The following is a 228,953-nucleotide window of genomic DNA, read 5'->3' as shown; positions in this document are numbered from 1 at the left end:
TGGACGCCACCATCGTGTTTGGCGTCAACCATCAGACGCTGCTGGCGGAACACCGCATCGTGTCCAACGCCTCGTGCACCACCAACTGCATTATTCCGGTGATCAAGCTGCTGGACGACGCCTACAGCATCGAGTCCGGCACCGTGACCACCATTCACTCGGCGATGAACGATCAGCCGGTGATCGACGCGTATCACGCGGATTTGCGGCGCACCCGCGCGGCGAGCCAGTCGATCATTCCGGTCGATACCAAGCTGGCCGCGGGCATCACCCGCATCTTCCCGCAGTTTTGCGATCGCTTCGAGGCTATCTCGGTGCGCGTGCCGACCATCAACGTGACGGCTATCGATCTTAGCGTCAGTGTGAGCGCCGCGGTGAAGGTGGCGGAGGTCAACCAGCTGTTGCAAAAGGCCGCACGGGAATCATTTCGTGGTATAGTTGACTACACGGAATTACCATTGGTCTCGATCGATTTTAACCATGACCCGCACAGCGCTATCGTCGACGGTACGCAGACCCGGGTCAGCGGGCAGCACCTGATAAAGACCTTGGTCTGGTGCGACAATGAATGGGGCTTTGCCAATCGGATGTTGGATACAACACGGGCAATGGCCGCCAGCGGTTTCTAGTACGGCGGCGCCGGCGTGATGGGCGCGCTGCTCAGGCAATTTTATAGAGATTCAATAAAGAGGGTTCACCATGTCTGTAATTAAGATGACCGATCTGGATCTGGCGGGTAAACGCGTACTGATCCGCTCCGATCTGAACGTGCCGGTAAAAGACGGTAAAGTGACTTCCGACGCGCGTATCCGCGCTTCCCTGCCGACTATCGAAGCTGCGCTGAAGCAAGGCGCCCGCGTGATGGTAACCTCCCACCTGGGTCGTCCTACCGAAGGCGAGTACAACGAAGAATTCTCCCTGCTGCCTGTGGTCAACTACCTGAAAGATCATCTGAAATCCCCAGTGCGTCTGGCGAAGGATTATCTGGATGGCGTCGACGTCGCCGAAGGCGAACTGGTGGTGCTGGAAAACGTTCGCTTCAACAAGGGCGAGAAGAAAGACGACGAAACCCTGTCCAAGAAATACGCGGCGCTGTGCGACGTGTACGTGATGGACGCGTTCGGCACCGCGCACCGCGCGCAGGCTTCCACCCACGGCGTGGGCAAGTTCGCGCCTGTCGCCTGTGCCGGCCCGCTGCTGTCCGCCGAGCTGGAAGCGCTGGGCAAGGCCCTGGGCAACCCGGCCCGTCCGATGGTCGCCATCGTGGGCGGCTCTAAAGTCTCCACCAAACTGACCGTGCTGGATTCCCTGTCCAAAATCGCCGATCAGCTGATCGTCGGCGGCGGCATCGCCAACACCTTCGTGGCGGCGCAGGGCAACAACGTGGGCCAGTCCCTGTACGAACCGGATCTGATCCCGAACGCGCAGAAACTGCTGGAAACCTGCGACATCCCGGTTCCGACCGACGTGCGCGTGGCGACCGAGTTCTCTGAAACCGCGACCGCGACCGTGAAGCAGGCCAACGAGATCCAGGACAACGAGCAAATTCTGGATATGGGCGACGTCTCTGCCGAGCGTCTGGCCGTTATCCTGAAGAACGCCAAGACCATTCTGTGGAATGGCCCGGTTGGCGTATTCGAGTTCCCTAACTTCCGTAAGGGCACCGAAATTGTCGCCCGCGCGATCGCCGATAGCGACGCTTTCTCTATCGCTGGCGGCGGCGACACTCTGGCAGCCATCGATCTGTTCGGTATCGCTGACAAAATTTCCTACATCTCCACCGGCGGTGGCGCATTCCTGGAATTCGTTGAAGGGAAACCGCTGCCTGCAGTCGTGATGCTGGAAGAGCGCGCTAAGCAGTAATTCAGACAACGGGAGGCGAAAGCCGCCCGTTTGTTTTATACCGCGCGGCTCACGCTGCGCGGCGTGAAAACATCGATTTACATCCATCTACGGCCGACGAAACAGGACAAAGTAACATGTCTAAAATTTTTGATTTCGTAAAACCGGGTGTCATCACGGGTGATGACGTTCAGAAAGTCTTCGCAGTTGCTAAAGAGAACAACTTTGCGCTGCCAGCGGTAAACTGCGTGGGTACCGACTCCATCAACGCAGTGCTGGAAGCCGCGGCTAAAGTGCGCGCGCCGGTTATCGTTCAGTTCTCCAACGGCGGCGCCGCGTTCATCGCCGGCAAAGGCGTGAAGACCGATGTGCCTCAGGGTGCAGCGATTCTGGGCGCTATCTCTGGCGCACACCACGTTCACCAGATGGCTGAACACTACGGCGTGCCGGTGATCCTGCACACCGACCACTGCGCGAAGAAACTGCTGCCATGGCTGGACGGCCTGCTGGACGCCGGCGAGAAGCACTTCGCCGCTACCGGCAAACCGCTGTTCTCTTCCCACATGATCGATCTGTCTGAAGAATCTCTGGAAGAAAACATCGAGATCTGCAGCGCCTACCTGAAGCGCATGGCCAAAATCGGCATGACGTTGGAAATCGAACTGGGCTGCACCGGCGGTGAAGAAGATGGCGTGGACAACAGCCATATGGACGCTTCCGCACTGTACACCCAGCCGGAAGACGTGGCTTACGCGTACGAAAAACTGAACGCCATCAGCCCGCGCTTCACCATCGCAGCCTCCTTCGGTAACGTGCACGGCGTGTACAAGCCAGGCAACGTTAAGCTGACTCCGACCATCCTGCGTGATTCTCAGGACTACGTGTCCAAGAAATTCAACCTGCCGCACAACAGCCTGAACTTCGTGTTCCACGGCGGTTCCGGTTCTACCGACGCAGAGATCAAAGAGTCTGTGGGTTACGGCGTGATCAAAATGAACATCGACACCGACACCCAATGGGCGACCTGGGATGGCATCCTGCAGTACTACAAAGCGAACGAAGCTTACCTGCAGGGCCAACTGGGCAACCCGAAAGGCGCCGATCAGCCGAACAAGAAATACTATGATCCACGCGTATGGCTGCGCGCAGCGCAGACCAGCATGGTGACGCGTCTGGAGCAGGCTTTCAAAGATCTGAACGCGGTAGACGTTCTGTAATCTTCGGCACCTGTTGCACGTGCATAAGGCTCCCTGCGGGGAGCCTTTTTCGTTTTCAGCCCAGCAGGCCGGCACCGACGTTGATCGACAGGCCCAGGATCAGCATGTTGAACACGAACGAAATAACCGACTGCACGAGCGCGATTTTACGCACCTCCGCGGCGCCGACCGCCACGTCGGCCGTTTGCGACGCGACCGCGATGGTGAAGGAGAAGTAGGCAAAGTCCAGATAGGTCGGCTCGGTGAGATTGCCGGGAAACAGCAGCGGCAAGGGATCCTGCTGTGCGCCCTGACGGTAAAACTGATGGGCATAGTGCATGGTGAAGGCGGTCGGCAGCAGCAGCCAGGAGACTGCCAGCGTTGCGCCGGTTAACGCCAGATGTAGCGTTTTCAGCGAGTCGCTGGCCTGTTTGGCGCTGCTCAATTCGAACAGGATCGCCAGAATGCTCACCAGACAACCGAAACTGACCAGCGCCAACACCGTGCTGGCGCTTTCATCCTGTCGCCGAGCGATCTGGCGAATGTGCTGCGGTGTGCTGACCAGCATCAGCCGCCAGAGAAACAGCAGATAGAGCCAGGCCAGCGTATTCCAGCCGATCATCAGGCGCTGCAGCAACGAGAGCTGGGCGGGCAGCAGCAGAAAGCACAACAGCCCGGCACCGACGGAAAACAGCAGCCTGGGCCGCACTTGCCAATAGTGTTTGAGCGAAGAGCGAATGTGCATGAAGAACGGATCCCTAGTCGTGAAATAGCCAACGCGCTGTTTTCAGCATAGAAGACGCGGCGGGCGGTTTCGGCTATTTTTAACGCTGACGGTTGGCATGAGCCTTTAATGTTGGTTACCCTTAGGCGGTGGTTTCCTACTGGCTGCCGAGGCCAGTGTATTTTTGCGAGTTTCTCCCGTTAGGGACTGAGTTAGGACGACACGAATGAAAGATTTGAATGTAGTAGACGGCATCAACGGTGCCGGCAACTGGTTGGTGAAGAACCAGGATCTGTTGATCCAGTACGCGGTGAATATCGTCGCCGCCATCGTTATCCTGATCATCGGTTCGATCGTGGCCCGCGTGGTCGGCAATGCGCTGAACCGCGTGATGAAACTGCGCGGCATCGACGCCACGGTGGCAGACTTCCTGTCGGCGATCGTACGTTACGGCGTGCTGGCGTTCACCTTCATCGCGGTGCTGGGGCGCGTCGGCGTGCAGACCACCTCGGTGATCGCCGTGCTGGGTGCCGCCGGTTTGGCCGTCGGCCTGGCGCTGCAAGGCTCGCTGTCTAACTTCGCCGCCGGCGTGCTGCTGGTGATCTTCCGCCCGCTGCGCGTGGGTGAATATGTCGATCTGGGCGGCGTGGCCGGTACCGTCGATCAGGTGCAGATTTTCTCCACCACCCTGCGCACCGCAGACAACAAAACCATCGTGGTGCCGAACGGTAAAATCATCGCCGGCAACATCATCAACTACTCCCGCGAGCCGAACCGCCGTGTGGATATCGTGGTAGGCGTGGCCTACAACGCCGATATCGACGTGGTGAAGAAGGTGCTGGGCGATGTGATCGCCGCCGACAAGCGCATCATGCACGCTAAAGGCGTGACCGTGCGACTGAACGAGATGGCGCCATCTTCCCTGAACTTTGTGACCCGTTCCTGGACCACCAATGCGGAATACTGGAACGTGTACTTCGATCTGATGGAAAACTTCAAGCGCGCGCTGGATGCCCACAACATCGGCATTCCGTTCCCGCAAATGGACGTGCACCTGTATCGCACTGAAGACGCTTCCGCCAAGGCGGAATAACACAGAAGGGGGCCTTGGCCCCCTTTTTTACTGCAGGCCGAGACGCTACCGATGGCGTCTCGGCCTTTTCTTTTAGGGCGGTCAGATGTCCGCTGCCGGCTCCGTGAGCGGCACGCGGCGGCGCAGGCTGAGGCGATAAAGCAGGAAGATGGCGGCGGCGCCCAACAGCGCCGGCAGCGCCAGCCAGAGGAAGAACACCTCCGTCGAGCCGGCGGCGGTCATCATCCAGGCGCCGAGCATCGAGCCGACGATCGAACCAAAGCGGCCATTGGCCATGGCCCAACTGACGCCGGTCACGCGGGCTGCGGTCGGGTAAAGGGTGGCGGAAACCAGGTTCAGGCCGTTCTGCGCGCCGGCCACGCCGAAGCCGATAAGGAACACGACGGCGGCCAGCGTGTAGACGTCGCCCATCAGATACCCGGTGGCGCCAATCACCAGCGCGGCACCCAGGTAGGAGACGGCCAGCACGCGGTAGGGCCCGACCCGATCCATCAGCAGCGCCATCAGAATGGCGCCCAGGGTGCCGCCGAGCGGCACCATCGCGCCGATGCGCGAGGCGTGGGCGATATCGAAACCGGCGTCTTTGAGTATCGTCGGCAACCAGCTGGTGAGCAGGTAGAACACGAACAGCGAACAGAAGAACGCCGCCCACAGCAGCAGGGTGCGCACGGCGCGCCCTTCGATAAACAGATGCGAGATCGGTGATTTGATCTGCGCCGGACGCTCGTCATCGACAATCGTCACACCGGCCCAACGCTGGCCGGTGATACGCTCGACCACCCGGCGCAGCCGATCGGCATGTTTGGCGCTGGCGGCCATAAAGCGTACTGATTCGGGCATCTGCCAGGCCAACAGCGGCAGCAGCGCCAACGGCGCGATGCCACCGACCAGCAGCAGGCCGCGCCAGCCGAACGCCGGGATGATCTGCCCGGCCAGCAGGCCGCCCAGGGCTAACCCAGCGGTAAAGCCGCTCCAGCTCAAGGTGACCATCAGCATGCGGCGGCGCGCCGGTGAGTACTCCGAGCTGAGGGTGATGCAAGTTGGTATTGCGCCCCCGAGGCCAATGCCGGTGATGAAGCGCAGCAGGGTCAGGGATTCGATCGAATGCGTATAGGCCGAAGCCAGGGTGCAGCCGCCAAACACCAGCACCGCGACGAGCAGCACGCGTTTGCGGCCGAAGGCGTCGGCGATCGGCCCGAACAGCAGGCTGCCGATCAGCAGGCCGAACAGCCCCGCACCGAAGGCGGGAGAGAGCTGAGCGGGCAGCAGATCCCACTCTTCGCGCAGCGCCGGGGCGATATAGCCGATGATGGCGGTATCGAAACCGTCCAGCAGGGCAATGAGGAAACACAGGGTGAGGATCAGGATTTGGTAGGGGGAGATCCTGGCGCGATCGATGATTTCGCTGATGCGAGCGGTATTTGGGCTCATGGTTATTCCACTGTTATTCGGCTGGTGTGGGCTGGCTGAGGGCTGTTCAGGCCAGGCCTGAACCAAAACCGCTGTGGCTGGCATCGCGTAGAAATCCGAGTATACACCAGAGCGGGGACGTTGCGGGGAGGGGGAATTGATGATAATCGCCCGCCACAGGAGGTGTCTGTGGCGGGCGCTGGCAAGGTTATTTGGCTAACAGCTCTCGGCGCACGATCTCGGCACCTGCGCTTAACGCATTCAGCTTGCCGCGGGCGACCTGACGGGGCAGGGGGGCCATGCCGCAGTTGGTCGACGGATAGAGCTTGTCGGCATCGACAAACTGCAGCGCTTTGCGCAGCGTAGCGGCCACTTCTTCTGGCGTCTCAATGGCATGATTCGCTACGTCGATGGCGCCGACCATCACCTTTTTGCCGCGGATCAGTTCAAGCAGGTCCATCGGCACGTGCGAGTTATGGCACTCCAGGGAGATGATATCGATGTTGGACGTTTGCAGTTTCGGAAACGCCTCTTCATATTGCCGCCATTCCGAGCCCAGCGTCTTTTTCCAGTCGGTATTGGCTTTAATCCCATATCCATAGCAGATATGTACGGCGGTTTCACACTTAAGCCCTTCAATGGCTCTTTCCAGGGCGGCAATGCCCCAGTCATTCACCTCGTCAAAGAACACGTTAAATGCGGGCTCATCAAACTGAATAATGTCGACGCCGGCGGCCTCGAGCTCTTTAGCTTCCTGATTGAGGATCTTGGCGAACTCCCAGGCCAATTTCTCGCGGCTTTTATAGTGGTTGTCATAAAGCGTGTCGATCATGGTCATCGGCCCCGGCAGGGCCCATTTAATCGGCTGCTTGGTCAGCTGGCGTAAAAATTTGGCGTCTTCAACGAAAACGGGTTTTTGGCGCGAGACCGCCCCCACAACGGTTGGCACGCTCGCCTCGTAGCGATTGCGGATTTTAACCACTTCGCGTTTCTCGAAATCGACGCCGCTGAGGTGTTCGATAAACGTCGTGACGAAGTGCTGGCGCGTTTGCTCGCCATCGCTGACGATATCGATGCCGGCCTGTTGTTGCTCTGCCAGCGACAAACGCAAGGCGTCCTGTTTCCCTTCGATTAATTCTTCATTCTGCAATTTCCAAGGCGACCACAGGGTTTCCGGTTGGGCCAGCCAGACAGGTTTGGGCAAGCTGCCGGCGGTCGACGTAGGGAGCAATATTTTCATAATAGATGACCTGTATTTGAGTGAATCAAAGCGCGTAGTGAGCAGACCATTGCTCAAGAAGAGGTTTGTAGGGTTTGATAAATTGCTCTTCCGTAAATTTCCCCTGCTCAATCGCTAACTGGCTACGCTCTTCGCGATCGTAAACAATCTTGGTTAATGAATGATCCTGGTTATTCAGGCTTGGCTGATAGCATTGCCCCGCCGCCGAGTTGGCATTGTAAATTTCAGGCCGATAAATTTTCTGGAAGGTCTCCATCGTGCTGATGGTGCCGATCAGTTCCAGATCGGTGTAATCGCTCAGCAAATCCCCGGGGAAATAAAACGCCAGGGGCGCGACGCTATTTTTCGGCATGAAGTAGCGCACCTGCAGGCCCATTTTTTTAAAATACCGGTCGGTCAGCGAAGCGCCGTCTTGCCGATACTCGTCGCCCAACACCGGGTGTTGATTGCCCGTCCGATGGTAGGTGTCTTTGCTGGACACGCTGAGGCAGATCACCGGCGGTTTGCTGAAATTTTCATGGTATTCGTTTGAATTGACGAAGTGCTTAAAGATATTGCCGTGCAAATCGCCGAAATCATCCGGAATGGTAAATTCCGCCGTGTTTTTATTGTGCGCCGGCAGCAAGACGCTAAAGTCGTAGTCGCGCACGTAAGAGGAGAAATTGTTCCCAACGATGCCCTCGATACGCTTTTGCGTTTTTTTATCAATGATGTTGGTTTTCAGGATTTCGATCACCGGGAAGCTGGCACCCCGATCTTCAACGCGCATCTCAACCGAGATGATTTCAAGCTCGACCGAATAGCGATCGGCCTTGGGGTTATCCCAATGCGCCAACGTATTGAAGCGGTTGTTAATCATCACCAGCGTATTGCGCAGGTTCTCCCGGCGGTTTTCCCCTCTGGCCAAATTGGCGAAGTTGGTGGTGATACGCGTACTTTCAGAAGGGTTATAATCTTCATCGAAAGAACTGCTCTTAATCGTAAAGGTAAAGTCTCTATTCATCGTCTTATAGCATCCTGTTATATGGTATGATGGCTGGATTTATCCATTTTTTTCAATGGGTTGTTTTTCTCTTTTTTTCATTCAGCCGATTTCATATTGTCTGTCGTTAATGAGGTCTATTTTTGCCAGAGTCCCGCAGGGAGTGAAAGAGACTTAATTTCATTACCACATGAGCGCTATTCATGATCTGGCGTTCGGGTCGGTTTATCGCCGTTGCCCTGCAGCGCAAACCGCCAACGTACCGGGCCGGCAACCTGGTGCAGCCTGAAAAATTACGGGTATAATCCCCCCATGATCCCACGGCTTCAGACACGAACATGACAAAACTCACCTTACAAGAGCAGATGCTCAAAGCGGGCTTGGTAACCAGCAAGAAAATGGCCAAAGTCCAAAGAACGGCTAAAAAATCACGCGTTCAGGCCCGTGAGGCCAGAGAGGCGGTGGAAGAGAATAAAAAGGCGCAGCTTGAGCGCGATAAGCAGTTGAACGAGCAGCAAAAGCAAGCCGCGCTGTCCAAAGAATACAAGGCGCAGGTGAAGCAACTGATCGAGATGAACCGCATCGTTCTGGCGAAAGGTGATATTGGTTTCAACTTCACCGACGGCAACCTGATCAAGAAAATCCTGGTGGATAAGGCGACGCAGACTCAGCTGATCAATGGCCGCCTCGCCATTGCCCGCTTGGTGGTCGAGAACCGGGAAGAGTGTGAATACGCGATTATCCCCGCGAGCGTCGCCGATAAAATCGCGCAGCGCGATGCGGCCAGCATTGTGCTGCACAGTGCGCTGAGTCAGGAAGAGCAGGATGAAGACGATCCGTACGCCGACTTTAAAGTGCCCGACGATTTGATGTGGTAAGCCGCGTTCAGAACGGCGCGGCGTGACGAGCGGCGATCCGCTCTCCGCTGATGGGGTGCACAAAGTCCAGCTCGCTGGCGTGCAGCATCAGCCGCGGCGTCTGTTCGGTACCCGGCAGCAGGCGCCCGCCGTACAGATCGCAGCCTAAAATAGGGTGGCCCAACTGCCGGCTGTGAATACGCAGCTGGTGGGTGCGCCCGGTCTCCGGGGTGAGCTGCACCCGCGTCAGCGGCAGCGAGATCCCGCCTTCCGTTTCACGATAAAAACGCTCGACGACCCGATAGCGGGAGCGGGCGGGCTTGCCGTGAAGGGCGCAAATCGACATCAGCGGGAACAGCGCCGGATCTTTGGCGATCGCCGCGTCTACGACCCCTTCGTTATCCGCCAGATGGCCGCACAGCAGCGCGCTGTACACTTTGCTGACGGTGCGCTCGCTGAACTGCCGGCAGAGCGCGGCGTTGGCGGCCTTGTTGCGGGCCACCACCATCAACCCGGACGTGCCGAAATCCAGGCGGTGCACCAGGGCGCAGCCGGGGAAGATCTGTACCAGCCGGTGGTGTACCGAATCGAGATTCTGCGGATTCTTGCCCGAGAGGCTGAGCAGCCCGGCCGGCTTATTGATCAGCGCCAGATGATCGTCCTGATAGAGGATCTCTATTGGGTCATGGCATGGCGGGGCGATAAAGGTATCGGTGATCGTAGACATCGGGCGGCCGGCTGGTGGGTGGGGGCGGATGATAGCGAATTTCGCGTCGATGAGCGAATGCGGTTTTCGTTACACTGCGGCTCATGCCCGTTGGCACCCGATGCGGCAAAGCATCGGGTGCCACGGTTAAGTCCCCGGCGCTCTACTGCCCGTAGTAGGCGTTTTGGCCGTGTTTGCGCAGGTAGTGTTTGTCCAACAGCTCGCGCTGCATGCTGTGAATGCCCGGCGTCAGCTGGCGCGAGAAAATGCCCATGTAGGCGATCTCTTCCAGCACCACCGCATTATGCACCGCGTTGTGGGCGTCTTTGCCCCAGGCGAAGGGGCCGTGGGCATTGACCAGTACCGCCGGGATCGCGTTGGGATTGATATCGCGCCGGCGGAAGGTTTCGATAATCACGTTGCCGGTTTCCAGTTCGTAATCGTGCTCAATTTCATCCTGGGTCATCAGGCGAGTGCAGGGGATAGCGCCATAAAAATAGTCGGCGTGGGTGGTTCCCCAGGCGGGGATGTCCAGCCCGGCCTGCGCCCAGATGGTGGCGTGGCGCGAATGGGTGTGGACGATGCCGCCGATATCGGCAAATTCGCGGTACAGCGCCAGATGGGTGGCGGTGTCCGACGACGGTTTTTTTGCCCCCTCGACGGTGCGGCCGCTGGCCAGATCGACCACCACCATATCCTCCGCCGTCATATGCTCGTATTCAACGCCGGAAGGCTTGATCACCACCAGACCGCGTTCGCGATCCACCGCGCTGACGTTGCCCCAGGTAAAGGTCACCAGCTTATGGCGCGGCAGATCGAGATTGGCCTCCAGCACCTGTTGTTTTAACTGAGTCAGCATGTCATGCCCCCTTGTTGCATTTTCTGTTCGATCCAGCGGCGGGCCTGAACGATCTCGGCCACCGGCTCCTCGGCTTTTTCGGTCCACATCTCAATCAGGAATGCGCCGCGGTAATTGAGGCGCTGCAGCGTGCGAAACACCTCGACGAAGTCGACGCAGCCTTCGCCAAACGGCACGTCGCGGAATTGCCCCGGCGAAGTGGCGGTGACCGGGTAGGTGTCTTTCAGGTGAATGGCGGCGATGCGATCGATGCCCAGCTCCAGCTCGCGCGGCACGTCATTGCCCCAGGCGCTGAGGTTGCCGACGTCTGGATACACCGAGAACCACGGCGAGGCCAGCAGGGCGTCCCAGGCTTTCCATTTAGCGATCGAGTTCATAAAGGCGGTGTCCATAATTTCCACCGCCAGCATCACCTGGGCGGCGGCGGCACGGTCTACTGCCCACTGCATGCCTTCGCTAAAGCGCGCCAGCGTCCCCTCGTCCTGCTCTTCGTAATACACGTCGTAGCCGGCCAGCTGGATCGTCCGGATACCGACATCTTTGGCCAGCTGAATGGCCTGTTCCATCACGTCGAAGGCGCGCTGTCGCAGCGCCGGATCGTGGCTGCCAAACGGAAAGCGCCGGTGGCCGGAGAGGCACATCGACGGAATGCGGATGCCGGTTTCCAGCATGGCGTCCACCAGCGCCAGGCGCTGCGCCTTGCTCCAGCTCAGGCGCGCCAGACGTTCATCGCTTTCGTCCACCGACATTTCGACGAAGTCGAAGCCGCAGGCCTTGGCCAGCGCCAGGCGTTCGGGCCAGCTCAGGTGTTTCGGCAGCGCTTTCTCGTAAATTCCCAACGGGTGCTGACGCATATCATGATCTCCAGATGTCATCGATGGCGGTGCGGAACTGCCTGGCGGCGGCCGGCGGATCGCCGGCCTCGGCCAGCGCGCGGCCGGCGATAAAGGCGGTGACGGCGATTTCTTTAAACAGCGGCAGGTCGGCGGGCGTGATGCCGCCGGTCACCGACAGCTCGATGCCCAGATCGGACAGCGCCTTCATCCGATCCAGATCCTGCCGGCCCCAGGTTTGCCCGCTGGCCTGCGCGTCGCGGCCGCGGTGATAGATCGCCTGACGAATGCCGAGGCCGCGCCATTGCCGCGCATCCTCCAATGTCCAGCGGCCGAACAGTTCGATCTGGATTTCACCGCCGTGACGCTCGGCGACCTCCCGCGCGCTGGCCATGGTGGCCAACGGCGCGGCGCAGATCACCGTCATCCAGTCCGCGCCCTGGCCGAAGGCCTGATCGGCCAGTGTCGCACCGGCGTCGGCCACCTTGAGATCGGCCACCAGCGTGTGCTGCGGACAGCGCTCACGCAGCGCGCTAACCGCCTGAATACCGGCGCTGATGCACAAAATGGTACCGGCCTCGATGATGTCCACATGGGGGCTGAGGGTCTCGGCGGTGCGCAGCGCCGTATCCAAACGGGTTTGATCGAGCGCCAGCTGCAGGCGCGGTTTCGTGCTCATGGGGCCTCCTTGTTGGCGGGCTGCAGATGTTGCAATGCAGCAATCAGCGCCTGATAACGTTGGTGTTTGTGGTCGTAAGCTTCGGCGGCGGCCGCATCAGGCAGCAGCCGCTCGATACGCGGCGCCAGCCGGTGCTGGGCGGCGGTGAAATCGTTGAAGACGCCGCTGCCGACCATGGCCGCCATCGCCGCGCCCAGACAGCCGGTTTCTTCCACCTGCGGCAGCTCAACCGGCAGACCGCTGACGTCGGCGAACATTTGCATCCAGGGGCGGGATTTGGCGGGGCCGCCGGTCACGCGCAGCGCCTGCGCCTCAGGGAAACGCCGGCGCATGCGGTTAAGGTGTGTCATGTGGCAGAACACCACGCCTTCGTAGATCGCCTGCACCAGGTGCTCGCGCTGGTGGAAGGCCTGCAGGCCGTAGAAGCTGGCGCTCAGCCCCAGGCCGGCGTTGGAGCCATACAGGAAAGGGGCGAACAGCAGATCGCCGGCGGCTTTCGGCAGGGCGGCAACCCAGCGGTTAAGCTGGTCGTAGTCCTGCAGCCCCCATTGGTGACAGAACCATTCCAGGTTGGCGGCGGAAGTGGGGCTGGCTTCGTGCACGATGTATTGGCCGTTTTCGGCGTGGCGGCCATAGACAAAGGGATGATCGAAACCCTCGATGATGGTGTCGGTGATGCCGCTGGTGACCGACCAGGTCCCCATCACCGCGTTGAGCCGGGTTTCGTCCTGCAGGCCGGCGCACAACGCGGTGGACACCACGTCGAACAACCCGCCGACCACCGGAGTGCCGGTTTGCAGGCCGGTGATGGCCGCGGCGTTTGCCTCGACGCGCCCGGCGATATCGGCCGAACCGACGATCGTCGGCAGGGCGGGCATGATGTCGCCGATGCCCAGCAGCTGCGCCAGCGCCGGGTCATAGCGTCCGCTGCGCATCTGATACAGGTTGGATTCGGAGATATTGGTTTCTTCGCAGGCCAGCTCGCCGGTCAGGCAATAGCGCAGGTAGTCGTGCGCCATCAGCACGCTGCCGATGCGGGCGTAACGTTCCGGCTGATGCCGCTTCAGCCAGCGCAGCAGCGAGACCGGGTGCCCGGTCCACAGCGTTTGGCGCGTTTGCGGATACAGCGCCTGCGGCACGCCCTGCCGTTGCCATTCCTGCACCAGCGCCAGCGCGCGCTGATCGGAGGAGAGCATGGCGTTGCCCAGCGGCTGCCCCTGCTTATCCAGCAGAAACGCCCCCTTACCCTGCGCCGAGATGCCGATGGCCTGGATGGCGCCGGCAGCGACGCCGCTGGCGGACAGCACTTCACGGATCACGTCGGCGGCGGTGCGCCACAGCGATGCCATATCGCGCTCGGCCCAGCCGGGCTGCGGCGCGACGATCGCCAGATTGCGCCGCGCAACGCCGTGTTCATGGCCGCTGCGGTCGTATAATCCCGCCTTGATGAAGGTGCCGCCGCAGTCGAGCCCCAGCCAATATTCCATCATTCGCTCCTCGCGCTGTGGTCGCATTTATTGGGCAGCATCAACGCCAGCACGGAGGCGATCGCCAACGAGGCCGCCAGGCTGTAGACGCCGACATCCTTGTTGAACAGGCTGATCAGGACGCCGACCATATACGGGCCGCAAAAGCCGCCGAGGTTGCCCAGCGCATTGATCACGCCACGTGCGCCGCCGGCCACTTCGGCGTTGAACAATTTGGGCGGGATGGTCCAGAACACCCCGGCCGCCGCCTGAATGAATACGCCGCAGCCGACCAGCGCAGCGTAAGACCACCAGATGTGATCCTTCAGCAGCACCGACAGCGCCATGCAGGCGGCAAAGCAGGCCAGCGGCAGGGCGACGAAGACTTTGCGCTTACCGGTGCGATCGGAGAGGGTGGAGATGATCAGCATGCCGAAGATGGCGCCGATATAGGGCAAGATAGCCAGCAGGCCCACTTGCTCCATATCGCCGTGGGTCAGCCCTTTCAAAATGGTCGGCAGCCACAGGGTGTAACCGTAGATACCGGTCTGGTAGAAGAAATTCACCAGGATCAGCTGCCACATGATCCGGTCGCCCAGCACCCGGCGCAGCGAGGCGTTGCGCACCGTTTTTCCTTTGATCAGCAGCTGTTCGTCGTGCAGGGTCTTCACCAGATACTCTTTCTCCGCCTGCGAGATCCATTTGGCTTCCTGCGGCCGGTTGCTGATGGTGAAGTACCACAGCGCCATGACTACCAGCGACAGAGCGCCCTCCACCAGAAACAGCATGCGCCAGTCCCAGGCGGTGATGATCCAACCCGACAGCGGGGCGGTGAGAATGCCGGCGATCGGCACGAACATGATGACGATGGCGTTGGCGCGGCCGCGCTCCTTATCCGGGAACCAGTTGCTGATCATGGTCAGCACCACCGGCAGCATGCCGCCTTCGGAAACGCCGAGGGCGAAGCGCAGGAACAGCAGCTGGTACTGGTTGGTGACCAGCCCGGTCAGCACCGAGATCACCGCCCAGGCCAACAGTGACCAGCCGATGAATTTCTTGCCGTTGCCGTATACCGCCAGCTTGCCGCCGGGCACCTGCAGAAACAGGTAACCGATAAAGAAGATGCCGCCGGCCAGCCCGGCCATCGAGGCGGTGATGCCGAGTTCGTCATCCATGCCGCCGGGCATGGCGAAGGCGATGTTGACCCGATCCATGTAAGAAATGATGCAGGTGATGAGGATCGGCGGCACGATCCTCAGCCAGCGGAGCTTGGGAATAGCCTGGCTTTGGCTGACGGAAACGGAGGCTGTATTCATAAGGACCTCTTTCGATGTTCACTTTTTTGTAGGGTCGGGCGTTATTGTTTTGCTTAATTTGGGCGCAAGGGCGCCCGCACAGGCCTCATGGACCGGTGTTGTTATCGTTACGGGTGCTGCGTCTATCGGGCGCTAAACGACGCCAGCGGTATCTTCACCACCACCTTGCGTATCGCGCAGGGGCGTTGGTTAATGCAGGCCGGGCGATGCACGTCCTGCGGAAAAAATACCGCGAAATTGCCGGGCCGCATCGTGAGCCAGGATTCGTCGGCCACGTCCTGATAAAACAGGATGTCGCGCTGCGCCAGCAGCTCCTGATGAATGACGTTGTCGCCGTTGTCCGCCGCTACGCCGATAAGCTCGGTACCGCTGACCAGAAACTGCACGTCGACGTTTTGCCGGTGGACTTCCGGGCGTAGCGCATCCGGTGGTTGGGTATGCAGATCCAGCACTTGCACCACGTAGCCGGTGGCGGGATCTTCATAGCGCCCTGCGGGCAATACGCTGAAATCGGTGCGCTGCAAATAGGCGACGGCGTTGGCGACCGGCGTCGGGTACTGCTCGGGCGCGGTGTTGGCGATGTGGCCGAATATCATGATGATCCTCCCGTTACAGCGCCTGAATGCGCGCCCAGACTCGTTCGTCAACCGGAATGCCGTCGCGCAGGTTTTCTTCCAGAATGCGCGGGAACTTGTGGCCCGGCAGGCGAATGGCGACGTCGGGGTTGTCCCGTTCGGCGCTGGTGACGTAATCCATGATGCGCTGCAGTTTTTGATCGCGGCTGTCGCCGTCGATCAACCGGTCTATCTCAATTGCGATGAACACCTGCGAGACGCCGTATTCGTCGCGGTGATCTTCCGTCACTTCCGCCACCGAGGCGCCGCCGGACAGCAGGGTGGCGATCATGTCCAGCACGATCGACAGTGCCGATCCCTTCCAATACCCCATCGGCAAAATGCGCCGGTTCTCTTCGATGGTGGCCGGATCGCGGGTCAGGCGGCCGTCGTTGTCGAAGCCGCCGTCCACCGGCAGGGTTTTGCCCGCCAGCCGGTTCAGCTCCAGCGCGCCGTAGGAAAACATCGACATCGACATGTCCACCATGGTGATCGGGTTGCCGGGCACGGCGACGATCAGCGGGTTGGTGCCGATACGGCACGTTTTGGCGCCCCACGGTGGCATCACGGCGATCGAGTTGGTCCAGCAAATGCCGATATAGCCTTTCTCCGCCGCCTGCCAGCCGTAACCGCCGCCGCGCATCCAATGGTTGGCGTTGCGTAGCGCCACCAGGCCGATGCCATGCTCGTCGGCTAACTGCATGGCGCGATCCATCATGCGGCGGGCGGTAAGGTTGCCGATGCCCTGGTGCGCATCCCATTGCTCGATCGCCCCCAGAGACAACAGTTTGCTGGGTTCGGCGTCCGGCACGATATCGCCGGCGTCCAGCTGCTGAATAAAGCGCGGAAAGCGGTTAACGCCGTGGGAGTAAACGCCGCTGGCGGTGGTGTCGGCGAACATGCCGGCGCAGTCGTCGGCGAGATGTTCCGCCACGCCGCGCGCCAGCAGCACGCGTTTGAATTGCTGTTTTAACTCGCTGTAACTCACTCTCATGCCGGTTCTCCGCCTGTGCGAATCGTCTGTTTTTGGTTCGCTAAATTTCAATATGCGAAATTGCATTTCAAATAAATGCTATCCCGGCGATTCAGGGAAGTCAAAGCAAGGGGGAGTAAAATTATTCATGAAAAACATGACGTTAAAATTGAGTGGTGATTTTGTGATCGCCGCCACGTTTTGGTGGAGATGGCGTGCTTCAGACGTGACAAAGCAGGGCGGATCAAAACCCACCCTGCGTCTTGCGAGACCCCGGTTAACCGCGGGTGTTCAGCACCATGCGGTAGAGCGAGGTGGTGGCGGTGATATAGAGTTCATCGCCGTTCGGGCCGCCGAAGGTACAATTGGAGACGCGTTCCGGCACGCTGATTTTGTCGATCTGTCGCCCCTCTGGATCGAAGACCAGCACGCCGTCGGCGCAGCTGCAAAACAGATTGCCGGCCCGATCGACGCAGAAGCCGTCCGGGAACCCGGGTTCCACGGTTGCAAAACGGCGGCCTGCTTCCAGCTCGCGACCGTTGACCGCATAGACGCGCAGCTCGCGGCGGCCCAGCGTCGGAAAATCCACGATCGACATGTCCGCCACGTACAGCCATTTTTCATCCGGTGAAAACGCCAGGCCGTTCGGGCGCTGCAGGTCGCAGGCGGCGATGGTCAGCGAACCGTCGCGCGGATCGAAGCTGTAGAGATAGCAGCCGATCACCTGGCTTTCTGATTTGTAACCCTCTTCGTCGCCGATGATGCCGTAGGGCGGATCGGTGAACCACAGGGTGCCGTCGGAACGCACCGCCACGTCGTTCGGCGAGTTAAAGCGCTTGCCGTCGACGCGGTCGATCAACAGGCGCACCTCGCCATCGCTTTCGGTGCGGCTGATGCCGCGCCGCCCGTGTTCACAGCTGACCACGCGGCCCTCGCCGTCGCGCGCATTGCCGTTGGCATAGTGCGACGGCGAGCGGTATAGGCTCAGCTCACCCCGGCGCGACCAGCGGAACATGCGATTGCCTTTCACGTCGCTGAACACCACCGCATCCTCCTGCGGCAGCCAGACCGGCCCTTCGGCCCAAATCGCCGGTGAGCACAAGCGCTCGAGCTGAGCGTGCGTGCGCAATGAATGCCGAATGCCGCCGTTCACTTCACGCCCCAGATCGCTTTGTAGTGGCCCTGATAATCGTTTTGCGGGTCATACAGGTTATTGGCGCCGCCGTCGGCGGCGATATTGTCGCGGGTGACCAGATGCGCCGGGGTCACGTAGCCGGAAGGCGGCTGCTTGGCGAAGGCGCGGTTGAATTCGTCCAGCAGTTGCCAACCGTGCAGCTTCATGGGTTCCGGCACCGTCGCCGACTGGCTGTCGCCCGAGCGGATACGCTGGTAAGCGGAGATTGAACCGTCGCCGGCCGACACGTTGTAAGGTGCGTTCTTGCCGCCTTTGCCGGCGGTCTTCAGCGCCGGCGCCATAAAGTCGAAGTACAGATCGTTGATTGCCAGCGCATATTGGAATTTGTCGCCGTACTTCTGCAGCAGGCTGAAGGTCATCGCCGGCATGCGGTTGGCGGTATCTGCCAGCGGCGTGTCGATGAATTCCAGCAGCGTACAGCCGCTGCATTTGGCGATCTCTTCTTTCATGACGTTGGCCTTGTCCAAGGCGATTTGGTACAGCGAGTCGGTGAAGATCAACACGCTCGCCTTGCCGCCGGACTGCACCACCGCGTATTGCGCGGCGATGCGCGCCACTTCGTTGGAATCCGACGTGACGTTATAGAACACATTGTATTTGGCGATGGGGCCCGGTTCCGGCACCGCATGCCAGGCGGTCAGCACGATGCCCTGCTGTACGGCCTTTTTCAGCGGGATCTTGGCGACGTTAGGGTTCCAGCCGCCGATCACGATGCCGTCCGGCTTTTGGGCGATGGCCTGATTGAGCGATGCCAGCTGATCTTTCACCGAGCCGCCGCCGTCGAGCGTTTCCAGCTTCCAGCCGGCGGCTTTCGCCGCTTCGCTCAGCCCCTGTTGCACCCCTTGCACGCCGCCGTTCTTCATGTCGGAGGCGATAAAAATGATCTTCTTGTTGGCCTGCAACTGCGGGCCGCTGGTGGGGCCGTCCCACTGGGTGGCGCTGGCGGTAGCCTTCGCCACGGCGGCGGTGGCCTGATCGAGATAGGCGTCGGCCCAGACCGGCGATGCGGCGAGCAAGAATGTGGTGAACCCCGGTAACAGCCAAATGCGTTTCATAGTGTGCTCCTGGTTTAAGGGTGAGTCGCTGTCTGATTGTTGTTGTCAGCCGGCGTCGCCTGGCTGCGTTGTACCGCTTTCTGATTGAGCAGCCGGCGGCGTTGGGCATAGCCGGCCAGAGTGATCGACAGCAACAGCGTCGCGCCGTTGAACAGCGGCTCGACCCAGAATTCGCCGCCGAACTGCTGGATGCCGGCGATGCCGATAGCCAGAATGGCGATGCCGACCACGGTGCCCCAGACGTTGACGCGCCCTGGGCGAATGGTGGTGCTGCCGAGGAAGGCGCCGACCAGCGCTGGCAGCAGATAGTCCATGCCGACGCTGGCCTGGCCGACGCCCTGTTCGGCGGCGATCAACACACCGCTGAAACCGGTGAGCACGCTGGAGGCGATGAAGGCGCCGATGGTAAAGCGGTTGACCGAAATGCCGTTCAGGCGCGCGGCCGCCGGGTTGCCGCCCACCGCATACATGCAGCGGCCGAGCGGGGTGTGTTCGGTGATGAGCCACAGCACTACCGCGACGATCAGCACGTAAAATGCCACGATCGGAATGCCGGCGATCTCGGTGTGGTGCAGCGCGATGAAGGCATCCGGCAAGTCGCCGACGATCTGCCGCCCGCCGGAGTGCCACAGGGCAATGGCGTACAGTACGGTGCCGGAGCCGAGGGTGGCGACGAAGCTGTCGATATCGGCCAGCGCCACCAGAATGCCGTTCAGCAACCCGTACAGCGCCGAGATCGCCAGCACCGTCAGCACCGCCATCTGCCAGGAGAAGCCGTATTCCACCTGCAGCGTGATCGCCAGAATGTGCCACAGCACAATGCCGAAACCGACGTTAAGATCGATCTTGCCCACGATCATCGGGATGGTCGCCGCCAGCGCCAACAGGGCGATTTTGGCCTTGCTCGACAAGATAGCCTGAAGCGTCAGCATTGATGCGAAGGAGGGGGTGAGCAGTGAGAACAGCACGACCAGCGCGATGCACAGCAGCAGCAGGCCATAGCGGGTGAGAACCTGCATCAGCCACGGGCCGGCGCCGTCCTGCGCCAGGCTGACGCGCTGCTCCAGTGCGGTTGATTTAACGGATGTTTTAGACATGGCCTACCTCGGATTCTGACGTGATTGCGACGTTTTCCCCGGTGCTGGCAGAGGCCAGCTCCAATAAATTGGCGAATGACACCTGCTGATTTTTCAGCTCGCCGACCACTTTCCCGCGGTTGAATACCAGTGCGCGGTTGCAAATATGGGCGATCTCCTCGAAATCGTTGGAGATAACCAGCACTGCCACGCCTTCCGCCAGGGATTTATTCAGCAGATGGTAGATTTCCGCGCGCGCGCCGACGTCCACGCCGGCGGTGGGATCTTCTAGGATCAGCAGCGGCGCCCCCAGATGCATCCAGCGCGCCATCACCACCTTTTGCTGGTTGCCGCCGGATAGCGCGCTGATATCGATATTGACGTCCTTGGGGCGTACGTCGAACAGCTGCACCTTCCACCAACTGGCGCCGATCTCCGCTCGCCGCCCGTAGCGGGAGAGCAGCCGGTGGCCGCTGGCGCAGGGGTTGATAAACAGGTTTTCACGCACGCTCATCGACATCACCAGGCTTTCGCCGGTGCGATCGCCCGCCACCAGCGAAACGCCGCAGGCCATCGCCTGCTGCGGGGTGCTCGCCTGATAGGGCCGATCGCGAAATCGAATCGCGCCGCCGTCGGCCTGGCGCAACCCGAACAGCAGCCGGCCAATCTCTTCTTGCCCGGCCCCGCGCAGGCCGGCCAGCGCCAGCATCTCGCCCGGCTGCAAGTCGAAGCTCACCGGGCCGATGTCGCCCACCGTGACGCTATCGAGCTGCAGCACCGGCGGACGATGTTCCGGCAGCGGTTCGCGCTGATCGTCCGCCATCGCTTCGCCGACGATGGTTTGCACCAGATCGCGCAGCGAGTAGTCGGCGGTGCGACCGCCGGCGACATAGCGCCCGTCGCGCATCACGCAGATCCGATCGGCGATTTCGATCACTTCGTCCAGACGGTGGGTGACATAAATCATGCCGACCTTTTTGGCGCGCAGCCGGTTGATCACGGCGAACAGATGACGCACGTCGTTGGCGGGCAGGGAGGCGGTCGGTTCATCCAGCACCAGCAGCTCGGCGTTGACCGCCACCGCGCGAGCGATCGCCAGCAGCGATTTTTCGGTGCGCGACAGTTCGAAGACGCGCGCATCGGGATCGAGCGCGATGCCGACGTCTTGCAGCGCCTGCGCCGCCCGGCGGCGAATGGCGCGCCAGTCGATCAGCCCAAAGCGGCGGGGAAACCCCATCACCAGCGCCATGTTCTCCGCCACCGTCATCCATTCGATCAGGCCGAGATCCTGATGAATAAAGGCGATCGGCTGGCGGCTGGTGCTTTTTATCGCGGCGGCGGAGGCGATGCTTGCGCCCTGAAAGCGAATATCGCCGCCGTCGCGCGGGTAGACGCCCGCCAGCACTTTGATCAGCGTCGATTTGCCGGCGCCATTTTCGCCCAGCAACGCCAGAACTTCGCCCGGCATCACCTGCAGGCTGACGTCGTTGACCGCCACGTTGCCGCCAAATCGTTTGACGATGTGGCTGAGGGTAAGGATGGGTTGTGCCGCATTATCCATAGTCATGTGATGCGCCCCTGGTGTCGTGCCCGTGCGAAGATGTCGGGCAAATTAGCCAAACTGCTGGTGAGTATCTGGTCTTTAAATTTCAATATGCGAAATTCAATTTCAAAAATAATATGACGTTCGTTGCGCTAAATCAAAGGCGGTGAGGTTTTAATTATTGTTATTAAACAATGAGTTATTTTTTACTTTGCGGAAGTGTGACCGATGGCTCACTTCAACATAGGGGAAATATTGCGGATTTTTATCCCGCTGCAGACAATGAAACGGCGTTCCGTCTTCACCTGATGCGGGCCTTGGGGTAACATGCCCGGCAAAGAGCCTGCTGACTTTGCCGCAGCGCCGGTTGGCGGTTCGACACTGGAGAGATTTTCGCTATGAGCCTGAAAGCCGTCGACGAGAAAGATGACAAGAAAGACAAACCGCTGGGCAGCCAAAGCCTGTTCCGCGGTTTGCAGTTGATTGAGATCCTGAGTAATTTCCCCAACGGATGTCCGCTGGCGCATTTGTCCGAGCTGGCCGGCATGAACAAGAGCACGGTGCACCGCCTGCTGCAGGGGTTGCACACCAGCGGCTATGTGACCCAGGCGCCGTCGCCGGGCAGCTACCGCCTGACCACCAAGTTCATTTCCATCGGCCAGAAGGCGCTGTCGTCACTCAACATCATTCACGTGGCCGCGCCGCATTTGGAACAGCTGAATCTGGAAGTGGGCGAGACGGTCAACTTCTCCAGCCGCGAAGACGACCACGTCATCCTGATCTACAAGCTGGAGCCGACCACCGGCATGATGCGCACCCGCGCCTATATCGGCCAGCATATGCCGCTGTACTGTTCGGCGATGGGTAAAATCTTCATGGCTTACGGCAACGACGATTATCCGGCTCACTACTGGCAGACTCACCAGCAAGAGATTCAGACGCTGACGCGCAATACCATTACCGAGCTGCCGAAGATGTATGAGGAACTGGCCGATATTCGCCAGCGCGGCATGGCGATGGATCGCGAGGAAAACGAGCTGGGGGTCTCCTGCGTGGCGGCACCGGTGTTCGATATTCAACAGCGCGTGCCTTATGCGGTGTCGGTTTCTCTGCCGACCGCCAAGCTGCAGCAGATCGGCGTCAAAAGCCTGATTAAACCGGTGCTGGCCACCGCGCAACGCATCTCTCAGGAGCTGGGGTTCGTCACGCCGATTTAAGTATTAGCGTCTCTGATACTGGATTAGAAACATCAATTTCACCTAATGATCGCTTCCTCGTATGATGCGCGTGTTGACCGACACGCGCCCTCATCCGGCGCCTTTTATCATTCGAGGAATCCCCATGTTAGCCGTCTTCCTGCAGGGCTTTGCCCTGAGCGCCGCCATGATCCTGCCGCTGGGCCCGCAGAACGTATTCGTGATGAACCAGGGCATTCGCCGCCAGTATCATTTGATGATTGCCTCGTTGTGCGCGTTGAGCGATATCGTGCTGATCTGCGCCGGTATTTTCGGCGGCAGCGCATTGCTGACCCGTTCGCCGTTGCTGCTGGCGCTGGTCACCTGGGGCGGGGTGGCGTTTCTGCTGTGGTACGGCTGGGGCGCGTTCCGTTCCGCCTTCAGCCCGCAACCTGCGCAGGCCGCGGCGCAGGAGCTGGCGCAGAGCCGCTGGCGCCTCGTGGTCACCATGCTGGCGGTCACCTGGCTGAACCCGCACGTCTATCTGGATACCTTTGTGGTGCTCGGCAGCCTGGGCGGGCAGCTGACGGCGGACGTGCGTTCCTGGTTCGCGCTTGGCGCGGTCAGCGCGTCGGCGGTGTGGTTCTTCGGGTTGGCGCTGCTGGCCTCCTGGCTGGCGCCGTGGCTGAACACGCAGCGGGCGCAGCGCATCATCAACGCGCTGGTCGGGCTGGTGATGTGGGGCATCGCGCTGCAGCTGGCCTGGCAGGGGGCAAATTTATAAGAATTTGTCACTAATCCGAATTCAAAACGCCGCGCGATATGCTACGTTTGATGCCAGGAAACCGGCGGTTCTCACAGGGAAAAGCCGGCGATCAGAGACAGCCTGTCATTAAGGAGACACTGTGAAGCTAAAAGCATTGGCTATGGCCGCAATGGTCGGATTAGGGACGTTACCGATGGCGCTGCAGGCGGCTGAAGTGCCTGAAGGGCCGCACGTCGTCACCTCCGGCACCGCCAGCGTGGACGCCACGCCGGATATCGCCACCCTGGCGATCGAAGTGAGCGTCTCCTCCAAAGACGCCGCCCAGGCGAAGAAGCAGGTAGACGAGCGCGTGGCGCAGTACTTTGATTTCCTGCAGAAAAACAACATCGAGAAGAAAGACATCAGCGCCGCCAACCTGCGCACCCAGCCGGAATACGATTACCTAAAAACCGGTGAGTCGGTGTTGAAGGGCTACCGGGCGGTGCGCCAGGTGCAGGTGACTCTGCGTCAGCTGGACAAGCTGAACGAGCTGCTGGACGGCGCGCTGAAATCCGGCCTGAACGAGATCCGCGCGGTGGAGCTGGGCGTCGCCAAGCCGGACGTGTATCGCGAGCAGGCGCGGCAAAAAGCGATCGAGAACGCGACTCAACAGGCAGAATCCCTGGCCAAAGGCTTCCACGCCAAGCTGGGGCCGGTGTACAGCATTCGCTACCGGGTCGCCAACTACCAGCCGATGCCGGTGGCGCGGATGTATAAAGCGGCCGGTGCGGCGGCGGAAAGCGACGCGGCGCAAACCTATGAACAGCAAAGCATTCACTTCGACGATCAGGTGGACGTGGTGTTCGAGCTGCAGCGTAACGCCGCGCAGTAAGGTTATCGTATTGAAGAAAAGGTTCGCTGCGGCGAACCTTTTTTCGTTTTAATCCTGACGCAGCACCAGATGACCGTGTTCCAGCAGCGCGTCGGTCACTTTGCGCATCATGCGGCTTTCCGGCGCGAAACGGTGCCAGTACAGCATGCGGCGCTGGTATAGCCCGGGCGTCAGATCGATCAGTTCACCGGATGCCAGCTCCTTTTCGATCTGCAGATGCGGGATCATACAGCAGGTGGTGCCCTGACGCGCCAGCTGCACGAAGGCTTCCGATGAGTTCACGATGTGGCAGGGCACGCTGCCCGGCGACAGATCGAAGTTCTGCTGCAGGAATGCCTGATGCATGTCGTCGAGATGATCGAAGGCCACCGCCGGCGCTTTCAGCAGCGCGGAGCGGGTGACGCCGTTCGGGAAATAGCGCTCGGCGAAGCCGCGGGAGGCCACGAACAGGTAGTCCAGCGCCCCCAGCCGATCCACCAGGCAGCTCGGCAGCGGCTGCGGCTGAATACTCACCGCGCCCACCACCTCACCGCGGCGCAGCCGCTCCTGGGTGCGGGTTTCATCTTCCACCTGCAGATTCAGGCGAATGGGGGAGTCCGCCAGCACCGGCTTCAGCGCCGGCAGCAGCCAGGTTGCCAGACTGTCGGCGTTGACCGCCAGCGACAGCAGCAGCGGCGTATCGACGCCGGTGTCATTGCCGAGCCACTCTTCCTCCAGCAGCTCCACCTGATGCAGCAGCGCCAGCAGCTTTTGCCCTTGTTCGGTCGGGCGCGGCGGCACGGTACGAACCAGCAGCGGTTGGCCGAACAGGTTTTCCAGCTGTTTGATGCGTTGGGATACCGCCGATTGCGTGATACAGAGTTTTTGCGCGGCGCGCTCGAAGCCGCGCTCACGGATCACCGCGTCCAGCGCTTGCAGCGTACGATAGTCTGGGCGTTTCATCGGAAAGATATCCCTTAAATTAGAATGATACCGGCACTATGCCACATTTTGCGCACGGCGCAGGTGGAAAAATCACGCCCCCAGCTCGCCGCCAAGCGGGTAAAAATGCGGGCTGCGGTAAATAAGTGTGATCCTGCCGGCGTGAAAAATAGCGTTTTACCCTATAATACGCACACGTTTTCGTACAGAGGCAAGGGACATATTATGACGCAGGATGAACTGAAAAAAGCGGTGGGCTGGGCGGCGCTGGAATACGTGACGCCGGGCACCATCGTCGGGGTCGGCACCGGTTCTACCGCCGCCCACTTTATTGACGCGCTGGGCTCCATCAAGCACCAGATCGAAGGCGCGGTGTCCAGCTCAGACGCCTCCACCGCCAAGTTGAAAAGCCTCGGCATCCACGTGTTCGACAGCAACGAAGTGGACTCGCTCGATATCTACGTGGACGGCGCGGACGAAATCAACGGCCATATGCAGATGATCAAGGGCGGCGGCGCGGCGCTGACGCGCGAGAAGATCATCGCCGCCATCGCCAAGAAATTTATCTGCATTGTCGACGCCAGCAAGCAGGTGGACGTGCTGGGCAAGTTCCCGCTGCCGGTGGAAGTGATCCCGATGGCTCGCTCTTACGTGGCGCGCGAGCTGGTGAAACTCGGCGGCCTGCCGGAGTATCGCCAGAACGTGGTGACCGACAACGGCAACGTGATCCTCGATGTGCATAACCTGAGCATCACCGACGCCATCGCGCTGGAGAACAAGATCAACGGCATCGCCGGCGTGGTGACCGTGGGGCTGTTCGCCAACCGCGGCGCGGACGTGGCGCTGGTCGGCACCCCGGAAGGCGTGAAAGTAGTCAAATAAGCCTCTGCCGTCTGTGGCCCGGTAGCGCCGGGCCGCATAATTCTTCGGTTAAAATATCTTTTCTGAAAAACGGCAAATTTGGTGACTTATGTCACATTGTGAAAGCTGACTCCCCAAAGCTTCTGCTGAAAACTTTCCCTATGGCATTTTCTGCCGTAAACCGCCATCAACGCTGCGCCTTGTCCTGCCGGGCAGGCAATCGTTTGTATTGCCGCCCGCGTTATTTTTGTTATGTTGGATGGGAGCTGTGTCGTCACAGCCGCTTCTGAAGTCTGAACATAGGGTCGGGTAAATGGCAAAAGTATCATTGGAGAAAGACAGGATTAAATTCCTGTTGGTGGAAGGGGTTCATCAGAGCACGGTCGATAATTTACGTGCCGCCGGTTATACCAACATCGAATACCACAAAGGTGCGTTAGACACCGAATCGCTGAAGGCATCCATCCGCGATGCACACTTCGTCGGCATCCGATCGCGTACGCATCTGACCGAAGAGGTGTTCGCCGCCGCAGAAAAACTGGTGGCGGTGGGCTGCTTCTGCATCGGCACCAACCAGGTTGATCTGAAAGCGGCGACCAAACGCGGTATTCCGGTCTTCAACGCCCCCTTCTCCAATACCCGATCCGTGGCCGAAATGGTGCTGGGCGAGCTGCTGTTGATGCTGCGCGGCATTCCGGCCGCCAACGCCAAGGCGCACCGCGGCGTGTGGCACAAATTGGCCGTGGGCTCTTATGAGGCGCGCGGCAAAAAGCTGGGCATCATCGGCTACGGCCATATCGGCACCCAGCTGGGCATTCTGGCCGAAGGGCTGGGCATGAAGGTGTTCTTCTACGATATCGAGAACAAACTGCCGTTAGGCAACGCGCAGCAGGTGCGTCATCTGTCCGATCTGCTCAATATGAGCGACGTGGTGACGCTGCACGTGCCGGAAACGCTGGCCACCAAGAACATGATGGGGGCGGAAGAGCTGGCGCTGATGAAGCCGGGCGCGATTCTGATCAACGCCTCGCGCGGCACCGTGGTGGATATTCCCGCGCTGTGCGACGCGCTGGCCAGCAATCACCTGGCGGGCGCGGCGATCGACGTCTTCCCGGAAGAGCCGGCGACCAACAGCGATCCGTTCAACTCGCCGCTGTGCGAGTTCGATAACGTGCTGCTGACGCCGCACATCGGCGGTTCCACGCAGGAAGCGCAGGAGAACATCGGCGACGAAGTGGCCGGCAAGCTGGCGAAATACTCCGACAACGGTTCGACTCTGTCCGCCGTCAACTTCCCAGAAGTGTCGCTGCCGGCGCATGGTCCGAACGCCAGCCGCCTGCTGCACATCCACGAAAACCGTCCGGGCGTGCTGACGCAGATTAACCAGATCTTCGCCGAAGAGGGAGTTAACATCGCCGCGCAGTATCTGCAAACCGGGCCGGAAATCGGCTACGTGGTGATCGACATCGAAGCGGAAACCGCGCGCGCTGACGCCGCGCTGCAGCGTATGAAGGCCATCGACGGCACCATTCGCGCCCGTCTGCTGTTCTGATTCGGCGGCTTGCCGCAACGAAAAAGGCCGGAGCGATCCGGCCTTTTCTATTTGGGCTCGTGCCACGCCCAGCTGCAGAGCGGGGTGAGGATTTCCGGCAGCGGGATATCCCAGTGCTCGGTCGGCAGGTGCTCCACCTGCTGGCAATCATGGGCCAGGCCGATGGGATAGGGGCCGCCGCTGCGCCAGTTTTGCAGGGTGCGATCGTAAAAACCGCCGCCCATGCCCAGACGCTGTCCGGTATGATCGAATGCCACCAGCGGCGTCAGCACCACCTCCAGTTCGCCCAGCGGTAACACCTGGCGCACATCGAGCCGCGGCTCGAGAATATTGAAGCGGTTGCGCACCAGCGGTGTTTCCGGCGCATAGCGCAGAAACAGCAGGTGTCCTGAACTGAACGGATGCAGTACCGGCAGGTAAACCTGTTTGCCGAGCGTCCACAGTTGCTCGATCAGCGGCCCGGTGTCGAGTTCGCCGTCAAACGACAGGAAGACCGCGATGTTGTGCGCGGCCTGAATACGTGTGTGCGCGGCGAGGCGTTCGGCTATTTTGTCTGCGGCAAAGCGTTGCTGGCCCGGCGTAAGCTCGCGCCGACGTTGGCGAATGAGTTGACGAATGGCTTGGCGCTGCTGCGCGAATTGAGGGTGAAAAGGCATCGTATCAGGCTTGCTCAGTGTGGCGTTCAGCACACATAAACCGCTGAGAAGGGGAATCTCCGAGATGCCGTCGCAGGCTGTAACCCTTGAACCCATGGTTCAAGGTGAACGTGCCGTCGCAATCTTAAGGCTTCTCGGCGCACCGAGCGTGCTCACCGATCGCGGAGCAACACATTCTGTTTGTACTAAATATCGGCTCAGGGGACTGGCCCGCTGGCGAACATCTCAGAGAAATTTTGTACTCGTTGCTGAAACTTTGATTTCAACAACTTAAGTTATTCGAATTGTGCATCCTGACGTTCAGAGATGCGACCTTGTTCAAGCAGCGCTTGTTCAATGGTCTGCTGCAGCATCCGTATGCGTTGTTCCATATTGGACGCATAGTCACGGGTTTTCAACCGTTCTTGAGCAAGTTCGTGACAGACGTTCAATGCCGCGATGAAAACCAGTTGCTCAGTATTGGAGACTCTAGTGCGAACTTTAAGATCTTGCAACCGTTGGTTAAGATCGTCCGCCGCCATATTCAACGCATCTTGTTGTTCTGGCGGGCAATTGACTCTTAACGAGCGGCCAAAAATTTGAATATCTACCGGTTGTGCAGACATGCCACCTTCCTGCCTAAATTTCGCGCCAGCCTTGTCCGCCCTGGCCGGGCCGTCAAAGCGGGCGCCACTATATATACCTCGGTACCAAGATACAACCCCTTTTTCAGTACCTGGTTGTAATCTACTGTGGCGCACATTGCCAGTCAAAAAAGGGTTTCAAAATGCGTATTTACCGCACTTTCGTCACCCGCCGGCGCTGTGTGAAACCTGCCACATCGCGATTATAACTAGCCACTGAGGTGTCGCGCTTATCTGGTATAGCGACGGACCTTGGTGGTAGCATAACACGAACTTATCCTGCCAACGATGACGAATGCGCATGTCTATACAGAATACATTTCCAAGTTACCAATCTTTGACCGTGGCCCTCAACCAGCAGTCGGTGGCGCTGACCGCGGCAGAAATGCACGGCCTGATCAGCGGCCTGCTGTGTGGCGGCAGCCGTGACGCCGGCTGGCAGGCGCTGGTGCACGATCTGACCAACGAAGGCGTCGCCTTCCCGCAGGCGCTTAGCCAACCGCTGCAGCAGCTGTATGAAGTGACGCGTGACACGCTGGAAGATGACGAATTCCTGTTCCAACTGATGCTGCCTGAAGGGGAGATCGTCAGCGTGTTCGATCGCGCCGACGCGCTGGGCGGTTGGGTCAACCACTTCCTGCTCGGGCTGGGCATGATGCAGCCGAAGCTGGCTCAGGTGAAAGACGAGGTCGGTGAAGCGATCGACGATCTGCGCAACATCGCGCAGCTGGGCTACGACGAAGACGAAGATCAGGAAGAATTGGAACAGTCGTTGGAAGAAGTGGCGGAGTATGTGCGGGTTGCCGCCATCATGTGCCACGGCGAATTCACCCGTCAAAAACCGACGGCGCCGGAAAATATCAAACCGACGTTGCACTAAATGTTCTATCGCCCCTCCGCCGGCGGTGCGGATGGCATGATTTCAGGAGAAGGTAATGACTCAGCAGGAATTCAACAACCGCCGCCAGGCGCTGTTGGCGAAAATGGCGCCGGCCAGCGCGGCGGTTATTTTCTCTGCGCCGGAAACGACGCGCAGTGCAGATTCAGACTATCCCTATCGGCAGAACAGCGATTTTTGGTACCTGACCGGCTTCAATGAGCCGGAAGCGGTGCTGGTGCTGATTAAAAGCGACGAAACGCACAACCACAGCGTGTTGTTCAACCGGGTGCGCGATCTGACGGCGGAAATCTGGTTTGGCCGCCGCCTGGGGCAAGACGCCGCGCCGGCGAAGCTGGGCGTGGATCGCGCGCTGCCGTTCGATGAAATCAATGACCAGCTGCACCTGCTGCTCAACGGCCTGGACGTGGTCTACCACGCGCAGGGCGAATACGCCTATGCCGATCAGATCCTGTTCGGCGCGCTGGACAAGCTGCGCAAGGGGTTCCGCCAGAGCCTGCAGGCGCCGGCCACCGTTACCGACTGGCGGCCGTGGCTGCATGACATGCGGCTGTTCAAGTCGCCGGAAGAGCTGGCGGTGATGCGCCGCGCCGGTGAGATCAGCGCGTTGGCGCATACCCGCGCGATGGAAAAATGCCGCCCGGGCATGTTCGAATACCAGCTGGAAGCGGAAATTCATCATGAATTCACCCGCCTCGGCGCCCGTTACCCGTCTTACAACACCATCGTCGGCAGCGGCGAAAACGGCTGTATCCTGCACTACACCGAGAACGAGAGCCAGATGCGCGACGGCGATCTGGTGCTGATCGACGCCGGTTGCGAGTACCAGGGGTACGCCGGCGACATCACCCGCACCTTCCCGGTCAACGGCAAGTTCAGCCGGCCGCAGCGCGCGGTGTACGACATTGTGCTGGCGTCGCTGCAGCGCGCTTTGGAACTGTTCAAACCCGGCACCAGCATTCGCGAAGTCAATGACGAAGTGGTGCGCATCATGGTGGTCGGGCTGGTGGAGCTGGGCGTATTGAAAGGTGAAGTCGACTCGCTGATCGCCGAGCAGGCGCACCGTCAGTTCTTCATGCACGGGCTGAGCCACTGGCTGGGTCTCGATGTGCACGACGTTGGCCACTACGGCACGCCGAGCCGCGATCGGCTGCTGGAGCCGGGCATGGTGCTGACCGTGGAGCCGGGGCTGTACATTGCGCCGGATGCGGACGTGCCGGCGGAGTACCGCGGCATCGGCATCCGCATCGAGGACGACATCGTGATCACCGCCGACGGCAATGAAAACCTGACCGCCACCGTGGTGAAAGACGCCGATGCCATCGAGGCCTTGATGGCGGCGGCAAGGTCGTAGCATGAGCGTTATTATCGTTGGCGGCGGTATGGCGGGCGCGACGTTGGCGCTGGCCATTTCGTCGCTCACTCAGGGAAGAATGGCGGTGGATCTGGTCGAGGCGACCCGGCCGGATGACCGCAGCCACCCAGGTTTTGACGCCCGCGCCATCGCATTGGCGCAGGGTACCTGCCAACAGCTGGCGCGCATCGGCGTTTGGCCGGCGCTGCGCGATTGCGCTACGCCGATCACTCAGGTGCACGTCAGCGATCGCGGGCACGCCGGCTTCGTGAATCTGCAGGCGCAAGATTATCAGGTCGATGCGCTCGGCCAGGTGATCGAACTGCACGACGCCGGGCAGCGGCTGTTCGCGCTGCTGGCCAAGGCGCCGGGTGTCACGCTGCACTGCCCGGCGCGGGTGGTGGACGTGATCCGCACCGCAGAGCGGGCGGAGGTGCTGCTGGACAACGGCCAGCGTCTGCGCGGGCAGCTGCTGGTGGCGGCCGACGGTTCGCGCTCTGCGCTGGCGCAGGCCTGCAACGTGCAGTGGCGGCAGGAGGACTATCCGCAGTTCGCCACCATCGCCAACGTCACCACGGCGGAAGATCCGCAGGGGCGCGCCTTTGAGCGCTTTACCCGCTATGGGCCGCTGGCGCTGTTGCCGATGTCGCAGGGGCGCAGTTCACTGGTGTGGTGCCATGCGCGTGAAGATCGCGCCCAGGTGGATGCCTGGGACGACGAGCGCTTTATCGCCGAGCTGCAACAGGCTTTCGGCTGGCGGCTGGGGCGTATCCTCAAGGCCGGTAAACGGCACAGTTATCCACTCGGGCTGCTGACCGCCGATCGCCATGTCAGCCACCGGCTGGCGCTGGTGGGCAACGCGGCGCAAACGCTGCATCCTATCGCCGGGCAGGGGTTCAACCTTGGCCTGCGCGACGTGATGTCGCTGGCGGAAACGCTGGCGGAAGCGGCAGACAGCGGCGAAGACGCCGGCGGTTACGCACTGCTGAGCCGTTATCAGCAGCGGCGGCAAAACGATCAACAGGCGACGATCGGCGTGACCGACGGGTTGATTCATCTGTTCGCCAACCGTTATGGCCCGCTGGTGATTGGCCGCAATCTGGGGCTGATGGCGATGGAACGTTTGCCGGCGATACGCGATGCCTTCGCCAAGCGTACGCTGGGCTGGGTGGAACGTTAGAGACATGGTCGGGCGCTTTAACGCGCCCAAAGCGCGGCGCGGCAAGGCGTCGCGCGTTATTTAAGGAAATCGAGCAGCATGCAATCATTTGACGTGATTATCGCCGGTGGCGGTATGGTGGGGCTGGCGTTGGCCTGCGGCCTGCAGGGCAGCGGGCTGCGCGTGGCGGTGCTGGAGCAGCGCCAGCCGGAGATGGCGCCGCCGTCGGAACAGCCGGCCCTGCGCGTCTCCGCCATCAATGCCGCCAGCGAGCGTTTGCTGCAGCACATCGGCGTGTGGGACGACATTCTCCAGCTGCGCGCCAGCGCCTACAATGCGATGGAAGTGTGGGATCGCGACAGCTTCGGCAAGATTGCTTTCCGCGGCGACGAGTGCGGCTTCAGCCATCTCGGCCACATCATCGAAAATTCGGTGATCCAGCAGGCGCTGTGGAAACGCGCCGAAAGCCTGTCGGACATCACGCTGATTACCCCGGCCGCGCTCAAGCAGGTAGCATGGGGCGAAAATGACGCCTTCGTCACGCTGGAGGACGGGCGCATGCTGACCGCCCGGTTGGTGATCGGCGCCGACGGCGCCCAGTCGTGGCTGCGCCAGCATGCCGATATCCCGCTCACCTTCTGGGATTACCGTCACCACGCGCTGGTGGCCACCGTTCGCACCGAAGAACCGCATCAGGCGACGGCGCGGCAAATTTTCCACGGCGACGGCATTCTGGCGTTCCTGCCGTTCAGCGATCCGCATTTGAGCTCTATCGTCTGGTCGGTGACGCCGGAAGAAGCCGAACGGCTCAAACGGCTGGAACCGGAGCAATTCAACCGCGAACTGGCGATGACCTTCGACATGCGCCTGGGGGCTTGCAGCCTGGAAAGCGAACGGCTGGCGTTCCCGTTGACCGGCCGCTATGCGCGCAGCTTCGCCGCGCACCGCCTGGCGCTGGTGGGAGATGCGGCGCATACCGTGCACCCGCTTGCCGGGCAGGGCGTGAACCTGGGCTTTATGGATGCCGCCGAGCTGATTTCCGAACTGCGCCGCCTGCAGCGGCAGGGCAAGGATATCGGCCAGCACCTCTATCTGCGCCGCTATGAGCGCCGCCGCAAACATGGCGCGGCGGTGATGCTGGCCAGCATGCAGGGTTTCCGCGAACTGTTTGACGGCAACCACCCGGCCAAAAAGCTGCTGCGCGACGTGGGCCTGCGGCTGGCGGACAGCCTGCCGGGCGTCAAGCCTAAGCTGGTGCGTCAGGCGATGGGCCTGAACGATCTGCCCGAGTGGCTTGCCTGATCCCTTCCTTCTGCGGGCCCGCACCGGGCTCGCGCTTCTCGCCTTATTCCATCGCTTTTCCTTATATAACCCTTCATTTGAAATAATCTAATTTCAGCCGCTTTTTATCATTACTTTTTCTAATTCCATGTTCGGTTATCAAAAGTCGGGATCCCATGCGCGGCCATCTGTTTGTTATATAACTTCGGCGTTTTACCGCTTTAATTGTTAATTTTGTGCCTTAAGGCGCATTTTTCCAGTGAAAAACTCTGCACACTACCCCGGCATTTTACCGCCCGGGAACGGCGATGAGCCTATTTTAACTTATGGTTAATGTGGTCGTTCGATGATAAGTTCGAGGGAAAGGTATCGTTTGCGTCACGGCGGTTACACGCAGTTTCCGCCCGTCCCGGCGCAGCATTTGTGTTGAGCAGTCAGTGCGCCATGGCGATCGGGCCGCGAGCCAGGCTCCGCCGCATTGCGTGGCAGCACCCTAACTTCTAGCGACGAGTGGAAAGAGGGAAAAGATGGCAAAGCAAACCCCACTGTACGACCAGCACGTGGCGTGCGGTGCGCGCATGGTAGACTTTCACGGCTGGATGATGCCGCTGCACTACGGCTCGCAGCTCGATGAGCACCACGCGGTGCGTCAGGATGCCGGCATGTTCGACGTGTCTCACATGACCATTGTAGATCTGCACGGCGCCCGCACCCGCGAGTTCCTGCGCTACCTGCTGGCGAACGACGTCGCCAAACTGACCCAACCCGGCAAAGCGCTGTACACCGGCATGCTGAATGCCTCCGGCGGCGTGATCGACGACCTGATCGTTTATTTCCTCACTGAAGACTATTTCCGCCTGGTGGTGAACTCCGCCACCCGCGACAAAGACCTGGCCTGGATCGAAGAGCACGCCGCGCCGTATGGCGTCGCGCTGACGGTGCGCGACGATCTGGCGCTGATCGCAGTGCAGGGCCCGCAGGCCAAAGAGCGTGCCGGCACCCTGTTCACCCCGGAACAAAAAAGCGCGGTCGAGGGCATGAAGCCATTCTTCGGCGTGCAGGCCGGCGAGCTGTTCATCGCCACTACCGGTTACACCGGCGAGGCCGGCTATGAGATCGCGCTGCCGAAAGAGCAGGCGGCGGATTTCTGGCAAAAATTGCTGGCCGCGGGTGTCAAGCCGGCCGGTCTGGGCGCGCGCGACACGCTGCGTCTGGAAGCGGGCATGAACCTCTACGGGCAAGAGATGGATGAAGGCGTTTCGCCGCTGGCCGCCAACATGGGCTGGACCATCGCCTGGCAGCCGGAAGATCGCCGTTTCATCGGCCGCGAAGCGCTGGAGCAACAGCGCGAGCAGGGCACCGAGCAACTGGTCGGCTTGATCATGACGGAAAAAGGCGTATTACGTAATGAGCTGCCGGTGCGTTTCACCGACGCGGCGGGGCAAACCCACGAAGGCGTGATCACCAGCGGCTCGTTCTCTCCGACGCTGGGCTTCAGCATCGCGCTGGCGCGCGTGCCGGCAGGCATCGGCGAGCAGGCTATCGTGCAGATCCGCAACCGTGAAATGCCGGTCAAAGTGACCAAGCCCGGTTTCGTTCGCGCCGGCAAGCCGCTGACAAATTGATTTTTTATTGATTGATTCTTTTATTTCTTCGAAGGAGTAACCGGCGATGAGCAATGTGCCAACAGAATTGAAATACGCATCCTCCCACGAGTGGGTTCGTGCAGAAGGTAACGGCGTTTACACCGTAGGCATCACCGAACACGCGCAGGAACTGCTGGGCGATATGGTGTTTGTCGATCTGCCGGAAGTGGGCCGCAGCGTCGCCGCCGGTGAAGATTGCGCCGTGGCGGAATCCGTCAAGGCGGCGTCGGACATTTACGCGCCAATCAGCGGCGAAATCGTGGCGGTGAACGGCGAGCTGGAAAGCTCCCCGGAGCTGGTGAACAGCGAACCTTACGGTGACGGCTTCCTGTTCCAGATTAAAGCCTCCGACGAAGGCGAGCTGGCGAACCTGCTGGACGCCGCGGCTTATCAGGCCTCGATCGACGAGTAATCGTGACCGCGCCCCAGGCCTCTCGGCCGGGGCGTTTTAGTTACCGTTCAAGCTATATCCCGTATCACGCAAGCATTCAGGAATTTGTAGCAATGACTCAGACACTCAGCCAACTCGAACACAGCGAAGCGTTCATCGAACGCCACATCGGCTCTTCTGCGGAACAACGCCAGGAGTTGCTGGCAGCGGTGGGCGCTCGCTCGCTCAGCGCGCTGATCCAACAGATCGTGCCGGCGGATATTCAGCTGCCGGGGCCGCCGCCGGTCGGCGACGCGGCGACCGAACACCAGGCGCTGGCTGAGCTGAAGGCGATCGCCTCGCAAAATCAGCGCTACAAATCCTATATCGGCATGGGCTACAGCGCCGTGCTGACGCCGCCGGTGATCCTGCGCAACATGCTGGAAAACCCGGGCTGGTACACCGCTTATACCCCTTATCAGCCGGAAGTGTCGCAGGGCCGCCTGGAAGCGCTGCTGAACTTCCAGACCGTGACCCTCGATCTGACCGGCCTGGATCTGGCTTCCGCATCGCTGTTGGATGAAGCGACCGCCGCCGCCGAAGCGATGGCGTTGGCCAAACGCGCCAGCAAGCTGAAAGACGCCAACCGCTTCTTTGTGGCTGACGACGTGCATCCGCAGACGCTGGACGTGGTGCGCACCCGCGCCGAAACCTTCGGCTTCGACGTCATCGTCGATAAAGCGGAAAAAGTGCTGGAGCTGGACGGCGTGTTCGGCGTGTTGCTGCAGCAGGTGGGCACCACCGGTGAACTGCACGACTACAGCGCGCTGCTGGCCGAACTGAAATCGCGCAAAATCATCACCAGCGTGGCCGCCGACATCATGGCCCTGGTGCTGCTGACCGCGCCGGGCAAGCAGGGCGCCGACGTGGTGTTCGGCTCCGCGCAGCGCTTCGGCGTGCCGATGGGCTACGGCGGCCCGCACGCCGCCTTCTTCGCCTGCCGCGACGAGTTCAAGCGTTCGATGCCGGGCCGCATCATCGGCGTTTCCCGCGATGCCGCCGGCAACACCGCGCTGCGTATGGCGATGCAGACCCGCGAGCAGCATATCCGCCGCGAGAAGGCCAACTCGAATATCTGTACCTCGCAGGTGCTGTTGGCCAACATCGCCAGCCTGTACGCGGTGTACCATGGCCCGCAAGGGCTGCAGCGCATCGCCGGGCGTATCCACCGCCTGACCGACATTCTGGCCGCCGGGCTGCAGAAGGCCGGCCTGACGCTGCGTCATAACACTTGGTTCGACACCCTGACCGTTGAAGTGAAAGACAAGGCTGCCGTGCTGGAACGTGCGCTGAGCTTCGGCATCAACCTGCGTACCGACATTCACGGCGCCGTGGGCATCACGCTGGATGAAGCCACCTCGCGTGAAGACGTGCAAACGCTGTTCGCACTGCTGGCCGGCGACAACCACGGCCTGGACATCGACGCGCTGGACGCGGCTGTGAGCAAGAACAGCGCATCGATCCCGGCCGCCATGTTGCGCCAGGACCCGATCCTGACCCACCCGGTATTCAACCGCTATCACAGCGAAACCGAGATGATGCGCTACATGCATCGCTTGGAGCGTAAGGATCTGGCGCTGAACCAGGCAATGATCCCGCTGGGCTCTTGCACCATGAAATTGAACGCTGCGGCGGAAATGATCCCGATCACCTGGCCTGAATTCTCCGAACTGCACCCGTTCTGCCCGCCGGAGCAGGCTGCCGGTTACCAACAGATGATCGGCCAACTGTCTCAGTGGCTGGTGCAGCTGACCGGCTATGACGCGGTGTGCATGCAGCCGAACTCCGGCGCGCAGGGCGAATACGCCGGCCTGCTGGCGATCCGTCGCTACCACGAAAGCCGCAACGAAGCGGGCCGCCACGTCTGCCTGATCCCGAGCTCGGCGCACGGCACCAACCCGGCCTCTGCCCAAATGGCGGGCATGAGCGTGGTGGTGGTCGCCTGTGACAAGAACGGCAACATCGATCTGCACGATCTGCGCGTCAAGGCGGAGCAGGCAGGTGAAGAACTCTCTTGCATCATGGTGACCTACCCGTCGACCCACGGCGTGTATGAAGAAACCATCCGTGAAGTGTGCCAGATAGTGCATCAGTTCGGCGGTCAGGTATATCTGGACGGCGCCAACATGAACGCCCAGGTGGGCATCACCACGCCAGGCTACATCGGTGCGGACGTTTCGCACCTCAACCTGCATAAAACCTTCTGCATCCCGCACGGCGGCGGCGGCCCGGGCATGGGCCCTATCGGCGTGAAAGCGCACCTGGCGCCGTTCGTACCGGGCCACAGTGTCGTGCAGATCGACGGCGTAACCACCCAGCAGGGCGCGGTCTCCGCGGCGCCGTTCGGCAGCGCCTCCATCCTGCCGATCAGCTGGATGTACATCCGCATGATGGGCGCGGAAGGCCTGAAGCAGGCCAGCCAGATGGCAATCCTGAATGCCAACTACATCGCAACTCGTCTGAAAGACGCGTATCCGATCCTGTATACCGGCCGCGATCACCGCGTGGCGCACGAATGTATCCTCGATATTCGTCCGCTGAAGGAAGAGACCGGCATCAGCGAAATGGACATCGCCAAGCGCCTGATCGACTTCGGCTTCCACGCGCCGACCATGTCGTTCCCGGTAGCGGGCACGCTGATGGTCGAGCCGACCGAGTCGGAAAGCAAAGTGGAGCTGGATCGCTTTATCGATGCGATGCTGGCGATCCGCAGCGAGATCGACCGCGTCGCCAAAGGCGAATGGCCGCTGGAAGACAACCCGCTGGTGAATGCGCCGCACGTGCAGGCGGAGCTGGTCAACGACTGGCAGCACCCGTACAGCCGCGAGCTGGCGGTGTTCCCGGTGGCCGGCGTGCGCGAGAACAAGTACTGGCCGAGCGTTAAGCGTCTGGACGACGTGTACGGCGACCGTAACCTGTTCTGCTCTTGCGTGCCGATGAGCGATTACGAATAACACGTTCGGCAAAGTTTGTGTTTGGGGGACACCGCATCATGCGGTGTCCCTTTTTATTTTATAGCGGCCTATTCTTTCCTGTACGTTCCCACGATTTAAGGAGTCACCATGCAAGCGGCAATCGTAACAGCGCTGGGGCAAGCCCCGGTTTTCGGCACTTTTGAGGAGCCCCAGGCGCAGGCGAATGAAGTGCCGATCGACGTTCTGGCGGCCGGCATCAAACAGCTGGATCGCGCCACCGTCGCCGGCACCCACTATTCCAGCCCGAAGCAATTGCCAATTGTGCCCGGTACCGACGGCGTGGGCCGTACGGCGGACGGAAAACGGGTGTACTTTGCCTCCTTCCGCCGTCCTTACGGTGCGATGGCTGAGCGCAGCGTCGCGTCATGGACGGTGCCGGTACCGGAGGCGGTGGATGACGCCACGGCGGCAGCGCTGATCAATCCGGCCTTCGCCGCCTGGCTGCCGTTGCGCTGGCGAGCGGATCTGCAGCCCGGTGAAACGGTGCTGATCATCGGCGCCACCGGCACCTCAGGCAAACTGGCGGTTGCCGCGGCGCGTCAGGCAGGGGCTGGGCGTATCGTTGCCGCCGGCCGTCGGCTGAGCGTGCTGGAGGCATTGGGCGTGGATGCCACGGTGGATCTGAGCCTGCAGGGCGAGGCGCTGACGCAGGCCTTCGCGGCAGCGGCGGGGCCGGGCGGTTATCAGGTGATCGTCGATTACATCTGGGGGCCGGCGACCGAAGCGCTGCTCGCAACGCTCAATAATCACGATCTCTCGTCTTACGCCGGCGGACGCGGCATTCGCCTGGTCAACGTCGGTTCGATGGCCGCGCCGGACATCCGGCTGCCGGCGGCGGTGCTGCGCAGCAACCAGCTGCAGATCCTCGGCAGCGGCACCGGCAACTTCCCGCCGATCCCGGAGATGCAGCGCTACGCGGCCGAGATTTTGGCGCTGGCGGCGACCGGAGCGCTCACTATCGAGACGCAGGAGCACGCGTTGGCGGAGATCGCCGAGGTGTGGGATCTGAACAAGAAAAGCGACGTGCGTTCGGTGATGCGCATCGCCCGTTAACCCCGGCCGCTAGCGGCAAGGGCAGACCAGATGAATGTCTTCCGGCTCACGGGCGAACAATTCGGTATCCGGTTGTTCGATGAGCCGGCAACCCTGCGCCAGATAGAAGTCTACGGTGCTTTTGTTGGGAATGGAGGAGACATACAGCCCGGCGGCGCCGTCTTGCGCCGCCTGACGCAGGCAGAGCTGGAACAGCTGCCTGCCTAACCCCTGGCCGCGTTTGTGCGCGCTGACGTAAAAGAACAGCAGCTGGCGCAGATCCCGCTGTGGGCCGCGCGGTTCGGTGTCCAGCGCCGCCGCCGCCACGATCTCCTCGCCTTCGAACAGCGCGAAGAATGTCCCGCCGCGATCGAAGCAGGCTTCGTGGATCGGCGTATAGGTTTCCCGATCGTGCGGATCCCAGCCGCGCACGTCGTAGTAGTCCGGGTAGGCTTGCAGCTTGCCGTCCTGCAGGCGATACAGAGTGTCGATAATTTCGCTGCGGTCGATATCCCATAGCCGGTCGAGTTGCTGCCGTTGCAGCAGAACAGGGGCGATCATGGTCGTTGTTAACTCTCAGTCTGTGGCCGGTAACTTTCCGGCAAATCGATGATGAAGCCGATGCCGCGATCGTCAAGGCCTTCGGTGACGCGCAGCTGCGCGCCGATTTTGTCGGCCAGGTTTCGGGCGATGGCCAAGCCGAGCCCGCTGCCGGTTTGCTGCGTGCCGGGCACGCGGTAAAAGCGCTCAAACAGGCGGGAACGGTGTTCTTCGCTCACCCCCGGGCCGTTGTCGCGCAACGTAATATAGCAGCCGAGCGGCGCCAGCGAGCGGATATTGGCTTCGATACGGCTGCCGGGGGGCGCGTACTTGAGCGCATTGTCCAGCAGGTTGGTGAAGATGGCGATCAGCGCATGGCGATCGGTACTCACCACCACGTCCTCGCTGCCGTCGAGCGAGAGTTCCACATCCTTTTCCAGCGCATAGGGGACGTGCTGCGCGATGCATTTGCCGATCTCTGCGTAGATGTCCACCGCCTCAATTTTCAGTGGAAAATCTTCCGCCTCCAGCTTGGCCAGGTTGATCAGCTGGCGCGACAGCGATGCCGCGCGATCTAGCCCTTGCTGCATGTCGCCGATGATCTCCCGGCGCTCCTGCTGCTCGCCGACCTGGGTCAGCAGGTGCAGCTGTGCCAGCACGGCGGCGATCGGCGTGCGCAGCTCGTGCGCCGCATCGGCCATAAAGCGCTTCTCGCGCTGATTGGCGGCGTCGATGCGCGCCATCAGCTTGTTGACCTCCACCACCACCGGCCGGATTTCCTGATACTGCTCGCTGACGTTGATCGGCGACAGGTTGCCAGGCTGGCGATCGGAGATGGTGCGGGCGATCTGGCGCAGCGGCCGCAGGCTGAAATAGGCGGTGAACAGCAAGGTAACGATGATGGCTGCCAGAATGCCCAGCAGCGGTACGGCGGTGCTCTCCGCCGGGTTGCCGAACAGCGTGGTGCGATCGTTGAACGATTCGCCGACGATCACCCGGTACTGGTGCTTTTCGCTCCAGCTGCCGGCGAGATGCCAGTTGGCACCGGCGTAATTGACGGAGCCGGACAGCACCGAAGGCGGCAGGCGCAGCGGTTCTCCCTGCGTTTGCGAACTGTAAAGCACCCGGCTGTCCCGATCGTAAACCACAAACAGCGGGTGATAGTCGATTTCATCCTGCATGCCGTTATTGATGGAATCAATGTACATGCCTTCAATGGTCTTGATGATGCCGCGGTAATCGATATTGTCAGTGCCGGTTTCGTCGAGAATATTGGCGATGCCTGCAGCGACGATGCGTTGCTGGTTATCGAAATATTTCTCCATGTCGGGGTAATACCAATATTTCACCCAGGCGACGAGGATCCCCCACAATAATAAAATGGCCAGCACCTGAAAAATAATGGTACGCATAAAGAAGGATTTGAAACCGATCATTCCGCTACTCTTTCTTCAGCAAATAGCCAATGCCGCGTACGGTAATCACTCTTTCTTTACCGATTTTGCGCCGTAAATTATGCATGTGCACTTCCAGCGAGTTACTTTCCACGCTGTCGCCGTGGCCGAACAGCCGCTGTTCCAACACCGCTTTGCGCACCACGGTGCCGGCGCAGCGCATCAGTTCGTGCAGCAGGTGATACTCTTTTTTCGACAGCATCAGCAGTTCGTTATCCAGCATGACCTGATGGTTGACCGGATCGAGATACAGCGCGCCGAGGCTCCAGGTTTGAGAAGCGAAGCCCGCCATGCGCCGGTTAACCGCTTTGACGCGCGAGATGAGTTCGGGCAGCGCAAAGGGTTTGGCCAGAAAGTCGTCCGCGCCGGAGTCGAGGCTGTTCACCAAGCTTTCGATGCGGTCGCGAGCGGTCAGGATGATGATCGGAATATTTTGCCCGGCGGCGCGCCAGGCGATCAGCTTCTGCAAACCGTCGCCGTCCGGCAGCGTGAGATCCAACAGCATCAAATCGAACCCGCCGGGTGAAAGTTTATTTTCCGCGTCGGTGAGCAGGCGCACCCAGCACAAATTAAAGCCGGCCAGCTCCAATGCGCGGCACAGCGCCTTGCCTAATTGCAGGTCGTCTTCCACCAACAGTATGTTCACGTTATTTCCGCTGAGAGCCTTGAGTCGCGCTTATCTAACTATAACGCTGACGGGAAGACAACGGGGAAAACCGCTTTGCCTGCGCGTTCTTAAGCAAACCTTAATCTGGCTTTAATCTCGCGTTAAGGGAGCGGGGGGGAATTTCAGTTATTTTGCTGCCATTCGAAATTATGGCTGGGGGAGCGAAACATGCAGACTGAAGGTTTCCCGAACGCGGGCGCCCCGCGGCGGCTGATGTATGTAGGCGTGGCGACGCTGCTCGTTCTGTTGCTGTTGTCTTTTCGCGGCGATGCGCAGAGCCATAGCCACGGCGGCCATCATGCTTCCGCTTTGCAGCGGGTGCATCAGGCGGCGGCGACGGATGCTTACGGCTGCGCCAAGTCGCGCATTAAAAAGCAGCTGCGCCGCCTGGCTCAGCTTTGAAGCGGTTTTTAGGGAGCCGTTCTATACTCTGACGGGCATACGGGGCGCCTGCGCGCAGGCCGCTGTGTTGATATCGCTAACCAGAGAAAAAACAGTATGACGAAAGTGGCATTGGTGACCGGCGCAAGCCGGGGGATTGGCCGCGCGACCGCCTTGCTGCTGGCCCGGCAGGGCTATGCGGTGGGTGTGAATTACCTGCGTGACGAAAATGCGGCGCGCCAAGTGGTGGCGGAGATCGAGGCGCAGGGCGGTAAGGCGCTGGCGCTGCAGGCCGATGTGGCCGATGAAGCGCAGGTGATGGCGATGTTCAGGGCGCTGGATGCCGGGCTGGGCACGCTCAGCGCGCTGGTCAACAACGCCGGCATTCTGTTCCAGCAGGCGAACATTGAACAGTTGACCGCCGAGCGCATCAATCAGGTGCTCGGCACCAACGTCACCGGTTACTTCCTGTGTTGCCGCGAGGCGGTGAAACGCATGGCGCAGCGTCATGGCGGGCAGGGCGGCGCTATCGTCAATGTGTCTTCCGCCGCGTCCCGGTTGGGGGCCGCGGGGGAATACGTCGATTACGCCGCCTCGAAAGGCGCCGTCGATACCCTGACCATCGGGTTATCGCGCGAGGTGGCGGCGCAGGGCATCCGCGTCAACGGCGTACGGCCCGGATTCATCTATACCGAGATGCACGCCAGCGGCGGCGAGCCCGGCCGGGTGGATCGCGTGAAGGACAGTTTACCGATGCAGCGCGGCGGGCAGCCGCAGGAAGTGGCGGAGGCGATCGCTTGGCTGCTGTCTGACGCTGCGTCTTACGTGACCGGTACTTTTATCGAGGCAGCAGGCGGGCGTTGAATGCATGAGGGGGTTTTTGACATCCCGTCGTGTGGAGTGTATTTTGATTAAATAACAATCAAAATGTAGTTACAAAAATGTATGTTTATTTTGAATGGAATCAGGATAAAAATCACAGCAACCAGCGTAAACACCGTGTCAGTTTTGAGATAGCGCAACGGGTTTTTCTGGATCCCAACCATTTGGCTGTGCTGGAAAGGATCGAGGATGGAGAAGAACGTTGGCAAACGATCGGTATGGTCGGATCCTGTTTGCTGTTGCTGGTGGCACATACGACGATCGAAACGGATGTCGAAGGCGATACCGTCGAGATCGTGCGTATCATTTCAGCACGCAAGGCCGATGCCAAAGAGAGGGGAAGATATGAAGCGCAAAAATTCCGCCAAAAATCTGGCCCATAGCGTACTCCCGCCGTTGACGGAGGAGCAGAAAGCGCAAATTGCTTCACTGAATGCGTTGCCGGACGAGGACATCGATTATGCCGATGCGCCGGCGCTGGGGGAAGAAACGTGGCAGACTGCGGTTCAGGGGCGTTTTTATAAGCCGATGAAAGTATCAAAAACCATCCGAATCGATGCGGATGTGTTGGCCTGGCTTCAGCGGCCAGGCAAAGGCTATCAGAAACGCCTGAACGCCGTGTTGCGTGAGGCGATGTTGAAAGAGCATGAGCACGAAGAATAATGTGTGTCAGGCGGCTAACGATCCGGTGAGATTCTCACCGGATTTTTTTTTGCAGTTTTTCAGGTAAAGCCTACCAGCATTAGCTGCCGCTTAGCAGCGCTCGGTCAAAACCACACAAACGGTCATTAACGGTCATGCTGCGGAACGTGGAATTGTGACCGTTTACCGTTTCTCTCCTGTCTGCCTCAGGCGCTCGCGCATCATAACTGTCTGTTACTCCACACTTTCGTAATTATTCATTTCATTTCCTTCCCGATTTTTTTGACAACTATCACAGCGCGATCGTTGACCGACCGCGGGGCGATGCGCTTTGCGTCTGCGCGCAAAACGCGGCGCGGCAAATCGATATCGTAATCATCGTCGTGGAGGAGAAAAGAAACATGCTGCCTGTAGAACGTCATCGCTTTATTACCGAAGTCTTGAGCCAGCGCGGCCGCGTGATGGTGCAGGAGGTGGCGCAGCTGTGCCACATCTCTATCGAGACGGCGCGGCGTGATCTGGCCCTGCTGGAACGGCGCGGCCTGCTGCTGCGCAGCCACGGCGGCGCGGTGTTCGTCGAGCCGCCGGCGGTGGAAAAAACCTATGTGCCTGCCGAGATAGATCAGGGGGAGTCCTTCCGCCAGCGCAGCAATGAGTCGCCGGAGCAGAAGACGCGCATCGCCAAACGCGCGCTGGAGTTTATCGCGCCCGGGGATTGCCTGCTGCTGGACAGCAGCTCCACCAGCTGGTTTTTGGCGCGCCAGCTGCCGGATATCTCGCTGGTGGTGCTGACCAACTCGCTGCACATCATCCAGACGCTGGCCTGCAAGGCCAACGTGCGCACCATCGGGCTGGGGGGCGAGTATTCCGCCAAGTACGAGGATTTTATCGGCGTGCTGGCGGAGCAGATGCTGAAAGAGTTCGTGATCAACAAGCTGTTTTTCTCCTGCCACGGCATTTGCCAGGACGGCGGCATCCGCGAGAGCAATGAGCACCATGCGCGGCTGAAGCAACAGATGCTGCTGGCCTCGGAGCGCAAGTTCCTGCTGGTGGACAGCAACAAGTTCGGCCGCCGCTCGTTCGCTCGCATTTGCCATTACCGGGAAATAGATACGCTGATCACCGACAGGCTTGGCGACGACGAGTTTCGTCAGGAATTGGCCTGGAATAACGTCGACGTGATTGAAGTTTCAGCCGCCGCGAAAAGGGCGGCGCGATAACAACAACGAAAACCTTTTATTACAGCCAACACTTGTGGAGAGAGAACAATGAAAAAATCCGTACTGGTCGGTCTGTTTGCCTCGCTGCTGCTGTCGGTCTCCGCGCAGGCGGCGGACAAGCTGAAAATGGGCGTGGTGGTGAAGATCGGCGGCATTCCCTGGTTCAACGCCATGGAGGCCGGTATCAAAAGCGAGAGCGCCAAACGCGGCATCGACGCCTGGATGGTCGGGCCGACGGCGGCGGATCCGGCGCTGCAGGTGCGCGCCATCGAGGATCTGATCGCGCAGAAGGTGGACATTATCGGCGTGGTGCCGAACGACGCCCGGGTGCTGGAGCCGGTGCTCAAGCGCGCGCAGGAAGCGGGCATCAAGGTGATCGTGCACGAATCCCCCGGCCAGAAGTACGCCGACTGGGATTTTGAGCTGGTGGACGCCTCGCAGCACGGGGTCAACCACATGAAAGCGCTGGCCGCCTGCATGAAAGAGCAGGGCAAGTATGCGGTGTATGTCGGCAGCCTGACGGTGCCGCTGCACATCACCTGGTCGGACTCGGCCATCAACTACCAGAAGCAGCACTACCCGAACATGCAGCTGGTGGGCGACAAGTTCGGCGTGGGGGAATCGCTGGATGACAGTGTGCGCACCACCAACGATCTGATGGCCAAATATCCCGATCTGAAAGGCGTGCTGGCGTTCGGTTCGCAGGGGCCGATCGGCGCCGGGCGCGCGGTGCTCAACCGCGGCAAAAGCAACGATATCTGCGTCATTGGGCCGTTCAGCCCAGGCCAGGGCGCTTCGCTGGTCAATCGCGGCGCCATCAAGGGCGGTTATATCTGGAATCCGATGGTGGCCGGCGAAGTGTTCGTGCGCATCGCCGACATGATGCACAAAGGAGAAAAAATCACCGATGGCATGACCATCGAGGGCATGGGCAAGGTGCAGGTGGATGCGCAGCAGCACACTATTCTCGGCAACGCCACCGAAAGCCTGGATAAGCAAAACCTGCCGAAGCTGGTGAAAATGGGGCTGTAATCATGGCGATTTCCGGCAATACGGCAACGCAGGGTGCACCGCTGATCGCGTTGCAACAGCTGTCGATGACCTTCGGCGGGCAGCGAGCGCTGAACGATATCTCACTGGCGCTGATGCCGGGGGAGGTGCACTGCCTGGCCGGTACCAACGGCTGCGGCAAGAGCACGCTGATCAAGGCGATCGCCGGCGTGTATCAACCGGATGACGGCAGCCGCATTACCCTCGATGGGCAAACCTTCGGCCGGCTGTCGCCGGATCAGGCGCGCGCCTTCGGCATTCAGGTGATCTATCAGGATCTGTCGCTGTTTCCCAACCTGACGGTGGCGGAAAACATCGCCTTCGAGCACAACCTGCGCGGGCTGTTGGGGTGGCACCGGCCGGCGCGGCTGCGGCGCACCGCCGAGCGCCTGCTGCAGGAGCTGAGTTTTAATCTCGATCTCGACAAACGGGTGGCGGAGCTGCCGATTGCCCAGCGCCAGCAGGTGGCAATCTGCCGCGCGCTGGTGGCGGAAGCGCGGCTGGTGATCATGGATGAACCGACCGCCTCACTGACCCGCACCGAGGTCAATCAGCTGCTGCGCACGGTGGATTACCTGAAAGCGAAAGGCATCTGCGTGGTGTTCGTCAGCCACCGGCTGGACGAGGTGCTGGAGATCTCGGATCGCGTCACGGTGATCCGCGATGGCAACAAGATCGGCACTTGGCCGGCGGCGGAGATCACCGGCGATCGCCTGACCGAGTTGATGACCGGCTTGAAGCTGGATTACCGCCTGAAGTCACCGAGCATGAATAAGGATCGGGTGATGCTGGAGGCGGATCGTCTCAGCCGCGCCGGGCAGTATCAGGACGTGAGCTTCCGCCTGCATCAGGGCGAGGTGCTCGGGCTGTGCGGACTGCTCGGCTCCGGGCGTACCGAGCTGGCGCTGAGCCTGTTCGGCATGACCCGCCCGGACAGCGGCAAGCTTTATCTCGACAGCAAACCGGTACGCTTTCGCGGCCATGAGGACGCCATCAAGGCCGGCATCGGTTACGTCTCGGAGGATCGCCTGACGCTGGGGCTGGTGCAGCAACAGTCGGTGGCGGATAACGCGGTGCTGACCATTCTCGATAAGCTGCGCGGGCGTTTTCGCCTGATCGACGATTACCGCAAGAATCGCATCGTCGCAGAATGGATCGCCAAACTCGGCGTGCGGGTGGCGGATCCGGATCAGGCGGTTTCGACGCTGTCCGGCGGTAATCAGCAAAAGATCGTGCTGGCCAAGTGGGTGCTGACCCAGCCGCGGATCCTGATCCTCGATTCGCCGACCGTTGGCGTCGACGTTGGCGCCAAGGCCAGCATCTACCAACTGATCCATCTGTTGGCGCAGGAAGGGATCGCCATTCTGCTGATCTCCGATGAAGTGCCGGAGGTGTATTACAACTGCGATCGGGTGCTGCACTTCAGCGGCGGCAGCGTGATCGGCGAATACCTGCCGGGGCAGGTGAGCCAGCAGCAGCTGGCGGAGGCGGTCAATGCGTAGATTCAGTCTGAAACCGCGCGGCAACGAAGGCTACCTGGCCTGGGTGCTGCTGCTGACGGTCATCGTCTTTTCGCTGCTCAGCGATCAGTTTTTGACGGTGCAAAACCTGCTCGACCTCAGCGAAAGCTACGCGGTGAGCGGCATATTCGCCCTCGGCCTGTTCGTGGTGCTGGTGACCGGCGGCATCGACATTTCCTTCGCCGCAGTCGCCTCGGTGGTGCAGTACCTGATCGCCACGCTGGCGACGCATTACGGCCTGGCCAGCCCGGCGGGCAGTATTTTGCTGGCGTTGGCGATCGGCGCCGCGCTCGGCATGGTCAACGCGCTGTTGATCTACTGCCTGCGCATCGTCTCGATCATCGTCACCATCAGCATGCAGGCGTTGTTGTTCGGCATGCTGATGTGGTTGACCAACGGCCGCAGCCTGTACGCATTGCCGGACTGGTGGACGCTGCCGCGCAGCGTGCTGCCGTTCCAACTGGGTGAGCAGAGCTATCAGCTCGGTTTGCCGACGCTGGTGATGCTGGCGGTGGCGCTGTTGACCTGGCTGCTGCTGAACAAAACGCACCTCGGGCGCCAGCTGTTTGCCGTCGGTGGCGATGCGGAATCGGCGCGGCGCATCGGCATCCGCGTCGGCCTGCTGCATCTGTTCGCCTATGGCTATCTGGGCGCGATGGCGGCGATCGGCGGCCTGGTGCAGGTGTACCGCATGGGGGAAGTGGTGCCCAACGCGCTGGTGGGCGGCGAGCTCGACGTGCTGGCGGCGGCGGTGCTGGGCGGCGCCAGCCTGAACGGCGGCAAGGGCAGCGTTGTCGGCACGCTGATGGGCGTGTTCCTGATCGGCGTGCTGAAAAACGGCCTCAACCTGATCGGCGTGTCCAGCTACTTCATGAACGTGGTGATCGGTCTGGTGATCGTCGCGGCGATCACCGTCACTCACTACAAGAAACGCAAAGAAACCGACGTCGGTTTCGCCTGAGGAGCACCTGATGGGCAACAACCTGAAATTTCGTCCAGACGGGGCCGCCGTCGGTTTGCTGGCCTTGCTGTTGGCGGTGGTGCTGGCCTTCAGCCTGCTGATGCCGGGGCGCTTCTTCAGCGGCGCCACCTTCACCAGCGTGGCCTTCCAGTTGCCGGAGCTGGGCCTGCTGACGCTGGCGATGTTCATCCCGATCCTCAGCGGCGGCCTGAACCTGTGCATTATCGCCAGCGCCAACCTGACCAGCCTGCTGATGGCCTGGCTGTTCATCAGCTATCTGCCGGCGGACGCCGGGCTGGGCTTGCAGGCGCTGTGGCTGGTGTTGGCACTGGCGGCGGCGATGCTGTTGGCCGGGCTTATCGGCGCGGCGACCGGCGCACTGGTGGCGTACGTCGGTGCACATCCGATTCTGGTGACGCTGGCCACCATGACCACGGTCAACGGTATCGGCATCTACCTGACGCGCGGCGCGGCCCTAAGCGGCATGCCGGAGATCGTGCGGTTTATCGGCGCTGAGAGCGTGCTGGGCGTGCCGGTACCGCTGTGGATCTTCCTGGTGGTCGCCGCGTTGCTGGCGCTGTTCTTGCAGAAAACCCGGCTCGGCAAATGCATCTACATGAGCGGCAGCAACATCAACGCTACCCACTTCAGCGGCGTGAATACCCATCGAGTACTGATCGCCATTTACACCCTCTCCAGCCTGCTGTGCGTCATTGCCGGGCTGGTGATGATGGCGCGCTTCAACTCGGCGCGCATGGGCTACGGCGACTCTTACCTGCTGCTGACGGTGCTGGCGATCATTCTGGGTGGCACCGATCCGTTCGGCGGTTTTGGTCGGGTCAGCGGCGTGGTATTGGCGCTGATCGTGCTGCAGGTGATCGCGACCGGTTTGAACCTGATGAACGTCAGCCCGCATTTCAGTCTGGCGATGTGGGGCGCGGTGCTGATCGCGGTGCTGGCGATGAAGTTTTTCCGGCATCGCTATCGGCAGCGGCGGGCGATGCGCCGCAGCGCGGCCCAGGCCAGAACCGCGGCGGGCCACTGATCCCTTTTCCCTTTTGCGCAGGATAACGCTAATGAAATACCAGATTTCACCTTCACTGATGTGCATGAACCTGATGGATATCCGCCAGCAATTGGCGGTGCTGAATCGCCGCGCCGATATGCTGCATATCGACATCATGGACGGGCACTACGTTAAAAACATCACGCTGTCGCCGTTCTTTATCGAACAGATCCGCCCGCACACCTCGTTGTTGCTGGATGTGCATCTGATGGTGGAGAACCCGACCGATTTCATCGACCCGATCGCCCGCGCCGGCGCGGACTTTATCTGCCCGCACGCCGAAACCATCAACCGCGACGCGTTTCGGGTGATCAATCAAATCCGCGCGCTGGGCAAAAAAGTGGGGGTGGTGCTGAACCCGGCCACGCCGGTGGAGTTTATCCGCCACTACCTTCACCTGCTGGACAAGGTCACCGTGATGACCGTCGATCCGGGCTATGCCGGGCAGCCGTTCATTCCCGAAATGCTGGAAAAGATCCGCCAGTTGCGCGATCTGAAACGCCAGCAAAATCTGCGCTATCTGATCGAGATCGACGGATCCTGCAATCAGCGGACCTACCGCGATCTGATGGGCGCCGGCGCGGAGGTGTTGATCGTCGGCAGCTCCGGGTTGTTCAACCTCGATCCGGATCTGGAGACGGCATGGGAAAAAATGCTGGATCAAATGCGGCAGGCGGCCTGAGGCGGGGGACATGATGCGGCATTTTCTTGGCGTTGACGTCGGCGGCACCAATACCCGCCTGTTGTTGATGAATGATGACGGCGAGTTCAGCGGGTACCGCAAGATAGCGACCGCCGACTGGGCGCAGCAGGCCGATCCGCTGGCGGCGTTGGGCCGCCTGATCGCCGGGCATTGCGAGGATCGTCAGGTGGCGCAGGTGATGCTGGGGCTGCCGGGGATCCTCAGTCGCGATCGCTCGCGGGTGCTGTCGCTGCCGTTTATCCCGGCGCTGGACGCCCAGCCGGTGGCGGCGCTGTTGGCCGATGTGTTGGCGTTGCCGGTGCGAATGGACAAGGACGTCAACCATCTGCTGTGGTGGGATTTGCAGCAGCTGCCGGCGCTGCCGCAGGTGGCGGTGGGGCTGTATCTGGGCACCGGCATGGGCAACAGCCTGTGGCTGAACGGCGATTTTTACCACGGGGCGCATGGCGCCGCCGGCGAGCTGGGGCACATTCCCTGGCCCGGCCATCAGGGCGAGTGCCCGTGCGGTAAACGGGGCTGCGTCGAGAGCCTGACTTCCGGCCATTGGCTGACCGGCTGGGCGCGCGCCAACGCGGCACAAACGCCGTTCGACCGGCTGTTTGAGCGCCACGGCGATCATCCGGATCTGCGGCGCTTCGTCGAACGATTGGCGCAGACCATCGCCATCGAAATGAACGTGCTCGATCCCCAGCGGCTGATCCTGGGCGGCGGCGTGATCGCCATGAGCGGTTTCCCGTTGGCGCACCTTGAGCAAGAGATTCGCCGTCATCTGCGCGGGCCGCAGCCGGCGCAGGGGCTGGCGATCTCCGTCAGCCGCCTGACCGATGAAACCGGCAGCAAAGGCGCCTGCCTGGCCGCCCGGCGCCACCTCCAATTGAGCAGGGAGTACCCGCAATGAAAGGCAAAGTCTGCGTGTTCGGTTCGTTCAACCTAGATATCGTCGCCGGCATGGCGCGCTTTCCGCAGCCCGGTGAATCGCTGATCGCCCGCAACAGCATGATGGGCGCGGGCGGTAAGGGCGCCAACCAGGCCACCGCCGCGCTGCGCGCCGGGGCGCGGGTGCATTATATCGGCAAGGTGGGGCGCGACGACTTCGGCACCTTCGCCCGGCGCCACCTCGCCGCCGCCGGTTTCGATGCGGTGACGCTGTTTTCGACCGGCGATTGCCCGACCGGCAATGCGCTTATCTATGTTGCCGGCGAGGAGGCGGAGAATATGATCGCCGTCGATCCCGGCGCCAACCTGACGGTCAGCGAAGACGAGGTGCGCCAGTGCCGCCCGGCGATCGCCGCGGCGGATATTCTGTTGACCCAGTTGGAGAACAACCTGCCGGCGATTGAGCAGGTGATCGCCATCGCCCGCGAAGCGCAAACGTTCATCATACTCAACCCGGCGCCGTTTCAGCCGGTGCCGGACAGCCTGTTGGCGCAGGTCGATCTGCTGACGCCCAACGCCACCGAGTGCACGTTGCTGACCGGCGTGCCGGTGCGCGATGTGGCTTCGGCGCGCCAGGCGGCGCAGGTGTTGCACGCTAAGGGCATTCGTTTGCTGATCGTGACGTTGGGCACGCAGGGGGCGTTGTTCTCGGACGGGGAAAACAGCGAGCTGATCCCGGCGTTTCCGGCGCAGCCGAAAGACACCACCGGCGCGGGCGATGCGTTTAACGGCGCCCTGGCGGCGCAGCTGGCAAATCAGGTGCCGTTAGCCGATGCGGTGCGCTTTGCCGCCGCCTACGCATCGGTCTGCGTGGAACGGGCCGGGGCGGCGGGATCGATGCCGAGCTATGAGGAGGCGTTGGAACGCCAGCAGGCGTTCGCTTGACGAAGACGGGCTGCGGCCAAGAAGCGGCAGCCCGGTCCCTTACTTCAACCAGCCTTTGCGCTGCGCATCCCGCAGGTGTTGCTCCATATGGTGCCACAGCTCGGGGTGTACGTCGGCGATCGATGCATTGCGCGCCAGCACCTGCTCCAGGCTGATGTTGTTTTCCACCCAGCTCTGGCCTTCATTGTGCAGGTTCATCAGCATCGGCATGGTGCGATCCAGCAGCAGAGCGAAGCGTGCATCGGCGCTTTCGCCATCTTCATACTCCTGCCATAAAGCGGTGAAATACTCGCGCTGAGCCTCCGGCAACATGCCGAACAGACGACGTGCCGCCGCCACTTCCTGATCGTGGATCGCTGCGCGGGCCGCCAGATCGTAGACCAGCACGTCGCCGGCGTCGATTTCTACGATGTCATGCAGCAGCGCCATCTGGATCACGCGCTGAATGTCTACGTCATCACCGGCGTAGGGCGCCAGGCTCATGGCGGCGATGGCGAAGTGCCAACTGTGTTCGGCGGAGTTTTCCTGGCGCTGGGTGCCCAGCACTTTGGTGCGGCGTTGAACACCTTTCAACTTATCGATTTCCATCAGGAATTGGATGACTTGGGTCATTGAGCCGAAATCTAACGCGGGTACAGCGGATGACATGGTGTAAACCTCAAGGTGGGTGGGTTGAAGCCTGACGATTGTAGACCACCGGGCGGGGGATTTCGATGGTTACACGCGTTCACATTTTTATTTTAGCGTACACGTGTACACTGGAATTATTCTCAGTTAAGCTGCTTTGCGTTAATTTCGAACAAAGCAGGGCATTTTGAGGGGTTGCGCGTTATGGGGAAAACGGACGTAGTGAAAGCCGGGAGCAATAAGATTGTCGCCGCGGCTTATCCGTGGGCGGAAGAGATCGCCAACAGCATCAGCCACGGCATCGGGCTGGTGTTCGGCATCGTCGGCCTGGTGTTGCTGTTGGTGCAGGCGGTGAATACCGGCGCCGATGCGACGGCCATCACCAGTTACAGCCTGTACGGCGGTAGCATGATCCTGCTGTTTCTCGCTTCCACGCTCTACCATGCGATCCCGCATCAGAAGGCCAAGCATTGGCTGAAAAAATTTGACCACTGTGCCATTTATCTCCTGATTGCCGGCACTTATACCCCGTTTTTACTCGTGGGGCTGGATTCGCCGCTGGCGAAGGGCCTGATGGCGGTAATCTGGGGATTGGCGCTGCTCGGCGTGCTGTTCAAGCTGGCCTTCGCCCACCGTTTTGAAGCCCTGTCGCTGGTGACCTACCTGACGATGGGCTGGCTGTCGCTGATCGTAATTTATCAGTTGGTTACGCGGCTGGAGGCCGGCGGCGTCACGCTGCTGGCGATCGGCGGGGTGGTCTATACCCTGGGCGTGATTTTCTACGCCTCCAAGCGCATTCGCTTTGGCCACGCCATCTGGCACGCCTTCGTGCTCGGCGGCAGCGCCTGCCATTTCATGGCGATCTACCTCTACGTCTAAGCGTTCCCGCTACGTCTGAATGCGTATTGAACTGGCGCCTCTTTTGTTTTAAAAAAGAGGCGCTTGCTTCTTTCGGGTATCCAGCAAGCCCGTTCCTTCATTTCTGAGCCCGCATACCGTTTCTTTAACCTCTGTTCAGGACTCACCAAGATGATCGTTCGCTTATCCAAAGCGCTGCTGGTCTGCGCTATCGCCTTGTTCGCTTCGCTGGTCGCCTTCGGCAACATCACCGACTACGGTTCCAACTTCGCCTTCGTGCGCCACGTCTTTATGATGGACACGATTTTCCCCGACGCCACCATCGGATACCGCTCGATACAGACGCCGTGGCTGCATCACGCCGGTTATATTTTCATCATCGCGCTGGAAAGCCTGACCGCGCTGCTGTGCTGGATTGGCGGCCTGCGTTTGTTGGGCGGCCTGAAACTGCCTGCGCACGCCTTTAACGGTCGGAAAAAGCTGGCGGTAGTGGGGCTGACGCTGGGCTTTCTCACCTGGCAGGTCGGCTTTATGTCGATTGGGGGCGAGTGGTTTGGCATGTGGATGTCGAAGCAGTGGAACGGCGTGCCGGATGCGTTTCGCTTCTTCGTCACCATCATTCTGGTGCTGATTTATCTGGTGCAGCGCGACGGGGAATTGGACGAGTAATGAAGATGGCCGCAGGCAGGGCACCTGCGGCCGACGGATTATTTCTCTTTGGCCAGCGAGTAGGGCAACGGTTTGATCGCCAGTTGGCTGGCGGCATCGTCGCGCACCCGCAGCTGGCTGTCGGCATCCAAATCGTTGTTCATCACCACCTGTACCCACAGCGTGCCGTCGGCCAGTTGGCTCGACGCCAATACGGTGCCGGTGCGGCGCCAGTTTTCACCCAGTTGGAGCTCCAGATCTTCCGCCGCCTGCGGGGCGCGGGCCGCTTTACCTTCCAGCCAGTAGAGCGCCCGCTTGTTGGCACCGCGGAATTTGGCGCGCGCCACCATCTCCTGACCGGTATAGCAGCCCTTGCTGAAGCTGATGCCTTCCAGCGCCTGCAGGTTGGTAGCCTGCGGGATCAGCTGTGCGCTGTTGGCAGCGTCGATAACCGGATAACCGGCTTCGATCTCCAGCGCCAGCCATTGGCTGCTGTCATTCAGCTCTGCCTGGTCATGCAGCTTGCCGATCAGCTGTTCGGCCACGGCGGCGCGGGTCACCAGCAGAAAACGTTCCGCCGGCGTAGCGAAGTGCAGAATCGTGGTCTCGCCGTCCTGCACCACCGGGTGCTCAGCGTCCGGCAACGTGGCGAACAGGCCCGTCAGCGCGGCGCGCGCCTGGAAACCGGCGACGCCCAGCAACACCGCGTCATTATCGGCGGCGATAGTGACTTTGGAGAACACCGCGTATTTTTTGATTTCAGCCAGCTGGCTGTCCAGCACGCTGCGGCGTTCCAGATAGGCGAAGCCTTCGCCACGGTGGAACAGACGCAGGTTGCTCCACATTTTGCCCTTGGCGTCACAGTGGGCGCACAGCACGTGCTGATCGGCCGCCAGCGCGTCGATGTCCGCCGTCACCTGGCCCTGAAGATATTTCACTGTGTCCGGCCCGTTCAACGTCACCAGCGCCCAATCTTCCAGCGAGATCAGCGTCAGGGGGAGATGGGTGGAAGCGGAGGGCTGACGGGGTGGGAATGGAATGTTATGCGCCATAGTAAGTTCCTGCTCAACGTTTAGCTTACCTGAAGGGTATTGAACCCATGGTAAAAGAGGCGGCGGGCTTTGCAAACTGTTATTCGCGCCGTGGGACCGGGGGGCGCTTTTTTTGGCATTTTGCGCTTTATTACGTTTTCCGCAGCAAAGCGCCTTCCCGGCGTGTATGTCAAATTGTTACTCTATAGGCTTGCGGCCAGGGCACCCTTGCAGACAGATCCCCGGCTGATGGAATTATATTGCGACGGCGTTGCCATACAGTGTGTCATTTGAACCCTGCGCTGGCGCTGCCGCGCTGAAAAGAGGTGAGTCATAACAACATGGATATTAACAACAAAGCACGTATTCACTGGGCTTGCCGTCGTGGCATGCGCGAGCTGGACATCTCCATCATGCCGTTCTTCGAATACGAATACGACAGCCTGAATGACGCGGACAAGGCGCTGTTTATCCGCCTGCTGGAGTGTGACGATCCCGATCTGTTCAACTGGCTGATGAATCATGGCGCGCCGCAGGACGGCGAGCTGCAGAGAATGGTGACCCTGATCCAAACGCGAAATAAAGACCGTGGCCCAGTGGCGATGTGATATCCGCATTTCCTGGCGCACCCAGCTTTTTTCCCTGTTGACTCATGGCGTTCTGATCTTGCTGATCCTGATTTCGCCCTGGCCGGAAGGTTATGGCCCGCTTTGGCTGGTGCTGCTGACGCTGGTGGTGTTTCAGTGCATTCGTAGCCAGAAGCGCATCGCCGCAGTGCAGGGCGAGCTGCGGCTGCTGGCGGACCGGCGTTTCAGCTGGCACGGCCGAGAATGGCGGCTGGCGAAAAAGCCCTGGATGCCGGGCTACGGCCTGCTGCTGACGCTGCAGCCGATGGAAGGCAAAAAGCGCCGCCGGCTGTGGCTGGCTTCCGACTGCATGAGCAAAGAGGAGTGGCGCCACCTGCGGCAGCTGTTGCTGTATCCGCCGGCGGGTAACGGCGAGGAACCCTGATGAAACCCGTGCTCTGGTTGGTGGAGGATGAACCCAGCATTGCCGATACGCTGGTTTACACGCTGGAGAGCGAAGGCTTCGAAGTACGCTGGTTCGAACGTGCGGAACCGGCGTTGCAGGCGCTGGCGCAAGGCGCGCCCGCGCTTGCTATCCTCGATGTCGGTTTGCCGGATATCAACGGTTTTGAATTGTGTCGCCGCCTGCTGGCTCAGGCGGCTGACCTGCCGATTCTGTTTCTTACCGCCCGCAGTGATGAAGTGGATCGCCTGATCGGGCTGGAGATCGGCGCCGACGACTATGTCGCCAAGCCGTTCTCCCCTCGCGAGGTCAGCGCCCGGGTGCGCACCATTTTGCGCCGCCTGCATAAGCAGCAGCGCCTGCAACAGAGCGCGCGCTACCATTTCGGCGCTTTCACGCTCGACGAAGACGCGGCCACCATCTCCTACCATCAGCGGCCGCTGCCGCTGACCCGTTACGAATACCTGCTGCTGAAGACGCTGTTGTTGGCGCCTGGACGGGTGTTCTCGCGGCAGCAACTGATGGAAAGCGTTTGGGCGCAGGCGGAAGAAAGCCTGGATCGCACCGTCGATACCCACATCAAAACGCTGCGCGCCAAGCTGCGTGCGGTTGAGCCCGGTGAGCCGCCCATCCACACCCACCGCGGATTGGGCTACAGCGTGAGCCGCCAGCCATGAAAATTGGCCTGCGCCTGCTGCTGGGATATTTTCTGATCGTGGCGGTGGCCGGGTACTTCGTGCTGAGCATTTTCGTCCAGGAAGTGAAGCCCGGCGTGCGGCGCGCTACCGAAGGCACGCTGGTGGACACCGCCAACCTGTTGGCGCAAATCGCCCGTCAGGATATGCAGCGCGGCGATGCGGCGCATGGCCAACTGGCGCAGGCGTTCACGCAGCTGAACCAGCGGCCGATCGGCGCCAATATCTCCGGCATCCGCAAGGATCGCAGTGAATACCACGTCTATCTGACCGATGCCCAGGGCCGGGTCATTTTCGATTCTGCCGGCCGCGCGCAGGGGCAAGACTACTCGCGCTGGAATGACGTTTATCGGACGCTGCGCGGCCAGTACGGCGCCCGCAGCACCCGTAGTGATCCAGAAGATGAAAACAGTTCGGTGATGTATGTGGCCGCGCCGGTGATAGAGCAAGGGCGTATTATCGGCGTGCTCACCGTGGGCAAACCCAACAGCACCATGGCGCCGGTGATCAAACGCAGCGAACGGCGCATTCTATGGGCCGGCGCGTTGCTGCTGGGGATTGCGTTGCTGATCGGCGCGGTATTCGTCTGGTGGATCAACCGTTCGATAGGCCGGCTGGTGCGTTATGCCGACGGGGTGGCGCAAGGGGAAAACGCGCCGCTGCCCAAAGTGGGCGGGCGGGAATTGACGCAGCTGGCGCAGGCGTTGGAGAGCATGCGACTGAAGCTGGAAGGTAAAGCTTATATCGAACAGTATGCACATACCCTGACGCATGAGCTGAAAAGCCCACTGGCGGCGATCAGGGGAGCGGCGGAGCTGTTGCAGGAGCTGCCACCGCCGGATACCGCCCGGCGTTTTCTCACCAACATCGAGCAGCAAAGCGCACGCATCCAGCAGCTGGTGGACAAACTGCTGGTGCAGGCGCGGCTGGAGAGCCGGCCAGACATGGAGACCGCGCCCATCGCGATCGCGGCGCTGGTCAGCCAGACGATGGCGGGCAAAGAGGCGCAGGCGATGCAGCGCGGCGTCAGATTGCAACTGGAGGCGTTGGCGGAGGTGACGCTGAACGGCGATGCGTTGCTGATCAGCCAGGCGTTGACCAACCTGCTGGACAACGCGATCGACTTTACCCCGTCGGGCGGGTGCGTCAGCGTGCGAGGCGAACGGCGGGAACAGCATTACTGCATCAGCGTCTGTGACGACGGCAGCGGCATTCCTGACTACGCCCTCGATAAAGTGTTCGAACGTTTTTATTCGCTGCCGCGCGCCGAACGGCCGAAAAGCAGCGGGCTGGGCCTGAACTTCGTGCAGGAAGTCGCCCGTCTGCATCATGGCGGCATTCACCTGCGCAACCGCCGGCCGCACGGGGTGGAAGCGACTTTCATGTTATCGCTGTGACTTCACCTTCCCTTCACATAACCACATTCTGATTTCACCTGCGGGTTTTATCGTGGCCTTATTACCTACGAGGAGCGAGCATGATGAAATCGGTACTTTTCTGGAAAATAACCACGCTGCTGGGATTGATGGTGGTGATGTTGATCCCCATCGCCCAGCTGATGAGCGTGATCGACGAACGTAGCGGCTATCGGCAAAGCGTGGTCGGGCAGGTGAGCGAAAGCACCAGCGGGGCGCAGCGCGTGCTCGGTCCGTTGATTGTCATTCCCTATGTCGAACGCGAAGAGAAGAAAGACGAGAAAGGACAAACGGTAGTGCAGCGGGTGCAGCATTACCGCTATTTGCTGCCGGAGTCGCTTCAGGTACAGGGCGCGCCGAATGTGGAGGTGCGCAAGTTGGGCATTTATCAGACGCAGGTTTACCAGGGGCCGCTGAACTTCAAGGTGCGTTTCGGCCAGCCGGAGCTGACGGATTTGCAACGCGCCAACGTGACCGTCGGCCAGCCGTTCCTGCTGGTGGCGCTGAGCGACTCTCGCGGCATCAAGCGCATTTCCCCGCTGGCAATGCCGCAGCCGGTGGCGTTTGAACCGGGCACCGGCGTGGGATCGTTGCGCCAGGGGATCCACGCCCCGCTGACGCTGGCGATGCTGCAACAAAAAGAGGGGCTGAACGCCGACTTCACCCTGACGTTGGCGGGCACCAGTAGCCTGTCGCTGGTGCCGCTGGGGCGCAGCAGCGAGCTGCAGCTGCAAAGCAACTGGCCGCACCCGAATTTCCTCGGCAACTTCCTGCCGGACGAACGCAAGGTGACGGAGCAAGGGTTTAGCGCTCGCTGGCGCAGCACCTGGTTTGCCAACAACATCAACAGTGCGTTCTATTACGACGATGCCATTATCGACGAGGACAAGCTGCCGGCCTTCAGCGCCAGCTTGGTCGAACCGGTCGATCACTACCAGCTGACCGAGCGCGCGGTCAAATATGCGCTGCTATTTATCGGGCTGACGTTTATGGCGTTTTTCCTGTTCGAAACCCTGACCGGGCTGCGGGTGCACCCGATTCAGTACCTGCTGGTCGGTGCGGCGCTGGTGTTGTTCTACCTGATTCTGCTGGCCTTCTCCGAACACCTGGGATTCGCTCCCGCTTACCTGGCGGCCAGCATCGCCTGCAGCGGACTGATCGGCTTCTATCTGAGCGCCGTACTGCGCGGCAAGCTGCGCGGTGCGCTGTTCGCCGCGAGCCTATTGTTGTTGTACGGCGTGCTCTATTTGCTGTTGCAGTCGGAGGACAATGCGTTGGTGCTGGGAGCCGGGCTGCTGTTCGCCATTCTGGCGGGCATTATGCTGTTGACGCGCAAACTGGACTGGTATCAGGTGGCCGATCCGGCGCGTTTGACCAAGGAAACGCCGGCCGGGGAAGATGAGCCACGCTTCCGGCTGTGGAAATAAGCGAGGGGAATCGGGCGCGCTCAGCGCCCGATAGCGGCTACAGCAGCGGCTCCATCTCCAGCAGGATCTGTTCGCACCATTGCTGCAGGCGCTCTTCGCTCAGATCGTATTGGTTGACCTCATCGAGCGCCAGGCCGACGAAGTGTTTGCCGTCGGCGCTCAGCGGTTTGGGGCTGGTGAACTCGAAGCCCTCCGTTGGCCAGAAGCCGATGAACTGCACGCCCAGCGGCGCGATGTGATCGTGCAACATGCCCAGCGCGTCAAGGAACCACTCACCGTAACCGAGCTGATCGCCCATGCCGTACATGGCGACGATCTTGCCTTTCAGATCCAGCTCTGGCAACTGCGGCCAGATCGCTTCCCAGTCTTCCTGCAGTTCGCCGAAATCCCAGGTCGGGATGCCGAGGATCAGAATGGAATAGTCCTCCATCAGCTTGGGCGAGACGTCTTTCAGGTTGTGCAGGTCGACCAGGTCTTCACCCAGAATCTCACGGATTTTTTCTGCCGCCATCTCGGTGTAGCAGGTGCTGGAGCCGTAAAACAGACCAATCTTCATGTGTAAACCGTTACGTTGCTGTTTAGAGAATTGCAGCGAGTATACCTGATTTGCGTCGGCTTAAGGCATAATGGCGCGGGTGGAAATGCAACAAAGAGAGGACCGCGTGCAACAGCAAGACAATGCGCTGATTGAACAATTCCTGGATGCGCTGTGGCTTGAGCGCAATCTGGCGGAAAATACGCTGGCCTCCTACCGGCTGGATTTGCAGGCCCTGGGCGCCTGGCTTGGCCAGCAAAATACCACCTTGCTGCAGGCGCAGGCGTTGGATTTGCAGGCGTTTCTCGCCGAGCGGGTGGACGGCGGCTACAAGGCCACCAGCTCCGCGCGTTTGTTGAGCGCCATGAGGCGCCTGTTTCAATATCTGTACCGCGAGAAGCTGCGCGCCGACGATCCCACCGCGCAGCTGGCGTCTCCCAAGTTGCCGCAGCGTTTGCCGAAGGATCTGAGCGAGGCGCAGGTCGATGCGCTGTTGCAGGCGCCCTGCGTCGATCAACCGCTGGAGCTGCGCGACAAGGCGATGCTCGAAGTGTTGTACGCCACCGGGCTGCGGGTTTCCGAGCTGGTGGGGTTGAGCATCAGCGACGTCAGCCTGCGCCAGGGCGTGGTGCGGGTGATCGGCAAGGGCAACAAGGAGCGGCTGGTGCCGCTGGGCGAAGAGGCGGTCTACTGGATCGAAAATTACCTGGAGCACGGCCGCCCATGGCTGGTCAATGGCCAGACGCTGGATGTGCTGTTCCCCAGCACCCGCTGCCAGCAAATGACCCGACAGACGTTCTGGCATCGCATCAAACACTATGCCATCCTTGCGGGCATCGACAGCGAGCGTCTGTCGCCGCACGTGTTGCGGCACGCGTTCGCCACCCATTTGCTGAACCATGGGGCCGATCTCCGTGTCGTACAGATGTTGTTAGGGCACAGCGATCTCTCGACCACGCAAATTTATACACATGTAGCGACCGAACGACTGAAACAGCTACATCAACAGCATCACCCGCGCGCCTGAGCGGCGGGTTCGAAAGGATTGGAACAATGAAAAAAGGTTTAATGCTGCTCTCTCTGCTGGTGGCTTCGGTGGCCGGCGCCGCCCATGCCGATGACGCGGCGATCAAAAAAGCGCTCGCCAGCCTGGGTATCCAGCAGGCGGACGTGCAGCCTTCACCGGTCAACGGCCTGAAAACCGTGCTGACCGACAGCGGCGTGCTGTACGCCTCCGAAGACGGCAAGCACATCCTGCAGGGCCCGCTGTTTGACGTCAGCGGCAAAGAGCCGGTCAACGTGACCAACCAACTGCTGGGCACCAAGATGGACGCGCTGAAAGATCAGATGATCGTTTACAAAGCGCCGAAAGAGAAACACGTGATCACCGTGTTCACCGATATCACCTGCGGTTACTGCCACAAACTGCATCAGCAGATGAAAGAGTACAACGATCTGGGCATTACCGTGCGTTACCTGGCATTCCCGCGCCAGGGGCTGGCTTCCCAGGCTGAAAAAGACATGCAGTCGATCTGGTGCACCGCCGACAAGGCCAAGGCGTTCGACGCCGCCATGAAGGGCGATGCCGTTTCTCCGGCGACCTGCAAAACCGACATCAGCAAGCATTACGAGCTGGGCGTGCAGTTCGGCATTCAGGGCACGCCGGCCATCATCCTGGAAAACGGCATGATGATCCCGGGCTATCAGGGGCCGAAAGAGATGGCCGCCATGCTGGATGCGCACCAGGCCGCCACCAAAGCCGGTGGTTAATCGCCGGTGAGTATCAAAACGCAACTACGCCGCCGCCCGGCGGCGGACGACACGCATCTGCCCGCCAGTTTGCCGCCGCTGCTGCGTCGGCTTTACGCCCTGCGCGGCGTGCAGGCTGAGCAAGAGCTGGAACGCGGCGTCAAGGGCATGCTGCCCTGGCAACAGCTGGACGGCATCGACGACGCCGTCGGCCTGCTGCAACAGGCGCTGGCCGACGGTCGCCGTATCATGGTGGTGGGCGATTTCGACGCCGACGGCGCCACCAGCACCGCGCTGACGGTGCTGGCGCTGCGCAGCATGGGCGGCGCAGCCGTCGATTATCTGGTGCCTAACCGTTTCGAAGACGGTTATGGCCTGAGCCCCGAAGTGGTGGAGCAGGCGGCGGCACGCGGCGCAGAACTCATTGTCACCGTCGATAACGGCATCTCCTCCCACGCCGGCGTCGACGTGGCGCACGCCAAGGGCATGCAGGTGCTGGTGACCGATCATCACCTGCCGGGCGAGACCCTGCCGGCGGCCGAAGCGATCGTTAACCCCAACCTGCGCGGCTGTGCCTTCCCGTCCAAATCGCTGGCGGGGGTTGGTGTCGCGTTCTACCTGATGCTGGCGCTGCGCGCCCGCCTGCGGGACAGCGGCTGGTTCGAGCAGCGCGCGCTGGCGATGCCCAATCTGGCGGAGCTGCTGGACCTGGTGGCGCTCGGCACCGTGGCCGACGTGGTGCCGCTGGATGCCAACAACCGTATTCTGGTGTATCAGGGGTTAAACCGCATCCGCGCCGGCAAATGCCGACCGGGCATCCGCGCGCTGCTTGAAGTGGCTAATCGCGATGCCCGCCAACTGGCGGCCAACGATCTCGGTTTCGCTCTCGGTCCGCGCCTCAATGCCGCCGGCCGGCTGGACGACATGTCTATCGGCGTGGCGCTGCTGCTGAGCGACGACATCGCGCAGGCGCGTATGCTGGCCAACGATCTCGATGCGCTGAACCAGACGCGACGCGAGATAGAGCAAGGCATGCAGGTGGAAGCCCTGCAGCTGTGCGATCAGCTGGAGCGCACCAGCACCGAGCTGCCTTACGGGCTGGCGATGTATCACCCGGAATGGCACCAGGGCGTGGTGGGCATCCTCGCTTCGCGCATCAAAGAGCGTTTCCACCGCCCGGTGATCGCGTTCGCACCGGCGGGCGACGGCATACTGAAAGGCTCCGGCCGTTCGGTGCCCGGCCTGCACATGCGCGATGCGCTGGAGCGGCTGGATATGCTGAACCCCGGGCTGATGATGAAGTTCGGCGGCCACGCGATGGCGGCCGGATTGTCGCTGGAAGAGGCCAAATTCGACGAGTTCCGCCAGCGTTTCGGCGAGTTGGTGGGTGAATGGCTCGATCCGGCGATGCTGGAAGGGGTGATCTGGTCCGACGGCGAACTGGCGATGCAGGAGCTGTCGCTGACAACGGCGGAGCTGCTGCGCGAGGGCGGCCCGTGGGGCCAGGCGTTCCCGGAACCGACCTTCGACGGCAAGTTCCGCATCCTGCAGCAGCGGCTGGTGGGCGAGAAACACCTGAAGCTGATGGTGGAGCCGCTCGGCGGCGGCCCGTTGCTCGACGGCATCGCGTTCAACGTGGACACCACGCTGTGGCCTGACAGCAGCGTGCGCGAGGTGGAACTGGCCTACAAGCTCGACGTCAACGAGTTTCGCGGCAACCGCAACGTGCAGCTGCTGATCCAGCATCTTTGGCCGCGCTGAGGCGGAATTGACGTTCGTGCATCGGTCAGTGACTGGTGCACGAACGCTCATCAGTTTCGTGGTGAGATGATCAGGCTGGCGACCCCTTTCTGTTCGATAATTTCCAGCATTCTGAGTGCGGCTCCCTGGGGTTTTACCGCGTTACGTTCCCATTTTTGTACGCTGGTGGTCGACATGTTGACCACGGCCGCTAAATCGGCCTGGCTCAAGCCGAGCCGTCTGCGCAGCATTTTGATGCGTGCGCCGTCCATTTGATCATGCTGCTCACGCTGGGCATGTTGTTCCTGCGCCTGTACTCGTGTGGCGATGTTGCGTACGGTATCGTCTGACACCGCACCGATCTCATTAAAACGCTGTGCCATTTTTTGCAGTCTGAGCAGGCGATTATCAGTCATCGCATTTCACCTCTCGCAAGTAGCCGCTATCGATGGCTCGTTTGATAATTTCCGGCGGCATGGCAAGAAAATCTCTGGCGAGCTCGCGATAGGTTGCCAATTCATCATCGTTGATTTCTTTTGCACCGTTCTGTTTTACGGTGTTTTTCAGCCATCCATCAATAAAATACTGATGACGACCGTGTTTAAACGCCACGATGGATCGAGCTCCACCCCGTTTACCCCGATTGAGCGAAATACGTTTCTTGTAGACGCCGCCGCCCAGATCGCCGTCATGGTTACCGTGTGCGAGTTCGTGAGCCGCGGTGCAAATCTTTTGATCGACGATGCGATTTTTCTTCATAAATTTGTCGAAATCATCCGTGACGAAAATGTCCATTTTGGCACCGCCTGTCCCTGTGAGTCATCATAGCGACTATAGTCTCAATGACCACATTGCTCAATACTTGAACAGCTTAGCGGCGTGAGGGGCACCGGTAATAAAACGCTGGTGAAATTCCTGCTCTTCCTGCCACCCGCTTTGTCGCCCGATCGCCACAAAAACTGACCAACTCGCTATAAACTGCCGCCCGGATCCGTTAGAATTAGCGGTTCCAATGGCATTCCGCCATCGACGACATCAACGTAAAAGAACGAAACCATGTTTGAAATTAACCCGGTAAAAAACCGAATTCAGGACCTGTCCGAGCGGACTGCGGTTCTTAGGGGGTATCTTTGACTATGATGCCAAGAAGGAACGCCTAGAAGAAGTCAACGCCGAGCTGGAGCAGCCGGACGTTTGGAACGAGCCGGAACGCGCACAGGCGCTCGGCAAAGAGCGCGCCGCGCTGGAAGCCATCGTTGAAACCATCGATCAGCTGGAGCAGGGCGGCGAAGACGTCGGCGGGCTGCTGGAACTGGCGGTGGAAGCCGACGATGAAGAGACCTTCAACGAAGCGGTCGCCGAGCTGGATCAACTGATGAGCAAGCTGGATCAGTTGGAATTCCGCCGCATGTTCTCCGGCGAATACGACAGCGCCGACTGCTACCTGGATATCCAGGCCGGCTCCGGCGGCACCGAAGCGCAAGACTGGGCCAGCATGCTGCTGCGCATGTACCTGCGCTGGGCCGAAGCCAAGGGCTTCAAGACCGAAGTGATCGAAGAATCCGACGGCGACGTCGCGGGCCTGAAATCGGCCACCATCAAGATCATCGGCGACTACGCGTTCGGCTGGTTGCGCACTGAAACCGGCGTGCATCGCCTGGTGCGCAAGAGCCCGTTCGATTCCGGCGGCCGTCGCCACACCTCGTTCAGCTCGGTGTTCATCTACCCGGAAGTGGACGACGATATCGATATCGAAATCAACCCGGCGGATCTGCGTATCGACGTGTACCGCGCCTCCGGTGCGGGCGGTCAGCACGTCAACAAGACCGAATCCGCCGTACGTATTACTCACCTGCCAACCAACATCGTGGTGCAGTGCCAGAACGATCGTTCTCAGCATAAGAACAAGGATCAAGCGTTTAAACAGCTGCGAGCCAAGCTGTACGAGTTTGAGATGCAAAAGAAAAATGCTGATAAGCAGACGATGGAAGACAACAAGTCCGACATCGGCTGGGGCAGCCAAATCCGTTCTTACGTGCTGGATGACTCCCGCATCAAGGATTTGCGCACCAACGTCGAAACGCGTAACACGCAGGCCGTACTGGATGGCGACCTGGATAAATTCATTGAGGCAAGTTTGAAAGCCGGGTTATGAGGAATAGAAATGTCTGAACAACAAGTACAGGGCGCCGATCAGGCGCTGGATCTCAATAACGAACTGCAGTCCCGCCGCGAGAAGCTGGCCGGCCTGCGTGAGAACGGCATTGCGTTCCCGAATGACTTCCGTCGCGATTCCACCTCCGACAAACTGCACGCCGCGTACGGTGATAAAGACAACGAAGAGCTGGAAGCGCTGGGCGTAGAAGTGACCGTCGCCGGCCGTATGATGACCCGCCGCATTATGGGCAAGGCATCCTTCGTTACGCTGCAGGACGTGGGCGGCCGCATTCAGCTGTACGTCGCGCGCGACGATCTGGCTGAAGGCGTGTACAACGAGCAGTTCAAGAAGTGGGACCTGGGCGATATCCTCGGCGCGCGCGGCAAGCTGTTCAAAACCAAGACCGGCGAACTGTCGATCCACTGCACCGAGCTGCGTCTGCTGACCAAAGCGCTGCGCCCGCTGCCGGACAAATTCCATGGCCTGGCAGATCAGGAAACCCGTTACCGCCAGCGTTACCTGGATCTGATCGCCAACGAAGAATCGCGCAACACCTTCAAAGTGCGTTCGCAGGTGATGTCGGCTATCCGTAACTTCATGGTGGAACGCGGCTTCATGGAAGTCGAAACCCCGATGATGCAGGTGATCCCGGGCGGCGCGTCCGCGCGTCCGTTCATCACGCACCACAATGCGCTGGATATCGACATGTACCTGCGCATCGCGCCGGAATTGTATCTGAAGCGCCTGGTGGTCGGTGGCTTCGAACGCGTGTTCGAAATCAACCGCAACTTCCGTAACGAAGGCGTTTCTCCGCGTCACAACCCAGAGTTCACCATGATGGAACTCTACATGGCTTACGCGGATTACAAAGACCTGATCGAGCTGACCGAGACCCTGTTCCGCACCCTGACCGAGAAAGTGCTGGGCACCTCTCAGGTGCAGTACGGCGACGAAGTGTTCGACTTCGGCAAGCCGTTCGAGAAGCTGACCATGACCGAGGCGATCAAGAAATACCGTCCGGAAACCGATCTGGCTGACCTGGCCGACATGGGTAAAGCGGTGGCCATCGCCGAATCCATCGGCATCAAGGTTGAGAAGAGCTGGGGCCTGGGCCGCGTCGTGACCGAGATCTTCGAAGAAGTGGCGGAAAGCCATCTGATTCAGCCAACCTTCATCACCGAGTACCCGGCTGAAGTGTCGCCGTTGGCGCGCCGTAACGACGTGAACCCGGAAATCACCGACCGCTTCGAGTTCTTCATCGGCGGCCGTGAAATCGGCAACGGCTTCTCCGAGCTGAACGACGCCGAAGACCAGGCACAGCGTTTCGCCGATCAGGTGAACGCCAAAGACGCCGGCGACGACGAAGCGATGTTCTACGACGAAGACTACGTCACCGCGCTGGAGCACGGCCTGCCGCCGACCGCCGGTCTGGGCATCGGTATCGACCGTATGGTGATGCTGTTCACCAACAGCCACACCATCCGCGACGTGATTCTGTTCCCGGCGATGCGCCCGCAGAAATAATCGCGTTTAGCGTGAAACAACCGGTGCGGGCAACTGCGCCGGTTTTTTTTCGTCTACGGGACTTAACCGCTTAAAACATCGACAGTTACGCGCCATCTCCGCTTGCCCGCCGCCGATAACCGGTTATAATGCCTGTCGCACACCGATGCGGGTGTAGTTCAATGGTAGAACGGCAGCTTCCCAAGCTGCATACGAGGGTTCGATTCCCTTCACCCGCTCCAAAACTTCCTTAATGTATTCATTTCACTGGTTTTTTATAAATTATACGTAATGGCGATCGTGATCCTCCTACAACGGAGTGATACAGCCAATGGCTCAGCGTGATAATCTTTATCGACGTTCCAGCGGGATCTATGTTCTGCGCATCACCGTTCCGGTTCGTTATCGTGCCCTGATAGGGCAGCGTGAAATACATGCATCAACCCGCACAACCCGTCATGCAAATGCCAGAGCTATCGCCGCGCGTTTGCTAGAGAAGTGGTATACGTCTTTGGAAGAGTTCAGACAAATGGATAAAGAGAAGATTCGGGGAAACGCCCCACTGTTGGCTGGTGCCGGCAAAATCAGTCTGAAGTTATTTTGTGAGTCATTTGGTGTTGAGCTTGAGACGGTCGTTCAGCATCTACTGGCAAACAACGTTCCGGTCTATTGCTTTGCTGAAGGGCGAACAGCTTTCCAAATCGAAGATTTCACTGAAGTGGAACGAGAAGATAACGGTGGTTTTGTGCTCAACAACCTTGAGCAGAAAGGTATCGAGGGCGTAATCCGGGGCTACGTCAAATTACTTCAAACTAGCTATGCGCTCAAACAGCTTCTGGAGCAAGGGTATACCGAGGAGGCGGCGTTCAGAACAAACGGCGGCAACCGTCTTTCTATCTGGCTGATGGATTTCCCCGGGGTTAGGTTGGATGCGAGTTCTTTATTTATCAATAATGTGCAGGCTGAGAGTCTGCGTAGCGTTTGGGATAAAGCGTATGCGAAATCAGAGTCAGGGTTGCCCGGTTTCTCAAGTGTTCCTGCCCTTGTATCAGCGTCGACTAACCCCTACTGCAATCCTGCGTATATAAACATGACCGTTTCTGAGCTACTGGAAGCGTTCATGACGTATAAAAATACAGGCGATATAAAACTTGCAAGCGAAGATAAAATTAGATCTCGTATTGAACATTTCATGGAGATAATGGGCGATCTTAAGCTGGGTAAGCTAGACCGCGAGTTAGTGAAAGATTATGTTGCCAGAATGCAGAAAATGCCTGGTAATCTGTATTTGATGCGGCGGAAATATAAGGTTTCAGAGACGAACAAGCTGATTGAAAAGGCGTTAGCTGACGGTCAACCGGTAATGAGCAGAGATGCGATTGGCAGGCATATTGAGTCACTGGGTTCGATGTTGAGATGGGCTAAGAGCGAACGTTATCTACTTGATAACCCTGCGGAGAATGTGCTCGCTCAGCGCCGCGTTATGGTGCGGGAGCAAGATCGCCGCGATCTGTTCACCGAAGAAGAGTTAATAAAAATTTTCTCCGCTGATTGGTTTAAGAAAGGCGAGGGAACACCCAATCAATATGGGCGTTACACGAGATTTCGCCCTTATCATTATTGGCGCTGTATCTGGGCGGACGCATCAATGAACTTTGCCAGCTTTATCTGGCGGATATTCGGGTTGATAAAAATGGAGTGCCGTTTGTTGATTTCAACCTAGATACACCGGATAAGATAATGGATAGTGATGTAAAAGACGGCAGTGAAAAGTCCCTTAAAACAGTCAATGCTATTCGAAAGGTTCCGATTCATCCCAAATTGATCGAATTGGGACTTCTTGAGTATGTCGAAGCATTGAAAATAGCGGGATTTAATCGTCTTTTCCCTGAGTTGAAATATAGCAAAACTAAGGGGTATCGCGGCGCAGCATCCAAATGGTTCAATGATAATTATTTTGGAAAAGTGCTTGGCTTCCCGCGTGATGGTAAGAAGACCTTTCATTCTTTACGTCACACTTTTGTTAATGCTGTAGAGTCATTTGAAAGTAACGAGCGGAAAATCGCGCAGCTTGTTGGCCATGTGCGTGGAAGAACTACCGCAATGACTACCTATTGGAAAGATGAAGAAGTAGTGGACCAATGTAAAACGATCTTTCAGTTATCATATGATTTCACTGATATTTCTCAATTTAAAGTGAGTGCTGGCATAAAAGCACTCAACAATGCGATCCGTAAGCAGAAGCCATAAAAATAATTAAACGCGCTCAGGGTAGGGCGCGTTTATAATTAATTTACTCTTCAGATTTTATTATTTTTTGCTTCCAGGATTTTATTTCCATAAGAACAGCAGAGTCACCATCTTTGTTCCAGATGTTATTACCTAGCCCCATGTAGAAAAAGTGGGATGTAGTTCCGTTTTTATTCTCTAATTTTGAGTCTTTACCATCTCGAGTATAAAGGATTACGAGATCATTCTCTTTGACCTTTCTATCAGGGAACCAAAAAGAGTGTCTCATTTCATTAGATATTTTCCCATCATCTAGATATGTAGTATCAAAAGTAACATAATTTCCAATTTCGTCGTCAGATGTTACCTTCAGAACTAAACGTTCTTTTTTGATATTCCCTGCATCCTTTACATATTTTATTTCTATAGTCATTTGGTAAACATCCTCCCGAATTTCATTATGCTTCCGGAAATCCATAAAGCAATGCCGCCACCTAAGCTGAGCACTCCATAAACATCATTCTCCCATAGTTTAATTGAAATTCCAATTAACAATGCCCCCATGCTTATTGAGACATTATATGCAATTTCAGCACATTTATAAGCAGAGAGTTTTTCACTTAGGATAGCTGAGCTCTTATCTTTAGCATAAAACTGTTCTCTAAAAGATTTTAATGATGAAATCTCATTTTCCATTCTATCAATCTCATCGATCATTAAATTGACACTTCCTATATTCAAAAGTTCTTTTTCACTAAGAGATCTTTTTAATGATGAATAAGACTTTTTTGTAGTTGCCGGGGCTGTAACTACTCCAGGCGTTGTTTCTGAAACTTCATCAATTTGAGGTTCTTCTTTACTACCCACCATTATTCTCCTGTAAGATATTTTTAGTATGGGTAATGCAAAAATAAATCAATGCATTACTAATGGGATTTGTATTGATACTATAATTATAGTCTGTCTATTGTTCCATACCAGAATGCCAAAAAACGACCGTTTTCCGGCATCTTTCTGAATGCAGCCCTTGCACTGTTGAAAAAATAGCCTTGGCTTTTCTGGCAGGCCATCCTATTTTTAACATCGTTTTCTAACATAGTTAGGTGAGGTGGTAGCAATGGCGACTTTTGGTTATGGGCGAGTTTCAACTGTTCAACAAGATACCGAAAATCAGAGATTAGAACTGCTACAGGCCGGGTGCCATATTGATTTCTGGTTTGCAGACATTGTGAGTGGGAAAGTTCATGCTTCCCAGCGTAAAGCGTTCAATGAAATGCTCACAAAGATCCGGGATGGGGAAACGCTAGTTGTCACGAAACTTGATCGGTTGGGAAGAGATGCAGTTGAGATTCTTCAAACAGTAAAGAAGTTGGCTGCGCGTGATATCCGGGTGATAGTCCACCAGCTTGGCACAACAGACCTCACGTCAACTGCCGGAAAGTTGTTACTTTCGATGTTAGCAGCGGTCGCTGAGATGGAACGCGATTTACTGATAGAAAGAACTCAGGCAGGGCTAGCAAGAGCGAAAGCTGAGGGTAAGAAATTGGGTAGACCCTCTAAAACGACACTAGAGCAACGAGAAGCGATTTTATCAAAAAAGGCTAACGGTGATAGCATTAGTTCTATATCACGTTGCTACGGGGTTTCTAGGGCTACTATAGCCGGTATTGTTTAGTCTTCAGTTCTTTGAGGCGCTGATAATAACTAACTATCAGCGCTCATTTCTGTATCAGAGTTTCTCTTGGTTATCTCGTCAATTCGCATCCAGTTTGAACTACGCGGCTTATATACTCTGGGGATTTATCTTTCTGATCCACATAAACAAATGCTAGTAATGAGTAGAAAAGATCAATCTCTCGCCCTGATACTTTTCCCGATTTTTCAATTGTTTGAATCCTCTTCACATACTGCTTTTTTGTTATTCCCGCATCTCGATCTCGCGCCATATGTTCCGCAACATTTGCTGTGTTTTCGCAAACTGAAGGTTCATTGCTTGTTTGGTTGGTCGCTAGTTGCGTGTGTATGACTGGTTGCTGAGCTCCTGTTGCTGCGAACGTATCGAAAGTAGCTAGACTCAGAAATAGTGCATAACCCATTGATATAGTTTTAGGTGGCTTCCGTTTCATACAAATCCTCATGTTTTGATGTGTTACCCAGGACTACATTTTGTTTGCTGCCATGATTATTAAATATTGGGTTTGAAATGTCACGATTAGTGAGTGGCCTGTTAGTGGTCAACGCGCCACATTTCAGGGATGAAAACGAACCTGCGATCTATTTTTGGAAAACGAGTTAAAGATCTGCGTATAGCAACCGGGCTTAGTCAGGAGGCTTTTGCTGATCGCTGCGGTTTTGCACGTAGCTACATGAGCAGAATTGAGAGAGGTGCTTCGAATGCTTCTCTTGATGCTATTGAGACACTTGCGAATGCCTTGAAAGTAAATGCATCAGAGCTACTCAAAGATGAGACGTTTGAGGAAAATACAACCAACTTGCTTGTGCCTTATGCCGCTGATGGCACATGTTTTCATCCCGGATTATCAAGTCCTCGAGATGGGAGCTTTCGAGTTGGCGAAAAAATGGCTCAAAAGCGATTTAGCACGTTTTTGGAAGCTCTTGAATACTTGAGGGGTATGGAGACAGCTAAATGGCGCAGGCCAAACTCTGCTGGAAACTGGGGGCTGGTATCAGCAGTGCGTTGGGATGTTCTCTGCGAGAAATAAGTCTAGCGTTAATATAAGGATCATTTTTTCCGACAGCTGGATTAAAAGACAGACTGCATGGTTACCAGCCCGGGATTTTCTAAGGGTTTTGGTATCAGAACAGTATCATCTCATTTCATTCAATTGCTTTGACGTGAGGATTCTTGAGCGTTCCGGATGTGATTGGAATAATTTGATATGAATCTTTTTGATTGCATTTTGGCAGTTAATATTTTTAAGGCTCGTTGAACAGCTTTTTAAAAGTAACAGTGTTTCCCTAATGGTTTTAAAGGATTTTAAGGACTTTCCGGTAGAAGGCTTATATCTCCGCCTAACTGTTTTTTTGAACAGTTAGACGTAAGCCAATTATCACACACAATCTTTCCGTGTAGATTCTTCTAACCTTCACTGGACGCTCACTCTGTTTTGGTTCGGTTAGTAAGGCTTCTCAAAACAGTGCGCGCGACTAGGCTCCAGTGACTCTTTCGAGCATCTCCACCCTAGGCCCTTATGTCGCGTTACTTCTGGGCCCGCTATGAATAATCATAGCTTTAAAACCGCGTAGAACGTATGGATACCGATAGACCGCGGAGTTTATTGATTTGAAATGTATACCATGTGATACATTTCAAATCAACAAATATGAAAAAATGCTCTTTGGCCTCCTACAAAACTCTCCTACACTGCTTTTTGTTTTTGTTAATAATTCCATAGGATTACGAGATGTTTGGAGCGGGGGTGTTTTCCCTTCACCGCTCCAAAACCTCCGTAAACATCACCCCATTGAGCTATAACCTTTTTCAGAAAAGCTGATTCTCAACGATTGCATCACCGTTTGGTGTGGGTTGACGTGTGAGACGAGCAAGCCGCTGGCCTGGCATCTTACCGCGATAACACAACGCGCCATCCAGTCCTGATGCGGGTGTGAGCCACCGTTGCTGCCCACACCGCGCCATTGCCGCTTAGCTCCATTTCTGTTTTGCCCCGGAGGGGAGGAGATTGTCCGTTTCTTCGCAGGAGCGATCGCATTCTTTCGGCAGCAGGAAGGTGATACTTCCCGCCAGCAGCAGCGATGCCGCCAGCGCGCAAACCGCGACGTTCTGTCCGTACACATAAATCATGACGCCTACCAGATAGGGGCCGCAGAACCCACCGAGGTTGCCCAGCCCGTTGATCACCCCGCGTGCGCTGCCCGCCACTTCTGCCGTCGCAATGCGTCCGGGAATTGACCAGAAGGGGCTGGTCGCCGCTTTAAGGAAGAAGCCGCACACCACCAACGCGATATAGGCGGCCACCACGTGCTCATGCAGGATCACCGAGGCTATCAGCGCCGCCGCAAAACAGTACAGGGAGATCCTGACCCACAAACGGCGTTTACCGCTGCGATCGCTGAACATCGAAATCACATAAATCCCCGCCAGAGTGGCAACAAACGGCAGGATCGCCAATACCCCAACATTGGCCATGCTGCCACCGGTCAGGTTTTTCAAGATGGTGGGCAGCCACAACGTATATCCATAGTCTCCGGTCTGGTAAAAGAAATTCAGCACGACCAGGCGCATTAATCCCTTGTTGCGAAACACCGCTTTTAACGGTGCTTTTGCCGCCGGCACCATCCCTTCTCGCGCTTTGCGCTCCCGGGCCAGTTCGGTCAATAAATAGTCGCGTTCCTTCGCCGGCAGCCAACGCGCCTCTTCCGGGCGGTCACTGATCACCAGCCACCAAATGGCCAGCACCACGACCGACAACAAGCCTTCGATAATGAACAGCCAGCGCCAGTCGAGAGTGGCAATAATCGCGCCGGAAACTGGGGCGGTCAGCATCCCCCCTAGTGGGGCAAACATCATGACAAAGGCATTGGCCCGGCCCAGTTCTTTTTCCGGGAACCAATTGCTGACCATGGTCAGCACGACGGGCAACATTCCTCCTTCGGAGATCCCGAGAATAAAACGCAGCATGAGCAGCTGATACTGATGGGTGACAAAGCCGGTGGCGATAGAGACAATCGCCCAGGCCACGAGCGACCAGGCGATAAAACGTTTCCCGCTACCGTAAACCGCAAGTCGTCCGCCAGGGATTTGCAGAAATAAATAACCAATAAAAAATATCCCACTGGCCACGCCAGCCATTTGGCTGGTAATACCTAAATCCTGTTCCATGCCGCCCGGCAGAGCAAAGCTGATATTAACGCGATCCATAAATGAAATAATACAGGTGACAAGGATCGGCGCGATAACCCGCAGCCAGCGAGTTCCTGGTATTTTATCGGTCATAGTAATGCCTCGATGATATCCGCCACGATAAGCGGATATTTTGTTAGGCTGAATAAAAATGATGGTGCGCCATTCAGGCGATCATTTTTATTGAATTAAGCCAGGAATATCCTGATGGGAAAAATAACCTGCGAGATTATCCAAAACGGATTGGCTCATTCCCTGGCGGGTTTCTACGGTAGCGCTGGCCACGTGGGGCTGAAGCAAAACATTCTCGAGCGCAAAAAACGCTGTCGGGACATGGGGCTCGTTTTCAAACACATCCAGAGCGGCCCCGGCGATAACATGATTTTGTAACGCCTTTATCAGCGCCGCCTCATCGACCAGGCTGCCGCGGGCGATATTGATAAGCCAGGCACGATCGGGCATGGCGTTAAATACGCTGGCATCAATAATCCCGCGGTTTTCCGCACTGCCAGATGCCGCGATCACCAGGAAATCACTCTGCGCTGCGAGCGTGTGCAGATCGGCGCACCACGGGTAATCCAGGTCGTCTTTGCGCCGGCGGTCAGTATACAGGATGGTCATATCGAAGCCTTTCGCCCGGCGGGCGATGGCTTGGCCAATATTCCCCATGCCAAAAATACCGATGCGCTTACCGCTCACTTTGGTCGCCAGCGGTGGCGGCGTCGTTTCCCAGCGGCCTTCGCGTACAAAACGGTCTCCTTGGCAGAGGCGGCGGCTGGCGGACAGCAAGAGCCCCATCGCCAGATCGGCCACATCATCGGTCAGCACGCCGGCGGTGATCCCGACGCTGATATGGCGTTCCCGGGTGTAGTTGAGGTCGATAGCGTCGGTTCCCACGCCAAAAACAGCAATCATGCCCGCCTGCGGCAGCTGCTCCAGCGTCTCCCGGGTTACCCCCACGTCGCCACGGGTGACCACCGCCTGAACGTCTGCGCCATGGCGAGCCAGGAAGGCTGGAATATCTGATTGTTCATAGAGACGGAATACCCGGTAACTGGCGTCCAACGCGGCCTGTAAAGCATCCATCACAGGCGCGATAAGTAAAATGGTAGGTTGAGTGTCAGTGTGCATCGTTGCGATCCTGTCTGAAAACAATAGGGGATATCCTGTATCAGACGTTTTTTTACCGCTTATTATTGCGATCTACATCACGCCAAAGAGTGTTAAAAAAGCATGTTACTGCTGGCGTGATCTCGTGTGCAATTTCGTGGCTTCTGTCGATTATTATCGGGGGCGATAGCCCGTTATGCCCGTAGGCGGAGAGTGTGAAATCGGTCGATTCTGGTGAAAAGGGTGAATAGCCAGTGATTTTCTGCCGTGGATCACAGGATAAGTAACGCTGTTTCGTAACACTTAATTAAGTGACTTTTGTCACAGTTTTAAACGGCTAAAAACCGTGAGATAGGCCATGACTTATTTCACCATACCGAATGGCCTTTCAGGTGGAGTTTACTCACAGTGGTGATAGGTTGTAAATATTAGAAACAAAGCGGTTTGCTTTGTTGTTTATTCATAGTGACGCCCGTAGAACGATCTAATAGTGATTCTGCCGTAATTACGCCGAGATTGCGTGTTGCCATAACACTATCCAACCATTGTTTTTGTCGGTGAAATACCGAGCCGATATTGACCAGAGAAAATATTATGATTATTGATGCTTTAACCACTGCCGTAAATAATAGGTTCTATCCGGCGGCCATCCGTAAAATGCTGGCCAGTATTATTGAAAATGAGCCGTACAATTTACCTGTCGGGCACTATCAGGTGCAGGGTAAACAGATGTTCTTTAACGTCGTTGAAGGGGAAACCAAACTATTGGCCGACCAGAAGCCAGAGTTTCATCGCCAGTATCTGGATATCCATCTTGTCCTGGAAGGGAAAGAAGTGATTGGCGCCGGGGTTCTGGGGCTACCTCTGCCCCTGAGTGAGCCGTTTAACGAGGCGCACGATCTTGGGTTTAGCCCGGCGATCCCCGGTGAGACTCTCATCCACCTGCAACCCGGTGAACTGGCCGTTATCTTCCCGGGTGAGTTGCACCGCCCGATGAGTACCTGCACGGCACCGGCAGCTCTGCGTAAAATTGTGGCGAAAATCGACTGCGCCCTGCTGACGTAGCAAGACGTTCAGCGGCGGCTGGTATCGCGACTTCAGGCTGCCCGGCGGAAAGCCTCGCTCATCCGCTGTCTGCAGCGATTCCGAAGAATACGCCTTTCCCGTCAAAGCCATAGCCCCTAATTTTTAAAGATTGAGTTGGGTTGAATAAATTTACGGCAGAGATTACGCCGTATTATTTACAGGGATATTTTCTTCAGGTTCACATTACATCCTTAAAGGCCGTGAGTTTACCTCTGTAGTCGATGTAGCCAATCTCATAACGCCTTGATCTTTTAATGCGGTTCCTCCCCATTGGCACAATTTTTTATTTTGGTTTGCCTGCGTTCTGATAGATATTAAAAAAACTATATAAAAATAAATTATTTCGGAGCTAACAATGTCGTTGCAAATCGTGCTTACCCGCAGGGAGGCGCTGGGAAAAATGGTGGGCGTCATCGTCGCCGCCAGCCTGTTGCCTTATTCAAATATAACCTATGCCGAACGGGCACAAATTGCCGCCTCGCCCGTTGAATACGCGCAATTTTTGCAAATTTCGAGAAAAATTACCGAGTTTGACGATTTGGACGTCACCCTCTCCGCCCGCTATTTTTCCGCACTGCGCGAACATTTTCCGCAGTTGAACTCGCAACTCAACGCCCTGTTCACCCTGAGCCAGCAAGCTACCGATGCGGAAACCTTGAACCGACATGCGATTGAACAGGGGCAGAGGGAGCTTATTCAGGCCATCGTGACCGCGTGGTATACCGGAACCGTAGATCCTTCAAGCGCCGAGCAGGGTCAGTTGATTACCTATAAAGAGGCACTGATGTATCGCACGGTTCAGGATGCCCTGATCGTGCCGACCTGGTGCAATTTTGGCCCGCTGTGGTGGACCGGCCTGCCGCCGGGCGTTACCCGCCAACCTTCCATTCCCGCAACAGATTTGCCTGCCGTAGCCGATAAAAAATATGAGGACCGCGTGTGAAAAGCCCAATAATTAATGCTTCCGGCGATGCAGAGGCCGATGTCGTCATTGTCGGTTCCGGTATTGTGGGCGGTCTGATGGCGGATGCTTTGGTGAGCCAGGGCTACTCGGTGCTGGTACTTGAGGCAGGCCCGCGGATTGAGCGCGCACAGGCTGTGGAAAACTGGCGCAATATGCCACTGCACAATCGTGCGGGGTCGGATTTTCAGGGGCTTTACCCGCAATCGGAGTACGCCACCGCGCCGCTCTATTTCCCGGAGAACGACTATATCAAACTGACCGGCCCCAATGGCTCTGGCTTTAAACAGGGCTATTTGCGTGTGGTGGGGGGAACCACCTGGCACTGGGCCGCTTCTTGCTGGCGCAACCATCCCAATGATTTTCGCATGAAATCTCTCTATGGCGTGGGGAGAGACTGGCCTATTTCTTACGAAGATATCGAACCGTGGTACGCGAAAGCCGAAGAGGAAATAGGCGTTGCCGGCCCGAATAATCCGGAGTGGCAGTCCCCTGCGGAACGCAGCGGGCCTTACCCGATGGACATGGTGCCCTGGGCCTACGGCGACAGACGCATTGCTGAGATTGTTAATCCTCACGGTTTTAAATCGGTGCCCATTCCGCAAGGCCGCAGCACCCGGCCCTGGAATGGACGGCCCACCTGCTGCGGCAATAACAATTGCCAGCCGATTTGCCCGATCGGGGCGATGTACAACGGTATTCACCACGTTGAACGGGCCGAACACAAGGGGGCGAAGGTGATCCCTGAAGCGGTGGTGTACAAAATTGACACCGACGACAATAACCGCGTCACCGCCGTTCACTGGTATGACACGGCGCACAACTCCCATCGGGCGATCGGTAAAACGTTCGTTCTGGCCTGCAATGGGATTGAGAACCCGCGCTTGCTGCTGCTGGCGGCCAACGAAAAGAACCCGAACGGCATCGCGAACAGCTCGGATCAGGTGGGACGCAACATGATGGATCACTCGGGCCTGCACTGCTCCTTCCTGGCGCGAGAGGCCCTGTGGGTTGGCCGCGGCCCGGCGCAGAGCAGCTGCATGGTGGGGTATCGTGACGGCGTGTTCCGCAGCGACCACTCCGCCAACAAGATCATCATCAACAACATCAACCGGGTGATCCCCTCCGCCCTTGAAGTCCTGAAAACGGGCAAGGTCGGCAAGGCGCTGCAGGATGAAGTGCGCGATCGCGCCAGCCGCTCGGTGGATCTCTCCATCAGCCTGGAACCGCTGCCGGACCCGAACAACCGTCTGACCCTGAGCCCCACTCGCAAAGACAAGCATGGCCTGGCCTGCCCGGACATCCACTACGACGTCGGCGATTACGTGCGCAAAGGGCTGGAAGTGGTCAAAACCCAGCTACGGCAGATTGGCGACTTGTTCGATGCGCAAGAGTTTGTGATTAACGACAAGCTGAATGCCAACAACCACATTATGGGCGGCACGATCATGGGCAGCGACCCCACGAACTCGGTGGTGAACGGTAATTGCCGTGCTCACGATCACGACAACCTTTGGATCCCGGGTGGAGGCGCCATGGTTTCAGCCAGCGTTGTCAACACCACGTTGACGATGGCGGCGCTTGGACTCAAGGCGGCCAATGACGTACTTCGAGCCCTGGAGAGCAAATGAATAAAATCACCCACGCGCTGGCAGCGACGCTGCTGCTGGGAAGCGGTTTTGCGGCGCATGCCCAGGACGGCGATCTGATCGCTAAAGGGCAAGCGCTGGCTATCGCCTCGGACTGCATGGCCTGCCATACGAATACGCAGCAGCAGGGTAAACCTTTTGCCGGGGGGTACGGCATCGCTTCCCCCATGGGCACTATCTACGCCACCAATATTACTCCATCGGTAAAATACGGTATCGGCGGCTATTCCGAAGCGGCGTTTGCCGACGTGCTGCGCGCCGGGATCCGGAAAGATGGGGCGTATCTCTATCCGGCCATGCCCTACACCGCCTACACCCGTCTGAGTGATGACGAGATCCACGCTCTGTATACCTATTTCATGCATGGCGTTGCCCCGGTCGATGAGCCGGCCAAGCACCAAACCGATCTGCCGTTTCCGTTCAACATCCGCCTCTCCATGGCGGTGTGGAACAGGCTTTATTTGGACAATCGGCGCTTCACCCCGGATCTGACGAAAGGTGAGGCGTGGAACGAAGGGGCCGCGCTGGTGCAGGGCCCGGCTCACTGCGGAACCTGTCATACGCCGCGTAATGTGCTGATGGCGGAAGACAATTCGCGCTTCCTGATGGGGGCATCGTTGGGCTCTTGGTACGCGCCGAATATCACCGCAGATCGCCAAGAAGGGATCGGTGGCTGGAGCGAGCAGGAGTTAGTGGCCTACCTGAAAACCGGTCGGGCGGAAGGGCGCGCGCAAGCGGCGGGGCCAATGGCTGAAGCCGTTGAGCACAGCTTCCAATACCTGACCGACCGGCAGCTGCAGGCGATAGCGACTTACCTGAAGACCGTGCCGTCACAGGGCGATGAGCGCCAGGGTAATAGCTTTAGTCAAGCGCATTACAACGTTGAGCACCATCTCCGTGGCATCAATTCGCCCAACGCCAACCACACGCTCAATAGCGGCGAGGCGCTCTACAGCGGCTACTGCGCCAGTTGCCATCAGCCGGACGGCAGCGGCAGCTTGAACCAGGCCTACCCTTCGCTGTTCAACAACTCCACCACGGCCGCGAGCAATCCGTCAAACCTGATTGCCGTCATTTTGCAGGGGGTTGATCGCCGGGTTGACGGTAAGCACGTCCTGATGCCGAGTTTTGGCGACGGTTCCTATGTCGGAGAGCTGACGGATAAGCAGGTTGCCGATATCGCTAACTTCGTGCTGCAGAACTACGGCAACAGCACGCTGAGCGTGAGCGAGGCTGACGTGAGTGAGGTGCGCGCCGGGGGCCCGAAACCGCTGTTGGCGCGCGCACAGCCGATGATTCTGCCTGGCATGGCCGTCGCGGCGGTCGTCATTATTCTGCTGGTCCTATTCTGGCTCCGCCGCCGCAAGGCACGTTAAGGGGGCGTTCGGTCAGGTGGGTGGCGCCATCTGGCCGAATCTCTGGCCGGGATAACGAGAGATGGTCTTCTGGCGAAGCGGGCAGTGATGGCCAATGATAAAGTCACTGGCAGGGGCAAGCTATATTGTCTCCCCCATTGACAGGCGGAAGTGGAGATCGACACGTTCAATGGTCGGCAGCCCTTTAATTTTTTTTATTATGATTTCTGTCGCCACTTTCCCCATCTCATACCGTGGCGTCAGTACGCTGGCTAACCGAGGAGTAATGATCTGCCCGATCTCAAGACCGTGAAATCCGGCAATGGCCATTTGCGCTGGCACGCTGATACCGTTTGCCAGACATTCCTGTAACACGCCCACGGCCAGATCGTCGTTGGTACAGAGAATCCCATCCATATCCGGATACATCTGGCTCGCAAGCGTCATCATGCCTGTTCCAATCGAAATGGAAGAGATCTTATTGGGGGAGATACGACCGGTAGGTAAATCATGGTTAGCCATTGCCTGACAGTATCCCGTATAACGCTGTTCATCGCGGATATCAGACATTGAACCAAAATAGATAATGCGTTTTTTACCGCTGGCCAGCAGCATGGTGGTCATATCGTAGCCGGCTTTCACATTATCAAAACCCACGTTAATTCGATCTGTATTGCCTGACAGCCCCATGATTTCAGCAACGGGTATTTTTGCCGTCTTCAGGAATTTTTCCGCCCGCAGACTATGGACCGACTCGGTCAGCAGCAGCCCTTTTATCTTAAAAGCCAGGATCGCGGCAATTTGCTCCTCTTCGCGTTTGCTGTTGTAGTCATAATTGACGACCAGCGTCTGATAACCCTGTATAGACGTCACGGATTCAATGCCGGCGAGGACATCAGCAAATATCAGATTGTTAAAAGAAGGAACCAGAACGCCGATGAGGGGAGGGCTATTGGAATAGAGGGCGGGATTGTCGGGATCGGCCTGATAGCCGACTTCCTCGATAACGGCGGCAATGCGCGCAGCTGTTTCCGGTTTAACCCTGTCCGGCGTGCGCAGGTAGCGACTGACCGTCATTTTGGTTACACCCGCCAGTACAGCAATGTCATTTAACGTAATTCGCTGCGACTTCACCATTCATACTCATCTGACCCAGACCGTGTTTGTCATTATGCCCACTGCTGAGTCAAAAGAGAATGCGTGCAATGCGCTACCTCCGGCGTATCCGGTGACAACCGCACGATGCGCCGATCCCGGCTTCTTTTGCCGTTCCAGCATGAGTATGTTCATTATCCCCGCATTTCGTAACGGAGTGAAAGAAAGGCACGCATCAGCGTGCCGTGGACTCTCATGGAAGAAAAGGCGGGCAGTTTGATTCCTTTTCGTCCGCTCAACCCGCTCAATAAGGTGAGCGGGCGATGTGGCCGGGTTAACTGAGAATATCTTCGGCGATCACGTTGAACAGCGTATCGATCTCGCCTTGAGTGTTGTAGTGCATCATGCCGATGCGCAGCACGCCGCCGTCCTGCAACCCCAGCTGTTGCACCAAGCCCAACGCATAGAAATGCCCGCTGCCGGCGCAGATGTTGTGCTGCCCGAGGCGGCGGGCGATTGCGTCAGGCGTATGGTCGCTGAAGGTCAGGGCGAAGGTCGGTGTGCGGCGCGCGCTGTCCGCCTGGGGATTGCCATAAAGCCGCACGCCGTCGAGCTGCTGCAGCCGCTGCAGGAAGTGGCGGCACAGCGCCTCTTCATGCTGGTGGTAGGCGGCGAAGCTCTCCTGCAAACGCTGCCTTAACGGCGCGCCGGGCGCCCCCCACTGCGCCAGATACTCGACAGCGGCCGCGACGCCGGCCAGCGCTTCGAAGCTCTGAGTACCGGTCTCGAAACGGCCGGGGCCGACGTCGGTGGCCGGCTCGACTTTGTACGGACGCAGGCGCTGCAGCCACTGCGGCGCGATGTAGGCCATGCCGATGTGCGGGCCAAAGAACTTGTAGGCGGAGCACACCAGGAAATCACAGCCCAGCGCCTGTACGTCGATCAGGTTATGCGGGGCGTAATGAACGGCGTCGACATACACCTGCGCACCGACCCGATGCGCGGCTTCGACGATGGTTTTGATATCGACAATGCTGCCGGTGACGTTGGAGGCGTAGCTGACCGCCACCAGGCGGGTGTTGGCATTGATGCGCTCACACACTTTCGCGGCATCCAATGCGCAGTCGGCGCTCTCGAGCGGTATCTGATGCACCACGGCCCCTCTGTCGGCAGCGGCCTGCTGCCAGCTGGAGACGTTGGCGTAGTGATCCAGCGCGGTGACGATGACCTCATCGCCGGCCTGCCAGTCGCGGCTGATGATGCGGCTGAGATGAAAAGTCAGCGTGGTCATGTTCATGCCGAAGACGATGGTGTCGGCCGACGGGGCATTTAACAAGGCGCGCACCGATTCCCGCGCCTGGCCCATCACCTCGCCGGTGACTCGGCTGGAGAAGTAGTGGCCGCCCAGGTTGGCGTTGTATGCCCCCAGGTAATCCGTCATTTTTTCCAGCACGCCCCGTGAAACCTGCGCACCGCCGGGGCCGTCGAAAAAGATCGCCGGTTTGCCGTCGATTAGCTGGGACAGGGCGCTGAACTGGCGGCGGGCGAGCTCGGGAGTAAAGGTCATGCTTTCTCTCCCCGCGCGGTGAGGACGAAGAGGTCCAAATGGCCTTCTTCTGTTGGGCTCACGGCGTTGATCGGCGTGGCGTTGTGCCACAGTTTGCTGTCCGCCAGCAGCACGGCTTCGCCGTCCGCCAGCGCTTTTTTAAAGAAGGGATCGTGGTGACTGTCGTCATACAGCATGATTTCACCGCCGACGATGTTGTGCCGGTGAATGGCGATCATCGCGATGTGGTCGAAACCGTCCTGGTGAATGCCTTCCGGCGCCACCTGGGTGTCTTTCTCGATGGCGACCACGCGCATCTGGTGGATCTCTATCTCGGCGCCTTCCGGCAGTTCGTTGCTTTCTGCAAACAGGTTGCACATCTCTGCCATGCCGGCGCTCTGCAACACGGCGCTGTCGATAGGTTCGAAGCGGCGCACCACGTTGCCCTGAAAGTGGTTGATCTGATCCGACTGCATGAAAGTGCGCGGCCCCACTTCGGCGACGTTGGGGTTGAGGTATTTGACGACCGAGTAACGGCGCAGGCGATATTTTCCGTCGGCGTGTTGCGTGTGGGGCAAGGAGGAGAACGATGGCATCAGCTGTTGGGTGGCTTGCGGGCTTAGTACAGTCATACTTATTACGTTTTCGTGTTTCTGTAACATAATCACCTCTAATAATAATAATTTCTGATGTTGTAGGGGGTAATTCGATTGAATTGTAGACGACTCTATAACCAACGCAATTTGGCGGTGGCGAGGTGTGACGGCGGTCGTAAAGTGGGGTGAACGGTAGAGAGGATGAGCGAAAGGGAATGCCGGTATGAAGCGGGTCATTCAGCAAAATAAGCGCTAACGGGGGGAGAATTCATGCGCAAGCATAACGTGACCAAGGTTACGCTTTCAGGGATAACTCTCATGAATATGAGGTGCTTTACTATAATTCCGGGACAGAGTGACCGCAGTGGCATTGCCTGGTTGTTGAAAGAACAATCTTCAATTCCCCCTGAATAAGGACTCCGATCATGCAGCATGTCAGAAAATTCGTCATTTCCTGCCTGTTTGCGTCGATAATGTTCCCCGGCATGGCCTTCGCGGAAGATCCCCCCGTGACACCGTTGGCTACCGGGATCGTCAGCAGCGGCGTAGCCGAAGCGCAAGTGACCGAGGCCGTGCGCCACGGTGAAATCCTGACCATCAAAGTGCGTTTCAAAGGGTTGAAAGACAACCTTAATGGGCAAGGCTTGTATAGCAGTCTGGATAAAAGCAGCCTTGAGAAATCCTTCTATATTCTGGTGGGTAATAAAAAATACCTGCTGCTTACCGATAGCAATAATGTCCCACTGGCCTCTCCCAGCGTGTCATTCAGCTCAAGTTCAGGCATTCCCTATGTCGCCACCTGGTTTGGCAGCTTCCCTGCGCCTCCACCTGATGTGAAAGAGGTGTACCTGACGATCGCCAACGTCGAGCCGCTCGGGCCGATAGCCATTACGGATCGTTGAGCGATGAACGGCCTCAGGAAAGCCGCCTGTGTGGGTGGGATGTTAGCCTTTGGGTTGGTGTCATTGGGTTCATGGGCTGACAGCGGAGAGCCGGCATCCGTGGGGAAACCGGTGATACTCGATCTTAAGGCCACCCGGCTGGATTTGGTTGGTTTGCCTTCGGGGCTGAATGCCGGCGTCCTTGATCTGCAGAGTAAGGCAGCGGATTTGGCTAAACAATCCGCCGACATTTCCGTCAGAGACAGCAAAAATGCCGTAACGTTATCGATGCGCAGCGATGTGCTGTTCGCTTTCGACAGCGATGCGATTGCTGCTAAAGCGGAGCCTGCGCTGCAACAGGTGGCGCAATTTATCGCGGCCGAACCGGTAGGGAACGTGGTGATCGAGGGGCACACCGATGCGGTGGGCAGCGATAAATATAATCAGGATCTGTCGCTGCGACGCGCACGTGCGGTGGCTGTTTGGCTGATCGCACATGGGGTAGAAAAATCTCGTCTGAGTGAACGGGGAAAAGGGGAGGCTGAACCGGTGGCTTCCAACGACACGCCGACGGGCCGGGCCAAGAATCGGCGGGTTGACTTCGTGTTGCCGAAAACCGCTGCCGCCGGTTAACCCCGCGTCGGTGGACGTTTCTTTTGCCAGAGCCGCTTTTAAACGGGCTCTCCTGCTGACTGCTTGTAGGGCGTGGAGCCGGTGACGTTAATGATTGATGAACATAATCGCGTCGCCAAAAGCCTGTATCCCACTTTCGGCTTTCGCTTTAGCGACCCCGACAAAATGCGGGTCAGAACGTCTCGAAATATAGCTCGCGCAACAGCCAGGAGATTTCGTTATTGGTGCGGTTCAGGACGTCTATTCTGTGAACTCCTATCGCTTCTGCGCGCAGATCGAGCAGCAAGTTGCGAATCTGCCGGAATAACGGGGTTTGCGGGTTGGGTTTGGCCAACTGCTGTCCACACAGTTTGATACCGGCGTCGCAGCCGGTGGCGATGTCCGTCAGGCAGCACGGGCAGGTGGTTTTTTGGCGCGCCATATTGCGGCATTGTTGCCCGATTACCTGATTGAAATGGCGTAATTGCAGGCAGACTTCCCGCGAGTTCAACGGGTTGGAATGGGTTGTCATCGGTTTCAGCTCCCTTGTCTGCGCCTATATTGGCACTTACCGATGAAGATAACCACGGACAAGCCGAGGGGGTATCGCCTTGTTTTGTCTGGAAGCAACGAAAGCGATGAGGCCCGCGATGGCGGGCCGGTAGAGTCAGGCGCGTTTAAACAGATTCGCCGCCTGGAACAGCGCAAAGGAACTGACCAGCATCTCGATGCCGACGATCGCCGTCACCAGCGTGACCGACGCCGCCGGGCCTGAACCGATCAGCATCCAGGCGATGATCAAATCGAGCACGCCGATAACGAACTGCAGCCAGTTGCCCGGCAATCCGCGGCGCATATAGCCAGCCGCCAGGCGGGCGATGCCGCCGAGCGCGAACAGCACGGCGAGGTACACTGCCAGCGCCAGAATGCCCGCCAGCGGGCTGGTGATGAACACATAGCCGATAATCAGGTAGGCCACACCCAGCAGAATGCCGCCGATCATCGGCCAAGTATTCTGCGCTCGGTTGGCGATCATGGCGATAATCAGCCCGGCGCCGCTCAACAGCAGCAGGACGCCGACCACGATGCTCAGCGCCGCGCCGGAGGCGAAAGGATTAACCAGGCACACTATACCGCCCGCCAGCAGCAGGAAGGCGATGATCAGCAGGGTGGTGCGTTGCTTTTTGAGCAGTTCTTCGCTCAGGAGGGGCAGATTATTGCGATCAAGGTTTAGCATGTTACAGCTCCATTCTCTTTGTTGCGATCCTCGGGGGCACTCTATTTTTCCGAGCGCTCTATTATAGTAGTCACTTTTTAATCACTGCGGTAAATCCGGCGTGGCGTTTATGCTTGGTAGCGGCGTGTTATTCGGCCAGTTCATCAACGATGAAATCAATCAGCGCCCTTACCGAAGGGGGGAGTCCTTGTCTGGAAGGGTAAAACGCGACAATCTTGTGTTGTTCCAATGTCCAGTCGTCGAGCAGCGTTTTCAGGCTGCCGTCGAGCAGTTCCTGGCGGGCTAATTTCAGCGGCAGGCAGCCAACACCGACGCCTTTTACGATCGATTCCTTGATCAGGCGAATGTCATCGCACACCATGCGCGACTCGTTGTTTATTTTGACTTCGCGATCGGCTTGTTGAAACGTCCAGGCGGCCTGAAGATGGGTCGATAACCACCCGACCGTTGGCAAACTGGAGAGATCTTCGGGCGTATTGATACTTTGGTACTGAATAGTTGCAGAGGGGGCGACCATAAATGCGGTGGGCACAGCGCAAATTCGACGCATCACCAAGTTGCTGTTTTTGGGCTCATCGGCGATGAGTTTTAATGAGAGGTCATACCCTTCAGAAATAATATCCACGTTGCGATTAAATATTTTCACATGCAAACTGACCTTAGGGTATTGCAGCATGAATTTCGCCAGGACTTCCGTTAGGCCAAGATCCAGGAGAATGTTTGAGCAGGTTAGTTTTATTTTTCCAGTGGGTTTTTCGCTTTTGTTAATAATGAGGCATTCCGCTTTCTCTGCGGTGCTAATCATCTGCAGGCAGTACTGATAATATTCTTTTCCTATATCGGTGACCATGAGGTTTCGCGTTGAACGCTGAATAAGTCTGACATTGAGCCTTTTTTACAAATTGGATATTCGTCTTGATAGCGTCGATTTGGGTATACCAAACTTCTTACTGGCGGAAAGAAATCCACCGCATTCAACTACTCTGGCAAACATAAACATCTCATTGAAATCTATCATATAAAGTTGACCTTCCCAGTGGTGAGATACTCATTCCCAATAATCGTTCTATTTACCCGGCTGGTTCATTGCTAGCCTGATGTCGGAGCGTTTGAAAGCATGCTACATGCTTGGAATGCATGGGGCGATCGGAATTTGATGATTTTGATGATAAAGGAGAAGGGAATGACTTTTAAATATAACCGATTAGATAAGGCACAGGCCGCCGTGTTATTAGTCGATCATCAGACGGGGCTACTGTCCCTGGTTAGAGATCAGGATCCGGATAAATTCAAAAATAATGTTTTGGCGCTGGCCGATCTGGCTAAATACTTCAATTTACCGACGATACTGACCACGAGTTTTGAAAACGGACCGAACGGCCCTTTGGTGCCAGAGCTAAAGCAAACTTTCCCTGACGCCCCCTATATTGCTCGTCCCGGCAATATCAATGCCTGGGATAATGAAGATTTCGTCAAGGCGGTAAAGGCCACGGGCAAGAAACAACTGATCATCGCCGGCGTGGTGACCGAGGTTTGCGTGGCGTTTCCTGCGCTCTCTGCGTTGGAAGAGGGGTATGAGGTTTTCGTCATCACCGACGCATCCGGCACGTTCAATGCGATTACGCGCGATGCGGCTTGGGATCGCATGTCCCAGGCCGGCGCGCAGCTGATGAGTTGGTTTGGCGCGGCGTGCGAATTGCACCGCGATTGGCGAAATGATATCGAAGGGTTGGGGAACCTGTTCTCTCAACATATCCCTGACTATCGCAATCTGATGACCAGCTTCAGTTTGCTGACCTCAGGTAAACAGTAACCCCGGCATCGCTGCATGATTTGGCGCCTTATGGCGCCATTTTTCCTCCCGCCGATCGTGCCGCAGCGGCCTCCGTGCCAGTTGTTTTCCGATAGTTGCCTCTTTCCCGCTTTTTGACTGACCCGGCGCAAATGTTACACTGTGCGGCTGACGCGTATCAGAACCGAAAAGACGATTGGGGACAGGATTTGAGCACAGGAAGCAAGCTGGCGAGGTGGCGCCGCATCGCGGTGTGTCTGACATTGGGGCTATTGTTGGCCGGGTGTTCGGGTAAAAATACCTACAACCGTGACTACGACAAACTGCCGAAGGGCAGCTACACCGGCAAGTCTTACACCGTCAAACGGGGCGATACGCTGTACTACATCGCCTGGATCACCGACAGCGAAGTCAGCGATCTGGCCAGAATCAACAAGATACGCCCGCCTTATAGCCTGGAAGTGGGGCAAAAGCTGCGGCTGAGCGGCAGCGCGCCGACCAAAACCGCCGCCACGCGCCGTAAAACGTCTTCCTCCGCGATCGCCAAGCAAACGCCGCCGCCGGGCGCCGCACGTTGCTGGCGCTGGCCGACCAGCGGCCGGATCGTGCAGGCGTACTCCAATGCCGATGGCGGCAACAAGGGCATCGACATCGCCGGTAAGCGCGGCCAGCCGATCTATGCTTCCGCCAAGGGTAAAGTGGTGTACGTCGGCAACCAACTGCGCGGCTACGGCAACCTGATCATGATTAAGCACGGCGAAGACTTTATTACCGCCTACGCGCACAACGACACCACGCTGGTGCGCAACGGCCAGGATGTGAAAGCGGGGCAGAAGATTGGCACCATGGGCAGCACCGGCACCGATTCGGTGTTCCTGCATTTCCAGATCCGCTACCGCGCCACCGCGCTCGATCCACAGCGCTATCTGCCGCCGCAGGGATCGTCGCCGTCCTGTTAACATTAATCCGGCTCCTTACGGGGCCGGATGTCAGCTATTTCAGTGGCAGATAAAGATCGGTCACCAGTTCATATTCCGCCACCTCGTGCACGAAGTTGTGGTAGTGGAAATAGAGCGGAAAGTCACGCAGCTCCTCGCCGCTGGCCGGCAACCACTCGCGGTACAGATAGTGGGCACTTTCCGAGAGCCCATCCAGCGAGCCGTGATGGCGCAGCACCGCGCAGCGTCCGGCCGGCAGCGTGCCGTTCACCACGCCAGAGGCGTTGTCCTCCGGGATCGGTGCAGTGACCTCGCCGCAAATGAAGAAGTGGAAGTCTTGCGCGTCGGTGGTGGCCGGATCGTGCGGTGCGATGCCGTAAGTGCGGCTGCTTCTGACCGGCGACAGGCCGCTGGTTTTGCGCCACTCGATAAAGCGTGCGGCGGTTTCGTTGACCAGCGCGGGCGGGCCGCTATGTTCGATCATCGCCACTGGCGTGGCCGGGAAATCGACAATGTCTACCTTCATGGGTTGTTTCCTTTTGTGTTTCGGCTCGGGAAAGCGCTGCTGCCAATCGATCCAGGCCGGCTGTTTGCGAAACTGGCTCGGCGTTTGGCTGAACGCCTGTTTGAAGGCGCGGCTGAAGGACTCCGGGTTTTGAAAACCGGCGTCCAGCGCGATGTCAATCACCGGCTCCAGCGGGTTATACGCCAGGCGGTAAGAGGCGCGTTTAAGCCTCATCCACTGGATATAACGCCACACCGAGATGCCGCAATACGCGCTAAACTGGCGTTGAAAGTGAAAGCGCGAAAAATGGGCCACTTCGCTCAGCGTGTCGACGGTAAGCGCCTCGTCCAGGTGGCGGTCGATATAGTCAAAGACCTGCGCAAAGCGCTTTGCATACGTCTGGGTCATGTGATTGTCTCCTCCATGCCTGAACTTTGCCCGAGTCGCTGCTGCTTCTCCTGACGGATGATGCTGAGTTGCCACCGCAGGAAAACGGAATGGCTGCGGCGTTCGCCGCCGGCCAGGCCAAACTCATAACCCCCGCGCGGCCATGCGCCGCGAGCCCGACCGAGAAGATGAATATTACATGATGGACCGTTCCCGTTTGCTGAAATTCCTACTGCCCTACCTGTGGCCGAAAGACAACCCGCGGCTGCGGGGGTATCTGGTGGTGGCCTTCGTGTTTATGGTGGCGGCCAAGGTCAGCACCACGCTGGTGCCGCTGGCCTACAAAGCGATGGTCGATGCGCTGAGCGGCGAGACGGCGAAAATGCTGGCGGTGCCGCTGGGGCTGATTATCGCCTACGGCGTGGCGCGGGTGGGCGGTGCGCTGTTTGAGGAGCTGCGCAACGTGATGTTTATCCACGTCAGCCAGAACGCCACGCGCCTCTTGGGCGTGCGGGTGTTTCGCCAGCTGCATGCGCTGAGCCTGCGATTTCATCTGGAGCGCCAGACCGGCGGGCTGTCGCTGTCTATCGAGCGCGGCACCCAGGCGGTGTCCACGGTGCTGTCGCGGCTGCTGTTCTCCATCGTGCCGATCCTGTTCGAACTCTCGCTGGTCACGGCAATCATGTGGCATATGCTGAACGGCTGGTTTGCGCTGGCGATCCTGACCACGGTCGGCTGCTACATTCTGTTCACCGTGCTGGCGGTGAGCTGGCGCACCCGTTTTCGCCGCGAGCTCAACAAGGCCAACGCCGACGCCAACAGCAAATCCATCGACAGCCTGCTGAACTATGAGACCGTGAAGTACTTCGGCAATGAAGCGTTCGAGGCCGAGCGTTTCGATCTGTCGCGCCGGCTGTACGAATACGCCGCCATCAAGAACCAATTCAGTTTTACCGCGATCAACCTGGGGCAAACCGCCATTATCTCGATCGGGCTGATCGTGATGATGGCCATGGCGGCACAGGGCATTACCCAGGGGACGATGACGGTCGGCGACTTCGTGCTGGTCAACGCCTACCTGCTGCAGCTGTATCAGCCGCTGAACTTCTTCGGCTTTATTTATTCCGAGGTGCGCCAGGCGCTGATCGACATGGAGAATATGTTCGATCTGCTGCAGGAAAAGCGTGAGATCGTCAATAGCCCGGATGCGCAGCCGCTGCGCCTCGATCGCGGCGAAGTGCGGTTCGACGCGGTCAGCTTCGGTTACGACACGCGCCGACCAATCCTCAAGCAGGTGAGTTTTACCATTCCGGCAGGCCACACGGTGGCGGTGGTCGGCGCCTCCGGCGCGGGCAAGTCCACGCTGTCGCGCCTGCTGTTCCGCTTCTACGACGTGCAGGGCGGCGCCATTACCCTCGACGGCCAGGACATTCGCCAACTGACCCAGGCCAGCCTGCGGCAGGCGATCGGCATCGTGCCGCAGGATACGGTGCTGTTTAACGATACGCTGCGCTACAACATCGGTTACGGCAAAACCGGCTCCAGCGATGAAGACATCGAGCGGGCGGCGCGGCTGGCGCATATCCATGATTTTATCGTCGGCCTGCCTGACGGTTACGACACCCGGGTGGGTGAGCGCGGGCTGAAGCTGTCGGGCGGTGAAAAGCAGCGGGTGGCGATCGCGCGCACCATCCTGAAAAATCCGGCCATCCTGGTGTTCGACGAGGCGACCAGCGCGCTGGATACCCAGACCGAGCGCGAAATCCAGGGGCATCTGCGCGAGGTGAGCCGCAACCACACCACGCTGGTGATCGCCCACCGGCTCTCCACCGTGGTGGATGCCGATGAGATCATCGTGCTGGAGGCGGGGGAGATCGTCGAGCGCGGGGGGCATGAGGCGCTGTTGGCGGCGAACGGCCGCTACGCTGCCATGTGGCAAACCCAGTACAGCGAAGAGCAGGAACCGCGCTGACGCTGCCGTTCACTCCGCCGATGGCGCGGCCCTGAGCCGTTGTATCACGTAGTCGCAGGCGATGCGGTAATCCTGCTGCAGATCGGTGTCATCCCCGGCCAGGCTACCGCGCAGCCAAAGCCCATCGATCATCGCCGCCAGCCCGCGCGCCGCGTCGCGCGCCTGCTGCAGCGGCAGCTCGCGGCGGAACTGGCTGCAAATATTGGAATAGAGCCGCCGATCGTTGGCGCGCTGTAGGCGGCGCAGCACCGGCTGGTGCATGCTGGCGGCCCAGAAGTCGAGCCAGGCGCGCATGGAAATAGCGTTGGTTTGGCTGGGGTGGAAGTTGCCCTGAATGATGGCGCACAGCTGCGACTGGCTGTCGCTTGCCGCCTGAGCGCGGCACTCGGCCACCGCGTCGCGCAGATCGCGCAGGATCTTGCGCATGGTCGCGCTCAACAATCCTTCTTTATCGCCAAAATAGTGGCTGACGATGCCGGTCGACAGCCCGGCCTCTTTCGCCACCTGAGAGAGGGTGACGCCGGCCAGCCCCACCACGCTGATGGTTTCGAAGGCGGCATTAATCAGCTGCTCCTTGCGCTGCTCAGGAATGTCTCTGCGGTACATATTTTCCCCAACTGATAGGCAAATCACACTTTGAATTTGATTGATTGAACGGTCAATCAATACTCTATATGCTGCGAAAATGTCAAATAAATGACGATAAGATGTTAACTGAAGGTTGCATTTAAATCGTCTGTCTTTCGCATCATGGAAGCCTGCCAATGACAATGAAAACTCCCCCATCGCTTGACGAAGAACCTGTCAGATTAAATGTCCCGGTATTTTTCGGTTCAGCGGCAGTGATCCTGCTGCTGGGATCGCTGATTGTGCTGTTTCCCGCCGCCAGCAAACAGTGGTTGAATGTCGCGCAAAGCTGGGTGGCCGATGTGTTCGGCTGGTATTACATGCTGCTGATGGTCGCCTGCATGGCGTTCGTGTTCTGGCTGGCGCTGTCGCGCTTTGGCCATATTCGCCTGAGCCAGGATGACGAGCCGCCGCAGTTCAGCTACCCCTCCTGGGTGGCGATGCTGTTCTCGTCGGGCATCGGTATTGCGCTGGTGTATTACGGCGCCTATGAGCCGCTGGATCACTTCCTGTCGCCACCGGAAGGCAGCGGCGGCAGCGTACAGGCGGCGCGGCAGGCGATGGCGCTGACCTTTTTACACTGGGGGCTGCACGGTTGGGCGCTGTATGCGTTGATCGCCACCGCGCTCGCCTATTTCGCCTATTGTCGCGGTTTGCCGCTGGCGCTGCGTTCGGCGCTGTACCCGATCTTCGGCGAGCGTATCCACGGTGGCGTCGGCCATCTGGTGGACAGCTTCGGCATTCTGGTGACGGTTATCTCGATGGTGACCAACCTGGGGATCGGCGCGCTGCTGGTGAACTCGGGGCTGTTTTACCTGTTCGACATCCCGCAAAGCACCGGCGTACTGCTGGCGCTGATCGTGGTGATGATGGTGGTGGCCACGCTGGCGGCGGTCACCGGCGTCGAGAAGGGCATTGCCATGCTGTCGAACATCAACGTCGGCTTCTTGTGCCTGCTGCTGCTGTTCGTGTTTCTGGCTGGCCCGACGCTGAACCTGCTCAACGGCATGTTGCAGAACCTCGGGGATTATCTGACCTCGCTCGTCAGCCGCAGCTTTGATATGTATCTGTACGGCAAGGCGCGCCAATGGCAGGGTGCCTGGACGCTGTTTTATTGGGCCTGGTGGGTGGCGTGGGCGCCGTTCGTCGGGCTGTTTATCGCACGCATTTCCAAAGGCCGCACCATCCGTGAACTGATCTTCGGCGTGTTGCTGATCCCGCTCGGGTTCACGCTGGCGTGGCTGTCGATCTTCGGCAATACCGCCATCAGCCTGGTGCTGGAAGGCGGGCAGGCGATCCTGGGGCAGGTAGCGCAAAGCGATCCGCCGATGGCGGTGTTCAAGCTGTTCGAATACCTGCCCTATACCCAGCTGACCGCCGGTTTCGTGGTGGTGATAAGCTTTGTGCTGTTCCTGACGCCGGTCGACTCCGGCACGCTGATGATAGCTAACCTCTCCTGCCAGGGCGGTTCCGCGCACGATGACGCGCCGGCCTGGCTGCGAGTGTTCTGGGCGGCGGTCACCACGCTGGTGTGCGCCGGGTTGCTGTACGCCGGCAGTTTCAGCGCGATGCAAACCGCGGTGGTGCTGTGCGGCCTGCCGTTCTCGGCGGTGATCGTGCTGTACATGGTCAGCCTGCGCAAGGATCTGCGCGGTTACGCCATGACGCCGGCGATCCCCTGAGGTGGTTTATTCGTCCGCGCGCGGCCGATGATGCACGTACTCGACAATCGTGCCGTCCGGCAGGCGCGCATTGAAACAGGCGCCGGTGGGCACTTCCACCGGGCCGAAGAAGATCTCGGCTCCGGCCGCCAGCAGCCGCTGGTGGTAAGGGTAAATGTCATCGACCAGCAGCGTGCCGACGGTGCTGCGAAAAGGGCGCAGGTTTTCTTCCGCGCCTTCCAGGATCAGAAACGGTCCTACCGCTGCCAGCACCAACCGATGCTCGGGAAAGTCGAAACGCATATCCGCTTCCACGCCGTGCAGTTGCTCGTAAAACGCGATGGCGCGGTCAATCTCGCCTTCGTCGACGTAGACCCGGATCAGCACGCGCGGCTCGCGCAGCGATGAAGAGTCGGCGGTTTTGCGCCAAAAGCCCGCTTCTGTCAGTTTTGCCGTCATTGCTCATTCCTCATGGTGGCTCGTTTCCCCGTCATCATGCCGCCGTTTGGCCGTAGGGATTAGACTGAGTTGTTATGAACTAGCAGCGGCGGAAATAAAAAAGCCCCGGTAACGGGGCAAAGACCAGCTCAGGTCGGAATAGCGGGCTAAAGCGGGCGTCAGGCGCGATGGAATTCCGGTAACACCAGTTGGCCGATCTCCTGCATCGTCTCTTCCAGCGGCCGCTGGTTGCGGCGGAAATGCAGGCCGATGTGGTTGACCCCGGCGTCACGCATGGCGCTCAGTTCCTGAATCAACCCATTGCGGCCGCTCTTGATGCCGAAGCGATGGCGCTGAATCGGCGCGTCGGCGTTATCTGTGAGGTCGAGATGAATAAAGCTGACGTAGGGTTTGTCACCGGCCACGTTACGCCAGAGTTTGACCCGCGAAACGTGGTCCGCAGGCGTGCCGGGATACGACAGCCAGCCATCCATATTTTTTCCCACCCACTCAGGCGTTTGTTGCGCCAGCCCGGCGACCAGCAGCGGCGGCGGCGGCGTGGCCGGCAGCAGGCGCAATCCAGGCTGGAGCGCGCTGTCGGCTTCCCCTTTGAGAATGCCGACGCTGGTGCGAAAGCGTTCACCGCGCGCGGCGTAATCGGCGCCGAACAGCGGGTATTCCACAGGGCGATCGCCGCTGGCGACGCCGAGCAGCAGACGATCGCCGCTCAGCGTTTGCAGCGTGGAAGCCGCTTTGCGTACCAGCCACGGCTGGCGCAGCGGCAGCACCACGGCCGCGGTGCCCAGCAGAATATTGCGCGTCAGGCTGGACAGGTAGCCGAGGTAGGTAAAGGTCTCAAACACCTGCGCGGCGTCGCCGAAGTCCGGATCGTACAGCGGCACGTCGCGAACCCAGGCGGCGCGAAAGCCGAGCTCATCGGCCAGCTTGATGCGCGCAGCGTGTTCGCTCATGTCCGGCACGCCGAACGGTCGCCCATCCTGCTGGCGTTTCAGCTGCCCGCTGGTGGACCAATCGTTGTCCAGCGGCAACTCGATGCCGATGGAAAGCGGCTCCCGGGTTAGTTTTTCGATGCTCATGTGTCACTCCGTCTCTGGCCTTGCGGCGCGGTGTCGAACGATGGCTCGAAGTGTTGCATGGCGCTTAATTGAGATAAACAGCCCTAATCGCAATAGATAATTGCTGTTGCGAGCATAATTACTTTGCAGGATACGGCATGATTGCCGTGATTTACGTCACGCTCTGCGCTTTTGTTATTGTCCAGATTAAATGATGTAATCCTGCCAATAGCCTTTCCCTCGTAAGAGTTACTTTGTTGTGTGGTAATAAAATAAAACGAAATGATTCAATAGATAAAAACGAATCCGAATGCTGCCTATCGTTAACTGAAAGGGGATAACAAATTAATAAACCTGAATAGTGAATGATGGGATTATTCGCAGATGGCGTGAAAATAGGCGTTTTTAACCGCGGGAAAATACCCGTTATTATTTTATTGTCTGTAAAAACAAAGTGATAAGATATCTGATTGTGATAATTCGATTTTAAAATAGTACCGGATAAAAACTTCATTCGTCTCTAAGAAAGCGCCGGTTGACAGACCGCCGGCTTGCGATAATTTTATGTCATTAATATGTTAATGAGTTGTTGTCGTGAAGGAGGGCCAATGTCTCTCTTGGCCGAGCGCTTAATACACTTATGCCATGGCGGGTCGCCATTCATAAGTTAACTTATGGACAAATGACGCTATGAATACATCGCCAGGGCCTCGCCGCGCATTAAGTGAAGAGAACCGGTTGCTGATTATTTTGTTTTTCGTCTTCGGCTGCGTGTTCGTCGATCGTCTGACCATCTCGTTTCTGTTTCCGATGATTGCCGCCGACCTCAAGCTCAGCAACGTGCATCTCGGCACGCTGTCGGCGGTGCTGGCATTGACTTGGGCGCTGTCTGGCGCGGGGCTGGGGGCGATAGCCGATCGCTTTAATATCCGCAAACCGATGCTGATCCTGTCGATCCTGGTGTTTTCGCTGTTCTCCGCGCTGTCGGGGTTGGTCAGCGGGTTTGCCATGCTATTGATCTTCCGGGCGCTGATGGGGATCGCCGAAGGGCCGGTTTTGCCGATCGCGCAATCGTTGATGGTGGAAAAATCGCAGCCGCAACGCCGCGGTTTCAACATGGGATTGATCCAGGGCGCGGCGCCGGGGCTGCTGGGCGGCATTATCGCGCCGCCGCTGATCATCTATCTGGCGCAGAAGTGGGGCTGGAGCATGGCGTTTCACCTGACCGCCGTGCCGGGCATCATTCTGGCGTGGTTGATCTATCGCCATGTGAACGGCAAAAAAGATCCCGCCTTTATCGCCGCGCCGGCGACCGGTAAGGCGGCGGGCAAAGCCGCTTACGGCGAGCTGTTCAAAATCAAGAACGTGGCGCTGTGCATTCTGATTTCCTGCGTGTTCGTCACCTGGTTCATGATCATCATTACCTTCACCCCTAACTTTTTGGTGACCGACCGTGGCTTCGGTGAAGGTACGATGGGCGGCATCATGAGCGCCATCGGCGCCGCCTGGGTCTTCTGGGGTGTGGCGGTACCGGCGATCTCCGATCGCCTTGGGCGCAAACCGACGCTGATTTTCTTTTCGCTGCTGGCGGTGTGCTGCCCGCTGTTCCTGAGCTACGTCGACAACCCGTGGCTGCTGGGCGTGCTGGTGTTCCTGTCTTATACCGGCCTCGGCTGCTTCACGCTGTTTATGGCCACCATCCCGTCTGAAACGGTATCGCCAGCCCGTATTGCCACCGCATTAGGGCTGGTGATGGGGATCGGCGAGGTGATTGGCGGCTGCCTGGCGCCGTTTATCGCCGGGCTGATCGCCGATCGCTATGGCCTGGTCAGCGTGATGTGGCTGGCGGCTGCCGGCGCGGTCTGCGCCGGCGTACTGAGCTGTTTTCTCGATGAAACTGCACCCGCGGTGGTGAGCCGCAGAACGGTGAAACCGGCGAGCGTCGCCGACGTGTAAGACGGTTTTATCCCATTCAATCAAGGAGAGCGAAGATGTCAGCAGAACAATCCGTACTGAATCAAAATGCCGAACCGGACTGGAAGAATTACGACGATTTCGCACGCGGCATCGACACCAACCGGCTGCCGGGCACCCAGGACTGGCGCGGCAAAACGTTGCAGATCGCCTTTGAAGACGGCGGGGACTTCACGCTGCGTTTCAGCGCCGATCGGCAACGGGTGCTCTGGGCCTGGGGCGGGGAGAGCGGCGAGGACGCTTACGAAGAGGTGCAAACCTCCGCCGCACGCTATTTCTTCAATATTCCGCTGCAGTCGCCGGGCAACGAATGCCTGACGCTGGTGCTCAACCGCGACAGCGGCCGGGCGCTGCTGGTGCGCAGCACGCTACTGCCTGAACATGCGGTAGAAAAGGGGTCTCGCCTCAAGCAAAGCTTCCACGTTGGGCTGATTGCAGGCGTCACGCCGGGCGGCATCGCACCGCATTTGACCCGCGAGCTGATCGGCTATCGCACGCTGAACGTCTACAGCCCCAACCATTACTACGAGCACTTCTACGTCAACACCGAGCGCTACGCCTGGCAAAACCTGCGCGGCGAACAGTTCGGCCACGGCGACATGGACTACGCCACTTACTACAAGTTTGAGGATGAGATGTTCCTGTTCACCTTCCGGGAAAAGATTATCCCGGTGTGCTCGGTGTTCTTCTTCGACTTTATCTCCGGACGCTGCACCGGCACCTTCCTCGGGCTGGACGCCGCCGGCCGGGTGCTGGTGTCACCGGCCGGGGCATTCATCAGCAAGATGAGCTACAACGCGTACCCGGAGGGCGTGCAGCCGCTGTGAATCAGGCGTTTCTGACCAGCGATCCGGCGTTGATCTCCGTGATGGATTTCGCGCCGGTGAGCGTCATAGCGACGCGCATTTCCTTGTCGATCAGATCCAGCAAGTTGGCCACCCCGGCTTCGCCCGCCGCCGCCAGCGCATAGACGAAGGCGCGCCCCAGCAGCACGCTGTCGGCGCCCAGCGCGATCATGCGCACCACGTCCAGGCCGCTGCGGATGCCGGAGTCGGCCAACAGGGTAATGTCGCCTTTCACTGCGTCGGCGATCGCCGGCATGGCGCGCGCGGTCGACAGCACGCCGTCCAGCTGGCGGCCGCCGTGGTTGGAGACGATGATGCCGTCGGCGCCGAAGCGCACCGCGTCTTTGGCGTCTTCCGGATCCAGAATGCCTTTGATGATCATCGGGCCGTCCCAGAATTCGCGGATCCACTCCAGATCTTTCCAGGAAATCGACGGATCGAAGTTGGCGCCCAGCCAGCCGATGTAGTCTTCCAGGCTGGTCGGTTTGCCGCGGTAGGCCGAGACGTTGCCCAGATCGTGCGGCTTGCCGAACAGGCCGACATCCCAGGCCCACTGCGGATGGGTAAACGCCTGCAGCACGCGGCGCAGGGCGGCGTTAGGGCCGCTCATCCCCGAGTGGGCGTCGCGGTAACGGGCGCCGGGCACCGGCATGTCGACGGTAAACACCAGCGTTTTCACGCCGGCGGCCTTGGCGCGCTCCAGTGCGTTGCGCATAAAGCCGCGATCTTTCAGCACGTAGAGCTGGAACCACATCGGCCGATCGATCGCCGGCGCTACCTCTTCGATCGGGCAGACCGACACGGTGGATAGCGTGAACGGAATGCCTTTTTTGGCCGCGGCACGCGCGGCCTGCACTTCGCCGCGGCGGGCGTACATGCCGGTCAGCCCCACCGGCCCCAGCGCTACCGGCATCGCCAGCTGCTCGCCGAACAGCGTGGTCTCCAGGCTGAGTTCGGACATATTGCGCAGCACGCGCTGGCGCAGGGCAATATCGGCCAGATCTGCGGTATTGCGCTTCAGCGTATGCTCCGCGTAGGCCCCGCCGTCGATGTAGTGAAACAGAAACGGCGGCAGTTTGGCCTGGGCGGCGGCCCGGTAGTCGGTTGACGCGGAGATGATCATAGTGTTTACCTTCTTGTCTTGCTTGCGATAACGAGTGTTCAGTCAGAGCGTGAGGATCGCTGCCATACCGGCCGCAATCCCGCCGTACGCCAGCATCGGCAGCACGGTCTTTCTGATGATTTTGCCTTCGGCGTTACCGATCCCGAGGATCGAACAGACCGCGATAATGTTGTTCAGGCACACCATGTTGCCCATGGCGCCGCCGACGGACTGCAGAGCCAGCGTCAGATTGATGTCAAGGCCGCTGCTCTGGGCGATCGATTGCTGAATACCGCCGAACGTCAGGTTCGAAACGGTATTGGAACCGGAGAAGAACGAGCCCAGCGCACCGAGGAACGAAGAGAACAGCAGCCAGCTCTCGCCGGTCAGCGCCGCCAACGCTTTCCCGATCAGGATCACCGGCGCGTTGTCGCCGCCCTGCATCATCAGGTTGACCATCACCAGCGCGCCGAAAAGCGCGATAAAGGGCCGCGCGATGCGCCCGCCGGTTTCGCTGAACATTTGCCGCACCTGGCCGCCATTCAGACGGAACAGCGGAATACACAGCACCACCACCAACAGGAACGGGATCAGCGCCGGGACATACAGCGTTTTGTAGCCGGCGGCGGCGGAGGTGCCCAGTACCTGCTGCAGTTCGACGATCAGCGCCTGACTAATGCGCAGCTCCCCGAGCCAGCCGAGGTTTTCCTGCCACAGCAGCGTGGTGTTGTTGAGCAGCGCCTTCAGGCCCAACTGATGCACGCGCGTCACTATCAGAATAGCAATCAGTAGCAGGGTCGGGGTCATGGCCTTGACCACCTGCAAGAACGGCACCGCCTGCCCGGCGTTCTGCAGTTTGTCGCTGCGGGCGAGACCGATGCCGCCGCGTGCCAGCAGCACCGAGAGCGCCAGGCCGATGGCGCCGCCGACCAGCGCCGGGAACTCATAGTTCACCTGGGCCAGCAGCAGATAGGGCAGGGTGCAGCTCAGCACGCTGAGCAGGATAAACGGCAGGTTACGGCGGATATCCTGCCAGGAAACGATAAAGCGCAGCGCCAGCAGAGGAATAACGAAGCCGGCGATGAAGTGGATCAGCGCGGTTTGCCGGCCGATCTCCAGCAGGCTGGCGTCCGACAGGCCGAGATTGGCAAAGCCGAACCAGGTGGGGGTGCCCACGGCGCCGAAGGAGACCGGTACCGAGTTCATTACAAGCGTCAGCAGGGCGACGCGCAGCGGGTTGAAGCCCAGCCCGACCAGAATCGGCGCGGCGATGGCGGCCGGGGTGCCGAAGCCGCTGGCACCCTCGATCATAAAGGCGAATGCCCAGCCGATAATCATCAGCTGAGCCACGGGATTGGGGCTGATGGTTTCCAGCCAGCGCCGCACCACGTTTTCCGCGCCGCTTACCTGCATCAGTTTGTTGAGCAGGATGGCGCCGGCGATGATGGTGATCGGCGTCAGCGTCGACACCAGCGCGGTGATGATATTCGCATGCAGCAGCCGCAGCGAGGCATCGAACCACAGGAGCTGTACGGCATACACCGCGGCGGCCGTCAGCGGCAGGGCGAGATAAGAGGGCACGCCATTCCTTTTGGTCATCATCCAAATCAGTAGGACGATGGGCGCAATACTAAAAAGCAGGGGCATAAGATCCTCAGGGTTATTATTTTTATGGGCAGAGATATGTAGCTGAAAGGTTAATTACCGCAACATTTTCATTCTAATCACAACGTTGGTGACGATGCCATGCGGTAATTTTTTAACATCGGCGAACGGCGTCGGCGGTGAGAAAATCGCCGGTAGAAGGGGTTAAATTAATTGATTTAAAATCAGTGTGATAGGGATCTTTGCTGTGTGATGAGTGCGCGAGCTCACATTAATTAGGCGCTAATGTTCAATAGATTATGTCCAAAAATGCCGTAATCCCCGCGGTCTTTTGCGGCAGCGGGGAAATAATCAGAGAGGACCATTCAGAAGTAGTGGCTGATATTTTGGTAGGAACCGATGATATGTTCGATCAGCAGGCGAGTTTTTAACGGCAGATTGCGGGTGTAAGGATAGACGGCGTAAATGCCCAATACCTTGCCGCAGTGGCCGGCCAGGATCTCCGTCAGTTTGCCGTCCTGCAAATCCTCATACACCATGCAGCGCGGCACCATGGCGATGCCGTGGCCGCCGATCACCGCTTTGCGGATCGCCCGCGCATTGTTGGCCGACAGGTTGCCGTTAACCTGCAGCTCGTAGATTTCGTTGCGCCCCGGCCGTTTCATCAGCCAGTTGGCGGTGCCGCTCTCCTGGTAGGTGTAGGTCAGGCAATTGTGGCCGAGCAGGTCTTCGGCGCTGCGCGGTTCCGGGTGGCTTTTCAAATAGCCCGGCGAGCAGACGATCACCCAGCGGGAATCGAAGATCGGCCGGGCAATCAGGCTCGAATCTGGCATAGTGCCGGTACGGATCGCCAGATCGATGCCTTCTTCCACCAGATCGACGAAGCGGTTTTCCAGCCGCATTTCGACCTTTAGACTGGGATGCAGTGCGCAAAACTCCGCCACGCTCTCGCTCAGCAGCAGCTCGCCCGAAATGGTCGGCACCGACATGCGGATGGTACCGGTTAATTCTTCGCTTTTTTCGCTGACGGCGTACAGTGCCTCCTGCACTTTGGCGCCGATCTCTTTGGCCTGTTGGTAGAGCGCCTGGCCGCTTTCGGTCAGCGTCAGGCTGCGCGTGGTGCGGTACAGCAGCCGGGCGCCCAGGGATTTCTCCAGCCGCCCGATGCGTTTACTGACCACCGAACTGGTGATGCCGGCGCTCTCCGCGGCCTTGCTGAACGAGCCGTAGTCGACAATCAGGGCGAACAGAATCAGGTCGTTGGCGTATTCGTGAGTGGCGAGCATAATCGGCTGTTCCCTTCAGCGGATAGAGGCGTCAGTGTAAGTCTCTCGTTTCAATAAGCAATCATCAAAATGCCCTTGGCGTCGAAATCAGAGGCTGCGCGAGCAATGAGAATTCGTCTTGATCTCATTCTCGTGCCGCTTACAATGCCTGCCAGATCGCGACTTCAGAGGTTTTTTCATGGAACTGCTACGGGTGGTTTATCACCAGTATCGTTGGCCATTTCTGGCGGTTATGGCATTGACCATGACCAGCGCCGGCTTAGGCATCGGTATTATTGCGTTTATCAATCAATACCTGATGGACGCCGGCGGCGATGCGTTGGCCGTACTGCCAATGTTTCTCGCCCTGCTGGCATTGCTGATGGCGGTCACGCTGGGATCGCAATTGGCGCTGACGACATTGGGCCATTACTTCGTCTACCGCCTGCGCGGGCAGTTAGTGAAGCGCATCCTGGATACCGATATTGAACGCCTTGAACAGTTAGGCAGCGCCTCATTGTTGGCGAGCCTGTCCAGCGATGTCCGCAATATCACCGTCGCCTTCGTGCGCTTGCCCGAACTGGTGCAAGGGGTGATTTTAACCTTGGGGTCGGCGGCCTATCTGGGGTGGTTATCGCCGAAAATGTTGGCGGTGACGGCGGTGTGGGTCGCCGTCACCGTGGTGGGCAGCGGCTGCCTGGTCTCGCGGGTTTATCGCCATATGGCCAGTTTGCGCGAGTCGGAAGAGCGTCTCTATCATCATTACGAATCGGTGATTGACGGTCGCAAGGAACTGACGTTAAACCGCAAGCGAGCGCAGGCGCTGTACGAACAGACCTATCAACCCGATGCGCAAGCTTACCGCCACCATATCATTCGCGCCGATACCTTCCATTTGAGTGCGCTCAACTGGTCAAATATCATGATGTTAGGCGCGATTGGGCTGGTGTTCTTTATGGCTAACAGCCTGGGATGGGCGGACTCGGCGGTGGCTGCCACCTATTCCCTGACGCTGCTGTTCTTGCGCACGCCATTACTGCAGGCGGTGGGGGCGTTTCCGACGCTGGTCAGCGCCGAAGTCGCCTTCAACAAGCTGAAGACGCTGCACTTGGCCGAGTACCAACCGGCGTTTCCTGTCGCCGCCTGCCGTTCCTGGCAGACGCTGGAGCTGCGTGACGTGGTTTTTCACTATGCAGATAAGGAACAGCAGCCCGGTTTTGCCGTCGGGCCGCTTAATCTGACGCTGCGGCGTGGCGAGCTGGTCTTTTTGATCGGCGGCAACGGCAGTGGCAAGTCAACGCTGGCGATGCTGTTGACCGGATTGTACCGACCGGTGAGCGGCCACATCGTGCTGGATGGCGTCGCCCAGACCGCGGCGGATATGCCGGACTACCGCCGGCTATTTTCGGCGATTTTCACCGATTTTCATCAGTTCGATCGTTTACAAGGGCCGGAAGGCGGTGAACCCGATGCGAAGCTGGTCGCCGCCTGGCTCGAGCGGTTGAATATGAAAAGCAAACTGCAGTTCGACGGCACCAGGGTGACCAATCCGCAACTGTCGCAGGGGCAGCGCAAGCGTCTGGCTTTGCTGCTGGCGGTGGCGGAACAGCGCGATATCTTGCTGTTGGATGAATGGGCCGCGGATCAGGATCCGCAATTCCGGCGCATTTTCTATCGTGAACTATTGCCAGAACTGCGTGCGCTGGGCAAAACGGTGTTTGCCATCAGTCATGACGATCACTATTTCGAATACGCCGATCGGTTGCTTGAGATGCGCTCGGGTCATTTACGTGAGCTGACCGGCAGCGAGCGTGAACATGCCAGCCGGGATTCCGTCAGCAGAATCGGTTAACTCACGCCGGCCCGGGCGAGACCAAAGCGGGCCGGTGCTTCTCTTCGTATGATCCCAGTATGTCGTTTCATTTTATCCCCCGCCTTTAGCGCTGTCTGTTGTCGATTTGGCTTACGGCCAGTCAAATAATTGATAGTTAAATTATTTACCAGTGGTTTAATTTTGATCTTTCAAGGTATGACACACTGCACGTTCGTTCGCCTATCAATTCAAGTTATCGCCTGCCGATAACAGTGATATCCACGGTGCCGTTCTTACCAGGGCGGTAATGCAGATCTATGGCTAGCAGCTGTTTTTTAAATTTCCATAGGAAAAAACGACTTTATCGATCGTTAAAACAGATCGATAATTAATGTTTGAATGGTTTAATCTATTGGTTGAGGGCGCTGTGGTGAGCAAGGATGGATCTGATATCAAACGTAGAGCATGGCTGTGTGTGTTTATCGGTAGCGGGCTATTCTGGCTGTTAACCGCCGCCGTGATTTACTGGTTACTGAGTTAGCAGGTTAAGCAGGAAGGCGATTCGTGAACAAAAAGCAGGCTAAAAACCGTGAGGGCGCTGAGCGTCGCGCACCGTCCAAAATTCCGCCGTCATGGGTGCTGAGCGATGAGCAGCGCGCCTTTATTGAAGATTTATGGCAGGACACCGACTCTGAGGCGGCGCGGCCCCCATCGCGCCGCAGCGTTAGCTGATCACGCGGCTGCGGCCGGCCAACGCGCCGAACAGCATTTGCAAGACGGTCAGGCACAGCAGGGCGATCAACGGCCAGCGCCAGCCTTCCGTCAGATCGTGCAGTAAGCCAAATAGGGTGGGCCCCAGCGCCGCTAACAGATAACCGACGGATTGCGCCATACCCGACAGCAGCGTCGCCTGATGATGATGCTGACTGCGCAATCCAAAGAACGACAGCGCCAGCACCAGCGAACTCCCCGCCCCCAACCCGGCAAACGTCAGCCACACCAGTGAACTGGCGGGTTGCACCAATAATCCCCCGACGCCGATGAAGATCAGCAGCGAGCTGCCCAACGCTATTGCCCGCTGATCGCGCGCACGCGGCAAAATCACCACCATGACAAAGTTGGCGACGATTGCCACCACCTGGTAAACGAACAGTTCGAAACCCGCCTGCTGAGCGGAGGTGCCGTGGCTGGCGGCAAAGGCGCTGAACCAGCCGATGATGGTGTAGAAGGCGATCGATTGCAGCCCCATGAACATCGCTACTTGCCAACCCAGTGCGCTGCCCCAGGGAGAGCGATAGCGTTGCAGCTCTGTTGGCTGCGGCTCTTTGGGGACGGGGGTGGCGGAGCGCCGCAGCTGCGGCAGCCACACCAACAGCGCCAGCAGCGCGGGCAAACCCCAACACAGCAAAGAGAACCGCCAGCCGAGGTTGGCCAGGGAGGCCAGTGGCACGGCCAGGCCGGAAGCGATGGCGGCAACCAGTGACATCACCGCCGCATAGGCAGCGATCATCGCGGCGGCGCGATGTGGGAAATCTCTTTTCACCAGCGTTGGCAGCACCACGTTGGCGAAGGCGATGGCGGCGCCGATCAGGACGCTGCCCGGCCAGAGCATGGCGTCTTGCGGCAGGGAACGTAGCACGATACCGCAGACCAGCAGCGCGAGGGCCAGGCCCAGGGTGCGCTCGATGCCGATGCGTTTCGCCAGCGCTGGGGTCAGCGGCGAGAGAACGGCGAACAGGATCAGCGGCAGTGAGTTGATCAGGCCGGCGGCGGTGGCGGACAACGCCAGCTGTTGCTGGATCTGCTCCAGCAGCGGGCCGACGCTGGTCAGGGCGGCGCGCAGGTTGGCCGCGATCAGCATAATGCCGACGATCAGCAAAATAGGGCGGTGTAACCGGCGACGCGGGGTCGCGGTGGATGAAGCGGGTTGCGGCATGGGTTCCTCGCACCAGGGCATGCAGTCAATCAGCGCTGCATGGCGTGATGCGTTGATTGACGTTAACGCTTACGTACCGACAAGGGGCCGATATCTGATCGCAAGTGTAGGGAAGATGGCTCGTACTGACAAGGGGATGGCCCGGCGGGATGGTGGCGGTTAATCCCCGCCGGCCGCAGGATAATTATCATTATGTGATCCTGGTCACTGAGTGAACTAAAAGTCATGGCGTGGGGCGCACCATGCGCCGCTTTCGCTTTCCGTGCAGCCCACGTCTCAGCGCTCCGGGGGGTAGCGCTCGTCATGGCATTTCATTTTTCTCCCATTCCACTTTTTGCTTTTCGATTCGTTTCGATTCGAAAGGTTTTTTGGCGGTTTTTTTGCTAAAACGGGGCTGTAAGCCCGATCACAATTTCATTGCTTTCGCTTTGCTGTAATGCCAGCGCAGTAGAGCGAAAGCCATCTTCTCCCCGGCGATGCCGGAAACCTGAGGACCGCAGCTCATGCCAGTGAATACCGCAAAGCGACGTGAACACATTATCGATCTGTTATGCGAGCACGGCAGCGTGCGCGTGGAGCAGCTCAGCAAACAGTTTGCGGTATCCACGGTGACGATCCGCAACGATCTGCGCTTTCTGGAACGAAAAGGGTGTGCGCTGCGCGCTTACGGCGGCGCAATGCTCAATCAGCAATTCGCTTTCGATCGGCCGTTGCGGGACAAAGGGCGGTTGAATCGCGACGTCAAAACGCTGATCGCCAATGCGGCGGCCGGCTATGTGCGCGATGGCGATGCGTTGATCCTCGATTCCGGTTCCACCACCGCGCAGATCGTGCCGTTCCTGAAGGGGCGGCGCGATCTGGTGGTGATGACCAATGCGCTGAACATTGCCTACGAGCTTTCGGGAAACGACGGGGTGGAAGTCATGGTGCTGGGGGGCAGCGTGCGCCGCAACTCTTACTCGCTCTACGGTCCGGCTGCCGAGCAGCAATTGCGTCAGTACCGCTTCGACAAACTGTTTTTGGGCGTCGACGGGTTCGATCTGAGCGCCGGCATCACCACGCCTCACCCCGGTGAGGCGCACCTCAATCGCGTGATGTGCGAGGTGGCACGCGAGATTATCGCGGTGGCGGATGCCAGCAAATTCGGTCGCAAGAGCTTTTGCATGATTCGCGAAGCCGGACAAATCCATCGGCTGATCACCGACAGCCGTCTTCCGGACGATTACGAGCGGGCGTTAACCGAGCTGGGCGTGGAGGTCATCATCGCCGATCGGTAGCAGGGCGCCTGCATGGGGGCTTCATGCAGCAGTTGTTACAGCTTGTCGAGCAGCACAAGGCCGGTATGCCGGTCGGGATCTTTTCCGTCTGTTCCGCCCATCCCTGGGTTCTGAAGGCCGCGCTGCGGCAGGCCAAAGCGCGCGGCACGCCGGTATTGGTAGAGGCGACGTCCAACCAGGTCAATCAGTTCGGCGGCTATACCGGCCAAACGGCGGCCCAGTTCCGCGATGCGCTGTGGCGCCTGGCGGATGAGGCTGGCCTGGCGCGCGAGCGCGTGTGGCTGGGCGGCGATCATCTGGGGCCCAACGCCTGGCAAGATCGCCCGGCTCAGGAGGCGATGGCGCTGGCGGAAACCTTGATCGACGATTACGTTCGCGCCGGATTTCGCAAAATTCACCTCGATTGTTCCATGTCGTGCGCCGGCGATCCCTCGCCCCTGGGGGATGCCACGGTCGCCGAGCGTGCGGCGCGCCTGTGCGCGGTGGCGGAGCGGGCCTGGGCACAGAGCGGCGGCGAAGCGCCGGTCTATGTGATCGGCACCGAAGTGCCGGTACCGGGCGGCGCGCAGGAGGCGCTGGCGGGTCTGCAGGTCACCACGCCGCAGGCGGTGGAGCAAACGCTGGAAACGCATCGTATCGCCTGGCAAAAAGCCGAGCTGAATGATGCCTGGCAGCGAACCATTGCGCTGGTGGTGCAGCCGGGCGTCGAGTTCGATCACCACAGCGTTGAGCATTACCAGCCGCAGCGTGCCGACGCATTGAGCCATTTCATCGAACGGCAGCCGGGCATGATCTATGAAGCGCACTCTACGGATTACCAACCGCCGCAGGCCTACCGCCAATTGGTGCGCGATCACTTCGCCATCCTGAAGGTGGGGCCGGCGCTGACCTTCGCGCTGCGCGAAGCGCTGTTCGCCCTCGATCGCATCGAACGCGAATGGCTGGGGGAACGCCAGTCGGCGCAGCTGTGCGCCACGCTGGAGCAGGTGATGCGCGAGCAGCCACAGCAGTGGAGCCGCTATTACCACGGCACGCCGCACCAGCAGTATCTCGATCGCCACTACAGCCTGAGCGATCGGGTGCGTTACTACTGGCCGCAGCCGCAGGTGCAGCAGGCGGTCGACGGTTTGCTGGACAACCTGCGCCGCAGCCCGGTGCCGCTGGCGCTGCTCAGCCAGTACCTGCCGGATCAGGCGCGGGCGCTGAATGCCGGCGAATTGAGCGCCGATCCGCAGGAGTGGGTGCTGCATAAAGTGACGCAGGTGCTCGACGATTACCACGCCGCCTGTTACCCGGAGGGCCGCTGACATGCCGAATATTTTAATGACCCGCATCGACAATCGCCTGGTGCACGGCCAGGTGGGGGTGACCTGGACCAATACCCTCGGTGCCAACCTGGTGGTGGTGGCCAACGATGAGGCCGCCGCCGATCCGGTGCAGCAGAACCTGATGGACATGGTGGTGGCGGAAGGGGTGCAGACCCGCTACTTCACGCTGCAGAAAACCATCGACGTGATCCACAAGGCGGCGGATCGGCAGAAGATTTTTCTGGTGTGCAAAACACCGCAGGACGTGTTGACGCTGGTGCGCGGCGGGGTGCCGATCCGTTTCGTCAACGTCGGCAATATGCACTTCGCCGAGGGGAAGCGGCAGGTGCACAAAACGGTGTCGCTGGACGACGGCGACGTGGCCGCGTTTCGCGCGCTGGCGGCGCTGGGCGTGGAGTGCGAAGTGCGCCGGGTGCCAGATGAAGCGGGTGAGGCGATCGGCAAACTGCTCTTTTGAGCCTGGGGGAAAGCATGTTGACGGATGCGTTATTGATTGCGCTGTTGGCCGGGCTGGCGGGGGTTGACCTGTTCGACGGTCTGACCCACTTCCACCGGCCGGTGGTGATGGGGCCGCTGGTGGGGCTGATTTTGGGCGACGTTTACACCGGGTTGCTGGTGGGCGGCACGCTGGAGCTGGTGTGGATGGGGATGGTGCCGCTGGCGGGCGCCCAACCGCCTAACGTGGTGATTGGCGGGGTGATCGGCACCGCCTTCGCCATTCTGACCAAGGCCGATCCTAAAGTGGCGATCGGCGTGGCGGTACCGTTCTCGATTGCGGTACAGGGTTGCATCACGCTGCTGTTTACGCTGTTCTCGCCGATGATGCACCGCTGCGATCGCATGGTGAAAGAGCTGAACTGGCGCGGCATTGAGCGGGTGAATTACCTCGGCATCAGCATCCTGTTCATCTTCTATTTCGTGGTGGCGTTCCTGCCGATTTACTTCGGCGCCGATGCGGCCAGCGCCATGGTGCAAAAGGCGCCAGGTTGGCTGCTGGACGGGCTGGCGGTGGCGGGCGGCATGATGCCGGCGATCGGCTTCTCGCTGCTGATGAAGGTGATGATGAAAAAAACCTACGTGGCCTATTTTATCCTTGGCTTCATCTCGGTCACGTTCCTCAAGCTGCCGATCCTGGCGGTGGCGCTGGGTGCCCTGGCGATCGCCCTGATCGACTTCTTCAACACGCAACGCGGCGCGGCAGAGGCGACGGCCCGGCACGCTCCGCAGGAGGACGCCGAAGATGGCATTTAACGATTCCGACGATCTGCTGGCGCAAAAGGCCGAGCAACGCATGGCGCAGGCGCTGGCCACCAGCCAGGTGGAGCAGGACGACTATCTGGACAGCCAGCCCGCCGAAGCGCTGACGCGCGGCGACATCAACCGCATGGCCTGGCGTTCGCTGCTGTTGCAGGCGTCGTTCAACTATGAACGCATGCAGGCCGGCGGCTGGCTGTATCAGCTGATCCCCGGGCTGCGCAAGATCCACCGCAACCCGCAGGATCTGGCCAACTCGATGAAGATGCACATGGAATTTATCAACGTGCACCCGTTCGACGTCACCTTCCTGTCGGGCCTGGTGCTGGCGATGGAGCAGAACAAGGAGAAAATCTCCACCATTCGCGCGGTGAAAGTGGCGCTGATGGGGCCGCTCGGCGGCATCGGCGACGCGCTGTTTTGGCTGACGCTGCTGCCGATTTGCGCCGGGATAGGCGCTTCGTTGGCGCTGGAAGGGAGCCTGTTCGGGCCGATCGTCTTCCTGCTGCTGTTCAACCTGTTCCACTTCGGCCTGCGTTTTGGGCTGGCGCACTACGGCTATCAGGCCGGCACCAGCGCGCTGGCGCTGTTGAAGACCCATACCCGGCGCATTTCTCACGCCGCGTCGATCGTCGGCATGACGGTGATCGGCGCGCTGGTGGCCTCGTATGTACACCTGTCCACGCCGCTGGTGATGCATGCCGGCAAGGCCAGCGTGGCGTTGCAGACCGACGTGCTGGACAAGTTGATGCCCAATTTATTGCCGCTGTGTTTCACGCTGCTTATTTTCTTCCTGATGAAGCGCGGATTCTCACCGGTGAAGCTGATAGGCGTCACCGTAGCGATTGGCGTAGTGGGCAAATTTATCGGCATTTTGTGAGGAGCGAGCTATGCCAGGCATTGTGATTACCGGCCACGGCGGTTTTGCCACCGGGCTGTTGCAGGCGGTGGAACAGGTGGTGGGGCCGCAGCGGTACTGCACGGCGGTTGATTTCCCCGAACAGATGAGTACCGCGCAGCTCAGGGACGCCCTACGCTCGGCGCTGGCTGCGGTGATGCAGCCGGACGGCGTGGTGTTCCTGACCGATATGCTCGGCGGTTCGCCGTTTCGCAGCGCCTGCGAACTGGCGGATGAGCAGGGCGATTGCGAAGTGCTCACCGGCGTCAATATGCAGCTGGCGGCGGAAATGATGCTGGAGCGCGACGGGTTGAGCCTGGATGAGTTTCGCGAGGTGGCGCTGGCGTGCGGCAAACGGGGCCTGACCAGCCTGTGGCATGAGCGCCACCGAGTGAAGTGCGAAGACGTGCAGACCGACGGCATCTGAACGAACGCCGGGCGCGATAGCGCCCGGCTCTGCGGGTTATACCGGCAGCGGGCTCAGCGCCAGGCGCGCCGGTTGATCTTCGCTGCGGCTGAAGCGCCAGCAGGTCTGGTGGTACTTCGCCACGCTGTTGCGGTGCGCCACGCTGATCAGCGTCACGTCCGGCAGTTCATCCACCAGCAGGCAGTACATCAGTTGCTCGGTTTCGTCGTCCAGCGCGCTGGTGGCTTCGTCGAGGAACAGGATGCTCGGGCGAATCAGCAGGGCGCGGGCGAACGCCAGCCGCTGTTGCTCGCCCGGCGACAGGCGGTGGCTCCAGTTGGCGGCGGTATCCAGCCAGCGCTGCAGGTGCTTCAGGCGGCAGTTTTCCAGCACCCGCATCAGCTGCTCGTCGCTGTATTGTGTCGCCTGGCTCGGGTAGCTCAGCGCCTCGCGCAGCGTGCCGATCGGAATGTAGCTGCGCTGCGGCAGGAACAGGGTATTGGCGTTGGCCGGCAGCCCGATGGCGCCCGCGCCGTAAGGCCAAATGCCGGCGATGGCCCGCAGCAGCGTCGACTTGCCGCAGCCGGAAGGGCCGACGATCAGCAGGCGATCGCCGCGTTGCAGCGTCATCTTGGCGCCGGCCAGCAGCGGCTGGCCGTCGGGTAAGTTCAGGCTGAGATTATCCAGCGTTAACGGATGGGCGGCCTCTTCCCGCAGCTGAATGCCGCGCGGCTGATGGTGAACCTGATCGACGGCGGCGTTGAAGCCGGCCAAACGGTTAACGCAGGCTTTCCAGGTCGCCAAGTCGTTAAACGCGTCGATAAACCACGACAGCGCCCCCTGTACCTGACCGAAGGCCGAGGCGATCTGCATCAGGCCGCCCATCTGAATGGCGCCGGAGAAATAGCGCGGCGCGGCCACCAGCAGGGGAAACACGATGGCGAACTGGCTGTAGAAGTTGGTGGCAATGTTCAGCCGCCGGGTGATGCGCATAATTGCCCACCAGTTGCTGCGAATGGTGTCAAAACGATCGCCTAGCTGCTGTGCCTCGCGCGGTTCGCCGTGGTACAGCGCGATGGCGTCGTTGTTTTCGCGGATGCGGATCAGGCCGAAACGGAAGTTCGCCTCGTACCGTTCCTGGTTGAAGCCCAGCATGACCAGCGGTTTGCCGACCCACCAGATCAGCAGCGATCCCAGCACCGCATACAGCAGCGCGAACCACACCATATAGCCGGACAGCGTGATGGCGTGCTGACCGAGCGCGAAGGTCATCGGCCCGCTGACGTGCCATAAAATGTCGATAAAGGAAAACAGCGTCACCAGGCTGGAGAGCAGCCCGAGTGACAGCGACAGGGTATATTGGGTCAATACGTTGAGATCTTCCGCGATACGCTGATCGGGGTTATCGACGATCTGTTGCTGCTCGGTGTGATAATACGCCTGGTGCGCCAACCACTTCCCCATGAACTTTTCCGTCATCCAGCGCCGCCAGCGCATCTGGAGCCCCTGGGTGAGGTAGATCTTGTAGACCGCCAACACGATAAAAATCAGCGCCAGATAGGTAAAGCGCCACAGCTGCGTCTTGAATACCGGGTAATTTTTGTTCTGCAACGCATCGTAGAACACCTGGTTCCACTGGTTGATCAGCACGCTGATATAGACCAGGCCGAGTGACAGGATGACGATGGCGATCAGCATCATCCAGGCGCGCCATCGTTCCTCCGACACCCAAAAGGGTTTGATCAGCTGCCACACGGCGTGTTTCTGCAAGGGGGTTGCGTTCATAACGGCTCGATAATTGCGGTATTTCGTTCAGCATGGGCTGCGGGCCGGTAACAAACAAACCGTGACTGTAAGCAGTTTTAACTCCGCTAACCGTTTGAAATAAAGCGGCTGAATCGCCGGCAGCGTGCAGCTGGGCGCAATTGCGGCATACACTCCGGCGCCGGGCGGTTATACTGGCGCCGAATTTTTGCAGAAAGGATAAACGATGAAGGCTTGGTTTCCTCTGTTGCTGACCTGCGGCGTCTTCGCCAGCGTCCGGGCCTGGGCGCACATTGACGAGCCGGACATCGCCGCCGACTGCCAAAAGGTGGCGAGCTACGCCGAACTGGGAAAAAAGGCCTATCAGCGGCAGGATTACGCTAAAGCCGCCGACATCTTTCGCGATCAGGCGGCTTGGAGCGAGTTTTGCGGCCTGAGCGAGCAGGCTGTCGCCACGGCTTACAACAACGTGGCGTTGTCGCTGATGCACGCCGGCGAATTGCTCAAGGCGCAGGCCTATCTGGCGCTGGCGCCGCACGATGACAAATCGCAGCACAACATGAGCCTGTTGCGCCAACGCCTGGCGCAGCGGCCACAGCCGCAGGGGCCGGCCGGCGTGTATTGGCAATACGCCGGGCGCGGCGTGTGGAGCGAAGTGACGGTGAAGCCGCAGGGCGAGCGGTGGCTGATTGATTTTTCCGGCTACGCCATGCCGCAGATGGGGTTGTATTACGGGCCGAACATGGGCGATTTCACCGCCGAGCTGCCCATTGAGCACGGCAAGGCTGTCTACCACCAGCATGAAGCGGAAAGCGCGCAGGTCTGCGACGTCATGCTGGAGTTTGGCGAACAAGCGCTGGAGATGCACACGCGGGGGGATTGCGGGTTCGGTCACAACGTGCGGGCGGAAGGGCGGTTCGTGCGGGTCGAATGACCCGCCCCGGCGATCGGGGCGAGAAGGGTTACGCCAGCGCGGCGGCGCCCAGCAGGTTTTTCCAAGCTTCCACATTGCCCAGATAGTTGCCGGCCGGCAGCAGATGCAGGCGACCTTCGCTGTCCTGCAGCGCAAAGGTCGGGAAGCCCTGGCCTTGCACTTTGGCCAGCAGCGCCCGGCTTTCCGCGATGTGTTGCGCGGTTGGCGCGCCGCTGCTAAAGCGCATTTCGGCGATAAACGCCGCCGAAGGCAACCCCAGCTCTTTCGCCAACGCTTCCAGCACCGGCGTGTCGGCGATGCGCCGGCCTTCCTGGTAGTGCGCCCGCTGAATGCGGTGCAGCATGTCCAGCCCGCGTCCCGCCAGTTTCTCCGCCGCCAGGATAGCGGTGATCGGCGGCTCGGAATCCATCACTGCCGTGGTGTCGCGCAGCAGGCCGTTGAAATAGGCTTCGCCGAAAGGCTGGCCCGTCATCTCCGCGATGCGTTTGTCGTGCGGAATGACGTAGTTGCGCCATTCGTCGGTGATTTGGCGGCGGTTGTTACCGGTCATCATGCCGCCGGCGTGCGGCACCACCTTCAGCCCGGGGAGGCTCTGAGCCGCTTTCACCAGCGGCGCGGCGCCGTAGCACCAGCCGCACAGCGGATCGAAAATATAATGCAGAGTGGTTTCGGTCATTTTTACTCCTCGCTTGGCGCGCGGCAGTTCACCGCGGCGCCAGGGCTGGTTCAATCACGCACGGGCGCTTATTGCGGCCACTTCATCTCGCCTTTCAGCACTTTCGCGCTCAGTTCCAGGCTCGACTCGTCTTTCAGCGTCGGGTAGTGTTTTTTCATCGCTTCAATCAGCGCGGCGGAATCCTTGGCTTTCGGCAGCTCGGCTTCCAGCGTGGTCAGGTATTTTTGGGTAAAGTGCACCGATGCCAGCGTTTGCGCTGCGCCCGGCAGGAAGTGGCCCGGCACGACGACCTGTGGCTTCAGTGCTTCGATATTTTTCAGCGTCTGCTGCCAGTGCTGGCGCGATTCTACGCTCTGGTTGTCGGCGATCCACGGATGGATATTGTCACCGGCGACCGCGACACCGCCCACGACCGCTTTCAGCGCCGGGATCCACACGAAGGTGCGATCGGGGGTCGGGCCGTTCAGGCCTTTCACTTCCACTTTCTGGCCGTCGATGGTGAAGCTGTCGCCCTGCAGCGGCTGCGGCACGATCACGGTTTTCGGCGCGTTGTCTTTCAGGATCGGGCCCCAATAGGCGACTTTACCGTCTTTGGTGGCGTTGATGTCCTTGATGGTGCCTGGCGAAGCGATGATTTTCGCCTCCGGGAAGGCTGCCTTGATCACGTCCAGACCGAAATAGAAATCCGGGTCTGAGTGGCTGATATAAACGGTGGTCAGTTTCTTGCCGGTCGCCTTGATCTTTTTCACCAGCTCTTCGGCATCGTTACGCTGGAACTGAGCGTCGATCAGCGCCACTTCGTGTTTGCCGCTGACGATTTCGGAAGACACCGGGAACACGCTTTTCTCGCCCGGGTTATACACTTCCATGGTCAGGGTATCGGCAGCGGTGGCGTAAGTGCTCAGGGTGGCGACGCCGGTGAAGGCCAGAGTTAACAGTGATTTCTTAAACATGGGCAGAGGTCCTTAGGTATCGGTTAATGTTGTAATGATGTTAGGTTGCATAAAGCGATAGAAAAACCGGATAATAAGCAATTATTCGTTGCATAAATCGGACTAATTATGGATCGCATTACCGCCGCTGAGGTTTTTGTCACCATCGTCGATCGCGGCAGCATGATCGCCGCCGCGGAAACGCTGGAGATGTCGCGCGCGATGGTGACGCGCTACCTGGCGCAGATGGAGCAATGGGCCGGGGCGCGTTTACTGCACCGCACTACCCGTAAGCTTAGTCTGACCGACGCCGGGGAGCGTACTTTGGAGCGCTGCCGACAAATGTTGGCGCTGGCGGGGGAAATCGATCTGGTGGAGGAAGGGCAGAGCGACGAGCTGCGCGGCCTGCTGCGCATCACCTGTTCGCAATCGCTCGGGCAAACGGCGCTGGTGGGGGCGGTCGCTCAGTATCTGAAGCGCCATCCGCAGGTGGCGGTCGATCTGCAGATGAACAATAGGGCGGTGAATCTGGTGGAAGAGCGCATCGATCTGGCGCTGCGCATCACCAATGAGCTGGATCCCAACCTGATCGCCCGGCCGCTGTCCACTTGTGCGTCGGTGGTGTGCGCCGCGCCCGCTTATCTGGCGGCGCACGGTACCCCGCGCCAACCGCAGGATCTGGCGTTGCACAACTGCCTGACTTACTCCTATTTCGGCAAAAGCCTGTGGCATTTCGACGCACAGGGGGTGAAATCGGCGGTGGCGGTCAGCGGTAACCTGAGCGCCAACGAGTCGGTGGTGCTGATGGCCGGCACGGTGCAGGGGGCGGGCATTTCCATGCAACCCTATTATTCGGCGGCGCCGCTGCTGGCCAGCGGCAAACTGGTTGAGTTGCTGCCGGGTTATCGGCCGCAGTCGATGGGCATCTACGGCATCTACACCTCGCGCCGCCAGATGCCCGCCACCTTGCGCACCATGCTGGACTTTCTGGTGGAGTGGTTCGCCACCGATCCGCAGTGGCAGGCGACGCTGCGCTGATACTTCGGCAATATTCCCACGCCGCTTTCAGCGCCTGACGGCGGCGGCCAGCCGGGCGGCAAAGGCGGCGGCCTGCTGATGAAGGTGGTCGATAAAGGCGGTGACCAGCGCCGACGAAGGGCGGTGCAGCGGCCGGATCAGGCTGACGGTGAACGGTACGTCGATGCTGAATGGCCGCACCTGTACGCCGCTGCCGGCATAGTCGAGCGCGGTCAGCGGGTTAACGATCGACACCCCCACGCCGGCTCTCACCATGGCGCACACCGACGCCGCGCTGTGCGTTTCCATCACCATGCGGCGCTCGACGCCCTGTTCGCCGAACAGCGCATCCAGCAGGTGGCGATAGCTGTCGGTGCTCGACAGGCTGATAAAGTTCTGCCCGGCGAAGTCCTGCGGCGTCAGCCGATCTTTCACCAGCAGCGGGTGGCCCGTCGGCAGCACGCACACTTCGTTCAACGTCATCAGCGTCACCCGTTCGGTGCCCGCGGGTGTCAGGGTGGTTTCCGTCAGCCCGAGATCGTGGCGCTGGGCCGACAACCACTCTTCCAGCAGCGGCGACTCTTGCGGGATCACGCTGAAGCTGACTTCCGGGTAACGTTCGATAAAGGGCCGGCACACCGCCGGCAGCAGCGATTGGGAAAATACCGGCAGGCACACGATCGACAGCTGCGCCTGCTGAAACTGGCGAATGCCGGCGGCGGCGTTGACGATGCGATCGAGGCCATAATAGGAGCGTTGCACTTCTTCGAACAGCCGTAGGCCCTGCACCGTGGGGGACAAGCGCCCGCGCACCCGGTCGAACAGCTGCAGCCGGATCAGCTTCTCAAAGCGCGCCAGCTCACGGCTGACGGTCGGTTGCGAGGTTTGCAACAGGGCTGCCGCCTCGGTCAGGTTGCCGGTGGTCATCACCGCCCGAAAGATTTCGATCTGCCGCAAAGAGATGCTGTGCATGGCGAGGCTGCTCGACTATAGAGAAAGTCATATCATAAATGAATAGACTACGGCTAAATAGATATTTTTCACCCGATTCAGCGTGCGGCACTATGGCTCTATCTGCCGTCATTTTCGAATTGGGAATATCGCCATGCCTCGCCCGTTGCACGACACCTCCACCGCGTTGAATGCCGCTAACCTGTTGGCCTTGCCGCCGCGTTTCGGTTGCCCGGTCTGGGCCTATGATGCGGACATCATCAGCCAGCGCATCGCTCAGCTGCGCCACTTCGACACCATTCGTTTCGCACAGAAGGCCTGTTCGAATATTCATATTTTGCGTTTGATGCGCGAGCAGGGCGTGAAGGTGGATTCGGTGTCGCTGGGTGAGATCGAACGGGCGCTGCAGGCCGGTTTTCAGCCGGGCGGCGAACCGAGTGAGATCGTGTTTACCGCGGACGTGTTGGATCATGCCACGCTGGCGCGCGTCAGCGAATTAAAGATCCCGGTCAACGCCGGTTCCATCGATATGTTGGATCAGCTCGGCCAGGTTTCCGCAGGGCATCCGGTGTGGCTGCGCATTAACCCGGGGTTTGGCCACGGCCACAGCCAGAAAACCAACACCGGCGGCGAGAACAGCAAGCACGGCATCTGGTATGCCGATCTGCCGCAGGCGGTGGAGAAGATCCGCCGCTACGGCCTGAAACTGATCGGCGTACACATGCATATCGGTTCCGGCGTCGATTATCAGCATCTGGAGCGGGTCTGCGATGCGATGGTGCAGCAGGTGATCGATCTCGGTCATGACATCAGCGCCATTTCCGCCGGCGGCGGCCTGTCTATCCCGTATCAGTACGGCGAAGAGGCGATCGATACCGAACACTATTTCGGTTTGTGGAACCGGGCGCGTGAACGCATCGCCGCGCATCTGGGGCATCCGGTGCAGCTGGAGATTGAACCCGGGCGTTTCCTGATGGCGGAAGCGGGCGTCTTGGTGGCCGAGGTGCGGGCGGTGAAAGACATGGGCAGCCGCCACTTCGTGCTGGTGGACGCCGGTTTTAACGATCTGATGCGCCCGGCAATGTACGGCAGCTATCACCATATTTCACTGTTGCCGGCCGATGGGCGCGCGACCACGGGGCAACCGCTGCGCGAAACGGTGATCGCCGGGCCGCTGTGCGAATCCGGCGACGTCTTCACCCAGCAGGCGGGCGGCGGCGTGGAAACCCGCGAACTGCCGCCGGTCCAGATCGGCGATTATCTGGTGTTCCACGACACCGGTGCCTACGGCGCGTCGATGTCCTCCAACTACAACAGCCGCCCGCTGTTGCCTGAAGTGCTGTTCGAAAACGGCGAGCCGCGTTTGATCCGCCGCCGCCAAACCATCGAAGAACTGATCGCGCTGGAGCTTATCTGATCAGCGGGCGGGCGCCTGGCGCCCGCTTTACAGCGTCATGCGGCGGTGCTGGCCATTGGGCAATTGCACATCCAGCGACAGCGTGCCGCCCATCGCCTCGATATAGCGTTTGAGCGACGACAGCTTTATTTCGCTGCCGCGCTTTTCCAAATTGGCGACGGAGGGTTGGCTGATGCCGAGCCGCTTCGCCAATTCAACCTGAGAGACCGCCAGCTCTTCCCTCAGCATTGCCAGCCGCAGCTCGAAAATTTCCTTGTCCGCTTTTTGCCTGGCTGCGGCAACGACGGCGGGATCGAGTTTATCGATCAGTTGGGATAAAGGTTTGGCCATCTGCACTACCTCCGGGTTGCCAGATAATGTGAAAACTCCATGGCGGCGATGGGCAACATGCGCTGGTAAAAGCGTTGGTCGCCAGTTTTATCGCCGCCGCACAGCAATACCGCTTGCCGCTGTGGGTCAAAGGCGAAAAACACTCTGAAAGGGCGCCCGCGATGTTGAACGCGCAGCTCCTTCAACTGCCGGGCCGCGTCGGAAAAATGCAGCGTATCGGCGTGCGGCCGCGCCAACTGCGGGCCGAACGTCTGTAATTTGAAGATCGCCGCAGGATGCTGGTTTGCTGGGCGTTGTTCAGCGCTAAAAACCAGTCGTCGAACCGTTCGACGGTCACCACTTGCCACATGATGCGCTCAGAATATAGCTTTTATGCTATATAGTGTAAAGGTTATTGTTCGAACAATATGCACGAACGCAGGGAGCGGAAAAAATCCAAAAGCGGGAAATGCGGCGGGCTACGCAATATGAACGCATGGGTGACTGCTCACCCATGCAGCGATGTCATTACGGCTGTTCGTGCGCGTTGTTGAGGGTGGCGACCGAGTGGCGGCGCACCAGCGTCGGGCTGAACATGTTGGTGATTTCCGGCAGCGGTTGCCGGTTGGCCAGCGCCAGGGCCAGCTCTGCCGCCTGGGTGGCCATCGCGACGATAGGGTAGCGAATGGTGGTCAGGCGTGGGCGCAGGTAGCGCGAAATCAACACGTCGTCGAAACCGATCAGCGAAATTTCCCCCGGTACGTCGACGCTGTTATCGCTCAGCACCGACAGCGCGCCGGCGGCCATCGGATCGTTGTAGCAGGTAATGGCGGAGAACGAACGGCCGCGGCCGAGCAACTCGGTCATCGCCTGTTCGCCGCCGATCTCGTCCGGTTCGCCATAGGCGATCAGCTTTTCATCCACCGCGATACCGTGTTCCCGCAGCGCGTCGAGATAGCCCTGCAGCCGGTCGGTGGCGTCGGAAATCTGGTGGGTGGAGCAGATGATGGCGATGCGCTGATGCCCTTGCTGGATCAGATGACGGGTCGCCAGCCAGGCGCCGTAGCGATCGTCGAGCGCCACGCAGCGTGTTTCGAAGCCCGGCAGCGTGCGGTTGATCAGCACCATGCCCGGGATCTGTTGCATCCAGCCGCAAAGTTCCTGATCGCTCAGCCTTTTGGCGTGCACCACCAGCGCTTCGCAGCGGTGCCGCACCAGCTGTTCAATCGCCTGGCGCTCTTTTTCGGCGTCGTGGTAACCGTTGCCAATCAGCAGAAAATTATGGGTGGCGTAGGCCACCTGCTCGACCGCTTTGACCATTGCGCCGAAGAAGGGATCGGAAACGTCGGAGACGATCAGGCCCAGCGTCTCGGTGGATTGCTGCGCCAGCGCTCGTGCGTTGGCGTTAGGGTGATACTGCAGTTGTTCCATGGCGGCCAGCACCGCGGTGCGCGACCCTTCGCTGGCCTTGGGGGAATTGTTTATCACGCGGGATACCGTGGCCACGGAAACACCCGCCAGCCTGGCAACATCCTTTATCGTAGCCATATCAGTCAACACATCCTGGGTAATCGCTTACATCCCCCAGTTTTGCGGAAAAAAACCGGGGCTGCAAGCGGTCTCGTGCGCAACTTGTGGCGGCCGTTGCAGAATCTCTTCGAGTCTGTACGCATAACCATCGACGACCGAACGATAGCGCAATTTGTACGTTGGCACTGGCGCCGGGCTGAGGTAACGTCTGTGCATTCCGATTTGCGCCGAGAATGCCATGTCCATTAAACGCTATCCGCAGCTCGCCCATTGGGGCGCTTATACCGCCGTGGTTGAAGACGGTCGGCTTATCCGTTGTGAACCCTTCGTCGACGATCCCGACCCTTCGCCGCTGCTCGATTCCATCGTCCCGATGGTCTACTCCGACAAACGCATTCGCAAACCGGCGGTGCGCCGCTCGTGGCTGCAAAAGCGCGAGGGCAGCGACCGTACGCTGCGCGGCAGGGAAGATTTCGTCGAGGTGGGCTGGGAGTTAGCGCTCGATTTGGTGGCGGAAGAGAATCGCCGGGTGCGCGATCGTTACGGCGCCTCCGGGTTGTTTACCGGTTCTTATGGCTGGTCGTCGGCCGGGCGGCTGCACCATGCACGCTCGCTGGTGCGGCGGTTCTACTTCGGCGGCGGCGGCGGGGTCGATCAGCAGGGCAACTACAGCTGGGGCGCGGCGCAGTTCTTTCTGCCGTATGTGATCGGCACTTTCTCGCCCTTGACCGGGCGCGTCACCAGTTGGCCGAGCGTGGTGGAGCATTGTGAGTTGTTTGTGGCGTTTGGCGGGCTGGCGCTGAAAAACGCTCAGGTCTCTTCCGGCGGCGCGGCGGAACATGCGCTCAAACCCTGGCTGCAAAAGCTGGCGCATAAGGGCACGCCGGTGATCAACATTAGCCCGATGCGCGACGACTGCCCCGCGTTCGTCAACGCGGAATGGATCCCGATCCGGCCGAATACCGACGTGGCGCTGATGCTGGCGCTGGCTTATGAAATCCAGCGGCTGGGCGCGCAGGATGAAGCCTTCCTGCACAGCCACTGCGTGGGCTATCAACAGCTGGCGGATTACCTGAACGGCGCCGGTGACGGCGTGGCGAAAACCCCCGACTGGGCCAGCGCCATTACCGGCATTCCGGCGGCGCGTATTGCGCTGCTGGCGCGGCAACTGATCGGCGTGCGCAGTTTCATCACCTGCTCCTACTCCGTGCAACGCGCACATCGGGGGGAGCAACCGTATTGGATGATGATCGCGCTGTCGGCGATGCTGGGCCAGGTGGGGCTGCCGGGCGGCGGTTTCTCGTTCGGCCACGGCTCGATGAACGGCGTCGGCAACCCGCGCGTGGATACCCCCGCGCCGACCATGCCGGTAGGCGAAAACCCGGCCGGGCTGGCGATCCCGGTGGCGCGCATCTGCGACATGCTGTTGCACCCCGGCGAAGCCTATCAATTTTGCGGCGAGACGCGGCATTATCCGGATATCCATTTGGTGCACTGGGCCGGCGGCAACCCGTTCCATCATCATCAGCAGTTGAATCGGCTGGTGGAGGGGTGGCAGAAGCCGGACACGGTGATCGTTCAAGATATCTGGTGGACGGCGGCGGCCAAAATGGCGGACATCGTGCTGCCGGTCACCAGTTCGCTGGAGCGTAACGACATAGGCGGCTCGTCGCGCGATCGCTACGTGTTGGCGATGCATCAGGCCATTGCGCCGCAGCATCAGGCGCGCAACGATTTCGATATTTTCGCCGATCTGGCGGAGCGTCTCGGCTATCGTGAGCGCTTTACCGAGAATCGCGACGAGCGGGCTTGGATCGAAGCTATCTACCGGCAATGCGGCGCAGCGCAGCAGCGCGCCGGCGTCGCCTGGCCCGAGTTTGAGGATTTCTGGCGCCGGGGCTATGTCGAACTGCCCGCGCCGGCCAAAGAGTTCGTCTTTTTTGAGGCGTTCCGCGCCGATCCGCAGGCTAACCCGCTGCAAACGTCCAGCGGCAAGATAGAGCTGTTCAGCGAGCGGATCGCCGGCTATCGCTACGAAGATTTCGCGCCGCATCCGCAGTGGCGGCCGCCGGTGGAGTGGCTGGGCGCGCCGCAGGCCAAAAACTGGCCGCTGCACCTGATCTCCATTCAACCGAGCGATCGCCTGCATAGCCAGATGGATCCGGCGCCGCTGGCGCAGGGCAACAAGACTGCCGGGCGCGAAACCTTGTACATGCATCCGGACGATGCGGCGCCGCGCGGCGTGGCGGACGGCGCCGAAGTGCTGGTTAGCAACGCACGCGGCAGCTGTCTGGCGGGGGTATCGCTCACCGATGGCGTGACGCGCGGCGTGGTGCTGATGGCGACCGGCGCCTGGTTCGAGCCGGGTTACGACGCGCAGCGCCGGCCGGTCGAGCAGGCGGGCAACCCGAACGTGCTGACGCTCGATATCGGCACCTCGCCGCTGACGCAGGGGCCGAACGCCATGAGCTGTCTGGTGGAGGTCAGCGCATTCACCGAACGTCGGGATCAAGATAGTTAGCACTGACCAGCAATTGGGTCGACAGCGGGATGTTATCGCGTTGCTGCTGACGCAGTTGTGTCGCGGCCGCGGCGAAACTGGAGACTGTTAATGACAGTGTGAAGTGTTGCCCAACCTCGTTATCCGGTACAAGGATGTGTAATGCTTCCCGATCGACGGATAAACGATAGTTGGGTAGATGTCTTTGGCGTGGTTGCCCGGGGGCGAGTGAAAAGGAAAGGGGCTCACCATCATCGTTGCGTAATTCATCAACCGTGAGGCTGAGATAGCTAGAAGCATCGGTTGCGCCGCCTCCTTCTGCCAGGTTTCTATTCTCCCGCAGAGTGAACCCCTGCAACTGCACGGGCTCATCGCAAGTCAACCGATACTGCAATGGGGCGCTGTGCAGCAGAGTGGATTGCTGAGACAGTGTCCCAATATTGTGCTCCCCCAGATAAATGCTGTTTTGTGTGGTCGTTAGCGTGCAGTTAGCGTTAGCCCCAAAACTGATGGCTATGGCTGCCAACCCATAATAAATCACTTTCATGTGTTCTCCTGATATCGATGAACGTTTAGCGACACACGGCTTCGGAGTGGCTGATGCCGGCACGATTGCGGGAAGAGGTGTCTGCAGCAATTGCGAAATAACATGCCTGTCCCGACGAGTTTTTCATGCTGAAGCGTTGTGAGGACGCATCGTTCTTCGCGTGGTGCGCTTTCTGATGTTCAATGAAGGCTGCGCCCTGATCATTGGTAAAAGCGACCACTCGTTGTTGTTCATCCAAAATCATGCTGCCGATAGCGGGTCTGGTGCCGTCTGCATAGCTAATCTGGACAATGGCCCGCAATGTATTAATGGCATCGATATTGATATGTTTAACGCTGCCACGTGCCAGATTGATCTTGCGCACGCCGTTATCGATATCGGCACCGGGAGGTAAGGTGCTTGTGTCTACGTTAATCAGGCTTGGTTGATACTCACGCAGCCTTGGGATGACCGCCTTACCTTGCTTGCCATAGGTTTTCACCTTGCCGCCTGGCGTAGACACGCTGACTCCGGCGAGGCCCGGTATCGACAAGACGCCGAAGGTATCGCCGATTTTCTGTGGTGAGAGCGTTAGCCCGCTACTGTCTGCCACCAGGGAGCCAGAGGCACTGTAGTAAAATGCCTGCTGATTTTCTGACAGATGGCTATAGCTGCCGGAAAGCGTTGTGAACGGACTCAAATAGTTCACATTGCCTGAGTAGGTGCCGTTGTTGGATTGGGTGTCCTGTGTTGCATTGAATCCATAAGCCAGATCGCCATTCAACGCTTGGCCGGAAAGCGAATTGCTGATGCTACGATTTCTTCCGTTGCTTATCATATTGGCGCTATAACGTCGGTTTTTTCCCAGCGGTAATGAAAGGGTGGCGAACACCCTGGTATCGTTATCGCGAACCTCGCGGCTGCGCTCTTTTTCCAGGCTAATGCCAACGGTGGCTGCGCCAAATTGACGGTTCCAGAAGGCGTAGACTCGTTGATTTTGTTGCTTATCTCCGCCTTCAGCGCGTGTAACGCCTAAAGATAGATTTCCGATGTATTTATGGTGCCAGCCTAGGCCCAGGCTGTAGCTTTGACGTTGGTGTGAAGATGACTCACCGTGCGATACAGGCCAATAAGTTCCTTCGCCGTCATCTTTACGCGGAGAACGGAGCTGTGTGGGCGAGCGGTATCGCTCTGACTGGATGCTGTAACCGGCGTTCAGCTTAAGGTTTTTTATCAGGGGCAATGCGCTATTCAGCTGCAGCTTCGTGCCCTTTCCGCTTGACGACTGCGCCACGTGGCTCAAGGCTGTAAAACGATAATCGCTATTGGCAACGCTATAACCGGCGGCGATGCCGCGATAATCGCGGCTGAGGAAACTTCCCCCTCTCACCTGGTGGTGGTTGAGCCATGGCAAAGAGAATGAGCCAGTGATGAAAGGCATTTCTGTGCTTTTTGCCAGGCTGTGAGTGCGCCCGAGAGCAAGGGAGTAACTGCCCTGGCGGGGAGTAGAGCGTCCTGAGCTCGTCAGATAAGGGACGATGAATTGTTTGCGGCTACCGTTGCTTTCCGTGACGGTGACGGACAAATCGACTGCGTCGAACTGCGCAGGGATATCAGTCAGGCGGAAAGTGCCCGGTTGCACCTGCGTGGCGTAAACTAATCTGCCATTCTGAAAAATCTCAACCTTGGCTTGGCTCTCGGCGATACCTTCGACTACCGGCACATCACTGCGTTGACTCAATGACAGCGACGAGTCAGGCAGCCATTGCAGGCCATCTAAGGTAATGCCGCTGTAAAGCGAATCTGATAACGTCGCTCGTCCCAAACGCATCATGGCGTCGTGATCCGTCAATGTCCGCTGCAGATAACTATTATAAGGCGTGTACCCCTGATGTCGTTCTGACTTGTTATAGGTACCATTATGGCGAAACAGCCAATTGTTGCTGTTGAAGCCGGTTTCCAACGCCGCATAATCACTGCTGTGAGTTTGGCTGTCGAATCGGCTCGCGGTATAATTCAGCATCAGGGCATGGCCGCCAAATTCATAGTCCGCCGGTTGTCGACGGATATAGCGCTCGGGCAACAGCAAAATCAATTGATTATTACCGGTTTCATTGTCGATGCGGCTGCCTTGATAACATTGGCTCATCAGCATTTCTGCCTGAGTGTTGAGCTTGCAGGGGTGTAATCCCAGGCTTTCTACGAGTTCAGCGTCGTATTGCCATTCGCCTTGTTTGTCTATGTTGACTTCATGCCGTCCATGATTTTGTCCGTTGACGTTGATGAATAACGCTTGTTTTCCTGCGGGGAATTTCGCTCCAGAGGAAAAGTAATCAGCAATCTCACTGGGTAATCCAAGTGCGCGCATCATTTCAATATCGTAGTCAGCCAGGCTGGTCGAGGCATAGCCTATAGGCAGACAAAACGCCAGCAGACGTAGCGGTATATGCAATTTCAAAGGCTGCCTCACTGGATTGGGGCAAGGTTGACCGTGATATCGGGTATGGCGCGCCCCGTGTTACTGATTGGCGTGAAGTGCAAACGGGAGGGGGGGCTGGTAAGCCTATCGCTCTTACGTGTACCGATCGTTTGCCCAGGCAGCAAATAAGGTTGTTCTAAAACAAACTGCTGGTTACTGGGTTGTACGGTGATGGAAGGGGCTAACCTGATAACGTAAGGGCTGAGATTTTTGACTTGTATAGAATGCCCATTTTGTTGCCAATGCAAGGTTTGCCAGGGAGATTTGTTTTCCACCAGCGCGGAGGGTGTGGCGATAGCGACGACCCGATGCCGAGTATTCACCTTAAGCTGGTTGCTTTTTTCTCCCATATCGGGAATTTCCTGGAAATAGATATGGCGCATTTGCTGACGGGTTTTATCAAGTCCCGGGGGATCGGCAAGCATGACGCGTACCAGCTGAGATTTACCCGGATCAATACGCGCGGCTGGCGGAGAAAGAATGAATAAGGGATCTTCTCCTTGCTTGCTTAATGCATTTTTAACAACGGATGAGAATAGCAATACAGGATAATTACCGATATTATCGACTCTTACCGTTGTCTCTCCTTTCTCTTGATTGACCAAGAGGCTTATTTTTTCCAGTTTAATGGTTGCTTGGCCATAAAATGGAGTAAGCAATATAAATATTGCGGTGAGATAATGGATGAGACCTTTCATTTTATTTCCTGAATAGCGGAGAATAACGAACTCTAGTCAAAGGACGTTAAGGTATTTTGCCAAACAAAGAGGCTGAAATAAGTGGGGGCAGCGAAGTGTCCCCACCTGGTGATTACAGGTAGTGAACCGAAAGATTCACAGAAGCTTGCAATGCAATGCTGTCTTGCATTTGGATGCTTTTATCATCAATGTAGCTAAGCGGGGTAAGGAATGAACGGTAGTTGAATGTGCCGCTCAGGTTCTGACCGATCGCCATGTTGTCGTAATTAGCATCTGATGTGACCGCAAAGCGATTACCTGAGGCAACAGAGAACATAGCCTGTTCGTGATCTGCACCGTCAGTTACATTGGTCAAATCAAAAATAGCATCGCCTTCAGGAATCAGCGCCGCACGCACGGTTTCACCATCCATAGCGATATCTGACAGTGCAAGGCCCAGCACGGCGATATCTTTATTGCTGGCGTCTTTTGCCAGCGATGCGGTGAAGCTTCTGTCCATATATTGATAATCGGCATCGCCGCTGGCGCTGGTAACTTCAATGCCCATGCTGGTCGGTGCCGTGCAGTTTACGGTGAACGGGATGCTGCCCATGCCGTTGCCTTCCAACTGGACAGGATTTACTTTATCAAAAGCTTCGCTGGAATGGCGGCCAAGATCAATGCTATTGGTGTTGGCAGCAATACTGCAGCTGGTGTTATTGTAAATTTCTCCGGAGAAATCTACAGACGTACTGGCTGTTTTTGCGGCCAGTACGCTCGTGCACGACAGAGGTAGCAGGGCTAAAAATAAATATTTCTTCATTCAGGTCTCCTTCTGAGAATATGCCACTAAATAAATACAAGTCGTATTGCTTGAAAATATAAAGCAAGGATGTCGCAATTTTTTACTAGCGATTCAATGCAGGGTTATTTTATTTTTCAATCTCAATTCTTGCAATATTCTGCTAAAAATTTACATCAAAATAGATTTATATTCTGATTGATTGGTTTTTATTATTCAATTTTAATTATTAATTCTGTTTGGTTGTTAGTGCATAGGTTTTATTGCTTGCGGTTTTTTTAATTATTAATAATTAATTATCCTCGGCGCGCACTTTTTCCGGGAGATCACGATAACAGCAAGGTCTGGAGGTGGCTCTGTTGTTAGCTAGCGCTTTTTGACTTTGTCTTTTTATTGTTACCGTGCTTGAAAATCAAGAAAACGCATTGCATACGTTGATCAAAATGACACGTTGGATATCACGTCTAACTTGGCTCTTGCGTTTGAGAATAGTTTTCGTAATTGATTTCTTTAGCGTGGATGATACAAGAGGGATTAAAGGATCTGCTTCAGTCTCGATTAGGCCGAACCCTCATGTGCTGCACTTACCTGCATATGCGCATGGTCTTTTTGCTCCCCTCACTCGCTTCCTGCGGATGACGCATCATTATTGATCTTTCCGTCGTGAGGATTATTTAAGTTTCATTGAGTTATTACAACAGAACGCGGGAAATTTACAGCTGGTTGCATTTGGAGCAGAACTCTTGCGATTCGGCGGTAGTTTCCTGCACGACATCTCTCTAGAGTAGGTGATCCCAGAGGTATTGATTGGTGAGAAATCAGCATACTCTGTATGTTGAAGCCATTTTCAATTGCACCAACCTACGCGGATGCGTAGGTTTTTTTTTGCCTGCCATATAGTATTCTTTTCCCTACAACGATTTACGCCTCCATGGTCAAGGGAGAAGGGCATGATCTTTTCACTGCTGCGCGCGCTGTTTCGCCTGTTGTTTCGGGTTCGGGTCGAAGGGGACGTCCAGCACTTCGAGCGGCAAAAATTACTGATTACGCCGAACCACGTCTCTTTCCTCGACGGCGTGCTGTTGGCGCTATTCCTGCCGATAAAACCGGTGTTTGCGGTTTACGCCAGCATCGGCGAGAGCTGGTTTATGCGCTGGCTGCGGCCTTACATCGATTTTGTCTCGCTCGATCCTACCAAGCCGATGGCCATCAAGCAGCTGGTGCGGATGGTCGAACAGGGACGGCCGATCGTGGTGTTCCCTGAAGGGCGCATCACCGTGACCGGCGCGCTGATGAAAATCTACGACGGCGCGGCGTTTATCGCCGCCAAATCGGGCGCCACCGTGGTGCCGGTGCGGATCGACGGCCCCGAATTCAGCCCGTTCGGCCGTATGGCTGGGGTGTTCAAGATCCGCTGGTTCCCGCAAATCAACATTCGCATCTTGCCGCCGACCACGCTGCCGATGCCGGAGGCGCCGCGTGCGCGCGATCGCCGGGCGTTGGCGGGCGATCGGCTGATGCAGATTATGATGCGGGCGCGGATGGACACGCGCGAACCGCAGACGCTGTTCCATGCCTTGCTGGCGGCGCAGCACCGCTATGGGCGCCGAAAACCGTGTATCGAAGACATCGCTTTCAAAGAAGACAGCTACCAGACGCTGATCAAAAAATCGCTGGGTGTCAGCCGCATTCTGCAACGCTTTACCGCCGAAGGGGAACACGTCGGGCTGCTGTTGCCGAACGCCACTATCACCGCGGCGGCGATCTTCGGCGCTTCGCTGCGCAATCGCATTCCGGCGATGCTCAACTACACCGCCGGCGCCAAGGGCCTGAACAGCGCGATGACGGCCGCCGGCATCAAGACCATCGTCACCTCGCGCCAGTTTCTGGAGAAGGGCAAGCTGACCCACCTGCCGGAACAGATGCCGCAGGCTAACTGGATGTATCTGGAAGATCTGAAAGACACCGTCACGCTGGCGGATAAGCTGTGGATCCTGCGTCACTTGCTGCAGCCGCAACGCGCGGCGTTGCCGCAACGCCCGGAGGACGCGGCGCTGATCCTGTTCACGTCTGGATCTGAAGGCCACCCCAAGGGCGTGGTGCATTCGCACGCCAGTCTGCTGGCCAACGTAGAACAAATCCGCACCATCGCCGATTTCACGCCGCGCGACCGCTTCATGTCGTCGCTGCCGCTGTTCCACTCGTTCGGCCTGACGGTGGGGCTGCTTACGCCGCTGATCACCGGCAGCCGCATTTTCCTCTACCCCAGCCCGCTGCACTATCGCGTGGTGCCGGAGCTGGTGTATGACCGTAACTGCACGGTGCTGTTCGGCACGGCGACCTTCCTTAACAACTATGCGCGCTTCGCGCATCCGTATGATTTTGCCCGCCTGCGCTATGTCGTGGCCGGCGCGGAGAAACTGGCGGACAGCACCAAACAGATCTATCAGGACAAATACGGCATCCGCATTCTGGAAGGCTATGGCGTGACCGAGTGCGCGCCGGTGGTCTCGATCAATGTGCCGCTGGCGACCAAGGTGGGCACCGTCGGCCGCATCATGCCGCAGATGGAGGCGCGCCTGATCGCGGTGCCGGGTATTGATAACGGCGGCCGTCTGCAGCTGAGGGGGCCGAATATCATGAAAGGCTATCTGCGGGTTGAGCGCCCCGGCGAACTGGAGCCGCCGGCGGCGGAAGATGCGAATGGTGTACTGCAGCCGGGCTGGTATGACACCGGTGATATCGTCAGCCTGGATGAGCAGGGTTACTGCACCATTCGCGGCCGCGTGAAACGCTTCGCCAAGCTGGCGGGTGAGATGGTGTCGCTGGAGAGCGTCGAACTGCTGGCGCAACGGCTGTCGCCGGAAAAACTGCATGCCGCCACGGTCAAAGGCGACAGCAGCAAGGGGGAGGCGTTGGTGCTGTTCACCACCGATCCCGCTATTACCCGCGAGGCATTGCTGCGGGTGGCGCGCGAACTGGGCAGCCCGGAGCTGGCGGTGCCGCGCGATATTCGCCTGCTGAAAACGCTGCCGGTGCTCGGCAGCGGCAAACCCGATTTCGTCACCCTGCGTCATATGGCCGAACAGCCGGAGAGTGCCTGATGAATCCTTCGACCGAGTCCCCTTTGTTGTCACGCGGCATGATCGCAGTGATCAGCGCACAGTTCCTCTCGGCGTTCGGCGACAATGCGTTGCTGTTCGCCACGCTGGCGTTGATCAAGCAGCAGCTGTATCCAGACTGGAGCCAGCCGATCCTGCAGATGGCCTTTGTCGCCACCTATATCATTCTGGCTCCATTCGTCGGGCAGATCGCCGACAGCTTTGCCAAAGGGCGGGTGATGATGTTCGCCAACGCCCTAAAATTGGCGGGAGCGTTGGTGATCTGTTTTGGGGGGAACCCGTTCCTGGGTTACAGCCTGGTCGGCGTGGGGGCCGCCGCATATTCACCGGCCAAATACGGCATTCTGGGCGAGATCACCAGCGGCGAGAAACTGGTCAAGGCTAACGGCCTGATCGAGGCCTCGACCATCGCGGCCATTCTGACCGGTTCGGTGGCCGGCGGTATTCTGGCGGACTGGCATGTGGTCGCGGCGCTGGCGGCCTGCGCCTTGGTTTACGCGGGGGCCGTGGTCGCCAACCTGTATATTCCGCGTCTGGCGGCGGCGCGCCCGGGGGCTTCATGGCGGCCGCGGGCCATGACGAACAGTTTCTTTACCGCCTGCGTTACGCTGTGGCGCGATGGGCAGACGCGTTTCTCCCTGATCGGCACCAGCCTGTTTTGGGGGGCCGGCGTGACGCTGCGTTTTCTGCTGGTGCTATGGGTGCCGGTGGCGCTGGGTATCGCCGATAACGCCACGCCGACGCTGCTGAACGCCATGGTGGCCGTCGGCATCGTGGTGGGCGCGGGTGCCGCCGCGCGCTTCGTCACGCTGAAGACGGTGAAACGCTGTATGCCGGCCGGGATCCTAATCGGCGTCGCGGTCGCGGTATTTGCGCTGCAAACGACCATGCTCAATGCCTACGTCTTGCTGGCGATCATCGGCATACTGGGAGGCTTCTTCGTCGTACCGCTCAATGCGTTGCTGCAGGAGCGGGGCAAACATTCGGTCGGCGCCGGCAATGCGATCGCGGTGCAAAACCTGGGTGAAAACGCCGCCATGTTGCTGATGCTGGGCCTGTATTCTTTGGTCGTGAAGCTGGGCGTGCCGGTAGTGGGCGTCGGCGTAGGGTTTGGCGTGGTGTTTGCGCTGGCGATTTGCGCGTTGTGGTGGTCACAGCGGCGGTGAAACGGGGCGCAGCCTGGCTGCGCCCTCAGGGTATTAAGGTGCCGGAATGGTAAACCGGGTGTGGATTTCTTCGAGCGCCTGCAGCACGTCCTCATCCAGAATCACGTCGAGGCTGTCGAGGTTGATTTTCAACTGCTCCACCGAGGTGGCGCCCAACAGGGTGCTGGCGACGAACGGCTGCTGACGCACGAAGGCCAGCGCCATCTGCGAAGGGTCCAGCCCGTGTTTTTTGGCCAGCGCCACGTATTCGGCGATCGCCAGCTGGGTTTGCTGCCCTGAATAACGATTGAAGCGGGTGAACAGCGTATTGCGCGCACCGGTCGGTTTAGCGCCGTTGAGGTATTTACCGCTCAGCGTACCGAACGCCAGGCTGGAATAGGCCAGCAGTTCTACCCCTTCGTGCTGGCTGATCTCGGCCAGGCCAATCTCAAAGCTGCGGTTCAGCAGGCTGTACGGGTTTTGGATCGACACGATGCGCGGCAGTTCGTGTTTCTCCGCCAGCTGCAGATAGCGCATCACGCCCCAGGGCGTTTCGTTGGAAACCCCGATATAGCGAATTTTACCGGCGCGCACCTGCTCGGTCAGCGCCTCCAGCGTTTCCAACAGCGTGACCGTAGCTTTGTCGTCGGTGTATTGATAGTTGAGTTTGCCAAAGCAGTTGGTGGCGCGCTGCGGCCAGTGCAATTGGTAAAGATCGAGATAATCGGTATTCAGCCGCTTGAGGCTGGCGTCCAGCGCGGCGCGGATGTTTTTGCGATCCAGCGCCTGCTGCGGACGGATGCTGCTGTCGGTACCGCGCACCGGGCCCGAGACTTTGCTGGCCAGGACGATTTTTTCGCGATTGCCGCGCGCTTTGATCCAACTGCCGATATAGCTCTCGGTCAGGCCCTGGGTTTCCGGGCGGGGCGGTACCGGGTACAGTTCGGCGGTGTCTATCAGGTTCACGCCTGCGGCCAATGCATAGTCCAGTTGCGCATGGGCGTCGGCTTCGCTGTTCTGTTCGCCAAAGGTCATGGTGCCCAGTCCCAGCACGCTCACTTCTAAAGAACTGTGGGGAATACGGTGGTATTGCATTAACGGCCTTCCTTTCTTGTTAGCGCTGACGGGCCGTGCGGCCCGGTGAAACAGGAGCCCAATTCAGAAGACGGCGCAAAGTCCGTCGGGCGGCGATGTCGCCTTTCCTGACTATAACCAAGCGGTGAAGATGGGGGAAGCGGATTCCGTGCGGACACGAATGAGGGCTACCGCGCTCGAGCGGGCGATAGCCGGCGGGCGGTGATTAGCGTTCGATAACCTGGGAAACCTGATCGCCGTTGATCTGGCGGTGGTTGCCTTTCTCATCTTTATAACTGATGAGTCCGGTGTCTGTGTCGATCTCTGGTTTGCCTTGCGTCAGGATCATGTTGCCGTCTTTGGTCGCCATGACGTAGTCGCTGGAACATCCCGTCAAACCGGCGGCCATCACCAGCGCAGACACTGCCATTACCCACTTTTTCATCCTGCGGATCCTCGATTATGCAGAAAACAATGTTCTTTCAAGATTAGCAAACTCTTGGCCGGGGGCGTCTCAGATAAGTCTTTATCTGATAAGAAAAAGTGAAATGAGGGGGCAACGAAACGGCGGAAGCCGCCTATGGCGGCCTCCGCGTAGGGTTATTCCGGCGAACGGTTTTTCTTGCTGCGCATCAGATTGAGCGCCTCTACCGACATGGAGAAGAACATGGCGAAGTAGATGTAGCCTTTCGGCACGTGCACCTGGAAGCTTTCCAGCATCAGCGTGAAGCCCACCAGGATCAGGAACGCCAGCGCCAGCATTTTTACCGACGGATGGCGATTGACGAATTCGCCGATCGGCCGGGCGGCGAACATCATCACGCCGACGGCGATCACCACCGCCGCCATCATGATGAACAGATGGTCGGAGAGGCCCACGGCGGTAATCACCGAGTCCAGACTGAAGATGATATCCAACAGCATGATTTGCACGATCGCGCCGAAGAAGCTGTGCACCTTGGTGTGGTGCTCTTCTTCCGACCCCTCGATGGTTTCGTGGATCTCTTTGCTGGCTTTCCAGATCAGGAACAATCCCCCCAGCAGCAGGATCAAATCGCGGGCGGAAATAGAGTGATCCAGCACGGTGAACAGCGGGTGCGTCAAGCGGATCACCCAGGCTATGGAGGCCAACAGCGCCAGACGCATAATCATGGCGGCGGCCAGCCCGAGCCGGCGAGCTTTGTTCTGTTGCGCTTTGGGCAGCTTGGCCACCACCAGCGACAGAAAAATGATGTTATCAATACCCAGTACGATCTCAAGAATGGTTAGCGTACCTAACGCTAACCAGGCATTGGGATCCATAATCCATTCGAACATTGCCCGACACACCTTAATACTAAATAAATGCAAAGTGTGAATTATACGCGTTTATCGCGGCGCTGACAGGGTTAGCTAAACCAGAGTTAAACGAAATCGCCTAGATTGAGAAATGTCTTGCCAGCAGCGCGCCGGTAAAACCCTTTTTCAGATAGAAACCGCGCGGCAGCGTCATGATAGGTTGCCCCTGTTCGCCGATGGCTTCGGTGAGCGCCTTGTTGTTGGCCGCTTTGGGGCGCAGTTGCAGCACTTCGCCGTGGCGCGCGGTGATGCGTTCTACGTGACCGAGCACGATCAGATCCATCAGTTCTTCCCAATCGCGGCGCAACCTCTCTTCTTCTGCCGCGCTCGGGCTCCACAGCAGCGGCGAACCGACGCGGCGCTGGGCCAGCGGGATCTGCCGTTCGCCTTCTACCGGTATCCATAACACGCGCGCCAGCTTGTGGCGAACGTGGCTGCTGGCCCAGGTGACGCCGCTGTTGCCGGTGAGCGGGGCGACGCAGACAAACGTGGTTTCCAGCGGTTTGCCGGCGGCGTCGACAGGAATGGTTTTCAGCTCAATGCCCAGCTCGGGAAAATCCTGTTCCGGTTTGCTGCCGGCCATGGCGCCGAGATACAGCTCCAGCAGCATGCCCACCCAACCCTTATCGCGTTTCAGATCCTTGGGGATCGGCAATTGCGCACGGGCGGCCAGTTCACCAAAGCTGAAGCCGGCCAGCGCCTGAGCGCGCTCGAACAGCTGCCGTTCATTTTCCGGCGGGGGCGGCAAAGGGGATAAAAATGCCATAAATCAAGCCTGTCGAATTTGGTTGAAAAATGTACTGCAATTATACGCGGCGAGCGATAACCGCTGTCGCCTGGGGAAAAGAATAATAGTAGCATGATTTTACATGACTTTTTTTCTTTCCTTACGTGGCCGACAATACACTCACGGGGCTTGTTCACCTGAAGCCACCGACAATAAACAGGATCTTACACCTATTTATCCACAGATTTATGGGATAACCCAAATTTTTGCCGATCACTGGTTCAATTTACAGCCTTGACTCAGGCGGTTTTTTACGAATTTGTCCGTTTTGTGCGTAACTTGCCCGCATAATCTGTGGATAAAAACGGCGTTGGTGGATCTTTCGCCAGGGTAAGATCCTTACCGTGCATAGATCACATTTTTGACCTGTTCACCATTGCGTGTTGTTGGTTAATTATATGTTTTTAAAGTAAATGTTTATTTTTCGGTATGAGGGGATATTTGAGGGTGTGAGAGTTTTACCGGCTTATCCCTCGAGTTCTGCACACACCTATCCACAGAAAAAGTGAATAAAACCGGCTTAAAAGGCTGGGGTATGTTTATAACTTTGCCTATATCTGTGAGTTATCCCAATGTTATCCGGCCCGCAGCACCGTAAAGCAGTGGTTTACCGCCTGTAGCTTGTGTGAAACAATCAGGACATCTATGCGAATTTAAGCTTATCGAGGTAGTCCGGTGATCGATGATGATGGCTACCGCCCGAATGTTGGTATCGTAATCTGTAATCGTCAGGGGCAGGTCTTATGGGCCCGCCGTTACGGTCAGCACTCCTGGCAGTTTCCCCAAGGTGGGATTAACCCTGGCGAAACTGCGGAGCAGGCGATGTACCGTGAGCTGTTCGAAGAAGTGGGGCTGAGTAAAAAGGATGTGCGCATCCTGGCTTCGACCCGCAACTGGTTGCGCTATAAATTGCCGAAACGTTTGGTGCGTTGGGACACAAAGCCGGTTTGTATCGGCCAAAAGCAAAAATGGTTTTTGTTGCAGCTACTGTGCAATGACGCTGATATCAATATGCAGCGCAGCAGCACGCCGGAGTTCGACGGTTGGCGCTGGGTGAGCTTCTGGTATCCGGTGCGCCAGGTGGTGTCGTTCAAACGCGACGTTTACCGCCGGGTGATGAAAGAATTCGCCGTGACCGTGATGCCGATGCAAGAGCAGGCGGCGCCGCGGCAGGCCCCCGCTTATCGCCGAAAGAGAGGTTAAGTTAAGCCGACTATGCTCACGCGCTTGCGAGAAATTGTAGAGAAGGTGGCCGCGGCGGCCAGTCTGACGGATGCGCTGGATCTGCTGGTCAATGAAACCTGTCTGGCGATGGACACCGAAGTGTGTTCCATCTACCTGGCGGACAACGATCGCCGCTGCTACTACCTGATGGCCACGCGCGGTCTGAAAAAGCCGCGCGGGCGCACTATCGCATTGGCGTTTGACGAGGGCGTCGTCGGGTTGGTCGGCCGCCGGGCCGAGCCTATCAACCTGGCCGATGCTCAAAGCCATCCCAGTTTCAAATATGTCCCTCAGGTGAAAGAGGATCGTTTCCGATCCTTCCTCGGGGTGCCAATCATTCACCGGCGCCAGCTGTTGGGCGTGCTGGTGGTGCAGCAGCGTGAGCTGCGCCAGTTCGACGAAAGCGAAGAGTCTTTCATGGTCACCCTGGCCACGCAGATGGCCGGGATCCTGTCACAGTCGCAGCTTAACGCCATTTTCGGCCAGTATCGCCAAACGCGCGTGCGCGCGCTGGCGGCCTCGCCCGGCGTGGCGGTGGCGGAAGGGTGGCAGGACAGCAGCCAGCCTTCGCTCGATCAGGTTTACCGCGCGTCGACGCTGGACACCGCCAGCGAGCGCGAGCGCCTGACGTTGGCGCTGGAAGAGGCCGGCGCGGAATTTCGTCGCTTCAGCAAGCGTTTTGCCGCCAGCTCGCAAAAAGAGAGCGCGGCGATCTTCGATCTTTATTCTCACCTGCTAAACGATGCCCGCCTCAAGCGCGAATTGTTCGCCGAAATTGATAACGGCTCGGTGGCGGAATGGGCGGTGAAGCAGGTGATAGAAGCCTTTGCCGAACAGTTCGCCAAACTGCAGGACACCTATATGCGCGAGCGCGGCAGCGACCTGCGCGCGCTGGGCCAGCGCCTGCTGTTCCACCTCGACGACACCACTCAGGGCGCCACCCAGTGGCCGGCGCGTTTTGTGCTGGTGGCGGATGAACTGACCGCGACATTGCTGGCCGAAGTGCCGCAGGATCGCCTGGTCGGCGTGGTGGTGCGCGACGGCGCCGCCAACTCGCATGCGGCGATTTTGGTGCGGGCGATGGGCGTGCCGACGGTGATGGGCGCCGACATCCAGCCTTCTCTGCTCAGCCAGCGGCTGCTGATCGTTGATGGGTATCGCGGCGAACTGCTGGTCGATCCTGAGCCGGTGCTGGTGCAGGAATACCAACGGCTGATCAGCGAAGAACAGGAACTGAGCAAGCTGGCGGAAGACGACGTCGAACAGCCGGCGCAGTTGAAAAGCGGCGAACGCGTTCAGGTGATGTTGAACGCCGGCCTCAGCCCGGAACATGAACAGCTGTTGGGCGGCCGGGTGGACGGCGTGGGATTGTACCGCACTGAAATTCCGTTCATGTTGCAAAGCGGTTTCCCTTCCGAAGAAGAACAGGTCGCGCAGTATCAAGGTATGTTGCAGCTTTACCCCAACAAACCAGTCACGTTGCGCACGCTAGACATCGGCGCCGACAAGCAACTGCCCTACATGCCGATCAGCGAAGAAAATCCCTGCCTGGGCTGGCGCGGCATTCGCATCACTCTGGACCAGCCGGAGATCTTTTTGATACAGGTGCGCGCCATGCTGCGCGCCAATGCCGGCACCGGCAACCTGGGCATTTTGCTGCCGATGGTCACCAGCCTGGAAGAGGTCGATGAGGCCAAGCGCCTGATTGACCGCGCCGGGCGCGAGGTGGAAGAGGTGCTTGGCTACGCGATCCCGAAACCGAAAATCGGCGTGATGCTGGAAGTGCCGTCGATGATTTTCCTGATCCCGCATTTGGCCGGGCGCGTCGACTTCATCTCGGTAGGCACCAACGATTTGACCCAGTACCTGCTGGCGGTGGATCGCAACAACACGCGGGTAGCCTCGCTGTACGACAGTCTGCATCCCGCGATGCTGCAGGTGCTGAAGCTGATCGCCGAACAGGGGAAAGCGGCCGGGCTGCAGCTTAGCCTGTGCGGTGAACTGGCCGGCGATCCGATGGGCGCGCTGTTGCTGGTGGGCATGGGCTATCGCAATCTGAGCATGAACGGCCGCAGCGTGGCGCGCATCAAATACCTGCTGCGACATATCGACCTTGCCGACGCGGAAGTGTTGGCGTTCCGGGTGTTGAACACCCAAATGACCACGGAAGTGCGCCATTTGGTGGCGGCGTTTATGGAGCGACGCGGCATGGGCGGGTTGATTCGCGGCGGCAGATAATCGCCGCGCGATGTGATTTTTTTACAGAACTTTTCCCGCGCTGCCGGCCCGGACCGCGCTAAGCCTATGTTATGATGCGCAACCTCAGCGCGACGCATGTTCGTCGTCTTGCAAACCGCAGCGGCCAATGCTGCCGTTTGCAAGGCGCGAGGTAATGTCCGTCGCCGTTTGGCACCTGCCGCCCCCGCATGGGGAAAAATAACAGACATGTTGTGGTGATAGATGAGCAATAGCTATCTGGCGTTTCCTAAATTTGATCCGGTCATTTTCTCCATTGGCCCGGTTTCTTTGCATTGGTACGGCCTGATGTATCTGGTCGGCTTCGTTTTTGCCATGTGGCTGGCGGTGCGCCGCGCCAACAAGCCGGGCAGCGGCTGGACCAAAGACGAAGTGGAAAACCTGCTCTACGCCGGTTTCCTGGGCGTATTCGTCGGCGGCCGCGTGGGCTATGTGCTGTTCTACAACCTGCCGTTGTTCCTGGATAATCCGCTCTATCTGTTCAAGGTCTGGGATGGCGGCATGTCGTTCCACGGCGGTTTGATGGGGGTGATTCTGGTGATGTTCTGGTTCGCTCGTCGTACCAAACGCACCTTCTTCCAGGTTTCCGATTTTATCGCGCCATTGATCCCGTTCGGTTTGGGCGCCGGCCGCCTCGGCAACTTCATCAACGGTGAACTGTGGGGCCGCGTGACTACCGACACCCCTTGGGCGATGCTTTTCCCAAGCTCGCGCAGCGAAGACGTGGCCCTCGCCGCCGCCGATCCTTCTCTGCTGCCGCTGCTGAACCAGTACGGCGTGCTGCCGCGTCACCCGTCCCAGCTGTATGAACTGCTGCTGGAAGGCGTGGTGCTGTTTATCATTCTGAACCTGTTCATCCGCAAGCCGCGGCCGATGGGTGCCGTATCGGGCCTGTTCCTGATCGGTTATGGCGCATTCCGCATCATCGTCGAAGCGTTCCGCCAGCCGGATGCCCAGCTTGGCCTGTTCGACGGCGTGATCAGCATGGGGCAGATCCTGTCCATCCCGATGGTGGTGGCCGGTATTATTATGATGATTTGGGCGTACCGTCGTCGCCCGCAGCAACAACTGTCGTGAGGGACAAATGAAACAGTATCTGGATTTGATGAACAAGGTGCTCGCCGAGGGCACTCCTAAAGCCGACCGTACCGGCACTGGCACGTTGTCGATTTTCGGCCACCAGATGCGTTTCAATTTGCAGGATGGCTTTCCGTTGGTGACCACGAAAAAATGTCACCTGCGTTCGATCATTCATGAGCTGTTGTGGTTCCTGAACGGCGATACCAACACCGCCTACCTGCGTGACAACAAGGTCACCATTTGGGACGAGTGGGCCGATGAAAACGGCGATCTCGGCCCGGTGTACGGCAAGCAGTGGCGCGCCTGGGGGGCGGCGGATGGTCGTCAGATCGATCAGCTGAGCAACGTGCTCCAACAGCTGAAGCAGGATCCGGATTCGCGCCGCATCATCGTTTCCGCCTGGAACGTCGGTGAGCTGGACCAGATGGCGCTGGCGCCGTGCCACGCGTTCTTCCAGTTCTACGTGGCGGACGGCAAGCTCTCTTGCCAGCTGTACCAGCGTTCCTGCGACGTGTTCCTGGGCCTGCCGTTCAACATCGCCAGCTATGCGCTGTTGGTGCACATGATGGCGCAGCAGTGCGATCTGGAAGTGGGTGATTTCGTCTGGACTGGCGGCGATACCCACCTGTACAGCAACCACATGGAACAGACGCGGCTGCAGCTGACGCGTGAACCGCGTCCGTTGCCGAAACTGGTGATCAAACGCAAGCCGGCTTCGCTGTTCGATTACCGTTTCGAAGACTTCGAGATCGAAGGTTACGATCCGCATCCGGCCATCAAGGCGCCGGTCGCGATCTGACCTTAACCGCATCACACCAGGGGCGCAGCGATTGCGCCCCTTTTTTTATCCGCATTGCGCACTGCGCCGCATTTTATTGTCGCCACTTGTCACTACTGAGAAAACATTGCGCAGCTTGCCGCAAGGCTTGCGCATACGGCTTTACCGCTTTGTTACGGCCCTTACACTGGCCGCATGAAAGACAAGACTCTCTCGAACATTGATGACCGCCAGCGTGGCATGACGCTGATTGAACTGTTAGCGGCGATATTGATCGCCGGCATGCTTACCGGCTGGGGCGTCGGGCAATGGCGCTATCATCAGCAAGCGCTGCGGCTGGAACACACGGCCCAACAACTGCTGGCGTTTTTGCTGCGATTGCAGGCGGACGCCAACTGGCGTAACCGCACGACGCTGCTGTGGTTCAAGAGCGGCACGCCTTGGTGTCTGGGCGGTGGCGTGCCGCCGCCGGATTGTGGTTCAGCCGAAGGCCCCGTTTTTTCACCGTTTTATCGCGACGTTGCGCTGAGCGGTTATACCGACAAAGAAATCGGGTTTTACGGTTTGCGCAATACTGCGCAGGCGGGGCATATCCAGCTCAGCAATGAGGCAGGCGGCCTGCGGCTAGTGCTGTCTGCCCGAGGGCGGCTGCGTTTATGCAGCGAAGGGCTCCGGATAAGGGGGATCGCGCCATGCTGACTGTCGAACGCGGTTTTACTCTGCCGGAGGTCATGTTGGCGCTGGTGTTCGGCAGCGTGATCGCGCTTGGCGCGGCAAAAACTTACCCGCTGTTACGCCAGCAGAACGTGGCCGTTGGTCAGCACTTTCGGCTGGAGTCAACGCTGCGACAGCTGGCGTTCGGCATTGAGAAAGATCTGCGCCGCGCCGGTTTTTGCGCCGGGCAGTGCGCAGGCCGTCCGTTGCTGATCGGCCAGGCATCGGGAGAAGCGGCGGGCAGCTGCGTTATCGTCGCTTACGACATCACCCGCAGCGGGCAATGGCCCACCTCGGGCGAGGATGCAGGCTATTTCGGTTATCGGCTGCGCAATGGCGGCTTGGAAGGGCAGCGCGGCGTAAGCCAATGCGATGGCGGCGGCTGGGAGCGGCTGCTCGATCATGACGAAGTGCGCATTGAGCGGTTTCATGTGGCGATAGAGCGGGGCGATCACGGCGCAGCGTTGGCTCGTCTGACGCTGACGGGGCGCTCCACCAGCGATACGCGTATCAGGCGCAGTCTGAGCGGGAGCGTCGAAATGGCGGCGCTGCCATGAAGCGGCGCACCCAGCGAGGCGGTAGCACCCTGGCGGCGGTGATGTTGCTGCTGGCGCTGGGGCTGATGTTGCTCAATGCTCAGCATCGGCAATTGGATAACGCGCTGTTACTGGCCGCCGATCAGCAGCGTTACCTTCAGGCTTACAATCAGGCCGCTTCGGCGCTGAGTTGGGGGATGAGCCAGCGCTGGCCGCGCGCCGAGCTGAGTGCAGCGGCCTGGCTATGCAGGCAGCGCGTGGAATTGACGGCCTGCGCCCGGCTGTCTACCAGAGCGGGGGGGGTGACGGTACGCGGCCTTGGTGAGATGCACGGGGGGGAGCCGCTTTGGCTGTATCAATGGGGCGTGTTTGACGATGCAGAGGCTGCTGGCAAGGTGCAAGCGCAGCCAGGGGGGCGGCTGGATTTTTGCCCCGAGAAAAGGCTGGCTGACTGCGATGGCTAACGCTCGCGCAGGGCGGCTATCCCGCAACGGCTTCAGCCTACCGGAGGTATTGGTGGCAGCCTTGCTGTTCTCGGTGTCGCTGCTTGGCTTGTTACAGTATCATCAGGTGCTGTTGCAGTCGTTTCAGCGCCAGTGGCACTACCGGCAAGCCTGGGCGCTGGCGCACCAGCAGTTGGAAACGTTCGCCGTCACCGGGCGGCTCGATGCCGAACCACCGCTGGATGGCTGGCGACGTGAGGCGGCGCTTGACGATGCGGAGAGTGATTGCCGTCGATTGACGGTCAGGGTTCAAACGCCGCAGCGGCAGTGGGCAACGCTGAGCCGTTGGTATTGCACCCGTTTTTGAGCCGGTATGTTTTTTGTTTTAAAGGAGCGTTCATGTTCACGGTTTATCATTCCAATCAGCTGGATTTATTGAAGACGCTGACCAGCGCGCTGATAGCCAGAGATCCGTTGGCCGATCCTTTTCAACAGGAAGTGGTACTGGTGCAGAGCCCCGGGATGGCGCAATGGCTGCAGATGCAGCTGGCGGAACAATTCGGCATCGCCGCCAATGTCGCGTTTCCGCTGCCAGCGACCTTTATTTGGGACATGTTCACCCGGGTGCTGCCGGATATCCCGAAAGAGAGCGCCTTCAGCAAGGACGCCATGACCTGGAAGCTGATGTGGTTGCTGCCAGAGATGCTGACCCAACCGGCGTTTGCGCCGCTGCAGCACTATCTGACCGATGACGGCGACAAGCGCAAAATTCATCAGCTGGCCGGCCGGGTCGCCGACCTGTTCGACCAATATTTGGTTTATCGCCCGCAGTGGCTGGAGAGTTGGCAGCGCGGTGAGCGCATCGACGGTCTGGCGGAGGCTCAGCAATGGCAGGCGCCGCTCTGGGCGCGGTTGGTAGAGTACACGCGCGAACTGGGGCAGCCGGAATGGCACCGCGCTAATCTGTACAGCCGCTTTATCCACGCGCTGGAGCAGGCAAAAACGTGCCCGCCCGGTTTGCCGCCGCGGGTGTTTATCTGCGGCATCTCGGCGTTGCCGCCGATCTATTTGGAGGCGCTGCAGGCGCTGGGGCGGCATATCGATATCCACCTGATGTTCACCAACCCCTGTCGTTATTACTGGGGCGACATTCAGGATTACGCTTTCCTGGCCCGCTTGCAGAGCCGCAAGCGTCGTCATTACCATCAGGCGCGTGAGCAAGGGCTGTTTCGCGAGCCGGCCGACGCGGCGCGCCTGTTTGACGCCGAAGGTCAGCAGCAGCTCAGCAACCCGCTGCTGGCCTCCTGGGGCAAGCTGGGGCGCGATCACCTCTATCTGCTGTCGCAGATGGAAGGGGCGCAAGAGGTAGACGCCTTTGTCGATATCCCGGCGGATACCATGCTGCACGCCGTTCAGCGCGACATGCTGGAGTTGGAAGATCATGCGGTGATCGGTATTACCGCGGAAACGCTGGAAAGCAGCGTCAGCAAACGCCCGCTTGATGAGAATGACCGCTCCCTCAGCCTGCACGCCTGCCACAGCCCACAGCGGGAAGTGGAGGTGCTGCACGATCAACTGCTGACCATGCTGGCGCAGGATCCGTCGTTGACACCGCGCGACATCATCGTGATGGTAGCGGATATCGACAGCTACACGCCTTATATTCAGGCAGTGTTCGGCAACGCGCCCGCCGAGCGCTACCTGCCGTTCGCCATTTCTGACCGTAAAGCGCGGCAGGCGCATCCGGCGCTGCAGGCGTTCATTTCACTGCTCGATTTGCCGCAAAGCCGCTTTACCTCGGAACAGGTGCTGGCGCTGCTGGAGGTGCCTGCCCTGGCTACCCGTTTCGCCATCGGCGAAGAGGGGCTGCGCCTGCTGCGTCACTGGGTTGGTGAATCCGGCGTTCGCTGGGGCCTGGACGACGATAACGTGCGCGAACTGGATCTGCCCGCCACTGGCCAGCATACCTGGCGCTTCGGCATTACGCGCATGCTGCTTGGCTACGCGATGGACAGCAATGCCGGCGATTGGCAGGGCATTTTACCTTACGACGAATCGAGCGGGTTGGCCGCCGAGTTGGCGGGGCAGTTGGCAGACCTGCTGGCGCAGCTCAGCCACTGGCGGCAAGTCTTGAGCGAAGCGCGCCCGCTCGAGGCGTGGCTGCCGTTATGCCGGCAACTGCTGGATGCCTTCTTCGCCGCGGATAGTGACACTGAAGTCGTGCTGGCGCTGATCGAACAGCAGTGGCAGCAGGCCATCAATTTTGGCCTGGCGGCGCGCTATCCCGACGAGGTGCCGTTGACCATTCTGCGTGACGATCTGGCGGCGCGCCTCGATCAGGAACGCATCAGTCAGCGCTTCCTCGCCGGGCAAATCAACTTCTGTACGCTGATGCCGATGCGTTCCATTCCGTTCAAGGTGGTGTGCCTGCTGGGCATGAACGACGGCGTGTATCCGCGCACGCTGCCGCCGCTGGGGTTCGATCTGATGGCGCAGCAGGTCAAACGTGGCGACCGTAGCCGTCGCGATGACGACCGCTATCTGTTCCTGGAAGCGATTTTGTCCGCTCAGCAGCGGCTGTATATCAGCTTCATCGGCCGTTCCATTCAGGACAACAGCCCGCGCTATCCTTCGGTGCTGGTCACCGAGCTGCTGGAGTACCTGGAGCAAAGCTATTGTCTGCCGGGAGACGAGGAACTTAGTGCAGACGACAGCGCCCGCCGAGTGGGCGAGCACTTGCTGAAGTGGCATGCGCGCATGCCGTTCGCCGCCGAGAATTTCTTGCCGGGCTCGGAGGCGCAAAGCTATGCCGCCGAGTGGCTGCCCGCCGCCGATGGTCGCGGTGCGGCGCATCCGGCGTTCAACCAGCCGCTGCCCGCCGAAGCGCTGCAGCAAATAGCGTTGGATGAGCTGCTGCGGTTTTATCGCCATCCGATTCGTGCCTTCTTCCAGCTGCGCTTGGGCGTCAGTTTTATCCTGGAAGAGACCGAGTTGCCGGACGAAGAACCCTTCACGCTGGATAACCTCAGCCGTTACCAGTTCAACAGTCAACTGCTGAATACGCTTATCGACGGCGACGATCCCGAGCGGCTATTCCAGCGGGTGCGCGCCGCCGGTGGGTTGCCCTATGGCGCCTTCGGCGAAATTTATTGGCAAAAGCAGCAGGAAGAAATGAGCGAACTGGCCGAGCAGGTGCGTGCGGAACGGGCGCAGAGCCATAGCCTGGAGCTGGATATCGATATCGCCGGCGTGCGCCTCAGTGGCTGGCTGCACCAGGTGCAGGATGACGGCCTGTTGCGCTGGCGGCCCGCTACGCTGTCGGCGGTGGACGGCATATTGTTGTGGCTGGAGCACCTGGTGTATTGCTGTGCCGGCGGCACCGGCGAGAGCCGCATGTATGGCCGCAAGAACTCCGCCTGGCGCTTTGCCGCGCTGGCGCCAGAAGAGGCGCAGGCACAGTTGGCGGAGCTGCTGGCGGGCTATCAACGGGGTCTGTGTGAGCCGCTGCTGTTGCTGAACAAGAGCGGCTGGGCGTGGCTGAGCCAGTGCTATCTGCCGGAAACGCAGCAAATCGACTGGGAGGAAGACGCGCAAATTAAGGCCCGCGCCAAATTGCTGCAGGCCTGGCAGGGCGACCAGCGCATTCCCGGAGAAGGGGAAGATCCCTACGTGCAGCGAGTATTCCGCCAATTGGATAATGAATACTTGGCGCAAATTCTGGCCGAAACAGAGCGTTATCTGCTGCCGGTGGCGCGGCATAACCTGGGGTAACAATCCCCCGGTGGTGCTGTGCAGCGGGAGGTGGTAAAAATAACGAAGGTTATATTCAACCATTGGGGTAATTCCCGGTCTGACATAACGTACAGGCATATACCCGCCGTGTTTCGGACCGCCACATTGGCGAAGAACCCGGCGAGTACCGATTTGGTTATGTGGTTTTGATGCACGTCGCCAACGTCAGGGAGTGGGCGTAGCGACGTCAGAATAGGGGTTTATTTTGGATATGCGCAGACAGTTGGCCCGTATCGCCGGGCTGGTATTATTGGCTATGTGTTGGGCACCGTTGAGTTGGGCCGCGCAAGGATGGCAACCGCTGGCGGAGAAGATCAACAAGAGCGAACACGATCCGCGTCAGTACGAGGCGATCAAGTTGGCTAACGGCATGACGGTGTTGCTGGTGTCCGATGCCCAGGCGCCGAAATCGCTGGCGGCGCTGGCATTGCCGGTCGGGTCGCTCGAAGATCCGAACAGCCAACTTGGCTTGGCGCACTATCTGGAACATATGGTGCTGATGGGCTCCAAACGCTATCCAGAGCCGGAAAACCTGTCCGAATTCCTGAAAAAGCACGGCGGCAGCCATAACGCCAGCACGGCCTCTTATCGCACCGCCTTCTATCTGGAAGTGGAGAATGACGCGCTGGAGCCGGCGGTCGATCGCATGGCCGACGCCATTGCCGAGCCGCTGCTGGATCCGGGCAATGCCGATCGTGAGCGCAACGCGGTGAACGCCGAATTGACGATGGCGCGTTCGCGCGACGGCATGCGCATGGCGCAGGTCGGCGCGGAAACCCTTAACCCGGCGCACCCGAGCGCGCGCTTCTCCGGCGGCAATCTCGATACGCTGAAAGACAAGCCGGACAGCAAGTTGCATGATGAACTGACCGGCTTCTATAAACGCTACTACTCCGCCAACCTGATGATGGGCGTTTTGTACGGTAATCAGCCGCTGCCGCAGTTGGCGGATATTGCGGCGAAAACCTTTGGCCGCGTGCCGAATCACGACGCCAGCGTGCCGCCGATCACCGTGCCGGCCGTGACGCCGGAACAGCAGGGAATCATCATTCACTATGTGCCGGCGCAGCCGCGCAAGCAGCTGAAGGTCGAGTTCCGCATCGATAACAACAGCGCCGCGTTTCGCAGCAAAACCGATACCTACATCAGCTACCTGATCGGCAACCGCAGCAAAAACACCCTGTCTGACTGGTTGCAGAAGCAGGGGCTGGCGGATGCCATCAATGCCGGCGCGGATCCGATGGTCGATCGCAACGGCGGCGTCTTCGCCATCAGCGTTTCACTGACCGACAAAGGTCTGGCCAAACGCGACGAGGTCGTCGCCGCCATTTTCAACTACCTGAAAATGCTGCGCAGCGAAGGCATCAAGCAGAGTTATTTCGACGAAATCTCGCACGTTCTGAATCTGGACTTCCGTTATCCGTCGATCACGCGCGACATGGACTACATCGAATGGCTGGTGGACACGATGCTGCGTGTGCCGGTTGAGCATGCGCTGGACGCACCCTACCTGGCCGATCGTTATGATCCCAAGGCGATCGCTGAACGTCTGGATGCCATGACGCCGCAAAATGCGCGCATCTGGTTCGTCAGCCCCGATGAGCCGCACAACAAGACGGCCTATTTCGTCAACGCGCCTTACCAGGTCGACAAAATCACGCCACAGCGCTTTACGCAGTGGCAGCAGCTGGGCAGCGGCATTTCTCTGTCGTTGCCAGCGCTCAACCCGTACATTCCGGATGATTTCACCCTGACCAAACCGTCGCACGAGTTCAAAAAGCCAGAAATGGTGGTGGATAAACCCGGCCTGCGCGTGCTGTATATGCCGAGCCGTTATTTCGCCGACGAGCCGAAGGCCGACGTCACCGTCGCTTTCCGCAACGCCAAGACCATGGACTCCGCGCGCAACCAGGTGCTGTTCTCGCTGACGGATTATCTGGCCGGTCTCGCACTGGATCAACTGAGCTATCAGGCGTCGGTCGGCGGGTTGAGTTTCTCGACGTCGCCGAACAACGGCCTGATGTTTAACGCCAACGGCTTTACCCAGCGCCTGCCGCAGTTGCTGACGGCGCTGATCGAGGGCTATTCCAGCTTCACGCCGACGGAAGATCAGCTGGCGCAGGCCAAGTCCTGGTACCTGGAGCAGTTGGACGCCGCCGAGAAGGGCAAGGCGTTTGAACTGGCCATTCAGCCGGTGCAGATGGTTTCCCGCGTGCCGTATTCCGAACGTAGCGAGCGCCGTGAAGTGCTGAAGACGCTGACGCTGAAAGACGTGCTGGCTTATCGCGACAGCCTGTTGGCGGAGGCCACGCCGGAGCTGTTGGTGGTGGGCAACATGAGCAAGCAGCAGGTCGACACGTTGGCGTCGACGCTGAAACATCGTCTGGGCTGTACCGGCATCGAATGGTGGCACGGCGAAGACGTGGTGGTGGACAAGAATCAGCTGGCCAACCTGCAACAGGTGGGCAGCAGCACCGACTCGGCGCTGGCGGCGGTCTATGTGCCGACCGGCTACGACGAAGTGACCGGCATGGCCTACAGCTCGCTGCTGGGGCAGATCATTCAGCCGTGGTTCTACAGCCAGCTGCGCACCCAGGAGCAATTGGGGTATGCGGTTTTCGCCTTCCCGATGTCGGTGGGGCGCCAGTGGGGCGTGGGCTTCCTGCTGCAGAGCAACAGCAAGCAGCCGGCCTACCTGTACCAGCGCTATCAGGATTTCTACCCGAAAACCGAGAAGCGCCTGCGCGACATGAGCGAGGCCGATTTTGAGCAGTACAAACAGGCGCTCATCAATGAGCTGAAGCAGCGGCCGCAAACCCTGAGCGAAGAAGCCAGCCGGTTCGCCAACGATTTCGATCGCGGCAATTTCGCCTTCGATACCCGTCAGAAGCTGATTGCGCAGGTGCAACAGCTGACGCCGGCCAAGCTGGCGGATTATTTCCACCAGGCGGTGATCCAACCGCAGGGGCTGGCGGTGCTGTCGCAGGTGAGCGGCAGCGGGCAAGACAAGGCGGATTACGCGACGCCTAAGGATTGGGTTACCTATCCGAACGCGTCTGCATTGCAGCAGCTCCTGCCGCGCAAAGTGGCGACGCCATGACGGAAGTTGCCCCGCAAAGGCTGGAGCCGCTGACGTTACCGTTGTTCGGCGAACGCCTGATCGAGGCGTCGGCGGGCACCGGCAAAACCTTTACCATCGGCGCGCTGTACCTGCGTTTGCTGCTGGGGTTGGGCGGTGAAGCAGCGTTTCCCCGGCCGCTGACGGTCGAAGAAATCCTGGTGGTGACCTTTACCGAGGCCGCCACCGAGGAGCTGCGCGGGCGCATCCGCGACAATATCCACGGGCTGCGCATCGCCTGCGTGCGCGGTATCAGCGCCAACCCGCTGTTTTCGGCGCTGATGGAAGAAATTGACGATTTGGCCGACGCCGCCTCGCAGCTGCTGGCGGCGGAGCGGCAGATGGACGAAGCGGCGATCTACACCATTCACGGCTTTTGCCAACGAATGTTGACGCACAACGCCTTTGAGTCCGGCATGCTGTTTGAACAAACGCTGGTACAGGACGAGCTGCCGCTGCGGCGGCAGGCCTGTGCCGATTTCTGGCGTCGCCACTGCTATCCGTTGCCACTGGGCGTGGCGCGAGCGGTCAGCCAGGAGTGGAGCGGCCCGGAAGCGTTGCTGGCCGACCTTTCCGGTTATCTGCACGGTGAAGCGCCGGCGCTGCGTCGGCCGCCGAAGGACGAAGAAACCGTCCTGATGCGCCACGAGCAGATCGTCGCGCGCATCGACGCCATCAAGGCGCAATGGCGGGCGGCGGCGGGCGATCTGGAGGCGTTAATCGCCCAGTCCGGTGTCGATAAGCGCAGTTACAGCAGTAAACACCTGCCGAACTGGCTGAACAAGGTCGGCGAATGGAGCGGGCAGGAGACTCAGGACTACCAGCTGCCGAAGGAACTGGATAAATTTCGCCAGTCGGTGCTGCTGGAGAAGACCAAGAAAGGCGAGCCGCCGCGGCATGCGCTGTTCACGGCGATCGACGAGCTGTTTGATGAACCCTTGACGCTGCGCGACCTGATCATGGCGCGCGCGCTCAGCGAGATCCGCACTTCCATTCAGCAAGAAAAGCGCCAGCGCGCCGAGCTGGGGTTTGACGACCTGCTCAGCCGGCTGGACGGCGCCTTGCAAAGCGGTGGCGGCGAACAGCTGGCACAGGCGATCCGCCAGCGTTACCCGGTGGCGATGATCGATGAATTCCAGGATACCGATCCGCAGCAATACCGCATTTTCCAAAAACTTTACGTCGGCCGGCCCGATTGCGGCCTGCTGCTGATCGGCGATCCCAAGCAGGCGATTTACGCCTTTCGCGGTGCCGACATCTTTACCTACATGCGGGCGCGCTCAGAGGTGAGCGCCCACTATACGCTGGAGACCAACTGGCGCTCGTCGCCGTCGATGGTCGCCAGCGTTAATCACCTGTTTTCTCAGGTAGAAAAGCCTTTCCTGTTCGGCCAAATCCCCTTTATCGAGGTCAGCGCGGCGGAAAAGAACCAAGGGCTGGCGTTTGACCTGCACGGCAAGCCGCAACCGGCGATGCAGTTCTGGCTGCAGCAGGGGGAAGGCGCCGGTGTAAGTGATTACCAACAGCTGATGGCGCGCCTGTGCGCCACGCAAATTCGCGACTGGCTCAGCGCCGGGCAGCAGGGCCAGGCGTGGCTGCAGGGCGGCAAGATGCCAAGGCCGGTACAAGCCTCCGATATCACGGTGCTGGTGCGCAGCCGCAATGAGGCGGCGTTGGTGCGCGATGCGCTGAGTGCGCTTTCTATTCCTTCGGTGTATCTGTCCAACCGCGATAGCGTGTTCGACACCCCGGAGGCCAAAGACCTGCTGTGGTTGTTGCAGGCGGTGTTGGCGCCGGAGCAAGAGCGCACGCTGCGCAGCGCCATGGCCACCGGGCTGATGGGGCTGGACGCGCCGACGTTGGACGGCCTGAGCCGCGATGAGCGCGCCTGGGACTCGCTGGTTAATGAATTCGACAGTTACCGTACGCTCTGGCTGCGCCGCGGCGTGTTGCCGATGCTGAGTGAGGTGATGAAAGCGCGCCAGCTGGCGGAGAACCTGCTGGCCAGCGCCGGCGGCGAGCGTCGCTTGACCGACGTGCTGCATCTGGGGGAGCTGTTGCAAGAGGCGGCGGCGCAGCTCGACAGCGAGCATGCGCTGGTGCGCTGGCTGGCGCAGCAGATCGCCCAGCCTAATCGTCAGTCCGATAATCAGCAGCTGCGGCTGGAGAGCGACCGGCATCTGGTGCAGGTGATCACGATTCACAAGTCTAAGGGGTTGGAGTTCGATCTGGTGTGGCTGCCGTTCGTCGGCAACTTCCGCCAGCAGCAACAGGCGCTGTATCACGATCGCCACAGTTTCCAGGCGTTGCTGGATCTCGACGCCAATGAAGAGAGCCAGGCCTGGGCGGAGGAGGAGCGATTAGCGGAAGACCTGCGTCTGCTGTATGTGGCGCTGACCCGCTCGGTGTACCACTGCAGCATCGGCATCGCACCGTTGTTCCAGGGCACGCGCAAGAAACAGGGCGATACCGATCTGCACCGCAGCGCATTGGGTTATCTGGTGCAGGGCGGGCAAGCCGGTGACGCCGTGTATCTGCAAGAGCGGCTGCAGCAATTAGCGGGCGGCGGTATCGCGCTGTCGCTGGTTGAACCGCCGGATGAAGAACCCTGGCACCCCCAGGCTTCGCTAACCGAGGCGTTGGAGGCGAAAAGCTTTACCCGGCGGATCCAGGATTTTTGGCGGGTGACCAGCTATACCGGTTTGCAACAGCACGGCGCGAGCCTGATGCAGGATCTGCTGCCGCGTCTGGATGTCGACGCGGCCGGTGAGCGCGGGGAAGAAAGTGAGCCAGCGCTTACACCGCATACCTTCCCGCGCGGCGCAACGCCCGGCACCTTCCTGCACAGCCTGTTTGAAACGCTGGACTTCACCCAGCCGCTCGACGAACAGTGGCTGCTGGAACAGCTACAGCAGCAAGGGTTCGCCGAACACTGGCAACCGATTCTGCTGGCGTGGATGCAGGTGCTGCTCAATACGCCGCTCGATGACAGCGGCGTGACGCTGGCGGCGCTGACGCCGCAGCATAAGCAGGCAGAGCTGCAGTTCTATTTACCGATTAATCGGCTGTTGCAGGCGAAGGAGCTCGATTCCCTGGTGAAGCGTTACGATCCGCTTTCCGCCCGCTGTCCGGCGCTGGATTTTCACCAGGTGCAGGGCATGCTGAAAGGCTTTATCGACCTGGTGTTCTGCTGGCAGGGCAAATACTACCTGCTGGACTACAAGTCCAACTGGCTAGGAGAGGACAGCAGCGCCTATACCCGGCCGGCGATGGAGCAGGCGATGGCGGAGCATCGTTACGATCTGCAATACCAGCTGTACACGCTGGCGTTGCATCGTTATCTGCGCCATCGGTTGCCGGATTATGATTACCGACGCCATTTTGGCGGGGTGATTTATCTGTTCCTGCGCGGCGTGGATGCGGCGCACCCGGGCAATGGCATTTTCACCTGTCTCCCCGAGTTTGAGTTGGTGGAGGGGATGGATCGCTTGTTCAGCGGCGAGGCTGCGGCGGCGGAGGAAGGATCATGATCGCACTGCTGGAGCAGGCGGTGGCGCTTGGCGCGCTGCGCCCGCTGGACGTGCAGTTCGCCCGCGTGGTGGCGAACGAAGACGAGCCTGATATTTTGCTGGCCGCCGCCTGCCTGAGCGCAGAGGCGGGGGCCGGTCATGTCTGCCTGATGCTGGAGCAACTGCAGGCAGACACGCTGTTTGAAGGGCGCCAACCGGCGCTGGCGTTGGCGGTGTGGGAGGCGGTCGGGCGACCGGATAGCGCGCGTTGGCAGCAGCGTTTGGCGGCCAGTGCGGCGGTTGGGGATGGCAGCGGCGCAACGCCGCTGGTACTGCGCGGGCCGCGTTTATACCTGCAGCGCATGTGGCAAAACGAAGGTGAAGTGGCAGCGTTTATCGGCGGCGAAGGTGAATCGCTGGCGGTGCCGGAGGAGGCGTTGCGCACCATTCTCGACCGCTTGTTCGGCACGGCGAGTGACGAACCCGACTGGCAGAAGATCGCCGCCGCGGTGGCGGCTACGCGGCGTATCGCGGTGATTTCCGGCGGGCCGGGCACCGGTAAAACCACCACCGTCGCCAAGCTGCTGGCGGCGCTGGTGCAGCTGGATGAAAGCGCGCGCTTGCGAATTCAGCTGGCGGCGCCGACCGGCAAGGCGGCGGCGCGCCTGACGGAGTCGCTTGGCAGCGCCAGCCGTCAGTTGGCGTTGACCCCGGCGCAGCAGGCGTTGTTCCCGACGGAGGCGGCGACGTTGCACCGTCTGTTGGGGGCGCAACCGAACAGTCAGCGCATGCGCTATCACCGCGGCAACCGGCTGCATTTGGATGTGCTGGTGGTGGATGAGGCCTCGATGGTCGATCTGCCGATGATGGCGCGCCTGATTGCCGCGTTGCCCGATCGGGCCCGGGTTATTTTCCTTGGCGACCGCGATCAGCTGGCTTCGGTAGAGGCCGGCGCGGTGCTGGGGGATATTTGCCGTTTTGCCGAGCAGGGATACAGCGATGCGCGTGCCGCAGAGCTGAGCCGCCTGACCGGCTGTTCGATCGAAGGGCGGCAGGCCGACGCGGAAGCGGCGGTGCGCGATAGCCTGTGTCTGCTGCGCAAGAGCTATCGCTTCGATGCCCGTTCCGGCATCGGCCAGTTGGCGTTGGCGGTCAACGCCGGCGCGGGGGATCGCGCACTGGCGGCACTAAACGGCAGTTTCGGCGATGTCGCGGGGTATGCGCTGGCGACGAGCGAAGAGTATCAGGCGCTGTTGGATGCCTGCGTGGCGGGCTACCGCGACTATCTGCGGCTGACCGCCGAAGGCGCGGACGCGGCGACGGTGCTGGCGGCTTTTGGCCGTTTCCAGGTGCTGTGCGCGCTGCGTGAAGGGCCGTTCGGCGTCGCCGGCCTGAACGAGCGCATTGAGCTCGGGCTGCAGCGTGCGGGCCTGATCGACCGCAAACCGGGCGTGCTCGGCCGCTGGTACCGGGGGCGGCCGGTGATGATCGGCCGCAACGACAGTGCACTGGGGCTGTTCAATGGGGATATCGGCATTACATTGCCGGATGAGCACGGCGATCTGCGCGTGCATTTCCAACTGCCCGACGGCAGCATCAAGTCGGTACAGCCAAGCCGTTTGCCGGCGCATGAAACCGCTTATGCCATGACGGTGCACAAATCACAGGGATCGGAGTTTGACCACACGGTTCTGGTGTTGCCGAACCATTTCCTGCCGGTGCTGACGCGTGAGCTGGTCTATACCGCGATCACTCGTGCGCGTAAGCAGCTCTCACTGTACGCTACGGAGACGGTACTGCTGCGGGCTATTCGCACGCCGACCCAGCGCCGCAGCGGATTGGCTGAACGGTTGCAGGCAACGGAATAAGCGATGAACGGGCGCGGCAACGGCCGCGCCCACTGTGATTACAGATCCGCCAGCAGAATTTTGGAGCGGCGCTGGTAGTTGTACAACGCCTGTTTCTGCATCGGCAGCACGTCGACCTCCGCCGGGGTAAAGCCACGTTCCTGGAACCAGTGGATGCTACGGGTGGTCAGCACGAACAGCTTCTTCAGCCCCATCTGCCGCGCCTGGTTTTCTACCCGCTGCAGCAGCATCTCGCCGCGCGAAGAACTGCGGTAATCGGGATGCACCGCGACACAGGCCATCTCACCGATTTTTTCCTCCAGGAACGGGTACAGCGCCGCACAGGCGATGGTCAGGTTGTCGCGTTCGATAATGGTGAACTTGTCGATCTCCATCTCCAGCTGTTCACGCGAACGGCGCACCAGAATACCCTGTTGTTCGAGCGGCCGGATCAGTTCCAGGATGCCGCCGATGTCGTTGATCGTCGCCCGGCGCACCTGCTCGGCGCTTTCCATCACGATTTGGGTGCCGATGCCGTCGCGCGAGAACAGCTCTTGCACCAGCGCGCCATCCTCCTGATAGCTGATCAAGTGGCTGCGGCGCACGCCGCTGCGGCAGCCTTTCACCGCGCCGCGCAGGAAGCGCACGGTGCCGGAATGGTAATCGCCGCCTTCCTCCAGTTCTTCAAGGCGCTTTTGCGCGTCGTTGGGGAACAGTTCGGAAAGGATATTGCCTTCTGCATCGGTCACGCCCTGTGAGGAGCAGAAACCGATCATTTTTTCCGCTTTCAGTTTGATCGCCAACTGGGTGGCCACTTCTTCCGAAGTCAGGTTGAAACTCTCGCCGGTGACTGAGACCGCGACCGGACCGATCAGCACGATGGCGTTGCTGTCGAGTTGGCGATGGATCGCTTCTTCATCGATGCGGCGAATGCGGCCGCTGTGGCAATAGTCGATGCCGTCATCAATACCCAGCGGCTGAGCGATGATGAAATTGCCGCTGACCACGTTAATGTGCGCGCCCTGCAGCGGCGTGTTGTTGAGGCTCATCGACAGGCGGGCGGTGATGTCCAACTGCAACAAACCGGCAGCCTGCTTGACCAGTTCGAGCGTATGGGCGTCGGTTACGCGCGTGTGCTTGTGGTAGAGCGGCTCAGAGTTATGCTGCGCCAGGTTGGCGTCGATCTGCGGCCGTGCGCCGTAAACCACTACCAGGCGGATGCCCAGACTATGCAACAGCCCGATATCGTTGACGATGTTGGAGAAATTCTCGTGTTCGATGGCTTCCCCGCCGAGCATGATGACAAACGTCTTGCCACGGTGGGCATTGATATAAGGGACTGAGTGACGGAATCCTTGCACCAGCTCTGTACTACGTTCCTTCACGGGCAAACCTCTTGTGAATATTTATACGATATTTTTGTATTTTTATTCTTTTATGGCGCTAATGGCAAGTGGGAAATCGTCATGAAGAGCGAGCTAAGGGCGCTAAATCGTTAATAAATTGAAAAACCATAAAAAGATTTTCTGATGACAGGGCTGGCATGATTGGTTAAAGTTTTTCGGCACCCCCATTTTATTGGTGTTTTTTTAATCTGTTGTAAACAGCTATTACTGCCGGAGCCGCATGCCAAACGCTAATCACAATCTGGGCCGCCGTCGTTTATTACAGGGCGTTGCCGCCAGCTGGTTGCTGAGTGTGAGTCGCACGGGCTTCGCCGCGTCGTCGCACGTGATTGCCGTGCGCGTCTGGCCATCCTCCACTTATACCCGCGTCACGCTGGAATCCAACGTCGAGCTGAAATACAAGCAGTTTGCCCTGACCAATCCCGATCGCGTGGTGGTGGATATCGAAGGCGTCCACCTCAACAGCGTGCTGAAAGGTATTGCCGGGCAGGTGCGCGCCGACGATCCGTATCTCAAGCAGGCGCGCGTCGGCCAGTTTGATCAGAATACCGTGCGGCTGGTGCTTGAGCTCAAGCAGAGCGTCAGCCCGCATATTTTCACGCTGGCACCGGTACCGGAGTATCGCAACCGTTTGGTGATGGATCTCTACCCGACCAAGGGCGGCAGCGGCGGTGAGGAGTATGATCCGCTACTGGCGTTACTGGAAGATTACAACAAGGGCGATCTGGAGCGCACGCTGCCGCCGGAAGCGCCGCAGGCCGGCAAGGCGGGGCGCGATCGGCCGATCGTCATCATGCTGGATCCTGGCCACGGCGGCGAAGATCCCGGCGCTATCGGCAAGTACAAGACGCGCGAGAAAGATATCGTGCTGCAGATTGCCCGCAAGCTGAGCGCCATGATCAAGCGCGAGCCGAACATGAAAGTGTTCATGACGCGCAACGAAGATGTGTTTATCCCGCTCAAGGTGCGTGTCGCCAAGGCGCGCAAGCAGCGCGCCGATCTGTTCGTTTCGATTCACGCTGACGCCTTTACCAGCCGCGCCGCGCGCGGTTCATCGGTGTTCGCGTTGTCCACCAAGGGCGCCACCAGCTCGGCGGCCAAGTTCCTGGCGCAGACGCAGAACGCGTCGGACCAAATCGGCGGCGTCAGCAAGAGCGGCGACCGCTATCTCGACCATACCATGTTCGATCTGATCCAGACCGCGACCATCAACGACAGCCTGAAGTTCGGCAAGGAAGTATTGAATCGGATGGGGAAAATCAACCGGTTGCACAAGAATCGCGTCGATCAGGCCGGTTTTGCGGTGTTGAAGGCGCCGGATATCCCGTCGATCCTGGTAGAGACGGCATTTATCAGCAACATCGAAGAGGAGCGCAAGCTGCGCACCAGCCATTTCCAGCAGCAGGTGGCGGAGTCGATTCTGGCGGGGATCAAGGCTTATTTCGCCAACGGCGGCGCGCTGGCGAGCCGATAAAAGCAGGGCCGGGCGCGAGTCCGGCTATTTTTGCGGATTGCAGATACAAAAAAACACCCGGAAGGGTGCTTATCTGTTGTCATCAAGAGTTGGTTGCGGAGGCCGGATTTGAACCGACGACCTTCGGGTTATGAGCCCGACGAGCTACCAGGCTGCTCCACCCCGCGTCCGTCTTGATGCTGTATTACTACGAAGCCACCGTTCATGTTATGCCGCTGGTACGACATTCGGTTGGTTGCGGGGGCCGGATTTGAACCGACGACCTTCGGGTTATGAGCCCGACGAGCTACCAGGCTGCTCCACCCCGCGTCCGTATAATACTTTGTTATCGAAGCCAAACGCAAATACCGCCAATGCGGCATCGGTTGGTTGCGGGGGCCGGATTTGAACCGACGACCTTCGGGTTATGAGCCCGACGAGCTACCAGGCTGCTCCACCCCGCGTCCGATGGATGCGCACTATACTCTCCGTGCGTTTTGTTGCAAACCCTTTTTGCATTTTATTGGCCTAAACCCGTTTTTCTGCTGGATTTGCCCGCAATTTGCCTTCTTTTTCATCACCATCCTCCGTGCGGCTTTTTTTATTTGCAGCGATTCCTTTATCAATGAGCGTTTGTTATCGTTCAGCCGGTAGATCATATCAGTTTGAGAGTGTGCGCGATGAAAGGACGTTGGGGCAAATACCTGCTGGGCGGGTTGTTGGTGGCGGTGTTGGCGGGCTGTTCGTCCAAGCCGACCGATCGGGGTCAGCAATATAAAGACGGCCGTCTGGATCAATCGCTGGAGCTGGTCAATCAGCCCAACGCCAAAGGTTCGCCGGTCAACGCCAAGGATTATTCGGATCAGCTGATGGAGATCAAGTACGCGTCGCCTTCGCTGTTTAACCGCAACAACAGCACCTATCAGGCGGTGCAAAGCTGGATGGCGTCCGGCGCCGACACGCGCATGCTGAGCCAGTACGGCCTCAGCGCTTACCAGATGGAAGGTGTCGACAATTACGGCAACGTGCAGTTTACCGGCTACTATACGCCGGTGGTGCAGGCGCGCTATACCCAACAGGGCGAGTTCCGCTATCCGCTGTACCGCATGCCGCCGAAGGGCAGAGGCCGCTTGCCGGATCGCGCGGGCATCTATTCCGGCGCGCTTGACGATCGCTATATCATCGCTTACACCAACTCGCTGATGGACAACTTCATGATGGAAGTCCAGGGCAGTGGCTATGTCGACTACGGCAACGGCCAGCCGCTGGTGTTCTTCGGCTACGGCGGTAAGAACGGCCACGCCTATCGCAGCATCGGCAAGGTGCTGATCGATCGCGGTGAAGTGGCCAAGGCGGACATGTCGATGCAGGCGATCCGTCAGTGGGCGGATACCCACAGCGCCGCAGAGGTGCGTGAGCTGCTGGAGCAGAACCCGTCGTTCGTGTTCTTCCGTCCGGAAGCTTTTGCGCCGGTGAAGGGCGCCAGTGCGGTGCCGCTGATCGCCAAAGCCTCGGTGGCCTCCGACCGTTCGCTGATCCCGGCGGGCACTACGCTGCTGGCCGAAGTGCCGCTGCTGGACAACAAGGGTAAATTCACGGGAAAATACGAGATGCGTCTGATGGTCGCACTCGACGTGGGCGGGGCCATCAAGGGCCAGCATTTTGACATGTATCAGGGCATCGGGCCGGATGCCGGCCACTCGGCGGGATACTACAACCACTATGGCCGCGTCTGGGTGCTGAAGAACAACGGTGGCGGTCAGTTGTTCAGCGCCAATCAGTCAAACGGCGGCGGTTCGTTGTTGGCCACTCGGTAAACGCATACGACGTGAAAAGATTGACCCGCAAGGGCCGGATTTTCCGGCCCTTATCATTTGCATTACGAAGGTAATTAAAGCGTTATGAGCACAGCTTATTCGGAAGCCTATCTGCAGCGTTTCGGCGGCACGGCGCGGTTATACGGCCAGCAGGCGCTGGCGGTGTTCGCGCAGGCGCATGTCTGCGTGATCGGCATCGGCGGCGTGGGTTCCTGGGCGGCTGAGGCGCTGGCGCGCACCGGCATCGGCGCCATCACCCTGATCGACATGGATGATGTCTGCGTTACCAATACCAACCGCCAGATCCACGCGTTGCGCCAGCATGTCGGGCAATCGAAAACCGAGGTGATGGCGGAGCGTATCCTGGCGATCAACCCGGAATGCCGGGTGACCTGCATCGACGATTTCATCACCCCGGACAACGTCGCCGAGCTGCTGGACCATAACTTCAGCTACGTCATCGACGCGATCGACAGCGTGCGGCCGAAGGCGGCGTTGCTGTCATACTGCCGCCGCTTCAAGATCCCGGTGGTGACCACCGGCGGCGCCGGCGGTCAGGTCGATCCGACCAAAATCGAAGTGGCCGATCTGGCCAAAACCATCCAGGATCCGCTGGCCGCCAAGCTGCGCGAGCGGTTGAAGCACGATTTCAACGTGGTGAAAAACGGTAAGGGTAAGCTGGGCATCGACTGCGTCTTCTCCAGCGAACCGCTGGTTTACCCGCAGCCGGACGGTTCGGTGTGCGCTTCGCGCAGCACGGCGGAAGGGCCGAAAAGAATGGATTGCAGCGCGGGTTTCGGCGCGGCGACCATGGTCACCGCCACTTTCGGCTTCGTCGCCGTGTCGCACGCGCTGAAAAAGATGGTGGCGAAGGCGGCGCGTCAGGCGTAACGGGCGGCGATCGCCTGCACGGCGGCGGCCAACGCCGCCAGCCCGCTGGCGCGAGTGGCGCTCAGCTGAGCGCGCAGCGCCAGGCGGTCGAACAGTGCCAGCGGATCCAATGCGGCGATCTGCTGCGGCGTTTTCCCTTCCACTTCGGTCAGCAGCACCGCCAACAGGCCACGCACGATGCGGCCCTCGCTGTCGCCATAAAAGTGCAGCGTGCCGTCTTCCAGCAACTGGTGCCCCAACCAGACGCGGTTTTCACACCCGCTCAACGCCATTTCTTCACTGCGCAAGGCCTCCGGCAGCGGCGGCAGCCGTTTTGCGAGCATGATCAGCTGGCGGTAGCGGTCTTCCCACTGTTTCAGCGCGCTGAAGGTAGCGATCAAGGCTTCGGCGGTGATCTCTCGGCCAAAAGGATGGGGGGCGAGCATAGTGTCTCCGGAAATCACGTCAGTCGGCCAGCAGATCGAGGGCGTGAGTCAACGCGCTGACCAGCGTATCGACGTCCTGTTGTGTATTGTAGGGGGCGAACGACGCGCGCAGCGTGCCGCTGACGCCTAATGCCGCCATCAGCGGCTGCGCGCAGTGCTGGCCGGCGCGCAGCGCAATGCCTTGCTCCGCCAGCAGCGTGACGATGTCGCTGTGGTGTACGCCGGCGATATCGAACGCCAGCAGGCTGGAACCGGAACTGCGGAAGCTGCGAAAGCCCGGCAGCTGCGCCAACTGCTGTTCCGCCCGGTCAGCCAGCTCGCGGCTGTAACGTTCCGCCGCCGCCATGTCCTGTTCACTCAGCCAGGTGAGCGCGGCGGCCAACCCCAGCACGCCGGCGATGTTTGGCGTGCCGGCTTCGAAACAGTGCGGTGGCTTTTGTGGGGTAAAACCGTCGAACGACGCCTGGGTCAGCATCTTGCCGCCGCCTTGCCAGGGTGCCATCTGCGCCAGCAGCTCGGCTTTGCCGTACAGCGCGCCGATGCCGGTCGGGCCATACAGTTTGTGGCCGGAGAAGGCGTAAAAATCGATGTCGAGCCGCTGTACGTCGGCCGGGCCGTGAACCACGCCCTGAGCGCCGTCAACCATCACGTGCGCGCCGGCGGCATGCGCCATGGCGATTGCCAGTGCCAGGTCCGGGCAGCCGCCGGTGACGTTGGACATTTGCCCCAGCGCCAAAAGGCGGGTTTTGTCGTTGAGCAGGGCGGGTAGCTGCGTCAAATCCGGCAACCGGTCGGCGCCGATCGGCAGTTTTACCACCCGCGCGCCGGTTTGCTCCGCCACCATCAGCCAGGGGATCAGGTTGGCGTGGTGTTCCGCTTCGCTCACCAGGATTTCATCGCCCGGCTGCAGACGCGGGCGCAGGTAGCTCTGCGCCACCAGGTTGATCGCCTCGGTGGTGCCGCGCGTCCAGACGATGTCGTCGGCCGACGGCGCATTGATCAATTTCGCCACCTTGCCGCGTGCCTGCTCGAAGCGGGCAGTCAGATCCTGCGCCGCCCGATGCTGGCTGCGGTGCACGGTGGCGGCGTCATCGCGATAAAATTGCTGCGTGGCGTCGATGACCGCCTGCGGTTTCAACGCGGTGGCGGCGCTGTCCAGATAGATACCATCCTGCGCGAGCGCGGGAAACTGTTGGCGAAAAAGGCTGGGGTTAAAAGGCGTCATACCCTGATTGTCACTGGCTTGAGTCGATGGGTGATCCTGTCCTATTTTGCCGCCGGAGACAAGCGATCCTGCCTATTAGGACTTATCGCCTGGCAAAATTGGGAAAGTTTGTTATGCTATTAAATGTGCGCTTATTAATCGCATCTATACACATAAAGGTATTTATCAGCATTTAAAACTAAAAAGGAGTCCTCAATGAAGAAAACAGCCGCAGTTCTCTCTGCCCTGATGCTTACGTTCACCCTGGCCGCCTGTTCCAGCAACTACGTGATGCATACCAATGACGGACGCACCATTGTCGCTGACGGCAAGCCAAAAGTGGACAACGATACCGGCATGATCAGCTATAAAGACGCTAACGGCGTCGAGCAGCAGATCAACCGCGCCGATGTGAAAGAGATGGTTGAAAGCAACCAGTAACCGTCAGGCAAAAAAAAGCACCGCAAGTTTTGCGGTGCTGCATAAAATCACTATGGACAGACAGGGTAAATGTACAGGAAGTGAAAAAACAGTAGCCTAGCTACCATGTCCGGAATCGCCGGACAATTTGCAAACACAACATCACAACCACAAGCCAAAAGTTCATCGGCGTCCTCGACACCCACTCCCTTTTCGTTCCGGCCCGGGAAGTGCCGCCACTATAGGTATTTGCTGGCGCATCCTCAACGGACAAATTATAATGGATCGGATTAAAAAAACTAATGGCAATACGCCGTTAGCGTTTACCGATGGCTTGCCACACAAAGCCGCCCGATTTTCGGCGCCGAATCATTCGGATTAATGTTACACAAAAGTAGCTAATTTAATGTCTAAACGCTTACCTCCCCTCAATGCGCTGCGCGTGTTCGATGCGGCCGCTCGCCACCTGAGTTTCACCAAGGCGGCGGAAGAGTTGTTCGTGACCCAGGCCGCGGTGAGCCACCAGATCAAGTCGCTGGAGGACTTCCTCGGACTGAAGCTGTTTCGCCGGCGCAATCGCTCGCTGCTGCTGACCGAAGAGGGCCAAAGTTACTACCTCGATATCAAGGAGATTTTCTCTTCGATCAACGAGGCGACGCGCAAGCTGCAGGCGCGCAGCGCCAAGGGGGCATTGACCGTCAGTCTGCCGCCGAGCTTCGCCATTCAGTGGCTGGTGCCACGGCTGTCCGGCTTTAACTCAGCTTATCCGGGCATCGACGTGCGCATCCAGGCGGTAGACCGCGAAGAGGACAAGCTGGCGGACGACGTCGACGTGGCGATTTTCTACGGCCGCGGCAACTGGCCGGGGCTGCGCGCCGAGCGCCTGTATGCGGAATATTTGCTGCCGGTGTGTTCGCCGAGCCTGCTGACCGGCGATCATCCGCTGAAAACCGCAGAGGATCTGGCTTATCATACGTTGCTGCATGACGTTTCACGCCGCGATTGGCTGGCTTATACGCGCCAACTGGGGTTGCAGCACATCAACGTGCAGCAGGGGCCGATCTTCAGCCACAGCGCCATGGTGGTGCAGGCGGCGGTGCACGGTCAGGGCGTGGCGCTGGTGAACAACGTGATGGCGCAAACCGAGATTGAAGCCGGTCGCCTGGTGTGCCCGTTCAACGATGTGCTGGTCAGTAAAAACGCTTTTTATCTGGTATGTCATGACAGCCAGGCAGAACTGGGTAAAATAGCCGCCTTCCGGCAGTGGATCCTGGCGCGCGCCGCCAGCGAACAAGAGAAGTTCCGCTTCCGCTACGAACAATAAGGCCGGCCGCCGCCTTGCCGCGGCCGGTAATTTTTAATGGGATAGATCACGATGAGCAGCCGTTCCATGCTGGTTTTCGCCGCTATCAGCGGCTTTGTGTTTGTCGCGTTGGGCGCATTCGGCGCGCATGTGTTAAGCGGTACGCTCGGCGCCAATGAAATGGCCTGGATCCGTACCGGGCTGGAGTATCAGGGGTTCCACACCCTGGCCATCCTGGCGCTGGCGGTCGCGATGCAGCGCCGCGTGAGCCTGTGGTTTTACTGGAGCGGAGCGCTGTTGGCGTTCGGCACCGTGTTGTTCAGCGGCAGCCTCTATTGCCTGGCGCTGTCGCACCTGAAGGTCTGGGTATATATCACGCCGGTTGGCGGCGTGTGCTTCCTGATCGGCTGGATATTGATGTTGATTGGCGCTTTGCGTCTGAGGAAAAAGGCCGAGCGCCATGAATAAGATTGCGTTGTACTGCCGCCCAGGCTTTGAAAAAGAGTGTGCGGCAGAGATCACCGACAAAGCCGCCCAGCTGGAGATTTACGGCTTTGCACGAGTAAAAGAGCACAGCGGTTACGTGCTGTTCGAATGCTATCAGCCGGACGATGCCGATCGCCTGGCGCGGGAGATTCCGTTCCGCGAACTGATTTTCGCCCGCCAGATGATCGTGGTAGGTGAGCTGCTGCGCGATCTGCCACCGGAAGATCGGGTATCGCCGATCGTTGGCATGCTGATCGGCGTGGTTGACCGCGGCGGCGAGCTGCGGGTGGAAGTGCCGGACACCAACGAAAGCAAAGAGCTGATGAAATTCTGCCGCAAATTGACGGTGCCGCTGCGCGCCGCGATGCGCGAGCAGAAGGTGCTGATGGCGCGCGAGAACCCGACTCGCCCGGTGGTGCACGTGTTCTTCATCGCGCCGGGCTGCTGCTACGTCGGTTACTCCTACAGCAACAACAACTCGCCGTTCTACATGGGCATTCCGCGTCTGCGCTTCCCAGCCGATGCGCCGAGCCGTTCGACGCTGAAGCTGGAAGAAGCGTTCCACGTGTTCATCCCCGTCGACGAGTGGGACGAACGCCTGGCCAGCGGCATGCACGCGGTCGATCTGGGCGCCTGCCCGGGCGGCTGGACCTATCAGCTGGTGAAACGCAGCATGATGGTGCATTCGGTGGATAACGGCCCGATGGCGCCGAGCCTGATGGAAACCGGCCAGGTGACGCACCACCGCGCCGACGGCTTCAAGTTCGAGCCGAACAGCAGCAAAATCTACTGGCTGGTGTGCGACATGGTGGAGAAACCGGCGAAAGTGACCAGCCTGATGATTCAGTGGCTGGTGAAAGGTTGGTGCCGCGAAGCGATCTTTAACCTCAAGCTGCCGATGAAAAAGCGCTATGAGGAAGTGTCGCAAAACCTGATGAGCATCCGCGAAGCGCTGGGCGCTGCCGGCATCAGCGTCGAAGTGCACGCCAAACAGCTGTATCACGACCGCGAAGAGATCACCGTACACGTGCGCCGCATGTGGTCGGCGGTGCCGGGTCGCCGCGACGAGCGCGATTAATCGCGTTAAACCTGATGAAGGGCGCTGCTTGCAGCGCCCTTATTGTATCGGCAGTCGCAGCTGCTGCAGGTTGCCGTCCAGCGACAGATCGGTGCGCAGCGTGGCGACTTGTTTGCTGACGTAGGCCAGCTCGCGGTGCTGCTCCAGCTTGCCGCGCCATTTCTCCGGCACCTGCTCCAGGTGCTGATAGATCCCGTCCAGACTGCCCGACTGCTGCAACAGCAGCACGGCGGTTTTCGGCCCGATGCCGGCCACGCCGGGGATCTTGCTGCTGCCGATCCCCGCTAACCCCCAGTAGTCCGGCAGTTGCTGCGGCTGCACGCCGAATTCCTGCTGCACGAAAGGCATATCCAACCAGCGTTTCTGGAAGTAATCGCGGATCTGTACGTTCGGCGCCAGCAGCTGGCAATAGCCTTTGTCGGTGGAGACGATGGTCACCTGGTGGCCGCCGCCGGCGACCTTCGCCGCCAGCGTGGCCGCCAGATCGTCTGCCTCGTTGCCGGGTGAATGCCAGCTGGCGACGCCCAGTTCGGCGAAGGCCTCACGCAACTGCGGCATCTCCTGCTGCAGGTTTTCCGGCATCGGCGAACGCCCGGCCTTGTAGTCCGGCAGAATTTGGTGACGCCAGCTATCGCTGCGATCGTCCTCGTCGAATACCGCTACCGCGTGGGTCGGGCGGCTGTGCTGGAGAAGCTGCTGCAGCGCGTGGCGGCAGGCGTTGACGCAAGGAGAGCCCTGTACGGCGTGAATGCGGCGGATGAGGTTCAGGGCGTCGACAATCAGTAGGTGTATCATCATGGGCGGCAAGGTCAGAAAAAACAGGGCGGCCGTTACGCCGCCCAGGATTGAGGATCAGGCGACGATTTCGTAGCAGGGCACATAGGCGCTGCCCGGCAGCTTCATGCGGTGCTGGGCGACAAAGCCCTGCAGCAGGCTGTCCATCTGCTTCATCATCTGCGGTTCGCCGTGCAGCTTGTACGGGCCGAACTGTTCAATGGCGTGGATGCCGTTTTCCTTCACGTTACCGGCCACGATGCCGGAGAAGGCGCGGCGCAGCGCGGCGGCCAATTGCTCCGGCGGCTGGTTCGGATACAGATTGAGGTTCGCCATGTTCTCGTGGGTCGGCTCGAACGGCAGCTGCAGATCCGGCGCGATGCGGATCGACCAGTTAAAGCTGTAGGCGTCGCCGGTGTTGCGGCGGTTTTCCTTCACCAGCGGCATGGCTTTTTTCATCTGCCGCGCGACTTCCGCCGGATCGTCGATGATGATGGTGTAGTGACGGCGCGCCGCGTCGCCCAGCGTGTTCATAATGAACTCGTCCAGCACGCGGAAGTAATCGGCGCTCTCTTTTGGCCCGGTCAGGATCAGCGGCAGCACCTGTTCGCTGTTCTCCGGGTTCATCAGGATACCCAGCAGGTACAGCAGCTCTTCGGCGGTGCCGACGCCGCCCGGGAAGATGATGATGCCGTGCGCGATGCGCACGAAGGCTTCCAGGCGTTTTTCGATGTCCGGCATGATCACCAGCTCGTTCACCAGCGGGTTAGGCGGCTCGGCGGCGATGATCGACGGTTCGGTCATGCCGATGAAGCGGCTGTTGCGGTAACGCTGCTGCGCGTGACCGACCGCCGCGCCTTTCATCGGCGCTTCCATGGCGCCCGGCCCGCAGCCGGTGCAGATGTTCAACTCGCGCAGGCCCAGCTGGCTGCCGACCTTGCGCGCGTACAGGTATTCGTTCTCGTTGATCGAGTGGCCGCCCCAGCACACCACCATGTTGGGATCTTCATCCAGATGCAGCGTGCGTGCATTGCGCAGGATCGAGAACACCAGGTTGGTGATGTGGGCCGAGTTTTCCAGGTTCAGATGCTGGAAACGGCCGGCGCTGGCGATTTGGCCGTGCACGAACAGGATGTCGCGCAACACGGCGAACAGGTTGGCCTGCAATGAACGGATGATGCGGCCGTCGACGAACGCTTCTTCCGGCGGGTTGACCAGCTCCAGTTTCACGCCACGCTCGCGGCGCAGCACGTTGATATCGAAGGTTTCATAGCGCGACAGCAGCTGTTTGCTGTTGTCGGTTTGGCTGCCGGAGTTCAACACGGCCAGCGAACAGTTGCGGAACAGGCGGTACAGGTCGCTGCTGGCAGTGCGTTTCAGCATGTCTACTTCCAGCTGCGACAATAAATCCATAGAGCCAAGCGGGCTGATGTGTGTAATCAAGGTAACTCCTTTGCACCCGGTGCGGGGCGGTAGTAATCCATACGCAGCAAAACAGCATCTCGTTATGGTTGGCGTGCTGCGGTGCAACGGGCGTTCTGCCCGGCTGCAGCCTCGTTTTAACCTTACCGCCGTCCCTGCGCTTTTACCAACACAAACCGCTCGTTAGCTCAGTTGTTGAGCAATGTTTCGCACTTATTGGCGCGCCAGGCGGCCGTGCTCGGGAGTGAACGCGACGTTGCTGCGCCACGGGTTGATGTCCAGCCCGCCGCGACGGGTGTAGCGAGCGTAAACCGTCAGGCTCTGCGGCCGGCAGTAGCGCATCAAATCATTGAAGATGCGCTCGACGCACTGTTCGTGGAATTCGTTGTGGTGGCGGAAGGAGACCAGGTAGCGCAGGAGCGCTTCGCGATCGATCTTGGCGCCGCGATAGCTTATCTGCACCGAGCCCCAGTCCGGTTGATGGGTGATCAGGCAGTTGGACTTCAGCAGGTGGCTGACCAATTGCTCTTCCACTACCTCTTCACCGGCGGCGTTTAACAGGTAGTCGGCGTTGAACTCATAATTGTCGATGCGGATATCCTGCTGGTCGATGCAGTTGCCGGCCAGACGGGCGATCGGCGTGCCTTCCAACTGCTCGACGCTGAACAGGGTGACGCTGACTTCGCCCTGGGCGCAGGCGGACAGATCGCGTTGCAGGGTGCTGCGCACCGTTTCCCCATCGGCGAACGGCGTTTGGTTGAAGCTGTTGAGATACAGCTTGAAGCTTTTCGATTCGATCAGGTTCAGGCTGTCGGCATTGAGGCTGATCTCGCCGACCGCCACCTGCGGCAGCCCGTTGGCGTTCAGCCAGGAGAGTTCGTACAGCGTCCAGATGTCCGCGCCGTGGAAGGGCAGGTTGTCGGGATACAGCCCCAGCGGCTCGCGGTTCATGCTGCGCGGCACCGCCTGCAGCAGCGTGGCGTCGTAGCGATCGCGGTAGGCGGTGGGTTTGCCCAGCGTCAGCCCCGACAGGGCCTGGTGGTCTTGATATGAGGACATCTGCTGTCACCTCGGTCAGAGATAGGTACAATGGCCGTCAGTTTAACGTATGCGAGAAAGAATATGGACCATGATGTATCGCACGCCCTGCGTGAATTCACTCAACGCTATGTCGAGTTGTGGCAGCAAGAGCGCGGCCACGCGCCGGCCAGCGAGGCGCTGTACGGCGTGCCGTCGCCCTGCATCGTGGAGAATCGCGAGGACGACGTGCTGTGGTTGCCGCAGCCTTTCGAACCGGCGGCGACGCTGGAAAAGGTAGAGACCGCGCTGGAGCTGCGTTTGCAGCCGGATGCGCATCGCTTCTACACGCAGCAATACGCCGGCGACATGAGCGCGCAGTTCGGCGAGCATCGCCTGAGCCTGCTGCAGGTCTGGAGCGAAGAGGATTTTATCCGCCTGCAGGAAAACCTCATCGGCCATTTAGTGACGCAAAAGCGCCTCAAATTGTCGCCGACCCTCTTCCTGGCGACCACCGAATCCGAGATGACGATGGTGTCGCTGTGCAACGTCAGCGGCAACGTGGTACTGGAGCAGTTCGGCAGCGATAAGCGCACCTTGTTGGCGGCGACGCTCGGGAATTTCCTCGATGCGCTGCGCCCTATGCTGGACTGAAGCGCGGCGGATTCGCCGTCGCCCGTGTGAGAGATCTCTCACACGGGCTGTGAGATATCGCTCTTAATTTTTCCCACCTTTATCTAGCCTATGAGATTATTGTTATCCAGATCAATTGGTTAGAATTTCTTTAGGATAACTCTTAGTCTTAATTTAGTGTGAGACACCTCCCAAACCCTTGTGATTCCGGGGAATTTAAGCGATCTTATCTTTACCGGAACGGAACCGGCGGAGCAGGAAAGCATCAGGATGATGCAGCTTCAGGAAGAAGAAAGGGATGCGCTCAGGCAAGAGCGAAGGATGGCGTCAGGAGATGCCCAGGATGTTTCAGGATAGAAACCAGGGACACCTCCAGGACGGAGATTGAGAGCCGGCACAGGACTGTCGGCGGGTCAGGAAGGCTGAGGAACCGCGTCAGGACGATGCTGCAGGATGATGCAAGGATCACTTGGTCAGGATGGCCGCAGGAAAAGTTTTCAAGGATTGAGCAGGGAGCACACTGTGTAGCGGGATAGCTATAAAACGAACCGGGGGCACTGTTAACGCAGTGCCCCCAACTTTTTGTTCTCTCCCGCCGTGCGTGCTCCTCTGCTTAATCCATCGTCAGCGTTAACCAATCGCGCCCAGCGTATCGCCTGCGCCCTGTTTTTTCGGCAGCAGGAACAGCGTGGCGTAGATATCCAGCAGGTAAATCGCCGCCAGCAGGCTGATGGCGGCGGTAAATGACACCTGCGTCACCAGCGCACCGATCACCAATGGCCCCAGGCCGCCGACGCCGCGCCCCAGATTGAACAGGATGTTTTGCGCGGTGGCGCGCGCCTGTACCGGGTAGGTATCGGAAATCAATGCGCCGTAGCCGCCGATCATGCCGTTGACGAACATGCCCATCACGGCGCCGGCGAACAGCATCAGCATCGGATCGCTCAATTGGGCGTAGCCGATCACCATCACTACCGCGCCTACCTGATACAACACGAAAATCTTCCAGCGGGCGAAGCGATCGGCCAGCACGCCAAACAGCCAGATACCGAACGTCATGCCGACCACCGTTACCGCCGTCCACAGGCCGGACTTGGTGAGTGAGAAGCCGAAGTTTTTCGCCAGGTAAGTCGGCATCCAGATCATCAGCCCGTAGTAACCGAAGTTTTGCACCGAACAGAGAATGAAGATGCCGATGCTGGCCTTGCTGGTAGCGCGATCCTTAAACAGCAGGCGCAAACGCTGCAGGAAGGAGAGCGGCTGCCCGGCGTCTTTCTGCCGCACGAACGCCTCCGGCTCGCCCAGCGTGCGGCGGATCAGGAATGACGCCAGCGCCGGCAGCAGACCGACCAGGAACATACCGCGCCAGCCGATGTGTTCCAGCAGCAGCGGCGTCAGGAAGGCGGCTGCCAGCACGCCCAATTGCCAGCCCATGCCGACGTAAGCCGAAGCGCGGTTGCGCTTCTCCGCCGGCCAGGCTTCGGCGATCAGCGCCATGCCGATGCCGAATTCGCCGCCCAGCCCGATGCCCGCCAGGGTGCGATAGGCCAGCAGATCCCAATACCCTTGCGCCACGGCGCACAGGCCGGTGAACAGGGAAAACATCAGAATGGTGATGGTCAGCACCCGGATTCGGCCGAAACGATCGCTGAGGTGGCCGAAGATCACGCCGCCCAGCACCGCGCCGATCAGCGTCCAGGTGACCAGCGAACCGGCGGCCGATGAGGTTAATCCTAATTCGATGCTGATGGCCGGCAGCATAAAGCCGAGGATCAGCAGGTCAAACCCGTCCATGGCGTAACCGGTGACCGAGGCCAGCATGGCTTTACCGGGCGTCGCGTGGTTTTTTTTCTCTGTTATTACGGACATGAATCTTTATCTGTGTGGTGTATTCGGTGGGCCTATTGTGCCGCGTGGCGGCGATCGCCACCAGATAAAAACGGCAGCCGGTCTCGGGCGCGCCAAATTTGGGCTATAAAAATGCTATGCTTTGCCGCCTTTCAGCCAGCGAGCTGAATACCACCATAATGAAAAGAGATCGGGAATGCAGATGAGTATACATAACCAGGTGCGCCGCAGTTTGCAGGCGATTGAACAATCCATGCGCGATCTGGCGCTGTGGCAGGCCGCGCCGCCTGAGCATGAGGCTTTTTCCAGCACCGAACCGTTCTGTATCGACAGCATGTCGGCCGAAGCCTGGCTGCAGTGGGTGTTTCTGCCGCGCATGTATGCGCTGCTGGATGCCCAAGCGCCGCTGCCGACGCGCTTTGCTATCACGCCTTATTTCGAAGAGGCGTTGAAAGATCGCGAGCCGAGCAGCCTGCCGCTGCTGGTGCTGCTGCAACAGCTGGATTTGATGTTAAACAAAGAGCCGTAATTCACCGGCGGCGCGCAGATTTTTGCCGCCCGGCAGTGTAGAGTACTCGCGCGGATGCCGGGCAGGAGAGCCGACGGTGTCTTTCGGCTCGGTTGAACCGCGGCGGTTGACCGGGGGCTGCATTAGGATGATGAGGTGCTGCAATAATGGATTTATTAAGGTTTATCCTGCGTTTGCCTTTTACCCTGGTTAAGGGCGTTTGTCGCCTGCTGGGTGGGGCGTTGTCGCTGTTGGGACGGTTGCTGAGACCGCTGGTCGGCAACCTCAGCTGGCGCGCGCCGGCCTGGTGGGCTGCGCTGCCGCGCGGTTTTTTGCGGCTCGAAAGCGGCGTGGATAAACACCCGAAAGCGATCGGTCTGGGCCTGCTGCTGCTGGCGGGGGCCGCGGGCGGCGCGTTTTACGGTTGGCACTGGTGGCAAAATCGGCCCCAGCCCATCGAGCCGGCGCCGTTGGTGGTTCAGGAGATCAGCGCCGAGGTGGCCAACCCCGAGCCGATAGATTACGCCGCCGCCCGGCAGGCGCCGCAAACGGTGAGCCTGACCTTCAGCGGCTCGGTCGCGCCGATCGCCGTGGTGGGTAAAACCGTGAGCGCCGGTATCACCCTCAAACCGACGGCGGAAGGGCAGTGGGCGTGGAGCAATGAATCAACGCTGGTGTTCTCGCCGAAAAAACCGCTGCCGATGGGAGCGAAATATGAGGTGGCCCTGGAGCCCGCCACCTTGCTGGCGCCGCAGGTCAAGCTCGCCAAAACCCGCTATGCCTTCACCGTGCCCGCGTTCGATTACCGTCTGGGGCAGGCCGAGTATTACCGCGATCCACAGAATGCGCAGAAACGCAGCGCGATTTTCAATCTGCAGTTCAACGCGCCGGTCGACGTCGCCAGCTTTGAAAAACAGATTTCGCTGGGATTGAAGGAAGGCAGCACGTCCTCCGAGAAAAAGCTGAACTTCTCTCTGGTCTATGACGAGAAAAAACTGAACGCCTGGGTGCATTCCGAGCCGCTTCAGGCGCTGGATCAGGGCGGCGCGGTGCATCTGACCGTCGGTAAGGGCGTTAAATCGACGGCGGCCGGCAACGCTGTCGAAGAGGCGAAAAGCAACTGGGTCAAGGTACCCACCCTCTACAGCCTGGCGCTGAGTGACGCCAGCGCTCAGGTCGTGGACACCGACGGCGGCCAAGGGCAGCGTGCGCTGGTGGTCGGTTTCAGCGATGCGGTGAAGGATAAAGAGTTGGTGCGGGCCACCAAAGCCTGGCTGCTGCCGCAGCACGATCCGAGCGATGCCGAGGCTGCCAACGATGCCGAAGACTTCTATCAATGGACGGTCGACAGCGTCGGCAAAAACGTGCTGGCGCAGGCGACGCCACTGCCGTTGACGCTTAACGAGGCGGAAGAGGCCTATCAACCGCAGTTCAGCTTCCGTTTCGACGCTCCGGCGCACCGCTTTGTGTTGCTCGAGATAGACAACCAGCTGGTCTCTGTCGGCGGTTACAAGATGCCGAAGAAGGTTTATCGGGTGGTCGAAGTGCCGGAGTTCCCGAAATCGCTGCAGTTCATGTCGCAGGGCTCGCTGCTGTCGGTTAACGGCGACAAGCAGATCAGCGTGGCGGCGCGTAACGTGGCGGGCCTGCGGCTGGACATCAAACGGGTGATCCCGAGCCAGCTGCAGCACATCGTCTCCTTCAAAAGTCGGGACTACTCGTCCACGGAATTCAACCGTCTCAACGACGAATATTTCACCGAGCATTTCAAATACCAAACGGCGCTCAACAACGAGCGGCCGGGGGAAGTGAACTATCAGGGCATCGATCTCTCCCGTTATCTTTCCACCAACGCCAGCTCCCATCGCGGGGTATTCCTGCTGACGCTGTCCGAATGGCAGCCGAACCGAAAACCGGCGGCGGAAGAGGCGGGCGCCGAGCAGGATCAGGAACAAGATGAAAGCGAAGGGGAAGAGCAGCCCGACGTCGGCGATTCGCGCTTTGTGGTGGTGACCGATCTGGGCATCGTCGCCAAGAGCTCGCAGGATAAGACGCGCGATGTCTTTGTGCAGTCGATCCAAAGCGGCGCACCGGTCAGCGGCGCCACCGTGTCGGTAGTGGCCAAAAACGGCGTGACGCTGCTCAGCCAAACCACCGGTGCCGACGGCCACGTGCGTTTCCCGGCGCTCGATGTATACACCAACGAGCGCCAGCCGGTGATGTTTCTGGTGGAAAAGGAAGGGGATGTCTCCTTCCTGCCGACCGGTAGCTATAACGATCGCGGGCTGGACTTCTCGCGCTTCGACGTCGCCGGTGAACAAACGCCGACCGATCCGCGCACCCTCAGCAGTTATCTATTCTCCGATCGCGGCGTTTATCGGCCGGGGGATACTTTCAATATTGGCCTGATCACCCGCGCCGCCGACTGGGGCGTTGGCCTGGCCGGCGTGCCGGTGCGTGCCGAAATTCGCGATCCGCGCGACAAGCTGATGTCCACCGTACCGCTGACGCTGGGCGCCAGCGGTTTCAACGAGCTGAGCTATACCACCGATGAAAACTCACCGACCGGCGAGTGGAACGTCTATCTGTATCTGATCGGCAAAAACAACGATACCTCCACGCTGCTCGGCCATACCGCGGTCAATGTGAAGGAGTTCGAACCGGATCAGCTGAAAGTGAAGCTGGCGTTGACGCCGGACCGCCAGCAAGGCTGGGTAAAACCGTCTGAGCTGAAGGCCAGCATCGACGTGCAGAACCTGTTCGGCACCCCGGCGCAAGATCGCCGCGTGACCACCAGGATGACGCTGCGGCCGATGTATCCGAGCTTCGATCGCTTCCCGGATTATGCGTTCTACGAAAACCGGCAAAACAGCGACGGGTTCGAAACCGAGCTGGAAGATCGCACCACCGATGAGCATGGCGCGGCCGATATTCCGCTCGATCTGAAATCCTACGCCGACGCGACCTATCAGCTGCAGCTGTTGTCGGAGGCGTTCGTCGCCGGCGGCGGGCGTTCGGTGGCGGCTACCGCCCGTACGCTGGTTTCGCCTTACGATTATCTGATTGGGGTGAAGGCCGACGGCGATCTGGGCTACATCAATCGCGACGCGGAGCGGCATCTGAATGTGATCGCCATCGATCCGGCCCTGAAACAGATCGCCATGCCGAATCTGAAGCAGGTGCTGATCGAACAGAAATACATTTCGGTGCTGACCAAACAGGATTCGGGCGTTTACAAATACCAGTCGAAGATGAAGGAAGTGCAGCTGTCGGAACAGCCGCTGGCGCTGAGCGAGCAGGGCGCGGATCTGCGGCTGACGACTGATAAGCCGGGCGACTTTGTGCTGGTGATTGAAGATGCGCAGGGCAAGACGCTCAACCGCGTCGCCTACAGCGTGGCCGGCAACGCCAACCTGAGCCGTTCGCTGGATCGCAACGCCGAACTGAAGCTGAAACTGAACCAGGCGGAATACCAGCCGGGCGAGGAGATCGAGGTGGCGATTAACGCGCCCTATACCGGCAGCGGTTTGATCACCATCGAGAAGGACAAGGTTTACGCCTGGCAGTGGTTCCACAGCGATACCACGAGCTCGGTGCAGACGATCCGCGTGCCGGCCGGCATGGAGGGCAACGGCTACATCAACGTGCAGTTCGTGCGCGACATCAACTCCAGCGAGATCTTCATGAGCCCGCTGAGCTACGGCGTGATGCCGTTCAAGATCAGCACCAAGGCGCGCCAAAACAGCCTCGAGGTGACGGCGCCGGCGGTCATCAAGCCGGGTGAAAACCTGACGATGACGGTCAAGACCGATGCGCCGCAGCAGGTGGCGCTGTTCGCCGTCGATGAGGGCATTCTGCAGGTGGCGCGTTACCGCCTGAAGGATCCGCTGGAGTTCTTCTTCAGCAAGCGCGAACTGAACGTGAGCAGCTCGCAGATCCTCGATCTGATCCTGCCGGAGTTCAGCAAGCTGATGGCGCTGACCGCGGCGCCGGGCGGCGATGCGGGCGAAGGGTTGGATCTCAACCTCAACCCGTTCAAACGCAAGCGTGACAAGCCGGTGGCCTACTGGTCCGGCATTACCGAAGTCAGCGGCGAGAAGCAGTTCGTCTACCCGGTGCCGGACTACTTCAACGGCAAGATCCGCGTCATGGCGATTTCGGTGACGCCGGAGAAAATCGGCAAGGCGCAAACCGCCGCCACGGTGCGTGACAGCTTCATCATGACGCCGAACGTGCCGGCGATGGTGGCGCCGGGCGATGAGTTCGACGTCAGCGTGGGCATCAGCAACAACCTCGAAGGGCTGAACGGCCAGTCGGCAGCCATCAACGTCCTGCTGACGCCGCCGCCGCAGTTGGAGGTGGTGGGCAACGCGACGCAAAGCCTGACGCTGGCGGAAAAACGCGAGGGCGTGATCGCTTTCCGCCTGCGCGCCAAAGCCGTTTTGGGCGATGCGCCGCTGGTGTTCGACGCCCGTTACGGCGACCAGGCCAGCCGCCGCACCGTCAGCACCTCGGTGCGGCCGGCGGCGCCGTACCGCACCCAGTCGGTGATGGGGCGCATGAGTGGCAGCAGCCAGAACGTCGATGGCCTGCGCCAGATGTTCGATGCTTTCGCGCAGCGCCGGGCTGCGGTGTCGAATTCACCGCTGGTGCTGACCAATGGGCTGGCGCAATACCTGGCGGATTATCCGTATTACTGTTCCGAGCAGATTGTCAGCCGTTCCATTCCGCTGATGCTGCAAAGCCGCCACCCAGAGATGAAAAGCAGCCTGAGCCAGGCGGAAGTCAGCAAGCAGCTGCGCAATCTGCTTGGCGTGCTGCGCGCCCGCCAGAACGACAGCGGGGCGATCGGCGCCTGGCGTTCATCGCCGGATGCCGATCCTTTCGTCACGCCTTATGTGGTGCAGTATCTGCTCGAAGCCAAAGCGGCGGGCTACGCCCTGCCGGAAGGCATGCTGGATGAAGCCAACGGCGCGTTGCGCGAGCTGGCGGCCAGCGGTTTCGACGATCTGTATCTGCTGCGCCTGCGCAGCTGGGCGGTTTACCTGCTGACGCTGCAGGGCGAAGTGACCACCAACTCGCTGGCGGCGGTGCAGGATACGCTGCAAAAACGCTATGGCGAGGGCTGGAAAACCGACCTGAGTGCGCTGTATCTGGCCTCTTCCTATCGCCTGTTGAAGATGGACGACGAAGCCGCCGCGTTGCTGCAACCGAGCTGGCAGCAACTGAGCAAGGCGTATGACAGCGCCTGGTGGACGCAGAACTATTTCGATCCGCTGGTGCAGGATGCGACGCGGCTGTATTTGATTACCCGTCACTTCCCTGAGAAGGTGGCGTCGATTCCGCCGCAGGTGCTGGAGAACATGGTCAAGGCGCTGAAAGAAGAGCGTTACACCACGTACTCCTCTGCAATGAGCATCCTGGCGCTGGAAAGCTATTCGACTGTGGCGGCGGCGCAATCCGCCAATGCGGACGCGTTAGGCATCGTGCAGGTGGGCAAAAGCGGCGGCGAACCGCAGCGCATCAGTGAGCTGCAGGGGCTGTTCGTTCAGGGGCAGTTCAACGCCGATGCCACCGCCGTGCGCTTCACCAACGGCGGCAATGCGCCGGCCTGGTATGTGGTGACGCAGGCCGGTTACGATCTGAATGCGCCGCAAAAAGCGCTGTCGCGCGGCATTGAGATTGTCCGCGATTACACCGACGAGCAAGGCAAAGCGGTGACGCAGGTGACGCTGGGGCAGAAGATCAATGTCCATCTGAAGGTGCGCGCCAACTCGAAAGAGGGGCAGAGCAACCTGGCGATCGTCGATCTGCTGCCGGGCGGGTTCGAAGTGGTGCAGCAGACGCCGCCGGAACCGGCCGATACCGGCGAGGAGAGCGACGATCGCGGCGGCTGGCAGTCGCCGCTGGCCGCCACCGGCTCCACCTGGGCGCCGGATTACAGCGATATCCGTGAGGATCGGGTGATTATCTACGGCAGCGCCGGCACCGAGGTGCAGGAGTTCGTCTATCAGATCAAGGCCACCAATACCGGCAGCTTTATTGTTCCACCGGCCTACGGCGAAGCCATGTACGACCGTGAAGTGCAGGCCATGTCGGCCGGCGGCGGTAAGCTGGTGGTGGTGCCGGCGGGCAACGACTAGGCCGTATCCGGCGCCAGGCCAGCGTCTGGCGCCGATATGTTGAGAACGTATGAAGATCCTGACCGGGCGCGTGCTGCAAAACGGCTTGATGGCGGTGTTTTTACTGGCGCTGCTGCTGGCCGCGATTCGGCTGTGGCCGCATCCGCCCCTGTGGCAGGGGCTGCCGCAGTCTTCCGTTTATTATGACAGGCACGGCGCGCTGCTGCGCATCACGCTGGCCAACGACGATCGCTACCGGCTGTGGACCCCGCTGGAGCAGGTGTCCCCGCTGGCGGTGCGCGGGCTGCTGCTGCACGAGGATCGTTGGTTCTACTATAACCCCGGCTTTAACCCCGTCAGCCTGATGCGCGGCTTCTGGCGCAGCTATGTCGCCGGCGGCAAAATGCAGGGCGGATCGACCATCAGCATGCAGCTGGCGCGGATGCGCTGGCATCTCAATACCCGCACGCCGGGCGGCAAGCTGCTGCAGGTGCTGCGCGCGGTGCAGCTGGAACTGAGCTACTCCAAGCGCGATATCCTGGAAGCCTATTTGAATTACGCGCCCTACGGTCGCAACATTGAAAGCATCGGCGCCGCCAGCCTGATCTACTTCGCCAAGTCGCCGAAGGCGTTGACCCTGCCGGAGGCGCTGACGCTGGCGGTGCTGCCGCAGTCGCCCAGCTACCGTCTGGAGCCAAAAACCGGCGTGCTCGGTGCCGCATTGACGCAGGCGCGCAACCGTCTGTTCCAGCGCTGGCAGCAGGTTTACCCGATCGACGCCAGCCAGCAAACGCTGTTCCGCCTGCCGCTGGCGCTGCGGCAGCCTGAACAAGTGCCTTATATTGCGCCGCACTTTATCGAACAGCTACGCCTGCAGACGCAGCAACTGGTGCAGCGCGATACCCGCGTAGACACGACGCTGGACGCCGGGTTGCAGCGGCTGGTCGAGCGGCAGGTTAACGCCTTTATCGCCCGCAACCGCAGCCGCGGCATTCAAAACGCCGCGGTGCTGCTGGTGGACAGCCGCGATATGGGGGTGCGCGCGCTGGTAGGATCGGCGGACTATTACAATCGGCCGATCCAGGGGCAGGTGAACGGCACCAACGCCAAACGTTCGCCGGGCTCGACGCTGAAGCCGTTCATCTACGCGCTGGGCATGGAGCAAGGCGTGTTGCATCCGATGACTATCCTGAAAGACGTGCCTTCGTCGTTCGGCGCCTATGCGCCGGAAAACTTCGACCGGCGCTTTCTCGGTCCGGTGACCGCCACCGACGCGCTGAACTTCAGCCGTAACATCCCGGCGGTATATGTCGCCTCGCAGCTGCGCCAGCCGACTTTTTATCAGTTCTTACGCCTGACCGGCGTCGCCAATATGGCCAATGAGAGCCACTACGGGCTGTCGCTGGTATTGGGCGGCGGTGAGGTGACGGCGCAGGAATTGGCGAAGCTGTATGCGCTGCTGGCGAACCGCGGCGAGCTGCGGCCGCTTCGCATGCGATTGAACGAGGCCGAATCGACGCCGGTGCGGCTGCTGAGTGAGGAGGCCAGTTTCATCACGCTGGATATGCTGCGCCAGCACCGGCGGCCGGGCGATACGCTGGCACAGCGTTCTTCTTCGCTGCCGGTGTATTGGAAGACCGGGACTTCATGGGGCTTTCGCGACGCCTGGAGCGTCGGAATTTTCGGCCCTTACGTGCTGGTGGTGTGGGAAGGCAACTTCGACGGGCGCGGCAACAATGCGTTGGTCGGCGCCGAGGCGGCCGCGCCGCTGTTTTTCAATATCATCGACAGCGTCAACGCCAGCTACCCTGGCCTGCGGGAACCGAAACATCCGTTCCCCCAACGGCTGCGGCGGGTGGAGATTTGTCTCGCCAGCGGCGATCTGCCGACGCCGTGGTGCCAGCAAAAGGGCAAGACCTGGTTCATTCCCGGCAAGTCGCCGATCAAGGTGGACAGCGTCTATCGGCCTGTGGTGCTGGATATTCACAGCGGCGAGGTCGTTTGCCCGCCGTATGACGCGGCGCAGACTCGTACCGAAATCTTTGAATTCTGGCCTTCCGATTTGGCCAACGTGTTCGCCCAGGCCGGGCTGCCGAAACGGACGCCGCCGGTTAACCGCTGCAAGGATAACGGCATCGCCGTCGGCGGCAACGCGCCGCGCATCACTTCGCCGCTGAAAAATACCACCTATACCCTGCGCCAGTCGCAGCAGGGGCGGGACAAAATCGCCTTCAATGCGGTGACGGATGCCGACAGCAAGACGGTGTACTGGTTTGTCGACGATATCTATCTCGGTAGCAGCGCCAGCAAAAAGCCGATCGACTGGCGGCCGATCAACAACGGGCGTTATCGCATTCGGGCGGTGGACGATCGCGGCCGCGCCGATACGCGCCTGGTGACCATCGAATGGGTAAACTAGCGCTGAGCCGCACGCCTGTTATACTCGCGCCCGAAACGGCTATTGACCTGGGAAAGCGATGTGATTGAGATTTTGTATCAGGATGAACACCTGGTGGCGGTGAACAAACCGTCGGGCTGGTTGGTACACCGCAGTTGGCTGGATCGTCATGAAACACGTTTTATGATGCAAACGGTGCGCGATCAGCTCGGGCAGCACGTCTTTACCGTGCACCGTCTCGATCGCCCGACCTCCGGCGTGCTGCTGATGGCGCTTTCCAGCGAGGTGGCGCGCCTGCTGTCGCAGCAGTTCGAGCAGCATCAGGTGCAGAAAACCTACCATGCGGTGGTGCGCGGTTACGTGCAGGAGGGGGCGACCCTCGACTACCCGCTGACGGCGGAGCTGGACAAAATCGCCGATAAACATGCCGATGCCGACAAGGGGCCGCAGCCGGCCGTTACGCACTACCGGCCGTTGGTGCAGGTAGAGATGCCGGTGGCCGTCGGCCGCTACGACAGCGCGCGTTACAGTCTGGTGGAACTGCAGCCGGAAACCGGCCGCAAGCACCAATTGCGGCGCCACATGGCGCATCTTCGCCATCCGATCATCGGTGACAGCAAGCACGGCGATTTGCGGCAGAACCGTGGGATGGCGCAGCATTTCGGCTGCCCGCGCCTGATGCTGCACGCCAGCCATCTGCAGCTGACGCACCCGGTGAGCGGCGAGCCGCTGCAGGTGACGGCGCGCTGGGACGAAGACTGGCAAGGGGTGATGGCGCAGTTCGGCTGGGCGGGGGTATTCCCTGAACTTGCCGGGGTTGAGTTTAGCTCGGCTAACGGTCAGGATAGCTGACAATTTTTAAAGGTAATGAAGGGAGTTGGAGCCATGGCTCAGGTTGGTATCTTCGTGGGAACGGTCTACGGCAATTCGCTGTTGGTGGCGGAAGAGGCGCAAAACATCCTCAGCGAGCAGGGCCATGAGGTCAAACTGTTCGAAGAGGGCACGCTGGAGGCCTGGCAGTTTTATCGTCAGCATTACGCGCTGGTGATCACCTCCACTACCGGGCAGGGCGATTTGCCGGACAGCATCGCGCCGCTGTTCCACGCCATTCGCGATCAGGTTGGCTATCAGCCGGAACTGCGCTACGGGCTGATTGCCCTCGGCGACAGCAGCTATGACCACTTCTGTGGCGCGGGGCGCACGTTTGATGCGTTGCTGCAAGAGCAGGGCGCCACCCGCGTTGGTGAAGTGCTGGAAATCGATGCGATGGAACAGCCGGAGCCGGAAGTGGCCGCCTGCCCGTGGGTCGAGCAGTGGGGCACGCTGCTGCAGTCATAACGTAAAAAGGCGCCGTAAAAGGGCGCCTTAACGATGATGCGGGTCAACCGATCCGCATTACTTGCCGCGGGTGAGTTTTTCCAGATCGGCTTCGATCTCGGCAATCTTGTGCGACACCACGCCCTCGAGATGGCGCAGGTCGTCGAGGATTTTACGCTTAAGATCCACTTCCACCTGATCGCGCTGGCACAGCTGATCCAGTTCGTCGATCACGTAACGCAGGTTCGGGTTGATCTCGTGAATTTCCTTGTAGCCCTGGCCGGCGTTGTCCGCCACCACGGTTTTACGCTGGCGCGGATACTTGAACTTCACGCTCTTGGCGAAGAACTCGCCCTTGTCCTTGCGGAAATAGATCTTGAGGATGTCGTTGTTGGCCTCTTGACGCAGGCTATAGCGATCGACGTCTTCCGGTTGATTGATGCCCAAACTCTTCAAGTTATCGTACATACTGCGCCCTCTTTAGATGTGATCGTTATATTCCACGACTGCGATTATGGCGGAAAGCGAGATCTGCGACTGTGACTGCCAGCGAAACGCAGACAAAAAAATAGCGGGTGAATCACCCGCTATTTCAATTTAGTCGATAGTACGCAATAACTCATTAATGCCGACTTTACCGCGCGTTTTGGCGTCGACTTTCTTGACGATCACCGCGCAGTACAGGCTGTAAGAACCGTCTTTCGAGGGCAGGTTACCGGAAACCACCACCGAACCCGCCGGCACGCGGCCGTAATGGATTTCGCCGGTCTCGCGGTCATAGATGCGGGTGCTCTGGCCGAGGTAGACGCCCATCGAAATCACCGAGCCTTCTTCCACGATCACGCCTTCCACCACTTCGGAGCGCGCGCCGATGAAGCAGTTGTCTTCGATGATGGTCGGGTTGGCCTGCAGCGGCTCCAGCACGCCGCCGATGCCGACGCCGCCGGACAGGTGAACGTTCTTGCCGATCTGCGCGCAAGAACCGACGGTGGCCCAGGTGTCGACCATGGTGCCTTCGTCGACGTAGGCGCCGATGTTAACGTAAGACGGCATCAGCACGGTGTTGCGAGCGATGAACGCGCCCTGGCGCACGGTAGCCGGCGGCACGACGCGGAAACCTTCCTTCTGGAAGCGCGCTTCGTCGTAGTCGGCGAATTTCATCGGCACTTTGTCGTAGTAGCGGGTTTCCGCGCCGTCCATTACCTTATTGTCGTTGATGCGGAAAGAGAGCAGCACGGCTTTCTTCAGCCACTGATGGGTGACCCATTGACCGTCGATCTTCTCGGCAACGCGCAGGGCGCCGCTGTCCAACAGGCCGATCACCTGGTTTACCGCTTCGCGCGTTACGGTGTCTACGTTCACCGGGGTGATGTCCGCACGGCGTTCGAAGGCGCTTTCAATAACGTTCTGTAATTGCTGCATGCTGTTCTCTTTCCTGATGTTGTCGGTAAAAAGTTACTTGTATCACATTTTATCGTTCGGGGTGAGGGCCTCTGTCAACCGTTGCTCCAACTTTCTGCGCGTTTCTTGGTCGAGCGCGCGCCGCTCGCCGTCGGCCAGAATAAACAAATCCTCGACCCGCTCGCCGATGGTGGAAATGCGCGCGCCGTGCAGCGACAGCCCCAGGTCGGCGAACACTTCGCCCACCCGCGCCAGCAGGCCGGGTTGGTCGAGCGCCGTCAGCTCCAGGTAGCTGCGGCGATCGGTGTGGGTCGGCAGGAAGGTGACCTCGGTCGGCACGCTGAAGTGGCGCAGCTTGGAAGAGGGGCGGCGCACACGCGGCGGCTGATACTCTCGTTGGGTGATGGCCTGTAGCAGCGCCTGACGGATCGCCGCGTGGCGATCCTGCGCCAGCGGGCTGCCGTCCGGTTCCAGCACGATAAAGGTGTCCATCGCCATACCGTCGCGGTTAGTGAAGATCTGTGCGTCGTGCACGCTCAGGTTGCGGCGATCCATCTCCCCGGCGACGGCGGCGAACAGATAAGGACGATCCGGGCTCCAGATGAAGATCTCGGTGCCGCCGCGCGTCGCCTGGCGGCTGACCAGCACCAGCGGCTGGGTGGAATCGTGGGCAAGCAGATGGCGGGCGTGCCAGGCCAGCTGATTCGGCGAGTGGCGCAGGAAATAGTCGGCGCGGCAGCGGCTCCAGATGCGGTGCAGCGCCTCTTCGTCGATGTTGTCCATGCGCAGCAGCGCCAGCGCCTGCAGCCGATGGTGGCGCACGCGTTCGCGCAGATCCGGGCTGTTTTGCATGCCGCGGCGCAGCTGTTTCTCGGTGGCGAAATACAGCTCGCGCAACAGGCTCTGCTTCCAGCTGTTCCACAGGGTTTCGTTGGTGGCGCAGATATCCGCCACCGTCAGGCATACCAGGTAGCGCAGGCGAGTTTCGCTCTGCACTTCGCTGCTGAACTGCTGGATCACCGTCGGATCCTGGATATCGCGGCGCTGCGCGGTGACCGACATCAGCAGGTGGCAGCGCACCAGCCAGGCCACCAGTTGGGTTTCTCGCGAGTTGAGACCGTGCAGCTCGGCGAACTCGACCACGTCCTCCGCGCCGAGGATCGAGTGATCGCCGCCGCGCCCTTTGGCGATATCGTGGAACAAGGCCGCCAGCAGCAGCAGTTCCGGGTGCGGCAGGCGCGGATACAGCTCCACGCACAGCGGATGGCGCGGCCGGGTTTGCGCATCGGCGAAGCTCTCCAGCTTCTGCAGCACCCGGATAGTGTGCTCGTCGACGGTATAGGCGTGGAACAGATCGAACTGCATCTGCCCGACGATCTTGCCCCACTGCGGCATATAAGCCCACAGCACACTGTGACGGTGCATCGGCACCAGCGCGCGCGACACCGCGCCGGGGTGGCGCAGGATGGCCATAAACAGATCGCGCGCTTCCGGGATGGTGCACAGCGGCTGTTTCAGGTGACGGCGCGCGTGGCGCAGCTGACGCACGGTGGTGGAGTAAATGCCTTTGATCTCGCGGTTGCGCACCATCAGGTAGAACATGCGCATGATGGCTTGCGGCTCGCGGATGAACAGCGTTTCGTCACGCAGATCGATCAGATCGCCGCGCAGCTGGAAATCGTCGTTCAGCGGACGCGGTTTCTCGGTGGCGTCCAACGCCAGGATGGCCTCGTCGAACAGCTGCAGCAGCATGTGGTTCAGCTCGCTGACGCGCCGCGTCATGCGGTAGAAGTCTTTCATCATGCGCTCGACCGGCTCGTTGCCTTCACCTTCATAGCGCAGCAGCTGCGCCACGTTGAGCTGACGATCGAACAGCAGACGGTTGTCGTAACGCGGCAGCACCAGATGCAGCGCAAAGCGGATGCGCCACAGGAAGCTCTGACATTCGTTCAGTTCGTTGCGCTCGGCCTGGGTGAGGAAACCGAAACCGACCATTTCGTCCAGCGAGGTGGCACCGAAGTGGCGGCGCGCCACCCACAGCAGCGTGTGGATATCGCGCAGGCCGCCGGGGCTGCTTTTGATATCCGGTTCCAGGTTATAGCTGGTGCCATGGTAGCGCTGGTGGCGTTCCTGCTGCTCGTTGATCTTGGCGTGGAAAAACTGCGGCGAAGGCCAAAAGCCGTCGCTGAAGATGTGTTTTTGCATCTGCAGGAACAGCGCGACGTCGCCGCAGATCATGCGCGATTCGATCAGGTTGGTGGCCACGGTCAGATCCGCCAGCCCTTCCAGCAGACACTCTTCCAGGGTGCGCACGCTGTGGCCCACCTCCAGCTTGAGATCCCACAGCAGGGTGATGAATTCGCCGACCCGCTGCGACTGCTGTTCCGTCAGCCGGCGCTGGCTGAGCACTAATACGTCGATGTCCGACAGCGGATGCAGCTCGCCGCGGCCGTAGCCGCCGACCGCCACCAGTGCGGTTTCCGGGATATCTTCGAAGCCGTAGAAGGTCCACAGCCGGCGCAGCAGGCGATCGATGAAGTCGCTGCGCGCCGCCACTAGGCTTTCGGCGCTGGAGCCGGCGTCGAACGCCGCCGCCAGCCACAGCTGAAACTGCTCCAGCCGCTGTTTCAGCACCAGGCAGGTGAGGTCGTCGTCGCCGTAGGCGCTGGGAGAGACGGGTGGCATCGGCACGGCCGGGGCCGCCTGTTGAAGAAGATTGTCAGACATAGTGCGCAGCCCATAAAAAAGGCCGGCATAAGCCGGCCTGGTGATATTCTGCACGCGGCGTTCGTCGCGGTGCTTACATCTCGTGCGTAATGATGTTGGGGATGGTGTCATCCTTGCGCAACGTCATTATTTCGCAGCCGTTATCAGTGACCACAATAGTATGCTCATACTGCGCCGACAAGCTGCGATCTTTGGTTTTTACCGTCCAGCCGTCTTTCATGGTGCGGATGCGGTAGTCGCCGGCGTTGACCATCGGTTCGATGGTGAAAGCCATGCCTGCCTGCAGCACTACACCACCGTCGTCCGCGTCATAGTGCAGCACCTGCGGCTCTTCGTGGAACACTTCGCCGATGCCGTGGCCGCAGTACTCGCGCACCACGGAGAACTTCTCGGCTTCGACGAATTGCTGAATAGCCTTGCCCAGGGTGCGCAGACGGATGCCCGGTTTGACCATCTTCAGCGCCAGATACAGGCTTTCCTGAGTGACGCGGCACAGGCGCTCGCCCAGAATGGTCGGTTTGCCGACGATGAACATCTTAGAGGTGTCGCCATGGAAACCGTCTTTAATCACGGTCACGTCGATATTGACGATGTCGCCGTCTTTCAGCGTTTTGTCGTCGCTCGGGATGCCGTGGCACACCACTTCGTTCACCGATATACACACGGATTTCGGGAAGCCGTGATAGCCGAGGCAGGCGGAAATGGCCTGCTGCTCGTTGGTGATGTACTCGTGACAGATACGGTCCAGCTCGCCGGTGGTCACGCCAGGTTTGACGTGCGGCTCGATGATCTCCAGCACTTCGGCGGCCAGGCGGCCGGCCACGCGCATTTTTTGGATGTCATCAGGTGTTTTAATTGAGATTGCCATGAAATTTGTCCGCAGGTGTCGTTATCGTCGACAATAAGAAGCAGTGACTTATGGTATCAGCCCGGCCGGAGGCTGCCAAATTTCATTTCCCGACGCCCGGCGAAAAGCAACAAAAGTTGGTGTCGGCAGCGGGTTTATGGTATAAAGCGCGCCGGCGATCCGCGACTTGGTTCTTGTGACCTGGCAGGAATTGGCCGAAAATACTTTAACTGCACTCATTTTGTGTAAATAACACACACGTATCGGCACATCCGCCGGGGTGCCCTGAGGTGACTTGTCGCCGCCAGGGTCGGCGTTATGGGATACGTGGAGGCATAACCCCAATTAATCTATAGAGGTTTAATCATGGCAACTGTTTCCATGCGCGACATGCTCAAGGCTGGTGTTCACTTTGGTCACCAGACCCGTTACTGGAACCCGAAAATGAAGCCTTTCATCTTCGGCGCTCGTAACAAGGTTCACATCATCAACCTGGAGCAGACCGTACCAATGTTCAACGCCGCTCTGGCTGAACTGAGCAAGATCTCTTCCCGTAAAGGCAAGATCCTGTTCGTTGGTACCAAACGCGCAGCAAGCGAAGCGGTAAAAGACGCTGCGAACAGCTGTGATCAGTTCTTCGTGAACCACCGCTGGTTGGGTGGCATGCTGACTAACTGGAAAACCGTTCGTCAGTCCATCAAGCGTTTGAAAGATCTGGAAATCCAGTCTCAAGACGGCACCCTGGACAAGCTGACCAAGAAAGAAGCGCTGATGCGCACTCGTGAACTGGCCAAGCTGGAAAACTCCCTGGGCGGTATCAAGGATATGGGCGGTCTGCCAGACGCACTGTTCGTTATCGATGCCGATCACGAGCACATCGCGATCAAAGAAGCCAACAACCTGGGTATCCCGGTATTCTCTATCGTTGATACCAACTCCAACCCAGACGGCGTTGACTTCATCATCCCTGGTAACGACGACGCAATCCGTGCAGTAAACCTGTACCTGACTGCTGTTGCTGCCGCTGTGCGTGAAGGTCGTTCTCAAGATCTGGCCGTTCAGGCGGAAGAAGGCTTCGTAGAAGCTGAATAATAAGGCAAGCTCGTCACTGAGCCCTTATTAACCAGGTATTGACATATGTTGGTTAGGGGGGCCTGTAAAGGCCCCCTTTGCTTATCTGAATGAGAACTGTCTCCACGCGAGATAACCGAGGAAAAATAAATGGCTGATATTACCGCTGCCCTGGTAAAAGAACTGCGCGAGCGTACCGGCGCTGGCATGATGGATTGCAAGAAGGCGCTGGTTGAATCCAACGGCGACATCGAACTGGCAATCGAAAACATGCGTAAGTCCGGTGCGATCAAAGCCGCTAAAAAAGCAGGCAACGTAGCTGCTGACGGCGTGATCAAAACCAAGATCGAAGGCAACTACGGCATCATTCTGGAAGTTAACTGCCAGACTGACTTCGTCGCGAAAGACGCCGGTTTCCAGGCGTTCGCCGACAAAGTGCTGGATGCCGCTATGGCCGGCAAAATCACTGACGTTGACGTGCTGAAAGCACAGTTCGAAGAAGAGCGCGTAGCGCTGGTGGCAAAAATCGGTGAAAACATCAACATTCGCCGCGTTGCTTCCCTGGAAGGCGACGTGCTGGGCAGCTACCTGCACGGCGCGCGTATCGGCGTTCTGGTTGCGGCTAAAGGCGCTGACGACGAGCTGGTCAAGCAAATCGCAATGCACATTGCGGCGAGCAAGCCAGAGTTCGTGAAGCCAGAAGACGTGTCTGCTGAAGTGGTAGAAAAAGAGTACCAGGTTCAGCTGGACATCGCCATGCAGTCAGGCAAGCCGAAAGAAATCGCAGAGAAAATGGTTGAAGGCCGCATGAAGAAATTCACCGGCGAAGTTTCTCTGACCGGTCAGCCTTTCGTTATGGATCCGAGCAAATCTGTTGCTCAGGTGCTGAAAGAGCACAACGCTGACGTGACCAACTTCATTCGCTTCGAAGTGGGCGAAGGCATCGAGAAAGTCGAAACCGACTTCGCTGCTGAAGTTGCCGCGATGAGCAAACAGTCTTAATGACTGTCGATGGAACCGCCGTCTGGCGGTTCCATACTATCCAGCCAGAATTACACCGGTGGCAGGCCCTGCAGCGTGATACTCACCTCAGGCGCGTTTCATCGGCTGAAATCCCCAATACTAATACTGCTTCTTAGGACAGAACACCATGGCAACCAATGCAAAACCCGTATATCAGCGTATTCTGCTTAAACTGAGTGGCGAAGCCCTGCAAGGTGCAGAAGGTTTTGGTATCGACGCCAGCGTTTTGGATCGCATGGCTCAGGAAGTGAAAGAGCTGGTCGAACTGGGAATTCAGGTCGGTGTAGTTATTGGCGGCGGGAACTTGTTCCGCGGCGCGGGCCTGGCGCAAGCCGGCATGAACCGCGTAGTGGGCGACCACATGGGAATGCTGGCTACCGTGATGAACGGCCTGGCTATGCGTGATGCACTGCACCGTGCCTATGTGAACGCCCGCCTGATGTCGGCGATCCCGCTGAACGGCGTGTGTGATAATTACAGCTGGGCAGAGGCGATCAGCCTGCTGCGCAACAACCGCGTGGTGATCTTCTCCGCCGGTACCGGCAACCCGTTCTTCACCACCGATTCCGCCGCTTGCCTGCGCGGTATCGAGATCGAAGCCGACGTGGTGCTGAAAGCCACCAAAGTGGATGGCGTATACTCCGCCGATCCGGTGAAAAACCCGGATGCGACGCTGTATGAACAATTAACCTATCAGGACGTGCTGGAGCGCGAGCTGAAAGTGATGGATCTGGCGGCGTTTACGCTGGCCCGCGATCACGGTCTGCCGATCCGCGTGTTCAACATGAACAAGCCTGGCGCACTGCGCCGCGTGGTGATGGGTGAGAACGAAGGTACGCTGATCAGCAAATAAGGCTGTTCGCCCCCCTTTTTCGGAGCGCGTGACGCCAGGCGCCGCGCGCTCTTCGAGTACGATTACGGGCTATACTTGAGTATCGCCTGCCAAGTAACCAGCTTCCAAGGGTTTGCAACGTGACTAATGAAATCAGAAAAGATGCTGATTCACGCATGGAAAAAAGCGTAGAAGCATTCAAAAACCAAATCAGCAAGATCCGCACCGGCCGCGCTTCTCCAAGCATTCTGGACGGCATCATGGTGGAATACTACGGCGCCGCTACGCCGCTGCGTCAGCTGGCCAACGTAACCGTAGAAGACTCCCGCACGCTGAAAATCAACGTGTTCGACCGCAGCCTGAGCCAGGCCGTTGAGAAAGCGATCATGAGCTCCGATCTGGGCCTCAACCCGTCTTCCGCCGGTTCTGACATTCGCGTTCCGCTGCCTCCGCTGACCGAAGAGCGTCGTAAGGATCTGATCAAGATCGTGCGCGGCGAAGCCGAGCAGGGTCGCGTAGCGGTGCGTAACGTGCGTCGTGACGCCAACGACAAGGTCAAGGCGCTGCTGAAAGACAAAGAGATCAGCGAAGACGAAGAACGTCGCTCACAAGACGAGATTCAGAAAATGACCGACGCTTACATCAAGCTGGTCGACGCCGCGCTGGCGGAGAAAGAAAAAGAGCTGATGGATTTCTAATCAGCATCGCGCAGAAAGAAAGCGTCGCCTGGGCGGCGCTTTGTTTTTTGTGGCGCAGATCCCGTTTCATCGTACTGAAAGATCATGGACAAGCGGTGTCCAAGGTTCCACACTGGAACACCTCCGATCTCATCAGACAGTTATTCAGAGTGAACTCATGAAGCAACTGACCATTCTTGGCTCGACCGGCTCGGTAGGGACCAGTACCCTGGCCGTGGTCAGGGCGAATCCCGACCGTTTTGCGATCAAAGCGCTGGTGGCCGGCCGTAACGTCGCGGTCATGGCGCAGCAATGCATGGAATTCCGGCCCGCCTTCGCCGCGATGGCGGATGAAAACGCTGCGCGCGAGCTGCGCGCTGTCCTGGCGGAAAACGGTGTCGTTACCGAAGTCTTGGCCGGAGAACAAGCGGCCTGCGAGCTGGCAGCGTTGGATGACGTCGATCAAGTGACGGCGGCCATCGTCGGCGCTGCGGGGCTGTTGCCGACGCTGGCGGCGATCCGCGCCGGCAAACAGGTACTGCTGGCCAACAAAGAATCGCTGGTCACCTGCGGCCGTCTGTTTATGGACGCGGTGCGGCAAAGCCAGGCGCAACTGCTGCCGCTCGACAGCGAGCACAACGCGATTTTTCAGAGTTTGCCTGAGAACATTCAGCGTCAGTTGGGATACTCTTCACTGGACAGTCATGGTGTTTCGCGCATCGTGCTTACCGGTTCCGGCGGCCCGTTCCGCGCCACGCCGTTGGAACAGTTCGCCGCGATGACGCCGGATCAAGCCTGCGCCCACCCGAACTGGTCGATGGGCCGCAAGATCTCGGTGGATTCCGCCACCATGATGAACAAAGGTCTGGAATACATTGAGGCCCGCTGGCTGTTTAACGCCTCGGCCGAGCAAATGGAAGTGATCCTGCACCCGCAGTCGGTGATTCACTCGATGGTGCGCTATGCCGACGGCAGCGTGCTGGCGCAGTTGGGGACGCCGGATATGCGTACGCCGATCGCCCACGCGATGGCGTATCCGCAGCGCGTGAACTCCGGCGTGGAAGCGCTGGACTTCTGCCGCATCGGTTCGCTGACCTTCGCCGAACCGGAACGCGAACGTTATCCTTGCCTGTACTTGGCGATCGAGGCGTTCGAGGCCGGTCAGGCGGCGACCACCGCGCTGAACGCGGCCAACGAAATCGCCGTGGCGGCATTTTTGCAGCAGCAGATCCGCTTTACCGACATTGCCGCGGTCAACCGCCAGGTGGTGGAACGTCTCGCGCTGCAGGAACCGACCTGCATCGACGCGGTCTTAGACATTGACCGTCAGGCGCGCGCCGCTGCCGAGGAGCGCGTTCGCGCGTTGTGCGGCTGATCACGGCGATTATCCGATTTTGCTCGTAATTCGCGCGTGCCGCAGCGGGGCCGTTTGTTCATGCCCCGCTGAGGTGGTATAGTCTGCGCCACCTGTCAGCGGTTATACCGTTGAATTATGGCCCGATTGGCGCTCTGTGCGCCAATGGCGGCCCGGCTGTGCCGGGTATCGCGAGGGCAGGCTGAAAGCCGTGTCGGGCACACGGCTTTTTTTGCGCGTAAGGGCCTGATGTTCCGGAAAGGCAGTTATATTTCTACTGAGGAAATAAGTACGAGTTATGTCGTCCGCAAACCAACAAGAGGCTAATCCATCTTCCCAGGGGCCGCGCCATGTCGCCATTATCATGGACGGTAACGGACGCTGGGCCAAACGTCAGGGCAAGTTACGTGTCTTCGGTCATAAAGCAGGGGTGAAATCGGTTCGCCGCGCGGTCAGTTTTGCCGCCAGCCACCATTTAGATGCACTCACGCTTTATGCCTTCAGCAGCGAAAACTGGAACCGTCCGGTGCAGGAAGTCTCCGCCCTGATGGAGCTTTTTGTCCGCGCTCTGGATAGTGAAGTAAAAAGCCTGCATAAACATAACGTCAGGCTGCGGGTGATCGGCGATATCAGCCGATTCAGCGCGCGTTTGCAGGAGCGGATCCGCCGCTCTGAAGCACTGACGGAAAATAACGATGGCCTGACGCTCAATATCGCTGCCAACTACGGTGGCCGTTGGGATATCATTCAGGGAGTAAGGGAACTGGCCGAACAGGTACGGGTAGGGGAGTTGCACCCGGATCAGATCAGCGAGGAATTATTGAGCGAGCGGGTTTGCATGAGCGACCTGGCGCCGGTGGATCTGGTTATCCGCACCGGTGGCGAGCATCGCATCAGTAACTTCCTGCTGTGGCAAATCGCCTATGCTGAACTTTACTTTACTGATGTGCTCTGGCCTGATTTCGATGAACTTGTCTTTGAAGGTGCGCTGAATGCATTTGCACAACGTGAGCGCCGCTTCGGGGGAACAACACCTATCGGCGCCGATGCGTCCTAGGGAGAACTTTTGCTGAAGTATCGCCTCATAACTGCTCTGATTTTAATCCCGATCGTTATCGCGGCGCTGTTCCTGTTGCCGCCGCTGGCCTTTGCTCTGGTAACGCTCGTCGTGTGCATGTTAGCAGCCTGGGAGTGGGGCCAATTGGCCGGTTTTACCTCCCGTTCGCAGCGCATCTGGTTGGCGATACTGTGCGGTTTTCTGCTGGCGTTGATGATGCTCAGCGTCCCCGCTTACCATCAATCCGTGCCGCAGATAAGCGGCTCGCTGTGGCTGTCGCTGGCCTGGTGGCTGGCGGCGTTGCTGCTGGTGTTGTTCTATCCCGGCTCGGCCTCTATCTGGCGCAATTCGCGCCCGCTGCGCCTGCTGTTCGGCTTGCTGACCATCGTGCCGTTCTTCTGGGGCATGCTGGCGCTGCGCCAGTTCGGCTACGAGCAAAATCCGTTTACCGGCGCCTGGTGGCTGCTGTACGTGATGCTGCTGGTGTGGGGCGCGGATTCCGGTGCCTACATGTTCGGCAAGCTGTTCGGCAAGCATAAACTGGCACCGAAGGTCTCGCCGGGTAAAACCTGGGAAGGGTTGATCGGCGGGCTGCTGACGTCGGCGGTCATTTCCTGGCTGTTCGGCCGCTACGCGCCACTGAACGTGGTGCCGACCACGCTGTTGGCCTGTTCGGTGCTCGCCGCGCTGGCTTCGGTGCTGGGCGATTTGACCGAAAGTATGTTCAAACGCGAAGCGGGCATCAAGGACAGCGGGCATTTGATTCCCGGTCACGGCGGCATACTGGATCGTATCGACAGCCTGACCGCGGCGGTGCCGGTGTTTGCCTGCCTGATGCTGTTGGTGTTTTAATCCGTCGATGACGGAAAGTGAGGGATGATGGTCAGCGTGCTTTGGAACCTGGTGGCGTTTCTAATTGCGCTCGGTATCTTGATTACCGTGCATGAGTTCGGACACTTTTGGGTTGCCCGTCGTTGCGGCGTGCGCGTTGAACGCTTTTCCATCGGCTTCGGCCGGGCGCTGTGGCGCCGTACCGATCGCCAGGGCACCGAGTACGTTATCGCTCTGATCCCGCTTGGCGGTTACGTGAAGATGCTGGACGAGCGCGTGGAGTCGGTGGCGCCGGAAATGCGCCATCAGGCCTTTAACAACAAAACCGTCTGGCAGCGCGCGGCCATCATCAGCGCCGGCCCCATCGCCAACTTCCTGTTTGCTATCCTTGCCTATTGGCTGGTGTTCATCATCGGCGTGCCGAGTTTCCGCCCGGTGATCGGCGAAATCGCGCCGCAATCCATCGCCGCCAAGGCCGAAATTTCGTCTGGCATGGAACTAAAGTCGGTTGACGGCATCGAAACGCCTGATTGGGAATCAGTTCGTCTGGCGCTGGTGGCGAAGATTGGCGATGCGCAAACCGAAGTCGGCGTCGCGCCGTTCGGCTCTTCGCAGGTGGTGACCAAAACCCTGGATTTGCGCCAGTGGAACTTTGAACCGGACAAGCAGGATCCCGTTGTCGCGCTGGGCATTATGCCGCGCGGCCCGCAGATCGAATCCGTGTTGGCGGAAGTGCAGCCTAACTCGGCGGCGCAAAAGGCGGGTTTACAAGCGGGGGACAGGATCGTTAAAGTCGATGGTCAGCCGTTGGGTCGTTGGCAGACGCTGGTGAAGCGTATCCACGATGGCCCGGGGCAGCCGCTGGCTTTGGAGATTGAAAGAAACGGCGCCCCCTTGTCTTTGACGCTGATACCGGATACAAAGCCGGTGGGAAAAGACAAATCGGTGGGGTTTGCAGGCATCATTCCAAAGGTGCTGCCGCTGCCGGAAGAGTATAAGACGATTCGCCAGTATGGACCGTTCCCGGCGCTGTATCAGGCCGGCGACAAGACCTGGCAGCTGATGCGGCTGACGGTCAACATGCTGGGCAAATTAATAACCGGTGATGTAAAGCTGAACAACCTGAGTGGCCCGATCTCGATTGCACAGGGAGCTGGGGCGTCAGCCGGAGTCGGATTCGTGTATTATCTGATGTTCCTGGCGTTGATTAGCGTCAACCTGGGGATCATCAACCTGTTCCCATTACCGGTGTTAGATGGTGGGCATCTCCTCTTCCTGGCGATAGAAAAGCTGAAGGGTGGGCCGGTTTCCGAGCGAGTACAGGACTACAGCTACCGCATAGGTTCGATCGTGCTGGTGTTGTTGATGGGTCTTGCACTTTTCAATGATTTTTCCCGCCTCTAGGGGCGGGGATAGGTTAGGAAGAACGCATAACAACGATGGCGATGAAAAAGTTGCTCATAGCGTCGCTGCTGTTTGGCAGCGCCACCGTATACGGTGCAGACGGGTTCGTAGTGAAAGACATTCATTTCGAAGGCCTGCAGCGAGTTGCCGTCGGTGCGGCGTTACTCAACATGCCGGTTCGCGTCGGCGATACCGTCACTGACGATGACATCAGTAATACCATTCGTGCCTTGTTTGCCACCGGCAACTTCGAGGACGTGCGCGTACTGCGCGATGGTAATACCTTGATCGTGCAGGTGAAGGAACGTCCTACCATCGCCAGCATCACTTTCTCCGGCAACAAGTCGGTGAAAGATGACATGCTCAAGCAGAACCTGGAAGCCTCCGGCGTCCGGGTGGGCGAGGCGCTCGACCGCACCACGATCTCCAGCATTGAAAAAGGGCTGGAAGACTTCTACTACAGCGTCGGTAAATACAGCGCCTCGGTGAAAGCCGTAGTCACGCCGTTGCCGCGCAACCGTGTCGACCTGAAACTGGTGTTCACGGAAGGGGTCTCCGCCAAGATTCAACAAATCAACATCGTCGGCAACCATGCTTTCACCAACGACGAACTGATCTCACGCTTCCAACTGCGTGACGAAGTGCCGTGGTGGAACCTGGTCGGCGACCGCAAATACCAGAAGCAGAAACTGGCGGGCGATCTCGAAACCCTGCGCAGCTTCTATCTGGATCGCGGCTATGCCCGCTTCAACATCGATTCTACCCAGGTGAGCCTGACGCCGGATAAAAAAGGCATCTACATCACCATCAACATCACCGAAGGCGAGCAGTACAAGCTTTCCGATGTTGTCGTGAATGGCAACCTGGCCGGCCACTCGGCGGAAGTCGCTCAGATCACCAAAATTGAGCCAGGCGAGCTGTACAACGGCAGCAAGGTGACCAAAATGGAAGACAACATCAAAACGATGTTGGGCCGTTATGGTTACGCCTACCCGCGCGTCGGCACTCAGCCTGAGATCAACGACGCGGATAAAACCGTCAAGCTGCACGTCAACGTTGACGCGGGCAACCGCTTCTACGTGCGTCGCATCAAGTTCGAAGGTAACGACACCAGCAAGGATTCCGTACTGCGTCGCGAAATGCGCCAGATGGAAGGCGCCTGGCTCGGCAACGAGCAGGTCGAGCAGGGTAAAGAGCGTCTGAACCGTCTGGGCTATTTCGAAACGGTTGACGTGGAAACCCAGCGCGTGCCGGGCACCGCCGATCAGGTCGACGTGACCTATAAGGTGAAAGAACGCAACACTGGTACCTTTAACTTCGGCGTCGGTTACGGCACCGAGAGCGGCGTCAGCTTCCAGGCCGGCGTGCAGCAGGATAACTGGTTGGGTACCGGCTACTCGGTCGGCATCAGCGGCACCAAGAACGACTACCAGACCTATACCGAACTGTCGGTCACCAACCCGTACTTCACCGTTGACGGTGTGAGCCTGGGCGGCCGCATCTTCTACAACGACTTTAAGGCGGATGACGCGGATCTGTCGGACTATACCAACAAGAGTTACGGTATCGACGGCACGCTGGGCTTCCCGATCAACGAAAACAACTCGTTGCGCACCGGCCTGGGCTACGTCCACAACGGTCTGTCGAACATGCAGCCGCAGATCGCCATGTGGCGTTACCTCGACTCGATGGGCGTGGATGCGAACAAGACCGACCGCGCCAGCTACTCGACGGACGACTTTACGCTGAACCTGGGCTGGACCTATAACAACCTGGACCGCGGCTACTTCCCGACCTCGGGTAACCGTACCACGTTGAACGGCAAGGTCACCATTCCGGGCTCGGACAACGAATACTACAAGGTGACGCTGGACAGCGTACAGTACGTGCCGATCAACGACGACCGCACCTGGGTGCTGTTGGGTCGCGGCCGTCTGGGTTACGCGGATGGGCTGGGCGGCAAGGAAATGCCGTTCTATGAGAACTTCTATGCCGGTGGTTCGAGCACCGTGCGCGGCTTCCAGTCCAACACCATTGGTCCGAAGGCGGTGTACTACAACTCCAACTCGTACCAGTGTCAGTTCAACGCCGGCAGCACGACCGATCGTCAGAGCATCTGTAGCTCGGATGACGCGGTAGGCGGTAACGCCATGGCGGTCGCCAGCCTGGAGCTGATCACCCCGACGCCGTTCATCAGCGAGAAATACGCCAACTCGGTGCGGACGTCGCTGTTCATCGATGCCGGTACCGTGTGGGACACCAAGTGGAAGAATACCAACGAAACGCTGATGTACGGCGTGCCGGACTACAGCAAAGCCAGTAATATTCGTTCTTCCGCCGGTATCGCGCTGCAGTGGATGTCGCCACTGGGGCCGTTGGTGTTCTCTTACGCCAACCCGATCAAGAAATACGAAGGCGACAAGTCCGAACAGTTCCAGTTTAACATCGGTAAGACCTGGTAACGGGTCTCGCCTCTGGGCATAACAGTTATTAAGAATCGCAATGGCCAGGCGCCCGCCGGCAGAGGGAGATGATTCTCATTGTTTGGTGGGACAAGTCTGGCAAATTGTGTACTTCAGTGTCATATGACACAAATGGGTGATGGTAAGGAGTTTATAGTGAAAAAGTGGTTGTGTGCCGCAGGCCTCGGTTTAGCAATGGCTGCTTCAGCTGGCGTTCAGGCAGCAGATAAGATCGCTGTCGTTAACGTCTCCAGCATTTTCCAACAGCTGCCGGCCCGCGAAACGGTCGCTAAACAGCTGGAAAACGAGTTTAAAGGCCGTGCAAGCGAACTCCAGAACATGGAACGTAGCCTGCAGACCAAAATGCAGCGTCTGCAGCGTGACGGCGCTACCATGAAAGCCAGCGATCGCAGCAAGTTGGAAAAAGACGTGATGGCGCAGCGCGAGCAGTTCTCTCAGAAAGCGCAGGCTTTCGAGCAGGACAACCGTCGTCGCCAGATGGAAGAGCGTAACAAGATCCTGAGCCGCATTCAGGACGCGGTGAAATCTGTCGCCAGCAAAGGCGGTTATGACGTGGTGATCGACGCCAACGCCGTTGCCTATGCAGACTCTTCCAAAGATATCACTGCTGACGTGCTGAAACAGGTTAAATAACACATGCTTTCAATTCGACTGGCTGATTTAGCGCAGCAGTTGGATGCACAATTGCACGGTGATGGCGATCTCGTCATCACCGGCATTGCTTCTATGCATTCGGCACAGCCTGGCCAAATCACGTTTTTGTCAAACAGCCGCTATCAAGAGCAGCTGTCTTCCTGCCAGGCAAGCGCCGTGGTGCTTACCGAAGCGGATTTACCACACTGCCGTGCTGCGGCGCTGGTGGTTAAGAACCCTTACCTGACCTATGCGCGCATGGCGCAGCTGATGGACACCACACCGTCGCCGGCCCAGGATATCGCGCCAAGCGCGGTGATCTCACCTGAAGCGCAGCTGGGGCAGAACGTCGCCATTGGGGCGAACGCGGTGATCGAGTCGGGTGCGGTGCTTGGCGATAACGTGGTTATCGGCCCGGGCTGCTTCATCGGCAAACACGCACGCATCGGCGCGGGAACGCGTCTGTGGGCGAACGTCACGATTTATCATGCGGTCGAAATCGGCCAGCGTTGCCTGATCCAGTCGGGCACCGTGATCGGCGCAGACGGTTTCGGCTATGCGAATGAGCGCGGCGAGTGGATCAAAATCCCTCAGTTGGGCACGGTGATTATCGGCGATCGCGTCGAAATCGGCGCTTGCACCACCATTGACCGCGGCGCTTTGGATAACACCCAAATCGGGAATGGTGTTATCATCGACAACCAATGCCAGATTGCACATAACGTCGTGATTGGCGACAATACCGCCGTCGCCGGCGGTGTGATCATGGCCGGCAGCCTGAAAATCGGCCGCTACTGCCAGATTGGCGGTGCCAGCGTGATCAACGGTCACATGGAAATTGCCGACAAGGTGGTTGTCACCGGAATGGGAATGGTTATGCGACCAATCACCGAACCTGGGGTATACTCTTCGGGCATTCCGTTGCAGCCTAACAAGGTTTGGCGTAAAACCGCTGCGTTGGTGATGAATATCGATGAGATCAGCAAACGCTTGAAAGCTGTCGAACGTAAAGTCGGAAAAGACTAATCATTGCCGCCCGCCCTGGCGGGTACAAAACGAAACGCGTTGGTCGTGAGACCAAAAGCGCAAAGAGATGTTAATTTGCGGCCTGCATGATGATCTCCTTTTGGGGTCAGCGCAGGCCGTGTTGTTGATGCCATCAGTTTTTAGAGACAGGAAGAGTATTTTGACTACTGACACTCATACTCTGGATATTGCAGAAATTTTGGATCTGCTTCCTCACCGTTACCCGTTCTTGCTGGTCGACCGCGTCCTCGAGTTTGAAGAGCACAAATATCTGCGTGCGGTGAAGAACGTATCGGTGAACGAACCGTTTTTCCAGGGCCACTTCCCTGGCAAACCGATTTTCCCAGGCGTATTGATCCTGGAAGCCATGGCGCAGGCCACCGGTATCCTGGCGTTTAAAAGCGTCGGTAAACTGGAGCCGGGCGAGCTGTATTACTTCGCCGGTATCGACGAAGCACGCTTCAAGCGCCCTGTGGTGCCAGGCGATCAGATGGTCATGGAAGTCACCTTCGAGAAAACTCGCCGCGGTCTGACTCGCTTCAAAGGCGTGGCGACCGTTGACGGTAAAATTGTCTGCGAAGCAACCATGATGTGTGCCCGCAGCCGGGAGGCTTAATCCGTGATTGACCAAACCGCCTTTATCCATCCTAGCGCGATAGTCGAAGAGGGCGCCGTGATCGGCGCCAACGTGCATATCGGCCCTTTCTGCTACGTCGGCTCCCAGGTGGAAATCGGCGCCGGCACGGTGCTGAAATCCCACGTGGTGGTGAACGGCATTACCAAGATTGGCTGCGATAACCAGATTTATCAGTTCGCTTCCATCGGTGAAGTGAACCAGGATCTGAAATACGCAGGCGAACCGACGCGCGTTGAAGTGGGCGATCGCAACCGCATCCGCGAAAGCGTCACCATTCACCGCGGCACCGCGCAGGGCACCGGCCTGACCAAAGTGGGCAACGATAACCTGCTGATGGTCAACGTGCACGTTGCTCACGACTGTGTGGTCGGCAATTCTTGCGTGTTGGCCAACAATGCCACGCTGGCGGGGCATGTGGAAATCGACGATCACGCCATCATTGGCGGCATGACGGCGATCCATCAGTTCTGCATTATCGGCGCGCATGTGATGGTAGGCGGTTGTTCCGGCGTCGCTCAGGACGTGCCTCCTTTCGTCATCGCGCAGGGCAACCACGCGACGCCGTTCGGCGTCAACGCGGTCGGCCTGAAGCGTCGCGGTTTTGATAAGGATGAAATGCAGGCGATCCGCAACGCCTACAAAATCCTGTATCGCAGTGAAAAAACGCTGGATGAAGCGAAGGCGGAAATCGAAGCCCTGGCCAAAGAGCAGCCGGTGGTGCAGCAGTACCTCGATTTCTTCACCCGTTCCACCCGCGGCATCATTCGCTGAGCTATGTCGAATCGTCCATTGATTATCGGACTGGTCGCCGGAGAAACCTCCGGTGACATTCTCGGCGCCGGTTTGATCCGCGCGCTCAAGGCGCAGATCCCCGACGCGCGTTTCGTTGGCGTCGCCGGTCCGCTAATGCAGGCCGAAGGCTGCGAAGCCTGGTACGAAATGGAAGAGCTGGCGGTCATGGGCGTGGTGGAAGTGCTCGAGCGCTTGCCACGCCTGTTGAAGATCCGCAAGGATCTCACTCGCCGCTTCGGTGAGCTGCGGCCGGACGTGTTTGTCGGCATCGACGCGCCGGACTTCAACATCACGCTGGAAGGCCGCCTCAAGCAGCGCGGCATTCGCACCATCCACTACGTCAGCCCGTCCGTGTGGGCCTGGCGGCAAAAGCGCGTTTTCAAAATAGGCAAAGCCACCGATTTGGTGCTGGCCTTTCTCCCTTTCGAAAAAGCGTTTTACGATCGTTTCAACGTCCCCTGCCGGTTTATCGGCCACACCATGGCGGACGCCATGCCGCTGCAGCCCGATCGGTTGGCGGCGCGTGCTCAGCTTGGCATCGCTCCGCAGGCGCGCTGTTTGGCCTTGCTGCCGGGCAGCCGCGGCGCCGAAGTCGAGATGCTGAGCGCCGACTTCCTCAAAACCGCGCAGCTGCTGCGCACGCGTTATCCCGAGCTGGAAGTGGTGGTGCCGCTGGTTAACGCCAAACGGCGCGAGCAGTTTGAGCGCATCAAGGCCGAGGTTGCGCCGGATCTGACGGTACATCTGCTGAACGGCCAGGGGCGCGAGGCGATGATCGCCAGCGACGCGGCGCTGCTGGCGTCCGGCACGGCGGCGCTGGAGTGCATGCTGGCCAAGTGCCCGATGGTGGTGGGCTATCGCATGAAGCCGTTCACTTTCTGGCTGGCGCAGAAGCTGGTGAAAACGCCTTACGTTTCGCTGCCGAATCTGTTGGCGGGGCGCGAAATTGTCACCGAGCTGCTGCAGCATGACTGCGTGCCGGACAAACTGGCCGCCGCCGTGATGCCACTGTTGGAAGAGAGCCCGGAAACCGACGCGCTGAAACAAACTTTCCTTACCTTGCACCAAAGCATTCGTTGCGGTGCGGACGAACAGGCCGCTCAGGCTGTGTTGGAGCTGGCGAAAGCATGATTGAACCCTTTATCTATCCCGCTGCCACGCTGATTGCCGGTGTGGACGAAGTGGGCCGCGGCCCGTTGGTCGGCGCGGTGGTCACCGCTGCCGTGATCCTCGATCCGGCGCAGCCGATCGTCGGTCTGGCGGACTCCAAGAAACTCAGTGAAAAACGCCGCCTGGCGCTGTATGACGAAATCGTCGCCAAGGCGCTCTCCTGGAGCCTGGGGCGCGCCGAACCGGCGGAAATCGACCAGCTGAATATTTTGCACGCCACCATGTTGGCGATGCAGCGCGCGGTGGCCGGGTTGCATATCGCGCCGGACATGGTTTTAATCGACGGTAACCGTTGCCCGAACCTGCCGATGCGTTCGCAGGCGGTGGTGAAGGGCGACAGCCGTGTGGCGGAGATCAGCGCGGCGTCCATTCTGGCGAAGGTCACGCGCGATCGCGAAATGGCCGAGCTGGACAGCGAGTTCCCGGACTACGGTTTCGCGCAGCATAAAGGCTACCCGACCGCCCTCCACCTGGAGCGGCTGGCTGCGTTGGGCGCCACCGAGCATCATCGCCGCAGCTTCGCGCCGGTGAAAAGAGCGCTGGCGCTGTAGTCTGCGGGCCTGACCGGGCTCGACGATAGCATTAACCCGGGCTCAGCCTGCTGAGCCCCTTCAATCAGGTATCTGGAGATGGCCGAACCTCGTTTTATTCACCTGCGCGTCCACAGTGACTACTCCATGATTGATGGATTGGCCAAGACGGCGCCGCTGGTGAAAAGAGCCGCCGCGTTAGCCATGCCTGCTCTGGCAATCACTGATTTCACCAACCTCTGCGGGCTGGTGAAGTTCTACGGCAGCGCGCACGGCGCCGGGATCAAACCGATCATCGGCGCGGATTTCCATGTGCAAAGCGATGAGCTGGGCGACGAACTGGCTCAGCTGACGGTGCTGGCCAGCAACAACGAAGGCTACCAGAACCTGACGCTGCTGATTTCCCGCGCCTATCAGCGTGGCTACGGCGCCGCCGGCCCGACCATTGATCGCGACTGGCTGATTGAACATCGCGAAGGGCTGATCCTGCTTTCCGGCGCGCGTCAGGGCGACGTCGGCAAGTTCCTGCTGCGCGGTAACCAGGCGCAGGTGGATCAATGCCTGGACTTCTACCAACAGTATTTCCCGGACTGTTACTACCTGGAACTGATCCGTACCGGCCGCCCGGACGAAGAGAACTATCTGCATGCGGCGGTGGCATTGGCCACCGAGCGCGGCTTGCCGGTGGTGGCCACCAACGACGTGCGCTTCCTGGTGGAAGACGATTTTGACGCTCATGAGATCCGCGTCGCCATTCACGACGGATTTACGCTGGACGATCCCAAGCGGCCGCGCAACTACAGCCCGCAGCAATACATGCGCAGCGAAGACGAGATGTGCGAGCTGTTCGCCGACATCCCGGAAGCGCTGCTGAACAGCGTCGAGATCGCCAAGCGCTGTAACGTCACCATTCGCCTCGGCGAATACTTCCTGCCGCAGTTCCCAACCGGCGATATGAGCACCGAGGACTTCCTGGTGCTCAAATCGAAAGAGGGCCTGGAAGAGCGTCTCGAGTTCCTGTTCCCCGATCCTGAAGTGCGCGCGCAGCGCCGCCCGGAATACGACGAGCGCCTGGACGTTGAACTGAAGGTGATCAACCAGATGGGGTTCCCCGGCTACTTCCTGATCGTGATGGAGTTTATCCAGTGGTCGAAGGACAACAACGTGCCGGTAGGCCCAGGGCGCGGCTCCGGCGCCGGTTCTCTGGTGGCCTATGCGTTGAAAATCACCGACCTCGATCCGCTGGAATTCGACCTGCTGTTCGAACGCTTCCTGAACCCGGAACGTGTTTCGATGCCCGACTTCGACGTCGACTTCTGCATGGAGAAGCGCGACCAGGTGATCGAGCACGTGGCGGAGATGTACGGCCGCGAAGCGGTATCGCAGATCATCACCTTCGGGACCATGGCGGCGAAAGCGGTTATCCGCGACGTAGGTCGGGTGCTGGGGCACCCGTACGGCTTCGTCGATCGCATCTCCAAACTGGTGCCGCCGGATCCGGGCATGACGCTGGAGAAAGCCTTCGCCGCCGAACCGCAGCTGCCGGAGATTTACGAGGCCGACGAAGAGGTCAAGGCGCTGATCGACATGGCGCGCAAGTTGGAAGGGGTAACGCGCAACGCCGGTAAACACGCCGGGGGCGTGGTGATCGCGCCGACCAAGATCACCGACTTCGCGCCGCTGTACTGCGATGCCGAAGGGCACCATCCGGTGACCCAGTTCGACAAGAACGACGTGGAATACGCCGGGCTGGTGAAGTTCGACTTCCTCGGCCTGCGTACTCTGACCATCATCGACTGGGCGCTGGAAATGATCAACGCCCGGCGCGCCAAAACCGGGCTGGAACCGATCGACATCGCCGCCATTCCGCTCGACGACAAGAAAAGCTTCGACATGCTGCAGCGCTCGGAAACCACGGCGGTGTTCCAGCTTGAATCGCGCGGCATGAAAGATTTGATCAAACGCCTGAAGCCCGACTGCTTCGAAGACATGATCGCACTGGTGGCGCTGTTCCGTCCGGGGCCGCTGCAGTCGGGGATGGTGGATAACTTCATCGACCGCAAGCACGGCCGCGAAGAGATCTCCTACCCGGACATTCAGTGGCAGCACGAGTCGCTCAAGCCGGTGCTGGAACCGACCTACGGCATCATCCTGTATCAGGAACAGGTGATGCAGATTGCCCAGGTGTTGGCCGGCTACACCTTGGGTGGCGCGGACATGCTGCGTCGTGCGATGGGTAAAAAGAACCCGGTCGAAATGGCCAAGCAGCGCGGCGGCTTTGAAGACGGCGCGAAATCGCGCGGCATCGACGGTGAACTGTCGGTGAAAATCTTCGACCTGGTGGAGAAATTCGCCGGTTACGGCTTCAACAAATCGCACTCCGCCGCCTATGCGCTGGTGTCGTATCAGACGCTGTGGCTGAAGGCGCACTACCCGGCCGAGTTTATGGCGGCAGTCATGACCGCCGATATGGACAACACCGACAAAGTGGTGGGGCTGGTGGACGAATGTTGGCGCATGGGGCTGAAGATCCTGCCGCCGGACATCAACAGTGGCCTGTATCACTTCCACGTCAACGACGACGGCGAGATCGTTTATGGCATCGGCGCGATCAAGGGCGTGGGGGAAGGGCCGATCGAGGCCATTATCGAGGCGCGCAACAGCGGCGAACAAGGTTACTTCAAAGACCTGTTCGACCTGTGCGCGCGCTCTGACATCAAGAAACTGAACCGCCGCATTCTGGAAAAACTGATCATGTCCGGGGCGTTCGATCGCCTTGGGCCGCACCGCGCCGCGCTGATGAATTCGCTCGGCGACGCGTTGAAAGCGGCGGATCAGCATGCGAAAGCCGAAGCTATTGGCCAGGTGGATATGTTTGGCGTACTGGCGGAAGCGCCGGAGCAGGTGGAGCAATCCTACGCCAATATTGCGCCCTGGCCAGAGCAGGTGGTGCTGGACGGTGAGCGGGAGACGCTGGGGCTCTACCTGACTGGCCACCCGATCACCCAGTACCTGAAGGAAATCGAACGTTACGCCGGTGGCCAGCGTTTGAAAGACATGCACCCGACGGATCGGGGCAAAATGACTACCGCCGTCGGGTTGGTGGTCGCCGCGCGGGTCATGGTGACCAAGCGCGGCAACCGTATCGGCATTTGCACGCTGGATGACCGTTCGGGTCGTCTGGAAGTGATGCTATTCACCGAAGCGCTAGAAAAATACCAGCATTTGTTGGAAAAAGACCGTATCCTTATCGCCAGTGGACAGGTCAGCTTTGATGACTTTAGCGGCGGGCTTAAAATGATGGCCCGCGAGGTAATGGACATCAGTGAAGCCCGGGAAAAATACGCTCGCGGGCTTGCTATCTCGCTGACTGACAGGCAAATTGATGACCAGCTTTTGAACCGTCTCCGTCAGTCGTTGGAACCCCATCGCTCGGGGACGATTCCAGTGCATCTCTACTATCAACGGGAAGATGCACGAGCCAAGCTGCGTTTTGGCGCAACCTGGCGCGTGACGCCCACCGACCGCTTGTTGATCGATTTGCGGACGTTGGTAGGCAATGAGCAGGTGGACTTGGAATTTGACTAAAATAGGAATGCTATGAGTCTGAATTTTCTTGATTTTGAACAGCCGATTGCAGAGCTGGAAGCGAAAATTGACTCGCTGACTGCAGTCAGCCGTCAAGACGAAAAATTAGATATTAATCTGGACGAAGAGGTTCAGCGCCTGCGTGAAAAGAGCGTTGAGCTGACGCGCAAGATTTTTGCCGATCTTGGGGCCTGGCAGATTGCCCAATTGGCACGCCACCCGCGCCGTCCTTATACCCTGGATTATATCAAACACATCTTTACCGACTTCGAAGAGTTGGCGGGCGATCGCGCTTACGCTGACGACAAAGCGATCGTCGGTGGCATTGCGCGCCTGGATGGCCGCCCGGTGATGATCATCGGGCACCAGAAAGGCCGTGAAACCAAAGAGAAGATCCGCCGCAACTTCGGCATGCCGGCGCCGGAAGGTTACCGTAAGGCGCTGCGCCTGATGGAAATGGCCGCCCGCTTCAAGATGCCGCTCATCACCTTTATCGATACTCCGGGCGCTTATCCGGGCGTGGGTGCGGAAGAACGCGGCCAGTCAGAAGCCATCGCGCGCAACCTGCGTGAGATGTCGCGTCTGAACATCCCGGTCATCTGCACCGTCATCGGCGAAGGTGGCTCCGGCGGCGCGCTGGCGATCGGCGTGGGCGATAAAGTGAACATGCTGCAGTACAGCACCTACTCGGTGATTTCGCCGGAAGGCTGTGCCTCCATCCTGTGGAAGAGTGCCGACAAGGCACCGCTGGCCGCAGAAGCGATGGGCATTACCGCACCGCGTCTGAAAGAGTTAAAGCTGATCGATTCGGTAATCCCGGAGCCGCTGGGTTCCGCGCACCGCGACGTGCCGGCGATGGCTGCCGCGCTGAAAGCGCAGCTGCTGGCCGATCTGAAAGATCTGGATGGTCTGAACGACGAAGAGTTGCTCAACCGTCGCTACCAGCGTCTGATGAACTACGGCTACTGCTGAGTTCTGTTCTTCGCTGCAAGAAACCGCCTCCGGGCGGTTTTTTTTTGGCTACACACCGCCGGATTTTCGTGGTGTTATAGAGACTTGGCCGTTAACTGACAGGAGCTGCCGATGAATATCATCGCCATCATGGGCCCGACGGGCGTCTACTACAAAGATGAGCCGATCCGCGAGCTCCACGCTGCGCTGGCCACCATGGGATTCCAACTGGTGTACCCCAAAAACAGCGGTGACCTGCTGAAGCTGATCGAAGCCAATGCCCGCATCTGTGGGGTGATCTTCGACTGGGACGACTACAGCCTGGAGCTGTGCAGCGAGATCAACGAGCTGAACGAATACCTACCGCTGTACGCCTTTATCAATACCCACTCCACCTTCGACGTCAGCCTGCATGAAATGCGCATGGTGCTCTATTTCTTCGAGTATGGCCTGAATGCGGCGGACGATATCGCGCAGCGCATCCAGCAGTACACCGCAGAATATATTGATACCATTACGCCGCCGCTGACCAAGGCGCTGTTCAACTACGTGCGTGAAGGGAAGTACACCTTCTGCACGCCGGGCCACATGGCCGGTACCGCGTTCCAAAAAAGCCCGGTGGGCTGCCTGTTCTATGACTTTTTCGGCGCCAATACCCTGAAGGCCGACATTTCGATTTCGGTCACCGAGCTCGGCTCGCTGTTGGATCACACCGGGCCGCACCTCGAGGCCGAAGAGTATATTGCGCGTACTTTCAACGCCGAGCAGAGCTATCTGGTTACCAACGGCACCTCCACCGCCAACAAGATCGTCGGCATGTATTCGGCGCCGGCGGGCAGCACGGTGCTGATCGACCGCAACTGCCACAAATCGCTGTGCCACTTGCTGATGATGAGCGATATCGTTCCGATCTATCTGCGCCCGCTGCGCAACGCCTACGGCATCCTTGGCGGCATTCCGCAGCGCGAGTTCACCCGCGCCAGCATCGCCGCTCGGGTGCAGGAGACCCCGAACGCCACCTGGCCGGTGCATGCGGTGATCACCAATTCCACCTATGACGGCCTGCTGTATAACACCGACTACATCAAGCAGACGCTGGCAGTGCCGTCGATCCACTTCGACTCCGCCTGGGTGCCTTACACCAACTTCCATCCGATTTACGACGGCAAGAGCGGCATGAGCGGCGATCGGGTGCCCGGAAAGGTCATCTACGAAACCCAGTCTACACATAAACTGCTGGCGGCCTTCTCTCAGGCCTCGATGATTCATATCAAGGGCGACTACGACGAGAGCACCTTCAATGAAGCCTACATGATGCACACCACCACCTCGCCGCACTATGGCATTGTGGCATCGATGGAGACCGCCGCCGCCATGCTGCGCGGCAACCCGGGGCGCCGCTTGATCAATCGATCGGTGGAGCGCGCGCTGCATTTTCGCCGTGAAGTGCAGCGGCTGCGCGAGGAGAGCGACAGTTGGTTCTTTGACATTTGGCAGCCGGAGGAGATCGATGAGGCGCAGTGTTGGCCATTGGATCCTGACGATAACTGGCACGGCTTCGGCCAGACCGATCGCGATCACATGTACCTCGATCCGATCAAGGTGACGATCCTGACGCCGGGCATGAATGAGCTGGGGGCGCTGGAGGAAGAGGGGATCCCGGCGGCGCTGGTGGCGAAGTATCTCGACGAGCGCGGCATCGTGGTGGAGAAGACCGGGCCGTACAACCTGCTGTTCCTGTTCAGCATCGGCATCGACAAAACCAAGGCGATGAGCCTGTTGCGCGGCCTGACTGATTTCAAGCGCGCCTACGATCTCAACCTGCGGGTGAAGAACATGCTGCCGGATCTGTACGCCGAGGATCCGGATTTTTATCGCCATATGCGTATCCAGGATCTGGCCGCCGGCATTCATCGGCTGATCCGCCAACACGATCTGCCGCGCCTGATGCAGCGGGCGTTCGACGTGCTGCCTGAAATGAAGCTGACGCCGCACCAGATGTTCCAGGAGCAGGTGCGCGGCAATGTGGAAACCTGCGAGCTGGATCAGTTGGTGGGCAAGGTGGCGGCCAATATGATCCTGCCTTATCCGCCGGGCGTGCCGCTGGTGATGCCGGGAGAAATGATCACCGAAGAGAGCCGGGCGGTGCTCGATTTCCTGCTGATGCTGTGCTCTATCGGTGAGCGCTATCCCGGTTTTGAAACCGACATCCACGGCGCCAAACTGACGGAGGACGGGCGCTATCTGGTGAAGGTGTTGAAAGCGCCAGCATAATCGTTTAGGCGAATTCTCGGCAGATCAGGTTCACGCTGTCGAGCGGCAGCGGTTCCTGTGTCAGGCCGCAAAACGGTTGGCCATTGCGCTGCTGGTGATAGCGGCAGCGGTGGCATTCGCCGAACAGCGCCGCATTTTCCTGCCGCTGCAGTTGGCGCAGCAGCTGGGTTAACAGCGCCTGCAACTGTTCGCCGTCCTGCTGCATGGCGTCTTGCGCCTGCTGCAGATAGGCAGGAGGAAACAGAGTCTCCATTAAACTTCGCGATTTTTCTGTCAGCCGCAGCCGCACGCTGCGGCGATCCTTTGCGTCCGCCGTGCGGGCGATCATGCCGTTCAGCTCCAGCTTTTTCAGCGATTGGGACACCGTTCCCTTGGTCAGGCCAAGGTATTCCGCCACGGCCATCGGCGTGTTGGAGTAATGATTACAGCGTGCCAGATAGTAGAGCGCGCTCAGCTGCACCGGCGGCAGGCTTTCCAATTCTTCGTGGCTGCGCAGCCAGCTGCGTTGCAGGCTATTCAGGCGTTCAAGCAGATCAAACAGTTTTAGCATCGTATCCTCATCAGGCTGCGTAAATAGTATCGATTAAAAACTATATTGACAAGTCATTGGTGCTGGCATACTGTTCACATTGTTTCGATTCGAAACAATATGGGTAAGTAAACGTGCCCGAAACCGTCAATACCAAGGAGAATGAGGATGACTAAGGCCGTGTTTTATCATGCCGGCTGCCCGGTATGCGTGAGTGCCGAACAGCAGCTGTTGGGACTGTTGAGCGATAACGTGCAGGTGGAAGTGGTGCACCTGGGGGAACGCCCAACGCGCGTGGCGGAAGCTGAGCGCCTCGGCGTGCAGAGTGTACCGGCGCTGGTGGTCGATGGGCAGGTGCTGCACATCAACTTCGGCGCGGCGTTGGCGGATCTGAAGGCCTGAGACGCCGTGTGCTGAATCATGCCCCGCGGCAATCCGCGGGGTTTTTGCCGTTGACGTCATCGCCGCCGCCAGATACCGTGCCCCATCAGAATGAACAGGAGAGGGTTTCTATGCTGGGATTACGTCAGGTGCATCACATTGCGATCATTGGCGCGAACTACGCTGCCAGTAAGCATTTCTATTGCGATATTCTCGGTTTTACCCTGCTGAGTGAAGTTTACCGCGAGGAGCGCGACTCCTGGAAAGCGGATCTCGCGCTCAACGGACAATACACTATCGAACTGTTTTCTTTCCCTTCGCCGCCGGCCCGCGTCAGCCGCCCGGAGGCCTGCGGCCTGCGCCATCTGGCGTTCAGCGTTGACGACATCGATCGGGCCATCGCCCATCTGCAGGCGGCCGGCGTTGCCTGCGAACCGGTGCGCGTCGATCCCTACACCCAATCCCGCTTTACCTTTTTCAGCGATCCTGATGGTTTACCGTTAGAATTATACGAGAGTTAACGGCTTAATCGCCTCCCGGCGGCCACAGCCGGGGGCGGTTATGCTATGATCGCGCCCTTGCCCTACATGCCTACAGAGTTATTTCCGCCATGCAAGAGCCTGCTTTTCGCGTCGGGGAGTGGCTGGTTACCCCTGCCGACAACACCATCAGCCAAGACGGCCGCCAGAAAACGCTGGAACCGCGCCTGATCGACATGCTGTGCTATTTCGCCCGGCACCCCGATGTGGTGCTGAGCCGCGACGAGCTGATCGACAACGTCTGGAAGCGCAATATCGTCACCAACCACGTGGTGACCCAATGTATTTCAGAGCTGCGCAAATACCTGAAAGACGGCGACAGCGACAGCCCGGAATACATTATCACCGTGCCCAAGCGTGGGTATAAGCTGGCGACGTCGGTGATATGGTGTGAAGAGGGAGAGACGCAACCCGCTCCCGCACAGGCGCCGCAGATCGCGGTGATCATGCATGAGCCGGAAGACGGCAGCGATGACGACGACGAGACGCCGTACGTGCCGCCGAGCCGGCCCCGAGCGCCGGTCGCCGCGCCTGACGAAAAGCAGCCGCGCTTTTATCTCCGCTCGACGTTCTGGGTGTGGCTGGCGTTTCTGGCGGCGCTCAGCGTCTGCGTGGCGTTTGTCGGCATCGCCACGCTGTCGCAGCGCGTGCCGGTTTCGACCATGCCGGTGCTGCTCAATCCGCGCGATATCGATATCCGCATTCAGGGCGGCGAGAGCTGCAGCAACTGGATGCCGCAGCTTTCCTATGTGGTGGGCGTCAGCGAGCTGATCACCGATTCGCTCAACACCTACTCGACCTTCCTGGTGCACGACCAGACCAATTACAACTATTCCGGCCCCAGCAACTCGGGCAAGTCGCTGTATATCGAGTTCGTCAATCAGCGCCACTACCGCGCCCAGCAGTGTTTCCTGTCCGTGCGGCTGGTGGATAACGCCGACAGCTCAATCATGTTGGACAAGCGTTACTTCATTACCGCCGATAACCAGCTGAAGATCCAAAGCGATTTCCTCGCCAGCCTGTCCACGGCGCTGAAGCAGCCCTGGCCGCCGCAGTTGGAGCAGCGTCTGGCGCAGCTGCTGCCCGACAACGGGCCGCTGCTGCAGCGCTTCTACCAGGCACATCAATTGTTGATCCACGGTGATGCCGATTCGTTGACTCGCGCCAGCGCTCAGCTGAGCGAGCTGATTAAAAGCGCGCCGAATTTCCACTACCTGCTGGCGGAAAAGGCGCTGGTGGATGTGCTACGCAATTCTTACCAACCGTTCGACAGCCAGGCCTTGGCACAATTGCGCGCCGATATCAGCCATCTGACGACGCTCCCCGAATTGAAAAACACGCCGATCATGCAGCAAGTTCTGGCGGTCGATGCGTTGGCGCAGGGGCGCATTGACGAGGCGCACCGGGCGATCGATCTGGGGATTGAGTTGCAAATGTCGTGGCTGAATTATGTGTTGCTGGGCAAAGTGTATGAAATGCAGGGGCAGAATCATTTGGCGGCGGATTCTTATATTACCGCGTTCAATTTACGCCCCGGTGAGGATACCTTGCATTGGATCACCAATGGCGTATTCCAGACGTCATTGACCAACGTGGTGCCTTATTTAAATAACTACCAGCACCAATAATTAACCGATACTACGCCGCCATTATTCTCCGGGAATGCTGTCGGCGTTATTTATTGGTGAAGACATGTTGCGCCATTGTGTTATTTTGCTGCGTAATATTGTTCCTTTTCTGTCGTTTGTTATTCATTATTAACCTGGGCATCATTCTGTTTTTAAACGATGTTTATCTTTTCTTTAGCAAACCTTTTTATCTTGATGTGTTAATCAAAAACCTCAGGTTATCATTTGTATGATCATGAGCGTAATCTCACTTTATCTTTAGGACTTTATTCCCCCCGATGGTTAGCATCCTGACTATCAAGCCGGCTCATTAAAATTTTTTATTTATGGGTGTGGCTTATAAGAAACGTAAATCAGGAGAAACTGACCATGGCTTCACCCAAGAAAATAGGGCTTATTGCCTGCACCGGCGTCGTCGCCGGTAATATGATGGGGAGCGGGATTGCCTTATTGCCCGCCAACCTGGCGAGTCTCGGATCCATCGCCATTTGGGGGTGGGTGATCTCGATTATCGGGGCGATGTCGCTGGCCTATGTGTATGCCCGTCTCGCCACCAAAAACCCGCAGCAGGGCGGCCCTATCGCCTACGCCGGTGAAATTTCCCCGGCCTTCGGTTTCCAGACCGGCGTGCTTTATTACCATGCCAACTGGATCGGTAACCTGGCCATCGGCATTACCGCCGTTTCTTATCTCTCCACCTTCTTCCCGGCGCTGAACAACCCGATACCTGCCGGTATCGCCTGTATCGCCATCGTGTGGGTCTTCACCTTCGTCAACATGCTGGGCGGAACCTGGGTCAGCCGTTTGACTACCCTGGGCCTGGTATTGGTGTTGATCCCGGTGATCGTGACCGCCACCCTCGGCTGGCACTGGTTTGACGCCGCCACCTACCAGGCTAACTGGAATACCTCCGGCACCACCGACAGCCATGCGGTCATCAAAAGTATTCTGCTGTGCCTGTGGGCGTTCATCGGCGTGGAATCCGCGGCGGTCAGCACCGGCATGGTGAAAAACCCGAAACGTACCGTGCCGCTGGCGACCATGCTCGGCACCGGCCTGGCGGGCATCATCTACATCGCCGCCACCCAGGTGATCAGCGGCATGTTCCCGGCGTCTGAAATGGCCGCCAGCGGCGCGCCGTTCGCCATCAGCGCCTCGGCGATTATGGGCAACTGGGCCGCACCGATGGTTTCCGCCTTCACCGCCTTCGCCTGCCTGACCTCACTCGGTTCGTGGATGATGCTGGTCGGCCAGGCCGGGGTGCGCGCCGCCAACGACGGCAACTTCCCGAAAGTGTACGGCGAGCTGGATAAAAACGGCATTCCGAAAAAAGGCCTGCTGCTGGCCGGCTGCAAAATGACCGCGCTGATGGTGCTGATCACCCTGATGAGCTCCGCCGGCGGCAAGGCTTCCGACCTGTTCGGCGAGCTGACCGGCATCGCGGTGCTGCTGACCATGCTGCCTTACTTCTATTCCTGCGTAGATCTGATCCGCTTCGAAGGGGTCAACGTGCGCAACCTGCTGAGCCTGATCGCTTCGGTGTGCGGCTGCGGCTTCTGCTTCATCGCGCTGATGGGCGCCAACTCATTCGAACTGTCCGGCACCTTTATCATCAGCCTGATTATCCTGATGTTCTACGCCCGGAAAATGAATACCCGCCAGGCTGCCAACGCAGCGGCGGTCGATGAAAACACCACGGCCAAAGCGCACTGATTCGCGTCCGCTGACCGACTGAATTTACCCAGCCCCTTTCTTTCCGACCTGTCAGCCGCGACGGGAAGGGGCTTGCTTTGCCAGGAGAAATGCATATGAACGTTATCGCCATCATGAATCACATGGGTGTCTACTTCAAAGAAGAGCCTATCCGTGAACTGCATCAGGCGCTGGAAAGTCTGGATTTCCGCATCGTTTACCCTAACGATCGCGAAGACCTGCTGAAACTGATCGAGAACAACGCCCGCCTGTGCGGGGTGATCTTCGACTGGGACAAATACAACCTGGAGCTGTGCGAAGAGATCAGTCAGCTGAACGAATACATGCCGCTGTACGCGTTCGCCAACACCTATTCCACGCTGGACGTCAGCCTGAACGATCTGCGCATGCAGGTGCGCTTCTTCGAGTATGCGCTTGGCGCGGCAACCGACATCGCCGCCAAGATCAAACAGAATACCGACGAATATATCGACACCATCCTGCCGCCGTTGACCAAGGCGCTGTTTAAATACGTGCGCGAAGGCAAATACACTTTCTGTACGCCGGGCCACATGGGCGGCACCGCGTTCCAGAAGAGCCCGGTGGGCAGCCTGTTCTACGATTTCTTCGGCCCGAACACCATGAAGTCGGATATTTCGATTTCGGTGTCCGAACTGGGGTCGCTGCTGGATCACTCCGGCCCGCACAAAGAGGCGGAGGAGTACATTTCCCGCGTGTTCAACGCCGAACGCAGCTACATGGTCACCAACGGCACCTCCACCGCCAACAAGATCGTCGGCATGTATTCGGCGCCGGCGGGCAGCACGGTGCTGATTGACCGTAACTGCCACAAGTCGCTGACTCACCTGATGATGATGAGCGACATCACGCCGATCTACTTCCGCCCGACCCGCAACGCCTACGGCATCCTCGGCGGCATTCCGCAGAGCGAGTTCCAGCGCGCCACCATCGCCAAGCGCGTGAAGGAGACCCCGAACGCCACCTGGCCGGTGCACGCGGTGATCACCAACTCCACCTATGACGGGCTGCTGTACAACACCGACTTTATCAAGAACACCCTGGACGTGAAGTCGATCCACTTCGATTCCGCCTGGGTGCCTTACACCAACTTCCACCCGATCTATAAAGGCAAGTGCGGCATGAGCGGCGGCCGCGTGGAGGGCAAGGTGATCTACGAAACCCAGTCCACCCACAAACTGCTGGCGGCCTTCTCGCAGGCTTCGATGATTCATGTGAAGGGCGATATCAACGAAGAGACTTTCAACGAAGCCTACATGATGCACACCACCACCTCGCCGCACTACGGCATCGTGGCGTCGACCGAAACCGCCGCGGCGATGATGAAAGGCAACGCCGGCAAGCGCCTGATCCACGGTTCTATCGAACGCGCGATCAAGTTCCGCAAAGAGATTAAACGCCTGAAAGTCGAGTCCGACGGCTGGTTCTTCGACGTCTGGCAGCCGGAGCATATCGATGAGCCGGAATGCTGGCCGCTGCGCTCCGACAGCGCCTGGCACGGTTTCAAGAACATCGACAACGAACACATGTATCTGGACCCGATCAAGGTCACCATTCTGACGCCGGGGATGAGCAAGGAAGGCGAGATGCAGCCGTTCGGTATCCCGGCCAGCATCGTGGCGAAATACCTCGACGAGCGCGGCATCATCGTCGAGAAAACCGGGCCGTACAACCTGCTGTTCCTGTTCAGCATCGGCATCGACAAAACCAAGGCGCTCAGCCTGCTGCGCGCGATGACCGACTTCAAACGCTCGTTCGATCTGAACCTGCGGGTGAAAAACATGCTGCCTTCGCTGTATCACGAAGCGCCTGATTTCTATGAAAACATGCGCATTCAGGATCTGGCGCAGAACATTCACCGCCTGGTGGAGCAGCACAACCTGCCGGACCTGATGTACCGCGCGTTCGAAGTGCTGCCAACCATGGTGATGAATCCGTACCAGGCGTTCCAGAAAGAGCTGCACGGCGAAGTGGAAGAGGTCTATCTGGAAGAGATGGTCGGCAAGGTCAACGCCAACATGATCCTCCCATACCCGCCGGGCGTGCCGCTGGTGATGCCGGGCGAGATGCTGACCGAAGAGAGCCGGCCGGTGCTGGAGTTCCTGCAGATGCTGTGCGAAATCGGCGCGCATTATCCGGGCTTTGAAACCGACATTCACGGCGCCTATCGTCAGGCGGACGGACGTTATCGGGTGAAAGTGCTGAAGGCGAAATAACCGCAGCCAATAAGAGGGGAGGCGCTCGCGCTTCCCCTTTGCCGTTCACCGACTGATGGGAGACCTCCATGAAAACACCCTCACAGCCGCGCGCAATCTACTATGTCGTAGCGATACAAATTTGGGAATATTTCAGCTTTTACGGCATGCGTGCGTTACTGATCCTCTATCTGACCCACCAACTCGGCTATACCGACAGCCACGCCATCGATCTCTACAGCGCTTACGCTTCGTTAGTTTACGTCACTCCTATTCTTGGCGGCTGGCTCGCCGACCGCCTGCTGGGCAACCGCGTCGCGGTGATCGCCGGTGCGGCGCTGATGACCCTGGGGCATATCGTGCTCGGCCTGAGCGCGGTCTCCGCCCAGTCGCTCTATCTGGCGCTGGCCATCATCATCTGTGGCTATGGCCTGTTCAAATCCAATATCAGCTGCCTGCTGGGCGAACTGTATCCGGCGCAGGACTCACGCCGCGAAGGGGGCTTCTCGCTGCTGTACGCCGCCGGCAACGTCGGATCTATTCTGGCGCCGATCGCCTGCGGGTTGGCGGCCGAGCGCTATGGCTGGCACGTCGGCTTTGCGTTGGCCGGGATTGGCATGTTCGCCGGCCTGGTGATTTTCCTGCTCGGCGGACGCCATTTCCGCCACACGCGCGGCGTGAATGCACCGCTGATGCGCGCCAGAAGCCTGGGCCTGCCGCACTGGGGTTGGCTGCTGGTGGTGCTGCTGGCGTCGCCGCTGTTCTTCACGCTGCTGTTTGAACGTGGCTGGGCCGGCTATTTGCTCGGGTTGGTGTGCGTGGCGGCGGTGGTGCTGGTGGCACGCATTATGCTGCGCGCGGACACCGGCCAGCGCCGGGGGCTGTGGCAGATCGTTGTGCTGATGCTGCTAGGCACGCTGTTCTGGGCCTTTGCCCAGCAGGGCGGCAGCTCCATCAGCCTGTTTATCGATCATTTCGTTGACCGGCGCTGGTTCGGCTGGACGGTGCCGACCGCCTTGTTCCAGTCGGTTAACGCCTGTGCGGTGATGCTGGGCGGCGTGGCGCTGGCCTGGCTGGCGAGTGGCGATGGCGACCGCACGCTGCGCATCTGGTGCAAGTTCGCCTTCGGTCTGCTGTTGATCGGCGTCGGCTTTACGCTGATGGCGCTTAATACCCGGCTGCACGGGCCGGGATCGATGGGGCTGATGATCGCCGGTTTGGCGGTGATGGGCTTTGCCGAACTGTTTATCGATCCGGTGGCGATGGCGCAGATCACCCGGCTGAATATCCCCGGCGCCACCGGCGTGTTGACCGGCATCTATATGTTGGCGACCGGTTCGATCGCCAACTATCTGGCGGGCATCATCGCCAATCAGACCGCCGAGGACCACATCGAAGGGGCGGCGATGCAGGCGTATGGCCGCATTTTCGCCCAGATCGGCTGGGGAGCGGCCGGATGTGCGCTGGCGGTGATCGCGGTGCTGGGCGGCTGGTGGCTGCTGACGCGACGCCAGGCCCGGACGGTTAATGCTTGATTGATGGCGGTAGGCGGGGTTAACGTGCAGCTATGTAGAAGTGACAAAGCCTACCGATGGATACTGATCAATTAACGACGCAGGTGGCGGACCAGCTGGGCGCGCAGCAGCGGCTGCTGGTGGCGTTCAGCGGCGGCCTGGATTCCAGCGTGCTGCTGCATCTGCTGGCGGCGTTGCGCCGCCAACGTCCGGCGCTGCAGCTGCGTGCGCTGCACGTGCATCATGGCCTGAGCGCTTTTGCCGACCGTTGGGTTGAGCATTGCCGCAGCCGGTGTGCCGACTGGCAGATCCCGCTGACGGTGACGCACGTGCAGGTAGATGCCCGCCAGGGCGGCATCGAAGCGGCGGCGCGTGCGGCGCGCTATGCCGCCTTCCGCGCAGCATTGGCGGAGGGCGAAGCGCTGCTCACCGCCCAACACCTTGACGATCAAAGCGAAACCTTCCTGTTGGCGCTCAAGCGCGGCAGCGGGCCGGCGGGGTTGTCGGCGATGGCGGCGCGCGCCACGCTGGGCGAGCACCTGCTGTTGCGGCCGCTGCTGGGCTGCTCGCGTCAAACGCTGGAAAATTACGCGCAACGCCACGGCTTGGCCTGGATAGACGACGACAGCAATCAGGACACGCGCTTCGATCGCAATTTCCTGCGGTTGCAGGTGTTGCCGCAGCTCAATCAACGTTGGCCGCACTTCGCCTCGGCGGTGGCGCGCAGCGCCAGCCTGTGCGCCGAACAGGAACAATTGTTGGACGAGCTGCTGGCGGAACCGCTGCAAAGCCTGTTGGCGGCGGATCGCTCATTGGCGATCGACGGTTTGACGGCCTGTTCGCCGGTGCGGCGCTTCGCTCTGTTGCGGCGCTGGATCGCATTGTTCAACGTCACCATGCCGGCGCGTGAGCAGTTGCAGCGTCTGTGGGATGAGGTGGCGCTCAGCCGGGAAGATGCCGAACCGCAGCTGCAGCTCGGCGCCTATCAGATCCGCCGTTTCCGCGGCCGATTGCACCTGTTGCCGCCGCTGGCGGCGCTGCGCGATGTGCATCTGCCCTGGCAGCCTGACCAGCCGCTGACGTTGCCGGACGGGCTGGGGCAGTTGGTTGCCGGTGAGGGCGATCTGGCGCTGCGCGCACCGCAGCCATCGCAGCAGATTAGCATTCGTTTCGGCGGCTTACAGGGCGCGGTGCGCATCGTGGGGCGCGTCCATTCGCGGCCGATAAAAAAACTGTGGCAGGAGCTGGGTATTCCTCCCTGGCAGCGTGAACGCATCCCGTTGATTTATTATGATGAGCAGCTGATCGCCGCGCTGGGCGTATTCGTCTGTGAGGCGGGGCAGGTGCCGGAAGGCGAACGCCCGTGGCGGCTGCGCTGGGAAAAAAATCATAATCGTGAGGAGCAATGATGAAGTTTGTGGAAATCGCGCTGTTGGCTGCCGGCCTGTTCAGCCTGCCGGCGTTGGCGGCGGGAGATGCGGCGGCCGGCCAGGCCAAAGCCGCCGCCTGTGCGGCCTGCCACGGCGCGCAGGGCAAGGTGACGGTGCCGATGTACCCGAATCTGGCCGGGCAGAATGCCATGTACCTGCAGCACGCATTGCAGGCGTACAAGAAAGGGGAACGCAACGGCGGCCAGGCCGAGGTGATGAAGGCCTACGTGTCGGGGCTGTCGGATGACGATATCGCCGATCTGGCGGCCTATTACGCCAGCCTGAAGCCCTAAATGACGAGGGCAGCCGTTGGGCTGCCCTGTTGGGATGGGGTTACCGCTGCTCAGTCCGACAGGCTGACGACCACGGTACCGATTTCCGGATGACTGAAACTGCTGATATGGTCCAGACGCAGGTCGCGCTGCTGGCCGTTCTGTTCGATGGTCAGATACTCAACGCGTTTCTTTTGCAGCAGGTCGATCGCCTTGGCCTCGATCACTTCTCCGTCGCGTAACTCCAGCTTCAGAATAAGTTTATGCTGACAGGCGAGTTCCAGGTTGTCGTAGTCATCGCAATTGATGGGTTGGTACTCATCATTCATCAACATAGTCGCTCACCAATAAGTTAGCGGCGGCAAAGGCCGCCTGTTCCCTAACGGAGGACGGTAGCGCATCGTTCGCTGCGACATCGTCCAATGCCTTTAACGCACAAGCCAGCGCATCAGGCACGTAGCCAAGATCTCCACTGCCAATCTCGGCGTAAGTACGGCGTACTAACTCACAGTATTGTTGCACAGTTTCCTCCCTTAAGAACCTCTGCATCATCAAGACTACTATCGCGATGAGGCGCAGGCTCTCGGAGTTTTATCCTATCCTAGACGACTATAGCACAGCTGTTATGGAGTTATCAGCACCCCGGCACGCCTTTCGCACTGCCGTGGCCTGGCCGCGCTGGCGGGGTTTGGCCCTGATCAAGTACACTGTCGCCGGATAATAACGAGGTCACCCATGGCGCTGAAAGCAACCATTTATAAAGCCGCGGTCAATATTGCTGATATGGATCGTCACTTCTACCACGACGCCACGCTGACGCTGGCGCAACACCCGTCCGAAAATGAGCAGCGCATGATGCTGCGCCTGTTGGCCTGGATCTGTCATGCCGACGAGCGGTTGGTGTTCACCAAAGGGCTGAGCGCCGACGACGAGCCGGAGATCTGGCAGCGCAACGACCACAACGGGCTGGAAATGTGGATCGAGATGGGATTACCCGACGAAAAACGCATCCGCAAGGCCTGCAACCAGTCGCCGCGCGTGGTGTTGTACGCTTACGGCGAGCGCGCTGCGCACGTGTGGTGGCAGGGAATGCAGGGTAAGGTGGCCGGCTACAAGAACCTGAGCGTGCGTTTCCTTGACGACGAGCAGTTGGCGCGCCTGACGGCATTGGCCAGCCGCACCATGACGCTGCAGGCAACGCTGCAGGAGGGAACTATTTGGCTGTCCGATGCTCAGAATAGTCTGGAAATCCAGTTTGCCGAGTGGCAGCAGGCACAGGTGTAACCGGTGCTGGAACTGTCAAGAAACGTAGCCATACCGGATAATGAACTGGAATTGACGGCGATCCGCGCACAGGGCGCGGGCGGCCAGCACGTGAACAAAACCTCAACGGCGATCCATTTGCGCTTTGACATCCGGGCATCCAGCCTGCCAGAGTATTATAAGGAAAGGCTGCTGGCGCTGAATCATCATCTCATTACCGCTGATGGCGTAGTGATTATCAAGGCGCAAGAGTATCGCAGTCAGGAATTGAATCGCGAAGCGGCGTTGGCCAGGTTGGTCGCGCTGATTCAGCAGGCGATGGTGGTGGAAAAAACGCGCAAGGCGACCAAGCCGACGAAAGGGGCGAAACTGCGTCGCCTGGAAGGCAAGACGCGTAAAGGCGCCACCAAGGCGCTGCGTGGCAAGGTTCGCACTTAGGAATACATGAACACAGTAGGAGAATAACTGTGAAGAAAATTACGGTAGCCCTGTTCTTGGCGGCAGGCGCACTCTCGTTGTTGGGATGCAACAATCATTATCAGCCGAAGGAACAACCGCTGCAGGCGATGCCGCAGAGTTATCAAGGATTGTTGCCTTGCGCCGATTGCGGCGGGCTGGATACGGCGCTGTTCCTGGATGAGGACGGCACCTTTGTTCTGCAGGAAACCTATCGCGGCACCAAAGACGGCGATCAGACCTTTGCCGACTACGGCAAATGGGCGCGCACTGCGGATAAGCTGGTGCTGACCGACAGCACCGGTGAAAAACGTTACTTCCGTCCGGTGGGCAAGAGCCTGGAGATGCTGGATCGCAGCGGCGCGCCGATCGCCTCCAAGCTGAACTATCGCCTGGAGCCGATTGAAAAACCGTTGCCTAAAACGCCGATGGTGATGAAAGGCAGTTACACCTATATGGCGGATGCGGCAGTCTTCAAGGACTGCGCTACCGGCATCACGTTCCCGGTGGATAACAACATCGCGCTGGAGCAAGGTTACGCCAAAGCCAACAAAAATGCCGGCGAGCCGGTGTTCCTGACCTTCAATGCGCATTTCAGCGTGCAGCCATCGATGGAAGAAGGGCTGATAGAGAAGGCGGTGGTACCGGACGGCAAAATCGCGTTCGACCGCAGCAAAAACTGCAGCAGCAAGTAAGCGTTTTCGGATATAAAAAAACCCGCCTAGGCGGGTTTTTTATTTTCTGGCGTTCGTCGCTCAGCGTTTGATCTGGCCCAGCAGGAAATCAACGATTTCGCCGGTTTTGATCATTTGCTTCTCGCCGACGCGGCGGTTCTTGTACTCGATCTCTTCGTTGTCGAGGTTACGGTCACCGATAACGATAGAGTGCGGCACGCCGATCAGTTCCATATCCGCGAACATCACGCCCGGACGCTCTTTGCGGTCATCGAGGATCACGTCGATGCCATGGGAGCGCAGAGTGTTGTACAGCTCTTCGGCGAGCGCCTGCACGCGGAACGACTTGTGCATGTTCATCGGCAGAATAGCGACCTGGAACGGCGCGATAGCGTCCGGCCAGATGATGCCGCGTTCGTCGTGGTTCTGCTCGATGGCGGCGGCCACAACGCGCGTGACTCCGATGCCGTAGCAACCCATGGTCAGTACCTGGTTACGGCCATCTTCGCCTTGCACGGTCGCTTTCATCGCTTCCGAATACTTGGTGCCGAGCTGGAAGATATGGCCCACTTCGATGCCACGTTTGATCAGCAGCGTACCCTGACCGTCCGGGCTGGCGTCGCCTTCCACCACGTTACGGATATCGGCCACCTGCGGCAGCGGCAGATCGCGCTCCCAGTTGATGCCGAAGTAGTGTTTGCCGTCAACGTTGGCGCCGGCGCCAAAGTCGCTCATCGCCGCCACGCTGCGGTCAGCTACCACCGGCATCGGCAGGTTGACCGGGCCGAGTGAACCCGGGCCGGCACCGACGATGGCGCGAATTTCTTCTTCGGTGGCGAAGGTCAGCGGCGTGGCAACCAGCGCCAGCTTCTCTGCCTTGACTTCGTTCAGCTCGTGATCGCCGCGCACCAGCAGAGCGACCAGCTTGTGGCCGCTCTCTTCGGTGGCGCGTACCATCAGCGTCTTCACGGTTTTTTCCACTGGCAGCGCGAATTGCTCGACCAGCTCGGCGATGGTTTTTGCGTTCGGGGTATCTACCAGGCGCAGCGCTTCGCTGGCCGCCGCGCGCGGAGCCGCCGGCGCGACCGCTTCCGCCAGCTCGATGTTGGCGGCGAAGTCGGAACCGGTGGAGAACACGATATCGTCTTCACCGCTGTCTGCCAGCACCTGGAATTCGTGCGACGCACTGCCGCCGATCGAGCCGGTATCGGCCTGCACCGGGCGGAAATCCAGGCCCATGCGGCTGAAGATTTTGCTGTACGCTTCGTACATCGCGTCGTAAGTCTCCTGCAGAGACTCCTGCGAGGTATGGAAGGAGTAGGCATCCTTCATCAGGAACTCACGGGAACGCATCACGCCGAAACGTGGGCGCACTTCATCACGGAACTTGGTCTGGATCTGGAAGAAGTTCAGCGGCAGTTGCTTGTACGAGCTGATCTCGTTGCGGATCAGATCGGTAATCACTTCTTCATGCGTCGGGCCCAGCACGAAAGGACGGTCACCGCGGTCGACGAAGCGCAGCAGCTCGGGGCCGTATTGCTCCCAACGGCCGCTTTCCTGCCACAGGTCGGCAGGCTGAACCACCGGCATGGACACTTCGATCGCGTTAGCATTGTTCATTTCTTCGCGAACGATGTTTTCAACCTTCTTCAGAACGCGCAGGCCGGTCGGCAGCCAGGTGTAAAGACCGGAGGCCAGCTTGCGGATCATCCCGGCGCGCAGCATCAGCTGGTGGCTGATCACTTCGGCGTCGGCAGGTGTCTCCTTCAGAGTGGAGAGCAGATATTGGCTAGTACGCATGGTGTTTTGGTTCCGTTAGAACTGCAAATTGCATCGGGCTGCCAGAGTGGCGGCCAAAAAGTGATTTAGTTTACCAGCGCGAGCGGGTCGCCAAAAGAGAGGCGGCGGAATTTTAACGCGGGTCGAGCGACAGCACTTCGGTGTGGCCGTCCACGACGCGCCAGCGCACGTTGAAATCCAGCAGCCAGACGGCGTAATCCCGTTCGACGTCCTCTCCTTTACGATAGGCGGGACGGGGGTCCTGTGCCAGCACCTGGCTGATAAAACGTCTTAATTGCGGGTAGCGCGCCTGATGTTGCTGCAGCTGCTGTTCCGCCTGCGGCGCGAAACGCACCGGCATATCGCCGGCGGGCGCGGCCTGGGCAAAGCCGGCGCGGGCCTGCGGTTGGCTCTCGGCGAACGGCAGATAAGGCTTGATGTCCACCACCGGGGTACCGTCGACCAGATCGAGGCTGCCCAGTTCCAGCGCCACTTCCCCGTTTTTCACCCGTACGCCTTTGAGCTCAATGAGCGACATGCCGAGCGGGTTGGGGCGGAAGGTGGAGCGGGTGGCGAACACGCCCATGCGGGCATTGCCGCCTAAACGCGGTGGGCGTACCGTCGGGCGCCAGCCGCCTTCCATGGTTTGATGGAAAATGAACATCACCCACAGATGGCTGAAATCGCTGAGACCGCGAACCGCTTCCGCCTGGTTGTAGGGCGGTAGCAACAGCAGTTCGCCGCCACCGTCTTCGACCAGCCCAGGTTGGCGGGGCACGGCGAATTTCTCTTTATACGGCGAGCGGATCACGCCGATCTGCTCGAAAACGAATTCGGTCATTTGGACGAGACGTTAAGCGCCGAGCCCTGGCAGACGGCCTGCTGATAACAACCGGCGACGCCGCTGACAATCTGGCAGTCGTGCAGCAGCACGGCGTTGGCCTTCATGTAAGACGCGCGGATTTGCATGCGTTTACGGGCGGTAGCCAGATTCGGTGGGGAGTCTTGTACGGTGGTTTGGCACGATTCGCCGGACACTTCACCCAGATCGCGGAACGGTTTACCCACGAGTTCTTCTGCACTTTTATACAGTTTTACCGGAGCGGGGCGGGCGGCCGGCGTGGTCTTGGCCGGGGCGGTCGTGGTCGGCTTGCTGGTGCTGTTTGTTGAGGATGGCGCGATACGTTGCGATGAACATCCGGCCAGCGCGAGCGCTAACAAACAGAGAGGTAAAACACGCATTGAGATTCCTCTGCCTTAATGAAAGTGGCGCTATTGAAGCAATCTATGGCGGAAATAACAAGACGGGCCTTGGCCCGTCTTGCAATTATAGGAATAAAATTGGTGAATAAGCGCTTACCAGCCTTTCACCGCACCGCCGTTGAAGATTTTGTTGGCGGCGGCGTCAACTTCGTCAGACTGATAGGCCTGCACGAATTTCTTCACGTTTTCCGCATCTTTGTTATCTTCGCGCGCAACCAGCAGGTTGACGTAAGGCGAGTCTTTATCTTCCACGAACAGACCGTCTTTCGCCGGCGTCAGGCCGATCTGGCTGGCGTAGGTGGTATTGATCACCGCCAGCGCGATCTGCTGATCGTCCAGAGAACGTGGCAGCTGAGGCGCTTCCAGCTCAACCAGCTTCAGGTTTTTCGGGTTCTCGGTCACGTCCAGCACGGTCGGCAGCAGGCCAACGCCGTCTTTCAGTTTGATCAGGCCGACTTTCTGCAGCAGCAGCAGCGAGCGGCCCAGGTTGGTCGGATCGTTCGGCAGTGCGATCTGAGAACCCTCTTTCAGTTCGTCCAGCGATTTGATTTTCTTGGAGTAACCGGCGATCGGGTAAACAAAGGTGCTGCCGACCGGCACCAGCTTGTAGCCGCGATCTTTGATCTGCTGATCCAGATAAGGCTTGTGCTGGAAGGCGTTCAGGTCGATATCGCCTTTGCTCAGCGCTTCGTTTGGCAGCACGTAATCGTTGAAGGTGACCAGCTCGACGTCCAGACCGTATTTCTCTTTCGCCACTTTCTGCGCCACTTCAGCCACTTGCTGTTCTGCGCCGACGATCACGCCGACCTTGATGTGGTTTGGATTCTTTTCATCCTGGCCACAGCCCGCCAGAGCCAGAGTGCCGATCAGTGCGCCAATTGTCGCGATGGATTTAAATGTTAACGACATATCCCTTCCTCATTAGACTCGCATTAATATGCTGTGAAACTATTTATGGGTAACGGCTTTGACGATGCGATCGCCGCAGAATTGGATCAGATAAACCAAAACTACCAGTAATACTAATACGGTATTCATAACTGTGGCGTTATAACCGATATAACCGTATTGGTAACCGATTTGGCCCAGACCGCCGGCACCGACCGCGCCGCCCATGGCGGAGTAACCCACCAGGGTGATTAGGGTGATGGTCGCGGCGTTGACCAGGCCCGGTAGGGCTTCCGGCAGCAACACTTTCTTGATGATCTGCATCGGCGTGGCGCCCATGGCGCGCGCCGCTTCCACCAGACCGGACGGGATCTCCAGCAGGGCGTTTTCCACCATGCGCGCGATGAACGGCGCGGCGCCCACGGTCAACGGCACGATGGCCGCCTGAAGACCGATCGAGGTACCGACGATCATGCGGGTAAAAGGAATCATCCAAACCAGCAGGATAATGAACGGGATGGAACGGAAGATGTTCACCAGCCCGGACAGGATCTTATACAGCGAATTGTTGGCGATGATCTGCCCCGGGCGGGTCACATACAGCAGCACGCCGACCGGCAGGCCGAGCACGAAACCGAAGAAGCCGGAGACAAAGGTCATCATGACGGTTTCCCACACGCCACGTGCCATCAACCACATCATTGCCTCAGACATAACCCAGAACCTCTACTTTTACCTGATTTTCTTGCAGGAACTTAATCGTCGCCAGCGCGTCTTCGTCGCTGCCGTGCAGCTCCGCCAGCATCACGCCGAATTTCACGCCGCCGGCATAATCCATCTGGGCGCTGATAATGTTGTTGTTCACGTTGAAGCGGCGAGCGGCTTCAGACAGCAGCGGCGCATCGACCGACTGGCCGGTGAATTCCAGGCGCAGCAGCGGCTGACGGTCGCCCTGGCGCTCCGGCGACAGGCGCGCGGCGTAGTCGTCCGGAATATCCAGATGCAGCGTGGACTGAATGAACTGTTGGGCCAGCGGGGTTTTCGGGTGTGAGAACACTTCGCTGACGCTGTCTTTTTCGATCAGTTGCCCCTGGCTGATGACCGCGACCTGGTCGCAGATGCGTTTCACCACGTCCATTTCATGGGTGATGAGCAGAATGGTCAGGCCCAGACGGCGGTTGATGTCTTTCAGCAGTTCCAGGATGGAACGGGTGGTGGCCGGATCCAGCGCGCTGGTGGCTTCGTCGCACAGCAGCACTTTGGGGTTACTGGCCAGCGCGCGCGCGATCGCCACGCGCTGTTTCTGGCCGCCGGACAGGTTGGCCGGATAGGCGTCGTGTTTGTCCGCCAGGCCGACCAGCTCCAGCAGTTCGGTCACGCGCTTTTTGATCTCGGCGCGCGGCGTATTATCCAGCTCCAGCGGCAGCGCGACGTTGCCGAACACCGTGCGGGAAGAGAGCAGGTTGAAGTGCTGGAAGATCATGCCGATTTGGCGACGGGCGCGCGTCAGTTCGCTTTCCGACAGCGAAGTCAGATCCTGACCGTCGACCAGGACCTGGCCGGACGTAGGGCGCTCAAGCATGTTGGCGCAGCGAATCAGCGTGCTTTTACCGGCGCCGGAAGACCCGATAACGCCATAGATTTGCCCGGCAGGGACGTGAAGGGTCACGTCAGAGAGCGCGGTAATGGTGCGCGAACCCTGCTGGAACACTTTAGTGATGTTAGAAAGTTTAATCATATTCTTCTTATTTTAGCGTGGTTGCCCGTGGCTAGATAAAAGTAAACCTCGGCGTGGAACCAAGGTATGGATCAGATGTTAAGGCGTCTAGACGTCTAAGTCAACGGCCAGCGACGTTCTCCGGCGTTCTCAGTGCGGGGTAAAACATGCGATACTGTCAGCGTATTCAGCCCCTCAGGAGCAAAGCGGTGACACAAAGCGTTCCAGCAATTTTTCTCGATCGTGACGGTACGATTAATGTTGACCATGGTTATGTCCATGAAATCGACAATTTCCACTTTATTGACGGCGTGATTGACGCCTGTCGCGAACTTAAAAAGATGGGCTTCGCGTTGGTGATGGTGACCAACCAGTCCGGCATTGCGCGCGGCAAGTTCAGCGAAGACCAGTTTATGTACCTGACCGAGTGGATGGACTGGTCGCTGGCCGATCGCGATGTCGACTTCGACGGCATCTATTTCTGCCCGCATCATCCGGAGGCGGCAGTAGAGGAGTATCGTCAGGTGTGCGACTGCCGTAAACCGCAGCCGGGCATGCTGTTGCAAGCGCAGCAGGAATTGAACATCGATATGGCCGCTTCTTATATGGTGGGGGATAAACCGGAAGACATGCAGGCGGCGATCGCGGCCGGCGTCGGCACCAAGGTGCTGGTGCGTACCGGCAAGCCGGTGACGGAGCAGGGCGAAAAGCTGGCCGATTGGGTGCTTAATAGCCTGGCGGACCTGCCTGCAGCCATCAAAAAGCGGGTTTAATAGGCGTTACGAATGAATAGTGAGCGGTCAGATAAAAAATGCATATTAACGCTTGTCATTCTGAACCGGCTCCCTATAATGCGCCTCCATCGACACGGAACATGTGAACAACTTCACAGAGTATCCGGGGGTCGCAGAGAAAAAATCCTGAAAATTAGGGTTGACTCTGAAAGAGGAAAGCGTAATATACGCCACCTCGAGTTAGCAAGCGAAAGCGCCTAACTCACTGCTCTTTAACAATTTATCAGACAATCTGTGTGGGCACTCCACAAGACGATATCCAGCATCTTCGGAT

The 228,953-nt window shown here is 59.2% G+C and carries 208 protein-coding genes, 4 tRNA genes, 1 other RNA gene and 1 pseudogene (1 of these 214 running past the window's edge); 128 read left to right on the top strand and 86 right to left on the bottom strand.

The features are described from left to right. The 3 genes from epd to fbaA all read left to right on the top strand — a co-directional run. A protein-coding gene (epd, locus tag ACJ8HA_RS19850) for an erythrose-4-phosphate dehydrogenase (protein ID WP_004931582.1) crosses the window boundary here: on the top strand, nt 1-629 show its 3' portion. It extends 388 nt beyond the left edge of the window; only the last 629 of its 1,017 coding nucleotides appear in the window; its start codon lies off the left edge, out of view; its stop codon occupies nt 627-629. Nucleotides 630-699: 70 nt separating this feature from the next. After that, on the top strand, nt 700-1,863 hold the full coding sequence (gene pgk / locus ACJ8HA_RS19845; RefSeq protein WP_025160206.1) for a phosphoglycerate kinase: 1,164 nt from the start codon (nt 700-702) through the stop codon (nt 1,861-1,863). Between the two features lie 116 nt (nt 1,864-1,979). Further along, nucleotides 1,980-3,059: a class II fructose-bisphosphate aldolase gene (gene fbaA, locus ACJ8HA_RS19840; protein WP_025304179.1), complete on the top strand. Its 1,080-nt coding sequence runs from the start codon at nt 1,980-1,982 to the stop codon at nt 3,057-3,059. A 55-nt stretch (nt 3,060-3,114) separates the two neighbouring features. On the opposite strand, the gene ACJ8HA_RS19835 is transcribed toward fbaA, so the two are convergent. After that, on the bottom strand, nt 3,115-3,783 hold the full coding sequence (locus ACJ8HA_RS19835) for a DUF1345 domain-containing protein (protein WP_025304178.1): 669 nt from the start codon (nt 3,781-3,783) through the stop codon (nt 3,115-3,117). Nucleotides 3,784-3,988: 205 nt separating this feature from the next. Here ACJ8HA_RS19835 and mscS point away from each other — a divergent pair, with 205 nt between their 5' ends. Then, nucleotides 3,989-4,855 carry a small-conductance mechanosensitive channel MscS gene (gene mscS, locus ACJ8HA_RS19830; RefSeq protein WP_025304177.1) on the top strand — a complete coding sequence of 289 codons (867 nt, stop codon included), beginning with the start codon at nt 3,989-3,991 and terminating at the stop codon, nt 4,853-4,855. 81 nt (nt 4,856-4,936) lie between these two features. Here the strand turns inward: mscS and ACJ8HA_RS19825 are convergent, their stop codons facing one another. The 3 genes from ACJ8HA_RS19825 to ACJ8HA_RS19815 all read right to left on the bottom strand — a co-directional run bounded on the left by ACJ8HA_RS19825 (nt 4,937) and on the right by ACJ8HA_RS19815 (nt 8,508). Continuing rightward, entirely contained in the window at nt 4,937-6,286 is a 1,350-nt protein-coding gene (locus ACJ8HA_RS19825; RefSeq protein WP_049206153.1) for an MFS transporter, read from the bottom strand. Nucleotides 6,287-6,473: 187 nt separating this feature from the next. Beyond that, entirely contained in the window at nt 6,474-7,505 is a 1,032-nt protein-coding gene (locus tag ACJ8HA_RS19820) for a methionine synthase (RefSeq protein ID WP_049206152.1), read from the bottom strand. A gap of 25 nt (nt 7,506-7,530) precedes the next feature. After that, on the bottom strand, nt 7,531-8,508 hold the full coding sequence (locus tag ACJ8HA_RS19815) for a DUF1852 domain-containing protein (RefSeq protein WP_089181260.1): 978 nt from the start codon (nt 8,506-8,508) through the stop codon (nt 7,531-7,533). Nucleotides 8,509-8,825: 317 nt separating this feature from the next. Between ACJ8HA_RS19815 and ACJ8HA_RS19810 the strand changes: the two genes are divergently transcribed. After that, nucleotides 8,826-9,365: a DUF2058 domain-containing protein gene (locus ACJ8HA_RS19810; protein WP_033635867.1), complete on the top strand. Its 540-nt coding sequence runs from the start codon at nt 8,826-8,828 to the stop codon at nt 9,363-9,365. A gap of 7 nt (nt 9,366-9,372) precedes the next feature. Here ACJ8HA_RS19810 and ACJ8HA_RS19805 read toward each other — a convergent pair whose 3' ends face one another. The 12 genes from ACJ8HA_RS19805 to ACJ8HA_RS19750 all read right to left on the bottom strand — a co-directional run bounded on the left by ACJ8HA_RS19805 (nt 9,373) and on the right by ACJ8HA_RS19750 (nt 21,683). Next, nucleotides 9,373-10,071: an RluA family pseudouridine synthase gene (locus tag ACJ8HA_RS19805; RefSeq protein WP_049296200.1), complete on the bottom strand. Its 699-nt coding sequence runs from the start codon at nt 10,069-10,071 to the stop codon at nt 9,373-9,375. 142 nt (nt 10,072-10,213) lie between these two features. Beyond that, on the bottom strand, nt 10,214-10,909 hold the full coding sequence (gene araD, locus ACJ8HA_RS19800) for an L-ribulose-5-phosphate 4-epimerase (RefSeq protein WP_043142679.1): 696 nt from the start codon (nt 10,907-10,909) through the stop codon (nt 10,214-10,216). Further along, nucleotides 10,903-11,763 carry an L-ribulose-5-phosphate 3-epimerase gene (locus ACJ8HA_RS19795; RefSeq protein WP_043142677.1) on the bottom strand — a complete coding sequence of 287 codons (861 nt, stop codon included), beginning with the start codon at nt 11,761-11,763 and terminating at the stop codon, nt 10,903-10,905. The genes araD and ACJ8HA_RS19795 overlap by 7 nt, the downstream gene beginning before the upstream one ends. A gap of 1 nt (nt 11,764) precedes the next feature. Continuing rightward, nucleotides 11,765-12,421, bottom strand: a complete 657-nt coding sequence (gene ulaD, locus ACJ8HA_RS19790; RefSeq protein WP_025304169.1) for a 3-keto-L-gulonate-6-phosphate decarboxylase UlaD — start codon at nt 12,419-12,421, stop codon at nt 11,765-11,767. Further along, complete coding sequence (locus ACJ8HA_RS19785; RefSeq protein ID WP_025304168.1) at nt 12,418-13,908, bottom strand: FGGY-family carbohydrate kinase; 1,491 nt, start codon at nt 13,906-13,908, stop codon at nt 12,418-12,420. Before ACJ8HA_RS19785 ends, ulaD begins: the two co-directional genes overlap by 4 nt. Beyond that, a complete protein-coding gene (locus ACJ8HA_RS19780) occupies nt 13,908-15,203 on the bottom strand; it encodes an MFS transporter (protein WP_025304167.1) in 1,296 nt (431 codons plus the stop codon). Before ACJ8HA_RS19780 ends, ACJ8HA_RS19785 begins: the two co-directional genes overlap by 1 nt. A 122-nt stretch (nt 15,204-15,325) precedes the next feature. Next, nucleotides 15,326-15,799 carry a YhcH/YjgK/YiaL family protein gene (locus ACJ8HA_RS19775; RefSeq protein WP_025304166.1) on the bottom strand — a complete coding sequence of 158 codons (474 nt, stop codon included), beginning with the start codon at nt 15,797-15,799 and terminating at the stop codon, nt 15,326-15,328. Between the two features lie 13 nt (nt 15,800-15,812). Beyond that, the gene (yiaK, locus tag ACJ8HA_RS19770) at nt 15,813-16,811 is read right to left on the bottom strand and encodes a 3-dehydro-L-gulonate 2-dehydrogenase (RefSeq protein WP_025304165.1); all 999 of its coding nucleotides are present in this window, start codon (nt 16,809-16,811) and stop codon (nt 15,813-15,815) included. Nucleotides 16,812-17,067: 256 nt separating this feature from the next. Beyond that, nucleotides 17,068-17,943 carry an SMP-30/gluconolactonase/LRE family protein gene (locus ACJ8HA_RS19765; RefSeq protein WP_169540599.1) on the bottom strand — a complete coding sequence of 292 codons (876 nt, stop codon included), beginning with the start codon at nt 17,941-17,943 and terminating at the stop codon, nt 17,068-17,070. Further along, nucleotides 17,940-19,040 carry an ABC transporter substrate-binding protein gene (locus ACJ8HA_RS19760; protein WP_442515461.1) on the bottom strand — a complete coding sequence of 367 codons (1,101 nt, stop codon included), beginning with the start codon at nt 19,038-19,040 and terminating at the stop codon, nt 17,940-17,942. Before ACJ8HA_RS19760 ends, ACJ8HA_RS19765 begins: the two co-directional genes overlap by 4 nt. Nucleotides 19,041-19,054: 14 nt before the next feature. Beyond that, nucleotides 19,055-20,137: an ABC transporter permease gene (locus ACJ8HA_RS19755; protein ID WP_016930014.1), complete on the bottom strand. Its 1,083-nt coding sequence runs from the start codon at nt 20,135-20,137 to the stop codon at nt 19,055-19,057. Further along, on the bottom strand, nt 20,130-21,683 hold the full coding sequence (locus ACJ8HA_RS19750; RefSeq protein ID WP_025304161.1) for a sugar ABC transporter ATP-binding protein: 1,554 nt from the start codon (nt 21,681-21,683) through the stop codon (nt 20,130-20,132). Before ACJ8HA_RS19750 ends, ACJ8HA_RS19755 begins: the two co-directional genes overlap by 8 nt. A gap of 374 nt (nt 21,684-22,057) precedes the next feature. Between ACJ8HA_RS19750 and ACJ8HA_RS19745 the strand changes: the two genes are divergently transcribed. The 3 genes from ACJ8HA_RS19745 (at nt 22,058) to ACJ8HA_RS19735 (ending at nt 24,471) form a co-directional block, all read left to right on the top strand. Continuing rightward, complete coding sequence (locus tag ACJ8HA_RS19745) at nt 22,058-22,876, top strand: IclR family transcriptional regulator (RefSeq protein ID WP_025304160.1); 819 nt, start codon at nt 22,058-22,060, stop codon at nt 22,874-22,876. A gap of 124 nt (nt 22,877-23,000) precedes the next feature. Then, nucleotides 23,001-23,618: an arginine exporter ArgO gene (gene argO, locus ACJ8HA_RS19740; RefSeq protein ID WP_025304159.1), complete on the top strand. Its 618-nt coding sequence runs from the start codon at nt 23,001-23,003 to the stop codon at nt 23,616-23,618. 121 nt (nt 23,619-23,739) lie between these two features. Further along, a complete protein-coding gene (locus tag ACJ8HA_RS19735; protein WP_025160209.1) occupies nt 23,740-24,471 on the top strand; it encodes an oxidative stress defense protein in 732 nt (243 codons plus the stop codon). Nucleotides 24,472-24,519: 48 nt separating this feature from the next. Here the strand turns inward: ACJ8HA_RS19735 and ACJ8HA_RS19730 are convergent, their stop codons facing one another. After that, entirely contained in the window at nt 24,520-25,413 is an 894-nt protein-coding gene (locus tag ACJ8HA_RS19730) for a LysR family transcriptional regulator ArgP (RefSeq protein WP_025304158.1), read from the bottom strand. Nucleotides 25,414-25,617: 204 nt separating this feature from the next. Here ACJ8HA_RS19730 and rpiA point away from each other — a divergent pair, with 204 nt between their 5' ends. Together rpiA and serA are read left to right on the top strand one after the other, a co-directional pair. Next, nucleotides 25,618-26,274 carry a ribose-5-phosphate isomerase RpiA gene (gene rpiA, locus ACJ8HA_RS19725; protein WP_025304157.1) on the top strand — a complete coding sequence of 219 codons (657 nt, stop codon included), beginning with the start codon at nt 25,618-25,620 and terminating at the stop codon, nt 26,272-26,274. 292 nt (nt 26,275-26,566) lie between these two features. Further along, nucleotides 26,567-27,805: a phosphoglycerate dehydrogenase gene (serA, locus tag ACJ8HA_RS19720; protein ID WP_025304156.1), complete on the top strand. Its 1,239-nt coding sequence runs from the start codon at nt 26,567-26,569 to the stop codon at nt 27,803-27,805. A gap of 47 nt (nt 27,806-27,852) precedes the next feature. On the opposite strand, the gene ACJ8HA_RS19715 is transcribed toward serA, so the two are convergent. The 3 genes from ACJ8HA_RS19715 to zapA all read right to left on the bottom strand — a co-directional run bounded on the left by ACJ8HA_RS19715 (nt 27,853) and on the right by zapA (nt 29,066). Beyond that, entirely contained in the window at nt 27,853-28,461 is a 609-nt protein-coding gene (locus ACJ8HA_RS19715; RefSeq protein WP_442515460.1) for a 5-formyltetrahydrofolate cyclo-ligase, read from the bottom strand. Between the two features lie 52 nt (nt 28,462-28,513). After that, a non-coding RNA gene (gene ssrS, locus ACJ8HA_RS19710) (6S RNA) lies at nt 28,514-28,696 on the bottom strand. Between the two features lie 40 nt (nt 28,697-28,736). Next, nucleotides 28,737-29,066, bottom strand: coding sequence for a cell division protein ZapA (zapA, locus tag ACJ8HA_RS19705; RefSeq protein ID WP_004931621.1), 330 nt, complete (start codon nt 29,064-29,066; stop codon nt 28,737-28,739). A gap of 319 nt (nt 29,067-29,385) precedes the next feature. On the opposite strand from zapA, the gene ACJ8HA_RS19700 reads away from it, so the two are divergent. The 8 genes from ACJ8HA_RS19700 to ACJ8HA_RS19665 all read left to right on the top strand — a co-directional run bounded on the left by ACJ8HA_RS19700 (nt 29,386) and on the right by ACJ8HA_RS19665 (nt 39,880). Further along, the gene (locus ACJ8HA_RS19700; protein WP_025304154.1) at nt 29,386-29,964 is read left to right on the top strand and encodes a YecA/YgfB family protein; all 579 of its coding nucleotides are present in this window, start codon (nt 29,386-29,388) and stop codon (nt 29,962-29,964) included. 55 nt (nt 29,965-30,019) lie between these two features. Further along, nucleotides 30,020-31,336: a Xaa-Pro aminopeptidase gene (gene pepP / locus ACJ8HA_RS19695; RefSeq protein WP_025304153.1), complete on the top strand. Its 1,317-nt coding sequence runs from the start codon at nt 30,020-30,022 to the stop codon at nt 31,334-31,336. A gap of 1 nt (nt 31,337) precedes the next feature. After that, nucleotides 31,338-32,516, top strand: a complete 1,179-nt coding sequence (ubiH, locus tag ACJ8HA_RS19690) for a 2-octaprenyl-6-methoxyphenyl hydroxylase (protein ID WP_049206143.1) — start codon at nt 31,338-31,340, stop codon at nt 32,514-32,516. A gap of 78 nt (nt 32,517-32,594) precedes the next feature. Continuing rightward, on the top strand, nt 32,595-33,797 hold the full coding sequence (gene ubiI, locus ACJ8HA_RS19685) for an FAD-dependent 2-octaprenylphenol hydroxylase (protein WP_025304151.1): 1,203 nt from the start codon (nt 32,595-32,597) through the stop codon (nt 33,795-33,797). A 506-nt stretch (nt 33,798-34,303) separates the two neighbouring features. After that, the gene (gcvT, locus tag ACJ8HA_RS19680; protein WP_004931631.1) at nt 34,304-35,401 is read left to right on the top strand and encodes a glycine cleavage system aminomethyltransferase GcvT; all 1,098 of its coding nucleotides are present in this window, start codon (nt 34,304-34,306) and stop codon (nt 35,399-35,401) included. A 46-nt stretch (nt 35,402-35,447) separates the two neighbouring features. After that, nucleotides 35,448-35,834 carry a glycine cleavage system protein GcvH gene (gcvH, locus tag ACJ8HA_RS19675; protein ID WP_025304150.1) on the top strand — a complete coding sequence of 129 codons (387 nt, stop codon included), beginning with the start codon at nt 35,448-35,450 and terminating at the stop codon, nt 35,832-35,834. 92 nt (nt 35,835-35,926) lie between these two features. After that, the gene (gene gcvP, locus ACJ8HA_RS19670) at nt 35,927-38,806 is read left to right on the top strand and encodes an aminomethyl-transferring glycine dehydrogenase (protein WP_049296196.1); all 2,880 of its coding nucleotides are present in this window, start codon (nt 35,927-35,929) and stop codon (nt 38,804-38,806) included. Nucleotides 38,807-38,914: 108 nt separating this feature from the next. After that, nucleotides 38,915-39,880, top strand: a complete 966-nt coding sequence (locus tag ACJ8HA_RS19665; protein WP_049206141.1) for a quinone oxidoreductase family protein — start codon at nt 38,915-38,917, stop codon at nt 39,878-39,880. 9 nt (nt 39,881-39,889) lie between these two features. On the opposite strand, the gene ACJ8HA_RS19660 is transcribed toward ACJ8HA_RS19665, so the two are convergent. Genes ACJ8HA_RS19660 through ACJ8HA_RS19650 form a run of 3 tightly spaced genes read right to left on the bottom strand, consistent with a single transcriptional unit; the run spans nt 39,890 to nt 42,499 of the window. Further along, entirely contained in the window at nt 39,890-40,417 is a 528-nt protein-coding gene (locus tag ACJ8HA_RS19660; RefSeq protein ID WP_025304147.1) for a GNAT family N-acetyltransferase, read from the bottom strand. Between the two features lie 11 nt (nt 40,418-40,428). After that, complete coding sequence (locus ACJ8HA_RS19655; protein WP_043142639.1) at nt 40,429-41,835, bottom strand: ATP-binding protein; 1,407 nt, start codon at nt 41,833-41,835, stop codon at nt 40,429-40,431. A gap of 4 nt (nt 41,836-41,839) precedes the next feature. Then, entirely contained in the window at nt 41,840-42,499 is a 660-nt protein-coding gene (locus ACJ8HA_RS19650; RefSeq protein WP_025304145.1) for a response regulator, read from the bottom strand. Nucleotides 42,500-42,688: 189 nt separating this feature from the next. Here ACJ8HA_RS19650 and ACJ8HA_RS19645 point away from each other — a divergent pair, with 189 nt between their 5' ends. The 12 genes from ACJ8HA_RS19645 (at nt 42,689) to rbsK (ending at nt 52,766) form a co-directional block, all read left to right on the top strand. Then, the gene (locus tag ACJ8HA_RS19645; RefSeq protein WP_089196238.1) at nt 42,689-42,922 is read left to right on the top strand and encodes a hypothetical protein; all 234 of its coding nucleotides are present in this window, start codon (nt 42,689-42,691) and stop codon (nt 42,920-42,922) included. Nucleotides 42,923-43,018: 96 nt separating this feature from the next. Next, complete coding sequence (locus tag ACJ8HA_RS19640; protein WP_025304143.1) at nt 43,019-43,765, top strand: SDR family oxidoreductase; 747 nt, start codon at nt 43,019-43,021, stop codon at nt 43,763-43,765. 77 nt (nt 43,766-43,842) lie between these two features. Then, entirely contained in the window at nt 43,843-44,166 is a 324-nt protein-coding gene (locus tag ACJ8HA_RS19635; protein WP_071845113.1) for a BrnT family toxin, read from the top strand. Continuing rightward, entirely contained in the window at nt 44,129-44,446 is a 318-nt protein-coding gene (locus tag ACJ8HA_RS19630; RefSeq protein WP_033639455.1) for a BrnA antitoxin family protein, read from the top strand. Before ACJ8HA_RS19635 ends, ACJ8HA_RS19630 begins: the two co-directional genes overlap by 38 nt. 380 nt (nt 44,447-44,826) lie before the next feature. Further along, on the top strand, nt 44,827-45,645 hold the full coding sequence (locus ACJ8HA_RS19625) for a DeoR/GlpR family DNA-binding transcription regulator (protein ID WP_164099989.1): 819 nt from the start codon (nt 44,827-44,829) through the stop codon (nt 45,643-45,645). Nucleotides 45,646-45,693: 48 nt separating this feature from the next. Beyond that, nucleotides 45,694-46,677, top strand: a complete 984-nt coding sequence (locus tag ACJ8HA_RS19620) for a substrate-binding domain-containing protein (protein ID WP_025304134.1) — start codon at nt 45,694-45,696, stop codon at nt 46,675-46,677. A 2-nt stretch (nt 46,678-46,679) separates the two neighbouring features. Beyond that, the gene (locus tag ACJ8HA_RS19615) at nt 46,680-48,197 is read left to right on the top strand and encodes a sugar ABC transporter ATP-binding protein (RefSeq protein ID WP_043142616.1); all 1,518 of its coding nucleotides are present in this window, start codon (nt 46,680-46,682) and stop codon (nt 48,195-48,197) included. Beyond that, on the top strand, nt 48,190-49,176 hold the full coding sequence (locus ACJ8HA_RS19610) for an ABC transporter permease (RefSeq protein WP_025304132.1): 987 nt from the start codon (nt 48,190-48,192) through the stop codon (nt 49,174-49,176). Before ACJ8HA_RS19615 ends, ACJ8HA_RS19610 begins: the two co-directional genes overlap by 8 nt. 10 nt (nt 49,177-49,186) lie before the next feature. Then, the gene (locus tag ACJ8HA_RS19605) at nt 49,187-50,221 is read left to right on the top strand and encodes an ABC transporter permease (protein WP_025304131.1); all 1,035 of its coding nucleotides are present in this window, start codon (nt 49,187-49,189) and stop codon (nt 50,219-50,221) included. Nucleotides 50,222-50,252: 31 nt separating this feature from the next. After that, nucleotides 50,253-50,924, top strand: a complete 672-nt coding sequence (gene alsE, locus ACJ8HA_RS19600; protein ID WP_033639463.1) for a D-allulose 6-phosphate 3-epimerase — start codon at nt 50,253-50,255, stop codon at nt 50,922-50,924. Nucleotides 50,925-50,934: 10 nt separating this feature from the next. Next, on the top strand, nt 50,935-51,843 hold the full coding sequence (gene alsK, locus ACJ8HA_RS19595) for an allose kinase (RefSeq protein WP_442515459.1): 909 nt from the start codon (nt 50,935-50,937) through the stop codon (nt 51,841-51,843). After that, nucleotides 51,840-52,766, top strand: a complete 927-nt coding sequence (gene rbsK / locus ACJ8HA_RS19590) for a ribokinase (protein ID WP_025304128.1) — start codon at nt 51,840-51,842, stop codon at nt 52,764-52,766. Before alsK ends, rbsK begins: the two co-directional genes overlap by 4 nt. A 39-nt stretch (nt 52,767-52,805) precedes the next feature. On the opposite strand, the gene ACJ8HA_RS19585 is transcribed toward rbsK, so the two are convergent. Continuing rightward, nucleotides 52,806-53,414: an HD domain-containing protein gene (locus ACJ8HA_RS19585; protein ID WP_147823258.1), complete on the bottom strand. Its 609-nt coding sequence runs from the start codon at nt 53,412-53,414 to the stop codon at nt 52,806-52,808. Nucleotides 53,415-53,597: 183 nt separating this feature from the next. On the opposite strand from ACJ8HA_RS19585, the gene trhA reads away from it, so the two are divergent. Then, a complete protein-coding gene (trhA, locus tag ACJ8HA_RS19580) occupies nt 53,598-54,272 on the top strand; it encodes a PAQR family membrane homeostasis protein TrhA (protein WP_033639467.1) in 675 nt (224 codons plus the stop codon). A gap of 150 nt (nt 54,273-54,422) precedes the next feature. Continuing rightward, a complete protein-coding gene (locus ACJ8HA_RS19575; protein ID WP_025304125.1) occupies nt 54,423-54,920 on the top strand; it encodes a DUF2165 family protein in 498 nt (165 codons plus the stop codon). A gap of 38 nt (nt 54,921-54,958) precedes the next feature. On the opposite strand, the gene ygfZ is transcribed toward ACJ8HA_RS19575, so the two are convergent. After that, on the bottom strand, nt 54,959-55,951 hold the full coding sequence (gene ygfZ / locus ACJ8HA_RS19570; protein ID WP_442515458.1) for a tRNA-modifying protein YgfZ: 993 nt from the start codon (nt 55,949-55,951) through the stop codon (nt 54,959-54,961). 320 nt (nt 55,952-56,271) lie between these two features. On the opposite strand from ygfZ, the gene sdhE reads away from it, so the two are divergent. The 5 genes from sdhE (at nt 56,272) to creD (ending at nt 60,496) form a co-directional block, all read left to right on the top strand. Next, on the top strand, nt 56,272-56,538 hold the full coding sequence (gene sdhE / locus ACJ8HA_RS19565; RefSeq protein ID WP_004931679.1) for an FAD assembly factor SdhE: 267 nt from the start codon (nt 56,272-56,274) through the stop codon (nt 56,536-56,538). After that, nucleotides 56,519-56,941, top strand: a complete 423-nt coding sequence (locus ACJ8HA_RS19560; RefSeq protein ID WP_025304123.1) for a protein YgfX — start codon at nt 56,519-56,521, stop codon at nt 56,939-56,941. The genes sdhE and ACJ8HA_RS19560 overlap by 20 nt, the downstream gene beginning before the upstream one ends. Continuing rightward, entirely contained in the window at nt 56,941-57,636 is a 696-nt protein-coding gene (creB, locus tag ACJ8HA_RS19555) for a two-component system response regulator CreB (RefSeq protein ID WP_025304122.1), read from the top strand. Before ACJ8HA_RS19560 ends, creB begins: the two co-directional genes overlap by 1 nt. Further along, on the top strand, nt 57,633-59,051 hold the full coding sequence (creC, locus tag ACJ8HA_RS19550) for a two-component system sensor histidine kinase CreC (protein ID WP_169540605.1): 1,419 nt from the start codon (nt 57,633-57,635) through the stop codon (nt 59,049-59,051). Before creB ends, creC begins: the two co-directional genes overlap by 4 nt. Nucleotides 59,052-59,131: 80 nt before the next feature. Continuing rightward, nucleotides 59,132-60,496 carry a cell envelope integrity protein CreD gene (creD, locus tag ACJ8HA_RS19545; RefSeq protein WP_127146805.1) on the top strand — a complete coding sequence of 455 codons (1,365 nt, stop codon included), beginning with the start codon at nt 59,132-59,134 and terminating at the stop codon, nt 60,494-60,496. A 37-nt stretch (nt 60,497-60,533) separates the two neighbouring features. Here creD and fldB read toward each other — a convergent pair whose 3' ends face one another. Continuing rightward, nucleotides 60,534-61,052 (bottom strand): flavodoxin FldB, encoded by a 519-nt coding sequence (fldB, locus tag ACJ8HA_RS19540; protein WP_025304119.1) that lies wholly within the window; start codon nt 61,050-61,052, stop codon nt 60,534-60,536. An 85-nt stretch (nt 61,053-61,137) separates the two neighbouring features. On the opposite strand from fldB, the gene xerD reads away from it, so the two are divergent. From xerD to recJ, 3 genes are read left to right on the top strand one after another with little or no spacing between them, the layout of a single operon-like run. Further along, complete coding sequence (gene xerD / locus ACJ8HA_RS19535) at nt 61,138-62,058, top strand: site-specific tyrosine recombinase XerD (protein WP_154747450.1); 921 nt, start codon at nt 61,138-61,140, stop codon at nt 62,056-62,058. Nucleotides 62,059-62,084: 26 nt separating this feature from the next. Next, nucleotides 62,085-62,801: a bifunctional protein-disulfide isomerase/oxidoreductase DsbC gene (dsbC, locus tag ACJ8HA_RS19530; RefSeq protein ID WP_025304118.1), complete on the top strand. Its 717-nt coding sequence runs from the start codon at nt 62,085-62,087 to the stop codon at nt 62,799-62,801. A 6-nt stretch (nt 62,802-62,807) separates the two neighbouring features. After that, the gene (gene recJ, locus ACJ8HA_RS19525; RefSeq protein ID WP_016929971.1) at nt 62,808-64,541 is read left to right on the top strand and encodes a single-stranded-DNA-specific exonuclease RecJ; all 1,734 of its coding nucleotides are present in this window, start codon (nt 62,808-62,810) and stop codon (nt 64,539-64,541) included. A gap of 50 nt (nt 64,542-64,591) precedes the next feature. Here the strand turns inward: recJ and ACJ8HA_RS19520 are convergent, their stop codons facing one another. Both ACJ8HA_RS19520 and ACJ8HA_RS19515 read right to left on the bottom strand, forming a co-directional pair. Further along, on the bottom strand, nt 64,592-64,936 hold the full coding sequence (locus ACJ8HA_RS19520; RefSeq protein WP_025304117.1) for a helix-turn-helix domain-containing protein: 345 nt from the start codon (nt 64,934-64,936) through the stop codon (nt 64,592-64,594). After that, the gene (locus tag ACJ8HA_RS19515) at nt 64,929-65,315 is read right to left on the bottom strand and encodes a type II toxin-antitoxin system RelE/ParE family toxin (RefSeq protein WP_197813281.1); all 387 of its coding nucleotides are present in this window, start codon (nt 65,313-65,315) and stop codon (nt 64,929-64,931) included. The genes ACJ8HA_RS19520 and ACJ8HA_RS19515 overlap by 8 nt, the downstream gene beginning before the upstream one ends. A gap of 261 nt (nt 65,316-65,576) precedes the next feature. Between ACJ8HA_RS19515 and prfB the strand changes: the two genes are divergently transcribed. The 5 genes from prfB to ACJ8HA_RS19490 all read left to right on the top strand — a co-directional run bounded on the left by prfB (nt 65,577) and on the right by ACJ8HA_RS19490 (nt 70,431). Beyond that, a protein-coding gene (gene prfB, locus ACJ8HA_RS19510) for a peptide chain release factor 2 (RefSeq protein ID WP_096242572.1) occupies nt 65,577-66,675 on the top strand; the annotation gives its coding sequence in 2 pieces (ribosomal slippage) (nt 65,577-65,651 and nt 65,653-66,675; 1,098 coding nt in all). Nucleotides 66,676-66,684: 9 nt separating this feature from the next. After that, nucleotides 66,685-68,202 (top strand): lysine--tRNA ligase, encoded by a 1,518-nt coding sequence (lysS, locus tag ACJ8HA_RS19505; RefSeq protein WP_004931697.1) that lies wholly within the window; start codon nt 66,685-66,687, stop codon nt 68,200-68,202. A 147-nt stretch (nt 68,203-68,349) separates the two neighbouring features. Then, a tRNA-Gly gene (locus ACJ8HA_RS19500) sits at nt 68,350-68,423 on the top strand. 89 nt (nt 68,424-68,512) lie between these two features. Next, nucleotides 68,513-69,904, top strand: coding sequence for a DUF6538 domain-containing protein (locus ACJ8HA_RS19495; protein ID WP_442515457.1), 1,392 nt, complete (start codon nt 68,513-68,515; stop codon nt 69,902-69,904). Between the two features lie 17 nt (nt 69,905-69,921). Then, complete coding sequence (locus ACJ8HA_RS19490; protein WP_368854903.1) at nt 69,922-70,431, top strand: hypothetical protein; 510 nt, start codon at nt 69,922-69,924, stop codon at nt 70,429-70,431. 43 nt (nt 70,432-70,474) lie between these two features. On the opposite strand, the gene ACJ8HA_RS19485 is transcribed toward ACJ8HA_RS19490, so the two are convergent. Then, nucleotides 70,475-70,843, bottom strand: coding sequence for a hypothetical protein (locus tag ACJ8HA_RS19485; RefSeq protein ID WP_127146802.1), 369 nt, complete (start codon nt 70,841-70,843; stop codon nt 70,475-70,477). Continuing rightward, nucleotides 70,840-71,280, bottom strand: coding sequence for a hypothetical protein (locus tag ACJ8HA_RS19480; RefSeq protein WP_127146801.1), 441 nt, complete (start codon nt 71,278-71,280; stop codon nt 70,840-70,842). The genes ACJ8HA_RS19485 and ACJ8HA_RS19480 overlap by 4 nt, the downstream gene beginning before the upstream one ends. 247 nt (nt 71,281-71,527) lie before the next feature. On the opposite strand from ACJ8HA_RS19480, the gene ACJ8HA_RS19475 reads away from it, so the two are divergent. Beyond that, nucleotides 71,528-72,085, top strand: a complete 558-nt coding sequence (locus ACJ8HA_RS19475; protein WP_127146800.1) for a recombinase family protein — start codon at nt 71,528-71,530, stop codon at nt 72,083-72,085. A gap of 70 nt (nt 72,086-72,155) precedes the next feature. Here the strand turns inward: ACJ8HA_RS19475 and ACJ8HA_RS19470 are convergent, their stop codons facing one another. Then, entirely contained in the window at nt 72,156-72,536 is a 381-nt protein-coding gene (locus tag ACJ8HA_RS19470) for a hypothetical protein (RefSeq protein ID WP_127146799.1), read from the bottom strand. A 129-nt stretch (nt 72,537-72,665) separates the two neighbouring features. Here ACJ8HA_RS19470 and ACJ8HA_RS19465 point away from each other — a divergent pair, with 129 nt between their 5' ends. Continuing rightward, nucleotides 72,666-73,133 (top strand): helix-turn-helix domain-containing protein, encoded by a 468-nt coding sequence (locus ACJ8HA_RS19465; RefSeq protein ID WP_127146798.1) that lies wholly within the window; start codon nt 72,666-72,668, stop codon nt 73,131-73,133. 941 nt (nt 73,134-74,074) lie between these two features. Here ACJ8HA_RS19465 and ACJ8HA_RS19460 read toward each other — a convergent pair. Together ACJ8HA_RS19460 and ACJ8HA_RS19455 are read right to left on the bottom strand one after the other, a co-directional pair. Continuing rightward, nucleotides 74,075-75,385: an MFS transporter gene (locus ACJ8HA_RS19460; RefSeq protein WP_142591589.1), complete on the bottom strand. Its 1,311-nt coding sequence runs from the start codon at nt 75,383-75,385 to the stop codon at nt 74,075-74,077. An 87-nt stretch (nt 75,386-75,472) separates the two neighbouring features. Next, the gene (locus tag ACJ8HA_RS19455) at nt 75,473-76,423 is read right to left on the bottom strand and encodes a 2-hydroxyacid dehydrogenase (protein WP_049208196.1); all 951 of its coding nucleotides are present in this window, start codon (nt 76,421-76,423) and stop codon (nt 75,473-75,475) included. A 573-nt stretch (nt 76,424-76,996) separates the two neighbouring features. Between ACJ8HA_RS19455 and ACJ8HA_RS19450 the strand changes: the two genes are divergently transcribed. The 4 genes from ACJ8HA_RS19450 to ACJ8HA_RS19435 all read left to right on the top strand — a co-directional run bounded on the left by ACJ8HA_RS19450 (nt 76,997) and on the right by ACJ8HA_RS19435 (nt 81,474). After that, entirely contained in the window at nt 76,997-77,467 is a 471-nt protein-coding gene (locus ACJ8HA_RS19450) for a YhcH/YjgK/YiaL family protein (protein WP_025304114.1), read from the top strand. Nucleotides 77,468-77,843: 376 nt separating this feature from the next. Further along, entirely contained in the window at nt 77,844-78,431 is a 588-nt protein-coding gene (locus ACJ8HA_RS19445) for a sugar dehydrogenase complex small subunit (protein ID WP_049206132.1), read from the top strand. Continuing rightward, nucleotides 78,428-80,080 (top strand): GMC family oxidoreductase, encoded by a 1,653-nt coding sequence (locus tag ACJ8HA_RS19440; RefSeq protein WP_049208193.1) that lies wholly within the window; start codon nt 78,428-78,430, stop codon nt 80,078-80,080. The genes ACJ8HA_RS19445 and ACJ8HA_RS19440 overlap by 4 nt, the downstream gene beginning before the upstream one ends. Next, nucleotides 80,077-81,474, top strand: a complete 1,398-nt coding sequence (locus tag ACJ8HA_RS19435) for a c-type cytochrome (protein WP_141998899.1) — start codon at nt 80,077-80,079, stop codon at nt 81,472-81,474. Before ACJ8HA_RS19440 ends, ACJ8HA_RS19435 begins: the two co-directional genes overlap by 4 nt. Nucleotides 81,475-81,594: 120 nt before the next feature. On the opposite strand, the gene ACJ8HA_RS19430 is transcribed toward ACJ8HA_RS19435, so the two are convergent. From ACJ8HA_RS19430 to ACJ8HA_RS19420, 3 genes are all read right to left on the bottom strand, one after another. Next, entirely contained in the window at nt 81,595-82,587 is a 993-nt protein-coding gene (locus ACJ8HA_RS19430) for a LacI family DNA-binding transcriptional regulator (protein ID WP_025304110.1), read from the bottom strand. A gap of 295 nt (nt 82,588-82,882) precedes the next feature. Next, nucleotides 82,883-84,115, bottom strand: coding sequence for a cysteine desulfurase-like protein (locus tag ACJ8HA_RS19425; RefSeq protein ID WP_442515456.1), 1,233 nt, complete (start codon nt 84,113-84,115; stop codon nt 82,883-82,885). Further along, nucleotides 84,112-84,726: a 2OG-Fe dioxygenase family protein gene (locus tag ACJ8HA_RS19420; protein WP_225735536.1), complete on the bottom strand. Its 615-nt coding sequence runs from the start codon at nt 84,724-84,726 to the stop codon at nt 84,112-84,114. Before ACJ8HA_RS19420 ends, ACJ8HA_RS19425 begins: the two co-directional genes overlap by 4 nt. Nucleotides 84,727-85,115: 389 nt before the next feature. Here ACJ8HA_RS19420 and ACJ8HA_RS19415 point away from each other — a divergent pair, with 389 nt between their 5' ends. Together ACJ8HA_RS19415 and ACJ8HA_RS19410 are read left to right on the top strand one after the other, a co-directional pair. Beyond that, on the top strand, nt 85,116-85,592 hold the full coding sequence (locus ACJ8HA_RS19415) for a hypothetical protein (protein ID WP_004931717.1): 477 nt from the start codon (nt 85,116-85,118) through the stop codon (nt 85,590-85,592). A 3-nt stretch (nt 85,593-85,595) separates the two neighbouring features. Next, the gene (locus ACJ8HA_RS19410; RefSeq protein WP_043142565.1) at nt 85,596-86,204 is read left to right on the top strand and encodes an OmpA family protein; all 609 of its coding nucleotides are present in this window, start codon (nt 85,596-85,598) and stop codon (nt 86,202-86,204) included. Nucleotides 86,205-86,376: 172 nt separating this feature from the next. Here ACJ8HA_RS19410 and ACJ8HA_RS19405 read toward each other — a convergent pair whose 3' ends face one another. The 4 genes from ACJ8HA_RS19405 to ACJ8HA_RS19390 form a co-directional block, all read right to left on the bottom strand. Then, nucleotides 86,377-86,715 carry a hypothetical protein gene (locus tag ACJ8HA_RS19405; RefSeq protein WP_025304105.1) on the bottom strand — a complete coding sequence of 113 codons (339 nt, stop codon included), beginning with the start codon at nt 86,713-86,715 and terminating at the stop codon, nt 86,377-86,379. A gap of 135 nt (nt 86,716-86,850) precedes the next feature. Further along, the gene (locus ACJ8HA_RS19400) at nt 86,851-87,420 is read right to left on the bottom strand and encodes an HdeD family acid-resistance protein (protein WP_043142563.1); all 570 of its coding nucleotides are present in this window, start codon (nt 87,418-87,420) and stop codon (nt 86,851-86,853) included. Nucleotides 87,421-87,547: 127 nt separating this feature from the next. Further along, the gene (locus ACJ8HA_RS19395; RefSeq protein ID WP_442515455.1) at nt 87,548-88,270 is read right to left on the bottom strand and encodes a LysR substrate-binding domain-containing protein; all 723 of its coding nucleotides are present in this window, start codon (nt 88,268-88,270) and stop codon (nt 87,548-87,550) included. Between the two features lie 45 nt (nt 88,271-88,315). Beyond that, nucleotides 88,316-88,414, bottom strand: a complete 99-nt coding sequence (locus ACJ8HA_RS19390; RefSeq protein ID WP_442515454.1) for a LysR family transcriptional regulator — start codon at nt 88,412-88,414, stop codon at nt 88,316-88,318. A 189-nt stretch (nt 88,415-88,603) separates the two neighbouring features. Between ACJ8HA_RS19390 and ycaC the strand changes: the two genes are divergently transcribed. Then, nucleotides 88,604-89,233, top strand: a complete 630-nt coding sequence (ycaC, locus tag ACJ8HA_RS19385; RefSeq protein WP_025304103.1) for an isochorismate family cysteine hydrolase YcaC — start codon at nt 88,604-88,606, stop codon at nt 89,231-89,233. A 188-nt stretch (nt 89,234-89,421) separates the two neighbouring features. Next, complete coding sequence (gene actS, locus ACJ8HA_RS19380; protein ID WP_025304102.1) at nt 89,422-90,171, top strand: amidase activator ActS; 750 nt, start codon at nt 89,422-89,424, stop codon at nt 90,169-90,171. A 34-nt stretch (nt 90,172-90,205) separates the two neighbouring features. Here actS and ACJ8HA_RS19375 read toward each other — a convergent pair whose 3' ends face one another. Beyond that, entirely contained in the window at nt 90,206-91,063 is an 858-nt protein-coding gene (locus ACJ8HA_RS19375) for an AraC family transcriptional regulator (RefSeq protein ID WP_043142553.1), read from the bottom strand. 181 nt (nt 91,064-91,244) lie between these two features. Here ACJ8HA_RS19375 and ACJ8HA_RS19370 point away from each other — a divergent pair, with 181 nt between their 5' ends. After that, nucleotides 91,245-93,014: an ABCB family ABC transporter ATP-binding protein/permease gene (locus ACJ8HA_RS19370; RefSeq protein WP_442515463.1), complete on the top strand. Its 1,770-nt coding sequence runs from the start codon at nt 91,245-91,247 to the stop codon at nt 93,012-93,014. A 9-nt stretch (nt 93,015-93,023) separates the two neighbouring features. On the opposite strand, the gene betI is transcribed toward ACJ8HA_RS19370, so the two are convergent. Beyond that, on the bottom strand, nt 93,024-93,620 hold the full coding sequence (gene betI / locus ACJ8HA_RS19365; RefSeq protein ID WP_025304099.1) for a transcriptional regulator BetI: 597 nt from the start codon (nt 93,618-93,620) through the stop codon (nt 93,024-93,026). A 158-nt stretch (nt 93,621-93,778) separates the two neighbouring features. On the opposite strand from betI, the gene ACJ8HA_RS19360 reads away from it, so the two are divergent. Continuing rightward, a complete protein-coding gene (locus ACJ8HA_RS19360) occupies nt 93,779-95,323 on the top strand; it encodes a BCCT family transporter (protein WP_025304098.1) in 1,545 nt (514 codons plus the stop codon). A gap of 6 nt (nt 95,324-95,329) precedes the next feature. Here the strand turns inward: ACJ8HA_RS19360 and ACJ8HA_RS19355 are convergent, their stop codons facing one another. Beyond that, nucleotides 95,330-95,761 (bottom strand): VOC family protein, encoded by a 432-nt coding sequence (locus tag ACJ8HA_RS19355; RefSeq protein WP_049206127.1) that lies wholly within the window; start codon nt 95,759-95,761, stop codon nt 95,330-95,332. 158 nt (nt 95,762-95,919) lie between these two features. Next, entirely contained in the window at nt 95,920-96,837 is a 918-nt protein-coding gene (locus ACJ8HA_RS19350) for a TIGR03571 family LLM class oxidoreductase (protein WP_025304096.1), read from the bottom strand. A 669-nt stretch (nt 96,838-97,506) separates the two neighbouring features. On the opposite strand from ACJ8HA_RS19350, the gene ACJ8HA_RS19345 reads away from it, so the two are divergent. Beyond that, nucleotides 97,507-98,772: an MFS transporter gene (locus ACJ8HA_RS19345; protein WP_049206126.1), complete on the top strand. Its 1,266-nt coding sequence runs from the start codon at nt 97,507-97,509 to the stop codon at nt 98,770-98,772. A 35-nt stretch (nt 98,773-98,807) separates the two neighbouring features. Then, nucleotides 98,808-99,617, top strand: coding sequence for a MoaF C-terminal domain-containing protein (locus ACJ8HA_RS19340; RefSeq protein ID WP_038629879.1), 810 nt, complete (start codon nt 98,808-98,810; stop codon nt 99,615-99,617). Between the two features lies 1 nt (nt 99,618). On the opposite strand, the gene lldD is transcribed toward ACJ8HA_RS19340, so the two are convergent. The 3 genes from lldD to ACJ8HA_RS19325 all read right to left on the bottom strand — a co-directional run bounded on the left by lldD (nt 99,619) and on the right by ACJ8HA_RS19325 (nt 103,628). Next, on the bottom strand, nt 99,619-100,758 hold the full coding sequence (gene lldD, locus ACJ8HA_RS19335; RefSeq protein ID WP_025304093.1) for an FMN-dependent L-lactate dehydrogenase LldD: 1,140 nt from the start codon (nt 100,756-100,758) through the stop codon (nt 99,619-99,621). Nucleotides 100,759-100,800: 42 nt separating this feature from the next. Continuing rightward, nucleotides 100,801-102,384, bottom strand: a complete 1,584-nt coding sequence (locus ACJ8HA_RS19330; RefSeq protein ID WP_380827949.1) for an L-lactate permease — start codon at nt 102,382-102,384, stop codon at nt 100,801-100,803. Between the two features lie 323 nt (nt 102,385-102,707). Further along, nucleotides 102,708-103,628: a LysR family transcriptional regulator gene (locus ACJ8HA_RS19325; RefSeq protein WP_025304091.1), complete on the bottom strand. Its 921-nt coding sequence runs from the start codon at nt 103,626-103,628 to the stop codon at nt 102,708-102,710. Between the two features lie 178 nt (nt 103,629-103,806). Between ACJ8HA_RS19325 and ACJ8HA_RS19320 the strand changes: the two genes are divergently transcribed. Together ACJ8HA_RS19320 and ACJ8HA_RS19315 are read left to right on the top strand one after the other, a co-directional pair. Continuing rightward, nucleotides 103,807-105,459, top strand: a complete 1,653-nt coding sequence (locus ACJ8HA_RS19320; RefSeq protein WP_025304090.1) for a multidrug ABC transporter permease/ATP-binding protein — start codon at nt 103,807-103,809, stop codon at nt 105,457-105,459. Between the two features lie 388 nt (nt 105,460-105,847). Further along, entirely contained in the window at nt 105,848-105,961 is a 114-nt protein-coding gene (locus tag ACJ8HA_RS19315; protein WP_049232362.1) for a YmiA family putative membrane protein, read from the top strand. 183 nt (nt 105,962-106,144) lie between these two features. Here ACJ8HA_RS19315 and ACJ8HA_RS19310 read toward each other — a convergent pair whose 3' ends face one another. Beyond that, a complete protein-coding gene (locus ACJ8HA_RS19310; RefSeq protein WP_043139780.1) occupies nt 106,145-107,356 on the bottom strand; it encodes a CynX/NimT family MFS transporter in 1,212 nt (403 codons plus the stop codon). Between the two features lie 503 nt (nt 107,357-107,859). Here ACJ8HA_RS19310 and agaR point away from each other — a divergent pair. From agaR to agaF, 6 genes are read left to right on the top strand one after another with little or no spacing between them, the layout of a single operon-like run. Beyond that, nucleotides 107,860-108,633, top strand: a complete 774-nt coding sequence (gene agaR, locus ACJ8HA_RS19305; RefSeq protein WP_004931804.1) for a transcriptional repressor AgaR — start codon at nt 107,860-107,862, stop codon at nt 108,631-108,633. A 23-nt stretch (nt 108,634-108,656) separates the two neighbouring features. Next, entirely contained in the window at nt 108,657-109,940 is a 1,284-nt protein-coding gene (locus ACJ8HA_RS19300) for a D-tagatose-bisphosphate aldolase, class II, non-catalytic subunit (RefSeq protein WP_308379655.1), read from the top strand. A 1-nt stretch (nt 109,941) separates the two neighbouring features. Beyond that, nucleotides 109,942-110,418 carry a PTS N-acetylgalactosamine transporter subunit IIB gene (gene agaV, locus ACJ8HA_RS19295; protein ID WP_019455696.1) on the top strand — a complete coding sequence of 159 codons (477 nt, stop codon included), beginning with the start codon at nt 109,942-109,944 and terminating at the stop codon, nt 110,416-110,418. 14 nt (nt 110,419-110,432) lie between these two features. Further along, nucleotides 110,433-111,212 (top strand): PTS N-acetylgalactosamine transporter subunit IIC, encoded by a 780-nt coding sequence (gene agaW, locus ACJ8HA_RS19290; RefSeq protein ID WP_197765207.1) that lies wholly within the window; start codon nt 110,433-110,435, stop codon nt 111,210-111,212. Further along, the gene (locus tag ACJ8HA_RS19285) at nt 111,202-112,095 is read left to right on the top strand and encodes a PTS system mannose/fructose/sorbose family transporter subunit IID (RefSeq protein ID WP_025304087.1); all 894 of its coding nucleotides are present in this window, start codon (nt 111,202-111,204) and stop codon (nt 112,093-112,095) included. Before agaW ends, ACJ8HA_RS19285 begins: the two co-directional genes overlap by 11 nt. A 10-nt stretch (nt 112,096-112,105) precedes the next feature. After that, nucleotides 112,106-112,540, top strand: coding sequence for a PTS galactosamine/N-acetylgalactosamine transporter subunit IIA (agaF, locus tag ACJ8HA_RS19280; RefSeq protein WP_346412238.1), 435 nt, complete (start codon nt 112,106-112,108; stop codon nt 112,538-112,540). Nucleotides 112,541-112,576: 36 nt separating this feature from the next. On the opposite strand, the gene ACJ8HA_RS19275 is transcribed toward agaF, so the two are convergent. Continuing rightward, complete coding sequence (locus ACJ8HA_RS19275) at nt 112,577-114,304, bottom strand: ABC transporter ATP-binding protein/permease (RefSeq protein ID WP_346412237.1); 1,728 nt, start codon at nt 114,302-114,304, stop codon at nt 112,577-112,579. Nucleotides 114,305-114,509: 205 nt separating this feature from the next. Between ACJ8HA_RS19275 and ACJ8HA_RS19270 the strand changes: the two genes are divergently transcribed. After that, nucleotides 114,510-115,217 (top strand): tetratricopeptide repeat protein, encoded by a 708-nt coding sequence (locus ACJ8HA_RS19270; RefSeq protein ID WP_442515453.1) that lies wholly within the window; start codon nt 114,510-114,512, stop codon nt 115,215-115,217. A gap of 28 nt (nt 115,218-115,245) precedes the next feature. Here ACJ8HA_RS19270 and ACJ8HA_RS19265 read toward each other — a convergent pair whose 3' ends face one another. Together ACJ8HA_RS19265 and ACJ8HA_RS19260 are read right to left on the bottom strand one after the other, a co-directional pair. Beyond that, a complete protein-coding gene (locus ACJ8HA_RS19265) occupies nt 115,246-115,893 on the bottom strand; it encodes a DsbA family protein (RefSeq protein WP_025304083.1) in 648 nt (215 codons plus the stop codon). 68 nt (nt 115,894-115,961) lie between these two features. Beyond that, on the bottom strand, nt 115,962-116,846 hold the full coding sequence (locus tag ACJ8HA_RS19260) for an MBL fold metallo-hydrolase (protein ID WP_025304082.1): 885 nt from the start codon (nt 116,844-116,846) through the stop codon (nt 115,962-115,964). Nucleotides 116,847-116,954: 108 nt separating this feature from the next. Here ACJ8HA_RS19260 and ACJ8HA_RS19255 point away from each other — a divergent pair, with 108 nt between their 5' ends. After that, nucleotides 116,955-117,863 (top strand): LysR family transcriptional regulator, encoded by a 909-nt coding sequence (locus ACJ8HA_RS19255; RefSeq protein WP_442515452.1) that lies wholly within the window; start codon nt 116,955-116,957, stop codon nt 117,861-117,863. Between the two features lie 27 nt (nt 117,864-117,890). Here the strand turns inward: ACJ8HA_RS19255 and ACJ8HA_RS19250 are convergent, their stop codons facing one another. Then, nucleotides 117,891-118,814, bottom strand: a complete 924-nt coding sequence (locus ACJ8HA_RS19250) for a LysR family transcriptional regulator (RefSeq protein WP_173888467.1) — start codon at nt 118,812-118,814, stop codon at nt 117,891-117,893. 133 nt (nt 118,815-118,947) lie between these two features. Between ACJ8HA_RS19250 and lysA the strand changes: the two genes are divergently transcribed. Continuing rightward, on the top strand, nt 118,948-120,210 hold the full coding sequence (gene lysA / locus ACJ8HA_RS19245) for a diaminopimelate decarboxylase (protein ID WP_406903699.1): 1,263 nt from the start codon (nt 118,948-118,950) through the stop codon (nt 120,208-120,210). Nucleotides 120,211-120,237: 27 nt separating this feature from the next. Here lysA and ACJ8HA_RS19240 read toward each other — a convergent pair whose 3' ends face one another. The 3 genes and pseudogenes from ACJ8HA_RS19240 to galR all read right to left on the bottom strand — a co-directional run bounded on the left by ACJ8HA_RS19240 (nt 120,238) and on the right by galR (nt 122,067). Then, the gene (locus ACJ8HA_RS19240) at nt 120,238-120,540 is read right to left on the bottom strand and encodes a helix-turn-helix domain-containing protein (protein WP_025304078.1); all 303 of its coding nucleotides are present in this window, start codon (nt 120,538-120,540) and stop codon (nt 120,238-120,240) included. Nucleotides 120,541-120,545: 5 nt separating this feature from the next. After that, nucleotides 120,546-120,889, bottom strand: a pseudogene (locus ACJ8HA_RS19235) (type II toxin-antitoxin system RelE/ParE family toxin). A gap of 158 nt (nt 120,890-121,047) precedes the next feature. Next, complete coding sequence (gene galR / locus ACJ8HA_RS19230; protein WP_028127674.1) at nt 121,048-122,067, bottom strand: HTH-type transcriptional regulator GalR; 1,020 nt, start codon at nt 122,065-122,067, stop codon at nt 121,048-121,050. A 220-nt stretch (nt 122,068-122,287) separates the two neighbouring features. On the opposite strand from galR, the gene ACJ8HA_RS19225 reads away from it, so the two are divergent. Further along, nucleotides 122,288-124,570, top strand: coding sequence for a molybdopterin guanine dinucleotide-containing S/N-oxide reductase (locus ACJ8HA_RS19225; protein WP_043139815.1), 2,283 nt, complete (start codon nt 122,288-122,290; stop codon nt 124,568-124,570). Here the strand turns inward: ACJ8HA_RS19225 and ACJ8HA_RS19220 are convergent. From ACJ8HA_RS19220 to ACJ8HA_RS19205, 4 genes are all read right to left on the bottom strand, one after another. Beyond that, nucleotides 124,542-125,096, bottom strand: a complete 555-nt coding sequence (locus ACJ8HA_RS19220) for a hypothetical protein (protein WP_025304075.1) — start codon at nt 125,094-125,096, stop codon at nt 124,542-124,544. The two genes, ACJ8HA_RS19225 and ACJ8HA_RS19220, sit on opposite strands and share 29 nt — an antisense overlap. Before the next feature lie 25 nt (nt 125,097-125,121). Then, nucleotides 125,122-127,533, bottom strand: coding sequence for a fimbria/pilus outer membrane usher protein (locus tag ACJ8HA_RS19215; protein WP_442515451.1), 2,412 nt, complete (start codon nt 127,531-127,533; stop codon nt 125,122-125,124). Nucleotides 127,534-127,541: 8 nt separating this feature from the next. Then, nucleotides 127,542-128,252, bottom strand: a complete 711-nt coding sequence (locus ACJ8HA_RS19210; protein ID WP_167324571.1) for a fimbria/pilus periplasmic chaperone — start codon at nt 128,250-128,252, stop codon at nt 127,542-127,544. A gap of 112 nt (nt 128,253-128,364) precedes the next feature. Continuing rightward, a complete protein-coding gene (locus ACJ8HA_RS19205; protein WP_346421319.1) occupies nt 128,365-129,054 on the bottom strand; it encodes a hypothetical protein in 690 nt (229 codons plus the stop codon). Between the two features lie 929 nt (nt 129,055-129,983). Here ACJ8HA_RS19205 and aas point away from each other — a divergent pair. Together aas and lplT are read left to right on the top strand one after the other, a co-directional pair. After that, the gene (aas, locus tag ACJ8HA_RS19200; RefSeq protein WP_442515450.1) at nt 129,984-132,137 is read left to right on the top strand and encodes a bifunctional acyl-ACP--phospholipid O-acyltransferase/long-chain-fatty-acid--ACP ligase; all 2,154 of its coding nucleotides are present in this window, start codon (nt 129,984-129,986) and stop codon (nt 132,135-132,137) included. Further along, a complete protein-coding gene (gene lplT, locus ACJ8HA_RS19195; protein ID WP_142591611.1) occupies nt 132,137-133,321 on the top strand; it encodes a lysophospholipid transporter LplT in 1,185 nt (394 codons plus the stop codon). Before aas ends, lplT begins: the two co-directional genes overlap by 1 nt. Nucleotides 133,322-133,354: 33 nt before the next feature. Here the strand turns inward: lplT and ACJ8HA_RS19190 are convergent, their stop codons facing one another. The 4 genes from ACJ8HA_RS19190 to mutH all read right to left on the bottom strand — a co-directional run bounded on the left by ACJ8HA_RS19190 (nt 133,355) and on the right by mutH (nt 136,478). Continuing rightward, nucleotides 133,355-134,395: an NADP(H)-dependent aldo-keto reductase gene (locus tag ACJ8HA_RS19190; RefSeq protein ID WP_099817556.1), complete on the bottom strand. Its 1,041-nt coding sequence runs from the start codon at nt 134,393-134,395 to the stop codon at nt 133,355-133,357. 205 nt (nt 134,396-134,600) lie between these two features. Next, complete coding sequence (locus tag ACJ8HA_RS19185; protein WP_049208158.1) at nt 134,601-134,819, bottom strand: YgdI/YgdR family lipoprotein; 219 nt, start codon at nt 134,817-134,819, stop codon at nt 134,601-134,603. A 155-nt stretch (nt 134,820-134,974) separates the two neighbouring features. Further along, nucleotides 134,975-135,691 (bottom strand): TerC family protein, encoded by a 717-nt coding sequence (locus ACJ8HA_RS19180; RefSeq protein ID WP_025304068.1) that lies wholly within the window; start codon nt 135,689-135,691, stop codon nt 134,975-134,977. 100 nt (nt 135,692-135,791) lie between these two features. After that, nucleotides 135,792-136,478 (bottom strand): DNA mismatch repair endonuclease MutH, encoded by a 687-nt coding sequence (gene mutH, locus ACJ8HA_RS19175; RefSeq protein WP_025304067.1) that lies wholly within the window; start codon nt 136,476-136,478, stop codon nt 135,792-135,794. A 696-nt stretch (nt 136,479-137,174) separates the two neighbouring features. On the opposite strand from mutH, the gene rppH reads away from it, so the two are divergent. The 12 genes from rppH (at nt 137,175) to recD (ending at nt 155,817) form a co-directional block, all read left to right on the top strand. Continuing rightward, nucleotides 137,175-137,702: an RNA pyrophosphohydrolase gene (gene rppH / locus ACJ8HA_RS19170; RefSeq protein ID WP_004931849.1), complete on the top strand. Its 528-nt coding sequence runs from the start codon at nt 137,175-137,177 to the stop codon at nt 137,700-137,702. A gap of 12 nt (nt 137,703-137,714) precedes the next feature. Next, nucleotides 137,715-139,961, top strand: a complete 2,247-nt coding sequence (ptsP, locus tag ACJ8HA_RS19165) for a phosphoenolpyruvate--protein phosphotransferase (RefSeq protein ID WP_025304066.1) — start codon at nt 137,715-137,717, stop codon at nt 139,959-139,961. Between the two features lie 222 nt (nt 139,962-140,183). Further along, the gene (lgt, locus tag ACJ8HA_RS19160) at nt 140,184-141,056 is read left to right on the top strand and encodes a prolipoprotein diacylglyceryl transferase (RefSeq protein WP_016929919.1); all 873 of its coding nucleotides are present in this window, start codon (nt 140,184-140,186) and stop codon (nt 141,054-141,056) included. A 7-nt stretch (nt 141,057-141,063) separates the two neighbouring features. Beyond that, nucleotides 141,064-141,858: a thymidylate synthase gene (thyA, locus tag ACJ8HA_RS19155; protein WP_025304065.1), complete on the top strand. Its 795-nt coding sequence runs from the start codon at nt 141,064-141,066 to the stop codon at nt 141,856-141,858. Between the two features lie 174 nt (nt 141,859-142,032). Continuing rightward, the gene (locus ACJ8HA_RS19150; RefSeq protein ID WP_025304064.1) at nt 142,033-142,536 is read left to right on the top strand and encodes a prepilin peptidase-dependent protein; all 504 of its coding nucleotides are present in this window, start codon (nt 142,033-142,035) and stop codon (nt 142,534-142,536) included. Continuing rightward, a complete protein-coding gene (locus tag ACJ8HA_RS19145) occupies nt 142,530-143,108 on the top strand; it encodes a prepilin peptidase-dependent protein (protein ID WP_043139850.1) in 579 nt (192 codons plus the stop codon). The genes ACJ8HA_RS19150 and ACJ8HA_RS19145 overlap by 7 nt, the downstream gene beginning before the upstream one ends. Beyond that, a complete protein-coding gene (locus tag ACJ8HA_RS19140) occupies nt 143,105-143,551 on the top strand; it encodes a YgdB family protein (protein WP_049296162.1) in 447 nt (148 codons plus the stop codon). Before ACJ8HA_RS19145 ends, ACJ8HA_RS19140 begins: the two co-directional genes overlap by 4 nt. Further along, complete coding sequence (locus tag ACJ8HA_RS19135; RefSeq protein WP_043139856.1) at nt 143,544-143,897, top strand: prepilin-type N-terminal cleavage/methylation domain-containing protein; 354 nt, start codon at nt 143,544-143,546, stop codon at nt 143,895-143,897. Before ACJ8HA_RS19140 ends, ACJ8HA_RS19135 begins: the two co-directional genes overlap by 8 nt. Before the next feature lie 32 nt (nt 143,898-143,929). After that, complete coding sequence (recC, locus tag ACJ8HA_RS19130; protein WP_049208154.1) at nt 143,930-147,301, top strand: exodeoxyribonuclease V subunit gamma; 3,372 nt, start codon at nt 143,930-143,932, stop codon at nt 147,299-147,301. Nucleotides 147,302-147,533: 232 nt separating this feature from the next. Next, nucleotides 147,534-150,422: a pitrilysin gene (gene ptrA, locus ACJ8HA_RS19125; protein WP_442515449.1), complete on the top strand. Its 2,889-nt coding sequence runs from the start codon at nt 147,534-147,536 to the stop codon at nt 150,420-150,422. Further along, a complete protein-coding gene (gene recB, locus ACJ8HA_RS19120; protein WP_442515448.1) occupies nt 150,419-153,970 on the top strand; it encodes an exodeoxyribonuclease V subunit beta in 3,552 nt (1,183 codons plus the stop codon). Before ptrA ends, recB begins: the two co-directional genes overlap by 4 nt. After that, a complete protein-coding gene (gene recD, locus ACJ8HA_RS19115) occupies nt 153,967-155,817 on the top strand; it encodes an exodeoxyribonuclease V subunit alpha (protein ID WP_197837470.1) in 1,851 nt (616 codons plus the stop codon). Before recB ends, recD begins: the two co-directional genes overlap by 4 nt. Nucleotides 155,818-155,855: 38 nt before the next feature. Here recD and argA read toward each other — a convergent pair whose 3' ends face one another. After that, nucleotides 155,856-157,181: an amino-acid N-acetyltransferase gene (argA, locus tag ACJ8HA_RS19110; RefSeq protein ID WP_049206113.1), complete on the bottom strand. Its 1,326-nt coding sequence runs from the start codon at nt 157,179-157,181 to the stop codon at nt 155,856-155,858. 241 nt (nt 157,182-157,422) lie between these two features. Between argA and amiC the strand changes: the two genes are divergently transcribed. Continuing rightward, the gene (amiC, locus tag ACJ8HA_RS19105; protein ID WP_004931882.1) at nt 157,423-158,676 is read left to right on the top strand and encodes an N-acetylmuramoyl-L-alanine amidase AmiC; all 1,254 of its coding nucleotides are present in this window, start codon (nt 157,423-157,425) and stop codon (nt 158,674-158,676) included. A 90-nt stretch (nt 158,677-158,766) separates the two neighbouring features. Here amiC and ACJ8HA_RS19100 read toward each other — a convergent pair. The 3 genes from ACJ8HA_RS19100 to ACJ8HA_RS19090 all read right to left on the bottom strand — a co-directional run bounded on the left by ACJ8HA_RS19100 (nt 158,767) and on the right by ACJ8HA_RS19090 (nt 159,119). Next, nucleotides 158,767-158,843, bottom strand: a tRNA-Met gene (locus ACJ8HA_RS19100). Nucleotides 158,844-158,908: 65 nt separating this feature from the next. Further along, a tRNA-Met gene (locus tag ACJ8HA_RS19095) sits at nt 158,909-158,985 on the bottom strand. A 57-nt stretch (nt 158,986-159,042) separates the two neighbouring features. Further along, nucleotides 159,043-159,119 (bottom strand) — tRNA-Met (locus tag ACJ8HA_RS19090). A 216-nt stretch (nt 159,120-159,335) separates the two neighbouring features. Between ACJ8HA_RS19090 and mltA the strand changes: the two genes are divergently transcribed. Beyond that, nucleotides 159,336-160,472, top strand: coding sequence for a murein transglycosylase A (gene mltA / locus ACJ8HA_RS19085; protein ID WP_025304054.1), 1,137 nt, complete (start codon nt 159,336-159,338; stop codon nt 160,470-160,472). Between the two features lie 84 nt (nt 160,473-160,556). Beyond that, the gene (gene tcdA, locus ACJ8HA_RS19080; protein WP_025304053.1) at nt 160,557-161,363 is read left to right on the top strand and encodes a tRNA cyclic N6-threonylcarbamoyladenosine(37) synthase TcdA; all 807 of its coding nucleotides are present in this window, start codon (nt 160,557-160,559) and stop codon (nt 161,361-161,363) included. On the opposite strand, the gene csdE is transcribed toward tcdA, so the two are convergent. Together csdE and csdA are read right to left on the bottom strand one after the other, a co-directional pair. Beyond that, complete coding sequence (gene csdE, locus ACJ8HA_RS19075; RefSeq protein ID WP_442515447.1) at nt 161,354-161,788, bottom strand: cysteine desulfurase sulfur acceptor subunit CsdE; 435 nt, start codon at nt 161,786-161,788, stop codon at nt 161,354-161,356. The genes tcdA and csdE overlap by 10 nt on opposite strands. Nucleotides 161,789-161,807: 19 nt before the next feature. After that, nucleotides 161,808-163,013 carry a cysteine desulfurase CsdA gene (gene csdA / locus ACJ8HA_RS19070; protein ID WP_442515446.1) on the bottom strand — a complete coding sequence of 402 codons (1,206 nt, stop codon included), beginning with the start codon at nt 163,011-163,013 and terminating at the stop codon, nt 161,808-161,810. Nucleotides 163,014-163,208: 195 nt separating this feature from the next. Between csdA and ACJ8HA_RS19065 the strand changes: the two genes are divergently transcribed. The 4 genes from ACJ8HA_RS19065 (at nt 163,209) to rlmM (ending at nt 166,279) form a co-directional block, all read left to right on the top strand. Continuing rightward, on the top strand, nt 163,209-163,433 hold the full coding sequence (locus tag ACJ8HA_RS19065; protein ID WP_025304050.1) for a YgdI/YgdR family lipoprotein: 225 nt from the start codon (nt 163,209-163,211) through the stop codon (nt 163,431-163,433). Between the two features lie 385 nt (nt 163,434-163,818). After that, entirely contained in the window at nt 163,819-164,736 is a 918-nt protein-coding gene (locus ACJ8HA_RS19060; protein ID WP_025304049.1) for a transcriptional regulator GcvA, read from the top strand. A 51-nt stretch (nt 164,737-164,787) separates the two neighbouring features. Further along, the gene (locus ACJ8HA_RS19055; protein WP_004931896.1) at nt 164,788-165,183 is read left to right on the top strand and encodes a DUF423 domain-containing protein; all 396 of its coding nucleotides are present in this window, start codon (nt 164,788-164,790) and stop codon (nt 165,181-165,183) included. Beyond that, nucleotides 165,176-166,279: a 23S rRNA (cytidine(2498)-2'-O)-methyltransferase RlmM gene (rlmM, locus tag ACJ8HA_RS19050; protein WP_049206163.1), complete on the top strand. Its 1,104-nt coding sequence runs from the start codon at nt 165,176-165,178 to the stop codon at nt 166,277-166,279. Before ACJ8HA_RS19055 ends, rlmM begins: the two co-directional genes overlap by 8 nt. 39 nt (nt 166,280-166,318) lie before the next feature. Here rlmM and xni read toward each other — a convergent pair whose 3' ends face one another. The 3 genes from xni to queF all read right to left on the bottom strand — a co-directional run bounded on the left by xni (nt 166,319) and on the right by queF (nt 169,534). Next, nucleotides 166,319-167,077: a flap endonuclease Xni gene (gene xni, locus ACJ8HA_RS19045; protein ID WP_015378904.1), complete on the bottom strand. Its 759-nt coding sequence runs from the start codon at nt 167,075-167,077 to the stop codon at nt 166,319-166,321. A gap of 54 nt (nt 167,078-167,131) precedes the next feature. Beyond that, a complete protein-coding gene (gene ppnN, locus ACJ8HA_RS19040; protein WP_019455737.1) occupies nt 167,132-168,496 on the bottom strand; it encodes a nucleotide 5'-monophosphate nucleosidase PpnN in 1,365 nt (454 codons plus the stop codon). 192 nt (nt 168,497-168,688) lie between these two features. Further along, nucleotides 168,689-169,534 (bottom strand): NADPH-dependent 7-cyano-7-deazaguanine reductase QueF, encoded by an 846-nt coding sequence (gene queF / locus ACJ8HA_RS19035; protein ID WP_142591632.1) that lies wholly within the window; start codon nt 169,532-169,534, stop codon nt 168,689-168,691. A 63-nt stretch (nt 169,535-169,597) separates the two neighbouring features. On the opposite strand from queF, the gene syd reads away from it, so the two are divergent. Beyond that, the gene (syd, locus tag ACJ8HA_RS19030; RefSeq protein WP_049207286.1) at nt 169,598-170,146 is read left to right on the top strand and encodes a SecY-interacting protein; all 549 of its coding nucleotides are present in this window, start codon (nt 169,598-169,600) and stop codon (nt 170,144-170,146) included. Between the two features lie 609 nt (nt 170,147-170,755). Here the strand turns inward: syd and ACJ8HA_RS19025 are convergent. Next, on the bottom strand, nt 170,756-171,994 hold the full coding sequence (locus ACJ8HA_RS19025; protein WP_127146780.1) for an MFS transporter: 1,239 nt from the start codon (nt 171,992-171,994) through the stop codon (nt 170,756-170,758). A 181-nt stretch (nt 171,995-172,175) separates the two neighbouring features. Between ACJ8HA_RS19025 and ACJ8HA_RS19020 the strand changes: the two genes are divergently transcribed. From ACJ8HA_RS19020 to ACJ8HA_RS19000, 5 genes are all read left to right on the top strand, one after another. Beyond that, entirely contained in the window at nt 172,176-172,502 is a 327-nt protein-coding gene (locus ACJ8HA_RS19020) for a YqcC family protein (protein ID WP_025304043.1), read from the top strand. 146 nt (nt 172,503-172,648) lie between these two features. Further along, nucleotides 172,649-178,624: an alpha-2-macroglobulin family protein gene (locus ACJ8HA_RS19015; RefSeq protein WP_442515445.1), complete on the top strand. Its 5,976-nt coding sequence runs from the start codon at nt 172,649-172,651 to the stop codon at nt 178,622-178,624. Between the two features lie 49 nt (nt 178,625-178,673). Beyond that, on the top strand, nt 178,674-181,022 hold the full coding sequence (pbpC, locus tag ACJ8HA_RS19010; protein ID WP_442515444.1) for a penicillin-binding protein 1C: 2,349 nt from the start codon (nt 178,674-178,676) through the stop codon (nt 181,020-181,022). 60 nt (nt 181,023-181,082) lie between these two features. Continuing rightward, nucleotides 181,083-181,853, top strand: coding sequence for a tRNA pseudouridine(65) synthase TruC (gene truC, locus ACJ8HA_RS19005; protein WP_089196548.1), 771 nt, complete (start codon nt 181,083-181,085; stop codon nt 181,851-181,853). 33 nt (nt 181,854-181,886) lie between these two features. Continuing rightward, the gene (locus ACJ8HA_RS19000) at nt 181,887-182,339 is read left to right on the top strand and encodes a flavodoxin (protein WP_033644870.1); all 453 of its coding nucleotides are present in this window, start codon (nt 181,887-181,889) and stop codon (nt 182,337-182,339) included. 57 nt (nt 182,340-182,396) lie between these two features. On the opposite strand, the gene ACJ8HA_RS18995 is transcribed toward ACJ8HA_RS19000, so the two are convergent. From ACJ8HA_RS18995 to map, 4 genes are all read right to left on the bottom strand, one after another. After that, nucleotides 182,397-182,786, bottom strand: coding sequence for a DUF3461 family protein (locus tag ACJ8HA_RS18995; protein WP_004931929.1), 390 nt, complete (start codon nt 182,784-182,786; stop codon nt 182,397-182,399). A gap of 129 nt (nt 182,787-182,915) precedes the next feature. After that, nucleotides 182,916-183,740: a 2,3,4,5-tetrahydropyridine-2,6-dicarboxylate N-succinyltransferase gene (gene dapD / locus ACJ8HA_RS18990; RefSeq protein ID WP_025304039.1), complete on the bottom strand. Its 825-nt coding sequence runs from the start codon at nt 183,738-183,740 to the stop codon at nt 182,916-182,918. A gap of 42 nt (nt 183,741-183,782) precedes the next feature. Then, nucleotides 183,783-186,446, bottom strand: a complete 2,664-nt coding sequence (gene glnD / locus ACJ8HA_RS18985; protein ID WP_043139899.1) for a bifunctional uridylyltransferase/uridylyl-removing protein GlnD — start codon at nt 186,444-186,446, stop codon at nt 183,783-183,785. 73 nt (nt 186,447-186,519) lie between these two features. Continuing rightward, nucleotides 186,520-187,314: a type I methionyl aminopeptidase gene (gene map / locus ACJ8HA_RS18980; RefSeq protein WP_004931936.1), complete on the bottom strand. Its 795-nt coding sequence runs from the start codon at nt 187,312-187,314 to the stop codon at nt 186,520-186,522. A 345-nt stretch (nt 187,315-187,659) separates the two neighbouring features. Between map and rpsB the strand changes: the two genes are divergently transcribed. The 18 genes from rpsB (at nt 187,660) to ACJ8HA_RS18890 (ending at nt 209,626) form a co-directional block, all read left to right on the top strand. Continuing rightward, a complete protein-coding gene (rpsB, locus tag ACJ8HA_RS18975; RefSeq protein ID WP_016929891.1) occupies nt 187,660-188,385 on the top strand; it encodes a 30S ribosomal protein S2 in 726 nt (241 codons plus the stop codon). Nucleotides 188,386-188,514: 129 nt separating this feature from the next. Then, nucleotides 188,515-189,366 (top strand): translation elongation factor Ts, encoded by an 852-nt coding sequence (gene tsf / locus ACJ8HA_RS18970; protein WP_025304037.1) that lies wholly within the window; start codon nt 188,515-188,517, stop codon nt 189,364-189,366. A 148-nt stretch (nt 189,367-189,514) separates the two neighbouring features. Beyond that, nucleotides 189,515-190,240: a UMP kinase gene (pyrH, locus tag ACJ8HA_RS18965; protein ID WP_004931940.1), complete on the top strand. Its 726-nt coding sequence runs from the start codon at nt 189,515-189,517 to the stop codon at nt 190,238-190,240. A gap of 119 nt (nt 190,241-190,359) precedes the next feature. Then, a complete protein-coding gene (frr, locus tag ACJ8HA_RS18960) occupies nt 190,360-190,917 on the top strand; it encodes a ribosome recycling factor (protein WP_004931943.1) in 558 nt (185 codons plus the stop codon). A 157-nt stretch (nt 190,918-191,074) separates the two neighbouring features. Next, nucleotides 191,075-192,271, top strand: a complete 1,197-nt coding sequence (gene ispC, locus ACJ8HA_RS18955; RefSeq protein ID WP_043139901.1) for a 1-deoxy-D-xylulose-5-phosphate reductoisomerase — start codon at nt 191,075-191,077, stop codon at nt 192,269-192,271. A 277-nt stretch (nt 192,272-192,548) separates the two neighbouring features. Further along, the gene (gene ispU, locus ACJ8HA_RS18950) at nt 192,549-193,307 is read left to right on the top strand and encodes a (2E,6E)-farnesyl-diphosphate-specific ditrans,polycis-undecaprenyl-diphosphate synthase (RefSeq protein ID WP_025304035.1); all 759 of its coding nucleotides are present in this window, start codon (nt 192,549-192,551) and stop codon (nt 193,305-193,307) included. Nucleotides 193,308-193,316: 9 nt separating this feature from the next. Beyond that, nucleotides 193,317-194,159, top strand: coding sequence for a phosphatidate cytidylyltransferase (cdsA, locus tag ACJ8HA_RS18945; protein ID WP_043139905.1), 843 nt, complete (start codon nt 193,317-193,319; stop codon nt 194,157-194,159). 27 nt (nt 194,160-194,186) lie between these two features. Beyond that, complete coding sequence (rseP, locus tag ACJ8HA_RS18940; RefSeq protein WP_025304033.1) at nt 194,187-195,542, top strand: sigma E protease regulator RseP; 1,356 nt, start codon at nt 194,187-194,189, stop codon at nt 195,540-195,542. A gap of 35 nt (nt 195,543-195,577) precedes the next feature. Beyond that, nucleotides 195,578-198,004, top strand: a complete 2,427-nt coding sequence (gene bamA / locus ACJ8HA_RS18935) for an outer membrane protein assembly factor BamA (RefSeq protein ID WP_033639522.1) — start codon at nt 195,578-195,580, stop codon at nt 198,002-198,004. Between the two features lie 156 nt (nt 198,005-198,160). Further along, nucleotides 198,161-198,658, top strand: a complete 498-nt coding sequence (gene skp / locus ACJ8HA_RS18930; RefSeq protein ID WP_025304031.1) for a molecular chaperone Skp — start codon at nt 198,161-198,163, stop codon at nt 198,656-198,658. A 3-nt stretch (nt 198,659-198,661) separates the two neighbouring features. After that, complete coding sequence (lpxD, locus tag ACJ8HA_RS18925; protein ID WP_025304030.1) at nt 198,662-199,684, top strand: UDP-3-O-(3-hydroxymyristoyl)glucosamine N-acyltransferase; 1,023 nt, start codon at nt 198,662-198,664, stop codon at nt 199,682-199,684. 160 nt (nt 199,685-199,844) lie between these two features. Continuing rightward, nucleotides 199,845-200,300, top strand: a complete 456-nt coding sequence (fabZ, locus tag ACJ8HA_RS18920) for a 3-hydroxyacyl-ACP dehydratase FabZ (protein ID WP_004931962.1) — start codon at nt 199,845-199,847, stop codon at nt 200,298-200,300. A gap of 3 nt (nt 200,301-200,303) precedes the next feature. After that, complete coding sequence (lpxA, locus tag ACJ8HA_RS18915) at nt 200,304-201,092, top strand: acyl-ACP--UDP-N-acetylglucosamine O-acyltransferase (RefSeq protein ID WP_025304029.1); 789 nt, start codon at nt 200,304-200,306, stop codon at nt 201,090-201,092. 3 nt (nt 201,093-201,095) lie between these two features. Continuing rightward, nucleotides 201,096-202,244: a lipid-A-disaccharide synthase gene (gene lpxB, locus ACJ8HA_RS18910; protein ID WP_442515443.1), complete on the top strand. Its 1,149-nt coding sequence runs from the start codon at nt 201,096-201,098 to the stop codon at nt 202,242-202,244. Continuing rightward, a complete protein-coding gene (gene rnhB, locus ACJ8HA_RS18905) occupies nt 202,241-202,834 on the top strand; it encodes a ribonuclease HII (RefSeq protein ID WP_025304028.1) in 594 nt (197 codons plus the stop codon). Before lpxB ends, rnhB begins: the two co-directional genes overlap by 4 nt. Nucleotides 202,835-202,912: 78 nt before the next feature. Continuing rightward, nucleotides 202,913-206,401, top strand: coding sequence for a DNA polymerase III subunit alpha (gene dnaE, locus ACJ8HA_RS18900; protein WP_025304027.1), 3,489 nt, complete (start codon nt 202,913-202,915; stop codon nt 206,399-206,401). Nucleotides 206,402-206,413: 12 nt separating this feature from the next. Continuing rightward, the gene (gene accA / locus ACJ8HA_RS18895; RefSeq protein ID WP_019455765.1) at nt 206,414-207,373 is read left to right on the top strand and encodes an acetyl-CoA carboxylase carboxyl transferase subunit alpha; all 960 of its coding nucleotides are present in this window, start codon (nt 206,414-206,416) and stop codon (nt 207,371-207,373) included. A gap of 111 nt (nt 207,374-207,484) precedes the next feature. Next, nucleotides 207,485-209,626: a lysine decarboxylase LdcC gene (locus ACJ8HA_RS18890; protein WP_025304026.1), complete on the top strand. Its 2,142-nt coding sequence runs from the start codon at nt 207,485-207,487 to the stop codon at nt 209,624-209,626. Between the two features lie 4 nt (nt 209,627-209,630). Here the strand turns inward: ACJ8HA_RS18890 and ACJ8HA_RS18885 are convergent, their stop codons facing one another. Continuing rightward, nucleotides 209,631-210,176 (bottom strand): MarR family winged helix-turn-helix transcriptional regulator, encoded by a 546-nt coding sequence (locus ACJ8HA_RS18885; RefSeq protein WP_025304025.1) that lies wholly within the window; start codon nt 210,174-210,176, stop codon nt 209,631-209,633. A 147-nt stretch (nt 210,177-210,323) separates the two neighbouring features. Between ACJ8HA_RS18885 and ACJ8HA_RS18880 the strand changes: the two genes are divergently transcribed. The 8 genes from ACJ8HA_RS18880 (at nt 210,324) to ACJ8HA_RS18845 (ending at nt 219,866) form a co-directional block, all read left to right on the top strand. Next, nucleotides 210,324-210,557 (top strand): glutaredoxin domain-containing protein, encoded by a 234-nt coding sequence (locus ACJ8HA_RS18880; RefSeq protein ID WP_025304024.1) that lies wholly within the window; start codon nt 210,324-210,326, stop codon nt 210,555-210,557. 110 nt (nt 210,558-210,667) lie between these two features. Next, complete coding sequence (locus ACJ8HA_RS18875) at nt 210,668-211,057, top strand: VOC family protein (RefSeq protein WP_025304023.1); 390 nt, start codon at nt 210,668-210,670, stop codon at nt 211,055-211,057. Nucleotides 211,058-211,146: 89 nt separating this feature from the next. After that, nucleotides 211,147-212,703: a lysine decarboxylation/transport transcriptional activator CadC gene (gene cadC / locus ACJ8HA_RS18870; protein ID WP_442515442.1), complete on the top strand. Its 1,557-nt coding sequence runs from the start codon at nt 211,147-211,149 to the stop codon at nt 212,701-212,703. A gap of 369 nt (nt 212,704-213,072) precedes the next feature. After that, nucleotides 213,073-214,416 (top strand): cadaverine/lysine antiporter, encoded by a 1,344-nt coding sequence (gene cadB / locus ACJ8HA_RS18865; protein WP_025304021.1) that lies wholly within the window; start codon nt 213,073-213,075, stop codon nt 214,414-214,416. Between the two features lie 95 nt (nt 214,417-214,511). Then, a complete protein-coding gene (cadA, locus tag ACJ8HA_RS18860; RefSeq protein ID WP_025304020.1) occupies nt 214,512-216,650 on the top strand; it encodes a lysine decarboxylase CadA in 2,139 nt (712 codons plus the stop codon). A 68-nt stretch (nt 216,651-216,718) separates the two neighbouring features. Beyond that, nucleotides 216,719-218,164, top strand: a complete 1,446-nt coding sequence (gene dtpD / locus ACJ8HA_RS18855) for a dipeptide permease DtpD (protein WP_164100102.1) — start codon at nt 216,719-216,721, stop codon at nt 218,162-218,164. A 56-nt stretch (nt 218,165-218,220) separates the two neighbouring features. Continuing rightward, entirely contained in the window at nt 218,221-219,552 is a 1,332-nt protein-coding gene (tilS, locus tag ACJ8HA_RS18850) for a tRNA lysidine(34) synthetase TilS (RefSeq protein WP_442515441.1), read from the top strand. Beyond that, on the top strand, nt 219,552-219,866 hold the full coding sequence (locus ACJ8HA_RS18845) for a c-type cytochrome (protein WP_025304017.1): 315 nt from the start codon (nt 219,552-219,554) through the stop codon (nt 219,864-219,866). The genes tilS and ACJ8HA_RS18845 overlap by 1 nt, the downstream gene beginning before the upstream one ends. 50 nt (nt 219,867-219,916) lie before the next feature. Here the strand turns inward: ACJ8HA_RS18845 and rof are convergent, their stop codons facing one another. After that, nucleotides 219,917-220,180, bottom strand: coding sequence for a Rho-binding antiterminator (gene rof / locus ACJ8HA_RS18840; protein WP_004931991.1), 264 nt, complete (start codon nt 220,178-220,180; stop codon nt 219,917-219,919). Next, complete coding sequence (locus ACJ8HA_RS18835; protein ID WP_004931993.1) at nt 220,167-220,367, bottom strand: YaeP family protein; 201 nt, start codon at nt 220,365-220,367, stop codon at nt 220,167-220,169. The genes rof and ACJ8HA_RS18835 overlap by 14 nt, the downstream gene beginning before the upstream one ends. Nucleotides 220,368-220,580: 213 nt before the next feature. Between ACJ8HA_RS18835 and ACJ8HA_RS18830 the strand changes: the two genes are divergently transcribed. Genes ACJ8HA_RS18830 through nlpE form a run of 3 tightly spaced genes read left to right on the top strand, consistent with a single transcriptional unit; the run spans nt 220,581 to nt 222,259 of the window. Further along, on the top strand, nt 220,581-221,129 hold the full coding sequence (locus tag ACJ8HA_RS18830) for a YaeQ family protein (protein WP_025304016.1): 549 nt from the start codon (nt 220,581-220,583) through the stop codon (nt 221,127-221,129). 3 nt (nt 221,130-221,132) lie between these two features. Next, nucleotides 221,133-221,546 (top strand): alternative ribosome rescue aminoacyl-tRNA hydrolase ArfB, encoded by a 414-nt coding sequence (gene arfB, locus ACJ8HA_RS18825; RefSeq protein ID WP_004931997.1) that lies wholly within the window; start codon nt 221,133-221,135, stop codon nt 221,544-221,546. A 29-nt stretch (nt 221,547-221,575) separates the two neighbouring features. Next, complete coding sequence (gene nlpE, locus ACJ8HA_RS18820; RefSeq protein WP_089196205.1) at nt 221,576-222,259, top strand: envelope stress response activation lipoprotein NlpE; 684 nt, start codon at nt 221,576-221,578, stop codon at nt 222,257-222,259. A 60-nt stretch (nt 222,260-222,319) separates the two neighbouring features. Here nlpE and proS read toward each other — a convergent pair whose 3' ends face one another. From proS to metN, 6 genes are all read right to left on the bottom strand, one after another. Then, entirely contained in the window at nt 222,320-224,038 is a 1,719-nt protein-coding gene (proS, locus tag ACJ8HA_RS18815; protein ID WP_089196204.1) for a proline--tRNA ligase, read from the bottom strand. Between the two features lie 112 nt (nt 224,039-224,150). Beyond that, entirely contained in the window at nt 224,151-224,858 is a 708-nt protein-coding gene (gene tsaA / locus ACJ8HA_RS18810) for a tRNA (N6-threonylcarbamoyladenosine(37)-N6)-methyltransferase TrmO (RefSeq protein WP_033644898.1), read from the bottom strand. After that, on the bottom strand, nt 224,855-225,259 hold the full coding sequence (gene rcsF, locus ACJ8HA_RS18805) for an Rcs stress response system protein RcsF (RefSeq protein ID WP_025304011.1): 405 nt from the start codon (nt 225,257-225,259) through the stop codon (nt 224,855-224,857). Before rcsF ends, tsaA begins: the two co-directional genes overlap by 4 nt. A gap of 114 nt (nt 225,260-225,373) precedes the next feature. Then, nucleotides 225,374-226,189, bottom strand: coding sequence for a MetQ/NlpA family lipoprotein (locus tag ACJ8HA_RS18800; RefSeq protein ID WP_025304010.1), 816 nt, complete (start codon nt 226,187-226,189; stop codon nt 225,374-225,376). A 39-nt stretch (nt 226,190-226,228) separates the two neighbouring features. Beyond that, nucleotides 226,229-226,882: a methionine ABC transporter permease MetI gene (locus ACJ8HA_RS18795; RefSeq protein WP_004932010.1), complete on the bottom strand. Its 654-nt coding sequence runs from the start codon at nt 226,880-226,882 to the stop codon at nt 226,229-226,231. Next, nucleotides 226,875-227,906, bottom strand: a complete 1,032-nt coding sequence (gene metN, locus ACJ8HA_RS18790) for a methionine ABC transporter ATP-binding protein MetN (RefSeq protein ID WP_004932012.1) — start codon at nt 227,904-227,906, stop codon at nt 226,875-226,877. The genes ACJ8HA_RS18795 and metN overlap by 8 nt, the downstream gene beginning before the upstream one ends. 188 nt (nt 227,907-228,094) lie before the next feature. Here metN and gmhB point away from each other — a divergent pair, with 188 nt between their 5' ends. Then, a complete protein-coding gene (gene gmhB, locus ACJ8HA_RS18785; protein ID WP_025304009.1) occupies nt 228,095-228,658 on the top strand; it encodes a D-glycero-beta-D-manno-heptose 1,7-bisphosphate 7-phosphatase in 564 nt (187 codons plus the stop codon). Nucleotides 228,659-228,953 lie beyond the last annotated feature (295 nt).

It is taken from the genome of Serratia sp. CY33802, from assembly GCF_052169095.1.
Lineage (GTDB): Bacteria > Pseudomonadota > Gammaproteobacteria > Enterobacterales > Enterobacteriaceae > Serratia > Serratia bockelmannii.
Note: the sequence above shows the minus strand (reverse complement) of the source record. Positions and strands in the feature narration are given on the sequence as shown.

Coding starts and splice junctions, on each gene's coding strand:
- ACJ8HA_RS19780 (WP_025304167.1), bottom strand. CDS start 15,203: ATGAATACAGCCTCCGTTTCCGTCAGCCAAAGCCAGGCTATTCCCAAG.
- rpiA (WP_025304157.1), top strand. CDS start 25,618: ATGACGCAGGATGAACTGAAAAAAGCGGTGGGCTGGGCGGCGCTGGAA.
- ACJ8HA_RS19630 (WP_033639455.1), top strand. CDS start 44,129: ATGAAGCGCAAAAATTCCGCCAAAAATCTGGCCCATAGCGTACTCCCG.
- ACJ8HA_RS18890 (WP_025304026.1), top strand. CDS start 207,485: ATGAATATCATCGCCATCATGGGCCCGACGGGCGTCTACTACAAAGAT.
- pepP (WP_025304153.1), top strand. CDS start 30,020: ATGACTCAGCAGGAATTCAACAACCGCCGCCAGGCGCTGTTGGCGAAA.
- ACJ8HA_RS18845 (WP_025304017.1), top strand. CDS start 219,552: ATGAAGTTTGTGGAAATCGCGCTGTTGGCTGCCGGCCTGTTCAGCCTG.
- creB (WP_025304122.1), top strand. CDS start 56,941: ATGAAACCCGTGCTCTGGTTGGTGGAGGATGAACCCAGCATTGCCGAT.
- ACJ8HA_RS19205 (WP_346421319.1), bottom strand. CDS start 129,054: ATGAAGAAATATTTATTTTTAGCCCTGCTACCTCTGTCGTGCACGAGC.
- ACJ8HA_RS19180 (WP_025304068.1), bottom strand. CDS start 135,691: ATGTTCGAATGGATTATGGATCCCAATGCCTGGTTAGCGTTAGGTACG.
- glnD (WP_043139899.1), bottom strand. CDS start 186,446: ATGTCTGACAATCTTCTTCAACAGGCGGCCCCGGCCGTGCCGATGCCA.
- aas (WP_442515450.1), top strand. CDS start 129,984: ATGATCTTTTCACTGCTGCGCGCGCTGTTTCGCCTGTTGTTTCGGGTT.
- ACJ8HA_RS19350 (WP_025304096.1), bottom strand. CDS start 96,837: ATGAGCATCGAAAAACTAACCCGGGAGCCGCTTTCCATCGGCATCGAG.
- ycaC (WP_025304103.1), top strand. CDS start 88,604: ATGACTTTTAAATATAACCGATTAGATAAGGCACAGGCCGCCGTGTTA.
- ACJ8HA_RS19810 (WP_033635867.1), top strand. CDS start 8,826: ATGACAAAACTCACCTTACAAGAGCAGATGCTCAAAGCGGGCTTGGTA.
- ACJ8HA_RS19330 (WP_380827949.1), bottom strand. CDS start 102,384: ATGCCCCTGCTTTTTAGTATTGCGCCCATCGTCCTACTGATTTGGATG.
- pbpC (WP_442515444.1), top strand. CDS start 178,674: ATGAAGATCCTGACCGGGCGCGTGCTGCAAAACGGCTTGATGGCGGTG.
- ispU (WP_025304035.1), top strand. CDS start 192,549: ATGTCGTCCGCAAACCAACAAGAGGCTAATCCATCTTCCCAGGGGCCG.
- rof (WP_004931991.1), bottom strand. CDS start 220,180: ATGTTGATGAATGATGAGTACCAACCCATCAATTGCGATGACTACGAC.
- sdhE (WP_004931679.1), top strand. CDS start 56,272: ATGGATATTAACAACAAAGCACGTATTCACTGGGCTTGCCGTCGTGGC.
- ACJ8HA_RS19665 (WP_049206141.1), top strand. CDS start 38,915: ATGCAAGCGGCAATCGTAACAGCGCTGGGGCAAGCCCCGGTTTTCGGC.
- ACJ8HA_RS19055 (WP_004931896.1), top strand. CDS start 164,788: ATGAGCAGCCGTTCCATGCTGGTTTTCGCCGCTATCAGCGGCTTTGTG.
- recD (WP_197837470.1), top strand. CDS start 153,967: ATGATCGCACTGCTGGAGCAGGCGGTGGCGCTTGGCGCGCTGCGCCCG.
- ACJ8HA_RS19640 (WP_025304143.1), top strand. CDS start 43,019: ATGACGAAAGTGGCATTGGTGACCGGCGCAAGCCGGGGGATTGGCCGC.
- lysA (WP_406903699.1), top strand. CDS start 118,948: ATGCCTCGCCCGTTGCACGACACCTCCACCGCGTTGAATGCCGCTAAC.
- ACJ8HA_RS19135 (WP_043139856.1), top strand. CDS start 143,544: ATGGCTAACGCTCGCGCAGGGCGGCTATCCCGCAACGGCTTCAGCCTA.
- xni (WP_015378904.1), bottom strand. CDS start 167,077: ATGATGATACACCTACTGATTGTCGACGCCCTGAACCTCATCCGCCGC.
- ACJ8HA_RS19000 (WP_033644870.1), top strand. CDS start 181,887: ATGGCTCAGGTTGGTATCTTCGTGGGAACGGTCTACGGCAATTCGCTG.
- gcvP (WP_049296196.1), top strand. CDS start 35,927: ATGACTCAGACACTCAGCCAACTCGAACACAGCGAAGCGTTCATCGAA.
- pgk (WP_025160206.1), top strand. CDS start 700: ATGTCTGTAATTAAGATGACCGATCTGGATCTGGCGGGTAAACGCGTA.
- creD (WP_127146805.1), top strand. CDS start 59,132: ATGATGAAATCGGTACTTTTCTGGAAAATAACCACGCTGCTGGGATTG.
- agaV (WP_019455696.1), top strand. CDS start 109,942: ATGCCGAATATTTTAATGACCCGCATCGACAATCGCCTGGTGCACGGC.
- zapA (WP_004931621.1), bottom strand. CDS start 29,066: ATGTCTGCACAACCGGTAGATATTCAAATTTTTGGCCGCTCGTTAAGA.
- ACJ8HA_RS19060 (WP_025304049.1), top strand. CDS start 163,819: ATGTCTAAACGCTTACCTCCCCTCAATGCGCTGCGCGTGTTCGATGCG.
- ACJ8HA_RS19185 (WP_049208158.1), bottom strand. CDS start 134,819: ATGAAAAAGTGGGTAATGGCAGTGTCTGCGCTGGTGATGGCCGCCGGT.
- ACJ8HA_RS19275 (WP_346412237.1), bottom strand. CDS start 114,304: ATGAACGCAACCCCCTTGCAGAAACACGCCGTGTGGCAGCTGATCAAA.
- ACJ8HA_RS19425 (WP_442515456.1), bottom strand. CDS start 84,115: ATGACCTTTACTCCCGAGCTCGCCCGCCGCCAGTTCAGCGCCCTGTCC.
- ACJ8HA_RS19610 (WP_025304132.1), top strand. CDS start 48,190: ATGCGTAGATTCAGTCTGAAACCGCGCGGCAACGAAGGCTACCTGGCC.
- ACJ8HA_RS19655 (WP_043142639.1), bottom strand. CDS start 41,835: ATGATCGGTTTCAAATCCTTCTTTATGCGTACCATTATTTTTCAGGTG.
- ACJ8HA_RS19015 (WP_442515445.1), top strand. CDS start 172,649: ATGGATTTATTAAGGTTTATCCTGCGTTTGCCTTTTACCCTGGTTAAG.
- ACJ8HA_RS19255 (WP_442515452.1), top strand. CDS start 116,955: ATGGATCGCATTACCGCCGCTGAGGTTTTTGTCACCATCGTCGATCGC.
- fldB (WP_025304119.1), bottom strand. CDS start 61,052: ATGAAGATTGGTCTGTTTTACGGCTCCAGCACCTGCTACACCGAGATG.
- metN (WP_004932012.1), bottom strand. CDS start 227,906: ATGATTAAACTTTCTAACATCACTAAAGTGTTCCAGCAGGGTTCGCGC.
- rpsB (WP_016929891.1), top strand. CDS start 187,660: ATGGCAACTGTTTCCATGCGCGACATGCTCAAGGCTGGTGTTCACTTT.
- ACJ8HA_RS19250 (WP_173888467.1), bottom strand. CDS start 118,814: ATGCACAGCATCTCTTTGCGGCAGATCGAAATCTTTCGGGCGGTGATG.
- lysS (WP_004931697.1), top strand. CDS start 66,685: ATGTCTGAACAACAAGTACAGGGCGCCGATCAGGCGCTGGATCTCAAT.
- ACJ8HA_RS19285 (WP_025304087.1), top strand. CDS start 111,202: ATGGCATTTAACGATTCCGACGATCTGCTGGCGCAAAAGGCCGAGCAA.
- bamA (WP_033639522.1), top strand. CDS start 195,578: ATGGCGATGAAAAAGTTGCTCATAGCGTCGCTGCTGTTTGGCAGCGCC.
- ACJ8HA_RS19475 (WP_127146800.1), top strand. CDS start 71,528: ATGGCGACTTTTGGTTATGGGCGAGTTTCAACTGTTCAACAAGATACC.
- ACJ8HA_RS19495 (WP_442515457.1), top strand. CDS start 68,513: ATGGCTCAGCGTGATAATCTTTATCGACGTTCCAGCGGGATCTATGTT.
- ACJ8HA_RS19750 (WP_025304161.1), bottom strand. CDS start 21,683: ATGACTATGGATAATGCGGCACAACCCATCCTTACCCTCAGCCACATC.
- ulaD (WP_025304169.1), bottom strand. CDS start 12,421: ATGAGCACGAAACCGCGCCTGCAGCTGGCGCTCGATCAAACCCGTTTG.
- ubiH (WP_049206143.1), top strand. CDS start 31,338: ATGAGCGTTATTATCGTTGGCGGCGGTATGGCGGGCGCGACGTTGGCG.
- lldD (WP_025304093.1), bottom strand. CDS start 100,758: ATGATCATCTCCGCGTCAACCGACTACCGGGCCGCCGCCCAGGCCAAA.
- ACJ8HA_RS18800 (WP_025304010.1), bottom strand. CDS start 226,189: ATGTCGTTAACATTTAAATCCATCGCGACAATTGGCGCACTGATCGGC.
- ACJ8HA_RS19370 (WP_442515463.1), top strand. CDS start 91,245: ATGGACCGTTCCCGTTTGCTGAAATTCCTACTGCCCTACCTGTGGCCG.
- dapD (WP_025304039.1), bottom strand. CDS start 183,740: ATGCAGCAATTACAGAACGTTATTGAAAGCGCCTTCGAACGCCGTGCG.
- ACJ8HA_RS19150 (WP_025304064.1), top strand. CDS start 142,033: ATGAAAGACAAGACTCTCTCGAACATTGATGACCGCCAGCGTGGCATG.
- proS (WP_089196204.1), bottom strand. CDS start 224,038: ATGCGTACTAGCCAATATCTGCTCTCCACTCTGAAGGAGACACCTGCC.
- ptrA (WP_442515449.1), top strand. CDS start 147,534: ATGCGCAGACAGTTGGCCCGTATCGCCGGGCTGGTATTATTGGCTATG.
- agaW (WP_197765207.1), top strand. CDS start 110,433: ATGTTGACGGATGCGTTATTGATTGCGCTGTTGGCCGGGCTGGCGGGG.
- recC (WP_049208154.1), top strand. CDS start 143,930: ATGTTCACGGTTTATCATTCCAATCAGCTGGATTTATTGAAGACGCTG.
- tsaA (WP_033644898.1), bottom strand. CDS start 224,858: ATGACCGAATTCGTTTTCGAGCAGATCGGCGTGATCCGCTCGCCGTAT.
- ACJ8HA_RS19145 (WP_043139850.1), top strand. CDS start 142,530: ATGCTGACTGTCGAACGCGGTTTTACTCTGCCGGAGGTCATGTTGGCG.
- ACJ8HA_RS19730 (WP_025304158.1), bottom strand. CDS start 25,413: ATGAAACGCCCAGACTATCGTACGCTGCAAGCGCTGGACGCGGTGATC.
- ACJ8HA_RS19605 (WP_025304131.1), top strand. CDS start 49,187: ATGGGCAACAACCTGAAATTTCGTCCAGACGGGGCCGCCGTCGGTTTG.
- ACJ8HA_RS19700 (WP_025304154.1), top strand. CDS start 29,386: ATGTCTATACAGAATACATTTCCAAGTTACCAATCTTTGACCGTGGCC.
- rbsK (WP_025304128.1), top strand. CDS start 51,840: ATGAAAGGCAAAGTCTGCGTGTTCGGTTCGTTCAACCTAGATATCGTC.
- mscS (WP_025304177.1), top strand. CDS start 3,989: ATGAAAGATTTGAATGTAGTAGACGGCATCAACGGTGCCGGCAACTGG.
- ACJ8HA_RS19190 (WP_099817556.1), bottom strand. CDS start 134,395: ATGCAATACCACCGTATTCCCCACAGTTCTTTAGAAGTGAGCGTGCTG.
- ACJ8HA_RS19360 (WP_025304098.1), top strand. CDS start 93,779: ATGACAATGAAAACTCCCCCATCGCTTGACGAAGAACCTGTCAGATTA.
- lplT (WP_142591611.1), top strand. CDS start 132,137: ATGAATCCTTCGACCGAGTCCCCTTTGTTGTCACGCGGCATGATCGCA.
- map (WP_004931936.1), bottom strand. CDS start 187,314: ATGGCAATCTCAATTAAAACACCTGATGACATCCAAAAAATGCGCGTG.
- ACJ8HA_RS19820 (WP_049206152.1), bottom strand. CDS start 7,505: ATGAAAATATTGCTCCCTACGTCGACCGCCGGCAGCTTGCCCAAACCT.
- ACJ8HA_RS19575 (WP_025304125.1), top strand. CDS start 54,423: ATGATCGTTCGCTTATCCAAAGCGCTGCTGGTCTGCGCTATCGCCTTG.
- ACJ8HA_RS19755 (WP_016930014.1), bottom strand. CDS start 20,137: ATGTCTAAAACATCCGTTAAATCAACCGCACTGGAGCAGCGCGTCAGC.
- ACJ8HA_RS19340 (WP_038629879.1), top strand. CDS start 98,808: ATGTCAGCAGAACAATCCGTACTGAATCAAAATGCCGAACCGGACTGG.
- ACJ8HA_RS19455 (WP_049208196.1), bottom strand. CDS start 76,423: ATGCACACTGACACTCAACCTACCATTTTACTTATCGCGCCTGTGATG.
- ACJ8HA_RS18880 (WP_025304024.1), top strand. CDS start 210,324: ATGACTAAGGCCGTGTTTTATCATGCCGGCTGCCCGGTATGCGTGAGT.
- ygfZ (WP_442515458.1), bottom strand. CDS start 55,951: ATGGCGCATAACATTCCATTCCCACCCCGTCAGCCCTCCGCTTCCACC.
- queF (WP_142591632.1), bottom strand. CDS start 169,534: ATGTCCTCATATCAAGACCACCAGGCCCTGTCGGGGCTGACGCTGGGC.
- ACJ8HA_RS19715 (WP_442515460.1), bottom strand. CDS start 28,461: ATGCCTTTTCACCCTCAATTCGCGCAGCAGCGCCAAGCCATTCGTCAA.
- ACJ8HA_RS19420 (WP_225735536.1), bottom strand. CDS start 84,726: ATGACTGTACTAAGCCCGCAAGCCACCCAACAGCTGATGCCATCGTTC.
- mltA (WP_025304054.1), top strand. CDS start 159,336: ATGAAAGGACGTTGGGGCAAATACCTGCTGGGCGGGTTGTTGGTGGCG.
- amiC (WP_004931882.1), top strand. CDS start 157,423: ATGCCAAACGCTAATCACAATCTGGGCCGCCGTCGTTTATTACAGGGC.
- cadA (WP_025304020.1), top strand. CDS start 214,512: ATGAACGTTATCGCCATCATGAATCACATGGGTGTCTACTTCAAAGAA.
- ACJ8HA_RS19395 (WP_442515455.1), bottom strand. CDS start 88,270: ATGGTCACCGATATAGGAAAAGAATATTATCAGTACTGCCTGCAGATG.
- ACJ8HA_RS19325 (WP_025304091.1), bottom strand. CDS start 103,628: ATGCTCGCCACTCACGAATACGCCAACGACCTGATTCTGTTCGCCCTG.
- tsf (WP_025304037.1), top strand. CDS start 188,515: ATGGCTGATATTACCGCTGCCCTGGTAAAAGAACTGCGCGAGCGTACC.
- ACJ8HA_RS19020 (WP_025304043.1), top strand. CDS start 172,176: ATGAGTATACATAACCAGGTGCGCCGCAGTTTGCAGGCGATTGAACAA.
- rlmM (WP_049206163.1), top strand. CDS start 165,176: ATGAATAAGATTGCGTTGTACTGCCGCCCAGGCTTTGAAAAAGAGTGT.
- ACJ8HA_RS19785 (WP_025304168.1), bottom strand. CDS start 13,908: ATGGAATATTGGCTGGGGCTCGACTGCGGCGGCACCTTCATCAAGGCG.
- ACJ8HA_RS19795 (WP_043142677.1), bottom strand. CDS start 11,763: ATGCGTCAGCACCCGTTGGGAATTTACGAGAAAGCGCTGCCGAAACAC.
- rseP (WP_025304033.1), top strand. CDS start 194,187: ATGGTCAGCGTGCTTTGGAACCTGGTGGCGTTTCTAATTGCGCTCGGT.
- ACJ8HA_RS19390 (WP_442515454.1), bottom strand. CDS start 88,414: ATGTTTGCCAGAGTAGTTGAATGCGGTGGATTTCTTTCCGCCAGTAAG.
- argO (WP_025304159.1), top strand. CDS start 23,001: ATGTTAGCCGTCTTCCTGCAGGGCTTTGCCCTGAGCGCCGCCATGATC.
- lpxB (WP_442515443.1), top strand. CDS start 201,096: ATGTCGAATCGTCCATTGATTATCGGACTGGTCGCCGGAGAAACCTCC.
- ACJ8HA_RS19485 (WP_127146802.1), bottom strand. CDS start 70,843: ATGACTATAGAAATAAAATATGTAAAGGATGCAGGGAATATCAAAAAA.
- syd (WP_049207286.1), top strand. CDS start 169,598: ATGGACCATGATGTATCGCACGCCCTGCGTGAATTCACTCAACGCTAT.
- dsbC (WP_025304118.1), top strand. CDS start 62,085: ATGAAAAAAGGTTTAATGCTGCTCTCTCTGCTGGTGGCTTCGGTGGCC.
- ACJ8HA_RS19415 (WP_004931717.1), top strand. CDS start 85,116: ATGCAGCATGTCAGAAAATTCGTCATTTCCTGCCTGTTTGCGTCGATA.
- serA (WP_025304156.1), top strand. CDS start 26,567: ATGGCAAAAGTATCATTGGAGAAAGACAGGATTAAATTCCTGTTGGTG.
- ACJ8HA_RS19300 (WP_308379655.1), top strand. CDS start 108,657: ATGCAGCAGTTGTTACAGCTTGTCGAGCAGCACAAGGCCGGTATGCCG.
- pyrH (WP_004931940.1), top strand. CDS start 189,515: ATGGCAACCAATGCAAAACCCGTATATCAGCGTATTCTGCTTAAACTG.
- ACJ8HA_RS19065 (WP_025304050.1), top strand. CDS start 163,209: ATGAAGAAAACAGCCGCAGTTCTCTCTGCCCTGATGCTTACGTTCACC.
- ACJ8HA_RS19515 (WP_197813281.1), bottom strand. CDS start 65,315: ATGGACATTTTCGTCACGGATGATTTCGACAAATTTATGAAGAAAAAT.
- cadB (WP_025304021.1), top strand. CDS start 213,073: ATGGCTTCACCCAAGAAAATAGGGCTTATTGCCTGCACCGGCGTCGTC.
- ACJ8HA_RS18795 (WP_004932010.1), bottom strand. CDS start 226,882: ATGTCTGAGGCAATGATGTGGTTGATGGCACGTGGCGTGTGGGAAACC.
- ACJ8HA_RS19520 (WP_025304117.1), bottom strand. CDS start 64,936: ATGACTGATAATCGCCTGCTCAGACTGCAAAAAATGGCACAGCGTTTT.
- ACJ8HA_RS19815 (WP_089181260.1), bottom strand. CDS start 8,508: ATGAATAGAGACTTTACCTTTACGATTAAGAGCAGTTCTTTCGATGAA.
- ACJ8HA_RS19835 (WP_025304178.1), bottom strand. CDS start 3,783: ATGCACATTCGCTCTTCGCTCAAACACTATTGGCAAGTGCGGCCCAGG.
- lpxD (WP_025304030.1), top strand. CDS start 198,662: ATGCTTTCAATTCGACTGGCTGATTTAGCGCAGCAGTTGGATGCACAA.
- agaF (WP_346412238.1), top strand. CDS start 112,106: ATGCCAGGCATTGTGATTACCGGCCACGGCGGTTTTGCCACCGGGCTG.
- creC (WP_169540605.1), top strand. CDS start 57,633: ATGAAAATTGGCCTGCGCCTGCTGCTGGGATATTTTCTGATCGTGGCG.
- ACJ8HA_RS19220 (WP_025304075.1), bottom strand. CDS start 125,096: ATGAAAGTGATTTATTATGGGTTGGCAGCCATAGCCATCAGTTTTGGG.
- ACJ8HA_RS19585 (WP_147823258.1), bottom strand. CDS start 53,414: ATGTCATCCGCTGTACCCGCGTTAGATTTCGGCTCAATGACCCAAGTC.
- mutH (WP_025304067.1), bottom strand. CDS start 136,478: ATGGCATTTTTATCCCCTTTGCCGCCCCCGCCGGAAAATGAACGGCAG.
- ACJ8HA_RS19345 (WP_049206126.1), top strand. CDS start 97,507: ATGAATACATCGCCAGGGCCTCGCCGCGCATTAAGTGAAGAGAACCGG.
- ACJ8HA_RS19435 (WP_141998899.1), top strand. CDS start 80,077: ATGAATAAAATCACCCACGCGCTGGCAGCGACGCTGCTGCTGGGAAGC.
- ACJ8HA_RS19635 (WP_071845113.1), top strand. CDS start 43,843: ATGTATGTTTATTTTGAATGGAATCAGGATAAAAATCACAGCAACCAG.
- ACJ8HA_RS19375 (WP_043142553.1), bottom strand. CDS start 91,063: ATGACCCAGACGTATGCAAAGCGCTTTGCGCAGGTCTTTGACTATATC.
- araD (WP_043142679.1), bottom strand. CDS start 10,909: ATGCTGACTCAGTTAAAACAACAGGTGCTGGAGGCCAATCTCGATCTG.
- ACJ8HA_RS19140 (WP_049296162.1), top strand. CDS start 143,105: ATGAAGCGGCGCACCCAGCGAGGCGGTAGCACCCTGGCGGCGGTGATG.
- csdA (WP_442515446.1), bottom strand. CDS start 163,013: ATGACGCCTTTTAACCCCAGCCTTTTTCGCCAACAGTTTCCCGCGCTC.
- ACJ8HA_RS19480 (WP_127146801.1), bottom strand. CDS start 71,280: ATGGTGGGTAGTAAAGAAGAACCTCAAATTGATGAAGTTTCAGAAACA.
- trhA (WP_033639467.1), top strand. CDS start 53,598: ATGGGGAAAACGGACGTAGTGAAAGCCGGGAGCAATAAGATTGTCGCC.
- recB (WP_442515448.1), top strand. CDS start 150,419: ATGACGGAAGTTGCCCCGCAAAGGCTGGAGCCGCTGACGTTACCGTTG.
- ACJ8HA_RS19775 (WP_025304166.1), bottom strand. CDS start 15,799: ATGATATTCGGCCACATCGCCAACACCGCGCCCGAGCAGTACCCGACG.
- ACJ8HA_RS19265 (WP_025304083.1), bottom strand. CDS start 115,893: ATGACCGAAACCACTCTGCATTATATTTTCGATCCGCTGTGCGGCTGG.
- alsE (WP_033639463.1), top strand. CDS start 50,253: ATGAAATACCAGATTTCACCTTCACTGATGTGCATGAACCTGATGGAT.
- ACJ8HA_RS19760 (WP_442515461.1), bottom strand. CDS start 19,040: ATGAAACGCATTTGGCTGTTACCGGGGTTCACCACATTCTTGCTCGCC.
- ACJ8HA_RS19400 (WP_043142563.1), bottom strand. CDS start 87,420: ATGCTAAACCTTGATCGCAATAATCTGCCCCTCCTGAGCGAAGAACTG.
- ACJ8HA_RS19825 (WP_049206153.1), bottom strand. CDS start 6,286: ATGAGCCCAAATACCGCTCGCATCAGCGAAATCATCGATCGCGCCAGG.
- rcsF (WP_025304011.1), bottom strand. CDS start 225,259: ATGCGTGTTTTACCTCTCTGTTTGTTAGCGCTCGCGCTGGCCGGATGT.
- ACJ8HA_RS19210 (WP_167324571.1), bottom strand. CDS start 128,252: ATGAAAGGTCTCATCCATTATCTCACCGCAATATTTATATTGCTTACT.
- ACJ8HA_RS18875 (WP_025304023.1), top strand. CDS start 210,668: ATGCTGGGATTACGTCAGGTGCATCACATTGCGATCATTGGCGCGAAC.
- ispC (WP_043139901.1), top strand. CDS start 191,075: ATGAAGCAACTGACCATTCTTGGCTCGACCGGCTCGGTAGGGACCAGT.
- ubiI (WP_025304151.1), top strand. CDS start 32,595: ATGCAATCATTTGACGTGATTATCGCCGGTGGCGGTATGGTGGGGCTG.
- ACJ8HA_RS19445 (WP_049206132.1), top strand. CDS start 77,844: ATGTCGTTGCAAATCGTGCTTACCCGCAGGGAGGCGCTGGGAAAAATG.
- dtpD (WP_164100102.1), top strand. CDS start 216,719: ATGAAAACACCCTCACAGCCGCGCGCAATCTACTATGTCGTAGCGATA.
- tcdA (WP_025304053.1), top strand. CDS start 160,557: ATGAGCACAGCTTATTCGGAAGCCTATCTGCAGCGTTTCGGCGGCACG.
- ACJ8HA_RS18830 (WP_025304016.1), top strand. CDS start 220,581: ATGGCGCTGAAAGCAACCATTTATAAAGCCGCGGTCAATATTGCTGAT.
- ACJ8HA_RS19025 (WP_127146780.1), bottom strand. CDS start 171,994: ATGTCCGTAATAACAGAGAAAAAAAACCACGCGACGCCCGGTAAAGCC.
- alsK (WP_442515459.1), top strand. CDS start 50,935: ATGATGCGGCATTTTCTTGGCGTTGACGTCGGCGGCACCAATACCCGC.
- lgt (WP_016929919.1), top strand. CDS start 140,184: ATGAGCAATAGCTATCTGGCGTTTCCTAAATTTGATCCGGTCATTTTC.
- ACJ8HA_RS19745 (WP_025304160.1), top strand. CDS start 22,058: ATGAGCCTGAAAGCCGTCGACGAGAAAGATGACAAGAAAGACAAACCG.
- ACJ8HA_RS19805 (WP_049296200.1), bottom strand. CDS start 10,071: ATGTCTACGATCACCGATACCTTTATCGCCCCGCCATGCCATGACCCA.
- yiaK (WP_025304165.1), bottom strand. CDS start 16,811: ATGAGAGTGAGTTACAGCGAGTTAAAACAGCAATTCAAACGCGTGCTG.
- ACJ8HA_RS19405 (WP_025304105.1), bottom strand. CDS start 86,715: ATGACAACCCATTCCAACCCGTTGAACTCGCGGGAAGTCTGCCTGCAA.
- betI (WP_025304099.1), bottom strand. CDS start 93,620: ATGTACCGCAGAGACATTCCTGAGCAGCGCAAGGAGCAGCTGATTAAT.
- gcvH (WP_025304150.1), top strand. CDS start 35,448: ATGAGCAATGTGCCAACAGAATTGAAATACGCATCCTCCCACGAGTGG.
- ACJ8HA_RS19490 (WP_368854903.1), top strand. CDS start 69,922: ATGGATAGTGATGTAAAAGACGGCAGTGAAAAGTCCCTTAAAACAGTC.
- ACJ8HA_RS19240 (WP_025304078.1), bottom strand. CDS start 120,540: ATGGCCAAACCTTTATCCCAACTGATCGATAAACTCGATCCCGCCGTC.
- agaR (WP_004931804.1), top strand. CDS start 107,860: ATGCCAGTGAATACCGCAAAGCGACGTGAACACATTATCGATCTGTTA.
- ACJ8HA_RS18995 (WP_004931929.1), bottom strand. CDS start 182,786: ATGTACGATAACTTGAAGAGTTTGGGCATCAATCAACCGGAAGACGTC.
- ACJ8HA_RS19460 (WP_142591589.1), bottom strand. CDS start 75,385: ATGACCGATAAAATACCAGGAACTCGCTGGCTGCGGGTTATCGCGCCG.
- cadC (WP_442515442.1), top strand. CDS start 211,147: ATGCAAGAGCCTGCTTTTCGCGTCGGGGAGTGGCTGGTTACCCCTGCC.
- ACJ8HA_RS19615 (WP_043142616.1), top strand. CDS start 46,680: ATGGCGATTTCCGGCAATACGGCAACGCAGGGTGCACCGCTGATCGCG.
- gcvT (WP_004931631.1), top strand. CDS start 34,304: ATGGCAAAGCAAACCCCACTGTACGACCAGCACGTGGCGTGCGGTGCG.
- fbaA (WP_025304179.1), top strand. CDS start 1,980: ATGTCTAAAATTTTTGATTTCGTAAAACCGGGTGTCATCACGGGTGAT.
- ACJ8HA_RS19620 (WP_025304134.1), top strand. CDS start 45,694: ATGAAAAAATCCGTACTGGTCGGTCTGTTTGCCTCGCTGCTGCTGTCG.
- ACJ8HA_RS18885 (WP_025304025.1), bottom strand. CDS start 210,176: ATGCTAAAACTGTTTGATCTGCTTGAACGCCTGAATAGCCTGCAACGC.
- ACJ8HA_RS19310 (WP_043139780.1), bottom strand. CDS start 107,356: ATGCCGCAACCCGCTTCATCCACCGCGACCCCGCGTCGCCGGTTACAC.
- ACJ8HA_RS19320 (WP_025304090.1), top strand. CDS start 103,807: ATGGAACTGCTACGGGTGGTTTATCACCAGTATCGTTGGCCATTTCTG.
- accA (WP_019455765.1), top strand. CDS start 206,414: ATGAGTCTGAATTTTCTTGATTTTGAACAGCCGATTGCAGAGCTGGAA.
- ACJ8HA_RS19450 (WP_025304114.1), top strand. CDS start 76,997: ATGATTATTGATGCTTTAACCACTGCCGTAAATAATAGGTTCTATCCG.
- ACJ8HA_RS19410 (WP_043142565.1), top strand. CDS start 85,596: ATGAACGGCCTCAGGAAAGCCGCCTGTGTGGGTGGGATGTTAGCCTTT.
- rnhB (WP_025304028.1), top strand. CDS start 202,241: ATGATTGAACCCTTTATCTATCCCGCTGCCACGCTGATTGCCGGTGTG.
- csdE (WP_442515447.1), bottom strand. CDS start 161,788: ATGCTCGCCCCCCATCCTTTTGGCCGAGAGATCACCGCCGAAGCCTTG.
- dnaE (WP_025304027.1), top strand. CDS start 202,913: ATGGCCGAACCTCGTTTTATTCACCTGCGCGTCCACAGTGACTACTCC.
- ACJ8HA_RS19465 (WP_127146798.1), top strand. CDS start 72,666: ATGAAAACGAACCTGCGATCTATTTTTGGAAAACGAGTTAAAGATCTG.
- ACJ8HA_RS19470 (WP_127146799.1), bottom strand. CDS start 72,536: ATGAAACGGAAGCCACCTAAAACTATATCAATGGGTTATGCACTATTT.
- ptsP (WP_025304066.1), top strand. CDS start 137,715: ATGCTCACGCGCTTGCGAGAAATTGTAGAGAAGGTGGCCGCGGCGGCC.
- ACJ8HA_RS19225 (WP_043139815.1), top strand. CDS start 122,288: ATGTCCATTAAACGCTATCCGCAGCTCGCCCATTGGGGCGCTTATACC.
- xerD (WP_154747450.1), top strand. CDS start 61,138: ATGCAACAAAGAGAGGACCGCGTGCAACAGCAAGACAATGCGCTGATT.
- galR (WP_028127674.1), bottom strand. CDS start 122,067: ATGGCTACGATAAAGGATGTTGCCAGGCTGGCGGGTGTTTCCGTGGCC.
- ACJ8HA_RS19260 (WP_025304082.1), bottom strand. CDS start 116,846: ATGTTTAAGAAATCACTGTTAACTCTGGCCTTCACCGGCGTCGCCACC.
- ACJ8HA_RS19625 (WP_164099989.1), top strand. CDS start 44,827: ATGCTGCCTGTAGAACGTCATCGCTTTATTACCGAAGTCTTGAGCCAG.
- ACJ8HA_RS19270 (WP_442515453.1), top strand. CDS start 114,510: ATGAAGGCTTGGTTTCCTCTGTTGCTGACCTGCGGCGTCTTCGCCAGC.
- ACJ8HA_RS19355 (WP_049206127.1), bottom strand. CDS start 95,761: ATGACGGCAAAACTGACAGAAGCGGGCTTTTGGCGCAAAACCGCCGAC.
- ACJ8HA_RS19645 (WP_089196238.1), top strand. CDS start 42,689: ATGCAGACTGAAGGTTTCCCGAACGCGGGCGCCCCGCGGCGGCTGATG.
- thyA (WP_025304065.1), top strand. CDS start 141,064: ATGAAACAGTATCTGGATTTGATGAACAAGGTGCTCGCCGAGGGCACT.
- tilS (WP_442515441.1), top strand. CDS start 218,221: ATGGATACTGATCAATTAACGACGCAGGTGGCGGACCAGCTGGGCGCG.